Source organism: Sulfurimonas sp. HSL-1656 (genome assembly GCF_039645585.1).
GTDB classification, from domain to species: domain Bacteria; phylum Campylobacterota; class Campylobacteria; order Campylobacterales; family Sulfurimonadaceae; genus Thiomicrolovo; species Thiomicrolovo subterrani.
This window is the reverse complement of sequence record NZ_CP147915.1, coordinates 2,271,795-2,497,159: the sequence shown is the minus strand read 5'-3', so window position 1 is coordinate 2,497,159 and position 225,365 is coordinate 2,271,795. Positions and strand designations below refer to the sequence as shown.

Sequence of the window (225,365 nt, the reverse complement as noted above, 5' to 3'; positions counted from 1 at the left end):
CGACGATCCGAAACTTTATGCCTCGTTGAAGGCCACACACTTTGACCGTGTTTTTTCCGCCTCCGCTCTCCAGTGGTCGCCGGACCTGGCGCACACCTTCGCGCTGATCCGTTCACTGAATGCGCCGGTCTCCCTTGCGATCTTCACGGCAGGGACCTTCGGAACCCTGTTCAAAACGGCGGGGCTGCCGCCGCTGCTTCGGAGTGCCGATGAAGTGGAGCGGTTGGCAAAGCGTTTTTTCAACGCGTCGTGCGAAGTGGTCCGCTATTCGCTCGCTTTTGACAATACCCGCGACATGTTCCGTTATATCAAGCGCAGCGGGGTCAGCGGGAACCGGAATGTTCTTACCTATAAAGAGACGAAACAGCTGATGGAGAACTATCCGTCAGACCGGCTGGAGTTCGAGGTGCTCTTTATTCAGAACTGAGCAGGTGCCCTTTTTCCAGCGTATAGAGCTCGTAGCGGATCTGCTTGAAGGTTTCGGAGAGGGCAGGGTCGACGATCTTATACATCTCTTCCAGAACCCGTGACGACTCCTGGGCCCGTTTGTAGTTGGCGATGAGGATGCTCTCTATCGAGGAGCGGTTCAGTTCGCTCTGTACCGTCGGACGAAGGACGTCGTTCACGCTGTCCCGGGAAGAGAGCAGGTTTTGCAGATCGTTTATTCTGCTGCGGTGGCGAAGGGCTTTGAGACTGGAAGCGGTTGCTTTGTCGTTTTGGAGATAGCGGGCGATATCCTCAATCACGCGGATGCCCTCTTTGAGGCGGTTCAGGTTGGCGTCGATCACCCGAAAGAGATCGGGTGAAAGAGCGTCAGTCTTCGTTGCCACCGAAGATGCCCAGGAGCTGGAGCAGATTCACGAAAATATTGAAGAAGTCGAGGTAGAGGGCAACGGCGCCCTCGATCGGTGTTTCAAATACCCCGCGCATGATCGCCTGCGTGTCGTAAACGACAAAGATGCTGAACAGGAAAACCGCCGCGGCGGAGATAATGACGGCCATCAGCGGGCTGCCGAGGAAGATATTGACGATCGAGAAGCCGATGATCACCAGAAGGGCGATAAAGAGCGGCTTGCCGAAAGAGGTGAAGTCCTTTGTCGTGCGGATGGCGTAGAAGCTCATGGCGCCGAAGATGACGGAGGTCATAGCAAAGGCGTTACCGACAATCGTCGCTCCGCCGGACATACCGAGGATGACGGAGAGCAGCGGTGCGATCATCATACCGGTTGCAAACGTGAATGCGAAAAGCAGGATCAGGTTGAGCCCCTGCTTGTGCTTGGCAAAGTGCAGGCCGATCAGCAGACCGATGACCAGGAAAAAGAGCGGCCAGTGCATCGCCTGAAGGGTCCCGGCGATAGGAATCCCCACGTACGAACCGACAGCCGCAGCCATCAGTGAAGCGGCAAACAGTTTGTAGGTCTCTTTTACAAAGGAAACGATCTGTGTTTCACTGCGGTTGGCTGCGTAGTGATCCGCTGCCCTGCCGCGTGCATATTCTCTATCATAAAGTCCCATAGTCTATACCTCTATATATTGGAGTTTGATTTCTGAACTATACAAGGTCCATGTCAAACAGATAGTAAATAAATTCAGAGGGTTTGGCGTGAAAATAGCTGTTATTACTGGCGGCAGATCCATGTTATGTATATTTTCGTAACAAAAATGGGGTGAAAAAGGGCCAAAAAAAAGAAATTTGACATATTTTGCAATTCCTCGCAAAAACCTCTTGACATTGCTTTTGAAATCCCCTATAATTCCCGTCCACAAACGATGAGAGGCATCGAAAAGAGGCCTATCTAGCGGGACTTCGGGTTGAAGATCGCGAAAGTTTGAGATCATTGAAAACTAAGCAAGTGGGATGGACAGACAAGGTCTGGAAGTCTTACTTAGATAAGACACAATTTAACCGTCTATTACTATTTATAGTGATAGACACTATACAGCCAATGATTTTATATCTTGGGCTGGATCAGTAATCGCTTCATTTATGAAGCGTCTTTTCAATTATGGAGAGTTTGATCCTGGCTCAGAGTGAACGCTGGCGGCGTGCTTAACACATGCAAGTCGAACGGTAGCAGGATAGTGCTTGCACTATTGCTGACGAGTGGCGCACGGGTGAGTAATGTATAGGTTACGTGCCCCATAGTCTGGGATAGCCACTGGAAACGGTGATTAATACCGGATACTCCTGTTCGCAGGGAAAGTTTTTCGCTATGGGATCGGCCTATATTGTATCAGCTTGTTGGTGAGGTAAGAGCTCACCAAGGCGATGACACATAGCGGGTTTGAGAGGATGATCCGCCACACTGGTACTGAGACACGGACCAGACTCCTACGGGAGGCAGCAGTGAGGAATATTGCACAATGGGGGAAACCCTGATGCAGCAACGCCGCGTGGAGGATGACGCATTTCGGTGTGTAAACTCCTTTTATTAGGGAAGAAAATGACGGTACCTAATGAATAAGCTCCGGCTAACTCCGTGCCAGCAGCCGCGGTAATACGGAGGGAGCAAGCGTTACTCGGAATCACTGGGCGTAAAGGACGCGTAGGCGGGTTTTTAAGTCAGGTGTGAAATCCAATGGCTCAACCATTGAACTGCACTTGAAACTGGGAACCTAGAGTATGGAAGGGGCAGATGGAATTAGTGGTGTAGGGGTAAAATCCGTAGATATCACTAGGAATACCGAAAGCGAAGGCGATCTGCTGGGACATAACTGACGCTGAGGCGTGAAAGCGTGGGGAGCAAACAGGATTAGATACCCTGGTAGTCCACGCCCTAAACGATGAATGCTAGTCGTCGGGGTACTCGTTACTTCGGTGATGCACTTAACAGATTAAGCATTCCGCCTGGGGAGTACGGTCGCAAGATTAAAACTCAAAGGAATAGACGGGGACCCGCACAAGTGGTGGAGCATGTGGTTTAATTCGAAGATACACGAAGAACCTTACCTGGCCTTGACATTGATAGAATTCTGTAGAGATACGGAAGTGCCAGTTTACTGGAGCTTGAAAACAGGTGCTGCACGGCTGTCGTCAGCTCGTGTCGTGAGATGTTGGGTTAAGTCCCGCAACGAGCGCAACCCTCGTCCTTAGTTGCCAGCAGTTCGGCTGGGCACTCTAAGGAGACTGCCTTCGCAAGGAGGAGGAAGGTGAGGACGACGTCAAGTCATCATGGCCCTTACGGCCAGGGCTACACACGTGCTACAATGGGACGTACAGAGAGTTGCGATACCGCGAGGTGGAGCCAATCTCATAAAGCGTCTCTCAGTTCGGATTGTACTCTGCAACTCGAGTGCATGAAGCTGGAATCACTAGTAATCGTAGATCAGCTAAGCTACGGTGAATACGTTCCCGGGTCTTGTACTCACCGCCCGTCACACCATGGGAGTTGATTTCACCCGAAATCGGGAAGCTAAAGTAGCTACCGCTTACGGTGGAATCAGCGACTGGGGTGAAGTCGTAACAAGGTAACCGTAGGAGAACCTGCGGTTGGATCACCTCCTTTCTAGAGTAACCGGGCACCATTCGTTTGGTGGCCCGAAGAGAAAATCTCACATTTCAGATTGTGTCTGTCCGCTTGCTTGCTTAGTTTTCAGTGATCTATGTTCTATTGAATTAGAAATGCCGAGAAGGGGCCTATAGCTCAGCTGGTTAGAGTGCACCCCTGATAAGGGTGAGGTCGGAGGTTCAAGTCCTCCTAGGCCCACCAGGATCACTATGTGGGGAATTAGCTCAGCTGGGAGAGCGCCTGCTTTGCACGCAGGAGGTCAGCGGTTCGATCCCGCTATTCTCCACCACGAAGCCTAATACGAGTACTTGATGAAGTATTCATATTAGACTTCTTAGTGTATAAGAGTCTAAAACGTTCATTGAATTATCATTGTTAAAGTCAACAAATATTTATGAAGATTACTTCGTAAGTATTGCAACTACAATTAAATATTACAGTCTTATTCATATTGAGTAAGGCAGTAAGCGCTAATTAGAATAAAGATATTAAGAGCTATAGGTGGATGCCTAGGCTGGTAGAGGCGATGAAGGACGTACTAGGCTGCGATAAGCCTCGGGGAGCTGCCAAGAAGCTTTGATCCGGGGATTTCCGAATGGGGCAACCCGGCATGGCGCGAGTCATGTCACCCTGCGGGGAGCGAACCAAGGGAAGTGAAACATCTCAGTACCTTGAGGAAAAGAAATCAACCGAGATTCCCAGAGTAGCGGCGAGCGAAATGGGACTAGCCCTAAAGCGTGTAGTGTGTTAGCAGAATCCTTTGGAAAGAGGAGCCATAGAAGGTGATAGCCCTGTAAGCGAAAACTATCTACATGTTATTCGAGTAGGTCGGGACACGTGTTATCTTGACTGAACATGGGGGGACCACCCTCCAAGGCTAAATACTACTACCAGACCGATAGCGAACCAGTACCGTGAGGGAAAGGTGAAAAGAACCGTGGTGAACGGAGTGAAATAGAACCTGAAACCTATAGCTTACAATCATTCGGAGCCCCATTCTTTATGAGGGGTGACGGACTGCCTTTTGCATAATGAGCCTGCGAGTTGTGGTATCTGGCAAGGTTAAGCGAACGCGAAGCCGTAGCGAAAGCGAGTCTTAATAGGGCGATTAGTCAGATGCTGCAGACCCGAAACTGAGTGATCTATCCATGAGCAGGTTGAAGCCGGTGTAAGAGCCGGTGGAGGACCGAACCGATGGGCGTTGAAAAGCCCCCGGATGACTTGTGGATAGGGGTGAAAGGCCAATCAAACTCAGTGATAGCTGGTTCTCTCCGAAATATATTTAGGTATAGCCTCGAGCATTAGCATACAGGGGTAGAGCACTGACAGGGCTAGGGCTGCTCACCGCGGTACCAAACCCTATCAAACTCCGAATACTGTATGTGTAACCTCGGGAGTCAGGCGGTGGGTGATAAAATCAATCGTCGAGAGGGGAACAACCCAGACTAGCAGCTAAGGTCCCTAAGTTACATCTAAGTGGAAAAGGATGTGGAGTTGCTGAAACAACCAGGAGGTTGGCTTAGAAGCAGCCATCCTTTAAAGAAAGCGTAACAGCTCACTGGTCTAGCGATTCTGCGCCGAAAATATAACGGGGCTAAGATGTACACCGAAGCTCTAGACTTAGTTTTACTAAGTGGTAGGAGAGCGTTCCATTCAGCGTTGAAGGTATACCGGCAAGGAGTGCTGGAGCGGATGGAAGTGAGCATGCAGGCATGAGTAGCGATAAAAGCAGTGAGAATCTGCTTCGCCGTAAACCCAAGGTTTCCTACGCGATGCTCGTCATCGTAGGGTTAGTCGGGACCTAAGTCGAGTCCGAAAGGGGTAGACGATGGCAAATCGGTTAATATTCCGATACCGACTGTAGAGCGTGATGGAAGGACGCATAGGGCTAAACGAGGTCACTGATGGAATAGTGGCTCGAAGGATGTAGGTTGTAAGGTAGGCAAATCCGCCTTACATGAGACCGAGATCTGACAGGCTGTCGACGCTCTTCGGAGCAGAAACAGAATCGTTGATGCCGTCGTGCCGAGAAAAGTTTCTAAGCATATCTACAGTCGCCCGTACCGTAAACCGACACAGGTGGGTGAGATGAGTATTCTAAGGCGCGTGGAAGAACCCTGGTTAAGGAACTCTGCAAACTAGCACCGTAACTTCGGAATAAGGTGTGCCCGTTGTACGTGAAACCCCTGCGGGTGGAGCGGAAGCGGGTCGCAGCAAAGAGTCCCTCCCGACTGTTTACCAAAAACACAGCACTCTGCCAACACGTAAGTGGATGTATAGGGTGTGACGCCTGCCCGGTGCTCGAATGTTAAAAGGATCCGTTAGCTTTGCGAAGCGGTGAATTGAAGCACGAGTAAACGGCGGCCGTAACTATAACGGTCCTAAGGTAGCGAAATTCCTTGTCGGTTAAATACCGACCTGCATGAATGGCGTAACGAGATGGGAGCTGTCTCAACCAGGGATCCAGTGAAATTGTAGTGGAGGTGAAAATTCCTCCTACCCGCGGAAAGACGGAAAGACCCCGTGCACCTTTACTATAGCTTGACACTGCTATTGGGATATTCATGTGCAGGATAGGTGGGAGCCGTTGATTTAGTGACGCCAGTTGCTAATGAGGCACCCTTGAGATACCACCCTTGAATATTCTGATAGCTAACTGCGCAGAGTTATCCTCTGTCAGGACAATGTCTGGTGGGTAGTTTGACTGGGGCGGTCGCCTCCTAAAAAGTAACGGAGGCTTACAAAGGTTGGCTCAGATGGGTTGGAAATCCATCGTAGAGTATAATGGCATAAGCCAGCCTGACTGTGAGACATACACGTCGAGCAGAGTCGAAAGACGGTCATAGTGATCCGGTGGTTCTGTGTGGAAGGGCCATCGCTCAAAGGATAAAAGGTACGCCGGGGATAACAGGCTGATCTCCCCCAAGAGCTCACATCGACGGGGAGGTTTGGCACCTCGATGTCGGCTCATCGCATCCTGGGGCTGGAGCAGGTCCCAAGGGTATGGCTGTTCGCCATTTAAAGCGGTACGCGAGCTGGGTTCAGAACGTCGTGAGACAGTTCGGTCCCTATCTTCCGTGGGCGTAGGAGAGTTGAGGAGAGCTGACCCTAGTACGAGAGGACCGGGTTGGACGAACCACTGGTGCACCGGTTGTCCTGCCAAGGGCACCGCCGGGTAGCTACGTTCGGATGTGATAACCGCTGAAAGCATCTAAGCGGGAAGCCAACTCCAAGATGAACTCTCCCTGAAGGACGCATGAAGACTACATGCTTGATAGGCTGGGTGTGTACGCAGAGCAATCTGTTTAGCTGACCAGTACTAATAGTCCGTTCGTCTTTTTTCCCTAAAATTAGTGTCTTACTGCCTTACTCAGTATGAGCTGTAATAGCTGTAGTTGCAACCGTTGACTTTAACAATCATATTTTATGCTAACCCTTAGCATAAAACATACATAACCGACACGCAGTCGGATCCAAGAGCTTCTCGAAGCTTTTCGATCCGATTGTCCAGGTGGCTATAGAGAGAGGGAAACGCCCGGCCCCATTCCGAACCCGGAAGCTAAGCCTCTCATCGCTGATAATACTGACCCTTGCAGGGTTGGGAACGTAGGTCGCCGCCTGGTTCTCGGATTTATCCTTCTACTTACAATTTACAATCAATCATCAAATACCTTACTTCTAATCAATCACTTGGCATCAACTGCATTAGCCTATTTCTATCTCTGCTACTGTGCTCTGCAGCTATTTTGTTTGATCTTATTCTCTCAGCTCTCATGACGTCATGCGATATGATAAGTGTGCTTTCTAAACGCCTTGTATGCCATTTAAAATATCAAATGTGCTCTTTCTCTACTGATTGCTTTTCCGGGACTGTAATACGCTTTGGATGCCCGAATGGCATGTATATGAGATCATTACCCCCAGATATAATCTGTATCTTTTCTATGTTTGCCTTCTTTGCATTGGTAAGGCGCATGTGCTATTCAATACATGCATTTCCTTTGGTCTTGTATGGCTTTTGAATAAAAAAATATTCAAAATAGCAGCAATAAATAACATTAAATGAACTAAAAATTGTTTCGATACGTAACAATATGATAAAATTCTCAAAAAAATCTCTCTTTTGTATCAAAAACAGAAATGCCCGGAAATAGCTGTATTTAGGGGTAAAAAGGGCCATTTCAATAAGATTTATATATAAATATCTTTTATTTTCTTCCATTTCAGTAAACTGCTTAAAATAATGATAAGATCCTGTGATATTTCATTTTTTCTATTCAGATTCAATTTATTTTTGCCTATCTATAATGATCCGAGTTGAAAGCACAGGCTTTCTGTCGAATTACTGTGTTCGTAGGAGTATAAATGACACGTACAATTAAATTGGCTGTGGCTGCGGCGTTGGCATTTGGAGCGACATCCGCATTTGCAACAAACGGCGACCACCTGATCGGGCTGGGGGCAAAATCTCGTGCAATGGGTGGTGTGAGTATCGGTATGCCGTTCGGCGCCGAATCAGGCATTAACAACCCTGCGTTGTTGAGTTCAGTCAAAGGAACTGAAATTTCATTCGGCGGTACGCTTTTCGCCCCGAATGTTAAATACGATGCCAATGACGGTAACGGTAAACAGGACAGCGCTGCAGACCTTAACGTTATCCCGGAGGTTTCTGTCGGTAATAAAGTCGGGGATCATTTCTTCTGGGGTATTGGCATCTGGGGGACTGCCGGTATGGGTACGGATTACCGTAGAGAGAATACTCAAAGCACAATGAATATGGTCACTGCGCTTCAGCTCATGCAGCTTGGCGTTCCGCTTGCTTATGAAATGAACGGATTTAGCATCGGGTTTACACCGATCGTCCAATACGGGGCACTGGACATCAACTACAACGCGATGGGGACCAATGTCGGTGAAGGCCTTGCACAGGATCTGAAACTGACATGGAATGCCGGTCTCGCGTATAGTGTCGGCGCTCTGACAATCGGTGCCGTGTACCGTGCGGAAATTCCGATGAAGTACCGGGGCCAGATTTCCGGTGCAACAGGGCCGTTCGCAGGTTTGGGCATTCTGCCTGCCCCGTTCGGGGATGAACTGACGCAGCCGGCAGAGATGGGTGCCGGTTTCTCTTTCAAGCTGAACCGCTACAACACGGTTGCTTTTGACTACAAGCAGGTGAAATGGGGCGACGCGAAAGGCTATAAAGATTTCAACTGGAAAAACACGGATGTTTATGCCGTTGGATACCAGTTTGAGATAGACGGATATGCATTTCGTGCAGGTTATAACCAAGGTGCACAGCCGATCGAAGAGGCTGACGGTACGACACTCGAAGGTGCCGCAATCAACGTCTTCAACCTGCTTGGTTTCCCGGCAGTCGTAGAAAAGCATGTGACATTCGGTGGATCAATTCCATTGACCGATCAGTTGTCTGCTGACCTGGCTATCGCTTATGCTCTTCAGACGAAAGTTTCATTCGATACTTCCGCACTCGACGGAATGGGGATGACTGGTCCGAGCAACGAAGTGACACACTCGCAACTCGGTGTCACATTCCAGTTGGCATACCACTTCTAACAAAGCAAACCTCACGCTTACTTTTCCGCCCTCGGGCGGATCCTGATTCTTTTGGTACTGCGGCACGCAACGGGAGCAATGCACTATTGTGTGCCAAATTTCTCGTTCTATACGGATGGAAGTAATGACAACCACTCATATGCATATGAGGTTTGTGGATTGCAAAAGGAGAAATAATGAAAAAATTAATGATCTATTTCACATTGATGTTCCTGGCATTGAGCGGCGTTGCCGCTACAGAGCCGGCAGACGGAGGTGTCAATGCCTACTATTATGCCGCCTACCTGGATACGGCAGAAGCGGAAAGCAGACTCAAAAGTGCCGGTTTCGATATTGTCGGACACTATGCGGCGACGGCAAAGAGCGAAACGCTTATCATCACGAACAGCGCACTTCAGACGGCTGCCGGGAAACCGGGGCGCGGCTTTGGTGCAATCCTCCGTGTCCTTGTCGACGGCGAGCATCAGCGTATCGCCGTAACGAACCCGGTCTACTTCGGCAAAGCTTTTTTGCAACAGGATTATGACCCCGTCCTTGCCGAGCAGTTGACAACGTCCCTGACGAGTGCTTTGGGTACGATGAGTGCTTCGGAAGACAGTTTTGCCTTTGACAAACTGGAGGGCTACCACTTTATGATAGGCATGCCCTATTATGAAGATACCTATGACCTGGCCGAGGGGGATACGGCGGCACTGGTCTCCAAGCTCGACACGTATAACGGTGGGAAAAATATCGTGTTCAAGCTGTCCGTAGGGGAGGGGAAGACACTTGTAGGTTTTGCACTCAGCGACGATACAAAGGCATTTGTCGACACGATCGGTCAGCAGAACGCCGAGATTCTTCCCTATACGATCCTTGTCGAAGAGGGTAAAGCGAAAGCGCTGGCGGCAAAATACTACATCGCGATCAGCTATCCGATGCTGACGATGGGTGAGTTTATGCGTATCGTCAATACGCCCGGCGCCATCGAAAAAGAGCTTTCAACCCCTTTCAAATAAGCATGCTGCCATTTGGCTGTATGGTTCCATTATCCTTACAGCTTCATACAAGACTTTCCATTTTGACCGATACTGTTTACTGACTTTATGCCGTTTTACATAGCGCTGTAGCTGAGCGGCTGCGAGGGCTGAGAAGGAAGGTGGACCGGTACGGCATGGCCGTACCGAATACTATTCCGTGATACCGTTGACGGTGTCGATAAAAAGATTCTCCGCTTTGATCAGAGGGTCGAGTGAGGACTTGTCGGCGATGTCCGTGGATGCGATCCAGTTTTGTACGGACGGGAAGCCCATGTGGACAACGCTGTCGTTTTTTTGTTTGTAAAGGAAAAAGGTACAGGGTGCAAAGGCCCCGACTTCCGGATGAACTTTGTGGATGGGAAAGATGACGTCGAGTTTACAGACGGAATAGGTGTCGTAAAAGTCAAAACCGTCATTTCCGCGCTCCTGGAGCTCCTCGTTGACGTCGATAAAACCTGGAAAGAGAAAGCCTATCGGCTCCATCTCCGCTTCGAATTCCGCTTCAAAATCATCTTTGGCATCGAGGATGGTTCCGTCTTTCGACGTCTCAAACGTGGCCTGGAACGTGACGGAAAGCGGCATGGAGGCATCCGCAACCTTCTGGTAGGCCAGGGGCTTGAAATGGCCGCTGGGGAGTGCTGTGGTTAACGCTTCGCCCATTTTGTCCGCGAGGGCGATGAGATCGGGATTGTTCATCGGGATCCGTGTCATGCGCGAAAGACCGCGGAGGGAAAGAATGGAAACGTTCATATTGCCCTCGAGGTCTTGCCAGATGGACATGGAGAGGGGTGTCAGCAGCCCCATCAGCGGATTGACGGCAATCAGTTTGGCAGAGAGGTCCGGATCGTGGATGGTGGCCAGACGGTAGACCGGAAAGTGTGTTGCGCCGAACCGTGCCTGGAAGGGCTTGTTCATGTCATTGTTGCCGTCGATCAGGAAACCGGCTGTTTCAAAGGCTTTTTCGATGGTGGCACCGGTAATTTTTCCTGCAGGGTTTTTGACGGTAAAGATACGGATATCCTGCTGGATAGCGGTTTCCGAAGCGGCGGTGCTGGAGAGCAGCATCAGTGACAGAAAAGCCCAGAGAAGGGCGTTCGCGAAGGGATTCATCTCACTCCTTTGTGATAAGTTCGTGAGACTAGTGTAGCGGCTGTGGGCTTAATTCAGAGTATAGTGACTGTATCACCTTTTTTTATTTTACCGCCCTGAACGGTTTTCGCGAAAATCCCCCGGTCGTTTTTGAGAAGTTCCGGAAGCCTTTCGTCAACTTTGCCGAGGCTGCTGCAGAGGGTACAGTTCTGCGTAATGGCGACAACCGTATCGCCGATTTGCAGCTGCTGGCCCGGCTGGAGGTGATAGGGGTTGATATCGATGACGATATTCTCCCCCAGGGAGCCGTAGGGCATGGTGATACCTTCTGCAGCCGCCATGACATAGCTGGCCTCTTCGGAGGTGATCAGAATGGTACGGTTGTGGTTTTTACCGTAGTATTTATCGCCCAGGATACCCTGATCGTCGATTTCGATCTCTTCATATTCATGACGCCCTTCAACCCCTTTCAGGGCATGATACAGGCCAAGTACCTTACCTTTGCGCTTACTCACTTTCCTGCTCCCGTCTTCTTATAGCTGTCATAGCTCTTCGATTTGTATGCACCGCTGCTGACATAGCCGAGCATGTTGAAGAAATCCTTCTCCTCGACATAGCCGGGGGCAGCAAAGATGAGCGCTGCGTCCGCATTCAGGAAAAGCGATGAGGGGTAGAAATTGTACCCGACATGTTTGGCGAAGTCGTGTCCGCTGCCCTTGAAGCCATTATGGGTCACTATATCCTTGTCGTTGATGTTGATATCGACGAGCTGAAATGATGATTCAAGTAAAGCGGCGACTTTCTCGTCCCCGAGGGTGAATTCATACATTGCTTCACAGTAGCCGCAATCCTTTTTGTGAAGCCATACCAGGAGGGTCTTCTTCTGCTTGGCCGTGTCGAGTGCTATACGGTTGAGATCGATATCGCGTGCGGACAAGGAGAAAAAGAACGACATAAAAAGTAAGAGGGTGATGATGCGGTGTTTATACACGGTTGGTACCTTGGGGAGAAAACGGTGAGGCGCCGAAGCGCCCACCCGGGGATTACTTGATTTTGGCTTTGGAAGTCTTGGTGTTGCCCTTGAGGTCAACCCAAGTCATGACGAGTTCGTCACCCGCTTTGAAGTCGCCTTTGAATGCGAACTTGAAGATCGGGTTCTTGGAGAGGAACTGGCTGACAGACGCGTCCATAACGGTTGCAGCGCCGACTTTTGCGTCGATGTGCGTGATGAAGTTCGCGTTGTTGCGGTCGCCGGTTTTCTTCTCAGCGATATCGTATGTCCACATGTCGTGCTTCGCCATCGCTTTTACAGAAACAACATTACCTTTGAGTTTTGCTTTGATTCTCATGATATAACCTTTCTATTTCTTTGTTCTATAGGCGAAGGCGATCAGCCCTCACAACCACCGAGTGCAACGTCGAGTGTTTTGGAGCCGCTGTAGAGCTTGCCGTCTGTACCCTGTACGACTGCTGTGATCGTACCGGAAGCCTTCATCTTGATCTTGATGGAGAAGTCGATGATGCTGTACTCGTTGAGGTCGTAAACGATAACCGCTGCTTCCGGGTTGACGTTCTGGACGATGATCATGGATTTCGCAGCGATGTCGGATTTGACATCGACCGGTACTGCACCGCCGTTGCTTGCAACGTCCGGAGCAACGACAGTGACGCCTTCTGCGACCGTTGCAGCCGTGCCGTACATTGCTTTGAGGGCATCGTCAACAGTTTTAGCCGTCCATACAGTCGGCTTGGATTTGCGGAAATCTTCCGCACGGACGCTTGCCGGTACAGCAGCCAGGGCGCAAGCGCCAGCTGCGAGAGAGAGGAATGTTCTTCTTTGCATATGTTTATCCTTTGGTTGAGATTTACTTGCTCTGGCTGATCATGTAATCAACCACTGCCTTGAGTTTGTCGTCAGACAGGTCCGTACCGCCTTTCGGAGGCATACCTGCGTCGGTACCGTTGATGGCGCGTGCATAGACCTGATCCATACCCTTGCCGACAACCGCTTCCCACGCTTTCTTGTCGCCGACCACCGGAGCACCCATGCCCGCAGCACCGTGGCATACGGCACAGCTGGACTCATAAGTGTTTTTCGCTTCGAGGTCTACGCCTGCAGTGTTTTCAACTTCCGGCAGGTCACGTACCTGGGAAAGCGGCGGGAGGAACTCTTTCTGCTCGATAGAGATCGGAACGACTTTCGCCGTCTCTTTCTGGCAGTTGCTCATACAGCGCTCGTCCGCAGAAGCGATCTTCTGTGCACCGAAGTTTGCAGGATCCGCGAAATAAGTACGGACGTTCTCGAGGCCGTTTTCACCGTCGATGACCGGTTCGAAACCGTCTTTGTTCGGCATAACGATCTTCGCGAATTTCTCCTGGTCGAGAACGTATTCGTAATCAACTTCTTCGCCGTCGATCTCCATCTCGTTGAGGTTCAGGATATAGGCAACGAGTGCATAGACTTCATCGTCTGTCAGCGTACGGGTATCCGGGTGCGGCATACCTTCCATGATGTACCACCACAGGGTGCTCGCTTCAGACCAGTAGTTACCGAAGACACGGATCGGGCCTTCGGCATCCGGAGTCGTACGCTGGAATTTGAGGCTCTTCACGTTGTCGTATGCATTCCCTTTGGAAAGCGCCGGGTATCCGCCGCCGCCGGAACCGAAGTCGCCGTGACACATAACACATTTTGCTTCGTAGACGGCTTCACCTTCTTCGGCGGTACCTTCACCTTTCGGCGGCAGACGCCACGGCGTTACCGTCGTGTTCCATGCTTCGAGTTCGTTGGCTGTCGGTGTACGTCCGTATGTGTAACCGCCGTTTTCCGCATCGGTATTGACATAGTACGGTCCGCTTTTGCCGTTGACGGTTGCATAGTAGCGACCACCGTCAATAACACGCTTGCCGTTTGCATAGGTAAGGACATTGTCGCCGTTGGATGCCGTCGGTGCCGCAGCGTCGCCGCTTTCGACACAGCCCGTAGCGAGCATAGCGACCGCTGCCGCTGCGGAAGCACCAAGAATAAATTTACGATCGAACTTGAACATTGTTTACCTTCCCTTCTGCAGTGACTTCCCATGAGGCGATACCGTTTCTGTGGTAAACAGATTCGACACCCATCACTGCGGTTTCTTGATCGATTGTCGGCTGGATATAGCCTGCGTCATCGCGTGCGCGGCTCGCGAGGATCAGCGGCTTGCCTTCGTATTTGTACATAAAGCTGAAGCGAGTCCAGGACTTCGGAAGGACAAGACCTTTGAGTTTCGCTTCGACCCAGTTGTTTCCGCCGTCGAAGCTGACGTCGACACCTTCGATCGTACCCATACCGCTCCATGCGAGACCTTCGATCTCGACCATGTCGCCGGCTTTCAGGTCCGTCCACGGTTTTTCCGGGCACGGTGAGGTGATGATGGAGTTGACTTCGTTCGCATAGAAGTGCTGGATTGCTTTGCCGGACGGCTTGAGCGCCGTATATTTCGCTGTTTCTTCTTTCGCGTAGAACGGTTCAGCAGCAAACTCGAGGCGTCCGAGCCATTTGACACAGAGGTTCCCTTCCCAGCCCGGGAGGAGGAGGCGGACAGGATAACCCTGCTCCGGACGGAGGGCTTCACCGTTCTGACCCCAAACGATCATTGCATCGTCGAGTACTTTGTCAACCGGGACGGTACGGCCCATGTGAGAGCTGTCGATACCTTCTGCGAGCATCCATTTTGCACTCGGCTTGAGGCCGAGGTCTTTGAGAATGTCTTTGAGGTAGACGCCGGTCCACTCGGCGTTACTCATCATCCCTTTTGCGAACTGGATGGAGTTGAACTGCGGTCCACGCCATTCCGGGCCGCCGTTTGCCGGACACTCGACGAAGTGAACACGGCTGACGTTCGGGTAGCGCTTGAGTTGCTCAAGCGTCAGAACCAGCGGCTTTTCGACAAGGCCGTGGATCATCAGGCGCCATTCATTCGGGTTGATGGTCGGGATACCACCGTGGCAGCGGCTGAAGAAGAGGCCGTTCGGCGTCATGATACCGCTGAGGTCCTGGATCGGACACATCGCGATAGATGCCTGCCAGTTTCCTGAAGAGAGGAGCTGCGCGTTGCGGCGGGTGATGTTGTGCTCGTACGGTGAAGGCATACCGTAGCGGTTTTTTGTGACCGGATAGCCGATCTTGTGACCCCAGTCCGGTGTGTTCATAATGACAGGATCATCTTCGGCCATCGCACGTGTACCGGAGAGCATTCCGGCACCGGCGATCGCCGTGGCTGAGAGTGCGGCGGTTTTTTTGAAGAAGTTTCTTCTTTCGGCCGACACGTTTTCAGCATCGTGTTGAGAATGTTCGTTTCTCATTCTTCCTCCCTTTTTATTAATAACTTTACTAATTACTATTTCGATAGTCATAAGACCAAAACAGCACACCAACCATCGGAAACTTTACGTTATTCGACTGTTGATGTGCTGTCTTTACAGGCGCTGAACCCAATATCACGATCTTATCAAACGTAAGTATACAATACGAAACGTGTATTCAGAGTGAATGCTAAACCGCTACGCCGGATATCGTTACGAAATGAAACAAAAACGGCGGTAATTACATGACTTAAAAATATTATTATAACAAATGTATAAAATTTAAATAAGTATAGCTTAAAATATCTGCCGCTTTCATACTAGTAATAAAAAATCAAAATCCGTTAAGTTTTATACACGATTGTCAATAATTCCCAAAAGCACGCAGGCAGACGCAGCGCTGTCATAATAAAATGGAATAGTACACCCCTGGTGCTCGATATCCCGGACATCCGTCTCATTACTATAGATAGAGGGTTTGTATTTCTGCGCTTTGCTCGGCAGGTTGAGCAGAATGGTGTCGAGGTAGAGCTTGAACCGTTTCGCCTCTTCCGCATCGGTTTCGGCCATGCCCAACAGCAGCGTTTTGAGTTGTTCGGAGAAGCGTGGAGTTGCGACGACTTTCATGAGATCTGCTCCGCAAGCCATGTGTCAATATCGGCGATGGTTTCGTGGTAGATCGTAACATCTTCGGGGGATGTCCGGTACTCTTCCAGGGCGATCCGGACCCGGCAGCGGAAGCTGTCGTACCGTTCATCCAGGATCCAGGCCTTGTCGTTTGGGAGCGACTGTTTCAGTGTTTCGGCATAGGTGTCATCCACGAGCAACAGCAGTGTCTGCATTGCAACTCCTTTTGTGCGATTGTAGCACGGGGGAGTTGAATTACCCGCTTTCTCTTTCCGCTTCTGCGCTGATGGCCCGGAACCGGTTTGGAAAGGCTGCCGACGGTTTAGGCAGTGATACTGCAGCTCTCAAGTTTTCGTCATAATCTGGTACTACCTTGGCAGGGAAGGGGAAATCGCCCGGAAAGGAACTTAATTACAGTTAGCAGGGTAAAGCAGGACGAAAATGGTTGAGATAGCAGGAAGTGTTTGTAGGGGGCGGGGGTCCGCTCCCGTCACGGAAGATGGAAGCGGAAAGAACGCTTAAGCGTGTTGAGTCGCTCTGTTGATTACTCTAGTTCGAAAGCCGCTTCGGTTGCCCAATCCGTGAGGACTTTTTTATCATCTTCACTCAGTTTGGCATCTGCGTGCATGATCAGATAACTTGGAAGCGGCATTTTGCTCTTGATCGCTTTGGGGATCTTATCAAGATACTTTGCCTTCTTCTCATCATCATAACCTGCCCATGTGGAGAAGTTCATATGTTCGCGACCCTCTTTGACATGCATTTTGGTAAACCATGAAACGGGTGCAACCGAGCTATACCATGGGTAAGTGGTATGGTTCGAGTGACAGTCAAAACAGGAACGTTTGAGAATGGCAAGTACCTCTTCAGGTGCCTCCAGTTCATCTTCAGCCTTCGTCGGCACCTCGGCGGGAACATTCATCGGAATGAATTGAATCCCTACTACAACCAGCAATACAATGATCAATACCTTTTTCATGCGAATCATTATAAGTTTTTATTCTTCGCTTTTTCTAAATTTTTGAAAGTATTCGTTTGTTTCAATTGGAATGCATGCAAGATGGGTGAGTATGAATATATTTTCGTTGAATTTGATGGGAGAGTGCACGCGTAGACAAGGCCGTACGGCGTGCAGGGGAGGCAGGCACTATTTTTTTTCGATCTTTCCCTTGGCGTTCTGCAGGGCGCCTTCAAGGGCCGTTTTGGCCGAGCGCCAGGCGGAGATACCGACCCGCTTGGCCTCTGCGGCGGTTTTTGAGTTGAGGACCTGCGAACGGGAAATGGCCTGGCTGAGCTGGGTGCGCATCAGGTCGACCGTCTCTTTGGAGACCTCGACGAGTTCCTCGAGGTCGTAGCGGATCTCTTTGGCGAGCTTTTCGAGCAGGGCACGGCTTTCACTGCTGCACTGCAGCGCTTCGTCCTGCAGCACCTGGGTAAAGAGGATGTCGGTACGCAGAAGTTCTGTCTGCATCGACGCCGTCAGCTTCAGCTCTTCGGGCATGTAGAGGAGCTGCTTCTTGAGACGGCGGATGGCTTTGATGAGACCGCTGCGCACCCCCCGTAGGGTCCCGAGCAGGATCGCCTCCGCCTGGTTCGGGGTGGCTTCGCCGACTTCGACGGCACTGTGGAGAATACTGCCGATAACGAGGCGGATACGTCCGGTCTCCAGCGGCCCCTCTCCCAGCGTCTCGTAGGTGATCTCTTTGCAGATCTCCTCAATGGTCTCTTCGATGTCGTGGTTTTTCTCGAGGGTCGTGATGATGGCGGATTCGACGACCTCCTCGAGCATATCGAAGAGGTCGATGGACTGCAGCTTGATCTGGTGCAGTTTCGCCTGGGCTTCACCGGGAGCGTCGCCGAGAATCCCCTCGAGGGTATTGAAAATCTGGTGTTTCTCTTCCTGGATCCGTTCGCTCTTGCGTTCGATCTGACGCTCGATCCGCTCTTTCTGTACCAGCAGCGCTTCAAGTTCCTCCTGCAACGCTGCCGTTTGCCCCGCAAGGATCGTGTTGACGACGAGCCGGATCTCCGGAAGCGTCAGATCCGTTTCGTTCAGCCCGTATTCGCTTCCCAGGTAGCCGATGAGGTCGGCGATGCGGGCCTCGAGGCCCATCGGTTCTTGGTTCTTGTAATGGTTGCGGATGTCGCGCTGCAGTTGTTCCAGGTCCAGCATCAAAGGCTCCTATAAAACGATTTTGACGTGTTGGTGCGCTTTAAGCGCATCGAAGATGAACTGACGGTCATCTTCGTTGTGCACAAGCAGTTCGAGATTCAGGCTGATATATTTCCCGGTACGGCTTGTATTGGAGTGGGCGAGTTTGTGTTCGCGCTCCTGGATGACTTCCCGGATGGCGTTTTCCAGTTTTTCGCGCTCTTCGCCGACGACTTTGTAACACCAGTTACAGGGGTATTCCAGCTCAAGTTTCTGATCAAGATCGTTGATATTCACCACTTTTGCCTCCTCGTTTCGTTTCGAGTTGTACGTCAGAGATAATCATCCCTTTGTCGATGGCTTTGACCATGTCGTAGATGGTCAGCAGGCCGATGCTGACCCCGGTCAGCGCCTCCATCTCCACCCCGGTCTGTCCGGTCAGCTTGGCAGTGACGCTGAGTCTGAAGCCCGGGAGCTCCGGCAGCTCTTCCACGTCGCAGTTGATGCCGCTGAGGTTGAGGGGGTGGCACATCGGGATGAGGTCCGAGGTCTTCTTGGTTCCCATGATCGCGGCGATCACGGCTGTCTGAAGCACCGGTCCCTTTTTGGTCCGCTCCTCGACGATGGCGTTGTAGGCATCCGGGCTCATCGTGATTTTACCGCTGGCGACCGCCACGCGTTCCGTTGGGGTTTTGGCGGAAACATCGACCATCTTCGGCCGGTCTTTTTCATCCAGATGGGTCAGCTGCATATATTGTATCCCGTTTTTAACGCTATCTTATAGTAAAGCCGATTAGAGGGAACTTGATGGCGAAAAGTAGAGTATGGGCAGGTTGTTGTTTAATAATTAATCATCGTGCTGGATTAATTGTGGATAATTTGTTCTATGATTTGAGAGTGCAACAGGGACCAGACCTTTTGCCTACGAAGTTTTCAAAGCCAAACATGCATCTTTGGGCACTATAGCCGCCTACTATAGGTAAGCCCCATGATTGATGTATCATTAAAAAACGTTTCTCCTCTCCTGCCGCCCTACGGCGGCGCCTTTTCTTCCGGAATCTACGTTGTTTTGTTCACTCTTTCCAATGCCGCTTCGTATTCGTACGGATGGTTGAGATTGCTGAAAAGCTGCTCTTCCTCAAAATCGACATAGCAGACCCGGCGCTCCGAGAGCATCCTGCCCAGTTTATGATCACCGGTCGCGGCCATCGTTTCAAAGCGTGCCAGCAGGCTGCGGTGGTAGATGCCGCAGAGCGGATGCGTGCCCCCCTCGGTTCTGGCGATCACGGCATCAAGCTCCCCGCTGTCGCGGGAAAGCAATGCACGGATGACCGCAGCATTGATGAAGGGGGTGTCGACGCTGAGCGCAAAGATGCGCTCCGCCCCCAGACTCCGGAACGCGCTGATAAAGCCTGCGGTCGGTGCGGAATCTGTTATCGACGGATCGTCGGGGAGATAGGGGAGCCGTTCCGGATAGCCCTCGGTTGTTTTGACGGAGATGAAGGTGGCGTCGAAGAGGGGAGAGAGACGGGCGTATTGGTATTCGGCGAGGGTGGCGAAACCGTCGAAGGGGAGCAGGGCCTTGTTGCGTCCCATGCGCGAGCTTTTCCCGCCGGCAAAGATGACGCAGGGAAGGGGAAAAGTGCTTTCAGACATGGCGGCGCTCCTTTGGTGAACCGGGCCGTTCGTCAATCCCGGCCGCAGTCTGTGACGGCGAAGCGGTCAATGCTGATGTCGCGGCCGACGAGCATGACGCGGACATGGCTGTCGTGTACCAGCTGCTGCAGCAGTGACGGATCATCGGGGATGTGAAAGACGAACACCGGGAGATCTCCGAGCTGTTTTTGGGTATTCTCCCCGTAGATAGGCTTGTCGATGCCGCCGTAGTTCATCGCGATGCCCGTAATATTGAACGAAGCGAAGAGCAGTTTGTAGGCACTGACGACAATGGAAGCGAACGGATTGCCATCAGGCAGCGGGAAGGTACCGAGGAGCGTTTTGAAACCGGCATCGGTATAGAGGGAGAGGCGCAGGGGGTTGGAGCCTTCGATGTAGAGACGGTCGTGCACGCTGCCGTTGATGGCGATGGTCTCGAGCCGCCGGATCGCTTTTTGCGTCGCTTCGACGCTCAGGTGATCGAGGTTCTTGTAATCAAGCCAGAAGGCGTGCCCTTCGCCCAGTTCCCGGAAGAGGACCTCAAGGGTGAAGAGGCCCCCCTCTTTTTCCGTGTAGATGGGCTTGCCGTCCGGGCCTTTACGGGGGTGGCCGTGCCCGATGATGAAGCGGTCGGTGGCCGTGTCGTAACTGAAGTCGACTTCGACGCCATGCGCGCCCGCGTCAAAGGCACGGCGGAAGGCCGTCAGGGAGTTGCGCTCCTCTTTGGTGTCGTAGAGTCCGCGGGAGGACCAGACCTTGTGGCAGCTGTCGTAGACACCGTCGTACTGCTTTGTTTCAAGCTGGCGGTCGGCGAAATAGACCGCCGCGTTCCAGGCGATCGCGATGACGAGAACCGTGCCGAGCGTGATCGCCTTCCAGGACATGGCGTGACCTAGTCGATCGTTGCCGGGTCGGTGATGTAGCCGGTGATGGCCGACGCGGCGGCGACGGCGGAGTTGGCCAGGTAGACCTTGGAGGAGCGAGAACCCATGCGGCCGACGAAGTTGCGGTTCGTGGTGGAGATGGCGACTTCGTTGTCACCGAGGATCCCCATGTACCCGCCCAGGCAGGCGCCGCAGGTCGGGTTGGAGACGACGCCGCCGGCATCGACGATGATGTCGATGTAGCCAAGTTTCGTCGCTTCGCGCAGGATGCGCTGCGTCCCCGGGGTGACGATGAGGCGGACGTCCTCGTGCACCTTTTTACCCTCCAAAATCTTCGCGGCGATGCGCAGGTCGCTGAGGCGGCCGTTGGTACAGCTGCCGATGAAAGCCTGATCGACCTTGATATGGTCGCTGACGGCCTGGCTCAGGCTGTGGCCGTTGGACGGCAGGAACGGGTAGGCGATGACCGGTTCGAGTTTGTCCACGTCGATCTCGAGGACCTGGACGTACGTTGCATCCGGGTCGGAGTAGTGGATCTTCGCCGGGCGTGCCAGTGTTTTGTCGGCCAGGAAGGCTTCGGTGATCTCGTCGACGGCGACGATCCCGCTCTTGGCACCCGCTTCGATCGCCATGTTACACATACTGAAACGGTCATCCATGCTGAGGTGAGCGATGGTGTCGCCCGTGAACTCGAGGGTGCGGTAAAGCGCCCCGTCGACCCCGATCATGCGGATGACTTCGAGGATGATGTCCTTGCCGGTCGTGAAGGGACCCGGTTTTCCGGAGAGCACGACTTTGATGCTCTCGGGGACTTTGAACCAGTTGCCGCCGGTGACCATGGCAAAGGCGAGGTCGGTGGAACCCATCCCCGTGGAGAAGGCGCCCAGGGCGCCGTGGGTACAGGTGTGGCTGTCGGCGCCGATGATGACGTCACCCGGGACGACGAGGCCCTTTTCCGGCAGCAGCGCGTGTTCGATTCCCATATCCTTCTCGTCGAAGAAGTGCTTCATTTTGTGCTTCTTGGCGAAGTCGCGGCTGATGCGCGCCTGGTTGGCCGACGCGATATCCTTGGCGGGGATGAAGTGGTCCAGGACGATGGAGAAACCGTCCGGGTTCGCCAGTTCGGTCGCGCCCGCGTCCTCGAATGCCTTGATGGAGATCGGTGTCGTAATGTCGTTCCCGATGACCATATCGATCGGCACCCGAACGATCTCGCCCGCATAGACGGTTTTGCCGGCGTGCTCGGAGAAGATTTTTTCGGTGATAGTCTGACCCATAATTGTTTGCCTTGTCCGGCGGAGATAGAGTTTCCGCGCAAAAATAGTGCCGCGATTATACCATTTTTCGCTCTCCGGCCCCTGACGCCATTTTTTAGGCAGCGGTAACTTTTCGCCGTTGTTTGCTGTGGTATACTGGCTAAACTCTATAACGGGAGGCTCCAAATGGAAGCTTATCTGGATCCGGAAACGTACGGTCCCTATCTTGACCTGGCCCTCGGCTACACGCTGCAGCTCCTGGGTGCCCTGCTTATCTTCCTGATCGGGAAAAGGGTGGCGAAGGCGCTGGGCAACGTGACAAACAAGGCGATGTCGAAATACGGTGTCGACGAGACGCTGACGAAGTTTGTGTCGAGCAGCGTCTATTTTGTCCTGCTGGTCGTCGTCATCATGGCGGCGCTCGGACAGCTGGGGATCGAGACGACCTCGTTCATGGCGATCCTCGGTGCCGCCGGCCTCGCGGTCGGCCTGGCATTGAAAGACACCCTGGCCAATGTCGGCGCTGCCGTCATTATCCTGATCTTCCGCCCCTTCAAGGTCGGCGACTTTGTCGAGGCCGGCGGCGCAACGGGGACGGTGGAGAGCATCAGCCTCTTTACGACGACCATCAGCCCGGTCGACAACCGCACCATCATCGTTCCGAATGCCGCAATCACGGCAGGGAACATCGTCAACTTCTCCAATAAGCCGCACCGGCGCGTCGACCATGTCGTCGGCATCGGCTACAATGACGATCTCAAAAAAGCCAAAGAGGTGCTGTACGGCGTGATCCGTGATAATCCCCGCACGCTCGACGAGCCTGCACCCTTGGTCGCGGTGAGTGAACTCGGCGACAGCAGCGTCAACTTTACCGTCCGCGCCTGGGTCAAATCCGAGGAGTACTGGGATGCCTACTTTGGCATCATCGAGGAGGTTAAGCTCGCGCTGGACGCCAACGGCATCACCATCCCCTATCCGCAGATGGATGTCCATCTCGATTCCACCGAAAACGAGGAGCCCCAGGCATGAAACGTTTTCTGACCCCGATCCTGGCCGTTTCGGCCCTTTTCGCCGCTGAGACGGCGCCGAAACCGAACCCTCTTGTCACCCACACGGAGCTCAGTTACGTCCAGACCCAGGGGAATACCGATACGACCGCCTTCTCGCTTGATTTCAACGGGAAAAAGAGCTGGGGTGCACACAGTCTGAAGCTCCACGCGGATGCGCTTTACGGCACGGAGAACAGCCAGGAGAACAAGAACAAGCTTTTCGGCGAGCTCAACTACGACTGGCAGTTCGCAAGACATGTTGCCTTGAACTACGTGACCGGCTACAAGGATGACAAGTTCTCCGGTTTCGCCTATCAGTTCTACACCGGCCCCGGTGCGAAAGTGATCGTCCTGGATGAAAAGCCCTACGCCCTGGAGTTCCAGGGGAACGTGCTCTACAGCATCGACCAGGGGATGAACAAGTACTACGACGTCAACGGCACGGAGGTCCCTTACCCCTACCCCAACGGTACGGCCGGCCTGACCAAAGTCGACGGCACCTACAACGACTACTGGGGCTACATGCTCAAAGGGGCGTTCAGCTGGATCATCGTCGAGGGGTTCAAGTTCATCGAAGAGGCGAGCTACCGCAGCGGCTTCGACAATGACCAGAACTATTTCGTTTACTCGAAAACGGCGCTCGAGAGCAAGATCAACAGCACCTTCTCGATGGGGGTCAGCTACAAGGTCGATTACACGAACCTCCCTCCGGCAGGGAACGAACGTACGGATACGACCTTCATGACTTCATTGATTATCGACTACTAGTCCACTATAATGCCGTCTGATTTTTCAGACGGAGCCTCTTTTTGTTACGTACGCTATTTCTCCTGCTCATTTCCATTCAGCTCTTTGCCATCGTGGCGATCAAACCCCGCGAGGTCGGCGAGAAGCCGGGCCTTTCCGGCGAACTGACCGGCGCCTTCGAGACGAAGCGCGGCAATACGGAGAAGGACAACTACGCGGGGAGCCTCCAGCTGCAGTTTGACAGCAATACGACCTATGTGGTCTGGGGGGTGGCGCGCGGCGAATACGGCGAGGCAAGCGGTGTCAGGGATACGAACAACCTCTTCGCCCACCTGCGTTATATTCGCAACATTGCCGGCCCCGACATCGCGACGGAAGCCTTCGCTCAGATGGAAAAAGATGAGTTCAAGTCGATTGAGGAACGGGCTCTGGTCGGCGGCGGGGTGCGCTGGAAAGTGTTGAACAAGAAACGCGGACAGTGGGGCGGGCTGTTCGTCGGTGCGGGGGCCTATGCCGAATATATCGGCTATTCGACCGCCGTCGATCCGCTGGAACGCAACCTGCGCTTTAACAGTTACCTTGCCTACAGCCTGCCCCTGTCCGATAAAGGGCAGTTCACGGTCGTCGGCTATTACCAGCCCAAGGTTGACGACATCAACGACTACTACATCGTAAGTTCCGCCCGGATAGAGCTGCAGATCTACCGGCAGCTCTACCTCGGGTTCTCGGTGGAATACGCCCACGATTCGGACCCTGCCGTCGGCATCAAGCAGGACGATTTCTCACAGCGGACCCTGTTCACCTTCAAATTCTAGCCGCGCCGCAGCGCGAGGACGGCCAGCGCCGATGCGCCCGCCGCGGTGAGAAAGAGCGCCCCGGGCAGATATTCATAGATATAGCCCGAACCGACGGCCCCGATAAATCCCCCGAGCCCGTAGCTGATCCCGAAGAAGAACTGCTGTGCCAGCTTTTTCTGCGTAAAGAGGGTGTAGAGGTAGCTGATGGCCGCGGTGTGAAAGAGGGCGAAGCTGATGGCGTGCATGCTCTGTGCGGTGAACAACAGCGGCAGGCTTTCGGGGAACTGCCACACGATCAGCCAGCGCAGTACGGTCACACCCGCGGCGAACTCCAGCAGGGCGTGCAGGTTGCGGCGCAGCAGTGGCCCCTGGAAGTAGAAGAGGACGATCTCGGCGATGACGCCGAAACTCCAGAGGTAGATGGTCATGTCGAGACTGACGCCGTGGGCGGTCTCGTAGATGGTGAAGAAGTTGTAGAAGGGACCGAAGCTGATCTGCATCAGCAAAAAACCAAGCCAGAGCCCGGGGTGCGTCAGCAGCGTAAAGCCGCCGCTGCCGGCTGCCGCAGGCGCCTCGGCCTGTTTTTTGGCATCGTGCCCGGCGATGAGGTAGCCGAAAAGGGCCGTCAGGAGCGTGGTGCCCATTAAGAAAATGAGCGCTGTCTGCGGTGCGTCCAGAACCTTGACCAGTGCCAGGGCGACAAGGATGAAGCCGACCGAACCGAAGAGCCTCACCTTCCCGTAGCGCTCCTTGCCGATCAGTTCCAGAACGATCACTTCGATATAGGGAAGGATCAGGCTGAGCCCTATTCCCAACGTGATGTTGGCGGCCAGCAGTGCCCAGAAGTGGGGCAGGGCGGGGAAAAACGCGGCGGCGGCGCCGAGCATCAGCACCAGGGCGCCGTTGAATACGGTCCGGTCGAGCCGGAGACCGCGCATAAAAGCGAAGGGCACGGCGAAGCGTACCAGCGGCGCGCTGGCGAAGATGATGCCGATCTCGGAGGGGGCGTAGCCGACCATCTCGAGTACCTTGGGCATAAAAATGACGTAGACGCCGATGATGGCAAAGTAGAAAAAGTAGAAGGCGGAGACGAGCAGGGGCATTCAGGCGTTGATGACGGCGGTGCCGCTGATCAGGTCGTGCAGGGCCCTGCCGTCGCGGCGGAACAGGCCGGTGAAGAAACCGATCAGGGTGAAAGCTGAGAGAAAATAGCCGATGAAGCGCAGGAGCAGGCGCCCCCAGGAGGCCGTTCGGAAGGTGGCTGCGTCGACGACCCGGATGCGCATCATCTTTTTGCCCGGCGTCTGGCCGCTTTTATGCCAGAAAAGGACGAAGGTGACGGCATAGAGCAGCATCTGCGTCATCGATGCGTAGGGGTTGGGGGCATGTTTCTGCGCCTCGGCCGGGTTCATCAGCACGTCCATCCCCCCGGCGCTGTTCATCATCTGGTCATGCCCGAAGACGATCATGATGAGCAGGGTGATAGGAATGCCGATCATGAAGATGTCCGTGACAAAGGCCAGTGCCCGCGTACGGAAGTCGGCATAGGTTACTGTCGGGCCGCTTTTTGACTTCGGTTTCGGTTTGGTGTGTTTGATCTCTCGCCATCGCATGGCGCCATTATAGCGAAAGGGGCGGCGGCCAAAGGCCAAGTAAAACTATTTGTTATACTTAAACATAACATAAAAGATTTGTATTATAGTTGCATATTTACGGCCAGTTTACTTCTTCTGCCCTATAATTCCGCTGTCTCAACGACAACAGTAGCAGTCATTGAGTTTCATTTATACACTCCTTATATACCTATGAAGCGCATCCCGGTTTTCCCCCCCCCTCCTTTTACCGGGATGTTTTTAAGCCACACTTTACATTTCACATTGCATGGCCTGGGAAACCAGGACCTTTGCAACTTCATGCTTTCCGTCGACGATATGGCCGACATGCAGTGCTTCAAGTCCTTTTTTCTCTTCGAGCGTCACGATTTTCACGACGAGGTTGGCCTGCGGGTTGATGGCGAGGACCGTTTCGCAGATCAGGCTTTTCTTTTCGGGGTTGTCGAGCGTCACGATGACGGCGGAGGCGTTCTCCGTATGCAGCGCTTCCGCAATGGCCGGTTTGGAGAGGTCGCCGAGGTAGATGGCCTCATTGCACGCCAGCCCCTCCCTGACATGTTTGAGGGAGTTGTCGATGATCACATAGTCCATGCCCAGGGCCTTGAGTTCGGCCGCGACGAACTTCCCGACGGTACTGAAACCGCAGACGATGATGTGGTCACGGTGTTCCGCGATGGGGGCAAGGTTGTCGTGGAGTCCCTTCTGCTGGAACCGCTTGAGCACGAAGGGGTGGACTTTCGGCAGGTAAAAAGGGGTCAGGACGAGGGAGACGACGACCATCATGATCAGGTACTGCTCCAGGGCCGGGTCGAGCAGCCCGTCCGAGGCCGCGAGGGCGAAGATGGCGAAGGAGAACTCTCCGAGCTGGGAGAGCGACAGCGCCGTTTTCAGGGCGACGGGCGTCGGGCTGCTGAGGCGGATCAATGCGAAGATGATCAGGCTTTTGAGCAGCATGACGGCCGCGAGGATGCCGAGGATATTGACGAGGTGCTCGGCGAAAAAAGCGATATCGATCTTCATGCCGACAGTGACGAAGAAAACCCCCAGCAGGAGGTCTTTGAACGAGGCGATATCCGCCTCGACCTTGTGGTGATAGCGTGTTTCGGCGATGATGACCCCGGCCAGGAAGGCGCCCAGCGAGTAGGTAAACCCCATGGCATCGGCCAGCAGGGAAGCCCCGACGGCGATCACGAGAACGGAGCCGAGAAAGAGCTCCTCTATTCCGCTGTCGGCGGCGAAGTGCAGCAGCCAGGTCATCAGCGGCCGGCCGACGGTGAAGAGGATGAGGAGGATCAGGACGGCACTCTCCGCGGTGTGCAGCAGGGTGCTCTGCCAGTCTCCCCCCTCGCTGGCGAGGAAGCCGATGAGCAGCAGAATCGGGATAACGGCGATGTCCTGGAAGATCAGGATCCCCATGGCGCGCTGTCCGTAGGGGAGATGGATCTCCTTGGAGCTTTTGAGATAGCTGAGCACGACGGCGGTGGAGGAGAGCGCAAAGGCGCTCGCGATGATGATGGAGGAGGTGAGGCCGATGCCGAAAAGGCCGTAGGCGAAGGCGAAAACCGTCACCGCCGTGACCAGGACCTGCAGCAGGCCGTTGACGAAGACGATCTGTTTAAGCGCCCCCAGCCGCGGCAGGGAGAGTTCCAGCCCGATCGTGAACATCAAAAAGACGATCCCGAATTCCGCCATCTGTTCCAGGGCGTGCGAATCGCTGAAGTGGCGCAGGTCGAAAGCGTAGACGATGCTCGTGCCCGTCAGGATATAGCCGATCACCTGGGAGACGCCGATCTTCTTGAGCAGGATGTTGAGAACGACGGAGATGGCGAGGGCCGTAACGGCGTAGATCAGGGGCTGGTCCATTGACGTTTCTTTTTTCCGGTAAGTATAGCAGGTCTTTCTCATACAGCGATAAGCCGCGGCCCGATATAATTGCGAAAAAATAAAGCTTCAAACGGGGTCTGCGATGACGAAATATATCTTTGTAACGGGCGGGGTACTGAGTTCCCTCGGAAAAGGGATCACGGCCGCTTCCATCGGTGCGTTGCTGAAGCATGCCGGCAAAAAGGTCGGGATGCTCAAGATCGACCCCTATATCAACGTCGACCCGGGGACGATGAGCCCCCTGGAACACGGCGAGGTCTTCGTGACCAAAGACGGTGCCGAGACCGACCTCGATATCGGGAACTACGAACGTTTCCTCGATACGGCGTTCCTGAAAACGAGCAACTTCACGACCGGCCAGGTCTACAGCTCGGTCATCGAGCGCGAGCGTGCCGGGGGCTACCTGGGGCAGACCATCCAGGTCATCCCGCACATCGTCGGCGAGATCGTCGACCGTATCAAAATGGCGGGCGAAGGGCATGATATCCTCGTCGTCGAGCTCGGCGGGACCGTCGGTGACATCGAGGGGCAGCCGTTCATGGAGGCCGTGCGTCAGATGAAACACGACGAGGAGGTCGCCGGCACCTTCTTCATCCACGTCACCCTGATCCCCTACATCAAAGCGGCCGGCGAGCACAAAAGCAAACCGACGCAGCACTCGGTCCAGGAGCTTCGCCGTATCGGTATCACGCCGCAGATGATCATCGCGCGCAGCGAGCATGCCCTACCGAAGACTTTCAAGAAAAAGCTGGCGTTCTCCTGTGACGTCCCCCAGGACAGCGTCATCGAGGCCCTGGATGCACCGAGCATCTACGCGGTGCCCATCAGCTTCATGCACCAGAACATCCTGCCTCCGATCGCCAAGGCGCTGGAGCTGGGCGACCTGAACCCGGATATGGAGCAGTGGGACGCGCTCGTGAAGAAGATCGTCTCCCCGCAGGAGCGTATCAGCATCGGTTTCGTCGGCAAGTACCTGGAGCTCAAAGAGTCCTACAAGTCCCTGATCGAGGCGCTGATCCATTCGGGTGCCCACCTGGATACGAAAGTCGACTTCTGCTGGGTCGACAGCGAGGAGATCGAGGAGCGCGGCGCGGAGGCGCTGCTGCAGGATTGCGACGCGGTCCTCGTCGCCGGCGGTTTCGGTTCGCGCGGGGTCGAAGGGAAGATCCAGGCGATCCACTACGCCCGTACGAACAAGGTCCCCTACCTCGGCATCTGTCTGGGAATGCAGCTCACCCTTGTCGAGTACGCCCGCAACGTGCTGGGCTACGAGGGTGCCAACTCCGTCGAGTTCGACGAAGAGACGCCGTACCCGATGATCTACCTGATCGACAACTTCATCAACCAGAGCGGCGAGACCGAACTGCGTACGCACAAGTCCCCGATGGGCGGGACCCTGCGCCTGGGCGAATACCCCTGTGATACGAAAGAGGGCTCTTTGCTGCGCGAAGCCTACCGCGGCGAAAAGACGATCTTCGAACGCCACCGCCACCGCTACGAGGCCAACCCGACCTACCGCAAGGCGCTTGAAGATGCCGGCATGATCGTGACCGGTGAATCCAACGGCCTGATCGAAGCCGTCGAGATCCCGGCGCACCCGTGGTTCCTCGGTGTCCAGTTCCACCCGGAATTCACGTCGCGCCTGCAGACGCCGAACCCTTCCATCCTCGCCTTCGTCAAGGCGGCACTGGCCCATGCCAAAGGCGCCTGACGCCCCGCTGCTGGACAAGCGTTCGCTCGAGGCACTGCTGCGTTCGCGCTTCGGCTCGGGCTTTTCCAAACTCTCCGATATCCCGGACCCCGCCGGTCTGACCGACGCCGCGAAGGCCGCCAAACGGATCGCCGATGCCATCAGAGGCGGCGAACGCATCGCCCTGGTCGGGGATTACGACGTCGACGGGGTGACCGCAACGGCGATTACGACCCTCTTTTTCCGGCAGATTCCCTACCCGCTCGAGGTGACGATTCCCAACCGTTTTACGGACGGCTACGGCGTTTCGGAGCGCGTGCTTGAGCGCATCGATGCCGACGTCGTCTTTACCGTCGACAACGGCATCAACGCCTTCGCCGCGGCCGAGGTGTGCAAAGCGCGCGGCATCGACCTGATCATCACCGACCACCATACCCCTTCGGACACGCTGCCCGACGCCTACGCCGTCGTGGATCCCAAGCGCGAGGACGACCACTACGCCTTTCCGGAGATCTGCGGGGCACAGGTGGCATGGCTGCTGATGGCGCTGATCAAGAAGGAGCTGGGGCTCGCTATCGATATGGGGCAGTTCCTCGAGCTTCTCGCCCTGGCGGTCATCGCCGACGTCATGCCGCTCGTGGGGATCAACCGTGCGATCGTGCAGGCGGGGCTCTCCCAGATGGAACACTCTTCCCGCCCTTTCTCCGTCATTGTCCGCGAGGCGCTGGGGAAAACGAAACTGGGCGCGGAAGATATCGGTTTCCAGGTCGCGCCGCGCATCAACGCTGCCGGCCGCCTGGAAGACGCCTCTTTGGCCCTGGAGCTGCTGATCGCGCCGGATGAGCAGACGGCCTTCAGGCAGTACGAGCTCCTGACCCAGCTCAACGCGATGCGCAAGGCCATCGAAGCGGAAGCGACGGAAGAGGCGATCGCGCTGGTCCGGCCGGACGACCGGGTGATCGTCGTCGCGCACGAGGGGTGGCACGAAGGGGTGGTCGGTATCGTCGCCGCGCGGCTGGTCCAGCGGTTCGAGCGGCCGGCCATCGTGCTGAGTATCGAGGAGGGACGGGCCAAGGGGAGCGCGCGTTCGCTCGGCAACGTCAGTATCTACGATCTGATCGCCACCCAGGAGGCGCTGCTCGAAAAGTTCGGCGGCCACAAGATGGCGGCGGGGCTCTCCCTGCGTGCCGGGGACGTTGACGCCTTCCGCGAAGGGATCAACGCGGAAGCGGCTGCGCTCGATCCGGACGATTTTCTGCCGGTCGAAGAGATCGTCGGGCAGCTCGATACGGGCAGCGTGGATTTCGAACTGCTGGAGATCCTGGAGCGCTACGAGCCCTATGGCGAGGGAAACCCGCGGCCGCGCTTCCTGGCGCGGGACGCCGAAGTGGTCGGGATCCGCTACCTCGGCAGCGACGGTGACCACTCCAAGGTGAGCCTGCGGCTTTTCAGGCATGAACGCCAGACCTTCGACCTCATGGCCTTCCGGCGGAAACTGGAACGTCCCGAGAGCGGCCGCCTCACCTGTAGCTATACCCTGGCCCGCAACGAATGGGGCGGCCGGGTCTCCATCCAGATGATGCTCGAACGCCTCTACGGCTAGGCATCGGCCGTTTTACCGGCGCTTTATTTCTTACCCGTTTTTCAGAAGATTTTTACAGGAGTGCAGTGAGGGGCCCGCGCGGCGTCAGGCCGCTTTGAGCATAAGGGTTTTGAGTCCCTCTTCGGTGAGGATCTCGGCATCGTACTTGATAATAATGAGGCTTTCGGTCTCGTTGACGTAGAAGTCGGAGATCCCCTCCATCCCTTTGAGCGTCGGTACTTTTGCCTTGTCATAGGATTCGAAGTCGAGGAAGATCGTCGCGCGCAGCCCCGGATTGCGCATGCCGAGGATCCAGAGGAACCAGAGGACCGATGCACCCATGACGAAAAGGGCTACCCCCTCTTTGGAGTAGTGCTGGTAGAGCGCCCCGCCCAGGGCGCCGCCGATGAAGATACCGATGTAGGCGAAGGTATTGGCGACGCCCAAGGCCGCCCCCTTCTGGTGCACCTTGGCGAATTTGCTGACGAAGCTCTGGAGCAGCGGCTCGAACATGTTGAAGCCGATGAAGAAGAAGACGGCGCCGACCGCGAAGGCCCAGAAGGAGGTCGTGAAGCCCATCAGCGCGAACGCGGCGATAATGAAGCCGATGGAGATGAGGAAGATCTGCTTGCCTTTGGCGTATTTCTCGCCGAAGACGGCCGCCGGTCCCATCGCGAGGATCCCGAATACGACAGCGGGGAGATAGACCTTCCAGAACTCCATCGTGCTCATTTCAAACTGCTGTTTCATGATGATCGGAATCAGGAAGAAAGCGATGGCCATCGTCGAGCTGTGGAAGAGGAAGGTGACGTACATACGCACCAGCTCCTTGTCCTTGAAAACGTGCTTGATCTGCGCCTCGTCTTCGCTGTAGTGGTGGACGATCTGCGGCGGTTCCGGTACGGCGGTGAAAAGGATGACGAGGGCGGTAACGGAGAGGATCGCCGTCAGCCAGAAGAGGGTGGAGACGGACCAGACGCCGGCGACGAGCGGCCCGATGATCATGGAGGCGGCGAAGCTCATCGCGATGACCATCCCCATGACGGCCATGGCGTGGGCGCGTTCGTCTTCGCGGACCTGGTCGGCGATCATCGCGGTGACGACGGAGCCGATCGCACCCGCACCCTGCAGGAAGCGGCCGAAGAGCAGCCAGTAGACGTTGTCCGCCAGGGCGGCGATCACGGAACCGGCGGCAAAGATCAGCAGGCCGACGAGGATCGTCTTTTTGCGGCCGAGTTTATCGCTCATGGCCCCGAAGGGGACCTGCAAAAAAGCCTGCGTCAGCGCGTAGCCGCCCAGGGCGACCCCGGCGAGGAAGGGCGTACCGCCCGGCAGTTCCAGGGCATATTGCGACAGCACGGAGAGGACGATAAAGAGCCCGAAAAAGCGCAGGCCGATGATCATACTCAGCGGGAGGGTTTTCTTCATGATGGTTTTCATCAAGCATCCTTGGACGGAAAAAATCCCCGTATTATAAGAAGAAATACTTAGGGTGTATGTTTACTTTCGGTACAGAAGGTGGCTTTATTGTTCGTTTAAGCTGGCTCCCCGTCCCCGCGTATTTTACGCAGCCACTCTCCCATCTTCTGTTCATAACCGATGGGGTTGAAGTCGACGAAGTGCAGGGGTTCGGTAAGGTACTCCTGCGGCACCCAGCCGCCGAAGTCGTGGGGGTAAAGGTAGTGTTCGTTGAACTGGCGTATCGTCGGCGGCGGATCGAGCAAAACGCCGTTCCTGACCGCCTGCTGCGCGGCATTGATGGCATTGTAGGCGCTGTTGGACTTGGGCGAGGCGCAGAGGTAGATGACGGCCTGTGAAAGGATGATCCGCGCCTCGGGGTAGCCGATCTGCTTGACGGAGGTCATGGCGGAGGTGCAGAGGGTCAGTGCCTGGGGGTTGGCGTTGCCGACGTCTTCGCTGGCCAGGATGACGAGGCGGCGGGCGATGAACTCGGGCGGTTCGCCCCCCTCGATAAGCCGGGCGAGGTAGTAGACGGCTGCGTCCGGGTCGGAGCCGCGGATCGATTTGATCAGCGCCGAGGCGAGATCATAATGCTCCGTGGCTTCGGCGCTGCCCCGGCTCTGGGCGGCGGGGCGCAGGCTCTGCAGCAGGTCGCGGTCGATGCTGCTGCGGATCGCCAGGGCGAACTCCAGCAGTTTCAGCATCGCCCGGGCGTCTCCGCCGCTGGTGCGGATAAGGTAGTCGCGGGCATCCTCTTCAATGGTGCACCCCGACTGGGCGACGGCCTTCTCCAGGATCGTGGCCATCGCCGTTTCGTCCACGGGCTTCAGCTCAAAGAGCATCGAGCGCGAGCGCATCGCCGCCGTCAGCGAAAAATAGGGGTTTTCAGTGGATGCACCGATGACTAACACGCTGTTAGTCTCCATAACGGGCAGCAGAACCTCCTGCTGGTTCTTGGCCAGGCGGTGCACCTCGTCGATAAAGAGGAGGGGGCGGGTAAGTGCGTTTCTGTACTGGTCGAAGATCTTGCGCAGCTGCTCGATTTTCAGCGAGGTCGCGTTGAATTCGTAAAAGGGGAGGTCCATCACCTTCGCGATGATGCGGGCGATCGAGGTCTTGCCCGTGCCGGGGGGACCGTAAAAGAAGGTGTGGCCCAGGGCGTTTTTTTCGCAGAGGGTCCGCAGCGGCGCGTCCGGCGCGCTCAGATGCGGCTGCCCCAGCAGGGCGTCGAAGGAGTCGGGACGGAGCAGTGCGGTGAAGTCCATCCCTAGCCGGCGATGATCTTGATCATGACTTCGCGTGCCTCGCGCGGCCCGTCGAACTCGGCAAAGAGCACGCCTTGCCATTCGCCCAGCAGCGGGCGGCCGCCGACGACGGGGAGGGTCACGCTGACACCGGTGCGCGCCGACTTGATGTGGGCCGCGGCGTTGCCGCCGCCGTGGGCGTAACGGACGTTGTCCGGCGCGATCCGCGCGAGCGATCCCAGCAGGTCGCGCTGCAGCCGCGGGTCGACGTTCTCGGAGAGCAGGATCCCCGTCGTCGTATGCGGGGTAAAGACGACGCAGATCCCCTCTTTGACCCCCGAAGTGATCACGGCTTCCCTGACGTCTTCAGTAATGTCGGTGATCTCCGTTTTGCTTTTGGTCGTGAGCGTCAATGTTTTCATTTCTTCTTCTCCTCTTCTTTGATGAAGTCGCGCAGACTGGCGTATTCGCTGCGCGAAAGGAAGCGCGTTTTCCCCGTCGGCAGGTTGTTAAGTTCGACCCCGCCGTAGGAGAGGCGTTTCAGGTCGGCGACCTCGGCGCCGAAATGGGCGAAGAAACGGCGGATCTCGCGGTTCTTCCCCTCGCCGATAGCGATCTTGAGGATGGAGTAGTCGTGGCGGTTCTTCTGCACCTGGAAGGCGTAGAAGGGGGCGAAGGTCATTGCTTCGATATCACTTTTGCCATGGCCTCCGGCCGAGGCGTCCTCGAGGTGCATCCCCTCCCGCATCGCCTCTTCCATCGCCTCGGTCACGGGCCCTTTGATCTTCACCTTGTAGACCCGTTCCAGCGCGGAGTGCATCAGCACGGAAGCGACGCGGGGACTGTCGGTCAACAGCAGCAGCCCCTCGGTGGCGTAGTCGAGCCGTCCGACGGGAATGAAGTGCTTGTACGGCTTCTCAAGGGTGTCGTAGATGGTACGGCGCCCCTGGGGGTCTTTTTTGGTGACGAGTTCGCCGCGGGGTTTGTTGTAGACGATGACGGTCATCTTCTCGACGGTACTGACTTTTTTCCCGCTGATGTAGACCTCGTCGTTCTTTTCGTCGACCTGGGTAGCGGGGTTCGTGACGACCTCGCCGTTGATGCGGACATACCCGTCCTGGATGGCGCGGTCGGCCTCGCGGCGCGAATAGGTGGAGTGGTGCGAGATGAATTTGTTGAGACGCGTCATGCGATCCCCTTTTCAACGAGGTCGTGCAGGTGGAGCACGCCGTGGATATGGCCGGCCGTATCGGTGACGATAAGCAGCTGGATCTTTTTCTCTTCCATCAGTACCAGCGCATCGCTGGCGAGCATTTCGCTCTCTCTGACGGTCCGCGGTTCGGGGGTGGCATAGGTTTTCGCCGGGGCATTGATGTCAAAGCCGGGCTTCATCAGGGCGCGGCGGAGGTCCCCGTCGGTCAGCAGGCCGTGAAGCGTGCCGTCGCTGCCGGTCAGCAGCACGGCGCCCAGGCGACCCTCGCTCATGGTGACAATAGCCTCTTTGAGCGGGGTGTTCTCGTCGGTGACGGGCAGCTGCTCCTTGCGCATGACGTCCGCGACCTTGACGAAGAGCTTCCGGCCGAGGCTGCCGCCGGGGTGGAAGGAGGCGAAATCCTCTTTCCGGAAGTCCCTGGCTTTCATCAGGCAGACGGCCAGAGCGTCGCCGACGGCGAGGGTCAGGGTCGTTGAGCTCGTCGGGGCGACGCCCAGGGGGCAGGCTTCGCGTTCGACGCGGATGGGCACGAGCACGTCGCTGTAGCGCCCCAGCGTCGACTCGGCGCTGTGCGTCAGGCCGATCAGCGGAATGTCGAACCGTTTGATGTGCGGCAGGATGGAGCTGAGCTCCTCGCTCTCGCCGCTGTAGCTGATGGCGAGGACGGCGTCCTCCTTGCCGATCATGCCCAGGTCGCCGTGCAGCGCCTCGGTGGGGTGGAGGAAGAAGCTCGGGGTTCCCGTCGAGGCCATGGTGGCGGCGATTTTGGCGCCGATCAGGCCCGATTTTCCCACCCCCGTCACGATCAGTTTGCCGCGGGTTCCGAGGATAAGGTCGACGGCGAGGTTGATGCTTTCATCAAGGGCGTCCGAGGCCGTTTTCAGGGTGTCGGCCTCGATGGAAAGCACCTCGCGTGCTACGGGAATATAGTTTTGTTTCATAGAGAGATTATAACTGAAATGTCGTTAAGGCTGGGATGATGTGGCAGGCGCTAGTGGCGCGCCTTGCGGATGGTGGCCAGGACGACCTTGGCGAGGCCGAGGGCCTTGGAGCGGTGGGAGATACGCTTCTTGATCTCGCCGTCGAGTTCGCCGAGGGTCTGATCGTATCCCTGGGGGATGAACATCGGGTCGTAGCCGAAGCCGCCGTCGCCGCGGGGGGTGTCGATGACCTTCCCGTGCATCCAGCCGTGGACGGTGTATTCGCCTTCGCGGCAGACGATGCTGATGGCCGCGGTGTAGAAGGCGGGGGACTCCGTGAGTCCTTTGGCTTTGAGGGCGTCGACGAGCTTGTTGAGGTTGTCTTTGTCCGTCGCGCCTTTGCCGGCGTAGCGGGCGCTGTAGATGCCCGGGGCGTTGTCCAGTGCCTCGACGCTGATGCCGCTGTCGTCGGAGAGGACGATGGCGTCCGGGTCGTTCAGAGCGTCATAGACGGTGCGTGCCTTGATCATCGCGTTTGCGGCGAAGGTGTCGCCGTCCTCGACGATCTCGCCGAGGTCGACGAGGTCGCTGAAGGCGACGACCTCAAAGCTGTCGCAGAGCTGGGCGATCTCCCGGATCTTGCCCTTGTTGGAGGTGGCGAGTACGAGTTGCATCTTCTCTCCCATCGTTACAGCCGGTCGAGGCGGATGACCCGGACGACGGTCCCGGCTTCCAGCGGGCCGTCGCTCTCGTCGGTGATCATCAGGGCGGCGTTGCCGAGCATGTTGGTGAGCACCGCGGAGGAGGCGGTCTTCTTCTCTTCGAAGTCGACCAGGTAGCGCCCTTCGCTGAGTCTCAGGTTGCAGGTTGTGAATTCGCTCTTGTTCGAGCGCTTGTTGAAGGGCTCGGCCAGGGTCGCTTCGACGATGGCGTGGCCGGGGTCGCGCCCGAGCATTCTGCGGATCAGCGGCAGCGCATAGAGGACGAAGGTGACGGTGGAAGAGTAGGCGAAGCCGGGCAGGGCCAGGATGAACTGGCTGCCGCGCTGGGCGACCATGACATGCTGTCCCGGTTTCATCCGTACCCCTTTGAAGATGACGGTCGCCCCCAGCGCGGGGACGACGTCCTTGACGAAGTCGTAGTCGCCGACGCTGACCCCGCCGGTACTGACGACGATATCGCTGCACGCGAGCGCATTTTCGAAGGCGGCCGTGATGCTGTCGCGGTCATCCTCGGCGGTCCCGAGCTGGACGACTTCCGCACCCGCGCTTAGCGCCAGTGCGGCGAGGGTGTAGTTGTTTGAGCTGCGGATCTGCGAATCGGTGCGTTCGGGTTCGCCGAGGTCGAGGATCTCGCTGCCGGTCGAGAGGACGCCGACGCGGGGGCGGCGGGCGACGGGGATCATGACGCGGTTCAGTCCCGCCATCACCCCGATCTCGGCATAGCCGATAGTCGTGCCGGCGGGGATGAGGATCTCGTCTTTGAAGTAGCTCTCGCCGACGGGGCGGACGCTGAACCCTTCGCGGACGGGCGTGTCGATGCGGATGGCGCCGTTTTCGACCGTGACGTTCTCGATGGGGATAAGGGTGTCGGCACCCTCGGGCATCTTGGCGCCGGTGAAGGTCTTGACGGCAATGCCGCTGCGGACGGCTTCGCGGCCGTCGCTGCCCGCGGGGTTGTCGCTGTGGGCCAGGGCGATCGTACCTTGCGCCTGATCATTGGCCACGATGGCATAGCCGTCCATGGAGGCCGTCGGGTGGCGCGGGTAGTCCTCGTCGGCGACGATGTGCTCGGCGAGAATACGTCCCAGCGTGTCAGGCAGGGCGACCTTTTCGACACGGACGCGGCCGGTGTCGAGGGAGAGCAGGCGGTCGACGGATTCGGTATAGGAGAGGAAACTCACGCGTCACCTCCAGCCAGCAGCCCGCTGCCTTTGATGGCGGTGGAGCGGTCATCGGCATAGATGCGTTCGCCGTTTACGAGGTCATACTTCCAGATGGGGGCGCTGGCTTTGAAATCCTCGACAAACTCTTCGATCATCTCCAGCGCGACGCGGCGTTTCGGGGAGAAGACGGCGGCGATATAGGAGGATTCATGCAGTAGGACATCGCCGCGGCTGTGGGCCATCTTCAAGACGGCACCCCGTTCGGCGGCTTTCTCCTGCCAGGCGTCGAACCAGCTGTTTAGGATCGGTTCGTAGATGTCGAAGCTCAGCCCTTCGATGCCGTTCTCGTCGCGGACGGTCCCGACGAAGGGGATATAGGCGCCGTAGTTGCTCTGCGCCTCCTCTTCATACCAGCGTGTCAGCAGTGCGGGCACGTCGAGTGCCCCGTCATAGAGTTCCAGCACCCCTCAGCCTCCGCAGACCGGCGGAAGCAGGGAGATTTTGTCCCCGGATTTCAGCGGGGTCTCGAGGCCGGAGACGAGGGTGTCGTTGACGGCGACGGCGCTGTTCTCCAGCCAGGGGGCGAGTTCCGCGTCCTCGCGAAGGGCCTTGGCGACATCGGCCAGGGTGGCGGCTTCCATCTCGATGGCCGGTTTGCTGATCGGCCCCAGGAATTCGATACGAACCATATTGACAATCCTTATGAAAACAAGTCCGTGATTATAACAAAGCGGAGTTGAGGACGGGTTATTTCAGAGGAGGCGCCGTATAATTGTTAGCTTTATTTCAGGAGGGACTATGCGTTTTGGCCGGATCGAATACCTGAATCTGCTGCCGTTTCACGTCTTTATGAAACGCTACGTACGTTCGTCGCAGTCGCAGATGATGCTGCGCCACGGCTCGAACGTCCCTTCCGCCATCAACCGCGCCTACCGGATGCGCAAGATCGATGCCGCGTTCATCTCCAGCATCCGTGCCAAGGGGCAGAAACACCTGGACCTGGGGATTATTGCCGACGGTCCCGTGCAGAGCGTGCTGCTGCTGCCTTCCGAGACCTCTCAGACGGATAGGGCCTCGGAAACCTCCAACGCCCTGGTCCGGGTGCTGGGGCTTGAAGGGAGGGTCCTCATCGGCGATCCCGCGCTGCGGGCCTACCTGGAGGGCGTCGAAGCCCTGGACCTCGCCGAAGAGTGGCATAAACGCTACGGCCTCCCTTTTGTTTTCGGACTGCTGTCGTACCAGGCGAACGAAAAACAGATGCGGCGGCTGGCCGATGCTTTCGCCCGCCGTCGCCAGAAGATCCCGCAGTACCTGCTCAAACGCGCTTCCGCGCGTACCGGCGTCCGCCCGCAGGATATCCTTGCCTATCTGGAGGGGATCCACTACCGTTTGGATCACCGTGCCCGCCGCAGTCTTCACCTTTTCTGGCGTCTGACGGAAAAGGGGCGCTGAACACACCTTCCGTTTAAAAAGCGGGGGCCGCTTATGCTATACTCGATCTCATGAAATACTGGTTCGCAGCGATCGTTTTATCGGCCTTTTCTTCGCTTGCGTTGGGGCAGGAACCCATCGAGCCGCTTCCCCGGCATGTGGCGTATGATCCGGCCAAGGCGGCGCTGGGGAAGAAGCTCTTCAGCGAAACCCTGCTTTCCAGTGACAAAACGGTGGCCTGTGCCACCTGCCACAGTTTCAACTACGGCGGCGCGGACCCCCGCCCGGTCTCCATCGGGGTCGGCGGGAAAACGGGCAACGTCCAGTCGCCGACCGTGTACAATGCCCGCTACAACTTCAAGCAGTTCTGGAACGGGCGTGCGGAGTCGCTCACGGAGCAGGCCAGCGGGCCGATCCACAACCCCGTCGAAATGGGAATGGAGAGTGCCACGGTGACCCGGCGCCTCAACGCGGATCCCGCCTATGTCAACGCCTTTGCCGCCGTTTACGGCGAAGAAGGGATTGTCTATGAGCAGGTGATCGACGCCATCGTCGAGTTCGAAAAGGCGCTGGTGACGCCCGACAGCCCCTTCGACCGCTTCCTGCGGGGCGAAACCACCCTCTCTCCGCTGGAGCTTGAGGGGTACCAGCGGTTCAAGGCCTACGGCTGTATCACCTGCCACAACGGGGTCAATATCGGGGGGAACTCTTTCCAGAAGATGGGGCTCTTCGTCCCCTATGAACACGATGAAGCGGCCCCGGACCTGCATGCCATCACGAATAAACGCAGCCATGTGAATGTCTACAAGGTCCCGACGCTGCGTAACATCGCCCTGACGGCGCCCTATTTCCATGATGCATCTTCCAAGACCCTGACCGACGCGGTGCAGAAGATGAGCTACCACAACCTGGGGGTGGAACTGAGCGACAAGGACGTCAAGGCGATCGTGGCGTTCCTCAAAACGCTGACCGGCGAGCGTCCGGAAGTGCTGCGATGAGTGCGCTGCTCCGGCAGATCGGCTGGAAACCCTTCCTGGCGCTTGCGGCCGGGATAGGGTCGTTTTCACTCCTGCTCTATTTCTACCTGTCACAGCGCCATGTCGAGTACAACTTCCGGGAGGTGCGGGGGCATTTTCATACGATCGACCGCAACTACCACCGGCTCAACTACGAGATCCTGCGCAGCTCCCTCTTCGCCTATTCCAACCAGGACGAAATCACGGGGGATCTCGATACGCTGAAGCATGAGTTCGAGGCGCTGCGGAAAAACGCGTTTTTGCGGCGCGATGCCTACGGGCAGAGCTACCGCTCCCTGGTACGGCTGGGCGAAGCGCTGAACCGGTACGAAACGATGATCGGCGACTTTATGATGCTCAACGCCGGGATCAAGAACTCCTTTGTCTACATCACCTCGCTTTCGGCGCAGAAGGTGAAGCTTTTCGAAGACGATCCGGTGACCTATGCCCGTATCCTCTCCATCATCGCGGAAGTCTCCCAGGCCCGGATCCTTTTCGATGCCACCTTCCTCGGCGATCTCAATGAAGAGGTGGAACCGCTGGGGTATCTTTCGGGCATGTCCAAAGAACAGGCGACCCTGATCCGGAGTTTTATGCTGCACGTGCATTACATTGCCGCAAACTATCCGGGGTTCGTGCAGAACGTGAACCGTATCGAAACTTTCGACCTCGACCGGCGGATCGTGGAGCTGGAGACGCACTTCCTCGATGAGGCGAAGCTGGATTACGAGATGCTTGACCGTTTCGTCGTCATCCTGGCGGCACTTTTCCTGGCGGCCCTGACCCTGGTCATCGGCCTGCTGGTCCATGCCGGCAACGAGAACCGCCGTCTGCGGGAGCTCGAGGGGGAGCTGCGCCACGCGATCAGCCATGACCAGCTGACGGGACTGCTCAGCCGCAACCGCTTCGAACAGCTGCAGGCGCAGTTCGAATCTCCGTATTTGCTGCTGCTCAACCTGGACCGTTTCAAACATGTCAACGACTTTTACGGCAGTGCCGCCGGCAATGCGATTCTCAAAGAGATCGGCCTGCTGATCCGCCAGCCGGTCCTGGAGCCGTACCGCCCCCACTACTTCCGACTGGGCGGGGATGAGTTCGGCGTGGTGCTCCAGGGGATCGACGCCGAACGCGCGCGGCAGATGGGGGTGATGCTGAAAAAAAGCATCGAGGGGTACACCTTCTTCGTGGACGATATCGAGGTTTACCTGACCGTTTCCGTCGCGGTCAACGGCGTGGCGCCGCTGCTGGAGAATGCGGACCTGATCCTCAAGTATGACAAGGCGCGACACAGCGAAGGGGTGCTGGTCTTCTCGGAGGAGCTGCATCTCAAAGAGCAGGCGGCCAGGAACATCGCCACGGCACATGGGCTCAAAAGAGCCCTCGACCGCGACGCCATCGTACCGTGGTTCCAGCCTATCGTGCGGCTGAGAAGCGGCGAGGTCGCCAAGTATGAAGCCCTGGTGCGGATGGTGGGAAGCGACGGGGCCGTCAGCGGCCCGGCGGCCTTTTTGAAAACGGCGATGCAGACCCCCTATTACCGCCGGATCACCGCGGTCATGGTGCAGAAGGTCTTCGAGGTGATGGCGGGGTACGATACCCGTTTCTCCATCAACCTCGGGATGCGTGACCTGGCCGACGAAAAGATGGTCTCGATGCTGCTCTCCCTGCTGGAGACCTACAAAGAGCGTGCCGGCCGTCTTGATATCGAACTGCTCGAGAGCGAAGAGCTTGACGACCTGGAGTCGGTCAAAGATTTCATCAAGCGGGTCAAGGCGTACGGCTGCCGGGTCGCCATCGACGATTTCGGCGTCGGGTACTCCAACTTCGCCTACCTGCTGGAACTGGATATCGATATCCTGAAGATCGACGGTTCGCTGATCTCGAAGGTGGTCGGGGACGAGATGACCAAGCATACCGTCAAAACCATCGTCCGTTTCGCCAAGCAGCTCGGCTTCGAGATCGTCGCGGAATTCGTCGAGGATGAAGCAACGATTGCCGTGCTGGAGACGATGGGCGTCGAGTACGGACAGGGATACTACTACGGCCATCCCGCACCGTCGCCGGAGGGAGTGACATGCAATACAAGGAGTTAACATGAGCCCGGAAAGCCAGCTCGGCGCGGTCTGTTCGCAGCTGCTGCATCCCCAGGACCTGGAGATCGGGGATGAACTGCTGAGCGCGCTGCGGCAGACCCCCATCGTCACGCAGATCACCCAAGCCGAAGGCAAGGCCGCCGTGAGGCTCTATTCCCGGGAGCAGCTGCTGCTCTCCGACATTACCCCGATCCTGCACGACTTCGCCTTTGTGGTGGTGGATGAGGTGACCTATACGATCGAACCGGAGAAGAAGCCGGTCCATGTCTGCCGCTTCAATCTGCAGGTCGATGACACGGAGGCCTTCTCCAGGGCCAAAACGAATATCGAGTCGGTCATCACCGATTCGCTGCTGGGGCGGACCTTCAGCAGCTGCCGCATCTATTCGCTGGTCTATAAGCAGAACCTGAGCCTGCGCCAGGTGACGCTGCTGCGCTCCTTTATCGAATATATCAACCAGGCCGTGCCGTCGATCAATTTCGAGACGATCCTGCACACCGTCACCCGGCATGACGAACTCTCGGCCATGCTGCTGCACTATTTCGCCGCGCGTTTCAACCCGGAGGTCAAAACGCGGTCCCAGAAAAGTACGGAAATAGAGGGGATTATCACCGAGGCGATCAAAGCGGTTCCCGACATCATGGACGACAGGATCCTCAAACTGCTCTTCGCGATGCTCGGCGCCATGAGCCGGACAAACTACTACCTTGACCGCGGCGCAATCGCCTTCAAGCTCGATATGACGAAGTTCGCCGAACACCTCCGCGGAATTCAGCCGCGCATCGAGGCTTTCGTCTACCACCGGGATTTCCGGGGCGTGCACCTGCGCATGGGCCCCGTCAGCCGCGGGGGACTGCGCTGGAGCGAACGGTATGACGACTACCGCAGCGAGATACGCTCCTTGATGGTGACCCAGGAGGGCAAGAACGCGATCATCATCCCCGACGGCGCCAAAGGCGGCTTCGTCATCGACCGGCCGCGCAGCGAGATCACCAAAGAGCTCTTCAGCGAGATCTACAGCACCTTTATCGAGAACCTGCTGGACCTTGTCGACAACGTTGTGGATGGCGAGGCCGTGCACGACGACCGGATCGTGGCCTATGACGGGGAGGACAGTTACTTCGTCGTCGCGGCGGACAAGGGCACGGCGGCGATGAGCGATACGGCCAATGCCATCGCGCTCAGACGGGCTTTCTGGCTGGGGGATGCTTTTGCCAGCGGCGGAAGCAACGGGTACGACCACAAAGCGATCGGGATCACGGCCAAAGGGGCCATGCGCTCGACACAGCGCTTCTTCCTCGAGCGCGGCATCGACCTCTACAACGACCCCATCACCGTCGTCGGTATCGGGTCGATGAACGGCGACGTCTTCGGCAACGGGGTGCTCCTCTCACGGGCGTTCAAACTGCTCGGCGCGATCTCCCACCGGGAGATCTTCATCGATCCGAACCCCTCGCCGCAGGAAGCGTACGAGGAGCGCAAGCGTCTCTTTGGCTCTAAAGACGGCAGCTGGGGGGCGTATAACAGGGAGCTGATCTCCGCCGGAGGCGGGGTCTGGAACCGCAGCGACAAGGCGATCCCGCTCAGCGACGAGATACGGCGGATGCTCCAGACCCAGGTGCGCTACATGAGCGGGGAGGAGCTGGCCCGGGCCCTGCTGTGCATGAAGGTCGACCTGCTGTTCAACGGCGGGGTCGGTACCTATGTGAAACACTCCGATGAGAGCGACTTCGAACTGGGGGACAAGCAGAACGAATCGGTGCGGATCAATGCCGCACAGTTGCGCTGTTTCGCCGTCAGCGAAGGGGGGAACCTCGGCTTTACCCAGCGCGCCCGCATCGAGTATGCCCTCGGCGGCGGCAAAATCAACCTTGACGGCATCGACAATGCCGGCGGGGTCGACACCTCCGACCACGAGGTCAATATCAAAATCCTGCTGGAATCGCTGAGCCGGAAAGGGCTGCTCGATCAACAGAGCCGCACGGAGGTGCTCGGGCGCCACGGCGAGCAGGTGGAGAACAGTGTCCTGTGGAGCTGTTACCGCCAGGCGCTGGCGATCTCGCGCGACGAGCAGCTCAGCCGGGTCTACCTGGAGGATTTCCAGGAGGCGATCGACGTCATCGCCGAGGAGAACCCGGTCTTCAACCGCCGCGATTTCTTTATCCCGAAAAAAGAGAACATCATCGAGGTGCTCTCCGCCGAGGGGGGGATCGTGCGGCCGATCCTCGGCTCGCTGCTCTCGTATGCGAAGATCTTTATCAAACAGCTGATCATCGATACGGAATTGATCGACGAGCAGTTCGCCCAGCGCTACCTGTACAAATACTTCCCGAAGGCCTTCGTCAGTGCCTACGAGGAGGAGATACGCCACCACCCGCTGCGCCGCCAGATCATCGCGACGATGATCGCCGACATGGTCATCAACAACCAGGGGGTCTCATTCGTCAGCGACTTCCGGCGGCTGGGCAAGGCGCGTTTCCTGACGAAGGTCCGCGCCTACCTGATCTGTAACGCCCTCTTCGGGGCGAACGACATCCGCCACACGATCTTCCGTTCCGACTATATCATGCCGGTACGGCAGCAGTATGCGCTGCTGGACCAGATCGAACACGTGCTCAATTTCGCGACGCGCTGGATGGTCAAATATGTCGATGTCGAATCAATCGACGCGCTCCATTTCATCGAGCACAGGGAGGAGCTGTTCGACATGCTCTCGAAGATCAAACCGAAACAGCCGCGGATGCTCATAGAGGGGAACGACACCTTCAACCGCTTCTTCGACGTGCTGGATTACCTGCGCTTCGCGGTGGCGGTCATCGTTACCAAAGAGCAGAGCAAGCACTCCTTCAGCGACGTTGCGACGCTCTTCTACCTGGTCATCGAGCGGTTTGCGATTCTCAAGATCATCAATATTCTCAATGCCCTCGATCTCAAAGACGAACGGGATCTCAACCTGCGGCGGCAGCTGCTGCAGTTCGTCGAGTATATCGCCGTGCACTATACGAACCGCATCCTGGCCTTCCAGCGTATCAACGAACCGCCGGTGGAAGCGTTCGAGAACTTCCTGGCCAACGACCGGGAGGCGTTTGCCGATATTCTGGAGTCGATCGCGGCGCTGGAGACGAACCAGAAGCCGTCCCTGCGGGACGTGACGCTTCTGGTCAACCTGCTGATGACCTCGGTGATCTAGCGCCTATTCGGGCTGGCAGTCGACGCAGATACGCTCGGCGAGCGCTTTGCGGTAGGCATCGATATCGAAGGCACCGATCCGGGCGACGCCCGTGTGGATCGCCGCCGCGGCGACGGCACTGGAGACCTCGACGATGAGGCGCTTGTCGAAGGGTTTGGGGATGAGGTAGTCACGGCCGAAAGAGAGTTCGGTGCCGTAGAGTTCGTTCAGGTAGTCGGGGACTTCCGTCCGGGCCAGGCGTGCGAGGGCCTCGGCGGCGGCGATTTTCATCTCCGTATTGATCGCTTTGGCGCGTACGTCGACGGCCCCGCGGAAGATGAAGGGGAAGCCCAGGACGTTGTTGACCTGGTTGGGGAAGTCGCTGCGCCCGGTGGCGACGATGGCGTCGGGACGGGCATCGCGCACCAGTTCCGGCATGATCTCCGGGGTGGGATTGGCGAGGGTGAAGACGACCGGGTTTTCGGCCATGCGCTTGACGTCGTCCGTGCTGAAGGTGCCCGGGCGCGAGAGGCCGACGACGACATGGGCGCCTTCGAAGGCGTCACTCTGGCTGGCGGGCACCTTGATGGCGAACTCCGTTTTATAGGCATTGAGGTCGCTGCGGCCCGTATGGACGACGCCCTTGGAGTCGATCAGGATGATGTTCTCCACGCCCAGGTAGCGGTAGAGGCGGGCGCAGCTGATGGCCGCGGCCCCGGCCCCGACGATGACAATGCGCAGGGTCTTGATGTCGCGCCCCGTCAGGCGGCAGGCGTTCATGATGCCCGCGGCACTGATGACGGCGGTGCCGTGCTGGTCGTCGTGCATCACGGGGATGTCGAGGCGGGCGGCAAGCCGTTTCTCGATCTCGAAGCACTCCGGTGCCTTGATATCCTCGAGGTTGATACCCCCGAAGGTGGGGGCGATCGCCTCGACAACGCTGCAGAAACGTTCGATGTCCTTCGTATCGACTTCGATGTCGAACGCATCCAGGTCGCTGAACTTCTTGAAGAGGACGGCTTTCCCCTCCATGACGGGCTTGGAAGCCTGTGCGCCGATATCGCCGAGTCCCAGGACCGCGGTGCCGTTGGAGACAACCCCGATTAGGTTCGCTTTGGCGGTATAGCGGTAGGCGTCTTCGGGGTTCTGCTCGATGGCAAGGCAGGGCACGGCGACCCCGGGGGTATAGGCCAGGGAGAGGTCCCGCTGGCTTTTGAAGGATTTGGTGACGCTGATGCCGAGTTTGCCGGGGGTGGGTTCGGCGTGGTAGGCGAGGGCCTCGTCATTGGTAAGCGGGTTGGACATGGGAACTCCCTTTCAGTCGAGTTGTGCCGTCAGTCCGGAGATGCGTGCAAGCGTCTCCTCACGGCCGATTGCCGCCATGATGGTATCGACGCCCGGGCCGGAAAGTTTGCCCATCAGGGCCAGGCGCAGCGGCATGCCGATCTTGCCGAAACCGATTTCCATCTCGGAAACGACTGTTTCCATCAGGGCGTGGTAGTCGGTCGGGAGGTGAAGCTCGGGCGTGGCTTCGATTTTGGCGGCGAAGGCTTTCAGGACGGCTTTCGAGTCGGGTTTGACGGCTTTTTTGAAAGCCTTGTCGTCATACTCGGCCGGTGCGGTCAGGACCTCTTTGACCATTTCGGCGAGTTCGACGAGCGTCTTGGCACGCTCTTTGAGGGCGTCGAGCAGGATCTCTTTCTTGTCATGGGCATTCAGGTCGACACCGAAGGGGGTCAGTTCGCGGGCCAGTGCCTCGTTGGCGAGGTTCTTGATGTAATGGGCGTTGAGCCAGTCGAGCTTCTCGGTATTGTAGATGGACGCCGACTTGTTGATATTGTTCGGATCGAAAAGTCTTTTCATCTCGTCAACGGAGAAGATCTCCTGGTCGCCGTGGCTCCAGCCCAGGCGGACGAGGAAGTTCAGCAGCGCTTCGGGGCGGTACCCCTGGCGCTTGTACTCCATCACGTCCGTGGCGCCGTCGCGTTTGGAGAGTTTCTTGCCTTCGCTGTTGTGGATCATCGGTACGTGGTAGAAAGCGGGGGCTTTGAAGCCCAGCGCCTCGTAGACGACGAGCTGTTTCGGCGTATTGGAGAAGTGGTCGTCCCCGCGGATGACTTCGTTGATGCCCATCAGCGCATCGTCGACGGCGACGACGAAGTTGTAAGTAGGCGTGCCGTCGGCGCGGGCGATGATGAAGTCGTCGAGGATGTCGTCGACGTTGAAGGTGACTTCGCCCTTGATGCCGTCATAAACGGTGATGGTCCCCTCGGTCGGCGCCTTGATGCGGATGACGGGATTGACGCCTTCGGGCGGCGTGCCGGTAAAGTCGCGGTAGCGGCCGTCGTAGCGCGGACGCTCTTTGCGCGCCGTCTGCGCTTCGCGCAGGGCATCAAGCTCCTCTTTGCTCATATAGCATTTGTACGCCTTGCCCTCCTGGAGGAGCTGGTCGATATACATCTGGTAGACACCCGTGCGCTTGGACTGGTAGAGGATCTCGCCGTCATGTTCGAGGCCGATCCATTCGAAGGCATCGACGATCGCCTGGGCCGCATCCTCGTTGTTGCGGCTTTGGTCGGTGTCCTCGATACGCAGAACGAATTTCCCGCCGTTGCGGCGGGCCCAGAGCCAGGAGAAGAGGGCGGTGCGCAGCCCCCCGATGTGCAGGTATCCGGTCGGGCTGGGAGCGAAACGGGTGACAACCATGGTATACAAACCTTTTTTTTGGCGCCATTATAACTCATTGCGGTTTGGAGGTAGGAAAAGCGCGGCGCGGCGGCAGGCTTTGCCGGTTTTTCCAAAAGCGGAGCGGCAAAGACGTCCGCGTGCGGTGCCGGCCGGGGCGAAAAACGGACGCCGGAGCGTCCATTCAACAAAAACGGGTAAAATGGTACCTTTCAATCAGGAGATCTCTTTGCAAAAAACCGCACTGCTTTTCATACTTTTTACCGTGGCGTTGTACGCCGGGATGGTCGACGGCGTCGCCATCCTTGTCAAGGAGGAGCCGATCACCCTCTATGCCATCACGCAGAAGATGAAGGAGAACGGCATGACGCAGGCGCAGGCCGTTGACATGCTGATCCGCGAAAAACTGGAGGCCCAGGAGGTCGCCCAGCGCGAGCTCAGCGTCACCGAGACCGAGCTGCAGGAGCGCATCAAGCAGATCGCCGGGCAGAACAACATGACGACGGCCCAGCTCTTCGATGCGGTCTGGCAGACCGAGCACCTGAGCCGCAGCGATTTTGAAGCCAAGCTCAAAAAGTCGATGCTGACCCAGAAGCTGTACGGGGCGATCGCGATGGCCAATATGGAGGAGCCCGGCGATGCGGAGATGCAGGAGTATTACCGCCTGCACTCGGACAAATTCTCCCACCCGGAGCGCTTTGACGTGACCGTTTACCACGCCACCGGCCAGGGCGTTTTGAAACGGAAGATGGACAACCCGATGCTGATGCTCCCGGAGGTGACGATGCAAGAAGCGTCGCTGCCGTATGAAAAGATCGAACCGCAGCTCGCAGCACTGCTGATCAAAACGGAGATCGGTGCCTTCACGCCGATACTGACCGACCCGAAAGGGGGCTTTGCATCTTTCTATGTCCGCAACAAAAGCCTCCCGATGATGCAGCCGTTTGAGACGGTCAAGGCGCAGGTTCAGGAGGAGATGATGGACGATGCGCGCGAACAGACCCTCAAGGACTATTTCGACCGTGCCCGCCTGAATGCGGAGATCACTGTCGTCCGTCTGCCGGACCGGCAATAGGGAACCAAAGCGTAAAACAGCGTAGCGTTGTTTGCGGGTGAAAGCGGGTGGGGCCTGAGGCCTTACCCTTTGTAGTTTTCGAGGTACTTCGTATCGAAGTTGTTGGAGATGAAGTCGTCGTTCGCCATCATTTTGATGTGGAAGGGGATCGTCGTGCGGATACCGCTGATGGTGAATTCACTCAGCGCACGGTGCATGCGTTTGATCGCGTGGTCACGGTCGCGTCCGTAGACGATCAGTTTGCCGATCATGGAGTCGTAGGTCGGCGGAACGATGTAGCCTGCATGCGCGTGGGTGTCCATACGCACGCCGATACCGCCCGGTGCGATCCATTCGCTGATCTTGCCGGGGCACGGGAGGAACTTGATAGGGTCCTCGGCCGTGATACGGCACTCGATGGCGTGACCTTTGAGTACGATCTCCTCTTGTTTCGGGAGCGTCTTTCCTTCGGCCACCTGGATCATCAGCTCGATAAGGTCGAGGCCGCTTACCTCTTCGGAAACGGTGTGCTCGACCTGCAGACGGGTGTTCATCTCCATGAAGTAGAAGTCGAGGTTCGCGTCGAGCAGGAACTCGAATGTCCCGGCGCCTTCATACTTGATGAACTCCGTGGCACGGACGGCGGCGGCGTGGAGGCGTTCGCGGACTTCCGGGGTCAGGATGACCGCCGGGGACTCCTCGATAAGCTTCTGGTGGCGGCGCTGCATGGAGCAGTCGCGCTCGCCGACGTGGATGACGTTGCCGTGGCTGTCCGCCATGATCTGTACCTCGATATGGCGCGGGTTCAGGATGAACTTCTCCATATAGATGGTGCCGTCGCCGAACGCGGTGATCGCTTCGGATTCGGCGGCAAGGAAGGCGTTTTCGAGGTAGCTCTCATCCTCCACGACGCGCATCCCGCGTCCGCCGCCGCCCTGGGCAGCTTTGAGGATGACCGGGTAGCCGACTTCGCGGGCACGCTTTTTCGCGTCCTCGATATCGGTGATGGCACCGTCGCTTCCCGGGACGACCGGGACGCCTGCAGCGATCATGACGTCCTTGGCTTTGGACTTGTCCGACATCAGTACCATGACTTCCGGCGTCGGCCCGATGAACTTGATACCGTGGTGCGCACAGATCTCTACGAAGTGCTGGTTCTCGCTCAAAAAGCCGTAGCCCGGGAAGATGGCATCACAGCCGCTGACTTCCGCAGCGGAGATGATGGCGGGGATATTGAGGTAGCTGGCGCTGCTCGGCGCTTCGCCGATACAGATGGCGGCGTCGGCCAGCTCGAGGTAGGAAGCGCCTTTGTCCCCTTTGGAATAGACGGCAACGGCTTCCTTCCCCATCTCTTTAATGGTACGGATGGCACGCAGGGCGATCTCGCCGCGGTTCGCGACCAGGATACGCTTGATCTCTGCCATTATAGCTTCTCTACCACGAACAGCGGCATGTCGTACTCGACCGCTTGGCCGTCGGAGACGAGCACGTCAAGGATTTTACAGTCGAATTCCGCTTCGAGTTCGTTCATGATCTTCATGGCTTCGAGGATCGCGATGACCTGCCCTTTTTTGATCGTGTCGCCGACTTTGACGAACGGGGCGGAATCCGGTGACGGTGCCGCATAGTAGGTTCCGACCATCGGGGAGAGGATCTCGTCACCGCTGACAGAAGGGGCCGGTGCTGCTGCCGGGGCTGCTGCTGCCACCGGGACGGCTGCAGGTGCTGCGACCGGTGCAGGGGCGGCTACCGGTGCCGCGACGGCACCGATGACTTTTTCCAGTTCCATCTCGAACCCTTCTTTGGTGATCTTCAGTTTGGAAAGGCCGCTCTCGTCAAACTCCTGCATCAATGCCTTGATCTGTCTCATATCCATGTCAAAACGCTCCTGGGGACCCCGGAAATGTCTGAAAACCATCGGTTTCCTGCGTCGGGGCCGCCTAAATTTTAATGCGTTATAATAGCACAACTTAATTTAAGCCGCCCGGGAAACACCCCGTGGCAGGGAAGGATTTTTATGGGACTGAAGGCGGACAGCTGGATCAGGGAGCAGGCGCTTGAACACGCCATGATTACGCCTTTTTGCGAGGATCAGGTCGGCAAGGGCGTGGTCAGTTACGGGCTGAGCTCGTACGGGTACGATATCCGCGTCAGCGATGAGTTCAAGATCTTTACGAACCTCAACTCCACCGTGGTCGACCCGAAACATTTTGATGACGCGAACGTCGTAGATTACAAAGGCGACATCTGTATCGTCCCGCCGAACTCGTTTGCGCTGGCGCGGACCGTCGAGTACTTCAAGATCCCCCGTGACGTGCTGGCGATCTGTCTGGGGAAATCCACCTATGCACGCTGCGGGATCATCGTCAACGTGACCCCTTTCGAACCGGAATTCGAAGGGCACATCACGATCGAAATCTCCAACACCACACCGCTGCCGGCGAAGATCTATGCCAACGAGGGGATCGCCCAGGTGCTCTTCCTGAAAGGCGATGAAATGTGCGAAACAAGCTACGGCGACAAGGGCGGAAAATACCAGGGACAAGAGGGTATTACTTTACCGCGCATTTTACAGTAATACGCTATAGTGGCGTTATGGGACGTGGAAGCGGAGCCCAAAAAAGAAGAGGACAAAACATGCTGCACGAATACCGTGAAATCATCACCAAGATGAAGGAAGACGGAAGCGCCAATGCGCATTTTCTGAAAATTTTCGAGCGTCACAACGAGCTGGACGATCTGATCACGAAGGGTGAGGGCGGTCAGATCCCGATGGATGACGTCGAGATCGAAAAGCTGAAAAAAGAGAAGCTGCTACTCAAGGATGAGGCGTACGCCGAGATCATCAAGTACAAAAAAGAAAACAACCTCTAAATTGACTCCCGGCCGCCCGAAGGCGGCCTTTTCCCCTACGCTTTTACCAGATCGACCACTTTTTCCGGCGGACGTCCGATGACGGCTTTCCCGTTTGTGATGACGACGGGGCGCTCAATCAGTTTCGGATGCTCCGTCATGGCTTTAATCAGGGCAGATTCGTCAGTGACGTCTTTGAGACCGAGCTCCTTGTAAATGGCCTCTTTCGTGCGCATCAGGTCGCGCGCACCGATGCCGAGCATCGCCAGGAGATCGCGCAGCTGCGTCTCGGTCGGAACGTCGTCGAGGTAGCGGACGATCTCCGGGGTGATCCCCTCTTCCTCCAGCAGTTTCAGGGCTTCGCGGGATTTGCCGCAGCGGGGGTTGTGCCAGATGGTCACTGTCGAATGCATCGAGACTCCTTTTTTCCGAAATTGTAACGCTTTTCTGATTTGCCCCCCTTTGCATGAGGCGTGCCATGACATCGATCACAAAAATGCGTAAAATATCCCAATGGAACAACTCAGACTCTTTTTGATCATGCTCAAAGGCTCCTTCACTGACCTGGCCCCCATCATTGCCGTCATCGCCTTTTTCCAGATCTTCATCCTGCAGCAGATGCCCGACAACCTCCTCTCTGTCGCGACGGGACTTTTCATCGTCGCCGTAGGGCTCGCGCTCTTTATCCAGGGGCTGGAAGTCGGTATCTTCCCCGTCGGGGAGAACCTCGCGCAGGAGTTCGCGCGCAAAGGCTCCGCGTTCTGGCTGCTGCTCTTCGCCTTTCTCATCGGCTTCTCAACGACCATCGCGGAACCGGCCCTGATCGCCATCGCCGACAAGGCGGCCGTGATCAGCGAGGGGAAGATCGACTCTCTGGTGCTGCGGCTGACCGTTGCCTTTTCGGTCGGTTTCGCCATTGCCCTGGGGACGTTCCGCATCCTGACGGGCCATCCCATCCACTTTTACATCATTACCGGCTATGTCATCGTCGTCATGTTGACCTTCTTCGTCCCGCCGGAGATCGTCGGGCTCGCCTACGACAGCGGCGGGGTGACGACCTCGACGGTGACCGTTCCCCTGGTCGCGGCGCTCGGCGTGGGGCTCGCGAGCAGTATCCGCGGGCGGAACCCGGTCATCGACGGTTTCGGGCTGATCGCGTTTGCCTCGCTGACGCCGATGATCTTCGTACAGCTCTACGGGATCGTCGTCTACGCCTCCGGAAACGGCGAGGCGATCGCCGCCGTGGCGCAGAGCGTATCGGAGCATGTGGAACACAGCCGTACCATCGGTCAGCAGGCGCTGGCGCTGCTGCTCGAGCTCGTTGATGTCATCAAGGACGTGCTGCCGATCCTGGGCGTCATCTTCTTTTTCCAGTATGCCATTATCAAGAAACAGGTGCCCTACCTGCGCCGCATCGTTTTCGGTATCCTGCTGGTGATCCTGGGGCTGTATGCTTTTATCGTCGGACTTGAGATGGGGCTCTTTCCTATCGGGGAGACGATGGCGCTGCAGCTCACGGAGCAGGATAACCGGCTGCTCATCTACCTGTTCGCCTTTTTGATCGGCTTTTCGACGACGATGGCGGAGCCGGCGCTGCTGGCGATCGCGATCAAGGTCGAGGAGATCTCCGCCGGGAAGATCCGGCAGATGGTCCTGAGGATCGCCGTGGCCCTCGGGGTGGCGGTGGGCATCGCGCTGGGGGCGTACCGTATCGTGGCGGGGGACCCCATCCACTACTACATTATCGCGGGCTACATCGTCGTCATCATTTTGACCTATTTCGCCCCGCGCTACATCATCCCGATCGCCTACGACAGCGGCGGGGTGACGACGTCGACCGTCACCGTGCCGCTCGTCGCGGCGCTGGGGCTGGGGCTGGCGACCAACATCGAGGGGCGGAGCCCGCTCATTGACGGGTTCGGGCTGATCGCGTTTGCGTCACTCTTTCCGATGATCACCGTCATGGCCTACGGGGTGATCACGGAACTGAGTGCCAGGAGCACAAAAACTCAACACAAGGAGGAGTTTGAATGAGGTTTGCATTATTGGTAGCGATCGTGGAACAGTCGCTGGAAGAGGAGGCGATCGATATCGCCAAGGCCAACGGTGCCGGCGGGGTGACGAGCCTGACCGGTAAAGGAACGGGGCTGAACGAGAAGAAGACGTTTTTCGGCCTGACGTATGAGCGTCCGGAGAGCGTGCTGCTCTTCATCCTTGAGAAACGGACCTCGGTGAAGGTGATGAAGGCGCTCAAGAACGAACTGCACCTCGAAACCGAGAACAAGGGGATCGTCATGTCGCTGCCCATCGAACATCTCGCGGGGATCGCCAACAACCAGATCGAAGCATTTGCCAACAGACTCAAAGAGGAGAAAGAGGTATGAAACTGATTACAGTGCGGGATATTATGACGCCGGCGGACGAGATCGCGATGATTTCGCCCTATGCGACGGTGCGCGAGCTGATCAACATGATGGACACGCGCGACGTGCGTTCGGTCATCGTCGAGCGTACCAGCGACAACGACGCCTACGGGATCGTCACCTACTCCAATATCCTGGAGGCGATCTACAGCAACGACGGCGATATGGACCTGCTGAACGTCTACGACATCGCCAGCAAGCCGATGGTGCAGATCGTACCGGACCTTGACATCCGCTACGCGGCACAACTCATGATCAACCAGAAGATCAAGCATCTCTCCGTGACTTGGGAAGGGCGCCTGACGGGGGTGATCAGCATGACGGATATCGCCCGGGTCCTGATGGAGGAAGCGCGCGCCGATATGTAACCTGCCGCCGGTCACTCTATAACGATAATCAATAAGTATTGTTAAAGAGAACGGGTGTTATATTGTCCGGAAGCGATAGCATTGAAGGAGTGAACATGTTTGATACGTTGTGCAAAAGCGGCGTGGCGATTGCCGCGGCAACTGTACTGTTTTTGAGCGGCTGCGGCGGGGGCGGCGGCAGCGGAACGACCAGTCTGCCGACACTGAATGTACCGGAGGCGAATGCAACGGCGGCGAACGGTGCGGAAGCCGTTATCGCTATTTTTTCCGGCCAGATTGGCGGCTTGACCGGTTATCTCCCCTTGGCAGCAACTGTACCGCAACCGGCTGGGTTTGATGCGACGTATTTCATGCTCGACAAAGCGGGCCCGGTCTCGAAAGTGATGGGGTATCGTACCCAAACGCTCAATGCGACCTATTCGGACTCCTACGACTGTCCTTACGGTGGGACAATGTCGTATACGGAGAGTTCTACCGAAACGCAAATGGATGCAACGGTGACATTCAGTGAGTGCGCTTTTGATGTGAATTTTGTGATGGACGGGAAGATGCGTATGCGTGCGGCGGGGACCAACTACGGCGATACGTTGAGCTATATGGAAGTCTCTTTCCCTGCCGATTTCACCATTACGGATGATATGTATACGTTCTATATCAGTGCGGGCAGTAACATGCGGACGGACTACAGCGAGTATGACGACGTTTATGGCTACTTTGCCGGTACGATGACAAGCAGTGTGCAGTGGGGTGTCGATGGCGACATGGGACGTTACGACAACTTGACCGTAGTGTTCACGGAGGATTATTACAGCATCCCAATTGAGACCTACTGTTACAAGTCAGGCCGTATCTATGTCAATGACCTGACCGCGAGCCTTGATATCGATGAAGCGTATGATTCATACTGTGATTACAAATTCTATTACGAAGATTTTGATTTGCTTAGCGGCAGCATGCGCTTGATCGGTTCCGGCGGCGGATTGATCTACGTCAACGTCACTGATATCAATACCATTACGGTGTCGGATCAAAACGGTACGGACATCAACGTTACGCTTTGACGACCGCCTTGCGCCGTACAATCGCGTCTGTAATACTGGCAGCTGTATCGCTGTCGGGGGATGGACTTTTTGTCGGCATCAAAGGGCTCAATGCCACGCTCTCCTACAGGGTAAAAGATCCTGCGCAGAGGCTCGAAGCACGCCTCCGCTTTCCCGCAACGGCAGCGGTCTGGGAGCTGGGATATGCTCTTGATACACCGGCGGGCGTGCTCCGCTTTTCATTCGCTTCCGCCTTCACTTCTCAAATACGTAACGGGAACGATACCGACTGGAAAGACGGCAACAAAACGGTCTACTCGGAGTCGGACACGGCGCTGGAAAGCTATTATGCCTTCCATGTCGATTTCCGTCACCAGGTGACGCCAAATTTTGCATTGGGTACGGACTTTTTCTATGATCAGTGGCAGCTTGGTTGGTCGCAGACCCGGCAGACCGATTATACGGACGGTACAGAGACCTATTTCGTCGGCGATACCGTTGACTTCACACAGCAGTCGGGAGTGGCGGGTCTGTACGGTGAATACGAGGCAACCCTTTTTACGTTGCCGTGGACTTTCCGCGGCGCTATTCTGCTTTCCCGTCAGCACTCCAGAGACGAACATCTGCTAAGAGGGTTTTATACCCTCAGTGACGGATGGATGACGGGGATTTCACTCGGGGCCGGTGCCGTGCTGTTCCGGCATGCCGGTTCCGAAATCAGCGCCGGAATTTCCTACCGCCGCCTCGAAGGAGACACCGACATGCATTATTACTACGATTACGGTCCGCACTACAGAACATTACCGGCTAGCTTCACGACGGAGATCACGGAAACAGTACTGACCTATCGCTACACTTTCTGAACTACAGCAGGTGCTTTTTCATCCAGTGTGAGAGCACGAAGAGACTCCACACCTGCTGCTTGAATCGGCCCCGCTTCACGGCCGCGTCGATGTAGCGCTCCAGCATCTCTTTTTTGAACAGCCCCGTCTGTTCGTTGACCTCGGTGATGAGGTCGATCTTCCCCGAGGCGTGCAGGTACTCCATATAAGGCGAGGCAAACCCTTTCTTTTTGCGATTCAGTATCGCGTCGCCGAGGTAGGGCTGCATGATCTGCTTCAGCAGCGCTTTCGGACGGCCGTTGCCGATCTTGAGTGCCGCCGACGTACCGAAGACCGTCTCTGCCAGGCGGTGGTCGAGCATGGGGGTGCGGGACTCGATGCCGTGGGCCATGGAGACGCGGTCGAGCTTGGCAAGGTAGTATTCGGCCTGGAGATGGCGCAGGTCGAGGTAGCTGTACCACTGCGCGGGGTGTTTCCAGCGGCTGGCATCGAAACGGTCGCGTTCGGGCTGGATGAAGCGCAGCCCCTCCTCGTCGCGGACGTTCCGGCGCATCAGGGCATTTTTCTGCAGGTCCGTGAACTTTTCACCCGCCCCCCGGAAAAGAAGCGTATCGTCGAAGGCGCGCTTGTACCACTCCCATTCGCGGTTGACGGAGAAGTGGCCGTGAAAAAACTTCTTCAGCCACGCCTTGCGCTGCAGGGAGGCCAGCTGCTCGATATCGAGGTAGTCAAAGTACTGCCGGTAGCCCAGGAAGAGTTCGTCTCCCCCCTCGCCGCTGAGCACGACGCGGTAGCCCTCTTTCTTGATGGCGCCGAAGAGGAGGTAGAGCGGAATCGCCGCAGGGTCGTTCAGGGGCTCGTCGAGGGCGTCCATGACCGGGTCGATGGCATCGATGAAGTCAGTCTGGCCGATGGTGATCTTCGTATTCTGTATCCCCAGGATGCGTGCCGTTTCGGCGGCACTCTCGCTCTCGTCGTAGTTCCAGCGCTCTGCGTAGCCCAGGCTGAAGGTCTGCAGCGGACGGCCGAGCTTCTTGGCAAAGGCGTTCACGGCGGCACTGTCGATCCCGCCGCTGAGCAGGGCCGCGACGGGAACGTCGGCATCGAGGCGCATTGCGATGCTCTCTTCCATGCGTGCTTCGATACGCTGCGGGGCACTGCCGTCATCCACCGGTTCGGCATGGTCGAGCAAACAGTAATACGAACGCCGGCTAACGCTGCCGTTTGTCACTGTTATGAGTTCGCCCGGTGCGATTTTTTCAATGCCTTCAAAGAAGGTATGGGGCGCTGTGGGGGCCTGAAAGGAGAGAAAACCCATCATCGCATCGTCGTTCATCCTGACGCGAGAAAGGAAAGGGAGGAGCCCTTTGATCTCGGAGGCAAACACGAAACGCTCTTTCTGTTTGGCAAAAAAGAGCGGCTTTTTCCCCAGCCGGTCGCGGAGCAGATAGAGGGTCCCGTCGTCGTAGATTGCCAGGGCGAACATACCGCGGAACCGGTGGACACAGTCGATGCCCCAGCGCAGGTAGGCGGCCAGAACCGTTTCGGCTTCCGTGGCTGCCCGGAGCTGCAGCGTCTCCGCAATTTCACGGTAGTTGTAGATCTCCCCGTTGAAACTGAGCAGGACATTGCCTTCACGCAGCGGCTGGTGGGAGCGTTCGTGCATGTCGCGGATGCTGAGACGGTGCTGGGCGAAAAAGAGCCCCCGCTCCTCGACGATTCCGCAGTAGTCCGGCCCGCGGTGCGCCAGCGCGGCGAGACCCCTGCGGGCCGTTGCAGGATCGTAGTCGCCGAGGATGCCGAAGACGGCACACATCAGGCGGCCCGCCGGAAAAAGGGAAGGGTGACAGGGAAATACATGGCGCTATTTTACAGCAAACGGAAGCGTTTAGAGTTCTGTTGGTGATGGGGCGTTATAATATGTCACTTTCATGTAAGAAGCTTTTATGAATAAACAAGAGACAGTTGCGGTTATCGGGCTCGGCTATGTCGGTTTGCCCCTGGCGGCAGCGTTCGCCGAAAAGTATGACGTCATCGGCTACGACATCAATCACGAGCGCATTGCGGAGTTGCAAGAGGGGTATGACCGCACGCTGGAACTGACAAAAGCAGCGCTTGAAAACGTAAAGCGTACGCTCCGGTTCACGGAAAATACGGATGCGATCGCCGAAGCCACAGTTTTTATCGTTACCGTTCCGACACCGATTGACGCCAGCAACCGTCCCGACCTCACACCGCTCATCAACTCCAGCAAAACCGTGGGAAGCGTCCTGAAAAAAGGGGATATCGTCATCTATGAATCGACGGTGTACCCCGGCGTGACGGAGGATGTGTGCGTTCCCGTACTCGAAAAAAGCTCGGGCCTGGTCTTTAACCGTGATTTTTTTTCCGGCTACTCGCCCGAACGGATCAATCCCGGTGACAAGGAACATACTGTCAAAAAGATCAAGAAAGTGACTTCCGGATCCACACCCGAAATCGCACAAAAGATCGATGCTCTTTACGGCAGCGTGATCGAGGCGGGGACCCATCTGGCCTCGTCGATCAAGGTGGCCGAGGCGAGCAAGGTGATTGAGAATACCCAGCGTGACGTCAATATTGCATTGATCAACGAGCTTTCTCTGATATTCGATGCGATCGGTATCGATACCAACGAGGTGATCGAAGCGGCATCGACCAAGTGGAATTTCATCAAACTCAAACCCGGTCTCGTCGGGGGGCACTGCATCGGCGTAGACCCCTATTATCTGACATTCAAGGCGGAAGAGCTCGGCTACAAGCCGAACCTTATTCTCGGTGCCCGGCAGATTAACAACGGTATGGGAAAGTTTATCGCCGAACGGACGATCAAAGAGCTGATCCGGCATGATAAAAAAGTCAAAAATGCCGCTATTCTGGTTTTGGGTGTCACCTTCAAAGAGGATTGTCCGGATATGCGGAATACGAAAGTCGTCGATATCATCGAGGAGCTCAAAGAGTACGGCTGCCACGTCGACGTATACGATCCGTGGGTCGATCCGAACGAGAATAAAAAACAGTATCGGCACGGCATTATTTCAAACCCGTTTGAGACGGAAAAGCGGTACGATGCGATTGTCGTGGCCGTCGCGCACCGCCAGTTTACGGCGCTTGAACAGGTGGACTTTGAACGTATCAGCACGCCCGAACCCGTCCTGATCGACGTGAAGGGCATCGTGGAAAATCCGACGTGGAGACTGTAAACGTATGAAGAATTTTGCTCTGATCGGCGCGGCCGGGTATATCGCGCCGCGCCATATGAAAGCGATCAAAGAGACGGGCAACGACCTGATCGCGGCCCTCGACCGTTGTGACAGCGTCGGCATTATCGACAGCTATTTCCCGGAGGCCAGCTTCTTTACGGAGTATGAGCGCTTTGACCGTTTCGTCGACAAATGGCACCGCAGCCACAGCGACCGCATCGAATACGTCAGTATCTGTTCACCGAACTATCTGCATGACAGCCATATCCGTTTTGCACTCAAAAGCGGTGCGGACGCCATCTGCGAAAAGCCGCTCGTGCTCAATCCCCACAATATCGACCAGTTGAAGATCATCGAAGAGGAAACGGGCAAAAAGGTCTATAACATCCTCCAGCTGCGGCTGCACCCCTCCATCATCGCCCTGAAGGAGCGAGTGGCGCGGGAACTGTCGGAGAACCCGGCAAAGGTCTACGACATCGATTTGACCTACCTGACGTCGCGCGGCAAATGGTACTTTATCAGCTGGAAGGGCGATGAAAGCAAAAGCGGCGGGATCGCCAGCAATATCGGGGTGCATTTTTACGACATGCTCACCTGGATCTTCGGCGGCGTCGAAGAGAATACCGTCCATCTCAAAACGCCGTATGCCAACGCGGGGATGCTTCGTCTCAAACATGCCAACGTCCGCTGGTTCCTCTCTGTCGTCTACGATTATATTCCCGATGAAATCAAGGCCCAGGGGCAGCGTACCTACCGTTCGATCACGGTGGACGGTGAGGAGATCGAGTTCAGCGGCGGTTTTACGGACCTGCACACGCGCTCGTACGAAGAGATCCTTGCCGGCAACGGTTTCGGACTGGAGGAGGCGTACGGTTCCATAGAAACCGTCGCAACGATCCGCAACCTGTCGCCGGTCGGCCTGCACGGCGAGTATCATCCCTTTTGTAAAAAGGTGGAGGTCTGAAGATGGACGAACCCAGAAAATTGACGCCGGAGGAGTGGAAAAAACGGTTGCGTTCGAAGGGAAAAGCGGAACAGCCGGAAAGACCGGTATCCTTTTTCGTGCATGAATCCGCGTTCGTCGATGCTGAGGTTGCTATCGGGGACGAGACGAAGATCTGGCATTTTTGCCATATTCTGCCGCACACCCGTATCGGGCGCCAGTGTTCGTTCGGCCAGAACTGCGTCGTCGGCCCGAGGGTCGTCATCGGCAACGGCGTGAAGGTACAGAACAACGTCAGCATCTACGAAGGGGTTGAGCTAGAGGATGACGTTTTTCTGGGCCCTTCGATGGTATTCACCAACGTCATCAACCCCCGCGCCTTTATCGTCCGCAAGACGGAGTTCAAAAAAACGCTGTTGAAAAAAGGGTGCACGGTGGGGGCCAATGCGACCATTGTCTGCGGCGTCACCGTCGGTCGGTACGCCATGATCGGTGCCGGGGCCGTCGTGACGAAGGACGTGCCTGATTTCGCGTTGGTGACCGGGGTACCGGCCACGCAGATCGGCTGGGTAAGTCTGGCCGGGAACCGGCTGGTTTTTGACGAGAACGGCGAGGCGCTTGATCCCTATGACAGCTCACGCTATCGCCTCAGCGACGGCCGGTTGATGACACTGTAATGCGGCATTATCACGGGAAAGAAAACGTTTTTTCCAGAAACGTCCTGACGTTGATGACGGGAAGTTCGCTCGCACAGGCGATCCCGATCGCCATCAGCCCGCTTCTGACCCGGATCTATTCCCCGCAGGATTTCGGACTTTTTGCCGTTTTTATCGCCGTCGTTGCACTCTTCAGCGCGATGGCGGGCGGGCGTTACGAGATGGCGGTACTGCTGCCCGATTCGGACGAGGATGCTCTCAACCTCCTGGCGCTGGCCGCGCTGCTGGTGACGGGGGTGAGCATCGTACTGCTTCTGCTTATAGCACTTTTCGGTGCACAGGTGTCCGCACTGGCCCCGGAGTCAGGGCTGGACGTCTGGCTCTACTGGGTACCGCCGGCGGTTTTCCTGACGGCCTTCTTCAACCTGATGACGGCATACGGCAACCGCCGGGGCGATTACACGCTGATCGCGCAGGCCACCGTTTTGAAATCGATCATACTCGCGGCGGTGCAAATCGGTCTCGGCGTGATGAAGTCCGGCGCATTCGGGCTTATTGCCGGTCAGATCGTTTCCAATTTTGCCGCGACGGTTCGGATGATCATGCGCGGGGTGGATCTCAAAAGTGTGGACCGTGTTTCCTGGCCGTCGATGAAGCGTCTTGCGCTGAGCCATGCCAATTTTCCGAAGTACCAGGTACCGCATGTGTTCCTCAACACCTTTTCGTCCCAACTGCCGGTATACGTCTTCAGCACATTTTTTACCGCTTCGATTGTGGGGCTGTATGCCCTGGGTACCCGGGTCGTCTTCGGCCCGGCCATGATCATCTCCGCTTCCATGGCCAAGGTGTTCAATGCCGAGGCGGCGGCACTCCGTAACACACGAGGGGATGTCCACGCTCTGGCGCTCAACCTTGCAAGAAAGAGTGCGCTGGTTTTGGCCGGGCCGTTTGCGCTGTTCGTCCTGTTCGCCCCGGAGCTCTTTTCACTGGTTTTCGGGGAAGTGTGGCGGGAAGCGGGGGTCTATACGCAGCTCCTCTCCCCCTGGCTCTTCATGGTATTCATCGTGTCGATGATCGCCTACATTCCGAACCTTTACGGTCGGCAGAGGACCGCGCTCCGGATCGAGATCGTCTATTCGCTTCTGCGGCTTGCGTCTCTGGGGGCCGGTGCGCTGTACGGCGATGTCTATCTCGCACTGACACTTTTCAGTGCCAGCGGCGTCGTGATGCTCACTTTTAACCTGTTTTGGATGCTGCATCTGACGAAAGGAGCGCAGTAGTGGCGGGAATTTACGGGGTTATTTCCAGGGAGGCCCTGCCGGAAGTCCGGGAGGTTTACCGTCTCTTCTTTTCCGCGTCGGTCGAAGGGACGCGCAACGAGGAGATCGTTACAGGACGGATGCTGTTCGGCCGGAGCGTCCCCGACCGTTTCGACAGGGACCGTGTCCTGTATGAGGAAGGGGACGTTATAATCGCGTTTGAGGGACTCTGTTACAATCTTGGGGCTCCGTATGACCATATGGGGAAAATGCTTCTGGCACTCTACCGGGAAAAGGGGACAGGCTTTGTCGAGGAGATCGACGGCAATTTCAGCGGCTTTCTTCTGGACAGACGCACCAACACGCTGCTGCTTTTTACGGATCATCTCAATACCAAGCCGCTCTACTTTTTCCAAAATGATGCCTACTTTGTTTTTGCCTCGGAGCTGAAGGTCCTGAGTGCTTTGCTGCCCGGCCTCGGGATAAAAACGGCGCCGGACCGCAACGGGATTCTCTCGCTGGCCGCCTTCGGCTATGTGCTCGATAATACGACTCTGCTTGAAAATGTCAGGAAACTCCCCTACGGGACCCTGATGACGCTGGACGCGGAACGTTGGAAGATGACGCAGGCGCACTATTTCGACTTCTCCGCCATCGGGGAGAATGCCCCGGAGGATGAGGCGGAGATGATCGAACACATCGATGCACTGCTGACGGCCGGTGTCGCCGACCAGTGGCGCAAAGATGAAGCGTACGGGTACAGGCACTATCTCTTTCTCAGCGGCGGGCTGGACAGCCGCGTCAATGCCCTGCTGGCCCACGAGCTCGGGTTCACGGGGACAACGGCTCTGACGTTTGCGCAGCGTCAGAGCGATGACGCGGTCATCGCCGAACGGATCGCTGCGGATTACGGGTTCGACTACCGCTTCATGCCCCTGGACGGCGGCCATTATCTCGAAGGGGACCTGACGCGATTCGTTGCGGCCGGGGACGGGATGAACCTGCTGATCGGCTCCGCCGCCGGGTTCGATTTCCTCAGCCGGATGGACCACCGCACTTACGGGACGCTTCATACCGGACAGATAGGAGACCTGCTTTTCGGCTCCTACGTCAAGCCGCACTTCTCGCTTCAGCAGGCCGCCCTGACGAAGGAGCGGAGACTTCTGGAGGCGATCGAGTGGTTTGAACCGCTGCGGCAGCGCTATGAAAACCGGCCGGAGCTCTTCGGGTACGAACAGCGGGTCATGCACGGCACGTTCAACGGCGACCGGAGCCTGGCGCACTTTACCGATATCAGTTCCCCTTTCTACAACAGGGAGCTGATCCGCTACTGCTACGGAATGCCCAAAGCGGCAAAGCTGCATGAAGGCATCTACCTGAAGTGGATCAATGCCCGGCACCCGTCCATCGCGAAGTATGTCTGGGAACAGGCCGGGGTCCGGCCGACCTCCGTGCGGAAAACGGTGTGGGGAAGGCAGTGGAAGCGTTACCACAACGCACTGCGGCGCCGGCTCGGACTGCGCGTTAACGACATGAACCCGTTTGACCAGTGGTACCACGGCAACCCCCGTCTCCGAGATAATCTCGATAAGGTCTTCCGTGAGCGCATCGAGGAGGTTTCAGACCCGATGCTGCGCACGCTGCTGCTGGAGATGTATGCGCCTCCCCAGGAGCGGGGTCATTACGGGCGGTATAACAAATACCTCGCCGTGACCGTACTGCTGGCGCTCGCACTGCATTTTCCGGGAGGCAGGCGATGACCCTGCTGCTGATCGGAAACCACGGGAGTGTTTTCCCCGGCGAAGTAACCCGAGAACTGCGCGATAACGGCATCAGTGTCTCCCATGTGGACTTCGTATCGCTTGCCGTTGAGCGCGGGGACGGCACGGATGCGACCTATGCCAGCCTGCTTCGGAACAGCCGGCTCCCAATGAAGCTGCAGAGCCTCGCACGGATAGGTATTTTGGCGAAAATGCTTGAGGAATCGTCCGAGGATATCGTGCATTTCCATTATGCCCGGTGGTTCTACTTTTTGCTTGTACCGGTCATCAGACGGCTGGGGAAACCTGTCGCCGTGACGGTGTACGGCAGCGACTACTACCGCATCCCCCGCTGGAAACGCTGGCTGCAGCGCCGTTTTTTTCATGCCGTCGACGCCGTAACGTTCACCAATGAGGCGACGATGCAGTCGCTGCTGGCTGAGGACGGGACGCTGGAGGCGAAGTGCTCCGTCACCCGTTTCGGCCTCACACCGCTTGAGGCGATCGACCGGTACCGCGGCACGGACAGGGAACGCATGCGGCAGGCCCTCGGCGTACCGGGATTTCCCGTGACGGTCTGCTGCGGCTACAATGCCAATACCGGCCAGCAGCACCTGAAAATGATCGAAGCGCTTCAAAAGCTCCCGGAGCCGCTGCGCCGCACGACGCTCTTCCTGTTTCCGCTGACCTATGGGGGGAGCGAACCGTACAAGCAGAGCGTCATAAGCGCGTTGAAGGCGAGCGGGCTGCACTATACGGTCCTGGAGACCTTTTTACACGGTGAGCTGAATGCCTATGTCCGGCTCCTGCCCGATATCATGGTCAACATGCTTGTCAGCGATCAGCTGTCGGGGTCGATGCAGGAGCATCTGTATGCCGGCAATTGCGTCATTGCAGGCACATGGCTTCCCTATGGCGTTTTTGAGCAGAGAGGGGTCGTCATGGCGCGGGCGGATTCTTTTGACGCATTGCCCCGGATACTGGCGGAGCAGATCGGGAATCTGCATGGGTGTGAACAGTATCGTGACGGGAACAGGCGGGCCATCGCGGCGCTGTCGCGCTGGGATGAGGTGATCGGGGCGTGGAAAGCACTGTATGCGCATCTGCTGAGGGAAAAAAGATGAAACATATCGTGCATATGACGTCGGCCCATCCCAGGTACGATACGCGTATTTTTCTCAAGGAGTGCGGCGCACTGGCAGAAAAATTCAGGGTGTCGCTCGTCGTGGCAGACGGCAAAGGGGATGAGGTCAAAACGGGTGTGCGGATCGTAGATGCCGGGGCGTCCAAAGGCCGGACCGACCGTATCGTGAATGCCGCGAACAGGGTATACCGCAAGGCCCTGGCACTCGATGCCGATCTGTACCACTGCCACGATCCGGAGCTGCTTTGGGCCGCACTGAGGCTTAAGAGGCGGGGAAAGACCGTGGTATTCGACATACACGAAATGGTCACCGAACAGATCAAGTCGAAACACTATCTTCCGAAATGGCTGCGCGCGGGGGTAGCACTGGCGTACGGGATGCTGGAACGTATGCTGTTGCCGAAACTCGACGGGCTGGTCCTCGCCGAAGCCTCCTACCGTTCCCGCTACGCTCCGTTGAACGGTACCGTTGCCGTCGTGCAGAATATGCCGGATGCCGCTTTTCTGGCGCCGTTCGTCTCTTCGCAGCGGGACCGGAACGAACTCTTCTACGTCGGGGCGATCTCGGATGCGCGGGGGCTGGATGTGACGCTTCGCGCCCTGAAGCTGCTCAAGCAAAGAGGCGTGGCGTTCAAAATGCATTATATCGGCAACCTGCAGGGCAGCACGCGCGAAGGGCTTGATCTCGAGGGGATCGAAGAGGAGGTCGTTTTTTACGGCCGACTGACGCTGGATGAGGCGTACGGGCTGTCACGGCATGCGAAAGCAGGCCTGTCGGTCCTGCAGCCCATCGGTAATTACCTGCACTCCTATTCGACGAAAATATTTGAATACATGGCAATAGGCCTGCCGGTGATCACCTCCGACTTCGAACTGTACAAGGATGTCGTCGAGAAACACCGATGCGGGATCTGCATCGATCCCAGCTCCCCGGAAGCGCTGGCGGAGGCGATCGTTTTCCTGTTCGACCATCCGGATGCGGTGGCGCGGATGGGTGAAAATGGGAAAGCGGCCGTGCATTCGGTCTACAACTGGTCGCATGAAAAAGCGGCGCTTATGCGGCTTTACGGGGCGGTGATGACATGACGATCTGGCTGATCAACCATTATGCCGTGACGCCGGGCCATCCGGGCGGAACGCGCCACTATGATCTCGCCCGGGAGCTGACCGCACGGGGGCATGACGTCACGGTCATCGCCTCGAGCTTTCATTATGCGACACTGGCCGAGACGAAGCGGTACGGCGCAGGGGAGACGTTTCAGGTCGAAATGCTTGACGGTATCCGGTTTGTCTGGGTGAAGACCGCGCCCTACCGCGGCAACGGCATCGGCAGGGTGCGCAGCATGTTCGAATTTACCTGGAAACTGCGCCGTTTGCGTGAACTCGACCTGCCGATGCCCGAGGTTATCGTCGGGTCGTCGGTCCATCTTTTTGCCGTCTTCGGCGCCTATCGGCTGGCCCGGGCGTTGCACGTTCCGTTTGTCATGGAGGTCCGCGACATCTGGCCGAAGACGCTGGTGGACATGGGCGTGCCCTGGTGGCACCCCTTCGTCCTGCTGCTGAGCGTCCTGGAGCCATTTCTGTACCGGCGCGCGGTGCGGATCATCACGCTCCTTCCCCGGGCAGCAGAACATATCGCTGTTTTCGGCGTTCCCAAAGAAAAGGTGCATTGGGTCTCCAACGGTGTCGACCTCACGCCGTTCGTTTCCGTACAGCGGTCGCATCTGCTCGATCCCGGGAAGTTCAACGTCCTTTATGCCGGAACGATGGGGCAGGCGAATAACCTGGAACCCCTGATGGCCGCCGCGGCGCTGCTCGCCGCGACGACGGACATCCACATTACCCTGGTGGGGAGCGGACCGCTGAAGGGGACCTTTGCAGGGCAGGCCGAAGAGCTTGCGAACGTCACGGTGCTGGATGCGGTCCCTAAGACGGCGGTTGCGCCGCTGCTCGCCGAAGCGGATCTGCTCTATGTCGGCCTGAAAGACCTGCCGCTTTACCGTTACGGGATGAGCATGAACAAGGTGTTCGACTATATGGCGGCGGGGCGTCCCGTCGTTTTCGCCGCCGCCGTACCCGAGAACCCGGTCGAAAAGGCAGGTTCCGGTCTGATCGTCCGGCCGGACAATCCGGACGCGATTGCAAATGCAATCTTGACACTATATAATTACACACCGTCGGAGCGCTCCGCCATGGCAGCGAAAGGGGAGGCGTATGTACGTTCCCACTTTGGCATGGATGTCATCGCAGGTGCATTCGAGTCGGTTTTGAAAGAGGCAATAGATGAGTATAAAACAGATTGATTTTGGCAGTAACCGGCTCGGCTTTATCGTTATTTTGATGTCGACGGCGTACCTTTTTTCGCTTCTGATCCGTATGATCTGGGTCTACCAGATGGGCGGTGTCGCTGATTTCCATTGGAACGGCCAGCTGATGATCAATACCAACGACGGCTACTACTTCGGCGCGGCGGCGCAGAAGGCCCTGGAGGGGCTGCACCAGTTCAACCCCCGGCTGCCTGACTGGCTGGGCTCGGGCGTCGTCTTTTTCACGGTCCTGCTGACAAAATACACGCCGTTTTCCCTTGATACCGTCATGCTCTATCTACCCGCGGTCGTTTCAAGTATCGTCGTCGTACCGATCATTCTGATAGGGCGGCTCTACGGGTCGGCGCTTCTGGGCTTCTTCGCGGCATTGATCGGTTCGATCGCCTGGAGTTACTACAACCGTACCATGACGGGATATTACGACACGGATATGTTCTCGGCGATGATGCCGATGTTCATCCTCTATTTCCTGCTGGCGACCCTGGAGACGGAAAAGCGCATCTTTATGCTGCTGTCGGCGCTCTCGATTATGATCTACCCGTTCCTGTACGATTCGGGGCTTTCGCTGATCTACGCGATGGGGCTGCTCTATATGGGCTACATGGTCGTCTTCCACCGCAATGACACGTTCACGTGGCACTCCATCATCCTGATCGCCGTCGCACTGATGGGCATCCCTACAGTGGCGAAGTTCGTACTGATCATCGGACTCTACCTGCTCTTTTCGAAAACGGCGTTTACTCAGCAGAAACTGATGATCGCCGCGGGGATCACCGTCCTGCTCTTTTTATACACGGGCAACGTCTTCACCCTGATCTGGGCGAAGTTCTCCACCTACTTCTACCGCGGCGTCGACGAGAGCGGCGGTCTGCGGTTTTACGAAGTGGCCCAGACCGTGCGCGAGGCGGGGAAGATCCCGTTCGAAATGATGGCCAACCGCATCAGCGGTTCCGTCGCGGCCGTCCTGGCGGCACTGGCGGGGTATATCGTCCTGGTGGTGCGCCACCGCGGGTTTATCCTGGCGCTGCCGCTGATCGGGATCGGTATTTTTTCACTGTGGGGAGGGCTGCGTTTTACCGTTTATGCCGTTCCGGTAGCGGCGATCAGCGTCGTCTACCTCTTTTACATGCTGACATTTCAGTTGACCAACCACTGGGCGCGCTACGGGGTAGTGGCGGCACTGACGGGGTTGGTACTCTACCCTAATATTACGCATATTCTTGGGTATAAGGTCCCGACGGTCTTCAGCGTACCCGAAGTGCAGGCGCTGGATAAGCTCTCAAAAACGGGAAGCCCGAAAGATTATGTCCTGACCTGGTGGGACTACGGCTATCCCATCTGGTTCTACGGGGACAAAAACACGCTGATCGACGGCGGGAAACACAACCATGACAACTTTATCGTTTCGCAGATGGTGTGCAGCGAATCGCAGCTTGAAGCGGCCCGGCTGGGGCGCCTGGCCGTCGAGGCCTATGTCGCCGCCGACTATAAAAAACCGGCGGCGGATATCCTTTTCCGCAACAATCAGCCCGATCAGGTAGAGCCCAACGCCTTCCTGGAATCCCTCCGCTACGGCGATATCACGCTGCCTGAAAGCACACGCGATATTTTCGTCTACCTGCCGCTGCGCATGCTCGACATCTTCCCGACCGTCTGCACCTTCAGCAACCTTGATCTTAACTCCGGACAGCGTTATTCCCCTCCATTCTTATATGTAACGTCGCAGTTTCAGGAACAGCAGGGGATGCTGCTTCTCGGTAACGGGATCACCCTTGACCAGCGCCGCGGCATTATCAGGGCCGGAGGGCAGGAAGTCTCCCTCAAAGCTTTTTATACGGCCAGCCTTTCGGCCAACGGAGACGTAGAAGTCAAATCGCATCTGGTCAAGATGGACGGTACCCTTTCACTGATCTATATGGCATCGTACGGCCGGATGCTGCTGATCGACGATTCGGTACTGAATTCCAACTATATTCAGATGTTCGTGCTGGGGCGCTACGACCCGGCGCTCTTCGAGCCGGTCGAGATGTCGCCGTATGTCAAGATATTCAGGGTTAAAAACTGACCGATGTACCGCCGTCTTCTCAAGCCGTTGCTTGACCGGTCCGGAGCAGCGGCACTGCTGCTGCTGTTTTCGCCATTGATGGCCGTCGCTTTGGCGGCGGTGTATATTTCACTCGGACGCCCGCTCTTCTTTACCCAGCGCCGTCCCGGGCTCGGCGGAAGGCTTTTCACGATCTACAAGTTTCGGACGATGGATGAACGGTGTGACGCGGGGGGGAATCTTCTGCCTGATGACCAGCGGCTTCGCGGTGCGGGAAAGGTGATCCGGTCGCTGAGTCTGGATGAGCTGCCGCAGCTCTACAACGTCTTGCGCGGGGAGATGAGTTTCATCGGCCCCCGCCCGTTGCTTGAGGAGTATCTTCCGCTGTATAATGGGGAGCAGAAGCGCCGGCATGACGTCAAACCCGGGATAACGGGCTGGGCCCAGGTCAACGGGCGCAATGCGATCAGCTGGAAACAGAAGTTCGCCTACGACGTCTGGTACGTCGATCATCTGTCTTGGCGGCTGGACCTCAGGATCGCACTTCTGACGATCAAAAAAGTGTTTGTCCGCGAAGGCATCAATGCCGAGGGACATGTGACGGTGGAGAAGTTCAATGGAAACAATTAAACGCATCGGTATCTATGGGGTCGGGGGGCATGGCCGGGTCGTCGCACAGATCGCACGGGCCTGCGGCTATAGCGAGATCCTCTGGATCGACGATGCTGTAAAAGAGAATGCATACGATTTTGAGACATTCAAAACGGCATATGCGGACATCCCTGTCGCCCTCGGCGTCGGAAGCAATGCGGCCCGACAGCGCGTTTTTGAAAAGTTGGCGGCCATAGGGGTGGAACCCTTGACGCTCATCCACCCTTCTGCCGTCATCGCAGCGGATGCGGCTGTCGGGTGCGGCAGCGTGATTATGCCGCTGGCCGTTGTCAACACCGGTACAACGATCGGGGAAGGGGTCATCGTCAATTCCGGCGCCGTCGTCGAGCATGACTGCCATGTCGGAGATTTTGCACACCTGAGTCCGAAGGTTGCGCTGGCAGGTGCGGTGCGCGTCGGCCTGCGGACGCATGTGGGAATCGGAAGCAGCGTCGTGCAGGGCGTGAGCATCGGCGCTGATGCCGTGATTGCCGCGGGATCGGCCGTCATCGCTTCGCTCCCGGACGGTGTGATGGCCGCCGGCGTCCCCGCCGTGATTAAAAAGGAGCTGAGACAATGAACGGACGCCTTTTCCTCTCCCCGCCGCATATGACCGGCAACGAGCAGCGCTACATCGCCGAAGTGTTCGAGAGCAATTACATCGCGCCGCTCGGGCCGATGGTGACGCGTTTCGAGCAGGCGATTTGCGACTATACGCAGGCACCCTATGCACTGGGAACGTCCAGCGGTACCGCGGCGCTGCATCTGGCACTGCGGGTCAGCGGTATCGGTGAGGGCGACATTGTGCTCGCGTCGTCGTTCACCTTTATCGGTTCCGTAGCCGCCATCCTTTACCAGCATGCAACGCCCCTGTTCATCGATGCGGACATGGCGAGCTGGAACCTCTCGCCCGAACTGCTCGAGAGCGCGATTGCGCGTTCCCCGAAACCGCCGAAGGCCCTCATTGTCACTCACCTCTACGGCCAGTGCGCGGAGATGCGGCGGATTATGGAAATCTGCCGGCGGCACGGTATTGTGGTGATCGAGGATGCGGCCGAAAGCCTCGGGGCGACCCTGGACGGCATCCATACGGGGACCTGGGGCGACTTCGGCGTCTACTCCTTCAACGGGAACAAGATCCTCTCCACCTCCGGCGGGGGGATGCTCGTCGCCAAAAGCGAGGCGGCGATCAAAAAGGCAATGTTTTACGCGACGCAGGCCAAAGAGCCGACCCCGTGGTACGAGCACAAAGAGCTGGGGTACAACTACCGTATGAGCAACGTGCTCGCGGCCATCGGCGTGGCGCAGATGGAGGTGCTTTCCGAACGTGTCGCACAGCGGCGGCAGATCTTTGAATGGTACTGTGAAGCATTGGGGGAGATCAACGAGATCGCCTTTATGCCCGAACTCCCGGGAGCGCATGGGAACCGCTGGCTGACGACGATCACCTTCAGCCACACCGATCCCGAGCGGGTCCGTACGGCACTGGAAGCCCAGGATATCGAAAGCCGGCTTCTCTGGAAACCGATGCACATGCAGCCCCTGTTTTCCGGGGCGGTAGCGGTGACGGACGGTGTCAGTGAACAGTTGTTCTTGCAAGGGCTCTGCCTCCCAAGCGGCACCCAGATGGGCCGGGAGGACGTTGCCAGGGTTTGCGATATCATCCGGAAGGTCGTGGTGTGACCGGTCTGCTGCGGCCCACGTCCGGAAAACGGATCGCATTCTTTCTGCTGCTGGATATGCTGCTCTCCCTGGCCACCCTGTACGGTGCCTATGCCCTGCGTTTCAATTTTGACATCCCGCTGCGTTTCTTTTCATCCTTCGATACGGTCTACCTCTATCTTGTGAGCATCAAGATCGCCGCGTTTTTCCTTTTCAGGATCTATTTCATCGTCTGGCGTTTCGTCGGTTTTGCAGAGGCAAAGAATATCGTCAAAGCCCACCTGGCTGCCTATACGGTTTTTACGGCTGTCTACCTGCTGTTCCCGGGGGCCTTCGATCCGTTCCCCCGCAGTGTCATCGTCATCGACTTTTTTCTCTCCCTCTTTGCCATCGGGGCGCTGCGCATTTCAAAACGCTTGCTGACGGAGCAGGAGTATTCCTCCCGCCAGCAGCCCGTGCTGCTGCTTGGCGTCAACCCCAAAACGGCCGCGATCATCAAGAGTGCCCAGGAGGGGGATATCCCCTACTACCCCTCTGCCGTCGTCGTACTGTCCGAGGAGAACCGCAGTGCCGTGGGGACCTACATCAGCAATATCCGGGTGTACGGCGAGGAGACGCTGGAAACCCTGATCGACGAACGCGGGATCACTGCGGCAATCGTGGCGAGCAGTCTGCCCCAGGCTGAACTTCAGGCGCTGGTAACAAGGCTGAGCGATGCCGGGGTGACTGAGGTTAAACGGGTCCGGCTGCTGGGGGGACAGTACGACAAACTCGAAGATCTCTCCATCGAGGACCTTCTTGCGCGACATCCGAAGGACCTGGACAAAGCCGTTATCGCCTCTTTTGTCAAAGGTAAACGGGTGTTCATTACCGGGGCAGGGGGCAGTATCGGTAGCGAGATCGCCCGTCAGTGCCGCCGTTTCGAAGCGGCGGCACTTGCCCTGGTCGACCACAGCGAGTTCAATCTCTACAGTGTCGGCGAGGAGATCCCGGGGGCGGAGCTGGAGATGTTCAGTGTGACCGACCGGCATCTGCTGGATGAAAAGATGGCGGGTTTCAATCCGGATATCGTCATCCATGCCGCGGCCTACAAGCATGTTCCCCTCTGTGAAGCCAACAAAGCGACGGCTGTATGCAATAACGTGCTGGGGACGAAGAACGTTATCGATGCCAGTATCGCCGCCGGGGTGGAAAAGGTGGTCATTATTTCGACGGATAAGGCGGTACGCCCGACCAATGTCATGGGAGCGACGAAGCGGGTGACGGAGCTCTATGCGGGGAACGTGCAGAGCGGCGGCACGGAGATCGTGGCGGTACGCTTCGGTAATGTACTTGGCTCCAGCGGCAGTGTCATCCCGAAGTTCAAACGCCAGATCGAAGCGGGCGGACCTGTGACGGTGACCCACCCGGAGATGACGCGCTACTTCATGCTGATCCCCGAGGCGTGCCAGCTGGTGCTGCAGGCGGCCGCCATCGCCAAAGGGGGTGAGCTCTTTATCCTTGACATGGGTGAACCGGTGAAGATCATTGATCTGGCGCGCCAGATGATCCGGCTCTACGGCAAAGAGGATGAGGTCGGGATCGAACTGTGCGGCCTGCGGCCGGGCGAAAAGCTCTACGAGGAGCTCCTGATCGACGACAATGAGCGAAAAACGCAGTACAGCTCCATCTTTATCGCGGGCAAGACGGATTACCCTATCGGGAATCTGGAAGAGGACATCGCTGCGTTACTGGCGGAGGATGACAAGGTGTCGGCGTTGAAAAAGATCGTTCCGGAGTTTGATCACAAGCCCTAAAGGGCCGTGCAGAGTAGAGAGGGTGTGAGGTCGTTTGCTGTTGACGGACGGGACGTCAGTCCAGTTCCGTCTTCAGTACCGCACCGTTGGAGGCGTTGGAGACCAACAGACTGTAGCGCTTGAGCCACTTGGAGTTGATGGCTTTCTTGTGCGGTTTGAAATGGAGGCGGCGGCGTTCAAGCTCTTCGCCGTCGACGTTGAGCTGCAGCAGGTGCGTGTCAACGTCGAGTTCGATCTCGTCACCGTCTTCGATCAGACCGATGAGCCCGCCCTCGGCCGCTTCGGGGCTGACGTGGCCGATGGAAGCACCGCGTGTCGCACCGGAGAAGCGGCCGTCGGTAATGAGGGCGACGCTTTCGCCGAGGCCCATTCCCATGATGAGCGATGTCGGTGCCAGCATCTCCTGCATACCCGGTCCGCCTTTGGGGCCTTCGTAGCGGATGACGACGACGTTGCCCGGCTTGACCTTGTGGCCGATGATACCGGCGATCGCCTCCTGCTGCGAATTGAAGCAGACGGCGGTGCCTTTGAACTGGCGCATGCTCGGCGCGATCCCGGCCGTTTTGACGACCGCGCCCTCTTCGGCAAGGTTGCCGAAGAGGATGGAGAGGCCGCCGACCGGCGAGTAGGCGTTTTCGTTGGTGTGGATGACGTTGGTATCCTTGATCTCGGCATCGGCAATGCGCTCGCCGATCGTCTCGCCCGTGACCGTCGGGTTGTCCAGGTGCAGCAGTCCGCCGCGGCGGCTGACCTCTTTCATGACGGCGTTGACGCCGCCGGCACGGCCGATGTCCTCCATGTGGACCGTTCCGAGGGAGGGGGAGATCTTCGCGATATGCGAGACGTTCTTGGCGATCTGGTTGATCTTGGTGATGTCGAAATCAACCTCCGCCTCTTTGGCGATCGCGAGCATGTGAAGGACCGTATTGCTCGAACCGCCCATCGCCATGTCGACGACGAAGGCGTTGTGGATCGCTTTTTCGTTGAGAACGTTGCGCAGGTTGTACTTCGAATCATCGGCCTTGGCCATTTCGACGATGCGCTTCGCCGCCTGCTTGACCATCTCGATACGCTCCGGCGTCATCGCCAGTACCGTTCCGTTGCCCGGCAGGGCTATTCCCATCGCTTCGCAAAGCGTGTTCATGGAGTTCGCGGTGAACATCCCCGAGCAGGAGCCGCCGGACGGGCAGGCTTCACATTCGATCTCGTAGAGCTCCTCATCGCTCATATTGCCTTCGGCGTGCTGGCCGACGGCTTCGAATGCGGTCGCAAGGTCGATCGGCGTACCGTCTTTTTTGTGGCCTGCCGCCATCGGGCCGCCGGAGACGAAAACGGTCGGGACGTTGACGCGCAGGGCGCCCATGATCATTCCCGGGACGATCTTGTCGCAGTTGGGGATACAGATGAGCGCGTCAAGCTTATGCGCGTTCATGACGGTTTCGATACTGTCAGCGATCAGTTCGCGGCTGGGCAGGGAGTAGAGCATCCCGTCGTGGCCCATGGCGATCCCGTCGTCAACGCCGATCGTGTTGAATTCGAACGGGACGCCGCCCGCTTCGCGGATCGCTTCTTTGACGATACGTCCGTACTCCTGCAGGAAGAAGTGGCCCGGAATGATGTCGATGTGGCTGTTGGCGACTCCGATAAACGGTTTGTCGAAATCCTCGTCTTTGAGGCCGGTCGCTCTGAAAAGACTCCGGTGCGGGGTGCGGTCGAAGCCGCGTTTGACTGTATCGCTGCGCATAGGTCAGGTCCTTCTATATTTATATAAAATGCATATTTTCGAGATTATAACGAAGTTTTCGCAAAAACGGCGAAAAGCCCTTGACATTGGGAGTGAATTTCCCTATAATTTCGGTCCACAACAACAGATGCGGGAATAGCTCAGTGGTAGAGCACAACCTTGCCAAGGTTGGGGTCGCGAGTTCGAACCTCGTTTCCCGCTCCATTTTTATTCATTTAAACACCCCAACTGAAACTTCTTTTCTTTGCAAGAGGTTTGAGTTGGGGTTTTTTTTGGTGTCTTGAGCCCGGATGGCGAAATTGGTAGACGCAAGGGACTTAAAATCCCTCGATCATTGCGATCGTGCCGGTTCGATCCCGGCTCCGGGCACCACCGGTGGCGCCATAGCCAAGTGGTAAGGCATGGGTTTGCAAAACCTTGATCCCCGGTTCGAGTCCGGGTGGCGCCTCCACCAAAACTCCGACTTTTTTTATGGACAGATGGCAGAGCTGGTTGAATGCACCGGTCTTGAAAACCGGCGAGGGTCATACCTCCCAGGGTTCGAATCCCTGTCTGTCCGCCACCTTTTTCACTCTTTAACAATCCACACTGACGATAGACAATTTTTACAATGTACTGATTTCGCTGATTTTTTCCGAGAAAGCGTTACGCTCTCCCGCAGGGAGAACGTCTGGGGAAACTGAGCCCCTTGAGTCATTGCGCTACTAGTGGAGCTGGATATTGCCGCCGGTCAGCACGCCGCTGTTGGCATAGCCGCTGGTGACTGAGACGCTAAAGGTGTCCGTATCCCCCGGTTCGCCGTTATCGCACACTTCAGCCGTATAGGTGTAGCCGCTTTGATGGTCGACCTTCGCCATTCCCGAGAATGTTGCACAGGTGCCGCTGACATTGAAACTGCTGACGGAGTAACCCTGGATATGGACTCCAAGGTCATGGTCTACGACGTTGATGTGCCCTTTGTCCGGACGCGCATTGAAGCCGAAAGAGGCAAAAGAGGCGCTGTCGTTGCCATGGCCGATTGTACCGCCGCCGGTTACGAAGCCTGTTTCATCTCCGGGAGGTATCGGTGGTTCGGGCTCATCGCCGCCGTCATTCACTTCGACGCCGCACTGTGTCGCGGAGATGTAAATGTCTCCGCCGGCGATTTGAAGATCACTGCCGCCGAGGTTCAAAAGTGCAAGCAGATTCGTGTCGAGATGAACGTGCAGGGCGCTGTTAGTCATGGCGGTGACATTAACGCCGTTGCCCGACGGGAGCTGCTCATTGATTGTGATGGTGGCGAGCTGAATGCTTCCGCCGAGAAGACTGTCAAGAAGTCCGAGCACGGAATTGAGCAGAGACTGCAGCGTTCCGCTGAGACTGCTGACAAGACAGTCGGTACTCGAAAGCAGCGTACCGGTTTTATCAAACAGCTTAATCACAACTTTGTTACCGATGCCAAGCAGACCTTTGACAAGCGTGAGATCGATTAAGGCGACTTCCGTATTGGCCGCCGCACCGATATTGATGTTTGTTTCGCAGATGGAAAGTCCGACGATAACGCTGCCTGCATTGCTGCCAGCCGTCGTTGCATTTGAAAAGCTGCTGCATGAGGCGCTCAGCAGCTTGGCCTTGATCAACCCCCGGAGCAGACTGAGATCTTCAACAGTGCTGACGCTATGTGCACCCGCTTTATTTCCACCGATCCCGCCTGCCGTGGCATTGAAGAGCGTTTTGCTTTGAACGAGGCCGAGCAGATCAACCTTTAGCAGGGTTGCTTCGTCGAAGCCACCGGTAGGGCAGAGCTGCACTTCGGGAACGGGACCGACATCAATGAGGACGGCACCGCTCAGGAGGGAAGCGTCTACTCCCAGACTGTAGGCATCGCCGCTGACGATTCCTTTGGAGATATCGTAGGTTGGGGTGGTTGTGCCACCGCCGTCATTCCCGCCGCCACCGCCGGGACCTTTAACACCGCCTTTTCCTGCGTATAAAGAAGGGCCGCCAACTGTCATAAGCGCACAAAGACCGATAGCCGTTATCGAAGCGATTCGATTTTTTTTCATGGTGTTCTCCTCCCATGTCTGTAGATCGCCAAAAAGAGAGTTTCGTCTCCGCCGAGATATAACATCACATCATAATCCAGTGCCATTTTGATGCGTCTGATTTTCTAAAGGCATTTTTTATCCCTAAGAATTTTATTTGATTTAAATGTTTAAATGTTATAAAATATAATATAGTATTTTATTTATAGGGTGTTCTGAAAGAGGGAAGATGACCGCTCCGTGTATTTGCCGGCCATCATGTATAATCTGAATAGATAGTTTTTATAAAAAGGGGATCTGTGCAGCAGAATGTATTCCGCCGGGTGGCGACGGGCAGCAGTATGATGATATTCGGACTGGCACTGTTGTTCAGCGGCTGCGGGACGAGCACGAGTTCGGGGTCGACGCCGGATGACCCGGTCGTTCCGACTGATCCGACAGCAACGGTCGCAAACAGTATCGCCCTTGGCCCCATCAGCGGGGCAACGGTCACCGTATGGGATGTTGCGGGGCAGAGTCTCTACCAAACGGAAACAACAACATTCAATGCTGCAACAGAGTTGATGGATGACAATCTGACGTTGGTGCCGTACGCGGAGCAGACGGTCGGAAAGTTTACCGTTTCGTCACTTGGCGGCTTGGCCTCGACACGGCTGGTGCTGGTGAAAAGCGAGGGGGGCGAGGATATTGACCCCGACGACGATGGCCAGTATGTTAAAGCCGAGGTCAAACCGGTGCAGGGTAGCCTTTATGCGTATGTGACGGTAGCGGATCTGCTCAATAACAATGTGCGGGTGAACGTATTCACCACGATTGCCGCGGAGTGGATCCGTCAGGAGAAATTGACAAACGAAACGGAGATAAAATCGGTGCTTGCCAAGCTTTCCGAGCGTCTCTTCAAGGTTTCAGGGACGGCGCTTAGTGCATTCAACCCGGCCAAACTGAGCACGGGCGGTGTGATGGAAGATCTGGCCCTCCTGTCTGATTCGCAGTCCTATGCAGACACGGCGGCATCGGTGACCATACAGGAACTGTATACGGGAACAACCCATCTGCTGCAGGATACGGACAACGACGCCCTGTTTGATGATTTCGAACTGCTGGTCGGCACTTCCCCGGCATTAAAAAATAGTGATGGGGATGCGCTCGGTGATTATGGCGAGTTTTATGCGGGAAGTGACCCCCTCTCCAAAGACACGGCGGACTATGAAGACATCCTGACACCGTACCAGTGGCACCTCGATGCGAACGAGCAGAACGATATCAATGTCGAAGCGGTCTGGGCGTCCTACGCGGGGCGCCGCAACATCTATGTCGGCGTGGTCGATACAGGGGTGCAGGCCGTGCATCCCGATTTGGTTTCCAACCTTGACCTCGCAAAAAGCTACCGTTATTCGGATGGTTCGAATGACCCGTCACCTGATACCAACCAGTTGGCTTCGGATCCCTATCTTTCCGCCCACGGGACGGCCTGTGCAGGGCTCGTCGCCGCCTCGGGCTGGAATAACATCGGTGTCAAGGGGGTGGCGCCTTTTGTCAAACTGGCGGGATACAATGTCTTCTCGTTGGCGACGCTGACGGACGTTGCTTTCAGCGATGCGCTCTCCAAACCGGTGGACATCTCCTCGAACAGCTGGGGCGACCCTTCCGAAATCCTTTATGCTGATCTTACATTGATCGACAGTATGCAGACGGGAGCGGAGCAGGGGCGTGACGCTAAGGGGATCGTCTATGTCATGGCGGCGGGGAATGACCGCAGCTATAGCGGATATTCACCATTGAAAATTGGTAACGCGAACAATGCCGGTGTTGCGAACAACCCTTATGTCATTACCGTCACGGCGACGGATATGGACGGGACCTACTCCTCCTATGCCAACTTCGGAGCCAATATCCTGCTCGCGGCACCGGGAGGCGAGTTCGGCGAGCAGTATGATCCTGCCAACGGTGCGGCGATCGTGACGACGGATTACACGGGGTACGACTACGGATTTGAATCGACGGGCTTTGTCGATACCTATCGGAGCGGAGTGTACTTTGATGTCGCGGGCAACGGGAACGGCGATTATACGAACTATATGAACGGGACCTCCGCGGCCACGCCGATGGTCAGCGGCGTGGCCGCACTGATGCTGAGCGCGAACCCCGCTCTGACCTACCGTGACGTGCGCTACCTTCTGGCGACAACGGCAAAGATGAATGATATACACGACGGCAACTGGACGACCAACGCCGCGGGCTGGCATATCAATCATAACTACGGTTTCGGCCTGCTGGACGCGGAGGCCGCCGTCACCGCGGCGGAAAATTTCACCTCGCTGGGCGCCGAGGTCGTTTTGCCCAAACGAACGAATGACGTGACGGATACGACCGTCCCGGACAACAACACTGTCGGCCTGACGGCGACCATCAACGAACCGCAGACGCTGAGCGTGGAACACGTTGACGTCTGGGTGACCATTGATCATGCCCGTCCGGGTGACCTTGATATCTGGCTGAAGTCTCCCCAGGGCACGATGAGCCACCTGGCCTACGGCGGGCAGTACTATCTGGAGGGGAGTTATTCCAACTGGCGCTTCTCCACCGTCCGCTGCCTTGACGAAAACGCGGCGGGTGATTGGAACCTGACCGTCAAAGACCTGCGTTCCGGGACCGCCGGAACATTCAAAAGCTGGTCTCTGCAGATCCGGGGGCGTTAAAGGATGCGCACAATGATACGAACGATTGGATTGGTTGCGGGTTTACTCGCGGGAACGGTGTTTTCGGCGGAGCGTCCGATGATGACGAAGCAGGTGCTGGAGACGAAACAGAGTGCGATGGTCTTTTACCGCGCCGAGGATGAGATGGTCGATGCTTCGGCTGCCGGTGCCGCGGCAAAGCGGGTCGTGACGGCCGTCCCGGCCGAAGTAGCGGCGAAGACGGCTGCTTCCGGCTCCGAATACCGCCGGGTGTTCTACACTTCCGAGCACCGGAGTGAACGCAACCGTTTTATTGCAACGGGCAATTTCCTGGTCCGTCTGCAGCCGGGGACTGCACCCGAAGCCTTTGCCGCAGCGCAGGGCGTGACCCTGCTGAAGTGCGTTAACGAGCGGGCGGGAATCTACCTTTTCGCGCCCGCCGGTACCGGAGAGCTGATCGGGCAGACCAACCGCCTGAACACCCTCCCGGAGGTCGATTACGCCGAGCCGGAGTGGATCAAACCGGTCCTGCTGCGGTGAGTACGCTGTGCCCTGCTGGGCAGAGGCATTCTTACTGGTATAACCTGCTATAATGCGCCCCATGTTTAAAAACCTCCGCAAATACCTCTATATGATCTGGCTCGGGAAGAAATTCATCCCCATTTTCCGCCATGTCTACCTGGACACGCAGCTGGATGAACACGACCGCTACCATGCCCTCTCGAAGGAACGCCAGAACTATTCGCTCAGCGTATTGGAATACCTCAACGTTACTCCCTTGATGCACGGCGACCTGCCTGAATCAAACCGGGTGCTCTATATCGCCAACCACCGCAGTCTGCTCGATATCATCAGCATCGAATCGCTCTTTTCGACGCAGCAGAAGGCGGGGATGTGGATTGCCAAGCAGACACTGCTGGACAACAAGATCTACGGGAAGTTTTTTGAATACAGCGGATGTATCGCGGTCGACCTCAAAGCGGGCAAGGGGATGCTCGCCTTCTTCAAAAAGATCAAGCATATTTTCCAGGTCGCCCCGGACCTGAACCTCTTTATGTTCCCCGAGGGGGAGCGTTTCGGCGGCGAGGGAGTGGGGCCCTTCCAGCCGGGCGCGGAGAAGATCGCCAAGGCGAACAAGATGCAGATCGTCCCGATCTATATCGACGACCAGCTCGAAAAAGTGTACCAGGCTTCCCCGTTCAAGCAGCCCTATGAAGTACACATCCACATCGGAGAACCGCTCGCTTTGGAGAACATCGAGGAGCAGTACCGCGTCTTTATGAACGCTGCGAAAGAGGGCGCGGCTAAAACAGCGTAGGCTGCAGGGCTTTCAGGCGGAAGCTGCGACGGTGGACGTCACTGTAGCCGTGGACCTTGATCGCCTCGATATGCGCCGCCGAACCGTACCCTTTGTGTTTTTCAAAACCGTATTGCGGATAGGTTGAGGCCAGGGCGACCATCTCCCGGTCGCGGGTGACCTTGGCGAGGATGGAGGCCGCGCTCACTTCGGCGACGTCGGCATCGGCCTTCACCTGCGTCCGCAGCCCCCTGACCCCGAAGGTCGAATTGCCGTCAAAGAGGTAGTCGGCTTCCCCCAAAACTTCCATGATCTCTTTGAGCCCTTTTGAGAGGCAGGCGGAGATGCCGTCATCGTCGATCTGCTGCGCGGAAAAACGGACGATGTGGTAGGCGGCATTTGCCGTAATGCGCGCGTAGAGCGCTTCGCGCTTTTTTTCCGTCAGTTTTTTCGAATCGTTCAGGCCGTCAAGTGGCGCGTGCAAAATGACGCCCGCCATGACGAGCGGACCGGCGATGGGGCCCCGCCCCGCTTCGTCGATCCCGCAAAGAGGTAGTGCTGTTTCCATTCGGATATTTTAGGGTGTTCCGGCCCAAATATAGCTATAATCGGTAAAACGAGGGGAGGGAAAGCGCGATGCGGTTACTGATGCTCTGGCTATCGATGACACTCCTGCTGTTCGGATCCGAAGCGTCCGACATTGTCAAAAAGGTAGAGGACAACCTTCGGGGCAAAGACGTCTACATGAAGCTGGAGATGGTGATCACCTCGGCGCGCCACAAGCGTACGGTGCGGATCGAGAGCTGGGCCGAAGGGAAGACGAAGAGCTTTATGAAGATCCTCTACCCCCCCAAAGACCGCGGCATCACCTTTTTGAAGCTCGACAAGCAGTTGTGGCAGTACGTGCCGAAGATCGAACGCATCGTCAAGATCCCGCCGTCGATGATGCTGCAGAGCTGGATGGGGAGCGACTTTACCAACGACGACATGGTCAAAGAGAGTTCGATGGTCGACGACTATGATGCGGAGATCCTCGAAAAGACGGCGGAGACGGTGACCATCGCGTTTACCCCGAAACCCGATGCGGCCGTGGTGTGGGGACGGATCGTCTCAAAGATCGACCGGCGGACCTACACCCAGATCCACGACGTTTTTTACGACGATTTCGGCAGCAAGGTACGCGAAATGTTCTACAGCGACGTCAAGACCTTCGGCAGCCACCATCTCCCCACGGTGATGCGGATCAAGCCGCTGGAGAAGGGCAAGGAGAAGAACGAGACGCTGGTGCTTCTCTCCGACGTCGTCTACGACCGGGGCGTGAGCGGCAGCTACTTCACCAAGCAGGCGCTCAAACGCTATTCGCGCTAAGGGCTTGCGATGTTCGGACTGGCGCTGAAAAACATCCTGCATTACAAGGGGCGGACCGTCGTCACCTTCGCCCTGACCTTTTTCAGCTCCCTGCTCTTTATCGTCTACGTTGCCCTGATGGACGGCTCGCATGCACATATGCTCAAAAGCGCCCTCGACGTCTATGAAAACGCCCTGCATATCTATCAAAAAGGGTACCGTGAAGAGGGCGGGTACGACTACCTGCTGACCGACGTCTCCGCGGAGGAGGCGCTGCTGGCGCGCACGGCGGGGATCGCGGCCTACGCGCCGCGCCTGGAGAGTTTCGCGCTGCTCTCCACCCCCCGGGATTCCGTCGGGGCGATGGTCGTGGGCATCGACCCCGGGCGGGAGCGCCGGCTCTCCAAAATGGCCGAAGCACGCCGCGAGGGGCGCTACCTCGAGGATAACGATACCAATGCGCTTTACATCGGCAGCGAACTGGCGGTCAGGTTGAAGGTGGGCGTCGGTGATACGGTGGCGCTCATCGGCACGGCGACGGACGACTCATTTGCCGCGGACAACTTCCGGGTCGTCGGCATCTTCAAGACGGGCCTCTTCGAATTCGACGCCTCTTCCGCGTTTGTGAACAAGGCGTACTACGATACCCTGATGCTGAGCGGGGATATGGCGTCGTACATTGTCGTTTCCGTCGATGATCTTAGCGCGTTGCCGCAGACGGTCAAAGCGGTGCAGTCCGGGCTGGCCGAGGGGCTCGAGGCCGTGCCGTGGACGGTACTGATGCATGCGCAGGTGGAGGCCATGGAGGTGGACAGCGTCTTCGGTTACATCTCGATGGGGGTATTCTTTGTCGTCATCTTCTTTGTCATCATGATCTTCAGTTTTCTCAACATTGTCGGGCGGACGCGGGAGCTCGGGATGCTGCGCGCCATCGGTCTCTCTCCCCGGAACGTCTCCGCGTTGCTGTTGCTGGAGATGCTGCTGATTGCCCTCGCGGCCGTTGGGGCTTCCGTGGCAGTAGGGGCGCCGATCGCCTGGTACTATGAACTGCACCCCATCGTTATCGAGGGGATCGCGGAGGCGTATAGAGACTACGGGATCGTCGACGACCAGATCCCGATGCGTTTCGACGGATTCACCATCGGCTGGAACGCGGGGGTCGTCTTTGCCCTCAATATGCTGGCCGTCCTCTATCCCATTGCGGTCGTCAAGCGCAACACCCCCGTGGAGGCGATGCACCATGTCTAGGACGACCTTTACGCTGGCACTGAAGATGGCGTGGTTCAACCTGTGGCGCCGCGCCCGCCGCTCCGGACTCGTCATCCTCATGATCGCGGGCAGCATGACGGCGATGCTCGCCATCGAGGGGCTTTACGACGGGATGGTCAAAACGATGCGCGAGAGCACGATCCGCAGCGACAGCGGCGAGATCTCCGTCTACGCCCCGAAGTTCCGGCTCTACCAGAGCCTGGAGTACGCCATCGCCGACGACCGGCCGCTGCTGGAAGCGCTTGATGCGGACCCGGCGGTCGCCGCCTACTCCGTCCGGCTCTCGCAGACCGGCCTGGCTTCGACCGCGCGCAAGTCGGCGATGGGGCGGCTGGTCGGTATCGACCTGGAGGCCGAAGAGCGTTTCGGGCAGCTCTCGGGCTTTATCAAAGCGGGGAAGATCGACTGGGGACGGCGGCTAAACGGCTGCGCTATCGGCAAGAAACTGGCGGAGGACCTGGGCGTCGAGGTGGGGCACCGCCTGGTCTTCTCGTCGCAGAACGCCCAGGGGGACATCAGCGCCGTCTCGCTTTATGTGACGGCGATCGTGCAGACGTCGAACCTGCTCATCGACAACCAGACGATCTACGTCGCCCTGCCGCGGAGCCGCACCTTCTCAGGACTGGGTGCGAACGGCGCGACGCAGGTGGCGCTGCGGCTGGCGGTGCCTGCACAGACGGAAGCCGTTGCCGCGCGGCTGCAGGCCGTCTTCCCGGGGCTTGAGGTGGAGACGTGGCAGACGCTCTACCCGGTGCTCAAACAGATGCAGGAGATGATGGTCATCTTCAACTCCATCACCTTTGCCATTGTCATGCTCGTGGTCCTCATCGGCATCTTCGGCGTCATGCTCGTCTCGGTGCTGGAACGTACGCGCGAGTTCGGCATCCTCATTGCGCTGGGGACACCCCAGTCGCAGCTGCGCACGCAGGTCGCCGCGGAGGCGCTGGTGCTGGGTGTGGTCGGCTTCGTATTGGGGGCGTTCACAAGCTACGCCGCCCTGTGGTACCTGCAGACGCAGGGGCTCGACCTGCGCGAATACGCGGCGGGACTGGAGGCCTTCGGCTATAACGCCGTCGTCTATGCCGATATCAAGAGCCGCTACTTTACCAATACGTTCCTGGCCATTATCGCGGCGGCGATCGTGTCGGTGCTGATGCCGATGCGACGGCTCAAAAAGCTAAATCCTATCGAGGTGATACAGGTATGATCGAACTGCGCAGAGTCAATAAATACTTTTACAAGGATACGGAGCGCGAGGTGCACGCCCTGCGCGATATCGACCTTACCGTCGCGACGGGGGAGTACGGGGTCATCACGGGGCCTTCGGGCTGCGGCAAAACGACGCTGCTCAATGCCATCGGGGCGCTTGATGCCATCGACAGCGGCTCCATTACCATCGACGGTACCGAACTCTCCGGCCTGGACGAAGGGGCGCGATCGCGGCTGCGCCTGGAGCAGATCGGTTTCGTCTTCCAGGCCTACAACCTCGTACCCGTCCTCACGGTGCGCGAAAATATCGGCTTCATTATGAAACTGCGCGGTTTTGAGCCCGAAGCGATCGAACAGCGGGTGGCGGAAGTCGCGAAGCTGCTGGAGATAGAGGAGAAACTCGATGCCATGCCCGGCCACATCAGCGGCGGCCAGCAGCAGCGCGTCGCCGTGGCCCGGGCGGTGGCCGCCAAACCGAAGCTCATCCTCGCCGACGAGCCGACGGCGAACCTCGATTCGCGCAACTCCGAACACCTGATGGCGATGATGAAGCAGCTCAACGCGGTCGAAAAGATCACGATCCTCTTCTCTTCGCATGACGATTACGTCGTGGAGCAGGCGCGGCGGATCATTAAGCTCAACGACGGGCAAGTCGTGCCATGACCCTGTGGCGTTTCGCTGCCGGCGCATCGTTACTTCTGGCCCTGATGCCCCTGCAGGCGGGGGAGACGACCTTCACGATCGAAAATACGAATTTCCTGCTGCAGCAGCACTCCGGTCTCGACGACACGGCATACACCTATGACTATGACCGGCTCCGGCTCAGCGGCGGCTGGCGCAGCGGGGGGTATTTCCTGACGGGCATCGGCGACGTGGTCAACTATCTGGGAGAAGGGTATGTGCACAGTGATGAGTTCGCGCTGCTGGACGATGTCCGCGCGGACATCCCCTTTGAAGTGCGCACCGAGGCACAGCATTACGGGCCGGGGGCGGCCCATGCGCGGATCCACCGCCTCTACGGCGGCTACGAGGATCGTGTGCAGCGGATTACCGCCGGGATCCAGAAGATCAGCATGGGGGTGGGACGGATCTGGACGCCGACGGACCTTTACAACGCGAAAAACAGCTACGCCCTGGAGCCCGACGAAGTGTACGGCGTGCTGGCGGCGACCTACAGCTACGCGCCGAGTGATCTCAGCACGGTCACTGCGGTGGTCTCGCTGCGCCACGACCGCACGTTCAAATATGCCGCGCGTGCGAAGGGGTACCTCTCCTTTGCCGACGTCGGCATTGATTTTATCCGCAGCGAAGATACCCTGATGGTGGGGTACGAGCTCGAAGGAAATTTTTTCACTACCGGGGCGGAGTGGCGCAGCGAAGGGGGGTATTTCAAAAGCGACCTCCTGGACACGGAATTTTTCCAGGGGATCGCCGGGTTCGACTACGGCTTCGAGAACGGCATCACCTGGGTCGTCGAAGCGCTCTACAGTTCCGAAACCTTCACCTATACGCAGCTCCTTGACAACTATGCGGATGAACTGGTCGGCAATATGGTGCAGTCCCCCTTTTACGCCGGGACGACTTTCGTGTATGATTTCAACCTCGCCTTCAGCGGCTCCTTTCTTTATATAGAGAGTTTCGACGAGGCGAACAGCCGCTTTGTCGCCCCGTCGCTGACCTACACGCTGAATGACCACAACACCTTCACGGCCGGGATGCTGCTGGGTTTCGGCAGCGACAGCAGCGCATTCGGCCCCTACGGCGAGCGCTTCTACCTGGAGTGGCAGGCCAGTTATTAGAGAGAGACAAATGTTTTCAAAACGTATCCTTGCCGTAACGGTTGCGATATCAATCGGCATCGCGGGCGTAATATTCGCCGCCTACAATTCGCCATCTTTTTTAAACAAGGATTGGACGATGAAGTTTGATAAAACCATTACGATGTTATCCGCCTCGGCAGCAGCACTGCTGATGCTGAGCGGTTGTACCGAAGACGGCTCCAACGGCGTTGACGGGATCACCCCGAACGTCAACGAAGCGACGCTGATCTCCTTTTCGGAGCTGAGCGCCCCTGTGCTCGACGAGGAGAAGTCCAGCCTCCGCGCAACGGACAGCGTCACTTACCTCAAAACGGGTAAAACGGCGTCCATCGGCTTTATGAAGCTGATGGCGACGGCCGATGTGAACAACGGCGAGACCTTCGGTCTGCTCAAAGACCATACGGATACGGCGATCAGTTTCACCGACGGCAGCCCGTACATCTGTAACGGTACGAACAGCGGCGACGGTTCGGGTCTGGACCACTCCTCCATCCTGCGCGCCAACGGCCGTATCTTTATGGTCAACCAGTTCGAATGCGGCATCGGCGGCATGTACGGGATGGAGCTGCAGCAGAACAACGGTACGCTCTCCGTCAAACCGGACTCCATGCAGTATATCAGCCAGAAGGCAGATTTCGGCGGCTGGGTTCACTGTGCCGGTATGACGACGCCGTGGGAATCCCACCTCGGTTCCGAAGAGTACGAGCCCGATGCGAAAAAAATCGAGGATACACTCGATGCGTCCACGAAGCTGACAGGCAATTCACGCTTCAACGAGGTGACGAAGTTCTACTGGAAAGACGAGAACAACGCGAACACGACGGCGGACAACAACCCGTACTTCTACGGCTGGATCCCGGAAGTCAAAGTGGACGCATCTGTAGCGACACCGGTTTTCGACTATACAAAACACTTCAGCATGGGGCGTGCGGCGTGGGAACTCGCCTACGTTATGCCGGATGAACGTACGGCGTACCTCACCGATGACGGCACGAACGTCGGTTTCTACATGTACCTTGCCGATGCGGCGCAGGATCTGAGCGCAGGAACACTCTACGCGGCCAAGTGGATCCAGACGTCCGACGAAGGTGCGGGCAAAGCGGACCTGATGTGGATCAAGCTGGGCCACGCGACGGATGCGGAGATCCGTACGATCGTTGCCGGCGAGCCGGTCTTCAGCGATATCTTCGCATACGAAGCGCCTGTTTCCGATGCTTGTAACCCGGGATACACTTTCGTCAATACGGCCATGGGCAAAGAGTGTCTGCAGGTCAAGACCGGCATGGAAAAAGCGGCGGCATTCCTCGAAACACGCCGTTACGCTGCAATGAAGGGCGCAACGACCGAGTTCAGAAAAGAAGAGGGTGTTACCTTCGACCCTGATCACAACCTCCTGTTCGTCGCGATGAGCGAAGTCCGCAAGGGGATGACGGACGGCGAGGGCGATATCCAGCTCTCCGAGAACAAGTGCGGTGCGGTCTACGGCCTGAACATCAACGGCGAGACGCAGACAGCCTACGACACGGAGCAGGCGATGATCGACAGCAAGTATGTCGTTCACAACATGCATGCGGTTGTCGAAGGTGCCCCGGCAACCTACCCGGAAGGTTCTGCGTATGAGAGCTACACCTGTGCGGTCAGCGGTATCGCCAACCCGGACAACGTGACTTACCTTGCGGGTCAGAACATCCTGGCGATCGGCGAAGATACCGGGGCGCACCCGAACGACTTCGTCTGGGCCTACGATGTCGTCAGCGAGAAGCTGACCCGTATCATCTCTACGCCGTACGGTTCCGAGACGACGTCCCCGTACTGGGAGCGCGACGTCAAAGGGTACGACTACCTTACCGTCGTCACACAGCACCCCTTCGGTGAAGTCTCCAGCGGTGACGCGGAGTACGGCCTTGTCGGCCAGGCGACGGATGCACAGAAAGAGTCCTTTGTCGGTGTCGTCGGACCGTTCAAGTTCTGATCGCCTCCGGGCGTTCAGGGAGGGCATCCCGCCTTCTTTTCGTGCAGACCGTACCGCCTCCTCCGTACGGTCTGCAAGGATAGAATCATGAAGTACCCTTCTTGTCTACTGGCCGCAGTTTTACTCTTTGCTGGCTGCAGCAGCGACACTCCTACCGGTGACGACAATACGACGTCAACCCCGCTTCCCGAGGCGAATGTGAGTCTCTATGAAACGGACCAGGTCTTTACCGACGTGACGGCGATGACCGTCAGGAACAGTTACGGCGCCTATGTGACGTCGCAGTGTTATACGAAGACGGAAGAGACCGGCGGCAGCGTACATAACCCCTGTTTTACGTGTCATATCAACTCGGTCGAACCCAACTATATCGACGATGCGGCCCTGCAGGAGCGCTACGCTTTCAGCGAAGCGACCTACAAGAACCCGTGGAGCAACCTCTTTGTCGACCGCACGGGTGCCGTGGCCGCCGTCTCCGACGCGGCGATCCTCGACTACGTCCGCGGGGACAACTACTTCGATGCCAACGGCAGCATCATGCTCGGCGAGATCCTGAAGCATGTACCGGATGCCTGGGATTACAATCATGACGGGCAGTGGGGCGGCTTCGTCCCGGACTGCTACTTCGCGTTCGACGGGGAGGGGTTCGACCGCGACCCGGACGGTGACTATACGGGCTGGCGGGCTTTTGCCTACTACCCGTTCCTGGGCACTTTCTGGCCGACGAACGGCTCCACGGACGACGTGTTGATCCGGCTGCCGGAAGTGATGCGGCAGAACAAGGAGGGCGTCTTCGACATAGCGGTGTACAAGCTTAACCTCGCCATCGTGGAGGCGCTGATCAAACGCAGCGACATCGCGATCGACCCTGTGGACGAGAAGGTGTACGGCGTGGACCTGAACCAGAACGGTACGCTTGACAGCGCGTCAAAGGTCGTCTACCGCTGGGCGGCGCCCTCGTACGACTTCGAGGCGAAGCGATTCTACAACTACTCGATGTACTACGTCGGGCGCGCGCAAAACGCGCAGATCGACAACGCGCTGCACATGGCCCCGGGTCTCTACCCCGAGCAGACGGAGTTTCTGCATACGGTGCGCTATCTCGACGTGGATGCCAACGGCAGCGTCGGGATGGCCCCGCGGATGAAGGAGCTGCGCTACGGACGCAAGAGCGCCTGGAACACCTACCCGCAGCTCTCCAACGCGGCCCAGGCGGAGATCAAGGATAAAGACGCCTTCCCCAACCGCCTGCGAACGATCACCGGCAACGAGGAGACGGGGCTCAATACGGGTCTGGGCTGGGTCTACCAGGGCTTTATCGAGGACAAAGAGGGGTATCTGCGTCCCCAGACCTACGAGGAGACGCTTTTTTGCATCGGCTGCCACTCGGGCATCGGTGCCGTCGTCGACAGCACCTTTGTCTTCCCGCGCAAATTCGATGCGGGGGCGAAACAGATGGGATGGTACCACTGGACGCAGTCGGACAGCGGTTTTAACGGTATCAAAGAGCCGCTGCTGGCTGACGGCCGTTATGAGTATACCCTCTACCTGGAAGCGAACCACGCCGGGGATGAATTCCGCGGCAACGATGAGGTCATGATGCGCTTTTTCGATACGAACGGGAGCCTGAAACCGGCTGAAGTCGAAGCGCTGCACAGCGATGTCTCCCGCCTTATCATCCCTTCGGAAGCGCGGGCGCTGATGCTGAACAAGGCTTACAGGGTCATCGTGGATGACCAGAGCTATGTCTACGGCCGCGATGCCCACGTTTCGCCCGCCGTGAACGTGCACCAGCAGGTGTCAATCGACACCCCGACCGGTATCAGGGCCGTCACGATGGAACGCTACCCGCTGCAGTAAACCACTGAAGCGTAGGCGTTAACACCCCTCTTTGTGCAGATGTACCGCGAAGGCCTCGGCGTCTTTCGCCTCGCTGCAGAGGTACCCCTGGTAGGCGACGGCGGCGTCATTCTCGCGCAGCATCTCGCGCTGTGCTTCCTCCTCGACCCCCTCCGCGATGACCTGGTAGCCGAACTGGCGAGCGATGTCGATAATGGCGCGTACCAGTGCCGCGTCCTTGGGGTCCTGCAGGATGTCCCGGATAAAGCTCTGGTCGATCTTGAGGGCGGAAAAGGCGAACTGCTTGAGGTAGGAGAGCGAGGAGTAGCCGGTACCGAAGTCGTCGATGATGAATTTGATTCCTTCGGCATTGAGCGCCTCGATAAGCTTTTTCGTCTTGTCGAAGTTCTCGATCAGTGCCGTCTCCGTGATTTCGAGCCGCAGCTGCCGAGGAGCGATGCCGTGGCGCCTGACGCTTTCGACGATGACATCGACAAAGTCGCTTTCAATAAGCTGGCGGGGACTGATATTGACGGAGATGTACTCCAGGTTGAAGATCCCCTCCGCTTTCCAGGTGCTGATCTGCCGGCACGTTTCGTCTATGACCCATTCGCCGATGGCCTTGATCATCCCCGACTCCTCGGCAACCGGGATGAAGTGGGCCGGGGGGATCTCGTTGCCGATCTCGTCGTGCCAGCGCAGCAGGGCTTCGGCCGCGATGACGCGCTCGGTCGCGATCTGAACGATGGGCTGGTAACAGAGGGTGAAGCCTCCCGTATCGATCGCATGGCGGAGCCGCTGCTGCGTATGGAGGTAGTCGCGGGCTTTCTGGTCCATCTCGGGATCGTAGAAACGGGTGCGGTCGCGCCCCTCCTCCTTGGCCTGGTACATGGCCGTATCGGCGCGGCGCAGCACTTCGTCGATGTCGTCGGGGAAGCTCTCCAGGGTGGTGATCCCGATACTGCAGGAGGTGTAGAGCTGGTGGCCTTCGATGGGGTAGGGCTGCCGCAGGGCCTCATGGATCTTCTCCGCGACCTGGAAGGCGTGGCGCACGGTCCCGTCCTCATCGCTGGCGATGACCGGCAGCAGGATGACGAATTCATCGCCCCCGAGGCGGCTGAGGGTATCGCTTTCGCGCAGCAGCGTCTCCAGCCGCCGGGCCGTCTCGACGAGCAGCTGGTCTCCGACAAGGTGGCCGGCGCTGTCGTTGATGTGCTTGAAGCGGTCCAGGTCGAGAAAGAGCAGCGCCGAGTAGCGGGCGAGACGGCGGTCCTCTTTGAGCAGCTGGCGGATGCGCTCTTTGAGCAGCTCCCGGTTGGGCAGCCGTGTCAGCGGATCGTGCAGGGCGAGGAACTCCGCCTGCTTCATGGCGTTGTGCTCCTGGGTTTTGTCGGTGAACATCGCCATGCCGCCGATCATACCGCCGCGGTCATCGACGATGGGGATGAACTCCACTTTGATCCAGAGGTCCAGGCCCCGCAGCTTGGTATGGTACGGACCTTCGTAGACGCCGTAACGGGTATAGTTGTTGTCGTGGTAGGCGCTCTGCAGGGGGCGCTGATCGGGGAGCTCCCGCAGGTGCAGCCCCACAAGCTCGTCGCGTTTGGCATGGAGGAAAGTGCACAGTGCGTTGTTGGCATCGACGATGACCAGGTCGTTATCGTAGTAGAAGATCCCGATGGGGGCCTGTTCGAACATCATGTGCAGCCGTTTCTGGCTGCTGCCCAGCCGTGCTTTCGCGTGGTGGTACAGCTCGAGGTTGCGGTAGCTCTCGACCAGGCTGAGGTGAAACTCACGGGCGGTGCGGATGACGACGATAATGAAGGCGAGGACGAGGATGAAGGAGGCGAAATAGATCGGTGAATCCGCTTCCAGCAGACGGTAGGCCAGGGGGATGAGCAGTGCGAAGAGATAGATGAACGAGAGGCGCAGATCCGCGGCAAGGGTGCTGAGCGCACCCGCACTCATCCCCACGGTCAGAATGATGATGAACATCTGGTAGATGGGGGCGACCGAGGCGAAGAAGATCAGCGGGATGGCCCCCCAGGCGATTGCCGAAAAGAAGACCCCGATGAACAGACGCCTGTACCACTGATTGTAGTTCGGAGACTTCTGCCGGAAAAAGAGGCTCGTATCGACGACACGGATCAGCGTGATACCCGAGATGAAGGCGTACCAGAACAGCAGCTGCGTGTGGTCCGCGACCGGCCAGAGGATATAGACGAAAAGCGATGCATTGAACCAGATGACGACGGCGGCACCCGAGAAGTTGTCGTAGAGAAGCCGTATGAGCCGCAGCCGGATGTTGTCGGCTTCCCGGAAATGCTTGGAGAGGTGGAGCAGTGACGATCCCTTCATCCGTGCCTTTCATTTTTCGGGCTATTATACTCTATTTTGTGTTTTAATGATGAGATCATCCCTCATCCCCCAGCGCCCATTGTGAAAAGGGGATCATTTCCGCTTCGACGAAGGGGTGGTGCAGGGAAGATTCGCTGCTCATCGTGATGACTTCGACCTTCTTCACCCCGTGGGTGACGATGAAGGCTTCGGCCTGTTCGATCTTTTTGAAGAGGATCTCCTTGGTCCCGAAGGGCATGCAGAGAATGACGCGGCCGCTTTCGGGCAGGTAGAAGTCGATCTGCTCTTCGTAGAAGATATCGCCGTGGTGTTTGACGAGTTCGGTCAGCACCATATTCTCGAAAAGGCGCCCGAAGTGTTTCTGGAAGACCAGGGCGGTTTTGAGGGCGATGTCGCAGAGGTAGAGTTTTTTTGTTGCCCGGGGGTGGTTGAACTTGGCCACGGCGTGCAGGTACCCCTCCGCAATCAGTTTGTCGTAGTGCCGGTAAAGCATGTCTTTGGAGATCTTGCGTTCGCTCTTGAGCCGTTCGTAGAGCATGAAGGCGGAGACCTTCTGGGTGTAGAGGCGTGCGGCCAGCTGCATCAGGTCGAAGCCGATGTCGCCGAGGGCGGTTTTGAAGGTACGCTGCAGCAGAAGGTTGCGCTCCTCGGAAGGGGTCTTGTGCATCACCGGGAATCCCCCCAGCTGCAGGAAGTCGTTGAGGGCACTCTCATCGTACTTGCGCTCAAACGCCAGGAACTCCTCAAAATCCAGGGGGAAGAGACGGTAGTGGGCAAGGTCCCCGGTGTTAGTGAGCTCGCGGCCGATGAGGATCAGCTGCGATACGGCGGGGCGCAGCAGCTCCGGCCGGTAGTTGTCCAGCACAACGGTTTCAATATCATGGGTATTGCAGAACGAGCGGATCTGGGCGTTGAAGCGGTCGGTATCGAGTCGGATGTCGCTGCAGTCGATGTAGAGGTAAGAGGCCTTGCGCTGCTGCAGCAGATAGTGTTTGACGAGCATGGTTTTGCCGCTCAGGGCGACGCCGCTGAGGCAGAAGGAGTGCTCAGGCACCGAAAACTTGCGTTCGACGTAGCCGCCCGCGTGAAGGTCCTGGCGGTAATATTTTTCCAGCAGTTCGGTCATGGCACTCCCCTGTTTGATCTGTATGATTTTATCATTTCCTTTTTAGAAGGAAATAAATTTATACAAAATTGGCTTTTACCCCCCTAAAACCCTTGAATTCGGAAAGTGATCTCAGTATAATTCCGCTCCCTTTATAATAGTTGGAGAAGATCCAACGAGTTCTTTAATGAGGAAAAACTATGGAAAAGATTCGTTTGAAACTGAGAGCGTACGATCACCGTGTACTGGATCGTTCGGTTAGTTCTATTGTAGAAGCTGTAAAGCGTACGGGTGCGGAAATCCGCGGTCCGATTCCGCTTCCGACAAAAATCCGTAAATATACGGTTCTCAAATCCGTTCACGTCAACAAAGACAGCCGTGAGCAGTTCGAGATCCGTATGCACGCCCGTCTGATCGACATCGTCTCCGCTACGCCGGACACGGTCGACTCTCTGATGAAACTTGATCTGGCGCCGGAAGTGGATGTAGAAGTCCGCTCGATGGACAAGTAAGGAGTAACACAATGGAATATATTGTTGAAAAAATCGGTATGAGCCGTACTATCAGCGTTCCGAGTACTCCGGTAACGCTTCTGAAAGTCAAGGAAGCAAAGGTCTGCGAAGTCGAAAACGGCCGCGCGATCGTTGCATACAATGACGGCAAAAAGATGAACAAGTCTATCGAAGGTCAGCAGAAGAAATACGACCTTCCGAAAGAGTTCAACCGTTTCGTCACGCTGACTGTCAGCAACACGGAAGCCGGTGATCTCGAAACTGCACCCCTGGGTGAAGCGAAAGTGGTCAAAGCCTCTTTCAACACAAAAGGTCGCGGTTATACCGGTGTTATGAAACGCTGGAACTTTGCCGGTGGTCCGGGTGCACACGGTTCACGTTTCCACCGCCGTCCGGGTTCTATCGGTAACTGTGAATGGCCGGGCCGCGTCCAGCCGGGCCGCAAAATGGCCGGTCAGTACGGTAACACTCAGGTCACCGTCAAAAACGAAGTGATTTCTTACGACGCAGAGAACGGCATCCTCGTCGTCGCGGGTTCCATCCCGGGCGCAAACGGTGCTATGGGTCGTGTAAAGGTTGTTAAATGAGCGCTATCGTATTGAATGAAAATTTTGAAAAAGCATCCGAGCTTGCACTGCCGGAAAGCTTTTCGGGTATCAACCCGCACAACCTCTACCTGTATGTGAAAGCATATCAGGCGGGTCTGCGCGCTGATACTGCTTCCGCGAAGACCCGTTCCGAGGTTCGCGGCGGCGGCAAGAAACCGTGGGCACAGAAGGGCCGCGGTGGTGCACGTGCCGGTTCACGCCGTTCTCCTGTATGGGTTGGCGGTGCCGTCGTTCACGGTCCGAACACCGGCCGTAACTACGACCAGAAAGTCAACAAGAAGCAGAAGAAGCTCGCGCTGAACTTTGCCCTTGACGCTCTGGCGAATGAAGGCAAACTCTTCATCGTTGATTCGATCGAGATCGCATCAGGCAAAACGAAAGATGCCAAGGCAATGTTTGACAAGCTGGGCGTCCGCGATGCGCTGCTCGTCAAGTCCATCGTTGATGAGAACACGTTCCTGGCCTTCCGTAACATCCAGTCAACTTACCTGGTTGAAGAGAATGAACTGAATGCATTCCTGGCATCAGCATACCGCGCTGTCGTTATCGAAAAAGCGGTATGGGAAAATCTGACTAAAGAGAGCTAAGATGGCTGATATTACAGATATTAAATCAATCGTTTACACTGAGAAAACGCTTGGTCTGCAGGAAGAGGGTGTCGTCGTTGTTCAGACATCCCCGCGCATGACCAAAAGCGGTCTCAAAGAGGTGTTCCGTGAGTACTTCGGTGTCATCCCGACACGTATCAACTCACTGAACCAAAGCGGTAAAACAAAACGCTTCCGCGGTGTCATGGGCAAGCAGAACGACTTTAAAAAGTTCTACGTAAAGCTGCCTGAAGGCGCGGCAATCGAATCGATGGCGGTGTAATCATGGCAATTAAAACCTACAGACCAATTACCCCGAGTCGCCGTTTCTATACGAACATCGACTCCGGTGACATTACAGCAAAGGCATCTGTCCGCTCTCTGCTGGTCAAACTGCCGGTTAGCGCTGGTCGTAACAACAACGGGCGCATCACATCCCGCCACAAGCAGGGTGGTGCGAAGAAACTGTACCGTATCATCGATTTCAAACGTAACAAGTTCGGCGTTCCGGGCAAAGTCGCTGCGATCGAATACGATCCATACCGCAACTGCCGCATCGCGCTGATCAACTACGCGGACGGTGAAAAGCGTTACATCCTTCAGCCGAAAGGCCTGACTGTCGGTGACGCTGTTGCCGCAGCAGCAGAAGGGCTCGACATCAAGCCGGGCAACGCGATGAAGCTCAAAAGCATTCCGGTCGGTACTACCGTCCACAATGTCGAGCTCAAGCCGGGCAAAGGTGCCCAGATGGTCCGCTCTGCCGGTACATCTGCTCAGATCATGGGTCGTGACGGCAAGTACGTCTCCCTGCGTCTGCCTTCCGGTGAGATGCGCTACGTCCTCGGCGAGTGTATGGCGACGATCGGTACTGTCGGTAACGAAGAGTACAGCAACATCGTCTTCGCGAAAGCCGGCCGTACACGCCACATGGGTATCCGTCCGCAGACGCGCGGTTCCGCGATGAACCCGATTGACCACCCGCACGGTGGTGGTGAAGGTAAAACAAACTCCGGTCGTCACCCGGTTACTCCGTGGGGTAAACCGACCAAGGGTGCGAAAACGCGTCGTAAAAAAGCGAGCGATAAGCTTATTATCACTCGTCGTAAGAAAGGTTAATCGATGGCACGTTCAGTAAAAAAAGGTCCGTTCGTAGACGACCATTTGATGAAAAAAGTGCTCGCAGCCAAAGAAGCGAAGAGCAATAAGCCTATCAAGACATGGTCACGCCGCAGCGTGATCCTGCCGGATATGATCGGTCTGACTATGAACGTCCACAACGGACGCCAGTTTGTACCGGTCTACGTGACAGAGAACCACATCGGCTACAAGCTCGGTGAGTTCGCTCCGACACGTACTTTCAAGGGCCACAAGGGCTCTGTACAGAGAAAGGGCTAAAAGATGGCAAGAGCACTGTTGAAATTTATCCGCGTCTCTCCGACGAAGTCTCGCCTCATCGCACGCGAAATCCAGGGCATGAACGCTGAAGAAGCGATCGCTGCACTGGAGTTCACGCCGAACAAAGCGGCGAAGATCATCTCCAAAGTCGTCGCATCGGCTGTCGCGAACAGCGGCAACGATGCCAGCGACTGTGTGATCACTTCTTGCCGTGTTGACAACGGTCCGGTTCTCAAGCGCTTCCGTCCGCGTGCTCGCGGTATGGCTAGCGGGATCCGCAAACCGACGGCACACATCTTAGTAGAAGTAGAGGGTAAATAATTATGGGTCAGAAAGTCAATCCGATCGGATTCCGTCTGGGCATCAACCGTAACTGGGAGTCCCGCTGGTATCCGAATTTCAAAAACGCACCGGCCAACCTGGGCGAAGACCACAAAATCCGTACTTTCCTGAAAAAGGAACTCTACTATGCGGGTGTGAACAACATCATCATCGAGCGTACGGTCAAGCGTCTGCGCGTCACCATCGTCGCAGCACGCCCGGGTATCATCATCGGTAAAAAAGGTGCTGATATCGAGAAGCTCAAAACGAAGCTTCAGAACCTGATCGGCAAAGATATTGCCGTCAACATCAAAGAAGAGAAAAAGTCGATGATCGCGGCGCAGCTCGTTGCTGAGAACGTTGCGACACAGCTGGAGCGCCGTGTTGCGTTCCGCCGTGCGATGAAGAAAGTAATGCAGAATGCACAGCGTGCCGGTGCCAAGGGTATCCGTATCGCCGTCGCTGGCCGCCTCGGTGGTGCTGAAATGGCACGTACCGAGTGGTACCGCGAAGGCCGCGTGCCGCTGCATACGCTCCGTGCCAAGATCGATTACGGTTTTGCCGAAGCGCACACGACTTACGGCATCATCGGTATCAAGGTCTGGATCTTCAAAGGTGAAGTCCTTTCCAAAGGTATCCAGCCGGAGCCGAAAGAAGAAGAAGTAAAACGTGAGCGCCGCGGTCGTGCTCCGAGAAAGGCGGATTAATCATGTTGATGCCAAAAAGAATGAAATTCCGCAAGTACATGAAGGGTCGCAACCGCGGTAAAGCGCGTAGCGGCTACAAACTTGCGTTCGGCGATATCGCGATCAAGGCAATCGAAGCGGGCCGTATCAACTCCCGCCAGATCGAGTCTGCGCGTATCGCGGCAACCCGTCACATCAAGCGCCAGGGTAAGATCTGGATCCGTGTTTTCCCGGACAAGCCGCTCACAGCGAAACCGCTTGAAGTACGTATGGGTAAAGGTAAAGGTGCGATCGACCAGTGGGTTATGAACATTAAACCGGGTCGTATCATCTTCGAAATGGGTGGCGTTGAAGAGTCCCTGGCACGCGAAGCGCTGACGCTTGCGATGCACAAGCTGCCATTCAAAACGAAAATTGTAACGGCGGAGATGGACAATGAAGTATACTGATTTGGCAGAGAAGACCTCAGCAGAACTGAGCGCAATGCTCAAAGAGAAGAAGACTGAGCTCTTCACGCTGAGACTGAAGCAAAAAACGATGCAACTGCAGAACACGAGCGAACTGCGTAACGTACGCAAAGATATCGCCCGTATCAACACTGCGCTCAGCGCAGCGAAGTAAGGAGACCCGGATGTCTAAACGTGAAATTCAGGGTGTAGTCGTCAAGAAAGCCGGTGACAAGACAGCGACAGTCGTCGTTGAACGCCGTGTTATGCACCCGCGCTACCACAAAACGGTCAAGCGCTTCAAAAAATATCTCATCCACGATGAGAACAACACGCTTAACGTCGGCGACGAAGTGATCGCGATCGAGTGTCGCCCGATGTCCAAGACGAAGTCTTTTGAACTCAAAAGCGTTGTAGCGACAGGAGTAGAGTCATGATCCAGAGCTTTACTCGTCTGAACGTTGCCGACAACACTGGTGCGAAAGAGATCATGTGTATCAAGGTTCTGGGCGGTTCCAAGCGCCGTTACGCTTCTGTAGGTGACGTTATCGTTGCTTCCGTGAAGAAAGCGCTCCCGACCGGAAAAGTCAAAAAAGGTCAGGTCGTCAAGGCCGTCGTTGTCCGTACGAAAAAAGAAGTACAGCGCGAAAACGGTTCTCTGATCCGTTTCGATGACAACGCCGCCGTCATCCTCGACGCGAAAAAAGAGCCGATCGGTACCCGTATCTTCGGTCCTGTTAGCCGTGAAGTACGCTATGCAGGGTTCATGAAGATCGTATCCCTGGCTCCGGAGGTTGTGTAATGGCAAAGTTTAACTTCAAAAAAGGCGATATGGTCGAGATCATTGCCGGTGACGATAAAGGCACCAAGGCAGAAGTTCTGATGGTCATGCCGAAAGAGAACAAGGTCCTCGTCAAAGGCTGCAAGCTCGCGAAAAAAGCGGTTAAGCCGACAGAAGAGAACCCGAAGGGCGGATTTATGAGCAAAGAGATGCCTATTGATGCATCCAATGTCCGCAAAGTGGAGGCGTAAGTTATGGCACGTTTGAAAGATAAATATCTCGCAATGAAACCGGAACTGCAGAGCAAGCTTGAGATCAAGAACGCAATGCAGATCCCGGCGGTCGAGAAGATCATCATCTCTGTCGGTACCGGCTTCGCGATGAAAGATAACAAACTGATCCAGAACATCCAGGACACGATCAGCCTGATCGCCGGTCAGCACGCGACAGTCGTCGATGCTCGTAAATCCGTTGCAGGCTTCAAAGTCCGTGAAGGGATGCCGGTCGGTGTCAAAGTCACCCTGCGCGGTGAGAACATGTACACCTTCCTGGACAAACTGATCGCTGTCGCACTGCCGCGCGTGAAAGACTTCCGTGGTATCCCGCGCAACGGTTTCGACGGCCGCGGTAACTACAACTTCGGTCTGAACGAGCAGCTGATCTTCCCGGAAGTCAACTATGATTCCATCATGCAGATCCACGGGATGAACATCACGATTGTCACAACAACACAGAGTGACAAAGAGGCATTGACCCTGCTCGAAGCTATGGGTATGCCGTTCGCGAAAGGGAGAGAGTAATGGCTAAGAAGTCCATGATCGCAAAACAGCAGCGCAAACCGAAATTCGCGGTTCGTGCTTATACACGTTGCCAGATCTGCGGCCGCCCGCACTCTGTACTCCGTGACTTCGGTATTTGTCGTGTTTGCTTTAGAAAAATGGCAAATGAGGGATTGATCCCAGGCGTCAGAAAGTCAAGCTGGTAAGCTTGAAACTCCTGACTGTTAGCAAGGAAAAATAAAATGGTAAATGATCTTATTGCAGACTCTTTGACCCGTATCCGGAATGCAGCGATGCGTCGCCTCGACGTCACAACGCTTATGCACTCCAAATCAGTCGAAGCAGTCGTTGGTATTCTCGCAGAGAAGGGCTACATTGATAGCTTTAACGTTGTCGAAGACGGTAACAAGAAAAGCATCAACGTTGTGTTGAAGTATGATGAAGCGGGTAAAACCGTCATCAACGAGATGAAACGCGTTTCCAAACCGGGACGCCGTATCTACAAAGGCCGTGACGAAATCAAGCGTTTCAAAAACGGCTACGGTACGATCATCGTCAGTACTTCCAAAGGTGTCATCCCGAACGATAAAGCTTACGAGCTCGGCGTCGGCGGTGAAGTACTTTGTACAGTTTGGTAAGGAGATAACACATGTCACGTATTGGTAAAGCTCCGGTCGCATTCCCGGCCGATGTGAACGTAACGGCTGACGGTGAGGTTATCACTTTCAAAAAAGGCAACAACACACGTACCCTCGACACGAAAGGCAACGTTGACTTCAACATCGAAGGCAACACGCTGACGTTTGCATCCAAGTCCGATGCACGCGAACACCGCGCTTTCTGGGGAACATACCGTGCCCTCGCAGCGAACATTGTCAAGGGCCTCACTGAAGGTTTCGAACGCAAGCTCGAGATCAACGGTGTCGGTTACCGTGCCGCGGTCCAGGGCAAAGTCCTGAACCTGCAGCTTGGTTTCTCCCATGACATCAACTACGACATCCCAGCGGGCGTTGAAGTTGCTGTTGACAAGAACGTTATCACCCTCAAAGGTGCTGACAACCAGCAGATCGGCCAGATGGCTGCCGAGATCCGCGCTTTCCGTCCGCCGGAGCCTTATAAAGGCAAGGGTGTCAAATATGTTGAAGAGCATATTGTCCGCAAAGCCGGTAAGACATCTAAGAAATAAGGGGTGAGCAGATGAATGCAAAAGTATTGAAAGCAAAAGTTTCAAAACGTGTTCAGCGCAAGCGCCGCATCCGTGCAAACATCAACGGTACGGCAGCGAAGCCGCGCGTCAGCATCTTCCGCTCAAACCGCTACCTCAGCGTCCAGGCAATCGACGACGCGAGCGCGGTGACACTGGCAGCTTCCAACACGAAGCCGCTGGGTGCGAAAGCGAACAAAGAGGGTGCGGCAGCACTGGCAGCAGATTTCGCAGGCAAGCTCAAAGCAGCCGGCGTCAGCGAGATCTTCTTTGACCGTAACGGTTACGTCTACCACGGCGTCGTTGCGGCCTTTGCCGATGCACTTCGCGCGAACGAAATTAAGTTTTAAGGACTGATCGATGAAAACTGTCAACAGAGAAGAATTCGAAGAATCGATCGTACACATCGGTCGGGTCACTAAAGTTGTCAAAGGTGGTCGTCGCTTCCGTTTCACAGCACTTGTCGTAGTCGGCAACAAGAACGGCGTCGTCGGCTTCGGTTACGGTAAGGCCAAAGAGGTCCCGGACGCTATCCGCAAAGCGGTAGACGAAGCGTTCAAAAACTTGACGGATGTTAAGATTAAAGGGACTACAATTGCGCACGATATCGAGCACAAGTTCAACGCAAGCCGCATCCTGATGAAACCGGCCTCCGAAGGTACCGGTGTTATCGCCGGTGGTGCGATGCGTCCGGTTCTCGAACTCGCGGGTATCCAGGACATCCTGACGAAATCCATCGGTTCGAACAATCCGAATTCGGTTGTCCGCGCGACAATCGAAGCGCTTGCGCGTATGAAAGGATAAGCATATGGCACTTGAAAACTTGACACCTGCAGCGGGCTCCACAAGCAATACAAAGCGTCTGGGCCGCGGTCAGGGTAGCGGTAACGGTAAAACCGCAGGTAAAGGTAACAAAGGGCAGAAAGCCCGCTCAGGTTACAATGCAAAGCGTAACTTCGAGGGTGGTCAGCAGCCGCTGGCTCGCCGTCTGCCGAAGATCGGTTTCACGTCACGTGTTGTTAAACCGTACGTTATCAACGTTGACCGCATTACAGCGGTTGCGGCACTCGACGAGATCACCGTCGAAGCGATCCGCGGTGTTCACAAGCTGGGCAAATCCGTGACGAAGGTTAAACTGGTCGGCGCTTCTGCGAAAGACCTTGCCTCCAAGATCAAAGACGAAAACGTTACAACAACCGGCAAGTAATGAACCAGCAGCTCATTAACAAGATCCTCATTACGATCGGGTTTCTGTTCCTCTACCGGCTGCTGGCCTACGTGCCGGTGCCGGGCGTAGACACTGCCGTCATCGCCTCATTCTTCGATTCACACTCCTCCGACGCTCTCGGTCTGTTCAACATGTTCAGCGGTAACGCTGTCGAACGCCTCTCCATCATTTCACTCGGTATCATGCCTTACATTACCGCGTCGATCATCATGGAACTGCTCGCAGCGACGTTCCCGAACCTCGGACAGATGAAGAAAGAGCGTGACGGTATGGTCAAATATATGCAGATCATCCGCTACTCCACCATCGCCATTACCCTGGTACAGGCGGTCGGCGTCAGCATCGGTCTGCAGAGCATGACAGGAAAAGACGGCAGCAGTGCGATCCTGATGGACCACGGCACTTTTGTCATGGTCGCGGCGATCTCTATGCTCGCCGGTACGATGCTGTTGATGTGGATCGGTGAGCAGATCACGCAGAGCGGGGTCGGTAACGGTATCTCTCTGATCATCTTCGCCGGGATCGTCTCTGCGATCCCTTCCGCGATCGGTCAGACGGTCACGATGCTCAACACGGGTGCGATCAGCTTTATTACGGTCATTGCGATCCTGCTGCTGATCCTCGTCACCGTCGGCGTCATCATCTACGTGGAACTCGGCGAACGCCGTATCCCGGTGACCTACGCCAAAAAGACGATGATGGCGAACCAGAACAAGCGCGTGATGAACTACATCCCGATCAAGGTCAACCTTTCGGGCGTCATCCCGGTCATCTTCGCTTCGGCGATCCTGATGTTCCCGATGACGGTTCTCTCATCCAGCACCAACCCGTATGTCCAGGCGGTCGCGGACCTGCTCAATCCGAGCGGCTACTTCTTCAACTTCCTGACATTCCTCTTCGTCGTCTTCTTCGCGTACTTTTACGCGTCGATCGTCTTCAACGCCAAGGATATCTCCGATAACCTCAAGCGCCAGGGCGGCTTCATCCCGGGTGTACGCCCGGGTGAAGCGACGAAAGAGTTCCTGAACGAGACGGCGTCACGCCTGACGTTCACCGGGGCGATCTACCTTGGCCTGGTCGCGACACTGCCGTGGATCATCGTCAAGGGGATGGGGGTACCGTTCTACTTCGGCGGTACGGCCGTCCTTATCGTCGTTCAGGTTGCTCTTGATACGATGCGCAAGATCGAAGCGCAGATCTATATGAGCAAGTATGAAACCCTCAGCGCGGTTGGTCTGTAACTCCCATGGCCATCGCGCTGCGCAAACCTGAAGAAATCGAAAAACTCCGTGCCGCCAACGCCATTGTCGGCGGTACCCTTGACCTTCTCCGAAAAGAGACCCGTCCGGGACTGAGCCTGAAGGAACTTGATGCCATGGCCGAGGATTACATCCGCAGCCACGGAGCACGTCCCTCCTTCAAAGGGCTCTACGGTTTTCCCAACGCCGTCTGTACTTCCCTGAATGAAGTGATTATTCACGGTATTCCCAATGATTACAAGCTGCAGGAAGGCGATATCATCGGCTATGATATCGGTACGGAACTCAACGGCTATTACGGTGATTCGGCCATCACCGTCCCGGTGGGGAAGGTTACGGAACAGGATGAGGCGTTGATCGCCTGTGCCAAAGACTCACTCTATTACGCCATCGATATTATCCAAGAGGGCATGCGGTTCAAAGAGCTTTCCATGGCGATTGAGCAGTTTATTCTCGAGCGCGGCTTTGTGCCGCTGCGCGGATTCTGCGGACACGGCATCGGGAAGCGCCCGCATGAGGAGCCTGAGATCCCCAACTACCTGGAAGGATCCAACCCGAAAGCGGGACCGAAGATCAAAAACGGCATGGTTTTCTGCATTGAGCCGATGATCTGCCAAAAAGAGGCCAAAGCGGTGATCCTGGAAAACGGATGGGATGTTGTCAGCAGCGACAACCTCCGCGGATCGCATTACGAACACACGGTTGCTGTCATCGGCGGCAAAGCGGAAATCTTATCATTACCCCAAGGAGCATAAATGGCAAAAGATGATGTCATTGAGGTTGACGGTACAGTAGTTGAAGCGCTGCCGAATGCAACATTTCGTGTAGAGCTTGAGAACGGCCACGTGATCCTGTGCCACATTGCCGGCAAGATGCGGATGCACTATATCAAGATCCTCCCGGGCGACCGCGTCAAGATCGAACTGACGCCGTACAGCCTGGACAAGGGCCGTATCACTTACCGTTACAAATAGGGCCCTTTCCCCCTGCGGAAATCCCCCTGATTTTCAGGGCGGTTTGCGCATCTTTTTTTAAACTTTTTGGATATAATTTCCCTCCTCGTCGGGATGTAGCGCAGTATGGTTAGCGCACCAAGCTGGGGGCTTGGGGGTCGCTGGTTCGAGTCCAGTCATCCCGACCACTTTTCACCGATTCTCTTTTTCAAATTTTGGTTACTATTTCAGATTTCACTTTCGCCTTTTCAGGCACGGAGAACCCTTTGCGGCAAATCAGCAACTATGTCTACTGCGATGACTTCATCGCCGAGCTGCGCTACGAGACCCGCCTGATGGCAAACCCCTATTACGACTATCCCTATCTCATCATCGAGAACTTTCTCTCGGCCGAAGCCTGCGCCGAGATTGCGGCGTATACCCACGATAAAAGTGAGGGGGAGCGGGCCAAAGTCAAAAAAAACTTCCACGGTGTGGTGGTTCCCGAGCTTGAGGAGGATATCCGAAAGACGGCAATCCACGAACTGCCCGACATTCTGCTCGAAGGGTATAAGCTCAGTTTTGCCTATTACCAGAAACAGATCGAAGACTATTTCAGCGTGGCACTGACGACGGCAACGGAGGTGCAGGCGTTGGAGTACACGCGGGGCGGCTTCTATATCAAACATGCCGATGACTCGAACGAGCTTGTCAACAGTGAGGGGGAAACGGTCGGTTTTGCCCAGGTCGCGCCCGAGCGGAAGATCACGACGGTGCTTTTTGCAACGTCGCACCGGGATAACGGCGGCGACGGGCTGCAGTTCGGCGGCGGCGAACTGGTCTTTAACTACCTCTTTGATGCGGAGAGCAGGCCTGTCCGTTTCCGTCCGAAGGCGGGGGATATGGTCATTTTCCCGAGCAATCCCATCTACAGCCACGAGGTCCTTCCTGTGTCCGACGGCTACCGGCTGACCCTGGTGCAGTGGCACGACGCGATCATCAGCTAGGGTCGGAGGACACAGCGCCAAACGATCAGGTATCAAAATTTTGTGTATAATGATTATGTTGGCTCATATAAATTCACATTAGAATAATTTATAACGGTTAAAGGAGAGAGGATGATCAAATCGAACATCTCCCTTTTCGAAGGGGTACTGCACCGTGCCTTTGACCGTTTTTATGAGGACCTGATCAAGAACGCCTATGTCGAGGAGTTTTTGAAAGGGGTCGACCTCGCCCGCCTCAAACAGTCCCAGCTCAGCAGTTTTCTTGAGGCCGTATATGATGAGGATGAAGCTTTTTTTGCACGCTTCAAACAGCTGGGGCTCTTCCATTTCAAAATGGGCCTGCCCTATGTCGAGTACCGCGGTGCCTTCGATACGCTCTATGCGTTTTTGATCGAAGAACTCGAAGAGGTGAACGACATCACGGGCCTGCCGGATGCGATTGAGCTCTATATCCGCCGGGCCATCAATGCTAGTGCCGCCGGTTACCTGGAGCCGAACCTGGACAACGACCAGAAGACCCTCGAGCGGCAGATCAAACAGCAGATCGGTATCCCTGCGGTCAAAGAGCATTTGGAGTGGATCCTCGAGGTTATTAAGGATATCCGGCTTATGAACCCCGAAGCGCGGATCGAGTTTGATGAACACCGCTGCATGTGCGGCAGCTGGCTGCACAGCGAGGAGCTTATCAAGTTTATTCCGGACGCGATGGTGCGTAAAGATATGCTCGATACGCACCGGGAGATCCACCTGATAACCAAGAATATCTACCGATCCATCCGCCGCGAAGACTACCACAAGATCTTTATCGACTACGTCATGCTGGTCCGCCAGTCGATGTACCTCTACAACGAACTCAATATCAACGTGACGCAGCAGACGCTGATTGACGACGTCTCCAAGGATGCCCTGACGGGGCTGCTGAACCGCCGGGACCTGATGGAGATCCTCAGCAGCGAGATCCGGCTGCACGGCCTTATCGGCAGTCTCTTCTGCGTCGTCATGTTCGACCTCGACCACTTTAAAGCCGTCAATGACACCTGCGGCCACCAGGACGGGGACGCGGTCATCGTCGGGATGGCGCAAACGCTTTCAGCCCATCTGCGCAAGACGGATCACATTTTTCGGTACGGCGGCGAAGAGTTCCTGGCGATCCTGCCGGGGACAACGGCAAAAGAGGCGTTTGCGATCTGTGAAAAAATACGGAAGGCGTTTGAAGTCCATACATGGGAGGGGTGTGTCATTACGACGCCGGTCACGGTGAGTATTGGCATCGCCGAATACAGTGAACGGCTGCGTGACAACCCCCGCCATCTCGTGTTCGAGGCGGATATGAACCTCTACAGCGCCAAACAGCTGGGCCGTAACAGAACCGTCATGTAAGGGGCCGGCCGTTACGACCATACTCCCGGAATATGGGTCCCGCACTGCGGACAGTTCCCCTGCTCGGTAAGGTGGTTCTGTACAAACTGGCCGATGTGGCCGCTGCGCTCGATCACTTTGAAACCGCAGTGGGGGCAGAAGGTCGATTCGCGGTCCTCGTCGTCGTAGTTGCCGATGTAGACAAAGTTGAGGCCCGCTTCCTTGCCGATCTCGTAGGCACGGATCAGGGTGGCCGGCGGCGTCGGCGGGACGTCGAGCATTTTGTACATCGGGTAGAAGCCGCTGACGTGCCAGGGGATGTTGACATCGAGGTCGGCCACGAAACGGGCGATCTTTCTTATCTCCTCGTCGCTGTCGTTTTTGCCGGGAATCAGCAGGGTCGTCACTTCGATCCAGATCCCTTTGTCGTGGGCATATTTGACGGTGTCGAGCACGGGTTTGAGTTTGGCACCGCAGATATCTTCGTAGAAATCTTCCGTGTACCCCTTGATATCGATGTTCATCCCGTCGAGGTAGGGCAGCAGGGTGTCGATGGCCTTGTGGGTCTCGAAACCGCTGGTGACGTAGATGTTCTTGAGGCCCGCTTCGTGGGCAAGTTTGGCCGTGTCGTAGGTATATTCGAAAAAAACGACCGGTTCGTTATAGGTATAGGCGATCGAATCGCAGCCGTATTTTTGGGCCAGGGAGACGATCTGTTCGGGGTTGAGCGGCTGTCCCGTGATCTCGTGGTGATGCTCCTTGGGGTACTGGGAGATGTCCGCATTCTGGCAGAATTTGCACGAAAAATTGCATCCGACTGTTCCAAAAGAGAAGGCCCTGCTCGCCGGCAGGAAGTGGAACATCGGTTTTTTTTCGACGGGGTCGACATTGACCGCCGCAGCCAGCCCGTAGGTCAGCAGCTGAAGCTCTCCTCCTTCGACTTTCCGGATGCCGCAGACGCCGTACTCGCCTTCTGAAAGTTTGCAGTGTTGATGGCATGCTTCGCAGAGGATGCGGCCGTCATCGAGTTTTTTTGATAACCATGCAGGGGCTGACATATATTCTCCTTTCAACGGTGTCGGGTGAGAAAACGGGTCGCCTGAATAGGAACTTCTTATATTCCATTATACACTATTCGGGAGACTGCAGCAGGAAGAGGGCGTTAGAGCGGGCGGATCTTTTTTTTGACGCTTTTGGGCAGGTGGGCGAAGGGGAGGGTGCGTTCTTTGCCGCTTGCTTGCGCGCGCAGGATGACGTTCATACTGTTGGGGTCGAGGCGCAGCAGCTGCCAGAGCTCCTGTTCATGTTCGAATACGATATTCAAATCGGCATAGGATTCGGCCGCTCTTTTTTTCGCCATCGCGCTATTTACGGTAGATTCCGGTCTCTTTGACCTCGATATCGCCGCTCTCCTGCAGCTGGACAAGGGCTCTTTTGAAGGCTTTTTTGCTCAGGCCGAAGGTCTTGGTGATGAGATCCGGATCGCTTTTGGAGTTATACGGCAGCATGCCGCCCGCCGCGTCGAGGGGGCCGAGAACCTTCGCCTGGTCGCTGCCGGCGCGGGCCGTTTTGCCGACGGGCTGCAGGCTGACGTCAAAGTTGCCGTCGGCGCGGACCTGTTTCACATAGCCGGTCCGGCTGTCGCCGACTTCGACCGGTTCGAAGATCTCGTTATCGAAGGCGAGCCCCTCGAAGGCATCGTCGACGATCACCTTGAACCCCAGGGGCGTTTTGGCGATAAAGAGCAGCTTCACCTCTTTGTTCGGGTGGTAGCCCCGCGGCGAATGCGAGAGGTACTTGCTGATTCGCTCCACCCCGACGAGACGGTCGGACTCTTCATCCTTGACAACCCGCAGAAAACGCTTCTCTCCGACTTTGAAGGGGGTTTTCTGGCGGTTCTTCGGTACCAGCAGGTCCTTGGGGAGCCCCCAGTCGACGAAGGCGCCGAATTTGGCGACGTCGACAACGGGGAAAAAGCCGAATTCGTCGCGCATCGCCGTCGGCCGGTCGGTGGTCGCGACGGGGCGGTCTTCGGAGTCCGTATAGACAAAGACCTCGAGGAGGTCGTCTATTGCCATATCATCGGTGACGTACTGGTTGGGCAGCAGGACGTCGCTGCCGTCCTTGGCCATCAGGTAGGCGCCGGGGACGGCAAAGCGGTCGATCCGGAGCATGTTGATGCGGCCGAAGTCAAGGGTAGGGGTGAGGGTACTATTCATACCGACATTATAGCCCAAAGCCTCCGCCGTTGGGAGGAGTCATTGTATAATGGGGCATGATGAAGACGATGGGGCGGGTTTGGACCGCGGGGCTCCTGGCACTATTGACACTGACGGGGGCGGACGCGGACGAATACCGTCTGGGCGAAGGGATGCAGGTCGGTAAAACGCCGCTCTATCTCGGCGGGTATTTCTCGCTGAATTACTGGAACAACTTCAAGGGGACGAGCGAGGTTGTTGTGGATGACCTGGCCGTCATGCTCTACGGCTCCAAGGGAGCGTGGAGCGGCCTGGCGGAGGTGGAGTGGGGTGACCTCTACCGGAAGCGCTACGGGTACGGCGCCCAGACCGATATCGACGGCACTCCCCACGCGGAACGCGTCTACGCGCAGTACGAACCTTCCGAACGCCTGCAGGTGACGGTCGGAAAGTTCAATACCCCGGTAGGGTACTGGAACCGGATGCCGGTCAATGTCCTGCGCGACACGACCTCGAGTCCCCGCATCACAGAGGAAGTTTTCCCCCGCTTTACAACGGGGATCGATGCCAAGATCATGACCGGTATCGTCAGCGTCAATGTCCTGATACAGATGACCCCCGATCTGGATGCGGCATTCAACGGCGAAAACCTCTATAACAATTTTGATATCGAACGCCAAAGCGGGATCGGGGTGATCCTGGAGCAGGGCGTCTGGTCGTCCGGCGTGAATGCCGGGCGCTATGAGGAGCGGGTCGAAGAGGAGTCGTGGAGCTACCTTTATGCATCGGGCCAGTACCGTACGGCGCAGACCAGGATCATGGCCGAAGCCGGTTACCGGCAGAACGATGACAATACCCGCAGCAACGCAGGCGGATACATCCAGGGGTCACAGCAGCTCTTTCTGAAGCACTACGCGGTGTTGCGCCTGGAGTACACCACGGACTATATCGCCAACTCCGACGACGGCATCGCCGTTGTCGGCTACACGTACCGGCCGCTCTTCCCCGTGGCCCTGAAGGGAGAATACCAGTTCCATACCCGGGAGAACGAGGACATGATGATTGTATCGTTCTCGATGCTTTTCTAGGATGCGGGTCATGACGAAACAGCTGCTCCTGCTCCTCTTCGCAATGGTACTGGGCGCGCAGGAGTGGGTACTGGTTATCCGGGCGGATGCTCCTCTGAAGACATTGAATACGGGCCAGATACGCGATATCTACCTCGGCAAAATGCGCTATGTAGGGGACTTCAGGCTCTTCCCGCTGCAACTGGGGGCGGGCGAACCGCTGCGGCAGCAGTTTGAAAGGGAGACCCTGAAGCTCTCCCGTGCGGCACTGAGGGAGTGGTGGATCCGGCGCCACTACCTCGGCCAGCGGCCCCCGAAGGTCGTGGGCTCCGCCGAGGCGGTCCTCGCCTATGTGCAGCAGGTCGAAGGGGCTGTGGGTTACGTCCCCTATTATATGGCCTTGGATGCGAATGTGACCGTGCTGCATTATGATGCCGGGGGTGCACGATGATCGCCTGGGTCCGGCGGCATATGGCCGTCAAGCTGCTTCTGCTTATCTTCCTGGTCGGCGTGGTGCCGTATGCGGCGATTCTCGCCTATACGCTCGTCAGCGAAGAAAAGCTCTATACGGAGCGCTTTTACGACGAGCAGCAGGGACGGATGGCCCAGGTGGCTGCGGACGTCGAGCATCACATCGCGCAGCTCTACCGTGAGTTGCACTTTCTGGCCGGTTCGGTCGTAATGGACGATCTCCTCATCAATGACCTTGACCGGCGGGTGGCATCACTGCTGGAGCGTTACAAAGCCGTGTATGATCTTGATTTTTCCCTGCTGGCACTCGGCCTTGACGGCCGCGTGATCGCCTCCACGGAAGTGATGCAGACGGGGAAGCCCTATGCCCGCTACCGGGCTTTCGAGTCGGCGGTGGGGCATACCTCTCCTTACCAGGCGGACGAAAAGACCCTCCTGCTGGATGTGCCGGTGCGTGCCGCGATGGGATCGGACCGGATCATCGGTTACCTGGTGATGGAGTACCGCACAGCGAACCTGCAGCGTTTCAACCTGGAGGGGCCCTCGGCGTCAACCCTGCTGTTCAACCCCGAGACGCAGTACAGTATCGGGGGCGCACTGCCGCCGTTCACGGTGGAGGGGCAGACGGGGACGGTAGAGTCGAAGCGGTCGGTCTGGTTTTACCGGGCGCTGGCACCGCAGCTGTCGGGATGGTACGTGGGGTACCATATGGACCGTGCACTGCAGCGTTCACTGATCGATGACCTCAACCGGTTGCTGACGCTGTTGCTGCTCTTTGGCGTCGGAATGATTGCCGCGGCCGCCTTCTGGTTTTCCCGCCGTATTGTCGCACCGCTCGGGGCCCTTCAGCGCCAGGCGTCGGATATGGTGCGGACCGGCCAGTACAGCCTCCCCGTTGACAGCGGCCGTACGGACGAGATCGGGCAGCTGGCACAGGCGTTCAACGCGATGGCGGGGGACATCCGCCAGGCCTTCGAAGCCCTGGAGCGGGAAAATGTGTTCCGCCTGCAGCGTCTGACGCAGATGATCGCGCTTTTCCACCGCCTGATGGAGACGGAGGAGGAGAGCGCCTGTCTGAAAACCGCCCTGACCGAACTGAAGACGCTCGCCCCCGAGTACAATGTCCGCTTTGCCCGTGCCGGCGCGTCAAAAGCGATGCCGACGCTCTTTGTCTACGACTTTGAGCATGAAACGCTCAAATATTACGGCTCGCTCATCCTGCCCGAAGGGCTGGCGGAGGAGGAGCAGGCGTTTTTCCGTGCGGTTGCCTCGATGATTGCGGCGCGCATCGGGCAGATCCGTGCCTATAACCGGCTGCGCCGCGACTCGGCGGCCAAAACGGCGTTTATCTCCCACCTCTCCCACGACCTGCGCACCCCGCTGCACGCCATCTTGTCCCAGACCCAGTTCCTCGTCGGTTACGGGCAGCTCGAAGCGGGGGCGCTTGAACGCATCGGGGGGATCGAACATGCCGCGCAGCAACTGCTGGGAATGGTGAACGATCTGCTGGACCTGGCACGGCTGGATGCCGGTAAATATGAGCCGGAACTCGAAACCCTCCAGACGGCGGAGATCGCTGAAATGTTCGATGAGGTCGGGGCGCTGCTTGCCCCCCTGGCGGAGCAAAAGGGGGTGACACTCCTTCTGCCGGAGTCCGTGCCGGACACGACCGTGGTTGCCGACCGCCGTTTTCTGCGGCAGATCATCCTCAACCTGCTTTCCAACGCCGTGAAGTTCACCGACAGCGGCAGCATAACGTGCGGGTTCGATACCGCCGAGTCGGTACTCTGTCTCCGGGTAGAGGACACGGGGCGGGGGATGACGGCCGAGACGCTGAAACATGTCTTCGAACCCTTTGTGCAGTCTGAGAAAAGGGATCGGGCACGCGGCGGCAGCGGCCTGGGACTGGCCCTGAGCCGGCGGTATGCCCAGCATATCGGTGCGGAACTGACGCTCGCCAGCGACGGCGTGGGACGGGGGAGTACGGCGCGTCTCTGCTTGACGACGCTGTAGGGCACAATCCCCGGCTGGCGTTACGTTTTAATGGTGTAGCCGACGCCGCGGACGGTCTGGATCAGCTCCGGGCGGTCAAGTTTCCTGCGGATATTGCGGATATGCACGTCGATAAGGTTGCTGACCGAAATCCGGTCGAAATCCTTGCTGATGTGTTCGTTGAGCTGGAAGCGGGTCAGGACGATGCCCTGGTGCTGCATCAGCAGTGTCAGCAGGTCGAACTCGGCCAGGCTGAGTTTGACGGGGGTGCCGGCCACGCTGACATCCCTGGCGATAATATCGACGACGACGTCGTCGGCACTGAGTTTGGAGGTCTTCAGCGGCGCGTCTCTGCGCAGGAGCGCACGGACCCGGGCAAGGAGTTCGATGCTCGAGTGGGGTTTGCAGAGGTAGTCATCGGCGCCGGTATTGAGGGCGTGGACCCGGTCGTCAACGGTAATGTTGGCCGAAAGCACAAGGACGGGGATAGGGATTTTCTGCTCCCGCCAGTCGTGCAGCAGCGTAATGCCGTCGCCGTCGGGGAGGTTCCAGTCCAAAAGGATAAGGTCGAAGTTCTGCTCCTGCATGGCGTGTCTGGCCCCGGCGACGCTGCCGACGGCAACGGTTTTGTATGCCTCCTGGTGCAGGGTCTCTTCAAGCTGCCGGGCCACGACGGTTTCGTCTTCGACGATCAGGATATCCACTTCGCCTCCTTTTGAAATCTATCCATCATTATACTAGGGGTTGGCAACCCTTCATCAAATCTTCATACAGTTGTTCCATACTGGCAGTGGAGAAAAGTGTCCGGGGCTTTCCCCGGCTACCAAGAGGAGAAGAAGATGGAAACGCGACTTTGGCGAAAGCTGTTGATGGCCGGACTTGCAGTCCTGTGGCTGGGAGGATGCCAGATGGCGACGACATCGGGCGAGAGTGAGAGTGACGACACCGTCAGCAGCGGGGGGACGGTCTGGGAAGGCACGGCGGCCGATTACACGCTCCTGGCCTGGAACGATCTGGGGATGCACTGCATGGACGGGAATGACTATTCGGTCTTTTCGATCCTGCCTCCCTATAACAACCTCAACGCCCAGCTGATCAAACGGGCGGGGACTTCCGACAAGCATGTGACCGGCGGGGTGACGATGACGTATGTCGCCGCGACGTCGCTGGACGGGAAGTACAACACGACGAGCGTTTATACCGACAGTAACGACCTGAAGACGAACTTCTGGGACTACGTGGGGGCACTGTTCAATGCGACTCCCGCGCCGGATACGGGCCTGACGGGCAACCACACGCCGGAGCTGAGCGAACATACGCTGAGCTACAACGCGGCAGAGCAGTGGTGGGAAGCGACGGGGCTGCCGATCACACCCTACAACGATGACGGCAGCAAGAACTACTACCCGATGGTGAACGTCACGGCAAAAGACGGATCGGGGAACGTGCTGGCGACGACCAAGGTCGTACTGCCGGTCAGTGACGAGATGGACTGCCGCGCCTGCCACGGCAGTGCGAGCGGATACACGGACGCGATGCCGGCGGGAGGCTGGGAAAACGATGCCGATCCGGAGAAAGATTATAAATGGAACATCCTGCGGCTGCATGACCAGGAACACCCTTCGGCGGTCAGCGCGCATCAGGCGGAGCTGCAGGCAGCGGGCTACAACGGCTATGATGATGCCGGCCTTTATACGACCGCCAAAAGCGGCAACCCGGTGCTCTGTGCGACCTGCCACAGCACCAATGCCCTGGGCACAACAGGGGTGAGCGGGACGAAACCGCTGACGGAGGCACTGCACGCTCTGCATGCCGAGGTGACGGACCCGACGAACGGGGAGACCTTGAACAGTTCAACGAACCGTGACGCCTGCTACCGCTGCCACCCGGGGGCGGCAACGAAGTGTCTGCGCGGGGCGATGGGCAAGGTCGGTACCATCCAGTGCCAGAGCTGCCACGGTAACATGAGCGCCGTCGGGGCACAGGGCAGGGTCGGCTGGCTGGAAGAGCCTAACTGTCAGGCCTGTCACCAGGACGGGAAACGGTATGAGACGGCGGTGACGGATATGCAGACGGGGACGCTGCGCGACGCCGTGGACAGCCGTTTTGCCACGAACCCGAACACACCGGCATCGGGCGTCAGCCTTTACCGTTTCAGCGCAGGGCACGGGGATATGCAGTGCTCGGCCTGCCACGGTTCGACCCATGCCATCTATCCGAGTTCGCATGCGGAGGATAATCTCCAGAGCATCGCGGTGCAGGGACATGAGGGGACCGTCAATGAGTGTCTGGCTTGTCATGATACCGTTCCGCGGACCAGCAGCGGCGGCCCGCACGGTATGCACAGCGTGGGGCAGTACTGGGTAGGTGAACATGGTGATGTCGCCGAAAGCAGCCGGATCGGCTGTACGTCGTGCCACGGCAGTGACTACCGCGGCACCTTCCTCTCCAAGACCTTCTCGGCCCGCAGCTTCAGCACCGAGTGGGGGACGAAGACCTTCGCCGCAGGCCACGCGGTCAGCTGCTACGACTGTCACAACGGTCCCGGCGGGGATTGATCCCCTGTCTGCGTGCCGTCCGGGCACGCTTCTTTCCTGCAATTTTATACATTTCACTATTCCTGTTTTCACAACGCTCAAAAGTCTGTTCTCACCGTTATTGGAGCATTTAACCATTTCTTATGACATTTATAAGTACTCTTTAAAAAGAAGGAGACTGTTATGCAATATATTAACCATAATAAAAATGTCATTTTGGCGACGGCAGCGGTGATGACACTGCTGGCCGGATGCGGCGGAGGATCGTCGGGGGGCGGTGCGGGCGACAATACCGATGCATTTATGATAACCGTCAAAACGGATAATCCCGGTACGACGACGAGCACGGAGTTCCGGATCCCGACGACGGGAATTGGATACGACTACAGCGTCGATTGCGACAGCGACGGCGCCGTTGAAGATGTCAATGTTACGGGGGATTATATCTGTACCTACCCCGCGGAGGGGAATTACACCGTTTCCATCACCGGTGCGTTCCCGCGGGTCTATTTCAACGAGGCATACGACAGTGACAAACTGCTCAGCGTAAAGCAGTGGGGGACAGGCCGGTGGAGCTCGATGGCCAGCGCTTTTAAGGGCTGCTCCAATCTGCAGTTTGATGCAGTGGATCAGCCGGATCTTTCGCAGGTTCAGGATATGAGCCGCATGTTGATGCGGGCGACGGCCTTCAATTCTGATATCGGGGATTGGAACGTCAGCAGCGTGACGAGTATGAACGGTATGTTCTGGTATGCCGGCGCGTTCAATCAGGACATCAGTGCTTGGGACGTCAGCAGCGTGACGGATATGAGCAATATGTTCAATTATGCCGGTGCGTTCAACCAGCCCATCGGTGTCTGGGATGTCGGCAGCGTGACGACGATGGCAGGTATGTTTCTCAATGCTGACTCCTTTAACCAGCCCATCGGCTCCTGGGATGTCAGTAGTGTCACGAGCATGATAGGCATGTTCAGTCAGGCAGACTCCTTTAACCAGCCCATCGGCGGCTGGGACGTCAGCAGCGTGACGAGTATGGCCAGCATGTTCTATCTGGCGACTGCGTTTGACAAAGATATCGGCTTCTGGGACGTCAGCAGTGTAACGGATATGCAAAGCATGTTTTACGGTGCAAGCTCGTTCAACCGCTATCTCGGTTTTTGGAAGGTCGGCAGTGTGACAAACATGAGCCAGATGTTCAGAGCTGCCTCTGCCTTCAACGGCTATATTGAAAACTGGAACACGGGCAGTGTCACCAACATGAATTACATGTTTGCCAATGCAGGAAGCTTTACAAATCATGACCTGAGCGTATGGAACGTGGCAAGCGTCACGGATTATTTTATGTTCAGTGTCGGCTGGGGTTCCGGAAATACCGAACCGGTTTGGCCGTAAACGCCATAGATAGTGTCGTGGCGTAAGGAGCAGGCGAACATCGTGACGCGGGATAGGCTCTCTATCCTGCGAGGGGCAGATCTTGCATTGCTCCCGGCCCCTTTTTTGATTTCTTTTACAATACAAGTATGATAATTAGTTATTTTCAAACATAGAATTTCTCTAATCTGAACTCTTTGTTACATCTTCATCCAATCTTCATTTAGCTCTCTCATAATGCTTGCCATTTTGTATAAAAAGGAGTTATATGAAAGGCAAAAAAATAGTTGCCGGTGTCCTGTGCGCGGCGTTGGCCTGCGCGTCGGCATCGGGTGTAAATACGAAAAGCGACGCGAACAGCGGCAAAAAAGGCGGGGGCGGCGACACAACGGCGGCAGCGACCTATACGCTGCTGGCCTGGAACGATCTGGGGATGCACTGCATGGACGGCAAAGACTATTCGGTCTTTTCCATCCTGCCGCCCTACAATACGCTTAATGCCCACTTGATTATGAAAACCGACGGCGGCGAGAAACATGTAACCTCGGGGGTCACGGTTACCTATACGGCGGCGGCGTCGCTGGACGGGAAGTACAACACGACGAGTGTCTATACCGACAGCAATGAGCTGAAGACGAACTTCTGGGACTACGTGGGGGCGCTGTTCCTGGCGAACCCCATGCCCGATGTCGGCCTGACGGGGAACCATACCCCCGAGATGACCGAGCATGCGCTGCACTACAATGCGGCGGAAAACTGGTGGGAGGCGACGGGCCTTCCTGTGACCCCGTATAACGACGACGGGAGCAAGAACTACTACCCGATGATCGACGTGACGGCGAAGGATGCATCGGGGAACGTGCTGGCGACGACGAAGGTCGTGTTGCCGGTCAGCGACGAGATGGACTGCCGCGCCTGTCACGGCAGTGCCAGCGGATACGCCGAGGCGATGCCGGATTCGGGCTGGGAAAACGACGCCGACCCGGAGAAGGATTTCAAATGGAATATCCTCCGCCTGCACGACGAGGAGCATCCCTCAGCGGTGAGTGCCCACCAGGCGGAACTGCAGGCTGCAGGCTACACTGCGTATGACGATGCGGGGCTCTACACGACGGCCAAAAGCGGCAACCCCGTGCTCTGTGCGACCTGCCACAGCACCAACGCGCTGGGGACGGCGGGTGTGAGCGGGACGAAGCCGCTGACCGAGGCGCTGCACTCCCTGCATGCCGAGGTTGATGACCCGGTGAACGGCCAGCCGCTGAACAGCTCGACAAACCGTGATGCGTGTTACCGCTGCCACCCGGGGGCGACGACGAAGTGTCTGCGCGGGGCAATGGGTAAGATCAGCAGCATCCAGTGCCAGAGCTGTCACGGCAGCATGAACGCCGTCGGGCAGCATGGCAGAGTCGGCTGGCTTGAAGAGCCCAACTGCCAGGCATGTCACCAGAACGGCATGCGCTACGAAACGGCCGTTACGGATATGCAGACGGGGACACTGCGCGAAGCGCTCGATACCCGTTTTGCGACCAATGCCGATACGCCGATGGCCGGCGTGAGCCTCTACCGTTTCAGCACGGGGCACGGTGAGATGCAGTGTTCGGCCTGCCACGGTTCGACCCACGCCATCTATCCGAGTTCCCATGCGGAAGACAACCTGCAGAGCATCGCGGTGCAGGGGCACGAGGGTACTATTGCCGAATGTACGGCCTGTCACGAGACGGTCCCGACGACGATCAGCGGCGGTCCGCACGGCATGCATACCGTAGGGCAGGAGTGGATCAGCAAGCACCGTACGGCTGCCAAACGCGACGAAACGCAGTGTGCGGCCTGTCATGGCAGCGATTTCCGCGGCAGTTTCCTTTCTGAGACCTTTGCGGCACGCAGTTTCACAGTCAGCGGCAAGAGCGTCAGTTTTGATGCCGGGCATGCGGTCAGCTGCTACGACTGCCACGACGGTCCGTAAAAAAGAGGGCATCGCTGCCGTCCTCTCCTTCTTCCGGTGCCACTTCGGCCGGCGGGGGGAGGATAATGCTGCAATTTAATAATACATTCAGATATTTTTAAGTAATATACGCCTCCACTTTACCGTTTTAAACACAATGCGTTGAGTATTTACATCTGTTTTTTGACAAGGCAGCTGCAAGTATTGGCAGGGTTAGAGTCCCGCCTGAAACGCGTAAAGCGTATCGCTGGTTATCGTGGGCCGTTTCCGCACGGCGGAATGCGGCTGAACCCATTTTCCCCGAGTGGGGAGAGTGTTTCAATTAAACCAACCAAGGGCATACAATGAAAGTACGTTCTTCCGTCAAGAAGATGTGTGATGACTGTAAAGTCATCAAGCGCAAAGGGATCGTCAGAGTTATCTGTAAGAACCCTAAACATAAACAGAGACAAGGATAAACATGGCACGTATTGCTGGTGTAGACCTTCCTAAGAAAAAACGCGTTGAGTACGGCCTGACCTACATCTATGGTGTCGGCCTCCACACGTCACGCCTGATCCTCGATGCTACGGGTATCGATTACAACAAGCGTGTCTATGAGCTCTCCGAAGACGATGTCGCGAACATCACGAAAGAGATCCGCGAAAAATACATGGTTGAAGGTGACCTGCGCAAACAAGTCGCAATGGACATCAAAGGCCTGATGGACCTCGGTAACTACCGCGGTCTCCGCCACCGTAAGGGACTGCCTTGCCGCGGTCAGAAAACGAAGACAAACGCACGTACCCGTAAAGGGAAGCGTCGTACTGTCGGCGCAGCGTAAGGAGCGATTGAATGGCAAAACGTAAAGTAACTCGTAAAAAAGTTGTCAAGAAGAACATTGCACGCGGTATCGTGCATATTTCTGCGTCTTTCAACAACACGCTCGTTACCGTTACCGATGAAATGGGTAACATGATCGCATGGAGTTCTGCTGGTAGCCTTGGTTTCAAGGGTTCCAAGAAGTCTACTCCGTTTGCGGCACAGCAGGCGGTTGAAGCCGCTTTGGAAAAAGCAATGGTACACGGCATCAAAGAGGTCGGTATCAAGGTTCAGGGCCCGGGTTCAGGCCGTGAAACAGCAGTTAAATCTGTCGGTGCAATCGAAGGTGTCCGCGTGACGTTCATGAAAGACGTTACTCCGCTGCCGCACAACGGTTGCCGCGCACCGAAACGTCGTAGAGTGTAAGGGGGCTATAGATGGCAAGATACAGAGGTCCAGTAGAAAAGATCGAAAGAAGATTCGGCGTCAGCCTTAACCTGAAGGGTGAGCGTCGTCTGGCAGGCAAATCTGCACTCGACAAACGTCCTTATGCTCCGGGTCAGCACGGCCAGCGCCGTAAGAAAGTGTCTGAATACGGCACACAGCTGAACGAGAAGCAAAAAGCGAAGTTCATGTACGGCATCTCCGAAAAGCAGATGCGTGCGATCTTTGCTGAAGCAAAACGCCGCGAAGGCAACACCGGTACGAACCTTGTTCTCCTGCTCGAGCAGCGCCTGGACAACGTCGTATACCGTATGGGATTCGCGTCTACACGCCGTTTCGCACGCCAGTTCGTTACCCATGGTCATGTCCTGGTTGACGGCAAGCGTGTCGACATCCCTTCTTACCGCGTCAAACCGGGTCAGAAGATCGAAATCCGCGAGAAGAGCAAGAACAACGTTCAGGTTGTCCGCGCGATCGAACTGACTAACCAGACGGGCATGGCTCCGTGGGTTGACGTTGACGGCGAGAAGAAGTTCGGGATCTTTACCCGCCTTCCGGAGCGTGAAGAAGTTGTTATTCCAGTGGAAGAACGTTTCATCGTCGAGCTTTACTCGAAATAATCTTTAAACGAAAGGCGCTTTATGAAAAAGATCAAAACAGCTCCGCTTCTGCCCGAAGAGTTCGTCGTCGAGCAGATCAGCGATACCGAAGCGAATATCATTGCCTATCCGTTCGAGACAGGTTATGCGGTTTCACTGGCGCACCCGCTGCGCCGGTTCCTGCTGAGCAGCTCGGTAGGCTATGCGCCGATCGCGATCAAGATCGAGGGAGCCAAGCACGAGTTCGACTCCGTGCGCGGTATGCTCGAAGATATTTCTGACTTTATCATCAACCTCAAAAGCATCCGTTTCAAACTGAAAAACGATGCCAAAGAGGCGACGATCGATTACAGCTTCGTCGGACCGTGCGAGATCAAAGGAAGCGATCTGATCAATGACGACGTTGACGTCGTTACACCGGACGCTTTCCTCGCGACGCTGAACGAAGATGCGACGCTGAACTTCTCACTGAAGATCTTCCAGGGGATCGGTTACGTCCCGAGCGAAGATATCCGCGACGAAGTCGAAGAGGGCTACATCGCTCTCGACGCGTTCTTTACGCCGGTCCGCAAAGCGACCTATGCGATCCAGAATGTCCTCGTCGAAGACAACCCGAACTTTGAGAAGGTTGTCCTCAACATCGTCACCGATGGCCAGATCAGCCCGCTGGACGCTTTCCGCAATGCCCTGAACGTCATGCATGCGCAGATGGCGGTTTTCAGCAGCGAAATCAGCATCCAGTCCCCGGCAACGATCGAACGTGCGGAAGCTTCCGAAGAGATCGGCAAGCTGACGGCACCGATCGAAGAGCTCGGCCTCTCGGCACGCAGCTTCAACTGCCTTGACCGTGCCGACCTGAAATACATCGGTGAGATCGTCCTGATGAGCCAGAATGACCTTAAAAACGTTAAGAATCTTGGCAAAAAATCGTATGACGAGATCGTTGAAAAGCTCGAAGAAGCCGGCTTCCAGGTCGGTCAGGAGATGAGCGACGAGACGATCAGCGTACTGAAAAAGAAAATTGAATCTGAATAAGGAACTGTCATGAGACATCGTCACGGATACCGCAAGCTCGGACGCACAAGCGCGCACCGCGCCGCCCTGCTGAAAAACATGAGCATTGCGTTGATCGAAAACGGAAAAATCGAAACGACGCTGCCGAAAGCGAAAGAGCTCCGCTCTTACGTCGAGAAGCTGATCACGACGGCACGCAAAGGTGACTCCAACGCGCACCGCGCCGTCTTCGCTTCCCTGCAGAGCAAAGAAGCGGTCAAAAAACTGATGAACGAAGTTGCACCGGAATACAAAGAGCGCAACGGCGGTTACACCCGCATCATCAAAACCAGAACACGCCGCGGTGACGCAGCGCCGATGGCTTTCATCGAACTGGTATAATCTTCCCCTCATGGGAAGATCCCTTTCCCGAAATTAAAAACAATTTTCTCCCACCGGCACAGAGCCAGCGTTATTCTCCTATACAGTAGATCGGTAACAAAACGGTTTCAGAATTCAGCTACGATGTTTATCAAATCTTCATAGTGCATTGACATAATCCACTCATTTCCGAGTGAGGAGAAACGATGCGGTATGTGAAAGAGATCATTACGGCAGGACTCGTCTTTATACTGTCCGCCTGCGGCAGCACGTCGAACGACGGCAGAGCGGAGGAAGTGGCTGCCGCGGAGTTCGGCAACAGCGGTGCGTATACGCTCCTGGCGTGGAATGACCTGGGGATGCACTGCATGGACGGCAGTGACTTCTCCGTTTTTTCCATCCTGCCGCCCTATAACAACCTCAACGCCCAGCTTATCCAGAAGGCGGGTACGTCAGGTAAGCACGTGACATCGGGGGTGGCGATCACCTACAGTGCGGTAGCATCGCTGGACGGCAAATACAATACGACAAGCCTCTATAACGATCACAGCAGCCTCAAGACAAACTTCTGGGATTTTGTGGACATTCTGTTCCACGGCTCCCCCCTTCCCGATACGGGTCTGACGGGCAACCATACACCGGACCTGGACGAGCACAACCTCTCTTTCAATGCGACAGCAAACTGGTGGGAAGCGACGGGGCTGCCGCTGACGCCCTATAACGATGACGGCAGCAAGAACTATTACCCGATGGTCCGTGTCGCGGCCAAAGATACCTCGGGTGCGCTTCTGGCGACGACGATGGTCGTACTGCCGGTCAGCGACGAGATGGACTGCCGGGCCTGCCACGGGTCGTCGAGCGGATACGTCGCGGCACGGCCGGCGGAGGGATGGGAACTCGACACCGATGCTGAGAAGGATTTCAAATGGAACATCCTGAGGTTGCACGACGAGAAGTTCCCGACAGCGGTATCGGACCACCGGCCGGAGCTGAAGACGGCCGGCTACAACGGCTACGACGATGCAGGACTCTACCCGACGGCCAAGAATGCCAACCCGGTGCTCTGTGCGACCTGTCACGGCAGTAATGCGCTTCCGGGTACGGGTATTGCCGGCATCAAGCCGTTGACGGAGGCGATCCATTCGTTGCATTCGGAGGTGAAAGACCCGGACAACGGATTGACGCTGAACAGTGCGACCAACCGCGACGCCTGCTACCGCTGTCATCCGGGTGCGGCGACGAAGTGTCTGCGCGGTGCCATGGGCAAACAGGACAACATCCAGTGCCAGAGCTGCCACGGCACGATGAGTGCGGTCGGGGCCCATACGCGCAGCGGATGGCTGGAGGAGCCGAACTGCCAGGCATGCCACCAGGAGGGCATGCGTTTTGAAACGGCGGTGACGGATATGGGCACAGGTACGCTGCGCGAGGCGCTCGATACGCGTTTTGCGACGAACCCGGATACGCCGGCGGCGGGGGTGAGTCTCTACCGTTACAGCACGGGGCACGGCAGTATGCAGTGTTCGGCCTGCCACGGTTCGACGCACGCAATCTACCCGAGTTCGCATGATGAGGACAATATCCAGAGTATGACGGTGCAGGGGCATCGAGGGACGGTGGCCGAGTGTACGGCCTGCCACGACACCGTACCGTATACCCACGATGCAGGCCCGCACGGTATGCACACGGTATATCCATCGGAGGTTTACCCGCACAGTACGGTGGCAAACCATGATCGCGCATCGTGCAAAGCGTGTCACGGGGACGATTACCGCGGAAGTATCCTTTCCGGTACATCCTCAGAGCGCAGTTACACGACGGCGTGGGGAACAACAAATTTCAAAGCCGGCCACATGGTCAGCTGTTACGACTGCCACGACGGCCCTGAAGGGTACTGAAGCCGCTCCACGTTCCCGCCGTCGTTCCCCTTTCGGTATCGGGGCATTTGTGCCAGACGATTCGGACGTCTTAGCATTTGGAGGCCTTTTCGCTACAATGGAGCAGAAGGCTTCAAAGGAGTGCTCATGCAGTTCGGAAAGTTCTACGGGGAGTTCTCGCGGCTGGGCGAATACGGATCACACCTGTTTCTGTTGGCGGCACGACTGGCGGTGGCTACGGGGTTCACGGAAGCCGCCCACCTCAAATGGGAGGCGATCAATGCGACGGCAGAGTGGTTCGACGTGCTGGGCTATCCCTTTCCTCTCTTCACCGCCTATCTTGTCTCTTCGGTTGAAGTGATCGGGGTCGTGTTGCTGGCGCTGGGGTTTCTGACGCGTCTCATCACGGTACCGCTGATGATCATTATGGTGACGGCGATCCTGACGGTCCATCTTCCCAACGGATTCGAGTGCAGCAAAAGCGGATTTGAGATCCCGCTCTATTATTTCATCTTCCTCGGTATTTTCTTCAGCCACGGCCCGGGAAGGTACAGTCTGGACCACCTTTTCTTCAAGGGAAACTGAGATGGATCAGCTTCTCGACTTCATCCAGGGGGAACACGGATTTCCCATCCTGACGTTTCTGCTGGAGGGGACGGGGGCGGTCCTGCTGCTGCTGGCCGTCATCGTCCTGATCTATGACCGGTATATCCAGCGCGAGAACCAGCTGCTCATCAACTACCCGCTGATCGGACGGATGCGCTATGTCTTTTATGCCCTGCGCGACCCGATGCGTCAGTACTTCGGTGACGAGGAGTTTTTCGACTCCTTCGACAAGGTCAAATGGGTCTATAATGCGGCGGAGAATAAGGGGCTCGTCTCCTCCTTCTCCCCCGGTCAGCCGCTGCACGGAACACGCCTGACCCTCAAAAATGCCAATATTGTCCTGAACAGGGAGGAAGTCTCCGATCACCTGAGTGTCACGTTCGGCAGCAGTGTCCGTTTTCCTTTTACGGCCGCATCGGTCGTGGGGCGTTCGGCAATGAGCGACGGCGCTATTTCGCCCGAAGGGACCAAGGCGTTTGCGTGGGGGGCATATCTGGGCAATTTTCCCATTAATACGGGGGAGGGCGGTCTGACATCCAATTTTCTCATGACGCACCGTTTCGACCCCAAGAACTGCCGTTACATGCAGGCGGTACGGGGAACCCTGTTCGCCCGGGGGGTCTACCGGCTGATGCGGCTGCTCGCCAATCCGGCGATCGCCGAACGGGTCTACCGGCACATGGTGCTGGAGCCCAAAGAAGAGGAGACGTATCTGCTCGACCCTGTGTCGCTGAACGGCTACCGTATCGACTGGAATGCACCGTTTGAAGCGTTTCCGGAGACCGTGCCGGGGGACCTGCCCGATATCATTTTCCAGATGGGCAGCGGGCTTTACGGGGTGCGTAACGGCGAGGGGAAATTTGACGCCGAACGCTACCGGAAGGTGATGCGCTTTTGCCGGATGACCGAGGTAAAGCTTGCCCAGGGGGCAAAGCAGACGGGCGGAAAGCTGTTGGCGGAGAAGGTGACCGATGCCGTCGCCTATTACCGTGGCATTGAAGCGTTCAAGGATATCAACAGTCCCAACCGTTTCCCCTACGCCCGGACGCTGGAGGAGCTGTTTGATTTCGTCGGGGAGTTGAAGCGGCTCTCGGAGAAACCGGTCGGGATCAAGATCGTACTTGCCTCCGCCGATGCCTTTTCGCCGTATGCGGCACTGATCGAGACCCGCCTGGCGGAAGGGTCGGACGCTTTCCCCGATTTTATCACCATCGACGGTGCCGACGGCGGCAGCGGCGCGGCGCCGCTGGAAATGATGATGAGTGTCGGCATGACGCTGCAAAAAGCCCTCTATGTCGTCGACCGCGACCTCAAACGTATCGGGGCGCGGGAGAAGGTAAAGGTCATCGCCAGCGAGAAGGTGCTGACGCCGGACGATGCGACGCTCCTGCTGGCGCTCGGGGCGGACTATGTTGCGATCGCACGTGCTTTCATGATGTCGGCGGGCTGCATCCGCGCCCGGGAGTGCTCCGGGGCCAACGGGCGCCACTGCCCCGTCGGGCTCGCCACGCAGGACCGGAAAAAACGTGCCTCCTTCCTCATTGCACAGAAGGCGCGAAGGGTCGCGAACTACCACCGGCACCTGCAGGAGGGGATACGGGGGTTGATGGCAGTGATGGGGGTGCATTCGCTTGGGGAGCTGGATCATACGCGCCTGGATGTCCGGGACGGCAGCGGCGGGCGGATTCGCGACGTCGACGCCTATTTCGAGGCGGCGGTCGCGGGCTAGGCAGGAAAGGCTAAAGGGGGCTATGGCATCCTTCGGTAATCAAAAGCAGGGGCTGCCCGGCATCCAGAGCATGGAGCGCGGCGCTGCTTCAAAGGGAGAAAAGATGGCGGAGATCGGTTTCGGCACCTACCGTGTCAGCGATGAGAACCCCGAACATATCGAGGCGCTGCGCATGGCCGTGAGCGCAGGGGTCAGGCTCATCGATACCTCGACGAACTACATGGACGGCGGAGCGGAGCGTGCCATCGCCAAAGCGCTGCGTTTCATGGAGGACGACGCCCGGGAGAAGGTGCAGATCGTCAGCAAGTTCGGCTATATCCAGGGCAGTACGATGGCGCGTCTGGAAGCGGGGGAGCAGTTCGAAGAGGTTGTCGAATACGCGCCGCACGTTTTCCACTGCATCCACCCCGGTTTCATGTGGGACCAGCTGGAGCGTTCGCTGGAGCGGCTGCAGGCGGCGTCACTGGAGTGCTACCTGATCCACAACCCGGAGTACTTCCTGCTGGACGCTCTCAACAAGGGTCAGGAGCGCAGCGAGGTGCTCGATGCGATGAACGACCGCCTCTACCGTGCGTTTGTTGCCCTGGAAAAGGCGGCGGCTGCCGGGAAGATCGACGGCTACGGCGTCAGTTCGAACAGCTTCGCCAAAGCGGCGTCTGACCCGGAATTCCTCCCCTACGAGGATCTCGTCGCCCTGGCGATCCACGCCGCGGAAAGTGCGGGCAATGCCCACAACCACTTTACGACGGTGCAGCTGCCGCTCAATCTGCTGGAGACGGAGGGGCTCAAATGTGCGGCATGGGCGAAGGAGCACGGACTGAGGGTGCTTACCAACCGCCCTTTGAACGCCCAGCACGGCACGCAGATGTACCGGCTGGCGGACTATCCCCCCTCACCGTCGTACGATGCGCACCTCAATGAACTGCTGCAGCTGTGCGATCACGACGCGCTGGCATCGCTTGGGAACCTGATTCAGCAGCTCGACGAAGTGAAACACCGTTTCGGCTGGGTCGGCGAATACGAGTCGTTTCTCTACGGCCAGGTGATGCCGCATATCCGCCAGGTGCTCGAAAAACTCGGCGAGGCCGAGCGCGGTGCACTCGCACAGCAGCTGGTGCTCTTCCTGGAGGCCTACGGTGCCGCCGTGGCCCATGAGTGCAGCCTGAAAGTGCGCGATACTATAGGGCCGCAGCTCGAAGCGTGTGAGCGTCCGCTGCAGGAGTGCGCCCTGGCATTTTTGCTGCAGCGGCCGGAAATTGACGTCGTCCTGCTCGGCATGCGCAAACCGCGTTATGTTGCCACAATACTCGAAGCCTTTCCCGTTGACTGAGGGATCGGCGTCTGCTCGTTAAATTTATGACTTGTTAAGCGCATTTTTCCTATTTTATGATCATAAAATTGTCGACAGGTGTCGAAAAAAGGACAATCATATATGATTCCGTTTACAGATGAAGAACTGTACGATCCGGTGAAAAACGTCATCGAAAAGGTACGCCCCTCTCTGGCGCTTGACGGCGGTGATATCAAACTGCTGGGCGTCAAGAACGGTGTTGTCTACGTGCAGCTCGGCGGAGCCTGTGTCGGGTGCGGGAGCTCGGGCAATACCCTTAAATACGGGGTCGAGCGCCAGCTGCGCATGGATATCCACCCCGAGCTGAGTGTCGTCAACCTGCCCATGGGCATGGAAAACCAGATGGACGCCGTGTAGGCGCCCGTCGAGAGATAACAAAAAATACGTTATAATAGATTATCTCTAGAGAGAGAAATGCATACGATTTTTGAAAGAAGGAAGAGCATGAAACCAGTCAACAAATATAAAACGCTTGCCCTTGCTAACGAAAGTTTCAACCAGGAAAATTATGAAGAGGCATTGCGTCAATACGCGCAGGTGCTCCAGGATTACCCCGAATCCAAAGAGGCCTTTAACGGCGCGATTCTCGCCGAGATGGCAATGAGCGGCGAAGAGGCGGCCGAGGCGCTGTTCGACTACTACGAAGTTCTGCGCGAAGAGGATGCGGAACAGGCCGATACGGTCATCGCCGAGATCCTGCAGACAATGGACGGGACGGTCGACCAGTTGACGTCACTCTTTACCGAACCGATGCGCCAGCGCCTGGATTACGAAGACGGGATTCTCTACGACGATTTCCGCCAGCTTGTCAAAGAGCAGGGGGATTTCAAAACGATTTTCGAGAATATCATGTTCTCCACGCGGGTGCTGATCACCGAAAAAGAGGAGTTCATCGACTTCCTCAGCCAGCTGAATAGACACGGGTACCACAAGATGGCCATGAATTACATCGAGACGGCCCTCTCCATGTACCCCAACGACGACCAACTGCGCGCCCTGCTGCGCGACATTCTGAAGAGCCGCCCGGTTGAAGATAGCGCTTCCTGATCAACCGTTCCGTTTTGTAACGGAAAACTCCGCGGAGTGCGACGCTGAGACGGCGTTCGTTCTCACCGGACTGAACCGCCGCTACCTGGACGATGCCAAGGCGCGCGGCGTCCACTCCGTTATCTCCCCCGCCGACGTCGCTTCCCTCTTCGGTCTTGACCGTATCAAGGTGATCGGGATTACCGGTACCAACGGCAAGACGACGACGGCGAGCGCCATCTACTCCATCCTGCTCGATCTCGGCCATAAGGCAGCGATGCAGGGGACCCGCGGCTTTTTCATGAACGATGCCGTCGTGGAGGGGAAAAGCCTCACGACGCCGACGCTGCTGGAGACCTACCGCCATATCTACCAGGCGGTCGCCGCGGGGTGCGAATACTTCGTCATGGAGGTGAGCTCCCACGCCATCGTCCAGGCGCGGGCAGAGGGGATCGAATTTGCGCTGAAGATCCTCACCAACATCACCCAGGACCACCTCGATTACCATGAGACGCTCGAGGAGTACATCCGTGTCAAGAACAGCTTTTTTGCCGACGAAGGGAAGAAACTGATCAACAAGGACGAGGCAAAGGCGGATTTCAACATCAAAAACGCCTTTACCTACGGGGCAGAGAACCCGGCGACCTACAAGGTGGTGGCCTATTCGCTCAACGAAGGGATCAGCGCCGTCGTGCAGCACTTCGGGAAGGTTCACACCTTCCACAGCCCGATGCACGGTTTTTTCAACGTCTATAACCTGACCGCAGCCGTCGCAGCGGTGCAGCTCGTCACCGGCGATGACCTCGAAGCGGTCTGTGACGCCGTCAGCGGATTCGCGGGTGTGAGCGGGCGGATGGAAGTGGTCAGCGAATCTCCGCTCGTCATCGTCGATTTTGCCCACACCCCCGACGGGATGGCGCAGGTGCTCAACGCCCTCAAGGAGAAGGAGATGCTGGTCGTCTTCGGCGCAGGCGGCGACCGCGACCGCTCCAAACGCCCCCTGATGGGCCGGGTGGCGGAGAACCTTGCCAAGAAGGTCTTTATCACCAGCGACAACCCGCGCAGCGAAGACCCCGATGCGATCATCGCGGATATCCTCGGCGGGATGACCCACCCGGAGAAGGCCGTGGTCGAACCCAACCGCAGAGCGGCGATCGCCAAGGCGCTCGAAACGCGCAGCGGGGACGAAGTCGTCGTCGTCCTCGGAAAAGGGGACGAGCAGTACCAGATCATCTACGACAAGCAGTTTCCTTTCGACGACCGTGAGGTCATTCGTTCACTGTTAAGTGAGGTTTGACTATCATTACGGTTAAAAAAGGCGGTAGGGTGAAACGTTTTTTGGTTATTACGGCGCTGTGCCTCGGGGTACTGCATGCCGACGCGACGTTGCATGTCGGTCTCGGGGGCATTGCGGGGAGCGAGGATTTCCGTGTCGAGAACCCCGGAACGTCCGACCGTACAACGTCGGCAACGCTGCAGGGCGTACAGCTCAAGGCGGGCTACGGCGACATCCGCGGGTACGCGGTCGAAGTCGACCTGGGGTACGGCCGCTACGATAAGAATATCTTCTCGGAACGCGATACCGACTACATCTATTTCGACATCAGCCTCATTAAGGCCTTCGATTTTGATATGGGCTTCTACCCCTTTTTCAAACTCGGGTTCGGTGCCGGCGAGCTTGAGGTGCGCCGCACGCTGACGAAATCGGTCAGCTCAGGCAGCTTTTTCGCCGGTCTCGGCTCCTATCTGCCCTTGGGACTCGGGTTTGACCTGGAGGCCTCCGTCATCTACCGGGCCAAAAGCTGGGAAGATGCTGATATGATCAGCAACCAGACGGAGACGGCCTCGTCCATCTTCGAGCCGTACATCGGCATCAACTACCGTTTTTAGGAGAGGGCATGTACAGCAGAGGGATACTTATTGCCGCCGCATGGCTGCTCGTCGGCTGCGGCGAGAACAGCAACACGCCGCTGGCCGGCGATATCGCGTCGATCGCCGTCGAGGCGAACGCCACCACGTTCTACGCGACCCAAAACGTCCAGATGACCGCCGTCGCCTCCTATACGAACGGCGTGCCCGACAGCAACGTCACGGAGTTTATTGACTGGAGCGAATCAAACAGCTCGATCGCGACGGTTGATGTCAGCGGGCTTGTCGCGGGGGCCAGCGACGGCGGCGATGTCGAGATCACCGGCAGCTACAACCAGTTCTTCGACACGGCCGTCATCCACGTCCACGCCCTGACATCGGTCACGCTCTCCATCGAGAACAACGAGACGAATCTCTCGCAGGAACAGACGTTGCAACTCCAGGCGCTGGGAACCTTTGACGACAATACGACGCTGGACGTGACCGAGAGCATGACGTGGATACTGGGCAACGCCGGGGAGAGCAACGCGACCCTGGAGCAGAACGGTACCCTCTACACGGGGGATGCCAACGGCACTCTCGATATCAACGTGACGCGTTACGACGTCAATGCCTCGCTGACGGTCACCGTCATGCCGTAAGCAGCGCCTTCGGCGTTGTCTTAAGCCTTCCCACTAACTTTTTCGCTAAATTCGGCCGGCTTGACCGTTGGCTATAATACGCGAGTTTTTTCAAATTCTATTCAAAACGGAGAATACCATGGGTGTACCACAGCCGGCTTTCTATATTTTCAAATGTGAGCAATCTTCCCCTCCGGGAATGCCCAAACCGTCCTGCGTAAACCCGCAGACACAGGATCTTTTCCAGCATTTAGCACAGACTTTGATGCAAAAGGGTATAATTGCGACAGTACAACCGGTCCGTACGGCGTGTCTTAACCGCTGTAACGTCGGCCCGGTGATGTTGGTCGAACCGGGACATTTTATGTACGCCGGTCTGAACAAAGACAAAATCACGCGCATTATCGATGAACACATCATCGGCGGGACGCCGGTCGAAGAGTACATCATTCCGGGCGAACTGTGGGATGCACCGATCTCGCCGGAAGCAATGCAGCAGCAGATGGGAAGATAAAACATACATGACGATCGAAATGCTTTACAGCAAAATTCACCGTGCCACCGTCACGGATGCGAACCTCAACTACGTCGGTTCCATCACGATTGACGAGGAGCTGCTCGAAGCCTCCCGCATGCGGGTAGGCCAGAAAGTGGAGATCCTCAATATCAACAACGGCGAGCGCTTCTCAACCTACATCATCCTTGGTGAACGCGGCAAACGCGACATCTGCCTCAACGGGGCGGCGGCGCGCAAGGTGCACAAAGGGGACAAGGTAATCATCGTCGCTTATGCGACCTTTGACGAGAGTGAGTTGGATACCTACAAGCCGACCGTCGTCCTTGTCGACGACGACAACGGCATCACGGATGTACTGCACGAGATCTGATGTTTGACAAAATGAATCTGGGCGACATGGGCAAAATGCTCGAGCAGATGCAGGCGAAGGCCACCGAAATGGAAGCGGAACTCGCCGAACGCACCTTTACCGTCAAAACGGGCGGGGGCATGGTACGGCTCGAGATGAACGGCAGGGGCGAAGCCATCGATCTCGAGATCGACGACTCGCTGCTCGAGGACAAAGCCTCGCTCCAGATCCTGCTGATCGCGGCCATCAACGACGCGGTCAAGATGGTCGAAGACAACAAAAAACACTCCGCAATGGGGATGCTCGGCGGCATGAACCCCTTCGCCGGCAACTGATCCCGCATAACCTCCCTTTGTACAAATTCATGTTACCATTTCACCATTAAACCGCACGGAAGAAGCATGGAAGAGTTTGAACGCTTTTTACAGGACAATCTGCCCCGTGCGGAGAGTTTTCACCCCCACTACGATACGGCCCTCTCACTGATGCTGACCGCCGGCGGGAAACGTTTCCGACCGGCCCTGCTGCTGGGGGTGGTGCGCGCGTTCAACCCGCTGCTTGTCGATGCGGCCAACCACGCGGCGCTGGCCATCGAGATGCTGCACACCTATTCGCTGATCCATGACGACCTGCCGGCGATGGACGATGCGGATCTGCGCCGCGGTTTCCCGACGCTGCATACCCGCTATGACGAGGTGACGGCGATCCTCGTCGGCGATGCCCTCAACACCCATGCCTTCGAAGTCCTCTCCGAGGCACCGTTTTCGGACCGGACGCGGGTGCGGCTCATCAACCTGCTCGCCAAAAACGGCGGCAGCGACGGGATGGTACTGGGACAGGCGATCGACTGTACGTTCGAGCAGACGAAGCTCGCCCTCGACGAGGTGAAGTTCCTGCATACGAACAAGACGGCGAAGTTGATCGCGTGCGCGCTGCAGATGGGGGCGGTCATTGCCGGCCAGAAGACCCTGGAGCAGCCGCTGTACGACTTCGGGATCGACCTGGGGCTGCTCTTCCAGATCCAGGATGATATCCTCGACGTGACCCAGACGAGCGAAGAGGCGGGCAAGACGACGAACAACGACGAGGCGAAGAACAGCTTCGTCACCCTCCTGGGACTCGACGGTGCCGTGGCGGAGGCCGACAAACTGGCCGCGGAACTCGAAACGCAGCTTGAAAGTTTCGATGAGCGTTTGTACAAAGAACTCTCACCGATGCTTTTAAGCTATATCAATCGACACAAATGAATTCAACAAGGATGACAATGAGCGACAATACGATGCGCGCCAAAATGGCGAATACGATCCGCTTCCTTGCGGCCGACATGGTCCAGAAGGCGAACTCCGGCCACCCGGGTGCCCCGATGGGCCTGGCGGATATCGCCGTCGTGCTCTCCGAGCACCTCAACCACAACCCCAAGAACCCCAAGTGGCTCAACCGCGACCGCCTCGTCTTCTCCGGCGGCCATGCGACCGGCCTGATCTATTCGCTCTACTACCTCTGGGGTTACGGCCTCGAGATCGAGGACCTCAAGCAGTTCCGCCAGCTCGATTCCAAGACGCCGGGCCACCCGGAATACGGCCACACGGAGGGGATCGAGATCACGACCGGTCCGCTGGGCCAGGGTGTCGCCAATGCCGTCGGTTTTGCGATGGCCTCCAAGTACGTCGGTGCGCAGGTGAACTCCGAGACGGCCAAAGTGATCGACCATCACGTCTACTGCCTCTGCGGCGACGGCGACCTGGAAGAGGGGATCAGTTACGAGGCGTGTTCCATCGCCGGCCACAACCAACTGGACAACCTGATCCTCATCTATGACTCCAACCGCATCACGATCGAGGGTTCGACGGATCTGAGCCTCAGCGAAAACGTCGCGCAGCGCTTCGAATCGCAGGGGTGGGACGTTCTTGAAGTGGACGGACACGACTACGACGCGATCGACGCCGTCATCACCGAAGCGAAGACGCGCATGAAACCGGTACTCATCATCGCCGATACGACGATCGCTAAGGGCGCGTGCGAGATGGAAGGCTCCCACCACTCCCACGGTGCACCGCTGGGTGAGGAGATCATCTGTGAGGCGAAGACGAACTGCGGTTTCAACCCGAACGAGGCGTTCCAGGTCGACGAAGACGTCCTGGCCCGTTTCCGCTGCGCCGTTGAAGCGGGCGACCTGGCTGAGCGTGAATGGAAACACCGCCTTGCCACCCTCCCGCTGGTTGAGCAGAACGAAGCGCTGAGTGCCCTGACCACCCCGGATTTCTCCCGCATCCAGTGGCCGGTCTTCGACAAGGCCGATGCGACGCGCAACACGAACGGGAAGATCCTCAATGCCGTTGCCAAGGCGATCCCGGGCTTCCTCGGCGGTTCGGCGGACCTCGGCCCGTCCAACAAGACGGAGCTCAAGGACCTCGGTGAGTTCCCGCGCGGCAAGAACATCCACTTCGGTATCCGCGAACACGCGATGGGGGCGATCACGAACGCCATGGCGCTTTACGGTCCGCTGATGCCGTTCAGCGCAACTTTCTTCGTCTTCAGCGACTACATGAAGCCGGCGGCGCGTATCGCGGCGCTGAGCGGTATCCAGCACTTCTTCATCTGGACGCACGACAGCATCGGCGTCGGGGAAGACGGCCCGACGCACCAGCCGATCGAGCACCTGGGTCAGTTCCGCGCCCTGCCGAACTTCTACGTCTGGCGCCCGGCGGACGGCAACGAGAACATCGAAGCCTGGAAGTGGGCCCTGGCCAAGACCGACGCCCCGTCGGCGTTCGTCTGCTCACGCCAGAACCTTCCGCTGCTCGACGCCCCGGCCAAGGGAAGCGCGGCACAGGGCGGCTACCTGCTGAGCGAAGAAGCGGATGCGGCGATGACGCTGATGGCCTCGGGCTCGGAAGTCGGCCTGGCCGTCGAGGTCAAGGCGAAGCTTGCAGACAAAGGGATCAAGGCGAACGTTGTCAGCGTGCCGTGTTTCGACCTTTTCCTCGAGCAGGACGCCTCCTACATCGCCGAAATCGTCAAGCCGGGTACGAAGACCGTGGCCATCGAAGCGGCCCGCGGGATGGAGTGGTACCGTTTTGCTGAGACGGTCATCGGCATGGACACCTTCGGTGCCAGCGCACCGGCCGGCGAACTCTTCACGAAATTCGGCTTTACGGCCGACGCGATTACCGCACAGCTCTCCTGATCTCCGGCGCCTCCGGCGCCTTTACCCCCCTTTTCAACATTTCACCCTATAATAGTCCCCAATGTTACGCGGGAAGGGATGTATGATCCGTACAATTATCATCGTATTGCTTCTGTCACTGCATGCGGTTGCCGGCACGGTCATGCTGGACCCCTCGGATCGCGGCGCGATCAACATTGTCCCTCACAGTGCCTATCTGATGGAAGACAAAGCGCCTTTGACACCGGGAACGATCCCGGAATGGATGCCACGTTTCAGGGCGGCGGAAGCGACCATCTACAACTTCGGGTTCGTCGACAAACCCATCTGGATACGGTTTGAACTCTCCCGTCCCGCGGGCGACAGGACGGAGTGGATTCTGAGCATCGGGAACTCGCACATCGACGAATACAGCCTCTACCGTCTGGAGGGAGAAGGCTTGAGGCTGCTGAGCCGCGACGGCGATACCGTGAACGCCCCGCGTATCTATGCAAGCCGCATGTTCTGGGAGAAGCTGCCGCCCGCGGAGGGAACCGCCACCTACCTTCTCCAGGTCAAAACGCAGGGGGCGCTGCAGATCCCTTTGACGGTCGAACGGCTCTCCGAGGCGTATCGGGAAGAGTCTTTTTCAAACCTTCTTCTTGGCCTCTTCTACGGGGTTATGCTGCTGCTGCTTGTCTACAACATGGTGCTTTATATCTTCGTCCGGGAGATCCACTACTTCAACTATCTCGCCTTCCTGGCAAGTTATATGCTCTTCCAGCTCAATTTCGACGGACTGGGGCCCGAGTGGCTCTGGCCGGGGAACGTCTGGATGGCCAACAGCGGCCTGGCCTTTTTCATCTTCTTCTCGGCCATGTTCGGGTTTCGCTTCGCACGCTACTTCCTGATGCTCAAACGCCATGCCCCGCAGGCGGAACGCGTCATCGCCTTTGCGGAGTTCATCTCCTTTCTCGGGGTGCTTTCGGTACTGCTGCTTGATTACCATACGGCGATTACGGCGGCGGCCGTCTGGAGTGCGATCATCCCGTGGGTATTGATCTACGCCGGGATCAAGGTGCTGCCCAACTACCATGCGGCCCGTTATTACCTGGCAGGCTGGATCGTTTTCCTGCTGGCGACGATCCTCGTGGCGCTGAACCAGCTCGGGGTGGTACCGACGCATCCGGTGATGCTCTATACACAGCAGGCCGGTTCACTTATCCAGATGATTCTGCTCTCTTTCGCCCTCGCAGACCGGATCAACATGATGAAACATGAACATATGGCGAAACTGCGGGAGTTCAACGATGAGCTCCAGGTGAAGATCGCCCTCAAGGTCGACGAGCTTCGCGAGAAGGACCGCATCATGATCCTGCAGTCGCGCCAGGCGGCGATGGGGGAGATGATCGAGAATATCGCCCACCAGTGGCGGCAGCCCCTGAACCAGCTCTCCCTGATCCAGAGCAACATCTTCTTTGAGTACCAGCTGGGGAACCTCAGTGAGGCGAAGATGCAGACCTACCAGGAGCAGTCCGAGACATTGATGGAGTATATGACGCACACCATTGACGATTTCCGGACCTTTTTCATGCCGGACCGGGAGCGCGAGGAGTTCTGTATCTGCGGTGCTATCGAAAAGGTGCTGGAGCTCTTCCGGCCGACACTGAACCGGTACAATATCGGGATCGATCTCAAGTGCGAGGGACGGCCGGTGACACTGGGGCATGAGAACGAGTTTTCCCAGGTGATGCTCAACCTGCTGAACAACGCCAAGGATGCGATGCTCGACCACGGGACCAAAAAGCCGCAGGTCACGATCCGCGTGCAGACGGCCAGGGAGATGATCATGGTGGCCGTCTGCGATAACGGCGGCGGGGTCGCCGATGACATCATCGACCGGGTGTTCGACCCCTATTTCACGACGAAGTTCAAGTCGCAGGGTACGGGAATAGGCCTCTATATGGTCAAAACGATTATGGAGAAGAGCATGAACGGCAGCGTCAGCGTCCACAACCGCGGGGCGGGTGCCTGTTTCATGCTGGATCTGCCGCGAAAGGACAGTGATGCGACATGAGACCCTGCTACAGTTTTTAAAGCGCGAATCCGCGATCGGCGTTTTGCTGATCGTCTCGACGGTGATGGCCATCGCGATGGCCAACTCGCCGCTGCACAGCTTTTACAGCTATTTTCTCAACATTCCCGTCGTCATCAGTTTCGATGAATTTGTCATTGCCAAGCCGCTGCTGCTCTGGATCAACGACGGGTTGATGGCCGTTTTCTTCTTCATGGTGGGGCTGGAGATCAAGCGCGAAGTGCTGGAGGGCAGCCTCCAGGAGCGCTCCAAAGTCGCCCTCCCGGCTTTTGCCGCCCTAGGGGGGATGCTGGTACCCGCATTGATCTACTGGGGGCTCAATACCGGTGACGAGGCGGCGATGAAAGGGTGGGCGATCCCGATGGCGACGGATATCGCCTTCGCGCTGGGGATCCTCTCGCTGCTCGGCAACCGTGTCCCGACGGCGCTGAAAGTTTTTTTGCTGGCGCTGGCGATTATCGATGACCTCGGTGCCATCATCGTCATCGCGCTCTTTTACGGCCACGGGCTCTCCTTCGCCGCACTCGGCACGGCGATGACGATGGCGCTGATCCTGCTCTTTATGAACCTGCGGGGCGTCACGAACAATACGTTTTATATCCTGATCGGGCTGGTCATGTGGGCCGCTGTACTGAAATCGGGGGTCCATGCGACGATCGCCGGGGTCGTACTGGGACTGCTGATCCCCCTGCGGGGCAACCGGGAGAGTTTCCATAACCTTGAACACTCCCTGCATGCCCCGGTCAACTACATCATTCTGCCGCTCTTTGCTTTCGTCAACACGGGGGTCAGTTTCGGCAGCGTTTCGGCGAGCGACTTTGCGCACTCCGTGACGATGGGGATCGCGGCCGGGCTCTTTTTCGGTAAAAGCATCGGAATCTTTCTCTTCAGCCGTCTTGCCGTCATCCTGCGGCTGGGAAAACTGCCCGAAGGGGTGACGAACGCGCAGCTGTTCGGGGTTGCCATCCTCGGCGGGATCGGGTTTACGATGAGTCTCTTTATCGGCTCTCTGGCCTTTGAATGTAGTGAAGGGGTCTGTTTCTCGCTGGTGGACGAGCGGATCGGGATTTTGATGGGGTCGCTGTTGTCGGGTATCGTGGGGGCGCTCTACCTGTCGGCGGTGCTGAAGCGGACGAAGCCGGAGGCGACCCCGGACAGCTGAGGCATCACCCCTCTGTCGTGCTGACGAGGGAGACGGGGGTACCGCTGCGCCAGACGAAACGGGTCGGGATGAAGCGCACCTCGTCATTTTCCCCGAGCGTATGGCATGCCTCATCGAGCATGATGAAACCGTTCGAAAGGGCCAGCGGCGTGATCATGCCCGGGGCAAATTTCTCGCAGACGCTGAAGTGGGTGCCGTCGTAATAGCCCGGCAGCAGCGTCCGCCGGCCGGGACGGACGCTGCAGGCCTGTTTCATCTTTGCCCCGATACTGTTGTGATACGGGGCATTGGTTCCGCTCAGGCAGGCGATAAGGGCCTGCCCGAAGAGTTCGAAACAGAGGGCGGCGGCCATGGGGTTCCCGGGCAGGTTGAGCACGAGCGTGTCGCCGATGGTACCGACCGTCGTCGGTTTCCCCGGCTTGAGGTCGACCTTTTCAAACAGCGGGGCAAAGCTGAAGTGGGCGAAGGCCTCTTTCGTATAGTCCGCATCGCCGACACTGACCCCGCCGCTGGTGATGATGAGGTCGCTCTGCAGGGCGCTGTCGATATGTTCGAGCAGGGCGTCGAGGGTATCAGCGGCCGTCCCGACGAAGTGGACGTCGCAGTCAAGCTCTGTCGCGCGGGCCGCAAAGGTCGGGGAGTTGGTGTTGTAGAGCTGGTAGGGCGCCACCTGTTCGTGATGCATTTTCAGTTCGCTCCCCGAGGCGAAAATGGCAACCCTCGGGCGGTGGTAGACGCAGACATGGGTGATCCCCTGGGAAGCGAGGAGGGTGATGTGGTAGGCCGAAAGGGTCTCCCCCAGGGTCAGCAGCGTGTCGTCGGTCTGGATGTCTTCGCCGCAGAGCCGGATGTGCTGGCCTGCCCTGAGGGTGGCGGGCAGGGTGACATGCGCGCCGTCGACAGTGACCTCCTCGATGGGGACGATACACTCCGTGCCTTCGGGGATCCGCGCCCCGGTCATGATCCGGGCGGCCTGGCCCTGGACGATACGGATCTGTTCGCGGTCCCCCGCAAAGATCGTATGCTCGGCGGGAACGCGTTTGCCTGCGTCGGCGCAGATGACGGCGTACCCGTCCATCGCGGAGTTGTCGAAGGGGGGAAGGTTGTAGCGGGCGGTGACGTCCTGGGCCAGTACCCGGCCGATGGCATGTTCAATGGGGACGAATTCGCGGCGCAGTTTCGGACGGTGGGCGTGGATGCGGGCGAGGGCTTCTTCGACGGAAACGGGCATAGAGAGACTCTTTTTTGGTTCGATTATAGATAAAGTGGGGTAAAATCCGGATTATGGATACTATGTACAGCATGAGCCTGCAGCTGCATTTCGGTTTTGTTCTGGTGTGGCTCGGGATTATCGTCTTTAACGGTGCCATGCTCCAGTTCGCGGTCCAGGCCCCCGATTATGTGCGGCGTGCGCGGATCGCCATGCCTTTTTCGGTGATGGCGATCGCGGCAATGGCCTTTACCGGGACCGTGATGATGGCGGCAAAGCACCTCGAGTTTACCCTTGAGAACATTGCGATGATCCTTTTGACCGTCGTGCTGATCGTGCTGGAGTCGCGCCGCTACAAGACGGTACGCCGTCTGCGGACGAAACTGCCCGAAGCCCTTGGGCTCTACCGCCCCTACGCACTGAAACTGTTAGGCGCGGAGTTTGTCCTGACGATGCTGATGACGGTCTGGATGTCCCTGCTGTGAGATTTCTCTTTCACGACGAAGCAGGTGCGCCGGGGGTCACTCTCAAAGGGGAGGCCTACAAGTACATCGTGAAAGTAAGGCGCCACGGTGTCGGCGACAGCGTGGCCCTGCGTCACCCGGACAAGAGCGAAATGCTCTATACCTACCGCCTCGTGCAGAATGACGGACGGCGCGCGGAACTGACCCTGGTGTCGGAAGAGCCCCTCCGTATCGGGGCAGCCCGGCCGCTGCATATCGGATGGTGCATCATCGACCCAAAGTCCGTTGAAAAAGTGCTGCCGCAGCTCAACGAGATGGGGATCTCCGGGATCACTTTCATTGCCTGTGACCGCAGCCAGCGTCAGTTCAAACCCGACTTCGAGCGTTACAAGCGCATTCTCGAAGCCTCCATGCAGCAGTGCGGCCGCAGCGAATGGATGGAGCTGGAGACAGCGGATTCGCTCGAAGCGTTCATGGCGGCGAACCCGCAGACCGTGGTGCTTGATTTCACCGAAGAGACGCTGCGTGACACCACCGGAATAGCGACAGTGCTGATCGGCTGCGAAGGGGGCTTCAGCGAAGCGGAGCGCACCCTGCTGGCCGGTTGCCGTACGGTGCGTTTCGAGACGCCGCTGATCCTCCGTTCGGAGAGCGCCGCCGTCGCGGCAGCGGCCAAGATCCTGCTCTAAACCGGAGCAAACTTGATCGATGACCGAGATTCCGCTATAATTGCGGTCTTAAAATCCGCACCCGTACGGATTTAAAAAATATACCGATATACGTACACTGCGTGTATCAAAAGGCTTAACGATGAAAAAAGGTATTCACCCGGAATACATGGCTTGTACAGTTACTTGTGCCTGCGGCAACACTTTTGAGACAAAGAGCACGAAGGATGCGATGCGTATCGACATCTGCAACGAGTGCCACCCGTTCTTCACCGGTTCTGAGCGCCAGGTAGACACTGCCGGACGTATCGAGAAGTTCAAGCAGCGCTACAACATGAAATAAGCCGTTGCAGGCGCCAACGCCCTGCAACGACATTAACTCCGGGGTCACCTCAGCGGTGGACCCGGTCCCCCGAGGAGATTTCCTTCGGGCGCGCCTTGGGCGCTTTTCCCTCTTTTTGCTCACCTGATAAAGGTTCTGAATATGCTGACGCTTGTCCCCACCCCGATTGGAAATATTGCCGACATTTCGCTGCGTGCCATGGACGCACTGGTCAATGCGGACGTGCTGCTCTGTGAAGACACCCGCGTGACGAAGAAACTGCTGCACCTGCTCAAAGAGCGCTACGGCAAGGAAACCGCCAAAGAACAGTCGTTCATTTCCGTCCACTCCCACAGCGAGCACCGTTTTCTTGAGAAGACCGATCCGTCGTTTTTTGAACAGAACGTTGTCTATGCCAGCGACGCGGGGATGCCGGGGGTAAGCGACCCGGGGCAGATGCTCGTGCGCTACTGCATCGATCACGGCATCGACTACGATGTACTTCCGGGGGCGAATGCCGTCCTGACGGCCTTTGCCGCCAGCGGATTTGTCGAAACGCAGCTGCTCTTTTTCGGGTTCCTTCCCCATAAAGGCAGTGACCGTTCCGGGGCGCTCGGCGGCGCGCTTTACAGCGGCTATACGACCGTACTGTATGAATCCCCGCATCGCCTCGAGAAACTCCTGGGAGAAATTGCCGAAGCGGAACCTGCACGCCGCCTCTTTGCGGCTAAAGAACTGACGAAAATGCACCAGCGCTACCTGCACGGCACGGCCGCCGAAGTGCTCGAAGCGCTCGGAGGCAATTACAAAGGCGAGTGGGTCGTTGTCATCGAGGCGGGGGAGCTGCGTGATGCGACCTTCTCCGAAAAGGAGATCCTTGCCCTTGACCTTCCGAAGAAGGCCGCGGCGAAGCTGATCGCAAAACTGACGGGAGAAACACCGAAAAGCTGTTATCAACGGTTATTGGAAACCGACAAATAACACAGAGCCGATTGAAGCGCTTTCCTGCATACATTTCAATCGTTATCTAACAGAAAATTGGTTACAATCAGAGCATGTTGATATATGGAAAACAACCGGTCTATTATCTGATCTCCCGGCATCCCGAAAAGATCGAGACGCTGTACCTCGCCAAAGAGCTGGAGGCGAAAGAGTATAACCGGCTGATGCGCATGGGGTTTGAGGTCAAACGCATTCCTCAGGAGGCGGCGCAGAAGATGAGCCGCAGCGGCAACCATCAGGGTTTTCTGGCAGAAACGGCGGCACTCGAGCCGACATCGCTGCATTCGCTTGCCGAGAAAGATTTCGTTGTCGTACTGTGCGGCATTACGGATGTCGGTAATATCGGTGCCATTGTCCGCAGCGCCTATGCGCTGGGCGCGGACGGCATCATCGCGACCGGGATCAAATCCCTCGCACTTGAACCGGTCGTGCGCAGTTCGACGGGGGCGCTTTATGACCTCCCTTTCAATGTGACGACGAACCTTTACGACGTCCTCACCGAGCTTAAAAACCGGGGCCACCGGCTCTATGGGGCTGTCATGGAAGGGGAAGATGTCCGCACCCTTGCATTCGAGGGCAAACGGGCACTGCTGCTCGGCAACGAGGGGGAAGGGATCCCGGCCCGGGCCGTCCGCCGTCTTGATCAGGGGGTGCGTATCGCGATGGCGCATGGGTTCGACTCACTCAATGTCAGCGCTGCGGGCGCAATTTTAATGGAGAGGATGCGCACGGTATGAGCACGGTATCGGTGATTGAAACGCTCAAGCAGATCGGTGTCCCCGATCTCAGTATGCGGACCCATATTTCGCCAGACAATATGCATAGACTGCTGGAGGGGGATTTTGATGCCTTCTCGGCCATCCAGTTCAACGGGTTCGTCACGATCATCGAACGGGAGTTTGACGTCGATCTGACCGAATGGCGACAGCAGTTCGCCGCCTCCGGCCCGGCACCGCAGGAGCCTCTGGCCGCATCCGACGAGGACCCTTTTGCCAACGCGGCAAAATCCAGGCGCCGTCAGCGGCTGACGGTGGCGGTGCTCGTTGCAGCACTGCTGGTCGTGATCGTCGTGACCTACCTCGTTCTCGGCGCCGGCGGGAAAACGGAAAAATTCGAAGTGAACAATACGGCGATTGACCAGGCCCGTGCCACCATGGCGGCGATGAACACGACGGAGGCCCCGAGTACCCGCGACGAGGCCGATGCCATCCAGGAGGCGCACCAGGCCGAAGCCGGTGTGCTGCTTGCGGCGGATCCGAACGCGACCGTGACGGAAGCCAACGGGACGGATGACGCTGCGGCTGTCGCCGTTCCGGTTGAAAGCAGTGCGTTCGAGGATGTGATCCTGCGGCCGGCGTCCACCTCCATCTGGGTCGGCGTTATCGATGCCAAGACGCATAAACGCAGCGTCTATACGACGGAAGAACCGGTCCGCCTCGACGGAACGAAAGCGTGGCTGATCGTGACGGGGCACGGCTACTTCTCCCTTGACTGCGGCGGGGAAGAGCAGAAGTTCGAACAGAGCGAGCGGGTCCTGCTGACGTACGAAGGCGGGGTATGCCGCACGCTTGACGAGACGGAATTCAGAGCGCGCAACAAGGGACGGGTGTGGTAAAAAAGATCGTTATACTGCTCGCTGTCGCGCTGTCGGCGTGGGGGCAGTCGCCGCTGTTTGACAAGGTGCGTGCACTGATCGGGGAGCAGGCTTACAGCCGCAACGAGGCCTTTGTCAAGATCATCTTCGCCGACCGGAGCCGCTATGTCAAAGGGGAACGGATCGACGTGGTCAGCGTGGTGGAGACCCTCAAGGAAAACGGCCTGCTGTCGCTCTTCTACAAGCGTCCGAAAACACTGGAGCTCACCTTTGAGACCAACGGGAGCCCTCAGTTTTTCATGATGCTGATGAACGAGACCCTGCGGGGGATGGGATACACCCACTATCTGACGGATTCGGCGATGCTGACGAACGCCGGGTACAGCTGGCGGATCAAGATGCAGTCCGAGTATGCGACGGACCCGACCGCCCTGCAGCAGGCGCTTTCGCGCCGGGGCTGCGGTATCCTCGATATCGAGCGCAGCAGCGATACGCAGTGGCGCTATTTTGTCGACATGAGCGGTGCACATCTGGAGCTCGCCCCGCTGGAAGTGGGAAAGAAGATCCGGATGAAAAGGCTCGTCTATCCGCGCTGGCTGGATGTTTCCAAAGCGGGAAGTCTGACCCTTTGGAGCCTGTCAGGAAATAACTGGTATCCTTACATCGCATTTTACGACGACGATTTGCGCCTGCTCAAGCTCTACAAAAGGGACAAGCGAACCCGGCAGATCACCATCAATCTTCCCAGCGGCTGCGCCTATGTGAAGATTGCGGACCTCTACAGCCGCAAAAACATGAATGCGGGCCTGAGTGTGAAAGCGCAATAGTCGCATCTAGGATAAAAAACAATGTTTGACGAAATCCAGTTTGACCGCATTCGCCGTCTCCCTAAATATGTTTTTGCAGAAGTGAACGACCTGAAAATGGCGGAGCGCCGTGCCGGTGCAGATGTTATCGATTTCAGTATGGGTAACCCCGACGGCGACACTCCGGCGCATATCCGCGACAAGATGATCGAGTCGGTGATGAAAACGAAGACCCAGGGCTATTCGCAGTCCAAGGGGATCTACAAGCTCCGCCTGGCCATCTGCGACTGGTACAAGCGCCGTTACGATGTCGACCTCGATCCTGACACCGAAGCCGTCGCCACGATGGGCTCCAAAGAGGGGTACGCCCACCTCGCCTATGCGATCACCAACCCCGGCGACGTTGCCGTCGTCCCGGACCCGACCTATCCGATCCACTCCTACGCGTTCATCCTCGCCGGGGGCAGTGTCCAGAAGATGCCGCTGATCTTTGATGAAGATTACAACGTCGACGAAGACGCGTTCTTCGAGCACCTGGAGACGGCCTTCAAGGACGCTTTCCCGAAGCCGAAATACGTGGTTGTCAACTTCCCGCACAACCCCTCGACGGCAACGGTGACACCGGCGTTCTACGAACGTATCGTCGCGATGGCGAAGCGGGAGCGTTTCTACGTCATCTCCGACATCGCTTACGGTGACATCACTTTCGACGGCTATCAGACGCCCTCCATCATGAGCGTCGAAGGGGCCAAGGACGTCGCCGTCGAATCGTTCACGCTCTCAAAGAGCTACAACATGGCCGGATGGCGCGTCGGTTTCTTTGTCGGGAACAAGAAGCTCATCGGCGCACTGCAGAAGATCAAAAGCTGGCTGGATTACGGGATGTTCACCCCGATCCAGGTCGCCGCGACCGTGGCGCTCAACGGCGATCAGAGCTGCGTGGACGAGATCGTCCGCAAGTACGATGTGCGCCAGGACGTCCTGATCGACGCCTTTACCCGCGCCGGCTGGCCGATCCGCCGCAACCGCGCCTCCATGTTCGTCTGGGCGAAGATCCCCGACTGCGCGGCGCACCTGGGCTCGCTCGAATTTGCCAAGCGTCTCCTGGTCGAGGCACAGGTCGCGGTCGCCCCGGGCATCGGCTTCGGCGAATACGGCGAAGGGTATGTCCGTATCGCCCTGATCGAGAACGACAAGCGTATCCGCCAGGCGGCGAAGAACATCAAGCAGTTCCTGAAGCAGTTCGAGGAAAACGCCGATGCTTAAAGTCGGTGTCATCGGTGTCGGAACCGTCGGTACGGCCGTGGTGCAGATCCTTGAAGACAACAAGGAGATGATCACGGCGCGGGCCGGGACGGAAGTCGTCGTCAAGACCGGTGTCGTCCGGACGCTGAACAAAGAGCGGGGGATCGACATCGCCCTCACCAGCGACCCGTACGAGGTCGTAAACGACCCGGAGATCGACATCGTCGTCGAACTGATGGGTGGGGTCGAAGGCCCCTTCGACATCGTCAAGAAGGCGCTGGAGAACGGCAAGGCGGTCGTTACGGCGAACAAAGCGCTGCTGGCGTACCACCGCTATGAGCTCCAGGAGCTCGCCGGGGACCTGGCATTCGAGTACGAAGCGAGCGTCGCCGGGGGAATCCCCATCATCAACGCGCTGCGCGACGGCCTCTCCGCCAACCACATCGAGAGCATCAAGGGGATCATGAACGGTACCTGTAACTACATGCTCACGAAGATGACGGATGAGGGCGTCGCCTTCGACGCGATCCTGAAGGAGTCCCAGGAACTCGGCTATGCCGAGGCGGACCCGACCTTCGATATCGGGGGCTTCGACGCGGCGCACAAGCTGCTGATCCTTGCCTCCATCGCGTACGGGATCGACGTCAAACCCGAAGATATCCTGATCGAGGGGATCGAGTCCGTCACCCAGGATGACATCGCGTTTGCGAAGGAGTTCGGTTACGCGGTCAAACTGCTGGGCATCGCCAAGCGCGACGGCGACGCGGTCGAACTGCGGGTGCATGCGGCCCTGATCAGCAAGGAACAGATGATCGCGAAGATCGACGGCGTCATGAACGGCGTCAGCGTCATCGGCGACCGTGTCGGCGAGACCCTCTACTACGGACCGGGAGCAGGCGGTGATGCGACGGCGAGCGCGGTAGTCGCGAATATCATCGACATTGCACGGGCCGGCGGAAAACGTTCGCCGATGCTCGGCTACAACACGCCGCTGGAACACGGGCTGAAACTGCGTTCGAGCGATGAGATCGTCACCAAGTACTACCTGCGCATCCGTGTCGAGGACCGCCCGGGGGTATTGGCGAAGATTACCCAGCTTTTCGGCGAATACGAGATCTCGATCGAGACGATGCTGCAGCGTCCCGCTTCGGGCGGGTTCGCAAACCTGCTCTTCTCGACACACAACGCGGTAGAGGGGAATATGAAAGAGGTGCTGTCTCAGATCGAAGCCCTCTCCTTCGTCGCATCCAAACCGGTGATGATCCGGATCGTCTGATCCAGAGCCGGTATCCGCCCACCGCTTCAACCCGAAGCGGTTTTCTCCACCTTTTTTGAGCTTTACGACTCTTTGAGCAGCATCAGCCCGCGTACAAACAGGAAAATTACGAAGGCAACTGCACCGACGGGCGGCAGCACGAAGGTCAGCAGGGTGAGCAGGCCGACATAGAGCTTTTTGCCGCCTGTCATCAGGTGACTGCCGTAGCCGACGCCGGCCGTGACGGCAAGCCAGCCGAGGAAGAGGATGAGGGTAGTGCTCTGTTCCAGCAGGGGCAGGAGCCGTTCAAAAAGCTGGATCAGCAGGTAGATAACGGGAAGGCTCAGCCAGGCGATGGCGAAGAGCGGGATAAGCGTGCGCGTAAACGAACGGGTACGCGCCCAGAGCGCCGCGACGAAGAGCAGCGCGCCGGCGGTGTGTGCTGCCAAGAGCATCCAGACGGTATTGATATGGGACGCCCGGTCGGCCTCGGTCAGGGAGTGATGCAGCTTCAGGCTCTTGTAGTGGGCGAATTCGGCACCGAAGGCGTAGAGGACACCGCTGAGAGCGACCAGGGCGACCAGGGCGATGCCCTGGAAGAGCGTTGCTTGAGAGCTTGACTGCCGTGCGACAAAAAGCATGGCATACCCTATTCCCAGCAGCGAAATGGCGAGAAGCGGCAGTGCGCCGTAGCGTATGAGGGGAAGATGTACGACGGCGAGACTGGCAATGCCGACGGCGTAAGCGAAGGCCCCCATCTCCAGAAGTTTGTGACGTTCCTGCAGACTGTTATTCATCTAATGTATCTCTCTTTTTTGATTTATTATACTATGTTGAAACAATATGCCATATGAGGTCAGGCTACAGCGGATTAAGCGCCTAACCGATAGACTTTTTTAAAAATTTCAGGCACGCGCCGTTTGTCAGAATCGGCGTCTGCTTTCCAGGAATGAACATGGGCAATTCGGTCAAGGTGATCGACAGCGTCTGTACCTACTGCGGCGTCGGCTGCGATATCGAGGGACATGTCGAGAACAACCAGATCGTCAAGATCGGCGCATCGGCGGACGGCTACGTCTCGCAGGGCAAGCTCTGCATCAAGGGCAAATACGGGTATGACTTCGTCAGTGATGCCAACCGTCTCCGTACGCCGCGTATCCGTAAAAGTTTCCTGGCGAAGAACCCGGCCATCGCCGAGGCGTTCGGCGGGAAACTGCATGATTTTGATGAGACCTGGTTCGAGTGCGACGTCGACACGGCGGTGGGTGCCGCGGCGATGAAGCTGCGCGAGATCCAGTCAAAGCACGGCGAGAAGAGCTTCTGCGCGATCGGCGGGGCGCGCACCAGCTGCGAGAGTGCCTACCTCTTCCAGAAATTCACCCGCCACACGATGAACTCCCCGCATGTCGACAACTGTGCCCGCGTCTGCCACAGTCCCAGCCTCAAGGGGATGCGCACGACGATCGGCGAGGGGGCGGCGACGAACCCTTACAACGACATCTACGAGACGGAGTTCATGGTCGTCATCGGCTCGAATACGACCGAGGCGCACCCCATCGTCGCCAACCGCATCGTCGAAGCGGCGCAGAAACACCACAACCTCACCGTCATCGACGTGCGTGACATCAAGCTGATGAAGTTCGCCAAGCACAAGGCGATCATCCCGCACGAAGCGAACCTGCTCATTCTCAACATGATGGCCCGCGTCATCATCGAAGAGGAGCTGTACAATAAAGATTTTATCGCCGTGCGCACGAAGTGGTTCGAGGAGTACAGAGAGAAGATTCTGAACGACCCCTATACGGACCCGGAGTATTTCAAACAGGTCAGCGGTTTCGAGCACCTCGCCAAGCTGATCCCGAACATCGCCCGCGAGTACGCGGTGAAGAAGTCGATGATCTTCTGGGGGCTGGGGATCACCGAACACCTCGACGGCTCCTACGCGGTCATGGCGATCACCCACCTCGCCCTGCTGACGGGGAACATCGGCCAGACCGGTGCAGGTCTCATGCCGCTGCGCGGCCAGAACAACGTCCAGGGCGCCTGCGACATGGGGTGTCTGCCTTACTACGACCCAGATTACCAGAAGCCCAAGGAAGAGGGGCTGATGACGCCGCAGCTTGTTGACGCGATGCTTGAGGGCAAGATCAAGGCGGTGCTTAACATGGGCGAGGATATTACCCACATCCATCCCAACCTCAACAAGATCGACAAAGCATTCGAGCAGCTCGAGCTCCTGATGGTGCAGGAGATCATGATGAACGATGTCGCCAACCGCGCCGACATCGTCGTCGGGGTCAAATCTGCCTATGAAAAGACCGGGGTTTACGTCAACGCGATGCGCCGTCTGCACCTCTCGCAGCCGCTGGTACAGTCCGATCTCCCCGACGACTGGGAAGTGATCCAGATGCTGGATAACAAGATGGGCGGCAGCTACGACTACAAAGACAGTTCCGAGGTGTGGGACGAGGTGCGCGAAGTCGCCCACCGCCGTTTCAGCGGCGCCTCCTACATGCGGCTTGAGCGCCACCGCAAACGCGGTCTCCAGTGGCCGGTCTATACGGAAGACACCCCGGTGCTTCACCTGCTCGACTTCCGTACCCCCGATGGTCTGGGGCAGTTCCACTACCACCAGTACCAGCCCCGCGGGATGGTCCCCGAGCTGATCGCCAAAAAGCGGGTGGAAGACGGCTTCTATCTGACGACGGGCCGGACCCTGGCGCACTACAACAACGCTGCCCAGACGAAAGCCTCCGAGCGCCTGAACAAGCGGTATGACGAAGATATTCTGCTGGTGAGCGAAACGGACGCGGCGGCTTTCCCGACGGAGATGGCGGTCCTGCATACCGAATACGGCTCCTCGGCCCCGCTGCGGGTCAAGATCACCGACAAGGTACAGCCGGGCACACTCTTTGCAACGTTCCACCATGCGGGCTCCCGCATCAATGCGCTGTTCGGGGACAAACGCGACGAGCTGATCCTGACGGCGGCGTTCAAATCGATCAAGGTCCGGGCCGAAGCGGTATGAGCCGGGCTGCAGGGGACGTCGCCGAACAGCAGGCTGTCGATTTCCTGCGGGAACGCGGCTTCACGATCATCGACAGGAACGTCAGCAGCCGCTTCGGCGAGATCGACATCCTGGCGATGAAAGAGGGGGTGCTGCATATCGTCGAAGTCAAAAGCGCACCGACGTTCGAACAGGCTGCGAACAACGTTACACCGGCGAAAATCCGCAAGATTCTGATGACGGCGGAAAGCTATATGAAGAAGCATCACCTGGAACTTGACTACGTGCTTGATGCGGTGATTGTTTGCGGCGGGGAGTGTGAATTACTTGAAAATATCACCTTGTAGATATCTTTCAGAATGCACTTATTTTAAATAGGATAATATTTCTCCGATTTAAAAACATATCGGAGACAAAGCTTCATAATAAAAATTATCATGCGAAGTTTACTTTATAAATTTTGCAGGTATAATGAAGACACGATATTCATGAAAGGAATTCAAAATGGGAAAATATGTTGAACTGACGGCTGCGACTTTTGAGGAAACTGTAAAAGAGGGTGTTACACTGGTAGACTTCTGGGCACCGTGGTGTGGACCTTGTCGTATGATCGCTCCGGTCATCGAAGAGCTTGCTGAAGATTTCGAAGGCAAAGCAACTATCGCGAAAGTGAACACGGACGAAGAGCAGGACATCGCTGTTAAATTCGGTATCCGCTCTATCCCGACTGTCATGATCTTCAAGAACGGCGAAGTCGTTGATCAGATGATCGGTGCTGCTTCCAAGCAGGCGTTCGAAGAAAAAATCAACGCACACCTCTAATACTCTGCAGGCGCTCGCCTGCACCCCAACTTTAAACTTCTCACTGCTTCTGTGTCAAAGTCCATCTTTAGTATGTTAGCGATATTATTTCTCCATTAATTACCGTAAGGGAATAAAGGGTTTTCCATGCTCGATTGTGCCATTATCGGAGGCGGACCTGCCGGGTTGACAGCCGGACTCTACACCACGCGCGGCGGCCTGAAAAATGTCGTCATGTACGAACAGGGCATGCCCGGCGGCCAGATCACGGGCAGCAGCGAAATCGAAAACTACCCCGGTGTGACCGGCGAAATCTCCGGCATGGACCTGATGATGCCGTGGCCGGAGCAGTGCATGCGTTTCGGGCTCAAACACGAGATGGTCGCAGTCACCAACGTTTCACGCACGGAAGAGGGGATTTTCCGCATCACCCGCGAAGACGGTAAGGTCGACGAAGCGCTCAGCGTCATCGTCTGTACCGGTTCGACGCCCAAGCGCGCGGGCTTCAACGGCGAGAACGAGCTCTTCGGCCGCGGGGTGAGCAGCTGTGCCACCTGTGACGGTTTCTTCTACAAGGGCAAGGAAGTCGCCGTGATCGGCGGCGGGGATACGGCGCTCGAAGAGGCGCTCTACCTCTCCAAGATCTGTTCCAAGGTTTACCTGGTGCACCGCCGTGACCGGTTCCGTGCCGCCCCGAGCACGATCGAGCGGATCATGAACACGGAAAATATCGAACTGCTGCTTGACGCCGTGCCTGAAGAGGTCCACGGAGACGCAATGGGCGTGACCGGGCTTCGCGTTAGCTTCCGCGACGGCGTCAGCCGTGACCTGGAGATTCCCGGGGTCTTTGTTTTCGTCGGCCACAATGTCAACAATGCCGTACTGAAACAAGAAGACGGCAGCTGGCTCTGTGATGTCAACGAATGGGGACAGGTCATTGTAGACCTGAGTATGCGTACCAGCACCCCGGGGCTTTTTGCCGCGGGCGACCTGCGCATCGAAGCGCCGAAACAGGTGGTCTGCGCCGCAGGCGACGGTGCCACGGCGGCACTGCAGGTGATCACGTACGTTGATGAAAAACAAAACGGATAGAGGATGAGAATGGTAAATGTCGGAATATACGGGGCGACCGGCCGTGTGGGCAAACTGCTGATTGAGGATCTGGTGCCGGAGGAGACGCTGAAGCTCTCCGCGGTCTATGTCCGCAACAGTCTCGAGATTTCCCTGCCGGAGGGGACACTGGTGACCAATGACGTGGAGGCCTTTGTCGCAGCGTCTGACATCATTATCGACTTCTCACTCCCCGAAGCGGCGCAGCCGCTGCTTGAAACGCTGCTCCAGACCCCGAAACCGCTGGTCAGCGGGACGACGGGCCTCAATGTGCACCAGCTCAACCTGCTCAAAGAGCTCAGCGGCGTGGCGCCCGTCCTCTATGCGACGAACATGTCTCTGGGCGTGGCGCTGCTGAACAAGCTTGTCAACCTCGCCTCCAAGACCCTCGAAGGGTTCGACATCGAGATCGTCGAGATGCACCACCGCCACAAGAAAGATGCCCCGAGCGGCACGGCGCTGACCCTGGCCGAATCGGCGGCGGCGGGCCGTGAACTCGACCTCGACAAGGTCCGCGTCAGCGGCCGCAACGGCAATATCGGCGAACGCACTGCCGACGAGATCGCCGTGATGGCGCTGCGCGGCGGCGACATTGTCGGCCGCCACACCGTCGGTTTCTACAACGACGGGGAGTTTATCGAACTGAACCACACTGCCACCAGCCGCAACACCTTCTCCAAGGGTGCCATCCGTGCGGCCAAGTGGCTGCATACCCAACCCAGCGGCCTCTATTCCATCGCCGACTGCCTCGGGCTGTAAGAAAAGGAGTCATATGCGTCAATCTCTGAATGAAAAATGTGCCGTCGTCGGTATCTTCAACCACGTCGAAGCGTCCAAGCTCGCCTATTTCTCCCTGCATTCGCTGCAGCACCGCGGCCAGGAGGCGGCGGGGATCAGCTCCGGCGACGGGGAGCGCCTGCATACCATCAAGGACCGCGGCCTTGTCACGCAGGTCTTTGATGAACAGAAGCTGGCCACCCTCAAAGGGCACATGGCCATCGGGCATACCCGCTATTCGACGGCCGGGGATGACTCCATCCTTGATGCCCAGCCGGTGCATGCCAATTACGACCTGGGGCAGATCTCCATCGTGCACAACGGGAACCTGACCAACGCACAGGAGGTCCGCAACAAGCTCATCAAGGAAGGCGCGATCTTCCAGAGCTCCATGGATACGGAGAACCTGATCCACCTGATCGCCAGAAGCAACCAGGGCAAGCTCAAAGACCGCATCATCGATGCCGTCAAGCAGATCGAAGGTGCTTTCTCCCTCGTTTTCCTCAGCCGCACCAAGATGTTCGCGGTACGCGACCGTTTCGGTTTCAGACCGCTGGCGCTGGGGCGTATCGGTGACGGTTATGTCGTCGCCTCCGAGACCTGCGCCTTTGACCTGATCGGCGCGACCTACATCCGGGACGTCGAGCCGGGTGAAATGCTCATCTTCGAAAAGGGGAAAGCACCGCAGTCGCTCAAGATCTTCGATGCCACCCCGAAACACTGTATTTTCGAATACGTCTACTTCGCGCGTCCCGACTCCGAAGTTTTCGGCAAAAACGTCTACCAGAAGCGCAAGAACATGGGTGTGCAGCTGGCCAAAGAGCAGCCGATCGAGGCGGATATGGTCGTGCCCGTCCCCGACGGGGGCGTTCCGGCGGCCATCGGCTATTCGCAGGAGAGCGGGATCCCCTACGAGATGGGGATCATGCGCAACCACTACATCGGCCGTACCTTCATCGAGCCGACGCAGGAGATGCGCGATCTCAAGGTCAAGATGAAGCTCTCCCCGATCCGCGAACTGATCGAGGGCAAACGCCTCATCGTCATCGACGACTCCATCGTACGCGGGACGACGAGCCGCCGCATCGTGCGTATGCTCAAAGAGGCGGGCGCGGCCGAGGTGCATATGCGCATCTCCAGCCCGCCGACGACGGACCCCTGTTTCTACGGCGTTGACACGCCGAACAAAGAGAAGCTCATCGCGGCAAACATGAGCATCGAGGAAATCTGCCACTACATCGAGGCGGATTCCCTTGGCTTCCTCAGCACCGAGGCGCTGATGCGTTCGGTACGCGCCGAGGGCAGCGAATACTGTACCGCCTGCTTTACCGGCGAGTACATCGTCTAGGGACGCGTTTGCAGCCGAAGCAGATCTATACTTTCGGGACCTATCTCCAGGAGAAATTCGGCGAGAAGGTCTTCAAAGTCTCCATCTCCATCTCCGGCTTTACCTGCCCCAATATCGACGGTACCGTCGCCCGGGGGGGATGCACCTTCTGTGAGAACGACTCTTTCAGCCCGAGCCTCGACAAGGTGCAGCCCCTCAAGGGTTTCCACCTGAACCTGCAGAGCAAAGAGAACCCCTACCTCCCCAAACAGCTCGAGCAGCTTGAAAAGCAGTTCGATGTCCTCTCAAAACGCCTCCGTCGCGAATACGGGGCGACGAAGTTCCTCGTCTATTTCCAGTCCTTTACGAACACCTATGCTCCCTTCAAGACCCTCAAGGCCCTCTATGACAAAGCGCTCTCGTTTGATGACGTCGTGGGGCTCAGCATCGGGACACGTTCGGACAGTATCACCGACGAGACGCTCGACTACCTTGCACAGTTGGCCAAAACGAAAGAGATCTGGGTCGAGTACGGCATCCAGTCCGTCTACGACGAGACCCTCGAGCGGATCAACCGCGGTCATGACAGCGCCAATGTCGAATACTGGATCAAGAAGAGCAAGGCGGCGGGGCTGCATGTCTGCGGGCACCTTATTTTCGGGCTGCCGGGCGAAACGCAGGAAATGATGCTGGAGACGGCGGCAAAGGCATATGAATGGGGGATTGACTCCGTGAAGTACCATCCCCTCTACGTGGTGACGCGCACGGCTCTGGCCAACGAGTACGCCCGGGGGGAGTTTACGCCGATTACGGAGGAGGAGTACCTCGATACCCTGCTTAAAGCGATCGAGATGAAGCCCGAGCGTGTCTCCGTGCAGCGTATTACCGCCGGGATCGACAACGACACCCTCATTGCGCCGGCGTGGTGCCGGGACCGCAATACGCAGGTGCGGCATATCAATGCGGCGCTGAAGACAATCGGGATGAAATACTAGGGGTTATTGTTCCCCTTCTTCTTTGTTTGCCCAAAGAAGAAGCCGAACCGGGAAGAAGAAAGGGCAACAAGCTGCCGCGTTCGGGACATTCCATTCCCCGGTGATCCGACTGACACGCTAATTATCATTTCGGACTTGACAGAAGAGACGGATCGTCACATGCTTCACTTAGCACTCGCCCCGGAGGAAGTCCCCTCGGGGGATAGCACTTAACTATGAAGGGCGTGAAGCTTTTTCCGCGATGCCGCTCATGCCGAAGCGGCGGGCCAGTTCCTGCTTGATGCGGTCGGGGGAGATGTTCTTGTAACCCAGGGCGACGAGGACGTGGTAGGTGAGGTCCGCGGCCTCGTAGACGATCTCCTCCTCGTCGTTATCCTTGACGGCGAAACTGAACTCCCCGGCCTCTTCGACGACCTTTTTCAGGATCGTGTTTTCGCCTTTGCTCAGCAGCTTGGCCGTCCAGGACGTTTCCGGGTCGGCGTTCTTGCGCTCGAGGATCGTGTGGTAGAGCGTGTCGATAACGCCGTAGGCCGCGGTCGTGTCGACCTCGACTGCCATTGTCTCGCTGCCGCTGTCCAGCTCGGTGAAAAAACAGGATTTGCGGCCGGTGTGGCAGGCGACGCCCTCCTGTTCCACTTTGAGCAGCAGGGTGTCGTCGTCGCAGTCGATGAGGAACTGCTTGATGTGCTGCAGGTGGCCGCTGCTCTCGCCCTTTTTCCACAGCCGCTGCTTGGAACGGGAGTAGTAATGCGCGAGCTTCGTCTCGAGGGAGAGCTTCAGGGCTTCACGGTTCATGTAGGCCATCATCAGGACTTCGTTCGTATGGACGTCCTGCACGATAACGGGAAGGAGTTCCTGTTTTTGCCAGTCGACCCGGTTGAGAATTTCTTGCATGTTGTTTCCAGGAAAAAGGATTGAATCAAAACGGAGGTTGGTCCGGCTTGATTCAACCCTCCGGAGGGAGGGAGGCGCTTAGCGGATCGCGCTCTGTTTCTGCGGATCTTTCATATCGACCCAGATGTTCGGCGTGGAGCCGCCAGGGGTCAGGAAGATCTTCGCGTCTTTGTTCTCGCGCAGGGCATCGTTGAACTTCCCTTGGACCTTGATCTGCTCCATCTGCAGGAGTTGGCCGGTGAGCGACGCGCTGATCACCTTGTTGGCCTGGGCGGTCGCGTCGGCTTCGATCTTGATCGCATTCGCTTTACCTTCCGCCTCGATGCGGACGGCGTCGGCTTTACCCTGGGCTTCTGCGGCGCGTTTGAGGGCTTCCTGCTTCGCGCGCTGGACCTCCTGCTCGGCCTTCTGGACCTGCTGCTTGGCGATCTGGACGCTTTCGATCTGGTCCTTGACCTTCTGCGGCAGGACGATCTCACGCAGCTGCACCGACTGGAAGATGGCAGGGGAGTTCTCCTGCCCCTCGATACTCTGGCGGATGCCCTGTTCGATCTGGTTCGCAATGGTGTTGCGGTTCGTCGGCAGGGACTCCGCTTCGTACTGGCCGACGACGTTACGCACGATGTCGCGTACGACGGGGTTGATGATCTTCTCTTCCCAGGTGAAGCCCCAGTTGGAGATTGTCTGGGCCGCGTACTGGGCGTTGAGGCGGTACTGGACCGTCAGTTCGATCGAGACAGGCAGACCGCGTTTATCGAGGACGGTGATCGCCGGACGGACTTCAAGGCCTTCGCCTTCGGCCCCGGCGCGCTCGATGCGGCTGGCGTAGTTGATGATACGAACTTTCGTGTCGACGAGGTAGACCTTCTGGATTACCGGGATGATGAAGTGCAGGCCCGGGAGGAGGGCATTGGGCTCATACTTCCCGTTGGTCGCGAGGATACCGCGTTCGCCTTCGGTAATGATGACGAATGGTTTGGCAATCAGCAGGAAAACGACGATAACAACGCCGAGGAGGAGCAGTGCCGATTTGCCTTTGCCCATGTTGAACTCCATCTTGGGGGGCTTGGGAGGGGTGAACCCGCCGCCGCTGCCGCCGGAGCTGCTTTTTTTCTTGTTGAAGTAGTCGTTCATGTCTGTTGCCATGCTTGCGTTCCTTTAGACGTAGGTCAGGTAGTGCGTGTAATTCGGGTTGCGTCCGAAGACGACGTCGAAGTAGGCACTCTGCAGTTTTTCCGTGATCGGGCCGCGGGCGCCGTTGCCGAGGATGCGGGCATCGATCTCGCGGACCGGGGTGATCTCCGCGGCGGTACCGGTCAGGAAGGCTTCATCGGCGATGTAGGCCTCTTCGCGGGTGACGCGGCGGCGGATTACCTCGAAGCCCATATCCTGGGCCAGTTCGATAATCGTCTTCTGGGTGATCGATTCGAGAGAGTTGTCATTCGGCGGCGAGATAAGCTTGCCGTCGCGGACCATGAAAAAGCCCGCGCCGCTCGCTTCGGCGACGTAGCCCTGGTCGTCAAGCAGCAGGGCTTCGTCGTAACCGCACTCGACCGCTTCGAACTTGGCCATCTGGGAGTTCAGGTAGTTTGCGACCGCCTTGGCTTTGCCCATGTTGGAGGTGTTGGCCGGGCGGGTGAACGAGGAGATCTTGAGGCGGATCCCTTTGCGCATGCCCTCTTCGCCGAGGTAGGCGCCCCACTCCCACGCAGCGACGGCCGTCTCGACCGGGGCGTCCTTGTGGTAGAGGCCCATGACGCCGTAGCCCAGGAAGGAAAAGGGGCGAAGGTAGACGTTGTCGCCCGTGAATTCGTTCTTGCGGATCAGCTCGATCTGTGCATTGTTGAGCTCTTCAGCACTGTAGGGGATGTTCAGCAGGACCATTTTGCCCGACTGGATCAGACGCTCGGTATGGTCGTTGAGGCGGAAGATGGCGTACCCCTTGTCGGTTTTATACGCCTTGGTCCCCTCGATGACGCCGTTGCCGTAGTGCAGCGTGTGTGACAGTACGTGGACTTTTGATTCGTGCCATGGAAGGAATTCGCCGTTCATCCAAATGTACTTGGCTTCGTTCATTGGTTCTCCAAATTATCGGTAATTCTACGAAAGTCGGATATTTTATCCAAGAGGTGTTTAAGGCAGTGTTAATGGGGCTTTCGCGAAGGTTTGGGCATAATGGTTTAAGGTGGCTCCGGAGGGAGCCGTTCGTGCGAGGAGGCCGTGATGGGAGTGCTAGGCGAGAGTGTGGTTCGTGTCGATGCCGCAGCGAAAGCGGACGGGACGCTGCGCTATACGGATGATCTGCCTTTTGACGGATTGTACGGGGCGGTTGTCCGCTCAGAGATCGCCTACGGAAAGATCAGTGCGATCACTTTTGACCCCTCTTTCGACTTTTCCGATATCGTCATCGTCGACCACAGAGACATCGAGGGTCGCAACGCCAACGTTGTCCTCACAGACGACCAGCCCTTCCTGGCGGAGGCGAGGGTCCGGCATATCGGGGAGCCGATCCTGCTGCTGGCACACCGTTCAAAACGGCGGCTCCGCGAGGCGGCGGCCCACATCATGATCGACTACGACGCGCAGGCGCCGGTACTGAGCATGGAAGAGTCCCTGGCACTCAAACAGCGGCTCTACGGCGATGACAATGTTTTCAAAGCCATTCATACGGTAAAAGGAAACCCTCCGGATGAGACAGGGCTGTACACCCTGGAAAAGACCTACACGACCCCGCATCAGGAACAGGCCTACCTGGAGCCGCAGAGCATGGTGGCGCGCTTTGATGGCGGGAGGGTAAAGATCATCGGCTCCATGCAGTGCCCCTTCTTCGTCGAGGCGGCGCTGGAAGGGCTGGCCGGCGAGAAGATCGAGGTGGAACAGGCCCCGACGGGGGGCGGCTTCGGCGGCAAGGAGGATTACCCCTCCCTGATCGCGGGCTACGCCTACCTGCTCTGCAAGAAGGCGGGGCAGGATGTCAAAATCGTCTATGACCGTGAAGAGGATATTGCCTACACGACCAAGCGGCACCCCTCAAAACTGCGCTACAGAAGCCGCTTTGATTCCACGGGTAAACTTCATGCGCTTGAGGTGGATATCACGATCGACGGCGGCGCCTATGTAACGCTCTCGCCCGTTGTCCTCGCGCGCTGCGTTCTGCATGCGGCGGGCTTCTACGACTGCGGCTGCATCAGGGTCGACGCCCGCGCCGTGGCGACGAATACCCCGCCCAACGGAGCATTCCGCGGTTTCGGTGCCCCGCAGGTGCTTTTCGGGATCGAGCGCCATATGGACGACATCGCCCGCACGCTCGGCCTCTCGCCGGCAGTTGTGCGCGAACGCAACCTTCCCGGTGCGGGATCGGTCGGCGTTTCGGGGGTGCCGATCGCCGAACACGCCCGGCTGCGTGATCTGTTCGAGAGCGCACGCAATGAGAGTCGTTTTGATGCCCTCTATGACTCCCCGGCGCCGCACCGAGGGGTCGGGATGGCGCTCTTCATGCACGGGGCGGGCTACACGGGCGTCGGGGAGAGCATGCTGGCTTCCGGCGTCTCGATCGTCCTGGAGGCGGACGGCAGCGTCGAGATCCGCGTCGGGAGCGTGGAGATGGGACAGGGAACGCTGACGGCGCTGCCGCAGATCGTCGCCGATGCACTGGACCTCCCCGTTGATATGGTCTCCTGCCGTACCCCGAATACCGCCGAAGTCGCCGACAGCGGCCCGACGGTCGCCTCACGGACGGTGATGATCGTCGGGCGCCTGCTCGCACAGGCGGCGGGCAAGCTGAAAACGGCGCTTGGGGACTACGACACTCCAGACGGGTACCGGGAGGCGGTGGCGCGCTACCGGCAAAGCGGCGCTCCGCAGCAGTTCGGGGCCTCCTATGAACAGCCCGCCGACATTCTCTGGGATGAAGACCTCTTTTACGGCAACGGCTACGAGGCGTACGGACTGGGATGCTACATCGCCGAGGTGGAAGTCGACCCCGTCGACTACCGCGTCCGGGTCGTACGTTTCGACGCCTACAACGATGTCGGAATGGTCGTCAATCCCATGATGGCGGAGGGGCAGGTCGAAGGGGGGGTGGCCCAGGGGATCGGGTATGCCCTTTTCGAGCGCCTGGTGTATGAAGCGGGGCGCGTACGAAGTCCCCGTTTCAGTGATTATACGCTGCCGATGGCACCCGACCTGCCGGAAATTTCCGTGCGTTTCCTTGGTGTGGAAGCTCCTTCGCTGGGGCTGGGGGAGCTGCCGATGGACGGTCCGGCGGCCGCCGTCGCCAACGCGCTTGGGCATGCCCTCGGAAACGCTTTTGACGCTTTGCCGATCACCCCGGAAACGGTGGAGGAAGCATGCAGATAACGTGTACGATCAACGGCCGCACCCACCGCTTTGACTGTGCCCCGGAGAGCCGGGTGCTCGACCTGGTGCGCGAGGCGGGAATGACGTCGGTCAAGGCGGGCTGCGGCGAAGGGGAGTGCGGCGCCTGCAGCCTTTTTGTGAACGGCAGACTCGTAAACGCCTGCCTGCTGCTCGCCCCGCAGATACAGGACGCGGAGGTTGTGACGCTCGAGGGGCTGCAAGAAGAGACGGCAGCGATCCGCGAAAGCTTCGCCGAACACGGAGCGGTGCAGTGCGGCTTCTGCACGCCGGGCTTCGTCCTGCGCGCCTACGACTACCTCAGTCACGGCGGAGAACGCAGTGAAGAGGCGATCAAGGCGGCCCTTGACGGTAACCTCTGCCGCTGTACAGGCTACCGGAAGATCGTCGAGGCCATCGTAAAGGTAAAGTCATGAACTATCGGCGTGCGGCAAACCTGGATGAGGCAACGGCGCTGTTGGCACAGTATCCGGAAGCCCAGCTGCTCTGCGGCAGTACCGACGCGGCGCTGCAGCTTCGGCATGCGCCCCAAACAACTGTTCTCATCGACATACACACCCTGGAGGAGTTGCGGGGCATTAGCGTGGAGGGCGACTACATGCGGATCGGCGCGCTTGTGACGCTCAACGAACTGCTCCGCAGCGATGTGGTCCGGGCATCCCTGCCGCTGCTGGCGGCCTGTACCGAAACCTTCGGCTCGCACCAGATCCGCAACCTCGCCACCGTCGGCGGCAACATCGCCAACGCCTCGCCTGCGGCCGACCTGACGGCTGCGCTGGTGGCGCTGGAGGCTACGGTGACGCTGACGTCGCAGGACGGGGAGCGGAGCGTGCCGCTTGAAACGCTCTTCTGCGGCTACAGATGCACGAAACTCGACCATGAGCTTATTACCGCCGTCACCGTCCCGCTGCAGACGGGGAGCTGGTATTACCGCAAGGCGGGAACGCGGGAGCGGCTCAACATCGCAAAGGTGAGCATCGCCCTGACGCATGGCCACGGCGGTTTCCGTATCAGCGGGGCCTCGCTGGGGCCGAATCCCGTCCGTTTCAGAACCCTCGAGGCCCTGTTGGATGGGGGTGTGTACGACGATGCGGCGATCAAAGCGGCCCTTGAGAGCGATACGGACCCTTCAGGCGGTTTCCGTTCGACGCAAGCGTACCGCCTCCGGGTGGCGTTCAACATGATCAAAGAAGCGCTGTCGCAGCCGGAGGAGAGATGACGGTCGTTCTGCTCGCCGCCGGGAGGTCCTCCCGCACCTCTGATCTGAAATCACTGTACAGGGTGGAGGGGGAGTACCTGATCAACCGGCAGATCCGGCAGTTGCGCAGCTACGGCTATGACGTCGCCGTCGTCCTGGGACATGCCTTTGATCAGATCAGTGCCATCCTTCCCGATGGGGTGAAGGTGATCCGCAACGAAGTGTACGAGGAGGGGATGTTCTCCTCCGTCAAGAGGGCGTTCGAGACGCTTGATGCCCCGGAGCTCTACTTTTGCCAGGTGGACCGCCCCGTGCCGGACAAACGTGTCTTCGAGGCACTCTCCCGGAGTAATAGCGCCGTGGCGACGGCTTTTTTCGAGGGGCACCGCGCCCCGCCGCAGCGCATCAGTGCCGTGATGAGAAGCGATCTGCTCGCCTCGGACGCGGGACGCCTCGATGCATGGATCGAGGCTACGGGTATCGCAGAGGCCGTTGACGTCGACGATCCGAAGGTGGTGCTCAACGCCAATACGGACGAGGAGCTCAGACGTATTTTCGGTTGAGTTTAGAGGACGAAGAAGACGAGCAGGGCGACGGCGGCGAGGACGCCCATCGCGATATCGATCTGTCTGAAACGCCCCTGTATGAGGCGGATAAAGACGTAGGCGAGTGACCCCAGCAGCAGCCCGTCGGTGATGGAGTAGGTGAGCGGCATCCCGAGGACGATGAGGAAGGTGCTGTATTTGACCGCCGCGTCCGAATAGTCGATGTGCTGCAGTTCCCCGAACATCATGACGCCGATAACGATAAGAACGGGGTAGATGGCGTTGGAGGGGATTGCCTGGAAAAAGGGGAGCCAGAAGAGCGGCAATATGAAAAGCAGCCCGGTGACGACGGCGGTCAGTCCCGTCCGTCCACCTGCCTCGACGCCCGCGGCGCTCTCGATGAACGCGGTCGTGCTGGTGACCCCGGCGAGGCCGCTGAGCATCGTCGCCGCCGCATCGGCCTCGATGGTGCGCTGCAGGGGTACCGAGTCTTTGCCGTGAAAGAGGTTCGCGCGCATCCCCACCCCGGTCAGGGTGCCGAGGGTGTCGAAGAGGTCGGTGATAAGGAAGATGAGGATGAGCGGTGCCATCGAGAGGCTCAGGGCCGAAGCGATGTCGAGTTCGAAGGCGATCGGCGCCATGGAGGCGGGTAGGGAGAAAAAGGCCCCGGGCATCGGCTCCACCCCAGTCGCCCAGGCGAGCAGGGCGGTCAGCGTGATGGAGAGGATAAAGGCCCCGCGGGCTTTCTTGATGACCAGGAAGATTGTCAGAGCGAGGCCGAAAAGGCCGATGAGGAGGTGGGGGTCTTTGAGGTTCCCCAGGGTGACCAGCGTCGCCGGGCTGTCCGTGATGAGGTGGAGCTGTTCCATCCCAATAAAGGCGATGAAGGCGCCGATTCCTGCGCTGACGGCGCGTTTGACGTCGATGGGGATCGTTGCGATCATCCAGCGCCGCAGCGGGGTGATGCTGATGAGGATATAGAGGATGCCGGAGAGGAAGACGATCCCCAGCGCCGTCTGCCACACCAGCCCCATCCCCTTGACGAGTCCGAAGCTGAAGTAGGCGTTAAGCCCCATGCCGACGCTCATGGCTATAGGGGTGTTGGCCCAGAGGCCGTTGAGGACGGAAGCGATGATGGTCATGACTGCCGTTGCGGTAATGACTGCATCGAAGGGGAGACCCGCTGCACTGAGGATCGCGGCGTTGACGGGAACGATATAGAGCATGGCGAGGAAGGTCGTAAAGCCGGCGGTCATCTCGGTGCGGATGTCCGTGCCGTGGTCGCGGAGTTGAAAAAGGTTCATGGTTCTAATTTGCACCCTTTGATGAAGTGGAAGCTCCGCGCGTCGAAGAGCCCTTTGTCGCTGAGCTTGAGCTCGGGGATGACGAGCAGCGCCATAAACGAAAGCGTCATAAACGGTGCATGCAATTTCGAACCCAGCGCGCTTTTGACGAAGCGATCCAGGGCTTCGTACTGTTCAGCGACTTTGAAGCCGTCCTCCCCGCTCATAATCCCGGCGATACGCAGCGGGAGGAGATGCTGCTCGGAAGCGTTCAAGGCGCAGATGCCGCCTTCGGCACAGATCACGAGATTCACGGCTTTGGCGATAGCTTCGTCGCTGCAGCCGACGGCGATGATGTTGTGTGAATCATGGGCGACACTGGAGGCGATGGCCCCCGCTTTGAGCCCGAAACCGTTCACATAGGCGACGGCGGGCGGGGTGTCTTCGTAACGGTTGACGACGGCAATTTTGAGAATGTCGTGGTCGGGGTCACCGATGCGGCGGGCGGGAACGTTTTTCAGCGAGACGATCATCTCGTGGGTGACCAGTTCGCCGTCGACGGCCTGGATCACCTCCGCAGTGTCACAGGAGGGGAGGGCGAAATCCCCCGGCCGCTTCGGCGCCGTATGGAAGTTGTTGAGCTCCGGCAGCGGCACGGAGGGGATCAGGCTCCTGCCTTTTTCGGCAACTGTTCGGCCGCCGATCACGGTGCGCAGAACGGTGAAACCCTCCAGGTTGTCGACTTCGATGAGGTCGGCGCTCTCCCCCGGCCGCAGCGTCCCGACGCCGAGGCCGTAGTGTTCAATGGGGTTGAGGCAGGCGATACGGAGCGCGTCGAAAAGGTCATACCCCTTTGCAACGGCACGCCGTACGAGGGCGTTGATGTGTTCGCGGCGGAGGTCGTCGGGGTGGCGGTCGTCGCTGCAGAACATCAGCATTTCGGGGTATTCGCCTATCAGCGGGGCAAGGGCTTCGAAGTTTTTCGCGGCGGAGCCTTCACGGATGAGGATCTTCATCCCCGACTGCACCTTCTCCAGCCCCTCTTCGTAGGTGAAGGCCTCATGGTCGGTCGTGATGCCGGTGGCGATGTAGCGTTTCAGGTCGTCGCCGCGCAGGCCGGGGGAGTGGCCGTCGACGGGTTTGCCCAGCGCTTTCGCGGCCGCGATTTTGGCAAGTATCTCCGCGTCGCCGGCGATGACCCCGGGGAAGTTCATCACCTCGCTGAGGTAGCCGATCTGCGGGTTCATCAGCAGTGTTTTCACCTCCTCGATGCCGAGGGCCGCGCCGCTCGTCTCAAAGGGGGTCGCCGGGACGCAGGGGGAGGCCCCGAAGGCGAAATGGAAGGGGACCTTCTGGGCATTCTCCAGCATGAACTCCACGCCTTTGATCCCGAGGACGTTGGCGATCTCGTGGGGGTCGGAGACGGTCGCCACGGTGCCGTGGAGCGTGGCGAGGCGGGCGAATTCGCTCGGCGGGAGCATGGAGCTTTCAATGTGGATATGTGCGTCGATGAAACCGGGGAGGAGGTAGGTGGAGCAGGGGGTGTCGATCCGCGTGATGGAATCGATAACGCCGCTTTCAATGACGACTTTGGCGGGGTAGATCTCGCGGCGGCGGATATCGACGTAGTTTGATTCGATTATCATGATTTTGCACCCCTTTTTAGTCGGGTACATTTTTGCATAGATGGGATAAAGGGGGGATTACTTGGGGCGTTATCGTTTTCTTATTGGTGTTTTGTTCCCCTTCTTTTTTACGACTCGGCATTTAGTGCCTCGCATGTATTGTGCTTTAGCACTTATGCTTATCCAAAAAAGAAGCCGAACCGGGAAGAAAAAAGGATAAAAGGCTGTCGCTTTCGGGACATGCCATGCATCACAGATTCGCTCGACCGCTAATTATCGTTTCTAGCTTGACAAAAGAAACGGATTGTCACACCCTTCACTTAGCACTTAGCACTTAGCACTTAGCACTTAGCACTTAGCACTTAGCACTTAGCACTTAGCACTTAGCACTTAGCACTTAGCACTTAAGCGGAGGGGGTGTTGATCATCCATCCTGAGAAGACGTTGATGTAGTCCCAGAAGGACTGGACGTAGGCTTCGTCTATGCCCTCTTCGACGAGCTGGGGCAGCAGCTGGGCGTAAAACTCCAGCCAGCGGCGGCGGGCAGCTTCGTCGATGCGGAAGGGGGCATGGCGGCCGACCATTCTCGGTTCGCCGCGGTGCTGGTTGAAGTAGTCCGGGCCGCCGCAGATCTGGATAAAGAAGTCGGCGGCATTGTTCTTGGCCTGCTGGAAATCGTCTTCGTCGTTGACGGGGAACAAAAAGGCGATATCGCTGTCGCGGATCAGTTCGTAGTGGTCGTCGACGAGCTTGCGGAAGCGTTCTTCGCCGACCTGCGGGTAGAAGCCGGGGTGGGGTTTGGTCACCGGGGGACGGACGCCGAGCTGGCCGGGCATGATTTCAAGGTTAAGCATCGTTTTCCTCACGGCGGCATTCGGGAGATGCCGCATTTTTTGTTTCGATTGTAAAAGGTTTTTTCTAAAATCAGCGTAAAGGCCGGGAAGAATCCATGGCTTAACGGGGCGCTTTGTATAATGGAAACACTCTTTACATCTGGGAGCGGACGATGGAAGCAAAGGTATTTTTCGGTTCAAACGAAGCGGTGACGGGAAGCTGGACGGAGCGCTGCAGCCCCTTTGACGGCCGGGTCGTTTCAAAGGCACCGCACTGCGGCGCGGAAGAGACACGGCGGGCACTGGAGATCGCCAAAGCGGCCGCAAAAGCAGCTAAAGTGTCGACGCTGTCGCAGCGCTGCGACTGGCTGCATGACGTGGCGGCAAAGCTGCGGGAACAGAAAGAGGATATTGCCAAGACGATCACGGACGAGGTCGGCAAACCGATCGCGTTCGCCCGGGTCGAGGTGGAGCGCTGCATCGAAACGGTCACCCTCGCCGCCGAGACCATGCGCACCATGCACGGCGAAACCATCAACACCGATGCGATGCCCAGCGGGCGTAAGACGACGGCCTTCTACATCCGCGAACCCGTCGGCGTTATCGCGGCGATTACCCCCTTCAACTTCCCGCTGAACCTGGTGGCGCACAAGCTCGCCCCGGCCCTCGTTGCCGGCAATACGGTCGTGCTCAAGCCGACACCGGAAGCGCCGCTGACGGCCTACAAGTTCGCCAAACTATTCATCGAGAGCCCCCATGCGGTCAAAGACGCGCTGAGCGTCGTCTACGGCGATGCCGAAGTCGGCAGCACCCTGGTCGGCAGCGATATCCCGCGCAAGATCAGCTTTACCGGTTCCGTTCCGGTCGGCAACATCATCACCAAGAGTGCCGGGATCAAAAAGGTGAGCCTGGAGCTGGGCGGCAACGCGGCAACCTTCATCGACAAGAGTGCCGACCTTGATCTTGCCGCGCAGCGCTGTGCGCTCGGGGCCTTTGTCAACTCCGGGCAGGTCTGCATCTCGCTGCAGCGCATCTATGTCCACAGTGACGTCTACGACGTGTTTGCGCAGAAAATGGCCGAAGCGACGCAGAAGCTCGTTGTCGGATCGCCCTACGAAGACGATACCTTCATGGGACCGCTCATCAACGAGGAGTCGGCGGAGCGGGCGCTCTCCTGGGTGCAGAGCGCCATCGACGAAGGGGCCCGTCCGATGACGGAGGTGAAGTGCGAGGGGACGATGTTCTACCCGACCGTCATGGCGGATGTCACCGACGATATGGCGATCGTCTGCGAAGAGGTTTTTGCGCCGATCGTCTCCCTGGTGAAGGTTGACGGTTTCGATGACGCCGCTCCCCGGATGAACGATTCGCCCTACGGGCTCCAGTTCTCCCTCTTTACCAACGACCTGGCACTGACGCAGCGCGCGATCAGCGAACTCGAGGCGGGCGGGATCGTCATCAACGACATGCCGACCCTGCGTTTCGACATCCAGCCCTACGGCGGGGTCAAACTCAGCGGCGTCGGCCGCGAGGGACCGCGGTTCGCCATCGAGGAGATGACGGAACTCAAATCGGTCGTCATCGCGTAGTGCCATGCAAAAAGAGAAGGTGATCGTCTCCGCCTGTCTGCTGGGAGAAGCTTGTAGATATGATGATATCTCGGAAAGAATCGTGAGCAACCTCACGATTTTTCAGAGTAAGATAGTTTAATGGGATGGAATATGAGGAAGGAAAAGGTGATTGTCTCTGCCTGTCTGCTGGGCGAAAAATGCCGATATGATGGAGCTACTAAAAAAGATGACGGCGTTCTCGCCTTTCTGGCAGACAAAGAGGTCATTCCCTTCTGTCCGGAAGCCCCGGTCCTGGGGACACCCCGCGGGCGGATCAGCGTCGTCGCGACCGAGGATCACGGCCTGCGCGTGAAAAAGGATGCGGACGGTACCGACGTGACTAAGGCGCTGGTCGAACAGACCGAGGCGCTGATCAAGGCGCACCCGGATGCAACGGCGGTCATCCTCAAATCGAAATCCCCCAGCTGCGGGATCGGCACGACGCCTGTTCTGGACGAGGCGGGCAACGAGATCGCCAAAGGCAACGGCGTTGCGGCAGACCTGCTGCTGCATGCCTTTCCCGATATCAGTATCGTCGACGAGAATAGTTTATAGGTCCCGTTGTTCTTTTCCTTTCTTTTACAAAGAAACAAAACCGATTGGAAAAAAGCTTCGACACGTCGAAGCGCATTCAATCAAATCAGGAATTGGCTTTGAGCGCTCTTTGTAAGCCATCCCGGAGGCATAAAGCCGGGAGGGATGAGCGATTCGCGAAAGGCCGCTTTTTGCGCTACTTTTTCTAAAAAAGTGGCAAAGAGTCTTTCCTTTTCCTTTCTTTTTACAAAGAAACGAAACCAAAGAAAATCGTCGTTGCGCGAATCGCACGCTGCTCCCGGCTTTGTGCCTCCGCAGCGGCTTTCACGGCACGCTTAACGGCAGGGTGCCTATCGATTTTATGCGCTTCGGGAACCGAAGCTCTTTCGATTGGTTTTGCGGGGAAGGAATGGTTGCTGCACTTGGCACCTATGCTATGATTCATCAAAAAATAAAGGACAAAATAATGCTTGAAGTCGGAACCGTTGCACCGGATTTTTGCCTGGAGAACCAGGACGAGGTGGAGATCTGTTCGCGCGATCTCAAAGGAAAGTGGATCGTGCTCTACTTCTATCCCAAGGACAATACGCCCGGCTGTACGACCGAAGCGTGCGACTTTACCGAACAGCTGCCCGAATTCAAGGGGCTGAATGCCGCCATCTTCGGCGTCAGCGCCGATTCGCCCAAGGTCCACCGCGGCTTTATCGAGAAGCAGTCGCTGAAGATCACCCTGCTCAGCGACCCGGAGCATACCATGATGGAAGATTACGGCGTCTGGGCTTTGAAGAAGAACTACGGCAAAGAGTATATGGGGATCGTCCGTACGACCTATATCATCGATCCGCAAGGAAAGGTTGCCGCGGCATGGGGGAATGTCAAAGTCCGTCAGAAACGTTCAAAGAACGGTGAGAAGTACGAGATCGTGCATGTCGAAGAGGTGAAGAAGAAGCTGGCGGAGCTGCAGAACAGCTAAAGGATTTTTTCCGTTGGCGACGTAAAACGTTACAAGGCACCGCCCGGAGGGCAGGCGCTTAGTAGCGGTAGCGCAGGTAGAAGCGGATGTCCTGGGCCTTGTCGACGGTGACGCTGGCCAGTCCCGGATTGGTCGTCGCGAGATCTTCGATCTTGAGCGGCTCACCCGTTGCGGTACCGAAGAAGCCGTTTGAACCGGTGTACTCGTAGTCGATGTACGTATAGCGGATCTGGAAGCTGAAGACATCTTCGATGAGGTAGTCCGTATAGTAGGCCTCATAAGCATTACCGCGTGCGGCGACTTTGGAACCGATGTTCGTATCCTCCGCGTAGGTAATGGAACGCCAGTACTTGTCACCGTGGTTGTATTCGAAGCCGATGCGTCCCATATCGGTGAACAGCGTCGGGACCTGGAGCCCGACCCAGTAGGACGAACCGGTTTTGCTGTCGGTGGAGCCCAGCATCCCCTGGCCGTTCTCTTTGGGATCGGTGATGCTCATCGCGCCGCTGGCGAAGAAGACCGTATCGTCGAGGAAGTCGCTCCAACCGTTGCCAATACCGTTGATCATGAAGTTCGCCGTGACGGCGTGCATGCTCCCGACGTCCTCCATCCCGTTAAAGACGTACCCGCCCGGAGTCGGGGTAACGGAAGCGTCGATGAGGTGTGTGGCATAGTAGTACTGCGTGCCGAGGCTGTACTGACCGTCATCGTAGGGGACGAAGATCACGCCGCCCAGGTCGATGTCGGGGAGGTCGGCGTCATTCTTGGCATAAGGTGCCGCCGTGCCCAGGGTATTGTTGTTCTCCATGCTGACCGTAAAGAACTTCGCGTTGGCATTCGTGCCGCCGCGGCCGGCGCAGAACTTGATGTACATCCCGTCGATACCGGTGAGCTCCTCAAAGCTGAACTTGGAACTCATGCCGTCAAATTCGACGTTGATGTTGTGCCCCATCGGTGACGCAGGGCGGTCATCGTCGCGCAGGTTGATGAGGTGGCCGTTCGTAGAGGGGCGGCGGCCGATGCTGAAGGTCCAGGGGATGTCCGCACCGAGGAAGGTGTCGTTGCGGTAGAAGAAATACGCGGAACGGACACGGACAACGTCGTCATAGGCATTTTCGTTCGTGATCCAGTCAAAGGTCTCGAAACCGGGGTAACCGCCATTGAACCCGCTGCGGTAGCCGTAGGCCTTGTTGTAGGCGAGCTGGCCGGTGAAGCTCATATTTTCCGTTGCCAGCCACTCCATGTTGAGCCAGAGGCGGTTGGTCAGGAAAGCGTCGTTGCTCTGTGTGTCGTCGCCGTCAAAGGCCATCGTGTCCGGATTGTAGGCCTTGCCGGCCATTTCGTAGTTCAGGTTGTCGACGGCCGTGCGGAAATCGACGCCGAACTTGAGGTGGCTCCCCGACGTATTTTTGTTGATCGTGCTGACCTGTTCCTCGAGGTCGGTCAGACGCTCATCGGTCTCATCGCCTTCCTCTTCGCTGCCTTCTTCATCGTCTACCGCCGCTTCCGCTGTGTCGGCTTTGGCATCTTTCATGGCGGAAAGCTCCGCCTGCAGCGCCTCGATCTGGGCCTCCATCGCCTCCATGCGGTCGGTCGTTTCATCGGCCTGGAGGCCGACGCTCAGAATCGCCGCAGCGGCAACGGAAAGGATCAACGGTGTTTTCATTATTATCTCCTTGAACATGTGTATCGTTTTTCCGGACATCTAATCCTTAACATAAGAAAAACGAATTAATCACAATAGTATTACACAGCCTACCAGAATAAATATAAAGCGCAATTGAAATTAACAGCGGTGAAACGGGAGGAGATATCAATATGTATGCTTAACTATTACTTAAGTCTTTATAAGATAAAATTCCGCGATTTTCTCCATGCGTTCTGTTGGAATGCCGGGGAACAAGATCTCAGGTGCCAAACCCAAAAACCGGTGCAGCCTCGTCTGAAAAAATAGAAGAGGACTGCCGGGGGCATTGAAGCGAACCGGTATTTTTTACATTTAATCGTGCCCCCGGGGCACGATGCTGAAAGGACCATAATTATGGTAACTATGAAAGACCTTCTCGAATGCGGTGTCCACTTCGGTCACCAGACACGCCGCTGGAACCCGAAAATGAAAAAATACATCTTCGGTGTCCGCAAGAACATTTACATCATCGACCTGCAGAAGACGCTGCGCTATTTCCGCAACACGTACCAGATCGTCGTTGATGCTGCTGCCGAAGGCAAAACCGTCATGTTCGTCGGTACGAAGAAGCAGGCACGCGTTGCCATCAAAGAAGCGGCTGAGAGCTGCGGTATGCCTTACGTCGACAACCGCTGGCTCGGCGGTATGCTGACGAACTTCCCGACGATCCAGAAGTCTCTGCGCAAGCTTGAAGTCATCGAGCAGATGCAAGAGAGCGGCCAGATCAACCTTCTGACCAAAAAAGAAGCGCTGATGATGGCACGTACGAAAGAGAAGCTCGAGTCCTACCTCGGCGGTATCCGCGATATGAAAAAACTGCCGGACATGATGTTCGTCGTTGACGCCGTCAAAGAGCACATCGCCGTTAAAGAAGCACGCAACCTCGGTATCCCGGTTGTTGCACCGCTCGATACAAACTGTGATCCGGACCTGATCGACTTCCCGATCCCGGGTAACGATGACGCGATCCGCTCTATCCAGCTTTTCTGTAAAGAGATGGCGGCAGCAGTTAACGAAGGTAAAGCGATGATCGCCGACAACGCGGAAGCGGAAGGCGAAGAAGCTGAAGCGGCGGAAACTGTAGAAGCCGCAGCAGAAGAAACAACGACAGAGGAAGCATAATCATGGCAGAAATCTCAGCAGCAATGGTAAAAGAGCTGCGTCAGGCAACTGACGCACCGATGATGGACTGTAAAAAGGCGCTCACCGAGTCAAACGGCGACATGGACAAAGCCAAAGAGTGGCTGCGTGAACGCGGGATTGCTCAGGCAGCGAAAAAAGCGGACCGTGTTGCTGCCGAGGGCTCTATCGGCCTGAAAATTTCTGCAGATTTCAAACGCGCGACTCTGGTTGAAGTCAACTCCGAGACGGACTTCGTTGCGAAAAACGACGGCTTCCAGAATCTCGTTTCCAAAACCGTTGAGCAGGCATTCACGACGGAAGCCGATACAGCGGAAGCACTGCGCGAAACGGAACTCGAAGGCAAGGCGTTCAGCGTCTACTTCGACGAAGCGGTCGCAAAGATCGGTGAGAAGATCGAACTGCGCCGCATCGCGGCACTGAGCGGCAGCGAGAACGTCGCGGTCAACGGTTACATCCACTCCAACACGCGCATCGGTGTTATCGTTGCGATCGAGTGTGACTCTGCGAAAACAGCGGAAGCGATGGTACCGGTTGCCAAGCAGGTCGCGATGCACGCGTCTGCAATGAAACCGTCTACGCTGAGCTTCAAAGACTTCGACGCTGATTTCGTTGCTGCCGAAACAAAAGGCCGCATCGAAGCGATCAAAAAAGAGAACGAAGAGCTCTCCCGCCTGAAAAAGCCGCTTAAAAACGTTCCGGAGTACATCTCCATGTCCCAACTGACTGAGGATGTCCTGGCCGTGGCCGAAGCGAAGATGAAAGAAGAACTCCTCGCCGAAGGCAAACCGGAGAAAATCATCCCGAACATCCTGCCGGGTAAACTTGCACGCTACATCGAGGACAACACTACCCTCGATAAAGAGCAGTGTCTCCTGGATCAGAACTATGTTCTCGACGACAAGAAAACGGTTGCCCAGGCAGTCGCTGACGCGGCAAAAGCTGCCGGCGGCAGTGCTGAAGTCGTTGCCTTCATCCGCCTTGAAGTCGGCGAAGGCATCGAGAAGAAACAAGACGACTTCGCTGCCGAAGTCGCTGCACAGATGGCGTAAGCCGGCTGTTGCCTTCTTCCGGGTGACACCGTCACCCGCTTTTCTCCCAAAACCCTTCAAACTAACCCAGAACTAACCCAAAACGCACTACTATTGCATTCATGAAACTGCTTGAAGCCAGCGGCATTGCCCACCATTTCGATTACCCGCTTTTTTCCGACGTCGACCTCTCGATCGACAGTCACGAGTCCGTCGCCATCATCGGCGTCAGCGGCAGCGGTAAATCGACCCTGCTGCATATCCTCTCGACGCTGCTCTCCCCCGACAGCGGCAGTGTCACCCTGATGGGCGAACCGATGCAGGGGCTTTCCAACCGCGGCCTGGTGGAGCTTCGCCGGCATCAGCTGGGGATCATCTTCCAGTCACACTATCTCTTCAAAGGGTTTACGGGTGCGGAAAACCTAGAGGTCGCTTCCATCCTTTCCAACGAACCGGTCGAATCGGAGCTGCTGCGTGCGCTTAAGATCGAGCATGTTGTGGGCCAGAAAGTGACGGAGCTCTCCGGCGGGCAGCAGCAGCGCCTCTCCGTCGCGCGGGTGCTGACAAAGAAACCGCGTCTCATCTATGCCGACGAACCGACGGGGAACCTGGACCTGGAGACGGCCTGCGAGGTCATGGACCTGTTCGACCGCTATATACATGAACACGATGCCGGTCTGCTGCTCGTGACGCATGAACTGCAGCTGGCGGACCGCTGCCAGCGGGTCTACAAGCTCGAAGATCAGAAGCTGGTCCAGGTCAAATAGGCGCTAAGGGGCGAAATACGGTTTGCACTCTTGGCGCAGCAGTCTGAGTGTTTCATCGAACACGGTGCCGTCATCGCAGAGCATCAGGCCCGGGATGTTTCGAAGCAACTCCGTATCGAGGGTGTGGCTCAGCATACAGCCTCGCTTGGACGAACGGACGAGACTGAAGGTCATGTTGCTGTCCGGTGGAAGGATACAGGCCTGCAGGGAACGATACATCGCCCACTGCGATGCCGTTGCCGGCGAGGACGTGATGAGCGTCACCGCTTTCTCTTGTTCAAGAGCACGGCGGAGCGTCCGGCGCAAATAGGGGTCGTCCAGTCGCGCAGTCACGATGGTGAGCGGGGTGTCAACACTGCGGATCATGACCCCGAGAACATGCCGGGCATCCTGCCAGCGGTGCGGCAGCAAAAATGCCTCGCTGCCCAAGAGGGGCATGAGGAAAAGGCCGGCAAAGAGGAGGTGTTTCATTCGGATCACGATGCTTTTTTGTTACAATGCTAACACACTTTTACGGGTATTCTCATACCGCAATCAAGGGACGTTATGACCATCGCGCTGCTCAACACCACACCGATCGTCGCTAAACTGGTCGAGCGTCTGGCCCAAAAACGCGGGGATAGTTTTTTGAATACGGAGCGCTCCGGCGGGCAACGGGCGGATGTCGTGATCGTCGACGACAGCGTCGCGATGCGCTATGACGCGGCAGCTGCAAAAAAAGAGGGGCACTACGCCATCTTTATCGGATCGCGCTTCGAAACGATGCCCCAGGGGTATGATGCCGTGCTCGGCAAACCGTTCCTGCCCGAAGAGCTCGGCCATGCCCTGGATGATGCGGAACTGGCGGTAAGCGCCCTGGTCGAACGCAGCGACGTTTTCGATGCCGACGAAGCGGCCGAAGCGTGGGAGGCGGAGTCGTCGGCTCCGGTTTTCAACAGTGCGGAGATCGACGAGCTCAAAGAGCTTCTGGACGCCGTGGAAGGCGACGAGGAGATGGCGGCCGGCTACGAAGAGCAGATCGAGGCGGCGATGGAGCACCTGGACCGGAGGGAGTGGGAACGGCCCGTCGACGAGGTACTCTATGACGCCGATGCGCCGGAACCCGCCGAAGGCGGAACGGATTTCAGCGACATCGACCTGCATGCCCGCGGCGTCGAAGCGCTGCAGGACCTGATGGCGATCCTCAGCGACGAATCCGTTGCCCAGGCCCTCAAGGCGATGGGCGTACGCATCGATATTTCATTCGGGGAGAAGGCATGAACAAAAACGGCGGAGCGATCCTGGTGCTTTCGGGCCCAAGCGGGGCGGGGAAGAGCTCATTGATCAAGAAGGTGGCCGAGGCGATCGGGCCCTACTACTTTTCCATCTCGACGACGACACGCCCGATGCGCGAGGGGGAAATTGACGGTGTGCACTACCACTTCGTCGACGAAGAGAGCTTCAAACGCGATATCGACGAGGAGAATTTCCTGGAATACGCCGTCGTGCACGGCAACTACTACGGTACCTCGCTCAAACCCGTGAAAAAGGCCCTCTCCGAGGGGAAGCTCGTCATTTTCGACATCGACGTCCAGGGACACGACGCGGTCCAGAACCGCATGGGCGACATCACGACCTCGGCCTTTATTACGACCCCGAGCCTGAGCGAACTCGAGCAGCGTCTCCGGTCACGGGCCACCGATGCGCCGGAGGTGATCGAACGCCGGATCGATATGGCCAAGCGCGAAGTCCAGCGCATGTGCGAATACGACTACATCATCATCAATGACGACCTCGACGAAGCGGCGGAAGTGCTCATTTCCGTCGCCAGGGCCGCCCGCCTGAAAGTGCCGACGCTCACGATCAATGAATTCGTACAGGCCTGGGAAGCGCAGTAGCGCCGCCCTCCATGCCGTAAAACGGCTTTACTAACCAATATCCCCGCATTTTTTCGCTATTATTACATTTCCAAAAAAACCACCTAAGGAATTACTATGGGTATGCCAAGCGGAACTGAACTGCTGTTGATTTTCGGGATCATCGTCCTGCTCTTCGGTGCGAAAAAAATTCCGGATCTTGCCAAGGGTATCGGCAAGGGAATCAAGAACTTCAAGAATGAGATGAAAGACGAACCGGAAGAGGTTGCAAGCGGCGAGGCCCCCAAGAAAGTCGAGGGCGGTGATGCAACGGCGGCTTCCGAAGCACCCAAAGAATCCGAAAAACAGGCGTAATCGATTTGAAACAGCGTGTATCGGCGCTTCTCAAAGCGCAATTTGAGCGCGAGGTCGTGCTCGAAAAGCCCAAAGACCGCTCTTTCGGGCACTACGCCACCCCCATTGCCTTCTCCCTGGCCAAGGAACTGCGCAAATCGCCGATGGTGATTGCCGATGAACTGGCCTCCTCCTTCGGCGAGCATGCAATGTTCACCGCGGTCGAAGCAACCAAGGGGTACATCAACTTCCGTCTCTCCGAAGCCTTTATGGACGAGTACGCCGGCTGGGCGCTTGCCAACCCGGACGCCTTCGGCCATGCCGACCGCGAAGGCAAGATCCTGCTGGAGTTCGTCAGCGCAAACCCGACGGGTCCGCTGCACATCGGCCATGCCCGCGGCGCGGTTTACGGCGATACGCTCCTGCGCCTCGGACGCCGCCTGGGCTACGACATCACGGCCGAGTACTATGTCAACGACGCCGGCAACCAGATCGACCTCCTGGGAGTGAGCCTGCAGCTTGAAGGGCAGCACAGCGTCCTCAACATGGAAGTCGAGTGGCCGGAGAAGTACTACCGCGGCGAATACATGACGATCCTTGCCGAAGAGGCGCTCACGGCATTCGGCAGCGATGTTCTCACCAACGCCGACCGCCAGAAAGAACTCGCGCTCTGGGCGAAGGACAAGGTGATGGATCTCATCGTCTCCGACCTGGGAGATGCGAACATCCACTTCGATACCTTTGTCAGCGAAGCGTCGCTTTACGACGACTGGGACCGGGTCATGAAGAAACTCGGCGAGGGTGTCTACGAGGGCGAAGAGAAGCTCTGGCTCCGTTCGACGGAACACGGGGACGAGAAAGACCGCGTCGTCGTGCGCGAAGACGGCCGCCCGACCTACCTGGCCGGTGACATCGTCTACCATAACCGCAAGTTCGAACAGGGGTTTGACCACTACATCAACATCTGGGGCGCGGACCACCACGGTTACATCGCCCGCGTCAAGGCGGCGGCGCGTTTCCTTGGGTACGACCCGGAGAAGCTGGAGATCCTGCTGTCGCAGATGGTCAGCCTGCTCAAAGACGGCGAACCGTACAAGATGAGCAAGCGTGCCGGCAACGTCATTTTGATGAGCGACATCGTCGAGGAGATCGGCGCGGATGCCCTGCGCTTCATCTTCGCGAGCAAGAAGAGCGATACGGCCCTTGAGTTCGACGTGGAGACGCTCAAGAAGCAGGACAACTCGAACCCGGTCTACTACATCAACTACGCCCATGCGCGGATCCAGACGATCCTCTCCAAGAGCGAGCTGAGTGAAGAGCAGATTATGGCAGCGGAGCTCACAGGGCTCAATGCCGACGCCGACGCGCTGCTTTTCGAAGCGCTGCTGCTGCCCGAGGTGATCGAGGACGCCTTCGCATCGCGCCAGGTGCAGAAACTGCCGGAGTACCTCAAGTCACTCGCGGCCCGTCTGCACAAGTTCTACTACGACTACCGCGTACTGGGGACCGAGGAGGAGGCGAAACTGCTCAAGCTTTTCCTGATGGTTGCCCTTTCCATCCGAACCGGTCTCTCCCTGATGGGGATCACGGCCAAAGACCGGATGGTCGCCGACGAGAAGTAAGCCAAGCGCTTGCTTCGCTACCCACTAATTCCTTTCTTCTACAAAAAAAGCTTCGAGGTGTCGAAGCGCATTCAATCAAATCAGGAATTGGCCTTGAGCGCTCTTTGTAAGCCATCCCGGAGGCATAAAGCCGGGAGGGATGAGCGATTCGTGAAAGGCCGCTTTTTGCGCTACTTTTTCTAAAAAAGTGGCATGAACATTCTTCGCTATCTTTTCTTTTTACAAAGAAAAGAAACAAAAGAAAATCGTCGTTGCGCGAATCGCACGCTGCTCCCGGCTTTATGCCTCCGCAGCGGCTTTCAAGGCACGCTTAACGACCTTCTGTCTATTGATGGATGCGCTTCGACATGTCGAAGCTCTTATCAAACATAACAAGGATTACGCTGACATCGGCGGCTCGACTCCCTCAGGCAGAAGCCGGGGGGTTCTGATCCGCACCCTCTTGTTTCTTCCCAGCTCCCCCGACTCTATCGTGACGTCCCCTTTGGCCACCTTGCACATTTTCGCCAGCAGTGCTATGATGTGTTTATTGGCCTTGCCGTCGACGGGCGGGGCGGTAATGCGCAGTTTTCGCTCCTCTCCCATGATCTCCGCCAGTTCGTTCGAACTCGCCTTCGGCTGAATACGCAAAGAGAGAATAAGGTCGTCGTTATCGAAGGTGTACCACATGATATTCGCATTATAGCCAATGCGAATGTCTAAAAGTGGGGAGTTAGTCGTTGGCAGTGAGTAGTGGGTAGTTAGTAGTGAAGGCTAACACGTCATCCAGCAACTACTTACTACTCACTACCTACTACGCACTAAAGTAAAGGCTTCGCATGAAACTTTTTTTCCTGATCTTTCCCATGCTACTTGTTGCCGCAACACGGCAGGAGTGTACCCGGATGCTTGAAGCTTTTACACCGGTCGAAAAGGCATATGATGCCGTCATAGAAGCCGAGATACCCTCCCCGACGAGCGAAAAGGTGATACGGCAGTTCAGGAGCGAGGGAGGGAAGATCTACAAAGCGTGCAAAGACCGGATGAGCACGACGAAGTGGTATATGCTGGGCAAGAAGATCGCACCGGAAAAGGCCGATATCGCTGCGTTTCACATGGAAAGTGCTGCAGAGCTGACGCGCTACGCCATTACCCACCCGCCGGTCGTGACCGAGGTGCGCTGCGGCACGATACAGCAGGGTGTCCACCCTTTGCCGAGGTGAATATCATGAAAAAAACCATCCTTGTCCTGATGTTCCTCCCGGTGATGGTGGGGGCGGTGTCGTGCGAAAAGCTCGAAAGCGATTTTGCTTCTTTGGACAAACAGTACCGCGCCGCGAAACGCATCCAATCCCCGACGTCGCGCTACGACTACTACTACCGTTACATCGCCAAGGGGAGCGAGCTGATGGCCTGGTGCCGCAACGATCCGCGCAATTACACGTACACGGAGATCGTACGCAAGTTACGCGCCGCGGACCGGGAACGCATCGGGTTGCGCCAGAGCGTCATCGAAGAGCAGTGGCGCGTCAACAACGTCCAGCCCATTGTCAACGTCATCTACAAAGAGTGCGTCTACCAGTATTGAAAGCTCCGTTCGATACAATGTCTTTCTTCATTTCTATCCAATACGTCCTCATCGCTTAACAGGATAAAGCAGGGCCCTCCTAAGGCCTAGCTCGAGGTTCGAGTCCTCGTGGGGACACCACACACATGAATCATACTATTTCATAAAGCCTCATATTGTCTCAATAACGCCCTATTTTTGCCTTTTCCTTTGTTTCATAGTGTCTTACGTTGTATCATTGTGCATCGCAGTATCTCAAGCTATTTGCAGTACATCATGCAGTACGCTCGTCATCTGATACCATTTTGATGCAGTACGTTAAGGACTCGAACCGTGGCCAAACCAGTTACACCCCTGACTGATAGGAAGATCAGGAACACAAAACCGACCGAAGCCCAGCAGCGCCTCAGCGACGGCGACGGGCTTTACATCATCATAAAGCCGACAGGCTCGAAGCTTTGGCGCTTCGACTATACGCTGGGCGGGAAGCGCAATACCGTCTCACTCGGGAAGTACCCGGATGTTTCTCTGGCCAGGGCCAGGGAGCTCCGGACGCAGTACCGTGAGATGGTCGCCGCCGGCACGTCGCCTGTCGAAAAGAAGGTGGAGGTACAGAAGCATACCGTCGACGACGCCGCGGCTGACTTCTTTGCTCGTCTCGAGCGCGAGGTGGGGGAAAAGTATTACCATAAGCTGAAGCAGCGCTATGACAGATACATTGGCAGCACGATCGGGAGAATGGATCTCGATGAAGTCGAGCCGTCAGATATCGTCAGGATGATCCAGGGGGTAGGTGAGTTTTGGGAGACGGCAAAGCGGATACACGGTATCTCCGCCAGGATCTTCACCCTGGCCGTCACGACAGGCAAGGCACGACGGAACCCGGTCAACGACATCGATGTCTCTGTTCTCGTCGGGAAGATGCAGACGTCCCACTACGCCCACGTCACAGATCCGCGCGAGCTTGGCGCCATCCTCAACGTGATCGACGAGTACCGCGGTGATGCATCGACGGCGAAGGCACTTCGTATCCTACCGCACGTTTTCGTCCGCCCGGCAAATATCCGTTTTATGGAGTGGGACGAGCTGGACCTGAAAGCTGGTACCTGGAAGATCCCGAAGGAAAAAATGAAGATGAAGCGGCCGCACATCGTCCCGCTGTCCCGCCAGGTCGTCGCCATGCTCAAGGAGCTGGGGGAGCCACAGGGGCGCTATGTGTTTAATAGCCCATTCTCGAAGAACAGCCCGCTTTCGGAAAACACGCTCAATTACGCCATGAAGCGCATGGGCTTCAAAGACGTTCAGACGGCGCACGGCTTCCGGCATACAGCGGCGACGCTCCTGGCGGAGCACATGTATGAGATTGGCATAAATTCGGATGTGATAGAGGCGCAGATGGCCCATGAGAAAGGAGGGGTGAGGGGGATCTATAACCACGCGCAGCACTTGAAAGAGCGCACGGTCATGATGCAATGGTGGTCGGACTTCCTCGATGCTTTAAAGCTTCAATAGCTGCATCAATGTCCTCTTCATCCCAGCAGGGCGTCCCGCCCTGGTAGAATGGCTCTGGGTATAGCCCCTCTTTGATACGGCGGTAGAATGTCGCCCGGGAGCACTTCACCTTTTTAAGGCAGTCAGATACTCTCAAAACAGTCATCTTTCACCTCCATAATTCAAAACATGCAGGACGTCCGAAACGTCCACCGCGAAGAACCGACCGACGCCGAGGTCAGTCTGCTCGTACGCCCCGGTGATCCGTGTGCCGCCCCACTTGCTGATGATCTGCGGGCGGACGGTTTTGTAGCCGACGCTGAGGACAACGTAGTCGAACTCTCTATATTCAATTCCGAGAAGTTCAAACCCCTCAATAGGGAGCGATGTGGTAGTACAATCACGCCGTAGTGATGCGATGATCACTTCTTTCTTATATGTAGAAGACTCATTCTTCCGCATCATACGAGTGAACCAACAATCTTTGATAACTCTGAAGTCCTCCAGTTTCCGCCCCGCCGCGATCTCATCAAACCAGTGCTGAGTGACGACGAGATGCAGGACGCGGGCGCCTTTGGGAATGTAGTCTTTGTAGGATTGTGGTTTCATTCAGCACCGTCCGCTATCTTATGCACAATTTCAAGCAGTCTTTTCATTTCTGGGTTTCTGAACAAATGAATCCCGTAAGTGTCGGGGCTGTTAAAGTGGTGCTTATTCTGTTCGATGTGTGCGAATGCGGCCTTCTCTGTGAGGAAGAAATTTCCCTCGTATCCACCTGACGATGAATCAGCGACCATGCCCTCCTGATAGCAGGCTATGGTGAAGTCATAACTTCTAATGTCGCATATTCTTTCAAGGTCTACAAAGTTTGAAACACCGAACTCGTCAATTTCTTTCAGAAGGTCATGGTATTCATACTCTTCGAGCTGATTGATAAAATCGCTCCATTCATCAGCCTTGTAGGATTCCTCACCCCAAATAAGCCCCATGTTGCTACTGTCACCATAGTCGGGATCAAAGCCCCAAACTGTTCTTTTTGTGCGGATGACAAGGCCATACGGTTGCGCCGTGCATCGTGTATCCTGAGTCCTCATTTCGTTGGACAGCTCCTTGATGAAGTCAATGTCCTCTTTTGTGAGTCCTTTGGCGATTTCTGGTGTTGTGGTGTAGGGTTTCATTTATTTCTCCTGCCATACTTCTCTGAATGCTCGCCACAACAAATGAGATACCCACCGCTTGCAGGTGTACCGCATGACGCAACTTTGTTGCATCCATCAACTTCGCACATTTTCTGAAGACTATCAATCTCTCTGCATTCTGGGCATCCCATTACTTTTTCGTCATCAATAAACGGATGCTTCGCTTCAAGGATATCTACAGGCTCGCAGATATGACCGCATTCTTCGCATTTGTATTTGTTCTGCCGTTCCATCACCCTCTCCTCTTTTCAATAAACCGCCACCCAAAGGAGGAACCTACTAACACGACCGGGTAAAGGATCAGTACCATCACCACATACATATCAGGCTCAAAAATAAACTTTTCCATCATTGATCCCTAGAATGGAATTTCGTCTTCATCGATATCGAAGCCTGGCTGCTGATGGCCGCTGCCAGCACCTGGATCTCTCGGTGGGGTCATGGGGCAATCATAAGCGTTTTGAGGCTGAGGTGGCGGGGTATAGCCCTGCTGCGGCGCATTATATTCCTGGGAGCTAGGGGCGTTGTAGCCGCCGTTGCCCTGCTGCGCGTCGCCGCGGGAATCCAGCATCTTCATCTCTTCAACGTTGATCGAGTGTTTCGAGCGTTTCTGCCCGCCCTGGTCTGTCCATTGTTCAAGCATCAACCTCCCCTCGATGAGCACCTTTGATCCATTGCGGAGATACTGGTTTGCTATCTCAGCCGAGCGGCCAAAAAACACGATATCGATAAACATCGTCTCGTCGACCTGCTCACCGCTCTGCTTTTTGAATTTTCGGTTAGTAGCGATGCCAGTTTTGCCGATCGCCGTGCCCCCCTGCGTATAGCGCAGTTCGATATCACGGGTGAGGTTCCCCGCCAAAATTACCTTATTGAACATAGACAGACTCCTTCTGTTTCAGTTTGATCTGCGCCGACAATACGCGCAGGGATCGTTTTTTCTCAACGCCAAGCAGCCGCCCGAAGATATCGGTCAGCATATTGCTGTCGCGCTCTACTTCGTAGGTGTCCTGCCGCGTTGTCACGCCTTCCATGGACTGCATGGCCGCTGTGAACGTTCGCTCGGTGAACCACAGCTGCTGATACGGAGATCCGTCGAGCATGGACCACAGCGCGCGGCATGTGGCAATCAGGCTGATCGTGTAGTTCATATCGTCGAGTTCGTGCTTTGCGCCAGCCCAGACAATGTCGGCCTCTTTCGCGATACGGTCATAGTCGGATGGGTTGGCATTGTAGAGCGCCTGCAGTCCCTTGCGGACATGCTTGCGGAGCCTGTCGATCTTCCGTGTCGTCTCGCCATGCTTGACGTAGGAGATCAGCGTTCCGATCAGCATGAGCACTTTGATGGATTGTTCTTTTGAGGTCATAATCAATATCTCTTGTGCTTCCGGTGCCACATGACGACCTGGTACGCTTCACGCAGCGTAATGTCGTGACGGGCCCAAAGGTAGAAAATGTCTGCGATTACTCTCATGCCGGCTCCCTCAATTGATAGACGGGAACGGGACATGAATCCCACACCGCTCACCGAGTGCCCGGTTGAGCACGTCGTACACTTCGTCGATTTCCTGCTTGGTCATCTTCGTCGTGCTGTCCTTGCCGGTGATCATCTTCATGACCGGGCGCCACATAAGCTCCTTCACATGATCAGGGGTCCACGGTACGTCAGCCTTGATAACGGTCTTGATATCCTGGCCGCTCTCTTTGAGGGCATCGGAGATCAGCGAGAACAGCTTATGAAGCGCACGGTTCTGCTGCAGTGTCCGCAGATCCATGTCGCGCACCTCAGCTACATAGACAGCGCTGTTCATCTTCTCGAGTGCTTCGCGGTCTGCCTCACCATATGGGTAGAGGCACTGCCCCTGTTTTACGAGTGAGATTTTCATGCTGCCTCGATGCTTTCAACCACTTCGGCTTTTGCGACACGGCGCTGGTTCACCTTGATCTTCGCAGGGGTTGCTTCGGTCGTCTTTGTCTTCGTCACCTTCCGCATTTCAGCCTTGCCAAGTGCGATGAGCAGTTCCTGCGCTTCCGCTTCGTCAACCAGGAGCGTGAACACTTCCTCCGTTACCTCTGTTTCGGTGGCTTCTTTGGCCGCAGTAACAGTGATAGACGAGCAGATTTCTCCTTCGAGCTTTTCAAGCCCATTTTCCAGCATGAACGCTGCGCCTCCTAGCTTGATCTTCTCAGCTTGTGCCTTCATGAATTTCTCACGGTCGCTGATCTGGCTCTTGATATCTTTCAGGTAGGCAAGCTCTCCATCGACGTTGCGAAGAGCAAGAGCTATGTAGTCCGCCAGGCTGCTTTCTACCGGGAGCCCTTTTTCATTGATCGTGGCGATCTTCCATGTCAGCGTTTCTGCAACGTCGTCTGTCTTTTCAAGACTTGTTCGTTTCATCAGTTCCATGCTCATCCTCCGCTTTTTGTTTTCTGAGCAGCAGCGCGATTGCTTCACCCGCCTCATCTCCGTAAAGGTCAACGATCTCATCGACACCATAGTTGTCACAGATGCTTTTCACATCCGTATCTGTTTTCTCAGCAAGCTCTTCGATCTTCTTGACGATGGAAGGTGTGACGTGCTTCTTTGGCTGGAACCGCTCAGGGAGCACTGGGGGCTTCCAGTAGAAATATTCATCTTCCTTTGTCTTTGCCTTTTTATACTCGTCTTTCTCGTTGCGCTGTAATTTCTTGAAATCGTCAACAGTGATAACCGGTGCGTATTCAGCGTCGACGTCGTACAGATACCGCCCGATGCCCCATTGAACTGCTGCACGTTTCATTGATCCTGACAGCCCACCCTTGGTGGATTCGATTGCAGTGTCTTCGGCACCGTCCCATTTCGTGACCCACTTACCATCTACGTTCACGGAGATCCCACAAATCGTACCAGCCATGTTTGGGGAAGGCTTATACTCGTTCTGCCATCCGAAGATGCCGAACACGCTATCAAGCCTCGTCTGAATCGCCCTGTTTGTCACATAGGCAATAACACGACACCAGATGCGATCACCTGCTTTTCCTGATGCCTGTACACGCCATTCGAGATCGTTTGCACTAAATGGCTGTTTCAATTCTCTTTGTATTCGTTTAGCGTTCATCATCACAGCAACCTTTCGTTCAGTCTTGCCAGATACCCATCGAATGGGGTATCATCACGCTTGAAGAAGTTGATAATGCTTTCCACGGCCTGTTTCATCTTCTTCACCTTTCACTCTCATCCAGCGACCAGTCTTCTTCATACCGGCGCATTGAATATCCAACCCATACGAACAGACCGACAATCGCTATTGCGGCGGCCATGATGAAGAACCTAAGTTCGTAGTCATTCTGTGTCATCTTTTACCTCACCTGAAAGCTCGATTGCTTTAAAAATAAACTCTTTCCACTTTCTCCACCATTCAAGTGCGCCATCATCCATAGTTGAAATTTCATTGTCTGTGAAAGATTTCCATTTCTCAATACTGTGCATCTGGAACCCGATGGCCATTTCAGTAGAGCTAAAAACAATCGTGTACTTATCAAGTTGCATACTTTTAAGTTCTTCCATGTTCCCAATAGCCCACTTCCAAACTGCATAGCGCAGGTCGGCATAGCTCAGGTTGGCATAGCTCAGGTCGGCAGAGCTCAGGTCGGCATAGCGCAGGTTGGCAGAGCGCAGGTTGGCAGAGCTCAGGTTGGCATAGCTCAGGTCGGCAGAGCTCAGGTCGGCATAGCGCAGGTTGGCAGAGCGCAGGTTGGCAGAGCTCAGGTTGGCATAGCTCAGGTCGGCAGAGCTCAGGTCGGCATAGCGCAGGTTGGCATAGCTCAGGTTGGCAGAGCTCAGGTTGGCATAGCTCAGGTCGGCAGAGCTCAGGTCGGCATAGCTCAGGTTGGCATAGCGCAGGTTGGCATAGTAAAAAGAAACTTTTGCTTTCAATGCACCTTTTATCAAGTCGACCCATGAGTCGCATTCCATTTCGAAGATAACTTCTTTCGTATCCCAGCGTTCAATTTTCATTTTCTTTCCTTGTGCAACTTCAACGCATATCGGTAGTGCCGCCGTGAGTTGCGGACAGCAGCACCGATATAGATTCCAGCGGAGCAAAGCCCAGCTCCGCAAGTGAACGGTTCCATTGTTTTTTTACGCCACCTAGAAATGGATGCTCGTATAGGGCGGTAAAATTTAGCACGTAGGCAACTTGCGAGGGTAAGCCCTCACTACACGCATCCCCAACCAGCCACGGCAAAGGGCGTTGGCATGCCCATTCGGTATGCGTGTAGTGAAAGCTCTCGGTGAAGTGGTAGCAGGACTTGAACCTGCGCCGACTTTTCAATGGAGCGCGCTCTTCCCATTTACTTCATCCCAATGCTATGGCCATGGCTCTACCAACTGAGCTACACCACTTCATAAAAAGCTCTCTGAAAGACACGCGCCGTCCGCTCCACCACTCGGACCGATGAACTTTTTATCCCGGTGATCCACGTGTGCCTTTTTGAAAGCTCTGTTGACATTGATAAGTCATTGAACTCGACGAAACGATGCTTTTTCAATCGGATCGTCTGCAAGTGGTTTCTCTGCTTGCATTTCAAATCTTACTGTAACAGTAATTAAAGATTTCTTAAATAGTTACTGTAACAGTAAATAAATCATGTGATAATATGGGAAGCTTTTCGGGACGGAGTACTTATTTGAAGATGGTAGTGTAAATTATGTAGATCATCGCCAGGATGATCCATAGTATGATTGAGTATTTTAGGTTATGAACCAGATATCTTTTCATTATCTTTTGAAAGCAGTGTTTTAATGGACCATATTGTGAGTCTTACTCCAACGGAGATGGAATAAAAAACCATCATGACCAATGGCACTTCATCAATGTGTCTCGTAAAACCTGCAATTCCGGCGGAAAAACCACTATCAATCACAGCTATAAGTATGATAGCAATAAGGGAGGCCATAATGAATAGCCACTCTATTGCGACCCTCCTAGCAGTAAAAAACTTTTTCAAGTCATCTTCCTATCATCTTGAGAATTGCGGATCTATTGGAAAAACATAGTTTGTTGACAGCAACGACCTTAGCCATGAACAGCTCATCAAATATGTCGCCCTCGGTGTCCAGCCTAATCGTCTTTGTTTTGAAGGTGTCACTGCTATTGATCGGCACAAACTGCACCATGTTGGCTTCCTGGTCGAAAACGAATACCTTGATCGCACTTTCGTTCCCGATACGATAGTGCACAATATCACCAGACTCTGGCACAACCGTTGGATCGCAAATCACTTCGTCCCCGTTGTCGATAAATGTGGACATGCTGTCGCCACTGGCAATGACACAATACAGCTTATCGGAGTAGTATTCTCCATTGTAATAGCAGACCCGGCTCCGATCCTGCAAATGGTTTACATCGCCTCCGCCGCAGTCTGCCGTTCCAACAACAGGGATAAGGCTTACTTCGCTCATGTGCTCTGATGAGAGTAGGAACCCTGGCGGTTTATTAAAGAATTTCTCTATATTTGCGATGTACTCTTTCGGGATCGAGTAATCAACATACTGCTCACCGACCCATCTGGTAATGTACACAGGCGGTACATCCAGGAATTTGGCCAGTTTTGTTTTCCCGCCACGGCCATAGTCATCCAGGAGTGCAGCTACCTTCTTTTCCGGGGTCATGTTCATCCTTATTAAGTTACTAAAATAGTAACACGTATAAAATTACTGCTACAGAAATTATTTCAGTTTCATTTAATTACTGTTACAGTAACATTCAATTTATGAGCAAGAAATCCATTGATAAACCGATCACTGAAATTGCCAACGATACGGGACTGAATGTTCCTGAAATCAGTATGGCGCTCAGCGCGTCCCGTCTTCTCGGCCGTGACAAGCTTAAAAAGATCTACGATGCCAACTACCCTATCGAATATTTTCTGTTCGGAAGGGACTTTAAAAATAACCCAACCGAAGCCGCGGCCCCGGTCGGTTCCTCTGCTTCCAATGAAGCTAAGAGCATTGTCGCAGAACCGTCTGTAAAACATCAAGACGGCACGTGTATAGACAGTGTGTAAACAAGGTATTACATGAAGAAAACGGAAGCGTTGAATGTAAGAATCGATCCACTGCTCGAAGAAAAGGTTAACCGTATATCGGAAGCCGAAGGCGTGAGCAAGAGTGAACTTGTCGACACTGCACTTGAGCTTCTGTTCTTCCTGCGAGAAAAGAAGGGCTTCATCGGCGTGCTGCTGATGCTCCTTAAATCAAAGCAAGGAGGCAACATGCATGAAGCTGCTTAGTTTCTTTATCCCAAAAGAAACGTACAAGGTGCTCGCGGAACACGCGGGGAACGAAGGAAAAGAGGTGGAAGAGTTCATTGGTGAGTGCGCGGTAGATTTCGCGTCTGTCCTGCAGTCGTCAGAAGACAACCCTCATTCCAAACTCATTGATCTTCTCAAAAGCGTCGAAAGCGACAAACCCGGTTAGCGCCGGGGAAGACAACAGATAACGGCGGGTTCATTCTCTCCTCCTTGCCTGTCGTTATGTGTTGTCTCATCTGATAACACGCCCGTCATCAACCGACCAAAGCGATACGGGCATGGCAACCGAATAAGGATGCACTGCAATTATACCAGTGCCTTTTAACAAGCAGAACGGTGGGCAGGGGTTACAGGGGGTGTGCCCTGCCTTCCCTCCGTTGTGCTTCACACCCACAAAGGCTATCCATGGAATACAGTGAGTTTCTGCATAGCAAAATCAAACTCTCAGAGAATCAAGGTTTTGACTGCACAATAGCGGAAGTCAACCCTATCACAAAGCCACATCAGCAAAATATTGTCGCATGGGCCGTCCGAGGTGGGCGCCGCGGCATATTCGCATCATTTGGGCTCGGGAAGACGATCATGCAACTCGAGGTCGTCCGGATCGTGCTCAAGAAGATCGGCGGCGGCCGGGGGCTCATCGTCGCCCCGCTGGGGGTACGGCAAGAGTTTTTCAATGATGCGAAGGTCCTGGCGACGGGCGAGCACCCTTTCATCACCGATCGACAGCGCGAAGAGTTGAAAGCATGGCTGCAGATCGATGGAAACACGGCACCGAAAATCAAGTTTATCAGAAGCGTCGACGAGGCCAACGGCGATGGTATCTACATCACCAACTACGAGACGGTCCGAGACGGAAAACTTGACCCGCGTGATTTTGATGCAGCCAGTCTTGATGAGGCGTCTGTCCTCCGCGGCTTCGGCGGGACCAAGACCTTCCGGGAATTCATGGCGATCTTTGCTGGCGACCGGAAGACTATGAGTGCCCGGGTGAGAGGAAAGGAAGTGCAGTACCGTTTTGTCGCCACGGCCACGCCGTCACCGAACGACTACATCGAGCTGCTCGCCTATGCTGCTTTCCTCGGCATCATGGATGTATCGCAGGCCAAAACGCGCTTCTTCAAGCGCAACAGCGAGAAGGCCGATGAACTGACGCTGCTGCCGCACAAAGAAAAAGAGTTCTGGATGTGGGTTTCGTCATGGGGCCTCTTCATCGAGAAGCCATCCGACCTCGGCCTTTCCGACGAGGGATACGAGCTCCCCGCGATGACGGTCAACTGGTCAGAAGTGCCGAACGACTATTCCGAATTTGAAGCGGAGAAGGATGGGCAGGGCCTGCTCTTCAAAAATGCTGCCGCCGGACTGTCGCAGGCCGCCCGGGAGAAACGGGACAGCATCGGGCGCCGCATCGACCGTATGATGGAAATTTTCGACAGCTACGAGGAGGAAGACCAGGTTATCGTCTGGTGTACGCTCAACGATGAGCAGAAGGCTGTCGAAGAGGCGCTCCGCGCTGCAGGCATCACGTTCTCATCCCTTGCAGGAAATCAGACAATCGAAAAGCGCGACGAGCTCCTGCAGCAATGGCTCAGCGGAGAGACGCGCGTTTTTCTCACAAAGCCGATGATGTACGGCTCCGGGGCAAACCTCCAGCAGTGCAATAAAGAAATCTTCCTCGGCATCGACTACAAATTTAACGACTGGATTCAGGGCGTCCACCGGGTCTACCGTTTCCTCCAGGCGCGGTCGGTCCGCATTGACAGCATTTACACCGAGGCCGAGTCCGAGATCCGGAAGGTACTCGAAGAGAAATGGGAAAAACACAGAACGACAGGACTGAATATGACGAAGATTATCAAAGAGTTCGGCCTTTCATCGGCCGCAATGGCGAACGCGCTCAAACGATCCATGGGTGTCGAGCGCATTGAGGTGTCTGGAAATCACTATACCGCGGTGAACAACGACTGTGTGCAGGAGACGAAGGGGATGGACGAAAACAGCCTGGACCTTATCGTCACGTCGGTACCGTTCTCGACGCAATACGAATACAGCCCCAACTATGCCGACTTCGGGCATACGGATACCAATGAGCACTTTTTCGAGCAGATGGACTACCTGACCCCGGAACTGCTGCGCACATTGAAGCCAGGGCGCATCGCTGCGATCCATGTCAAGGACCGCATCGTCCCTGGGGGGCTCACGGGCCTCGGGTTTCAGACGGTCTACCCGTTCCACGTCAAATGCATCGAGCACTACACTAGCCATGGCTTCGCTTACATGGGGATGATCACCGTCGTCACCGACGTGGTCCGCGAGAATAACCAGACCTATCGCCTCGGGTGGTCAGAGGTGTGCAAGGACGGCACGAAGATCAGCGCGGGGCTCCCGGAGTACATCCTGCTCTTCCGCAAGCCTCAGACCAATAGCGAGCGCTCCTATGCCGACGAACCGGTCACGCACTCAAAGGAGGATTATACACGGGCCCGCTGGCAGACCGACGCGCATGGATATTGGCGATCGAGCGGCGACCGTCACCTCCTGCCGGAAGAGCTTGAGGCGATGGAACCTGCGCAGGTATTCCGCGCGTTCCGCGACTACCACCTCGAAGAGATATACGACTACGACCACCATGTCAAGATCGGGGAGCACCTGGACGCGAAAGGAAAGCTCCCGGTCACGTTCATGCTCCTGCAGCCTCCGAGCTGGATGGATGACGTATGGACCGACGTGGCCAGGATGCGCACGCTGAATATGGTCCAGAGTGTCAAGGGAAAGGAGCAGCACCTTTGCCCGCTGCAGTTCGATATCGTCGACCGGCTGATCGAGCGGTTTTCGAACGAGGGAGAGACGGTTTACGATCCATTCGGCGGGATTATGACGGTGCCGTACCGTGCAATCAAGAAAGGGCGTAAAGGGTATGCGTGCGAGCTGAACCCCGCATACTTCACCGATGGGGTGCACTACCTGCAGGCTGCAGAGAAAGAGGCAAATATGCCGACGCTGTTTGACTTTATGGAAGAGAAGTGCGGTGCATAGACATGGCCGCCTACTACAACGAATTCGACCCCGAAAAAGCCGAATGGCTTCAAAACCTCATGAACGCCGGGGCCATCGCCCCGGGAGCAATAGATACAAGGAGCATTACCGATGTCAAAGCATCTGACCTTATGGGATATAGCCAGCACCACTTCTTCGCCGGCATCGGAGTGTGGAGCTCCGCACTGCGACGTGCCGGATGGCCCGACGACAGATACGCCTGCACCTTCTCATGCCCCTGCCCTCCATTCTCCACGGCGGGCTCCGGGCAGACATGCCCGAACTGTGGCGGCGGATCTCATCTCTGCCATCCTAAACGAACCGGATATTTCATCTGCCTCGATTGCGGCCATTGTCACTTCGCCGACGAGCGGCACCTCTACCCGGAAGTATCGCGCATCGTCGGAGAGCTTGAGCCTGCAGTCTGCTTTGGAGAACAGGTTGCAAGCATCGACGGCCGGACGTGGCTCGCCGCTGTACGCGCTGACATGGAAAACATGGGGTATGCCCTTGGGGGGGCCGATCTGTGCTCTGCGGGCGTCGGCGCTCCGAACATCAGACAGCGGCTCTACTTTGTCGCTGAGCGGGTGGGCTACGCCGATAGCCAGGGACTACGCGGGAGCGCTTACCACTCCGGAGAAAGTGGCTGCCAGGTTCGCACACCCTCGCGGGAAACCGCTGAGAGAGGAAGCGACACTGGCCGGCTGGCCGACGGCGACAGCCGGAGACGCGGACCGACGCGGCGACGTCTCGATCGACGCGAAGAATGTGACGCTGAACCATGCGGCGGCAAGGACGGGCTGGGCGACACCGACGCGTCGTCGAAGAAGAGGTCGGAAGCGTTCGGTACGGGCCGGACACCCACAGCCGGACGAAGTTCTGACAATGGACTGCCCCGCCCGCCTGAAATCGGATGGGACGCTGCTGACTGGCTCTACTGCACAGATGGAAAGTGGCGGCCAGTTGAACCCGGCACATTCCCGCTGGCTTCAGGGCCTTCCGGAGATCTGGGACGCGTGTATACCAGGTGGCGCCGCATTGGGATTAAAGGCTACGGCGACGCCATCAACTACGACGTCGCGGCCACGTTCATCGAAGCATCAATGCCGATGCTTCAGCGAGAAGGATGATGCATGAAAAACCACGGAACAATCAACTACAACGCGCAGAGAGCAGCATTGCCAATGAGAGGTATACCATGCGAGTCTTAACCATTCAAGAAAAACAGGTTTTCCACGCCGCCTACCAAAACATCATGCGCGTCGCATCAGTACCGGCAGAAAGCATCATCGAGATCAAGGACGGCGGCGGTCCACTCCCTGGCGTCTACTTTGACCTGCTGCACCACTTCGGGGACATGAAGGGTCTGGTGGCGACGTTCTGCCCCATGAACGAGTTCGCGGCAAAGCAGGCGCTGATTAACTACTGCTTCGAGTGCAGGATCCAGCCTCGTGAATTCCAGTTTAAAGGTCTGCTGTCGATCGAGAAGCGGTTTATTCCGCATGTAGAGCATACATATGCGGCACATGTAGAGGAGATAGCATCATGAGAAAGGGTTTTAGTTTTTTAAACAGCTACAAGCGCATCTACGAAAAGCTGCAGACTGCAGAGCAGAAGACGGAATTTATCGAAGCGATCATGTCGATCCAGTTTCTCGAGAAGAAGCCGGACGAAATCACATTTGATGATCCGATGCTTGACCTTGCATTCGAAGGGGTTAAGCATAGCCTTCAAAGCAGTATTGAAGGGTACTTGAACAAGGCTAAAGAAGGTGATTACAAGGGGTGTTACGAAGAAAATGTAACCCCTTGCCAAGCCCCTTATGAAGCCCCTTGCCAACAAGAGGAAGAGAAAGAAGAAGAGAAAGAGAAAGGGGAAGTACAAGAGGAAGAGAAAGCCAATGCGCCTGCGCGCACATGTGAGAGCGAAGACCTTCCTGAATGGCTCGACAAGAATGCATGGTCAGAGTGGCTTCAGTATCGCAAAGAGCTCAGAAAGAAAATGACGCCATCGACTGTCAAACAGCAGCTGTCACTTCTTGAGAATTTCAAGGACCGGCAGGGGGAAATAATCAACACGAGCATCCGCAACGGGTGGCAAGGGCTGTTTGAGCCGAAGACGCCACCGGGTAAGTCTTCGACAGGGTTTGACGATCTTGACCAGATGGTCGCAGCGAACAAGATCAGTTTCAACGCTGCACACACCATGGCGGCAGGCAGAAGACTTGCTGGGGGTGTGCAATGATCGATTTCAAGAAGTTCGTCGAGCGCTACACCGTTCTTGCCGAAGAGTTCGGTGAAACAATGAGCGATGCCCGCATGAAACTGCATTACGAAATCCTCAGCAGATCGATGAGTGATGACGAGTTTGACGGTGCTGTCATGAGCGTTCTTGCAAACCGGAAGTTCCACAAGATGCCGCACCCTGCCGAGCTGCTCGAGTACGTTCGCCCTGACATCGACGCCATCGCATCACTCGCGCTTCAAGACCTCGAGCGTGCTTTCAAAACGAAAGGGCGTGTCGCATCCGTTGCATTCGAGGATGTCGTCATCAACAGCGTCGTCAATGCCATGGGAGGGTGGGTGTATCTGTGCAACCTTGAGGCAAGAGAGTGGGAGTTCAAGCGTCGTGAGTTCCCGCAGCTTTACAAGACACACTCGAGACGTGATACGCATATCGATCACCTTCCTGGTACTGCAGAGGCAGACCCTAACTCTGACCCATCACGCTATCTGCCGACCGTTGAGGTCGTAGAGGCGGGTTATAAGATCCCAAAAGTGAGATCAGTACCAGCGCTGAACAAGCCAAAGCGTGATGTCGCTGGAATGATTGCCCCTTTGGCAGAGGCGGTAAGAGCATGAACGCACCATACACCAAAGCCTACCAGACAAAGCATGCTCGCATCAAGCCAAAGCCAGCCCGCGACCGTGACTACCTCAACTGGTTCGCTCAGCAGCCGCACCGGTGCCTTGTCTGCGGAACACCTGACGGCATCGAAGGACACCATGTGAAACGTGATTCAAGTGACCAGAAAGACGACCACAAGATGATCCCTCTCTGCCAAGAGCACCACACCGGCCCGATGCTGTCTCCGCACGGCACGCCGCGCCGCTGGCGGGAAGAGTACAGCATGGAGTTCCAGGAGCAGATCGCCGCGGAGATCTATGCAGAGTATTGCGGGGAGGTGATGTAATGAAAGTGAAGTGCAGAGACTGTGAGTTCTTTGAGCTTTTGGGTGAAAACAGGGAAGCATGGGGTGTGTGTAGATTTCTGGAACAACCGATTTACTGTCTTCCGAAATGGGCAAAACTGCGCGTAGTTAACAGTGGAGCAATAAACCCAGATTCTAAGTCAATTTGTAACGTTTTTAAGAGTAGAAAATGAGCAAATATCGCGCTATCAAAGATACCCGCATCATCAACGGCGAAACCGTCACCTTCGACAGCCGCGCCGAGGCACGCCGCTTCGACGAGCTGCACACGCTTGCAAAGGCCGGGAAGATCAAAGACCTCACCCTTCAGCCAAGATACCTCTTGGTAGACACTTTGCGCGTTGTAGGCCACCGAACGATGCCGAAACGCCACTATGTTGCCGACTTCCGCTACGTCGACGGGAATGGCCGCACCATCGTCGAGGATGTGAAGGGCATGGTCACGCCGGTCTACTCGCTGAAAAAGCAACTCTTCCTCAGCATCTACGGTACTGAAATCATCTTCAAGGAAATCAAATGACTAAAACCAACTACACTATCCATCACCAAGGCAATATTGTCGTAATCATGCAACATGGCAAGGTTGAAACAAAGTGCATCAATGAAGAGTCGGCCCTGCAATCGGTGTGGAAGCTGGAAGGATCAGACCGGAAGAAATACTTCGTCGCGCGCGGAGAGGCAGTCTACGAATGTGAACGCGCAGAGATGAACGGCATCACTGCCATCATCAAAGAGCACGATGGGAAGGTGGAAGTCGAGATAGACGGACGTGGTGGGAGCGCGATGTTCATGAGCATGGAGGAAGCACGGTCGTACATCGATACCGTATTCGAGGAGGCCAATGATGCAACAGACGCTTGACGAAGACACGGCGCAGAACAACGAGGATATGTTTTCCGCATGGGCCTCCGGCAAAGGCATCAGTGATGAGCAGATAAGCGTAATGACACACGGTGAGCTCTACCGTCTGCGCTGCGAATATAACGGCTTTGTCGTCAAAGGCGGCGGTAAGTTCAGCCAGTTCATCCACGCCAGCTCGAAGCTTCCCGAACGGATGAGCCGTAAAGAGGCTGCGCGGTACTACAACGCGAAGCTTGAACCGTACTGGGAAGAGTGCCTGGATGAGCGTGTGCCTAAGCGGTTCCGCGGAAAGGCGGTTACGTATCTTATCAGCAGGAGGGCGGCGTGACCGAATATGACAAAGCAATGCTGGAACTGCTGAAGACCTACCGCGGCATCAGTCGTGGAGAGAAAGACCGCATCAAGCTGGTTATTGAAAAAAAGGGGAAGTGATGGGACGTCGTAGCTTACCGTTCGAAGAAAGAAAGATCAACGTGCCGTCATGGTGCCTCAAAGGAAAGTACATCCTGGCAATGGAGCGGATAGCTGCACAGCGAAACACTACCCCCTCCGACCTGCTCAATGAAATCATGGCAAAGTTCGTATCCCAAAACGATCCTGCAAAAACTACCACGAAAATAACCTAACCCTACGAAAAAGTTTCTGATACAGAAATAATGGTGCTTGAATAATTCAAAGGAGCACCATTATGGCAGCAGAAAAGACGGAGCAACGCAAAGCGCTCGAAGAAGAAGCAGACACGTTGGGAGTTGAGTTCTCCCCGAACATCGGAGACGCAAAGCTTGAGGAGCGTATTAATGCAAAGAAAGCAGAGCTTGAGTCCACTGCCGACGGGCAAGATGAACCTACCGACACTGCAGCCGGTGGTGATGCAGATGCTATCGGCAGCGACAAATCCGATAACGTTGCAACTTCAGGAGAGGGTGTTCCCGGAACTGGTACGAACGGGGGTGGCAGTGACGAAAGTAACGGAGGAGGGCATACAAGTGTACCCGAAGTCAATGTGGATGAAGCCGTTGCCGATGAACATGGACAAGGACCCTCACGCAAGTTCACTGATGTAGAGCCGACCCACGAAACCGCAAACATCACCGAAGCCGACCTCGACAAGATCATGGAAGAGTTCGAGCAACGCCGCGGCGCAGAGAAGAACCCAATCAGTTACGATGCATACATGGGCGCCCGCAGCGCAATCAACCGCGTGAAGCAGCTGATTGCTGAAGGGAGTGAGTGATGGAAGATATTGGAACATTTGGATGGGCTATTGCTCGCATGAAAGACGGTGCGAAGGTGGCCCGCCGAGGTTGGAATGGCAATGGTATGTTTGTCTTTTTAGTCCCAGGCAGCCATTTCAAAGTAAACCGCGCACCGTTGCTCGGGATTTATGAAGAGGGGCACCCAATCGACTATCAGCCGCACATCGACATGAAAACTGCAGAAGATACTGTTGTCCCATGGCTTGCAAGCCAGACAGATATGCTTGCTGAAGACTGGGAAGAAGTCGAGGCTTAACCCATGGCAAAACTCACGGAAAAGCAAAAACGGTTCTGCGAAGAATACATGATCGACATGAACGCAACGCAGGCGGCTATCCGTGCAGGGTACAAAGAGAAGACAGCCGGGTCACAGGCGCATGATATCCTGAAAAAACCTGAAATACAGGCGTACCTTTCAGAGTTGATCGAAAAGCAGCAGGAGCGCACGCAGATAACAGCAGACATGGTATTAGATGAGCTTGGCAAGATCGCATTTTCAAAGCTGACGGATTTTTACGATGGAGAAGGTCGTCTTATTCATCCTGAGAATCTACCAGAGAATGCTTCTGCAGCAGTTGCAACGTTCAAGACAAGAAGGGAGAGCGTAGGGAAAAACGCTGATGGAAATGACGAGTTCGACACCATCGACGAGTACCGTAGACACGACAAGGTGAAGGCGCTTGAACTGATTGGACGGCACTTTAAAATGTTTACCGACAAAGTTGAGCACAGCATGGACGAGGAGCTGGCACAATGGCTGAAGAAGTAATGTACTCGTGGCAGTCGCAGTACCTCGACGGTATGCCCTTTGAAGCGTTCGCTCTCCTCGACCTGGAGGCCCAGGCTAAACTCGCAAAAAAGACATTCTCAAACTTCATCAAATACGCGCTGAAGGTCGGACCAAGAGATAGACAGCAGGCGGAGTTCATTTTCGAGTTAGACGATGCTCTTGCGACGAAGGTACTGCCAGACGTATCGGTTAGGTCCGGACACGGTACCGGGAAGACGACGATCCTATCGTGGCTGATCCTGTATGTTGGACTCGTCTACGATGATGTAAAGATACCGGCGACGGCCCCGGCCGCCCCGCAGCTGATCAACATGCTTCTGCCGGAAGTGAAGAAGTGGCATAAGAAGATGCACCCGCGCTTTGCCCGCCTGGTAGAGCCGCTGACGGAGGACGTGAAGTTCAGGAACGGCAATAAGTGTTTCGCAAGGACCGCGCGCAAGGAGAACACGGAAGCATTGGCCGGGGTGCACGCAACGTTCGTCCTCTACATCATCGACGAGGCGTCCGGGGTAGATCAGCGGATCTTTGAGGTCATCGAGGGGGCACTTACCGGCGACTACCTGCGCGTTATGACGTCTAACCCGACGAGGACGGCCGGCACATTCTTCGATTCGCACAACAAGAACAAATCCCTCTACCGCACCGTGCACATGGACAGTGAGAAGTCCGCCAACGTCAAACCGTCATGGATCGAAATGATGGCAAAGAAATACGGCAGGGAGTCATCGGTCTACAAAGTGCGTGTCCGCGGTCAATTCCCGGACAGAACGACAGATGCCCTTTTCGACATGGTCGCCGTAGACGAGTCCATGGCAATGGATGTCAATGCGGACATCGATCGCAGCGGTGTGCATGTGTGGGCCCTCGACGTTGCGAGGTTCGGAGACGATACTTCTCAACTGACAAAGCGACGCGGGTACGAAGTCTATGAGATGACGCCGAAAAAGCATAAGAGCACTATGGAGTTGGCGTTATTCGTCGCGAACCAATACACCCAGGCGGAGCATAAGCCTGATGCGGTAGTTGTGGACACTATTGGAGTAGGCGCCGGCGTTTTTGACAGGTTGATAGAACTTGGCGTGCCAGCTATTGAAGGAAATGCATCGATGGCTGCCGACGATGATGCCTACCTCAACAAGCGCGCTGAAATGTATTTCGGGCTTGCAAACTTCATCCGAAAAGGCGGGAGCATACCGAAAGATGATGAGCTGTACGAAGAGCTCTCCGTCATCACATATAGCTACACGGACGGAAATGGGAAAAGCAGGATAAAGATTCTGAAAAAAGAGGAGATAAAAGAGATCCTCGGCCGATCCCCGGACAAAGCCGACAGCCTTGCACTGCAGTTCTTTACCACCATCGTCCCCCAGCAGAACGAAACGGACGAGTGGGGGGAAACGCAGGACCACGGAGTAGGGGGATGGGCATGAACGGTCTTACCAACTTCGACTTCATCGTAGAGGCAATGCCGTTTGAGGACGAAACGGAAAAGATCGTGTGGGCTGCGATGTTCTGCCGGAACCTGGCCGGGTGCACCATCACGATCCCGGCGAAGATGCAGGAACGTGAGATCGCGAAGCTCATGTTCAAAAAGGGCGTAGATTTTGACGTGGTGGAGACGGCAGTATCGCTCAAACACCGCACGCTGCGGAATATCCAAAAAGAGGTATTGCAAGATGATGAATAAACAGCATCTACTCGACATGATCGACGCCGCAGAGAACGGGTATGAATACTACGAGCCGCTGTTCCAGGAGCTTTCGGACTACTACCTGTCCCAAATGAATCCGGAGCTCTACGAAGAGCTGAGGAAAAAGAACAAGTCCCGCCTGTTCTTCCCGCGGATCAACTCGAAGGTTAAGCGGATCGTGTCGAGCTTCCAGGAAGCCTATTTCAGCACTGATACGTTTGCAAAGCTCCATGCCGATGATGACGAGAATGCCGAAAAGGTACAGATGCTTCAGAAGGCGCTCGACCACTACACGCAGAAACGTATGACACCGCTTTTTGTCACTTTCGCGCCGACCTTCTACGCTGCACCCATCTTTGGGACCGTTATCGCTCGGGTCTATTGGGGAAAAGGGAAACCGGTCATTGAAAACGTGCACATCAGGGACATCAAGTTCGACCCTTCGGCGCGCACAGTAGAAGATATCAGGTTCTATGTTCACGACATCTACCTCACCGTCGACGACATCAAATCGTACCAACAAAAAGGGGTATACCGCAGAGACATCGATGCGGAGGAGATGGTCAAGGATGACCGCGAGTTCATCACGAACAGCCACAGCCGGATAAAACTGCAGGAGGTCTACACGATCAACGCAAAAGGGGAGTGGACGGTATCGACCTTCTACGACAAGTCCTATGCGCTGCGGAAGGGGGTAGTGCTCAAAGACGGTAACCCGTTCATTGTCGGCTTCCTGGTCCCGCAGATCGAGCAGCCCATTGACGAGAACATCGTGCGGGTGTATGGCGACCCGGCAATCGCACCTATCGTTGCGCTCCAGAACGAATTGAACATCCGTCGCAACCAACAGATCGATGCGGTAAAGAAGCAGCTTGACCCGCAGTTTCTCCTTCCGAGCAATGCGAAGGTCAACCCGCTTGACATTGAGAAGGGGGCCCGCTTCATCCGAACGACGGCGACGGGGAATGCACCAATCATCCCTGTCCCGGCGCCGAACATAAGCTCTTCTTCTTATGACGTTGAGAATATCGACCGCGACATGAGTGAGAACTTCGGTGTATCGGCGCAGCAGAACGGCATCGGGACTGACACGAAGCAGACGGCTACGGAAAGCTCCATCCTCTCCAACGAGGGGAACGCACGGATGCAGGCGTATATGCGGTCCTTCAACGAAACATTCTTCAAGCTCATCTTCAAACGCACGGCGCGTCTGGTCTGGAAGTACGGCGATCCTCGCTTCTTCCCCGGTGTAAGCCGCACGGAGCAGTTTGAATTTGTAGCCCGGATCAATACCGGCCTCGGCGCAACAAACAAAGAAGTGCAACTGGCAGGTATAGAACGCAGCGCGGGCATGGTATCAAGACTTTTCGAAATGGCGATGGCGACGCAGAACGTCGAAGAAGCAGGCAGAGCCTACAACGCCATGAAGAAGCTGACCAGAGACGCACTGCCGATCATGGGCATAGAGGACACTGACGAATATCTAGGAGAAGAAGACAATGAGCCAGAACTCGGACAAAATCACGGCGCTGGCGGCGCTGACGCAATCGGATGGGTGGGCCATCCTGGTGGGGGAACTTCAGGGGAAGCGGGAAACCCTCTACAGATTGGTTACAGGCCCTAACAAGGTGAACGAACGTATGAGTGCTGCGGACCAGCTTGCGGTTATTGACGAGATCATCACGATGCCGTACGCCATTATCAAGGACCAGCAGGAAAAAGACGCCAACGGGCGCGGATTCGATATTGAGGAGTAAATAAGATGAGCACACCTATCGATATGAACGACTTCGGCGGCGAAGGGAATGTCGGGGCGTTGAACACGCTGATTGAAGCCGTCACGGACGGGGAGGGTGAGCCGGTCCCAGCACAGCCCTCTCAGGAACCTGAACCTCAGCAGGCTGCTCAGCCACCAGCTGAAGCGGCGCCAGCTCCTAAACCGGCTCCGGAGCCTACACCTGCAGCACCTGTCCCCGGGGCAGACACTGCGGCGATCCTGGCCGCCATCCAGCAGATGAATGAAAGGCAGGCAGGATTCGAGCAGCAGATGCAGCAGCAGGCAGAACAGAACAAGCCGGAGCCGACAGAAGAAGAGCAGGCTATGGCAGAACTGAGAAAGCGCCTAGGAATCGATGATCTGCAGGCTGAAAACGAGCGCCTGAAGCAGCAACTGCAGCAGAACGAGCAGACCATGACGGCGCAGCAGATGCAGGCTTACCAGAAGCAGGTCGAGAGCGACATCAACGCGCTTAAAGCGGAGGTGCCGGATTTCAACCCTGACCTGGTGGCGAAAGAGCTTGCAACGATGGCAAAAGAGCCCTACATGCTCCCGAACGGAATGCCTGCCCGCGATGCGAACGGAAATATCATTTCAAAAGCGGCAGCGATGGACAACCCTGCAGGGTGGCGCCAGATCTGGACGGAGAAGTTTGCCAAACCGGCAGCACCGACGCCTGACCCAATCGTACAGGCAACGGGGGCAGACACGGCTGCAACTTCGAAGAGCCCCATGGATCGTCTGAAAGAAGCGGACAGCACACTCGAGCAGGGGCGTGCAATCCTCGACATGATAGGAGGGGGTTGAAGCCCTCCCTATCCTATCGCCGAGTACAAATGTCCATATATTTTGCACCGGGCGATGCGATAGATTCGTGTAAAAACAACCTTCAGGGGGTAACATCATGTCAGGATGGGACTGGTTTACAAACGCCGACAACATGAAAGCGCTTGGGACATTTGGGGCAGGGTTAGGCTCTATTGCGGGCGGAATTATGAATTACAAGCTCGGGAACGACGCGCTCAACTTTCAGAAAAATGCGTATAACACGCAGTACAAGGATTTCCTGAACCAGCGCAAGAAGAACGAAGATGCCGTCTCCAATGCGTTCGGCGGTCTCGGCACATACGCCGTACCGACGGTATAGGGGGGATAGCATGGTAATGTTCCGCCCAACCGTACCACGTCTCGATACCAGCTACGGAAGCGCTATCGGGGACGGCTTCTACCGCGCAGGGAAGCTTGCACAAGATTATGGCAATAGTGTAACACATGATCAGAATGTCAAGCAAGAGCTCAACATGCGGCAGTCCGTGCAGGACCAGGCCGTAGCCGATAAGAACGCTGAACTCGGCGGGTTCGCACGAGCCGGGGTACCCGCCTATCCATCCCTCGCAAAAGAAACAGGTTACGACCCATCAAACCCAAACGTCTTTACGCAAAACCGTTTCGGCAATGCCGTCAAAGCGCAGGTGGAACTCGACCGCGCACGCCCGGACCTCAAACTGTTCGAGGGGGAGATGAACTACGGAACCTTCAACCCTAAGACAGGGGAGACCGGGAAAACAAACGTGCCGGTGTACCGCAAACCCATCACCCCGTCATTCAGCAAGGTCGACACAGCAGACGGCGTATTTATGGTCAATAATGCAGACCCGATGCAGCGCGTACGTCTTGGCGACTATGCCAACAAGGGACAGTACCGTTCCGTCAACACCGGCGACGGTGTGTTTATGGTCAATACCTCCAACCCGGCAGATCGCATTAGACTCGGTGAATATGCACCGCGTCCGGTCGATCCGTGGATGCAGATGTATCGAGAGGCACAGTCTGCCAATATGAACAGCCAGGTCGAAGAGCGCGACCGCAAAGCGCGTGAAGCTTATGTAGAAAACGCACCGTACGATGTCAACGACTTCAACAACGCCGAGAACGACTACGCTTACAACTTCTACAAGAAGAAAGGGTACTACCCTGGCATCGTCGATAAGCCCGGATTTTTCACAGGTGACACATTCGACGGCTTCAATGCTCCGCAGAAAGCACCGACAAAACCGGAGAAGCCGAAAGGCCCATACGCGCAGTACGCAGACGGAACGACCGGATCATTCAATGGCAAGCGCGGCACCATCGTGAACGGGTACTTTATCGAAAATGGACAATAACACTTTCATCCCCGACGGCAACTCAGACGACTACAAAGAGATCCATGCGATGATGGACAAGGTGCGCGTCAAGGCACCGAAAGATGCGTTCATCCCTGATGATAAAACGTTTCCGTCTGCGGAGTCGCAGGCAATGCAATACCCCGTCGTGTCGCCAGAGTTTGCGCTGACAGGACTTGTACGGGCCGGAACAGGAGTTTTGAACAAAGCAGCGCAACACTTTGCGCCGAAACTTGCGACAACAGTGCCAAAGACAGCCCAGAACGCCGGGAAACAGATCACAGGCGGTCTCAGCTTCACGAAGGGTTCCATTGTCGGCGACGTCGGAGCACAGGCTGCGATTGAAGGCGCAGACGAGGCGATGGGTGCAAACTTCCAGCAGGAGCATCCAACCGCAGCAGGGGCCGTAAGGCTTGGTGCCGGTCTGCTCGTGGGTATAGGTGCCGGGTATGCAGCCGAAAAGCGTTACATCGACTCGCTGCGTACAGGCGCGACAAAGACGGCTGCTAAGAATGCAGACACCTTTGTACCAGACCAGCAGTCCATCGATGTGGCCGAAGCGCTGACGTCGAAGAAACACGTCTCAGAGATGAGCACCGACGAGCTGATGCAGGCGGCAGGGCTGAAGCCGAAGAGCGCCTACCCCAAAGTGCAGGACCAGTACAGGGTAGAGACGCCGATCCCGCCAAAGCCGTATGAACCGAATTTCAGAATGGTGCCGAACAACCCTCCTATGCCGTACGTTGATAAGGCAGCAAAGCTGGCTGAAGACGCAAGGGTACAGAGCTTGGCCGTTGCAGAAACTGACGCCAACGCAAGACGGGCAAAAAGCGCAGAACGTTTGATGAACGAAGTCATACACGGAAGCAGCGAGGACGTACTGAAGCAGACCAATGCACAGGCATTCAAGCCGAAGCCTGACGCTGACGCTGCATACAAGACCATGACGCCTGAACAGATGCAGGAGTATGATGCAATGCTCAAGCAGGAGCAGAGCATACAACTCCTACCAGAAGACATCAAAGCAGGACTGATGCATCAGAATGGAGACACGTTCGTCGTAAAGACCAAAGACGGTTATGAGGTACAGAGATTCAACGGAAACACGCACAACGTAGCAGATAGCAAGTATCCACTCACAGAGGACGGGCTGTCAATCGCAAAGGCGCGTGCAGATTATGTTGAGAATCGTGCTCTTCAGAAAGAAGCTGAAAATCTGTTTCCAGAAAAAAGTTTCAAGACACCGGGAGCAGATAAAAATGGGATCATGATGATGCACAGCGGAGGTGCGTTCCTGAGCGACACAGCAGAGAAGGGCATGGACAACATCATCCGATCACTTGTGAAGGTTCCTGCAAAAGCAGCCTACAAGACCGCGGACTACCTTGCAGGCGGACGGATAAATCAGGCGTGGGAAACCGTCAAAGACTCCGATGTAACGAACATCATCACTGGGCATAAAATCTATGGCCGCGGTGACTACATGTCGCTGCGTGACGATCTGTTCCGCAGCATCAACGGCAACCAGGTAAACTACGAAAAACTGCACCGACAGCTTTTGCTCATGGATGAAGGCACAAGCAGAGACCTCTACCGCTACATGAGCGGCAATAGAGACACAGCCCTGCACCCGTCCATTAAGACGTTCGCAGATGAGTACATCGACAAGATCAACCAGAAGGGGCAGCAGCTGGTTGACCTCGGCATTCTTGATCCTTCGCAGTTCGAGAAGTTTAAAGGCCGGTACCTCCACCGTTCCTACATGAAAACGATGGCCGAAGGCCGGGCGGCTGCGTTCACCAATAAGAAAACGATCAAGGGCGTCTACTCAAGGGGCAATACGTGGACAGGGCCGAAAGCAGAATACGATGACCTGCTGCAGCGCGGGGAGATCGGTGACTTCTTCGATGGGAAGATAGAGGCGCACCGTATGGAGAATGGGCAGTACCGTTTCTCGCAGGACTGGACGCCGGAGCAGCGTGCAAGATGGGGAGAGGTCGAGGATATCGCCTACTCACTGCCCGAAACACTTTCACGCATGGATGACATGATCGCCAACGGCCAGTTCCTAAAAAAGGTGCTGACCGATACCGGCTATGTGCATGACGCGGTAGACGATACGATGAAAGGCGCCTACATGCAGCTTCAAGGCAAACGGTACGGGGCCCTTAACCAGAAGTGGGTTCCGCGCGACGTGGCAAAAGACATCGACTTCTATTCCAACGCATTCTTCGGGCACAACCCAGATGAGGCGGCGCACAAGTTCCGAGAAGGGATGCGGACATACATCTCGCTCTGGAAGAGTTCGCATACACTCTACAACCCAAAGGCCCACGTAAATAACCTCATGTCAAACGTCACGCTGCAGTACATGGAAGGGGTCAACCCTATAACGGCGATGAACAATGCTAGGAGAGGTCTGCAGGCGTCGATCAAGGTCAGTAAACTCAAAGAGCTGGATGCAAAGAGACTCATCGGCCTCAGCGACGAAGAGAAGCGTGCCATTGACGCCTTGATGGCAGACGACGATGTGAAGCTATACATGCAGGCGGAAGCCGCAGGGCTGTTCGGACGATCGCAGCTCAACGACATCCTGAACCGGTACGTCAACAACACGAAGGAGTCCGGCGGGGTTATCAGAAGCATCCACCGCAACGTTGGCAACGTTTACGAGGGAGAGGACAACGTAATGCGCTTCAGCCTACTGAAGGCACTTGTGGACCGCGGGGAGCCGTTCGGTGAAGCGATCACGCACGTCAACCGCACCATCCCGGACTACTCGAAGCCGATGAGCGAGGCGGCGCAGTGGTTGCGCGGATCCGGGATCACCCCGTTCATGTCATGGACGTACTATTCCATCCCTATCCTGATGCGGCAGATGAAAGAGCATCCCACCAGGGCGCTGGGCATCATCGCTGCAATGTCTGCCATCTACGAAGGGGCTGGTATCGATGCCCCACTGCCGTTCACAACCAGCGAGGACATGCCAAAGGAGGGATTCGCATACAAGCGCATCCCGATCTACACCGACGGCAAAGAGGTAACGACGCTGAAAGTGGACAAGTGGCTCCCGCATGGAGAACTTGCAAACCCGGTTGAGTTCCTGCGCGGGTTCCTGAACTTCGGCACATGGCAGCCGGCCGTGGACGTCATCAAGAACAATAACGCCTATTTCAACAGGCCGATCACGAGAAAAGATGGGTCGAAAGCGGTATACGATCTTGGAAAATATACGGTGCAGAATGTTCTGCCGATGCCGGACGTTTTGGACCAGGCTTTCAATCTGGTAGAGAGCCGCGTCTTAGATCAGCAGCAGCGTAGAAAGGATTCGGTCGTCACCCCGAGAACAACGACAGAGGAGCTACTGAACATTATGGGGACAAACGTGCTCACATACGACAAGGCGAAGCAGCGCCAGAAAACACAGCGGGAGAAGATCAAGTCTCCCTAGTGTGCCACATGTAGTACATCCCGGCGGAGGCGTAAATCGCCAACACAAGGAAGTGCCACCAATGGTCCCCGCCTACCGCTCCATAGGGCGCGTAATCAAAATCATGCATTTGAACATTATACCAGAACGGCTACTCTCTGCATTTCTTTTCGATAAGCCATGCCGGGTTTTCCTTCCTGCACTGCTCTATTGCTTTTTTACGCGCAATCTCTGCCTGCTTCATCCGCTCTATTTCCGCATCGACCTCTTGCCATGAAGCATAAGCATATTCAGGCTCCGTCATAGTATAGTTCAGCGGGGCGCCGAAACGGTCGCTGTCATTGCAATCGAGGAAAACGGTGCCTCCGTCGTTGTAGGAGATCCTGATGTCGTTTGGGTATGCGATGACGACTGCGGAACCACCTTCTCCCTCCATGAAGAAGAGACCGTGTTTCGTATAGATGCTACCCTCGAAGAAATCGCCGTTGTATTCAAAGTCGTCGTCGCCCTTCTTCACCTGAACGACGCTCCCGTTCCCGTCGGTGCATGAAATGGACTTCGTGTAAAGCGGCGTGGCGAACACCTCCCCGGCAGTATCGACGTAGCTGTTTCCGGCGCACCCTGCCAGCAGCATGGCCGCAACTCCCATCAAAGCAATATCAAGAATCTTCACGTTTATTCCTTTGTGCGGTAACCCTCCGCTGAACTATGTCCAAACATTATACAGACACGGTAAAAACCTCCATATATTTTGCAGTGCCATAAGCGCGAAAATCCTCTCGAAAGGCTTGAAAAAGCCGGAATTCTTAAAAGAAGAGGAACGAGAAGATGGCTATTACATCCACAGGGTATCAGGCCCCGGCTACATCCCGCGAAGGTATCAAGCCCTCGGTACATGACGCCGTAATCCAGATCGGCGCTACCGAAACCCCGATCACGTCAAAGGTCGGTAAGTCCAAAGCGAAGGGTATCGAGCACTCCTGGATCATCGATCCGATTGCAGACCCGACACGCAGCCCGCAGCTTGAGATCGCAGACTTCACAGGCGATGCGGAATCAACGAAGCAGAAGCGCACCAATGCCGTCGAGATCGTGACCACAGAGGTCATGGTGTCCCGCGACATGATGGCCGTTGCCACATACGGCGGTAACGAGATGGCCTATGAGGTCGCAAAGAAAGCGAAAGAGCACGCGCTGAAGCTCGAGTACATGAAGTACGGCCTCGGGCGCGATGCAGACCCGCGCGTCTCTGTCTTTATGGCTCCGCAGATCCGTACCGAAGTGCTGGCCGGTGAAATGGCCGGTCTGTTCTACTACCTGGCAAAGGGTGATGCAACCTTCGGCGCCACAACTGCCGGACGCCGCGGCAACGTCTTTGCGTTCGACACAGGAGGCGCAGGCGGAGACTATACGTGGGCGTCTGACGGTATGGCTGCAACGCTGACAGAGGACCGCATGAACACTGTCCTGCAGTCCATCTACGACGCGGGAGAAACCGTCAAGGACATCTACGTCGGTGCGAACCTGAAAAAGGCGTTCAACGGATTTGTCACGCGCCAGCTCGGCAACGAGAACAAAGCGGTCCGCAACGTCGTCTCTCTCGAAACGGACTTCGGAACGATCAACATCCGCCTGTCCCGCTTCCTGAGCGACAAGTACGGCCTCGGTGACGCATTCATCGCCGGCAACTTCGATTACCTCAAGGACGCCCCGCTGGTTGAAACAAACCTCGAAGACGTCCCGACATCGAAGACGGCAAAGGCGAAGCGCTACTACACCTCCACCACAATGGAAGTTCGCAATGCCGATGCGTTCGCAATCGGCGTAGGTCTGACGGCGTAACGGTCGGCTTACATGGGCCTCTTCGGAGGCTCTTACTAAGGAGACATGACGATGACACTTGAAGCGCTTCAGACCATGATAGATGCGAGCCTTCGCGCCAGGGGCGGACTCAAAGTCCCTGCACTAGACGTGCTGGCCGTACTCGTGCATCAAAGCGTTTTGAGTCTTGCGGAGCAGGCGGTCGTGCTTCGGCTGAAGGTGACGGACTACGCGAACAATAACATCCTACGCACCATAGAGCCTGGTGTTTATCTAAGGGTGCCGGTACAGGCTCTGAATGCTACCGACGAGATCGATCTTGACGATTCACTGATACACGCGCTCGCCTTTGACGTTGCGGCCTCTTTGGCAAGGGATGTCGCTTCCTATAAGATTTACAAAGAAATTTCAAATCAGCATCTTGCCAACCACCACTTCAAGATCTACGAAACCGAAGAGGAGCTGACGTTATGAGTACCGCCGATACGATCAACACCGCCGAGACGCTGTACACGCCGAAGACGGCCTATATCGTCCAGCAGGACAGCGGAGGGGAGAGCTACTACTTCAGCCAGGAGTACGTGGACCTCATTCATACGGCCTTTGATACGGATTGTATTGCGGGCATGACGCCGGTGCAGCGCGACTTCTTTTCGCAGTTTACCCTTGCCCAGGACGGGCTGCTGACGTCAGAGAACGCAGATGCTTTGGCGGCGCTTGACGCGCTGCTCGTCGGGCTCGTCAACGGCGACCCCATCCCGACCGCGCTGGTGTGCGCGTAATTTAACAAGGAGAGTATTGTGGCACTAGGAGATTTTATCGCTATCTTGAAGAACATCCGGGATGTTATCAAGCCGGACATTGACGAAAAACATCAGCAGGTTTCCAATGATGCTGGCGCTGCTGCAGGAAGCGCACAGGCGGCTGCTACATCCGAGCAGGCCGTGGCAACGATGAAAACGTCGGTCGAAACGAGCGAGCAGGCCGTGGCAACGATGAAAACGTCGGTCGAAACGAGCGAGCAGAATGCTGCTGTATCGGCAACCGCTTCTGAAACGTCTAGACAGCAATCAGGAGCAGCACGTGACGCCGCACTGGCCGGGGCGACGCTCTACGCCGATGAGGCGACGGGACGGGCGGCCGTGCTGGATGGGGAGTATTTCAGGGTAGCCGGTGGGAGTGATGTGTTTGCCTATTTGTATCAACGCGTCGACACGTCAAATTCAACATTGATCGCAACACTCCCGTCAAAATCGTTCGTAAACAATAAAATCTTGATGGCTCAAAAGTACAGGGCAGGTCTTCTTCTAGGTAATAACCTATTCAATAAAGATACGATCATCCCAAACGGTTACGTTGATGACAACCTGGATGGGGCGTTCGTAGCATCAACTGGCAAGGGGGTATCCGACTATATCCCTGTGGCAGCAGGGACATACTACGACTTCAGCACGAATATAAGCTTTGCCTCGTTCTATGACGAAGATCTCAACTGGGTGGCAGGCGGGTTCAGAAACGTCAGTACGGCAGGGATTACCGCTCCCGCTGGTGCCGCATTCTTTAAGATCACTGTCAACGACAGTGACTTGAACACGTTTATGCTCTCGGTGGATGCAACACCTCTGAACTATGAGTCCTATGCTCTGAATGTTGACCCATCTTTGCTTGGAGACATGAACTCAGAGATCACCGCACTTCAGGCGAAACACTTTCAGAACGATTTCCATGACCCTGATCTTCAGCTCACCTACCCGTACGATGGTACTTTCGACAACGTCGACTACATGGTAGCAGACTTTATCACGAGATCTCAGATTAATCACAGAGAAGAGGTTGGGAATAACTACGCAGCGTTCATCATGGGTATCGCTTCTACAGCCGTAAACCTGAACCTTGGATTCAGCAAGCACTTTCTGCTTGAAAAGCTGGGCTATTCCGTTGGAGATAGGGTAAAGGTCGGTTTCTATTTCAGATACCCTGACGCCGGACCTGCCAGCACACGAAGGATTTATACCGGGCCCACCCTGGCCGCGTATGACACGATCACGACAGTCGATGACAGTGAATGGCACTGGCACGAAACCTATCTGAGCGACACTATCTTGAATAGTGACAACTGGCAGGGAATCTACCTCGGCATTCGTGATACGATCGGTGCGACGGAGGAGTTCCATATCAGAGGACTTACGATCACCAACCTCGATACGGACACATGGGTAGGCGAACGGAAGTCAACTGCTATCGATGATGCAAACAAGAAAGCCCTGCTCAACCTGAACAGTTTTGTGAAATTTATCCCGCCAGAGCTTGGGCTGGCAGGTTCCATGAGTCAACTTGAAAATACCTATGATCAGCTTTCGCAACCGCTTCTTAAATCGGTGGTACCTGTAACATACCCCATTGTCGGAGATTGCTTCGTCTTTGAGGGTACACAGACAGCCCTTACGCGGATCAACTTCTATATGGGGCTTACTGATGCTTCTACAGGTAAATTTTCCGATGTATACCTTGCTACCAATAACTACATCGGCAAATATTTTGTACAGATTGTGCTTGTCAAAGTGACTGCAGATGCAACGACATTCAATACAGCACATACTGCATCCGGTGTGACACGCTTTGAATACAATCTGCCGGTAGGGGAGTGGGTTAAGCTGACGACGATGCCTACCGTTATTTCAAGCAGGGCAGACCTTGAGGCCCTGAAAGAGACGATACAGATTAACTGCACCCCTGCAACCGGAGTTGTCAAGGTAGAAGTCTGTGGACTGACGAGTGTGCTGAGCGAAACGGGGCACTGCAATGATGTAGTGTTCGCCACGCGGGCGAACGACAGTCTGTTTGAAGAGAAGGTCTATGCCAGCCTGGGCGATTCGATCAGCGCAGGTGGCAACTACCAGAGATACCCCGCCGCGATTCACGCCATGACCAGCGCAGTCAGAGGCATTGGCGGCACCACCGTCATCAACAACGGTGGTGCGGCATGGGTGGACGCTGACGGTAATTACCTCGGCAGACCGCCGGAAGCACCACCGTCAGGGACGGAGGGGGTTGATTACTTCACGATCACATCGGGGATGTGTACGCAGGACCGGATTGACACGCTGCCGGTAGATGCCGACCTCATTACGATCATGGGAGGGGCTAACGATTGGGGGCAGGATGCCGCAATTGGAGCGATCGGGGACGCACCGAACGATACGACGGTCAGCCCGACATTTTACGGCGCATATAAGAGTATGATCGACAAGATCCACATACGTTGCCCCAATGCTCGGATCATCATCTGTAACATTACCAGCATCAACAGCGGTGATAACCTCGGGGTCAATGCCAACGGCAACACCGTCGAAGAGTTCAGGGATGCTATCAGAACGGTTGCAAAGGTATACGGTCTCCCGGTACTGGAAGTGAACGAGCTTGGGATCAACCAGCATAATCATACATCATACTCAGACGACGGTACGCACCCGAATGAGCTTTACTGTGCGCTGATCGGGATGATGTTGAGTAACAAGCTGTACGAGCTTTCATACGATGAAGTGAAAGGGGTGTAGCTGTGAGCAATGAAACAAAGATCACCGGGTCAAAAGCCATACTGGGCGTTATGGCGGCGCTTTACTCTTTTTCCGTGTGGGCCGTGACAGATAAGTTTAGCCACATCGACAGCTCTATCTCCGGCAACTCGGAGAAGTACGAGACGATCGTCTGGATGATCGGGGGGCTGGTGACGGATGTCGCCGTTTTGAAAACGAAAATCGAACGCCTGGAGAAATCAGAAGCGAAAGAGCACGGGGGGGCGCAGTGATGTGGCCGACACTCAAAGCAATCTTTACCGGCGGCGTCGTCAACTCCATCGAGAAGATCGCCCTCGAAGCGATCGACACGGACAAGGAAAAGGCAGAAGCGAAGTCTTTGTTCGCGAAGGTACTCGACCCCAACGGGAAGATGCGCCGGGATCTCTCCCGTTTCGCCTCCAAAATGTACGGTTTCTATCTCATCAGCACGACCATGCTCATCGTCATGGTCGCTTTCAAGATCGGTGACGCGGAAGGGGCAAAGGTTGCGGCAACGATGATGACGGATCTCTTCACGCCCATCACCGCGTCGTGGGCAACCATTGTCAGCGCCTCGTTCAGCGTCAACCTCACCAACAGCGTAAAGGGGGTGTGATGAACCTGCAGGCGATGAACGCAAACGTGCGCTACCCGTACAGCGCCGCGTCGCTGGCGAACCTCGAAGGGGTCAGGCCCGAACTGGTCCTGCTGGCGTTCAAGCTCGCGGAGATCGTCGACTGCAAGATCGTCTCCGGGGTGCGGACCACTGCGGAGCAGGCGGCGAAGTTCGCGGAGGGGCTCACGACCAAAGACGGGTACGAGCAGAAGAGCGCGCACCAGGTCAGAGACGACGGCTACGGCTGGGCGCTCGACATCCTCCCGCTGCCGAAGGGGGTCAATATGTACCTGGATGACGGCAGCGAAGACAACATCCGCTGGGGGCAGTTCGACGGGCTTGTGCATGGTCTGGCGCACGGCATGGGCATCGAAGTGATGACGGGGTTCAAGTGGCGCTCGACTATGATGGAGAGCCTGGAGCGGCCGGAACGCGAGAATACCCTGCCGGACGGAAACCACATCCAGTTTGTGAGAAAGGTATGATATGGCCATTGACGTAAATGCCAGTTTCAAGGAGTTCTATAAGCTGGTCCAGGATGAAGCTTTTACCGGGGCATTTGCCACGGCGGTCACGAAGCTCACGGAGCAGTATGATCAATGGAGCATCACCGAGGGGGAAAAAGCGAAGCTGCTGGCGGAGATGACGGCGCAGATCACGGTGGGGATCGTCAACAGTTCCCAGGCGACGGCGCTGGAGCTGGTGACGAAGAGTGCAACCATCGACCATGAGGTGACCTACGCGCAGAACAAGGCGGCGGCAGAGGGTGCGCGGAAAGATCTCATCGTGCGCCAGATGGCCGGGTTTGACGATAAGCTGCGGATCGAGAAGGCAAAGAGTCTTGGCGAGGCGCTGGGGCTGACGTCGAATGCTACCGGGTCTCTGGACGCAAACCTGACAGCGTCTTACTCCGACGCGATAGGCGCCATTGTGCCTGCGGTACCGTAGGGTAGAATATGGGCGCGGCACTTAGGATCGTCAACGGCGACGTCGCCGGGGCGTTCAAGCAGCGCATTATCTCCGCGACGATGGCGCTGCGAAAGTGGAAGCGGGAGTTCAAGAGCCAGTACATCCTGCTCACCGGGACGCGGACCTTCGACGGGGAGAGCTATTTCGGCGGTCGCGTCAACACGGGGGAGCTCGACGATCCTGACATCGAGTACCTGGCGGAGCTCTTCGGCGTCAATGAAGACGGGAAGCAGGAGATCCGCGACGCGAACAACGGTGACGTGCGCATTTACATGAACCTGGAAGCGCGCAGAATCTACACCGTCGATGCGCTCAAAGCGCACTTCCAGCACGAGATCGCGCCGAACGTCCCCGTCGGCCAGGTACTCACCCTACACAAGACGCTCACTGGCGATTACATCACCACTACTTCCACAGATCTGCCTGCCTTACCGACCCCCCGCAGCTTCAAGGTAGGGAAAACGGACATCAATTGGACGGTGACGGTCAGCAGCGCCACGGGCGATACTACGGTAGACACGACGCTGATGTACAGCTACATGCTCTCCGACTTCATCGATAATCACGCCGATGCCGTAACGCTGACGACGGAGTTCTACGATATGGACTTTTACAGCCTGGGGGGCGTGGTCTATTACCGGCACTACTGGCGTACCGTCGCCACGATAGCGCTGGGGGCCACTGACACCTCCTGGCTCGGCAATGCCGGTTATCTTGATAACGAGCTCTACCCCGATATATATATCAGCGACGACGAGGCGGATTACGGTACCGACACCGGCGCGACGGGTGAGTTCGCCACGCTCTTCACCTACGTTTCCGGGCTGCTATGGAACCTGGTCAACGATTGGGGTGAGGGAAGCGGCATCAGTTTCAACCAGGATATGAACACGATCGAAGGGACTTATTTCTACTCGGAGAGCCTCTATATCAATGAAGCATATTGGGATACACTATCACTCCTGGAAGCGACCGTACTCGTTGCACAGCTGGTACAGATCAAAGGAGAGGCGCGTGATGACGGCGGTTTCTGGGGGACGTTCGTCGGGGGGTTCCTGAAAGACATCATCGGCATCGTTGCCACGGTGACATCGTTCATCGACGCCCTGCCCGTGCTCAACCCGATGGTCCTCACGATAGAGTGGTCACTGGAGCTGGCCGGACAGGGCAAGCTTTCCGATGACCTGGACACCGTTTACCGGAAGTTCCGTACGGCCGTGCTGACGTATGTTGCAACCTCGGGGGGAAGCGCGGCAATGGAAGGGACGACGGAGAGCGGCGAGTTCGTCGAAGAGTGGTTCCTGTCCGAGTTCGAGGACTCCCTGGCAGAGCTTGGGTCCATGAGTCTTTCAGAGCTGGCGGTGGAGTTCTCCGACGTCGCGCTCGATGCGGCGCTGGAGATTGCGATGCCGAAGACATCAACAGTGACAGAACCGGCAGAGGATGCGCTGGAAAAAGCAGGAGACGTTATCAGCTTTGTCTATGAAGAGTACGACTCAGATTTTGTCGATTCTGTGTACCTGCTCATGGAAAATCCGTTGCAGAGGCCAGTGTAGAAAATCATTGTTATAATGCTGCAATGAGTGTCAATATATAAGCTTTTATACACCTGCACCGATGCAGTACATTTCGCAGTACATTTTCATATTTTCCAAATAATCCCCGCAAAATAGGTTGCCTTTCGGTCCTCGTGGGGACACCATCTTTTATACACATCCATCGAATTAGAATCGTCTCAGCATAAAAAATAGTCAGAACTACACTTGAATATATTCCATTTTTTTAGTAATTTGTAACACATTTTAATAGAGGGTTTACCCCCCGCGGGGTATTATTGCAAGACAAAAATAAGGGGTAGTAATGCAGATCTTGGTTACCGGCGGTGCCGGCTACATCGGTTCGCACGTCGTCAAGCAGCTGCTTGAAGCGACGGACCACGATGTCTGTATTCTTGATAACCTCTCTACGGGCCACCTCGAGACAGTGGAGACGCTTGAAAGCATTGCCCGCGAGGCAAACCGGGGTGCGCTGCGTTTTTACAAGATGGACCTGGCCGACTTCAAAGCCGTGGCAAAACTCTTTATGACCGAAAGGTTCGATGCCGTTTTGCACTTTGCGGCGAGCAGTCTCGTTGCCGAATCGGTCGCAAACCCCCTCAAATACTACATGAATAACACCGTCAACACGACGCACCTTGTCAGCCGGTGTGTCGAAGCGGGTATCGGAAAGTTTATCTTCTCCTCTACTGCGGCCGTCTACGGCGAGCCTCGGGAGGTACCGGTCAAAGAGATGACGCCGACCGATCCCATCAATCCCTATGGGATGAGCAAGCTGATGAGCGAGCGGGTTATCCGCGACACGTCAGCGGTGAAAGAAGATTTCGACTATGTCATTTTGCGTTACTTCAACGTCTCCGGCGCGGACGTGACTGCCAGCAATGGAACACCGCGCATCGGGGAGTGGCACGAACCGGAAACCCACCTTATTCCGCTGGTTGTCAAAACTGCCCTAGGCAAACGAGACAGTATTACGGTCTATGGCGAAGATTACGATACCGAAGACGGGACCTGTATTCGCGATTATCTCCATGTCGAGGATCTTGCCGCGGCACACCTTCGAGCTCTTGAGTACCTCGGCGCACCTGTAGAACAGAGCGATGGGCCCAACATCTTTAACGTCGGTTATGGGCACGGGTTCAGCGTGAAGCAGGTGATCGAGACCATGAAGCAGGTGAGCGGTGCCGATTTTACCGTTGACAAGGGTCAAAGAAGAGCCGGAGATCCTGCGCTGCTTATCGCGGACAACAGCCGCATCAAGTCAGGGCTCAAATGGCAGGCACGATATGATGACCTGGCACTTATATGCCAAACGGCGTTGGAATGGGAAAGGAGTCTGAATGACTAACATTATTCTCTGCGGCGGGAGCGGAACACGATTGTGGCCGCTCAGTCGGACGCTGATGCCTAAACAGTTTGTCAAACTTTTCGAGGGGGAGTCGCTTTTCCAGAAGACGGTACGGCGCAATCAGACCGTCTGCAAGGACCAGTTTATAGTCTCCAACGCCGAGCAGTACTTTCTCGCCATCGATCAGATCGACGAACTCTCCCTTGCCAACCCGACGGACAAATACCTGCTCGAACCCGTCGGGCGCAATACCGCTCCGGCCATCGCCCTGGCATGCCTGGCGCTTCCTGCCGATACGATCGTCCTTGTGACCCCTTCGGACCACCTGGTACGGGACGAAGCGGCCTACCGGGAGGTGCTGGCCAAGGCAGAGGCCCTGGCCGAGGAGGACAACCTGGTAACCTTCGGCATCGCGCCGCAGTACCCGGAAACGGGTTTCGGCTATATCGAGGCGGAGCCTCAAGAGAGCGTTGAGCCGGTAGCGCTAAGCGTTAAGCAGTTTAGAGAAAAACCTGATTTGCAGACGGCAGAAGGCTATTTACAAGAGAACTTATCGCTTAGTGCTCAACACTTAGCGCCTAAGTATTACTGGAACAGCGGCATGTTCTGTTTCAAGGCCGGGGTTTTCCTCGGGGAACTCAAAACGCATAGTGAATTGATTTACGATGCCTGTGTCGCAGCATTTTCGGCGGCGAAAAAAGATGACCTGATCCGCATTGCCCATGACGGGATGGCGGCGATCCCCGAAGATTCTATCGACTACGCCGTCATGGAAAAGAGCAGCAAGGTCAAAGTCGTCCCTGCCGACCTGGGATGGAGCGACTTGGGGAGCTTCGATGCGCTCTACGACGAACTTCCCCATGACGGTAATGGTAATGCCCTGTTGCAGACCGACGGCGGCGGGGAACCGGTCGGTATCAATGCGAAAGGCAACCTGATCGTCTCCGAGAAACTCGTTGCCGCGATCGACGTGGATGACCTCCTGATCGTCGATACGGCCGACGCGCTGCTGGTGAGCAGAAAGGGAAGCAGTCAGAAGGTCAAGGAGGTCGTCAATCTCCTGAAATCGAGGGGCTCGGAGCTGCCGAATATCCACGTGACGGCGCACCGTCCCTGGGGGACCTACACGATCCTGGACGAATCGGACGGCTACAAGGTGAAACGCATCGTCGTCAAACCGGGCAAACGCCTAAGCCTGCAGAAACACTACCACCGCAGTGAACACTGGATCGTCGTCAGCGGCACGGCGACGGTCACCCGGGGCGAGGAGGTCTTCCTGGTTCGTGCCAACGAATCCACCTATATTCCGATGGGAGAGCTGCACCGTCTCGAGAACGTTGGGAAAATCCCCCTGGTGATGATCGAAGCGCAGGTAGGCGAATACGTCGGTGAAGACGATATCGTCAGGATCGAAGACGACTTCAAACGGGTGTAGGGCACGACGATGGAGAAAACAGTGACGGGGTATATTGACTGGGAGACGTTCAAAACGGTCATAGCCAATACGCCGCTCGTCTCCGTCGATCTTATCGTCAGGGAAAACGGCAGGGTACTGTTGGGGAGACGGGTGAACAGACCTGCAGAGGGCTATTGGTTCACCCTGGGCGGAAGGGTGCTGAAAAATGAACGGATCAATAGTGCCATTAGGAGGATTGCGGAGACGGAACTGGGTACCGAACTCGTATCGGAACCACGCTTTGTCGGTGTCTTCGAACATCTATATGAAGATGCTATTTTTGATCATGTCTCCACCCATTATCTCAACCTCGGCTACGAGGTGGAAATCGCACCGTTCCGGGAGCTGCCGAAGGAGCAGCACAGCGACTACCGCTGGTTCAGCCTGGAAGAGCTGATGCAACGGGACGACGTGCATGATTATGTCAAAGACTATTTTACGAAAACCAAGGGCACCGTCCCACAAAACCAGGAGGAATAAGAAGCATTATGGAAAAGAAAAAAGTTGCATTGATCACGGGCATTACGGGGCAGGACGGCTCCTATCTGGCGGAGTTCCTGCTCAAGAAGGGGTACGAGGTGCACGGCATCAAGCGGCGCAGTTCACTCTTTAACACGGACCGCATCGACCATCTCTACCAGGACCCGCATATCGAGAACCGTAACTTTATTCTCCACTACGGGGAGATGACGGACTCCATGAACATCACAAGGATCATCCAGGAGGTACAGCCGGACGAGATCTACAATCTCGCCGCGATGAGTCACGTCGCCGTCAGTTTCGAGGAGCCCGAGTACGTTTCCAACGCCGACGGTACGGGGACGCTGCGCATCCTCGAGGCGGTACGTCTGCTGGGCCTGGCAGAAAAGACGCGTATCTACCAGGCCAGTACCTCCGAACTCTACGGAAAGGTACAGGAGATCCCCCAGAGCGAGACGACACCTTTTTACCCGCGCAGCCCCTACGCGGTCGCGAAGATGTATGCCTACTGGATCACGGTCAACTACCGCGAGGCGTATAACATGTTCGCCTGTAACGGCATTCTTTTCAACCACGAGTCGCCGGTGCGGGGCGAGACCTTCGTCACCCGCAAGATCACCCGTGCGGCCTCCAAGATCGCGCTGGGGCTCCAGGATAAGCTCTACCTCGGTAACCTCGACGCCAAGCGTGACTGGGGTCATGCCAAGGACTATGTCAAGATGATGTGGATGATCCTGCAGGCCGACGAACCCGAAGACTGGGTCATCGCGACGGGCCAGACGACCGCCGTACGCGATTTCGTCCGTATGGCCTTCAAGTATGTCGGCATCGAATTGGAATTCAAGGGCGAGGGGGTCGATGAGGTCGGCTATATCAAGTCGATCGATGCAGTACGCTTCGAAGCGCACGGTCTTAACACTCAGCACTTAACGCTTAACGCTCCCGTTGTCGCCGTCGATCCACGCTATTTCCGTCCGACGGAAGTTGACCTGCTTATCGGCGACCCTTCCAAGGCGGAGCAAAAGCTCGGCTGGCAGCGCGAATACCGCCTCGAGGAGCTTGTCAACGACATGATGGCCTCGGACCTCAAGCTGATGACGAAGGACCAGTACCTTAAAGACGGCGGCTATACCGTCATGAACTACTTCGAGTAAACTGATGGAGAAAAATGCGAAGATCTACATTGCCGGCCACCGGGGACTGGTGGGCAGTGCCATCGTCAAGAACCTCGAAGCAAAAGGCTATACGAATCTTCTGACCCGTACCCATGCCGAACTCGATCTGACCGACCAACAGGCGGTGGCGGCTTTTTTTGCGCACGAAAAACCCGAATACGTCTTTCTTGCCGCGGCCAAAGTCGGCGGCATCGTTGCCAACAACACTTACCGCGCCGATTTCATCTACGAGAACCTTCAGATCCAGAACAATGTCATTCACCAAAGCTACCTGCAGGGCGTCAAAAAACTGATGTTCCTCGGCAGTACCTGCATCTACCCGCGCGACTGTCCCCAGCCGATGAAAGAGGAGTATCTCCTGACCAGTCCGCTGGAGTACACCAACGAACCCTACGCCATCGCCAAGATCGCCGGGATCAAGATGTGCGAGAGCTATAACTTGCAGTACGGCACAAACTACATCTCCGTCATGCCGACGAACCTCTACGGCCCCAACGACAACTTCGACCTGGAGAAGAGCCACGTTCTGCCGGCGCTTATCCGAAAGATTCATTGTGCGAAACTCCTTAACGAAGGCAGAGATGATGCCCTTATGAAGGATCTCGGCGTTGCAACGATGGAAGAAGCGAAAACGTATCTTGCAAAGTTCGGTGTCGATGAAAATCGCGTAGAGATCTGGGGGACGGGCAAGCCGATGCGCGAATTCCTCTGGTCCGAGGACATGGCCGACGCCTGCGTCTTTCTGATGGAGAACCGTGACTTCAAAGACACTTATTCGGTTTCGGAGGGGGACAATGTCAGTTGTACCCCCAACGCGGTCAAAAATCAAGAGATCCGGAACACCCACATCAATATCGGTACGGGCACGGATGTCTCCATCCGGGAGCTGGCCGAGACCATCCGGGAGATCGTCGGCTTCGGCGGCGAGTTTTACTTCAACGCGGAAAAGCCCGACGGCACGATGAAGAAACTCACGGACGTCTCAAAGCTGCATGGATTGGGATGGCGGCACCGTGTCGAACTGCGTGACGGGATCGAGACGATGTACAACTGGTATAGAGATCATCAGAATGCTTGAATCGATCGAGTTGGAAGTCATCGTGGCCATTGCCAAAAAAGCGGGTGATGCCATTATGGCTATTTACGAGCAGGGATTTACTGTCGAGTACAAAGATGACAACTCCCCGCTGACTACAGCCGACACGACTGCCAACGAGATCATCTGCCAGGCGCTCAAAGAGTTCTACCCGAAGATCCCGCTGCTCTCGGAAGAGAACAAGGCCGTGCCTTACGAGGAACGAAAGCATTGGGAATTTTACTGGTGCATCGACCCCATCGACGGTACCAAGGAGTTCATCAAGAAAAACGGCGAGTTCACCGTCAACATCGCGCTGATCCACAAAGACACGCCTGTTCTCGGCGTCGTGTACGCCCCGGCCCTGGGCGACATGTACAAGGCAAAAAAGGGGGAGGGAGCTTTCAAGAACGGCCTCAGACTTCCTCTGAAAGAGAATAAAACACCGGAACTCTCTTTGCACGTTGTTGCAAGCAAGTCACACCTTTCCGAAGAGACGCAAGCCTTCATTGACACACTGGCCAAAACGACCAGGGAGATCCACCAGGTTTCTAAGGGGAGCTCGCTCAAACTGTGCATGGTCGCAGAGGGCGAAGCCGACGTCTACCCCCGCCTCGCCCCGACGATGGAGTGGGATACGGCGGCGGCGGACGCCGTTGTCCGCGAAAGCGGGAAGATGATATATCAATATGCCCCGGATATATCGGATAACGTACCGATGGTTTACAACAAGCCTGATCTTTTGAACCCCTGGTTTGTCGCAAAAGACGTTAGATGATAAGGGAAGTTAAATATGTATCACAAAGTGCAAGAAAGTAAAAAGTTGAATATCTTCGACAATATACATAATATCGTAGACATTATTTGTAAGAGTGAGTTTACTCAGATTCGTGACATTGCACTCATTTGTAAGACGGAATTAGTCAGCGGAAGGAAGTGGATAGTTTCATGAAAATTTCTTTACTTGTTAACACCTGCGATGCTTTTGAAGATTGCTGGGATCCTTTTTTCGCGTTATTTAAAAAATATTGGCCCGATTTCGACGGGGTGATTTATCTAAATACCGAGACGAAGTCCTATGCCTACCCTGGCCTGGACATTGTTCCTCTAAGAGTGGCCGGCATTAAAAACCTCGGACCGTTTGGATTGACCTGGAGCGAATGCCTGATCGATGCACTGGGGCTGATCGATGATGACGTAATCCTATACATGCAAGAAGATTATTTTCTGCGGGACTACGTTAAAAGCGACCTGGTCATGAAATACCTGCGTTTGATCAAAGAGGACGGGGGGATCGGCTGTATTCACTTGACAGACCAAGGTACGCCTCCGGACGTGACGCGGGAGAAGAAACACGAACTCTATCCTGGGGACATTGCGCACCGGGACCTTTTGAGCTGTCAGGCGGCCTTTTGGAAGAAAGAAGTGCTTGTGAAATGCCTGAAACCTTCCGAAAGTGGATGGCAGTTTGAGGAGTACGGCTCCAAAAGGGCGAGGTATCTTGATCTTGGAATCTATACTCCGGACAGGTCCTACATCAGGAAAGACGTGTTTGAACTCCTGCCGTACGTCTTTACGGGCATCGTTCAGGGAAGATGGAAAAGAGAGGTTACGACGCTGTTCGAAGCGAACGGGATCCGCATGGATTTTTCCAAGAGGGGATTCATCGACGAGGCCAAACCGCTGACTGTCTTTGAGCGGATTGTGAGAAAGATCAAAAGGTTCCCGACGAGAGTGGTTAACTACAAAGATGTGTTCACCCTGCGTCTATTCAAGCGATAACTACGATCAGATTGACATGCCATTGTCAGCAGTATCAAGAACGATTTAAAGAGAAAGAATGCAAGCCGCAAACAGAGTTTTGAAAAATACGATGTTCCTCTATGCAAAAATGGGCATCACCGTATTTATTTCGCTCTATGTCACTCGCCTAATCCTTAACGCATTGGGGGCGCACGACTTTGGTCTTTTCACGCTGATCGGCGGTTTTGTGACGCTTTTGACTTTCCTCAACGTGGCCATGACCTCAAGCAGCCAGCGCTATATGTCTTATGCCGAGGGCAAAGGTGATTTCAACGAGCAGGTCAGTATCTTTAACATCAGCGTCGTTTTGCATGTCGGTGTGGGCATTGTTCTGATCGGCATCCTTGAGGCCATTGCCCCGTTTCTCTTCGGTCATGTATTCCAAATAGAACCGGAGCGGCTGGCAGCGGCGAAGGATATCTACCATTTCGCCGTACTCAGCGCTTTGTTCATGATCGTCTCCGTACCGTACGATGCGGTGATTAATGCGCATGAAAACATGCTTTTCGTGGCGATACTCGGAGTTTTCGAATCACTACTGAAGCTGGGAAGCGCTCTGCTAGTCGTAGCGTATGCGGGCGATAAACTTGTCTTTTTCGGATTTGCCGTGTTGATTATCAGCGTAACGGTTTTTGCCGTCAAAGGCGTTTATTGTCACCGGCAGTATCGCGAGGTGAGGCTGAACCCCGTGAAGTACCATGACGCGAAGCTGTTGAAAAAAATGTTCAGTTTCGCGGGCTATTCCACGCTTGGCTCTACGTCAAGCATGGTCTCCAATTACGGACAGGGGATTGTCCTGAACATGTTTTACGGCACGATTGTCAACGCGGCCCAGGGCATCGGCGGGCAGGTCAGCGGGCAGCTCAGCGCGTTTGCGGCGACGATGATGAAAGCGCTGAATCCGCTGATCGCGAAGAGCGAAGGGGCCGGCAACCGTAAGCTGATGCTTCAGGCCACTTATGCGGGGACAAAGTTCTCCTTTTTCCTCCTGATATTTTTTTACATCCCTTTTTTCGTAGAGATGCCGGTCATCCTCGATGTCTGGTTGAAAGATGTACCGGAGTACACCCTGGTGTTCACGACGCTGATGCTGTCGCGGAACCTCGTTGAGCAGCTTTTCCTGACGCTCAACTCGGCGATTGCGGCGACCGGGAACATCAAGCATTTCCAGATATTCCACTCGCTTCTGACGCTGGTCCCCCTGGTTGTCAGCTATTTGCTCTTTATGATGGGGTTTAAACCTTTCACGCTGTACGTGGTCTATCTTCTCTATGCCGTCGCCCACGGGGGACTGGTGCTCTACTTTGCCAAAAAAGAGGCCGGGTTGTCGATCCGGAGCTACTTCATCGACGTGATCTTTCCGACTGTTATATCCCTTGTCGTGATCTTCGCTGCTACTGCGCTGGCATATATCCTGGTGCCGCAGGAGCCGTGGCGTTTTGGTGCGGTTGTTTTGACCAGTTCCGCCGCTTTTGCGGTGACGGTTTGGACCCTTGGGATGTCAAGGCAGGAAAGGGAGTATGCCCTCAGGGTCATTCGCCGCAGGAGGAACAGGAGTGCCGATGTATAGTCTTAAAACATTTTGGAGAAAGGTGCGAAATAAAATCTCGCAAAAGTTGATACGGATGACGCGAAACTCCGCGATCTATCCCCTGCTTTACCGAAGCTGGTGGCACAGTCGTCTGCATTCATCCGCAGGGACAAATGGTACGGCCTATTTCGCCGCGCGGCCAAATCCCGGCGCGGGCATAGGGCACCAGATGGCCAACTGGATCGCGGGGCTCTGGTTTGCCAAACAGTTCGGCCTTGGCTTTGCGCACCTTCCGTTCTCTTCCGACAAGTGGGAGGATTTTTTCGGATTCGGGAGGGGGGAAGTGTCCGTAGAGGAGCTGGCTTCCCGAGGCTACCGCATCGTCAGGCTGCCACTTTTCAATGAAAACAACGCTGAAGAGGTTGCCCGGGTCAGGGACATCATCCGTTCCTACGGCGATAAAAACGTTGTCTTTCTGGCTGAGCAGGATCAGTTCTATGCGGATCAGTTCGGCGTGATGGAGGAGCTGAAACAGAAGTTTTACGCAGCACCGGCGCGCCGGGGGGAACATCTCCTGTACGACGAAGCGTATTTCAACATTGCCATTCACGTGCGTCGCGGCGATATCGTTGCGGGACAGGCGAATAAGAACCCAAATCTGCTGATGCGCTGGCAGAGCAACGACTATTTTGCGAAAGTCCTAACGAACGTCATTGAAAACCTTTTAACAGAGAAGCCTGTTCGTATTTACTTGTTTTCCCAGGGAAAGCCGGAAGATTTTGCAGATTTTAACCAGTT

239 protein-coding genes, 9 tRNA genes and 3 rRNA genes (2 of these 251 cut by a window edge) are annotated in these 225,365 nt (G+C 56.6%); 182 read left to right on the top strand and 69 right to left on the bottom strand.

Going from position 1 to position 225,365, the window contains the following annotated elements; translation table 11 throughout:
* Window positions 1–427, top strand: the 3' portion of a protein-coding gene (locus tag WCX49_RS12905) for a methyltransferase domain-containing protein (RefSeq protein WP_345985475.1). The gene continues 257 nt to the left of window position 1, outside the view; 427 of the gene's 684 nt are visible here — the last part of the coding sequence; its start codon lies off the left edge, out of view; it ends in the stop codon at window positions 425–427.
* Here the strand turns inward: WCX49_RS12905 and WCX49_RS12900 are convergent.
* Together WCX49_RS12900 and WCX49_RS12895 are read right to left on the bottom strand one after the other, a co-directional pair.
* Window positions 414–830, bottom strand: coding sequence for a thiamine-phosphate pyrophosphorylase (locus WCX49_RS12900; protein WP_345985474.1), 417 nt, complete (start codon window positions 828–830; stop codon window positions 414–416). The two genes, WCX49_RS12905 and WCX49_RS12900, sit on opposite strands and share 14 nt — an antisense overlap.
* On the bottom strand, window positions 814–1,515 hold the full coding sequence (locus tag WCX49_RS12895; RefSeq protein ID WP_345985473.1) for a Bax inhibitor-1/YccA family protein: 702 nt from the start codon (window positions 1,513–1,515) through the stop codon (window positions 814–816). Before WCX49_RS12895 ends, WCX49_RS12900 begins: the two co-directional genes overlap by 17 nt.
* Window positions 1,516–2,003: 488 nt before the next feature.
* Here WCX49_RS12895 and WCX49_RS12890 point away from each other — a divergent pair.
* From WCX49_RS12890 to WCX49_RS12860, 7 genes are all read left to right on the top strand, one after another.
* A 16S ribosomal RNA gene (locus WCX49_RS12890) occupies window positions 2,004–3,506 on the top strand.
* Window positions 3,507–3,633: 127 nt separating this feature from the next.
* Window positions 3,634–3,710, top strand: a tRNA-Ile gene (locus tag WCX49_RS12885).
* 12 nt (window positions 3,711–3,722) lie between these two features.
* A tRNA-Ala gene (locus WCX49_RS12880) sits at window positions 3,723–3,798 on the top strand.
* A gap of 189 nt (window positions 3,799–3,987) precedes the next feature.
* Window positions 3,988–6,853 (top strand): 23S ribosomal RNA (locus tag WCX49_RS12875).
* 163 nt (window positions 6,854–7,016) lie between these two features.
* Window positions 7,017–7,132, top strand: a 5S ribosomal RNA gene (gene rrf / locus WCX49_RS12870).
* The 16S, 23S and 5S rRNA genes sit together here with 2 tRNA genes alongside, the layout of an rRNA operon.
* 742 nt (window positions 7,133–7,874) lie before the next feature.
* Window positions 7,875–9,086 (top strand): outer membrane protein transport protein, encoded by a 1,212-nt coding sequence (locus WCX49_RS12865; RefSeq protein WP_345985472.1) that lies wholly within the window; start codon window positions 7,875–7,877, stop codon window positions 9,084–9,086.
* Between the two features lie 176 nt (window positions 9,087–9,262).
* Window positions 9,263–10,084, top strand: coding sequence for a hypothetical protein (locus tag WCX49_RS12860; protein ID WP_345985471.1), 822 nt, complete (start codon window positions 9,263–9,265; stop codon window positions 10,082–10,084).
* A 171-nt stretch (window positions 10,085–10,255) separates the two neighbouring features.
* On the opposite strand, the gene WCX49_RS12855 is transcribed toward WCX49_RS12860, so the two are convergent.
* The 16 genes from WCX49_RS12855 to WCX49_RS12780 all read right to left on the bottom strand — a co-directional run bounded on the left by WCX49_RS12855 (window position 10,256) and on the right by WCX49_RS12780 (window position 22,134).
* Complete coding sequence (locus tag WCX49_RS12855; RefSeq protein ID WP_345985470.1) at window positions 10,256–11,215, bottom strand: DUF302 domain-containing protein; 960 nt, start codon at window positions 11,213–11,215, stop codon at window positions 10,256–10,258.
* A gap of 53 nt (window positions 11,216–11,268) precedes the next feature.
* Entirely contained in the window at window positions 11,269–11,709 is a 441-nt protein-coding gene (locus WCX49_RS12850) for an MOSC domain-containing protein (protein WP_345985469.1), read from the bottom strand.
* Window positions 11,706–12,185: a thioredoxin fold domain-containing protein gene (locus tag WCX49_RS12845; protein ID WP_345985468.1), complete on the bottom strand. Its 480-nt coding sequence runs from the start codon at window positions 12,183–12,185 to the stop codon at window positions 11,706–11,708. The genes WCX49_RS12850 and WCX49_RS12845 overlap by 4 nt, the downstream gene beginning before the upstream one ends.
* Window positions 12,186–12,237: 52 nt before the next feature.
* The gene (soxZ, locus tag WCX49_RS12840) at window positions 12,238–12,543 is read right to left on the bottom strand and encodes a thiosulfate oxidation carrier complex protein SoxZ (RefSeq protein WP_231019449.1); all 306 of its coding nucleotides are present in this window, start codon (window positions 12,541–12,543) and stop codon (window positions 12,238–12,240) included.
* Between the two features lie 41 nt (window positions 12,544–12,584).
* Entirely contained in the window at window positions 12,585–13,037 is a 453-nt protein-coding gene (locus WCX49_RS12835; protein WP_345985467.1) for a thiosulfate oxidation carrier protein SoxY, read from the bottom strand.
* Window positions 13,038–13,059: 22 nt separating this feature from the next.
* Window positions 13,060–14,244 (bottom strand): c-type cytochrome, encoded by a 1,185-nt coding sequence (locus tag WCX49_RS12830; protein WP_345985466.1) that lies wholly within the window; start codon window positions 14,242–14,244, stop codon window positions 13,060–13,062.
* On the bottom strand, window positions 14,225–15,538 hold the full coding sequence (soxC, locus tag WCX49_RS12825) for a sulfite dehydrogenase (RefSeq protein ID WP_345985465.1): 1,314 nt from the start codon (window positions 15,536–15,538) through the stop codon (window positions 14,225–14,227). The genes WCX49_RS12830 and soxC overlap by 20 nt, the downstream gene beginning before the upstream one ends.
* A 351-nt stretch (window positions 15,539–15,889) precedes the next feature.
* On the bottom strand, window positions 15,890–16,165 hold the full coding sequence (locus WCX49_RS12820; protein WP_345985464.1) for a hypothetical protein: 276 nt from the start codon (window positions 16,163–16,165) through the stop codon (window positions 15,890–15,892).
* Window positions 16,162–16,380, bottom strand: a complete 219-nt coding sequence (locus WCX49_RS12815; protein ID WP_345985463.1) for a hypothetical protein — start codon at window positions 16,378–16,380, stop codon at window positions 16,162–16,164. Before WCX49_RS12815 ends, WCX49_RS12820 begins: the two co-directional genes overlap by 4 nt.
* Before the next feature lie 329 nt (window positions 16,381–16,709).
* On the bottom strand, window positions 16,710–17,144 hold the full coding sequence (locus WCX49_RS12810; protein WP_345985462.1) for a heme-binding domain-containing protein: 435 nt from the start codon (window positions 17,142–17,144) through the stop codon (window positions 16,710–16,712).
* 168 nt (window positions 17,145–17,312) lie between these two features.
* Window positions 17,313–18,338 carry a hypothetical protein gene (locus WCX49_RS12805; RefSeq protein ID WP_345985461.1) on the bottom strand — a complete coding sequence of 342 codons (1,026 nt, stop codon included), beginning with the start codon at window positions 18,336–18,338 and terminating at the stop codon, window positions 17,313–17,315.
* Window positions 18,339–18,347: 9 nt separating this feature from the next.
* Window positions 18,348–18,614, bottom strand: a complete 267-nt coding sequence (locus WCX49_RS12800) for a DUF493 domain-containing protein (RefSeq protein WP_345985460.1) — start codon at window positions 18,612–18,614, stop codon at window positions 18,348–18,350.
* Window positions 18,595–19,068, bottom strand: coding sequence for a cyclic pyranopterin monophosphate synthase MoaC (moaC, locus tag WCX49_RS12795; RefSeq protein ID WP_345985459.1), 474 nt, complete (start codon window positions 19,066–19,068; stop codon window positions 18,595–18,597). The genes WCX49_RS12800 and moaC overlap by 20 nt, the downstream gene beginning before the upstream one ends.
* A 308-nt stretch (window positions 19,069–19,376) precedes the next feature.
* Window positions 19,377–19,973, bottom strand: a complete 597-nt coding sequence (mobA, locus tag WCX49_RS12790; RefSeq protein ID WP_345985458.1) for a molybdenum cofactor guanylyltransferase MobA — start codon at window positions 19,971–19,973, stop codon at window positions 19,377–19,379.
* Window positions 19,974–20,005: 32 nt separating this feature from the next.
* The gene (locus tag WCX49_RS12785; protein ID WP_345985457.1) at window positions 20,006–20,857 is read right to left on the bottom strand and encodes a hypothetical protein; all 852 of its coding nucleotides are present in this window, start codon (window positions 20,855–20,857) and stop codon (window positions 20,006–20,008) included.
* An 8-nt stretch (window positions 20,858–20,865) separates the two neighbouring features.
* Window positions 20,866–22,134, bottom strand: coding sequence for a 3-isopropylmalate dehydratase large subunit (locus WCX49_RS12780; protein ID WP_345985456.1), 1,269 nt, complete (start codon window positions 22,132–22,134; stop codon window positions 20,866–20,868).
* A gap of 165 nt (window positions 22,135–22,299) precedes the next feature.
* On the opposite strand from WCX49_RS12780, the gene WCX49_RS12775 reads away from it, so the two are divergent.
* From WCX49_RS12775 to WCX49_RS12765, 3 genes are read left to right on the top strand one after another with little or no spacing between them, the layout of a single operon-like run.
* The gene (locus WCX49_RS12775; RefSeq protein WP_345985455.1) at window positions 22,300–23,142 is read left to right on the top strand and encodes a mechanosensitive ion channel domain-containing protein; all 843 of its coding nucleotides are present in this window, start codon (window positions 22,300–22,302) and stop codon (window positions 23,140–23,142) included.
* Window positions 23,139–23,930 carry a DUF481 domain-containing protein gene (locus tag WCX49_RS12770; protein WP_345985454.1) on the top strand — a complete coding sequence of 264 codons (792 nt, stop codon included), beginning with the start codon at window positions 23,139–23,141 and terminating at the stop codon, window positions 23,928–23,930. The genes WCX49_RS12775 and WCX49_RS12770 overlap by 4 nt, the downstream gene beginning before the upstream one ends.
* Before the next feature lie 41 nt (window positions 23,931–23,971).
* Window positions 23,972–24,724 (top strand): DUF481 domain-containing protein, encoded by a 753-nt coding sequence (locus tag WCX49_RS12765; protein ID WP_345985453.1) that lies wholly within the window; start codon window positions 23,972–23,974, stop codon window positions 24,722–24,724.
* Here the strand turns inward: WCX49_RS12765 and WCX49_RS12760 are convergent.
* From WCX49_RS12760 to WCX49_RS12750, 3 genes are all read right to left on the bottom strand, one after another.
* Window positions 24,721–25,809 (bottom strand): MFS transporter, encoded by a 1,089-nt coding sequence (locus tag WCX49_RS12760; protein ID WP_345985452.1) that lies wholly within the window; start codon window positions 25,807–25,809, stop codon window positions 24,721–24,723. The two genes, WCX49_RS12765 and WCX49_RS12760, sit on opposite strands and share 4 nt — an antisense overlap.
* The gene (locus WCX49_RS12755; protein WP_345985451.1) at window positions 25,810–26,319 is read right to left on the bottom strand and encodes an RDD family protein; all 510 of its coding nucleotides are present in this window, start codon (window positions 26,317–26,319) and stop codon (window positions 25,810–25,812) included. It abuts the gene before it with no gap.
* Window positions 26,320–26,571: 252 nt separating this feature from the next.
* The gene (locus WCX49_RS12750) at window positions 26,572–28,182 is read right to left on the bottom strand and encodes a cation:proton antiporter (RefSeq protein ID WP_345985450.1); all 1,611 of its coding nucleotides are present in this window, start codon (window positions 28,180–28,182) and stop codon (window positions 26,572–26,574) included.
* Window positions 28,183–28,285: 103 nt separating this feature from the next.
* Here WCX49_RS12750 and WCX49_RS12745 point away from each other — a divergent pair, with 103 nt between their 5' ends.
* Entirely contained in the window at window positions 28,286–29,914 is a 1,629-nt protein-coding gene (locus tag WCX49_RS12745; RefSeq protein WP_345985449.1) for a CTP synthase, read from the top strand.
* Complete coding sequence (gene recJ, locus WCX49_RS12740; RefSeq protein WP_345985448.1) at window positions 29,898–31,496, top strand: single-stranded-DNA-specific exonuclease RecJ; 1,599 nt, start codon at window positions 29,898–29,900, stop codon at window positions 31,494–31,496. The genes WCX49_RS12745 and recJ overlap by 17 nt, the downstream gene beginning before the upstream one ends.
* Window positions 31,497–31,580: 84 nt before the next feature.
* Here recJ and WCX49_RS12735 read toward each other — a convergent pair whose 3' ends face one another.
* The 9 genes from WCX49_RS12735 to WCX49_RS12695 all read right to left on the bottom strand — a co-directional run bounded on the left by WCX49_RS12735 (window position 31,581) and on the right by WCX49_RS12695 (window position 38,887).
* Entirely contained in the window at window positions 31,581–32,915 is a 1,335-nt protein-coding gene (locus tag WCX49_RS12735; RefSeq protein WP_345985447.1) for an MFS transporter, read from the bottom strand.
* Between the two features lie 95 nt (window positions 32,916–33,010).
* Window positions 33,011–34,201 carry a replication-associated recombination protein A gene (locus WCX49_RS12730; RefSeq protein WP_345985446.1) on the bottom strand — a complete coding sequence of 397 codons (1,191 nt, stop codon included), beginning with the start codon at window positions 34,199–34,201 and terminating at the stop codon, window positions 33,011–33,013.
* 2 nt (window positions 34,202–34,203) lie between these two features.
* Entirely contained in the window at window positions 34,204–34,602 is a 399-nt protein-coding gene (locus WCX49_RS12725; RefSeq protein ID WP_345985445.1) for a secondary thiamine-phosphate synthase enzyme YjbQ, read from the bottom strand.
* Window positions 34,599–35,369: a pseudouridine synthase gene (locus WCX49_RS12720; protein ID WP_345985444.1), complete on the bottom strand. Its 771-nt coding sequence runs from the start codon at window positions 35,367–35,369 to the stop codon at window positions 34,599–34,601. Before WCX49_RS12720 ends, WCX49_RS12725 begins: the two co-directional genes overlap by 4 nt.
* On the bottom strand, window positions 35,366–36,334 hold the full coding sequence (locus tag WCX49_RS12715) for a KpsF/GutQ family sugar-phosphate isomerase (protein ID WP_345985443.1): 969 nt from the start codon (window positions 36,332–36,334) through the stop codon (window positions 35,366–35,368). Before WCX49_RS12715 ends, WCX49_RS12720 begins: the two co-directional genes overlap by 4 nt.
* A gap of 50 nt (window positions 36,335–36,384) precedes the next feature.
* Window positions 36,385–36,987: an RdgB/HAM1 family non-canonical purine NTP pyrophosphatase gene (rdgB, locus tag WCX49_RS12710; protein WP_345985442.1), complete on the bottom strand. Its 603-nt coding sequence runs from the start codon at window positions 36,985–36,987 to the stop codon at window positions 36,385–36,387.
* 14 nt (window positions 36,988–37,001) lie between these two features.
* Window positions 37,002–38,216 carry a gephyrin-like molybdotransferase Glp gene (gene glp / locus WCX49_RS12705; protein ID WP_345985441.1) on the bottom strand — a complete coding sequence of 405 codons (1,215 nt, stop codon included), beginning with the start codon at window positions 38,214–38,216 and terminating at the stop codon, window positions 37,002–37,004.
* Complete coding sequence (locus tag WCX49_RS12700; protein ID WP_345985440.1) at window positions 38,213–38,662, bottom strand: molybdenum cofactor biosynthesis protein MoaE; 450 nt, start codon at window positions 38,660–38,662, stop codon at window positions 38,213–38,215. The genes glp (WCX49_RS12705) and WCX49_RS12700 overlap by 4 nt, the downstream gene beginning before the upstream one ends.
* 3 nt (window positions 38,663–38,665) lie before the next feature.
* Entirely contained in the window at window positions 38,666–38,887 is a 222-nt protein-coding gene (locus tag WCX49_RS12695) for a MoaD/ThiS family protein (protein WP_345985439.1), read from the bottom strand.
* Between the two features lie 109 nt (window positions 38,888–38,996).
* On the opposite strand from WCX49_RS12695, the gene WCX49_RS12690 reads away from it, so the two are divergent.
* The 4 genes from WCX49_RS12690 to WCX49_RS12675 are packed head-to-tail and all read left to right on the top strand — an operon-like array spanning window position 38,997 to window position 45,928.
* Window positions 38,997–39,650 (top strand): MqnA/MqnD/SBP family protein, encoded by a 654-nt coding sequence (locus WCX49_RS12690; protein WP_345985438.1) that lies wholly within the window; start codon window positions 38,997–38,999, stop codon window positions 39,648–39,650.
* Between the two features lie 50 nt (window positions 39,651–39,700).
* Window positions 39,701–40,627, top strand: coding sequence for a cytochrome c peroxidase (locus tag WCX49_RS12685; protein ID WP_345985437.1), 927 nt, complete (start codon window positions 39,701–39,703; stop codon window positions 40,625–40,627).
* Window positions 40,624–42,738: an EAL domain-containing protein gene (locus WCX49_RS12680; protein ID WP_345985436.1), complete on the top strand. Its 2,115-nt coding sequence runs from the start codon at window positions 40,624–40,626 to the stop codon at window positions 42,736–42,738. Before WCX49_RS12685 ends, WCX49_RS12680 begins: the two co-directional genes overlap by 4 nt.
* A 1-nt stretch (window position 42,739) precedes the next feature.
* Window positions 42,740–45,928 carry an NAD-glutamate dehydrogenase domain-containing protein gene (locus WCX49_RS12675; RefSeq protein ID WP_345985435.1) on the top strand — a complete coding sequence of 1,063 codons (3,189 nt, stop codon included), beginning with the start codon at window positions 42,740–42,742 and terminating at the stop codon, window positions 45,926–45,928.
* A 3-nt stretch (window positions 45,929–45,931) separates the two neighbouring features.
* Here WCX49_RS12675 and WCX49_RS12670 read toward each other — a convergent pair whose 3' ends face one another.
* A complete protein-coding gene (locus WCX49_RS12670; RefSeq protein WP_345985434.1) occupies window positions 45,932–47,212 on the bottom strand; it encodes a malic enzyme-like NAD(P)-binding protein in 1,281 nt (426 codons plus the stop codon).
* A gap of 12 nt (window positions 47,213–47,224) precedes the next feature.
* Window positions 47,225–48,613: a glutamate--tRNA ligase gene (gene gltX, locus WCX49_RS12665; protein ID WP_345986815.1), complete on the bottom strand. Its 1,389-nt coding sequence runs from the start codon at window positions 48,611–48,613 to the stop codon at window positions 47,225–47,227.
* 208 nt (window positions 48,614–48,821) lie between these two features.
* On the opposite strand from gltX, the gene WCX49_RS12660 reads away from it, so the two are divergent.
* Window positions 48,822–49,667: a SurA N-terminal domain-containing protein gene (locus tag WCX49_RS12660; RefSeq protein ID WP_345985433.1), complete on the top strand. Its 846-nt coding sequence runs from the start codon at window positions 48,822–48,824 to the stop codon at window positions 49,665–49,667.
* Between the two features lie 62 nt (window positions 49,668–49,729).
* Here the strand turns inward: WCX49_RS12660 and WCX49_RS12655 are convergent, their stop codons facing one another.
* A complete protein-coding gene (locus WCX49_RS12655; RefSeq protein ID WP_345985432.1) occupies window positions 49,730–51,070 on the bottom strand; it encodes an acetyl-CoA carboxylase biotin carboxylase subunit in 1,341 nt (446 codons plus the stop codon).
* Window positions 51,070–51,522, bottom strand: a complete 453-nt coding sequence (accB, locus tag WCX49_RS12650; RefSeq protein WP_345985431.1) for an acetyl-CoA carboxylase biotin carboxyl carrier protein — start codon at window positions 51,520–51,522, stop codon at window positions 51,070–51,072. The genes WCX49_RS12655 and accB overlap by 1 nt, the downstream gene beginning before the upstream one ends.
* Before the next feature lie 141 nt (window positions 51,523–51,663).
* Between accB and dcd the strand changes: the two genes are divergently transcribed.
* Together dcd and WCX49_RS12640 are read left to right on the top strand one after the other, a co-directional pair.
* A complete protein-coding gene (dcd, locus tag WCX49_RS12645) occupies window positions 51,664–52,224 on the top strand; it encodes a dCTP deaminase (protein ID WP_345985430.1) in 561 nt (186 codons plus the stop codon).
* A 59-nt stretch (window positions 52,225–52,283) separates the two neighbouring features.
* The gene (locus WCX49_RS12640; protein ID WP_345985429.1) at window positions 52,284–52,520 is read left to right on the top strand and encodes a DUF465 domain-containing protein; all 237 of its coding nucleotides are present in this window, start codon (window positions 52,284–52,286) and stop codon (window positions 52,518–52,520) included.
* A 35-nt stretch (window positions 52,521–52,555) separates the two neighbouring features.
* Here the strand turns inward: WCX49_RS12640 and arsC are convergent, their stop codons facing one another.
* Entirely contained in the window at window positions 52,556–52,912 is a 357-nt protein-coding gene (arsC, locus tag WCX49_RS12635) for an arsenate reductase (glutaredoxin) (RefSeq protein ID WP_345985428.1), read from the bottom strand.
* A 100-nt stretch (window positions 52,913–53,012) separates the two neighbouring features.
* Between arsC and WCX49_RS12630 the strand changes: the two genes are divergently transcribed.
* From WCX49_RS12630 to WCX49_RS12610, 5 genes are all read left to right on the top strand, one after another.
* The gene (locus tag WCX49_RS12630; protein WP_345985427.1) at window positions 53,013–54,533 is read left to right on the top strand and encodes a DUF1538 domain-containing protein; all 1,521 of its coding nucleotides are present in this window, start codon (window positions 53,013–53,015) and stop codon (window positions 54,531–54,533) included.
* Window positions 54,530–54,883, top strand: coding sequence for a transcriptional regulator (locus tag WCX49_RS12625; protein ID WP_345985426.1), 354 nt, complete (start codon window positions 54,530–54,532; stop codon window positions 54,881–54,883). Before WCX49_RS12630 ends, WCX49_RS12625 begins: the two co-directional genes overlap by 4 nt.
* Window positions 54,880–55,290: a CBS domain-containing protein gene (locus WCX49_RS12620; RefSeq protein ID WP_345985425.1), complete on the top strand. Its 411-nt coding sequence runs from the start codon at window positions 54,880–54,882 to the stop codon at window positions 55,288–55,290. The genes WCX49_RS12625 and WCX49_RS12620 overlap by 4 nt, the downstream gene beginning before the upstream one ends.
* Window positions 55,291–55,385: 95 nt before the next feature.
* A complete protein-coding gene (locus WCX49_RS12615) occupies window positions 55,386–56,351 on the top strand; it encodes a hypothetical protein (RefSeq protein WP_345985424.1) in 966 nt (321 codons plus the stop codon).
* A gap of 8 nt (window positions 56,352–56,359) precedes the next feature.
* A complete protein-coding gene (locus WCX49_RS12610) occupies window positions 56,360–57,193 on the top strand; it encodes a hypothetical protein (RefSeq protein WP_345985423.1) in 834 nt (277 codons plus the stop codon).
* Window position 57,194: 1 nt separating this feature from the next.
* Here WCX49_RS12610 and asnB read toward each other — a convergent pair whose 3' ends face one another.
* Complete coding sequence (gene asnB / locus WCX49_RS12605) at window positions 57,195–58,988, bottom strand: asparagine synthase (glutamine-hydrolyzing) (protein WP_345985422.1); 1,794 nt, start codon at window positions 58,986–58,988, stop codon at window positions 57,195–57,197.
* 130 nt (window positions 58,989–59,118) lie between these two features.
* Between asnB and WCX49_RS12600 the strand changes: the two genes are divergently transcribed.
* Genes WCX49_RS12600 through WCX49_RS12540 form a run of 13 tightly spaced genes read left to right on the top strand, consistent with a single transcriptional unit; the run spans window position 59,119 to window position 74,635 of the window.
* Complete coding sequence (locus tag WCX49_RS12600; protein ID WP_345985421.1) at window positions 59,119–60,393, top strand: nucleotide sugar dehydrogenase; 1,275 nt, start codon at window positions 59,119–59,121, stop codon at window positions 60,391–60,393.
* A gap of 4 nt (window positions 60,394–60,397) precedes the next feature.
* The gene (locus WCX49_RS12595) at window positions 60,398–61,357 is read left to right on the top strand and encodes a Gfo/Idh/MocA family oxidoreductase (RefSeq protein ID WP_345985420.1); all 960 of its coding nucleotides are present in this window, start codon (window positions 60,398–60,400) and stop codon (window positions 61,355–61,357) included.
* Window positions 61,358–61,359: 2 nt separating this feature from the next.
* The gene (locus tag WCX49_RS12590; protein WP_345985419.1) at window positions 61,360–62,013 is read left to right on the top strand and encodes an acyltransferase; all 654 of its coding nucleotides are present in this window, start codon (window positions 61,360–61,362) and stop codon (window positions 62,011–62,013) included.
* Window positions 62,013–63,272 (top strand): oligosaccharide flippase family protein, encoded by a 1,260-nt coding sequence (locus tag WCX49_RS12585; protein ID WP_345985418.1) that lies wholly within the window; start codon window positions 62,013–62,015, stop codon window positions 63,270–63,272. Before WCX49_RS12590 ends, WCX49_RS12585 begins: the two co-directional genes overlap by 1 nt.
* On the top strand, window positions 63,272–65,011 hold the full coding sequence (locus WCX49_RS12580) for an asparagine synthase-related protein (RefSeq protein ID WP_345985417.1): 1,740 nt from the start codon (window positions 63,272–63,274) through the stop codon (window positions 65,009–65,011). The genes WCX49_RS12585 and WCX49_RS12580 overlap by 1 nt, the downstream gene beginning before the upstream one ends.
* On the top strand, window positions 65,008–66,135 hold the full coding sequence (locus tag WCX49_RS12575; protein ID WP_345985416.1) for a glycosyltransferase: 1,128 nt from the start codon (window positions 65,008–65,010) through the stop codon (window positions 66,133–66,135). Before WCX49_RS12580 ends, WCX49_RS12575 begins: the two co-directional genes overlap by 4 nt.
* The gene (locus tag WCX49_RS12570; protein WP_345985415.1) at window positions 66,132–67,241 is read left to right on the top strand and encodes a glycosyltransferase; all 1,110 of its coding nucleotides are present in this window, start codon (window positions 66,132–66,134) and stop codon (window positions 67,239–67,241) included. Before WCX49_RS12575 ends, WCX49_RS12570 begins: the two co-directional genes overlap by 4 nt.
* On the top strand, window positions 67,238–68,458 hold the full coding sequence (locus tag WCX49_RS12565; protein ID WP_345985414.1) for a glycosyltransferase family 4 protein: 1,221 nt from the start codon (window positions 67,238–67,240) through the stop codon (window positions 68,456–68,458). Before WCX49_RS12570 ends, WCX49_RS12565 begins: the two co-directional genes overlap by 4 nt.
* Entirely contained in the window at window positions 68,439–70,547 is a 2,109-nt protein-coding gene (locus tag WCX49_RS12560; protein ID WP_345985413.1) for an STT3 domain-containing protein, read from the top strand. The genes WCX49_RS12565 and WCX49_RS12560 overlap by 20 nt, the downstream gene beginning before the upstream one ends.
* A gap of 3 nt (window positions 70,548–70,550) precedes the next feature.
* On the top strand, window positions 70,551–71,156 hold the full coding sequence (locus WCX49_RS12555) for a sugar transferase (RefSeq protein ID WP_345985412.1): 606 nt from the start codon (window positions 70,551–70,553) through the stop codon (window positions 71,154–71,156).
* The gene (locus tag WCX49_RS12550; RefSeq protein WP_345985411.1) at window positions 71,143–71,757 is read left to right on the top strand and encodes an acetyltransferase; all 615 of its coding nucleotides are present in this window, start codon (window positions 71,143–71,145) and stop codon (window positions 71,755–71,757) included. The genes WCX49_RS12555 and WCX49_RS12550 overlap by 14 nt, the downstream gene beginning before the upstream one ends.
* Complete coding sequence (locus tag WCX49_RS12545; RefSeq protein WP_345985410.1) at window positions 71,754–72,860, top strand: aminotransferase class V-fold PLP-dependent enzyme; 1,107 nt, start codon at window positions 71,754–71,756, stop codon at window positions 72,858–72,860. Before WCX49_RS12550 ends, WCX49_RS12545 begins: the two co-directional genes overlap by 4 nt.
* Window positions 72,857–74,635, top strand: a complete 1,779-nt coding sequence (locus WCX49_RS12540; protein WP_345985409.1) for a nucleoside-diphosphate sugar epimerase/dehydratase — start codon at window positions 72,857–72,859, stop codon at window positions 74,633–74,635. The genes WCX49_RS12545 and WCX49_RS12540 overlap by 4 nt, the downstream gene beginning before the upstream one ends.
* 55 nt (window positions 74,636–74,690) lie before the next feature.
* Here the strand turns inward: WCX49_RS12540 and ilvD are convergent, their stop codons facing one another.
* Window positions 74,691–76,379, bottom strand: a complete 1,689-nt coding sequence (ilvD, locus tag WCX49_RS12535; protein WP_345985408.1) for a dihydroxy-acid dehydratase — start codon at window positions 76,377–76,379, stop codon at window positions 74,691–74,693.
* 129 nt (window positions 76,380–76,508) lie between these two features.
* Here ilvD and WCX49_RS12530 point away from each other — a divergent pair.
* The 4 genes from WCX49_RS12530 (at window position 76,509) to WCX49_RS12515 (ending at window position 76,941) form a co-directional block, all read left to right on the top strand.
* Window positions 76,509–76,583 (top strand) — tRNA-Gly (locus WCX49_RS12530).
* A gap of 80 nt (window positions 76,584–76,663) precedes the next feature.
* A tRNA-Leu gene (locus tag WCX49_RS12525) sits at window positions 76,664–76,751 on the top strand.
* 5 nt (window positions 76,752–76,756) lie between these two features.
* Window positions 76,757–76,830 (top strand) — tRNA-Cys (locus WCX49_RS12520).
* A gap of 22 nt (window positions 76,831–76,852) precedes the next feature.
* A tRNA-Ser gene (locus tag WCX49_RS12515) sits at window positions 76,853–76,941 on the top strand.
* Window positions 76,942–77,083: 142 nt separating this feature from the next.
* Here the strand turns inward: WCX49_RS12515 and WCX49_RS12510 are convergent.
* Window positions 77,084–78,424: a choice-of-anchor P family protein gene (locus tag WCX49_RS12510; RefSeq protein ID WP_345985407.1), complete on the bottom strand. Its 1,341-nt coding sequence runs from the start codon at window positions 78,422–78,424 to the stop codon at window positions 77,084–77,086.
* 278 nt (window positions 78,425–78,702) lie between these two features.
* Here WCX49_RS12510 and WCX49_RS12505 point away from each other — a divergent pair, with 278 nt between their 5' ends.
* The 3 genes from WCX49_RS12505 (at window position 78,703) to WCX49_RS12495 (ending at window position 82,399) form a co-directional block, all read left to right on the top strand.
* Window positions 78,703–81,102 (top strand): S8 family peptidase, encoded by a 2,400-nt coding sequence (locus WCX49_RS12505; protein WP_345985406.1) that lies wholly within the window; start codon window positions 78,703–78,705, stop codon window positions 81,100–81,102.
* 12 nt (window positions 81,103–81,114) lie between these two features.
* Window positions 81,115–81,621 (top strand): hypothetical protein, encoded by a 507-nt coding sequence (locus WCX49_RS12500; protein WP_345985405.1) that lies wholly within the window; start codon window positions 81,115–81,117, stop codon window positions 81,619–81,621.
* 61 nt (window positions 81,622–81,682) lie between these two features.
* On the top strand, window positions 81,683–82,399 hold the full coding sequence (locus WCX49_RS12495) for a lysophospholipid acyltransferase family protein (RefSeq protein ID WP_345985404.1): 717 nt from the start codon (window positions 81,683–81,685) through the stop codon (window positions 82,397–82,399).
* Here WCX49_RS12495 and WCX49_RS12490 read toward each other — a convergent pair.
* The gene (locus WCX49_RS12490) at window positions 82,386–82,946 is read right to left on the bottom strand and encodes a ribonuclease HII (RefSeq protein WP_345985403.1); all 561 of its coding nucleotides are present in this window, start codon (window positions 82,944–82,946) and stop codon (window positions 82,386–82,388) included. The two genes, WCX49_RS12495 and WCX49_RS12490, sit on opposite strands and share 14 nt — an antisense overlap.
* Before the next feature lie 68 nt (window positions 82,947–83,014).
* Between WCX49_RS12490 and WCX49_RS12485 the strand changes: the two genes are divergently transcribed.
* The 7 genes from WCX49_RS12485 to WCX49_RS12455 all read left to right on the top strand — a co-directional run bounded on the left by WCX49_RS12485 (window position 83,015) and on the right by WCX49_RS12455 (window position 91,855).
* Window positions 83,015–83,746 (top strand): outer membrane lipoprotein-sorting protein, encoded by a 732-nt coding sequence (locus tag WCX49_RS12485; RefSeq protein ID WP_345985402.1) that lies wholly within the window; start codon window positions 83,015–83,017, stop codon window positions 83,744–83,746.
* Window positions 83,747–83,755: 9 nt separating this feature from the next.
* Window positions 83,756–84,973, top strand: a complete 1,218-nt coding sequence (locus tag WCX49_RS12480; RefSeq protein ID WP_345985401.1) for an ABC transporter permease — start codon at window positions 83,756–83,758, stop codon at window positions 84,971–84,973.
* Window positions 84,966–86,201 carry an FtsX-like permease family protein gene (locus WCX49_RS12475; RefSeq protein WP_345985400.1) on the top strand — a complete coding sequence of 412 codons (1,236 nt, stop codon included), beginning with the start codon at window positions 84,966–84,968 and terminating at the stop codon, window positions 86,199–86,201. The genes WCX49_RS12480 and WCX49_RS12475 overlap by 8 nt, the downstream gene beginning before the upstream one ends.
* The gene (locus WCX49_RS12470) at window positions 86,198–86,866 is read left to right on the top strand and encodes an ABC transporter ATP-binding protein (RefSeq protein WP_345985399.1); all 669 of its coding nucleotides are present in this window, start codon (window positions 86,198–86,200) and stop codon (window positions 86,864–86,866) included. The genes WCX49_RS12475 and WCX49_RS12470 overlap by 4 nt, the downstream gene beginning before the upstream one ends.
* Window positions 86,863–88,002 (top strand): hypothetical protein, encoded by a 1,140-nt coding sequence (locus WCX49_RS12465; protein WP_345985398.1) that lies wholly within the window; start codon window positions 86,863–86,865, stop codon window positions 88,000–88,002. The genes WCX49_RS12470 and WCX49_RS12465 overlap by 4 nt, the downstream gene beginning before the upstream one ends.
* A 118-nt stretch (window positions 88,003–88,120) precedes the next feature.
* Entirely contained in the window at window positions 88,121–89,995 is a 1,875-nt protein-coding gene (locus tag WCX49_RS12460) for an alkaline phosphatase PhoX (RefSeq protein ID WP_345985397.1), read from the top strand.
* A gap of 87 nt (window positions 89,996–90,082) precedes the next feature.
* A complete protein-coding gene (locus WCX49_RS12455; RefSeq protein ID WP_345985396.1) occupies window positions 90,083–91,855 on the top strand; it encodes a hypothetical protein in 1,773 nt (590 codons plus the stop codon).
* Between the two features lie 18 nt (window positions 91,856–91,873).
* On the opposite strand, the gene WCX49_RS12450 is transcribed toward WCX49_RS12455, so the two are convergent.
* Window positions 91,874–94,192 (bottom strand): EAL domain-containing protein, encoded by a 2,319-nt coding sequence (locus WCX49_RS12450; protein WP_345985395.1) that lies wholly within the window; start codon window positions 94,190–94,192, stop codon window positions 91,874–91,876.
* A 55-nt stretch (window positions 94,193–94,247) separates the two neighbouring features.
* Window positions 94,248–95,318: an ATP-binding protein gene (locus WCX49_RS12445; protein WP_345985394.1), complete on the bottom strand. Its 1,071-nt coding sequence runs from the start codon at window positions 95,316–95,318 to the stop codon at window positions 94,248–94,250.
* A 179-nt stretch (window positions 95,319–95,497) separates the two neighbouring features.
* On the opposite strand from WCX49_RS12445, the gene rpsJ reads away from it, so the two are divergent.
* The 26 genes from rpsJ (at window position 95,498) to WCX49_RS12315 (ending at window position 108,422) form a co-directional block, all read left to right on the top strand.
* A complete protein-coding gene (gene rpsJ, locus WCX49_RS12440) occupies window positions 95,498–95,809 on the top strand; it encodes a 30S ribosomal protein S10 (protein ID WP_231019358.1) in 312 nt (103 codons plus the stop codon).
* An 11-nt stretch (window positions 95,810–95,820) separates the two neighbouring features.
* Entirely contained in the window at window positions 95,821–96,396 is a 576-nt protein-coding gene (gene rplC, locus WCX49_RS12435; protein WP_345985393.1) for a 50S ribosomal protein L3, read from the top strand.
* Window positions 96,393–97,004, top strand: coding sequence for a 50S ribosomal protein L4 (rplD, locus tag WCX49_RS12430; protein WP_345985392.1), 612 nt, complete (start codon window positions 96,393–96,395; stop codon window positions 97,002–97,004). The genes rplC and rplD overlap by 4 nt, the downstream gene beginning before the upstream one ends.
* A 1-nt stretch (window position 97,005) precedes the next feature.
* A complete protein-coding gene (locus WCX49_RS12425) occupies window positions 97,006–97,287 on the top strand; it encodes a 50S ribosomal protein L23 (RefSeq protein WP_345985391.1) in 282 nt (93 codons plus the stop codon).
* Between the two features lie 2 nt (window positions 97,288–97,289).
* Window positions 97,290–98,120, top strand: coding sequence for a 50S ribosomal protein L2 (gene rplB / locus WCX49_RS12420; protein WP_345985390.1), 831 nt, complete (start codon window positions 97,290–97,292; stop codon window positions 98,118–98,120).
* Between the two features lie 3 nt (window positions 98,121–98,123).
* Window positions 98,124–98,399, top strand: coding sequence for a 30S ribosomal protein S19 (gene rpsS / locus WCX49_RS12415; RefSeq protein ID WP_345985389.1), 276 nt, complete (start codon window positions 98,124–98,126; stop codon window positions 98,397–98,399).
* 3 nt (window positions 98,400–98,402) lie between these two features.
* Entirely contained in the window at window positions 98,403–98,720 is a 318-nt protein-coding gene (rplV, locus tag WCX49_RS12410) for a 50S ribosomal protein L22 (protein ID WP_231019351.1), read from the top strand.
* A gap of 2 nt (window positions 98,721–98,722) precedes the next feature.
* The gene (gene rpsC / locus WCX49_RS12405; protein WP_345985388.1) at window positions 98,723–99,427 is read left to right on the top strand and encodes a 30S ribosomal protein S3; all 705 of its coding nucleotides are present in this window, start codon (window positions 98,723–98,725) and stop codon (window positions 99,425–99,427) included.
* Window positions 99,428–99,429: 2 nt separating this feature from the next.
* On the top strand, window positions 99,430–99,855 hold the full coding sequence (gene rplP / locus WCX49_RS12400) for a 50S ribosomal protein L16 (protein ID WP_345985387.1): 426 nt from the start codon (window positions 99,430–99,432) through the stop codon (window positions 99,853–99,855).
* The gene (gene rpmC / locus WCX49_RS12395) at window positions 99,842–100,027 is read left to right on the top strand and encodes a 50S ribosomal protein L29 (protein ID WP_231019347.1); all 186 of its coding nucleotides are present in this window, start codon (window positions 99,842–99,844) and stop codon (window positions 100,025–100,027) included. The genes rplP and rpmC overlap by 14 nt, the downstream gene beginning before the upstream one ends.
* A gap of 10 nt (window positions 100,028–100,037) precedes the next feature.
* Window positions 100,038–100,289, top strand: a complete 252-nt coding sequence (gene rpsQ, locus WCX49_RS12390) for a 30S ribosomal protein S17 (protein ID WP_345985386.1) — start codon at window positions 100,038–100,040, stop codon at window positions 100,287–100,289.
* Window positions 100,286–100,654 (top strand): 50S ribosomal protein L14, encoded by a 369-nt coding sequence (gene rplN, locus WCX49_RS12385; protein WP_231019345.1) that lies wholly within the window; start codon window positions 100,286–100,288, stop codon window positions 100,652–100,654. The genes rpsQ and rplN overlap by 4 nt, the downstream gene beginning before the upstream one ends.
* Window positions 100,654–100,884: a 50S ribosomal protein L24 gene (gene rplX, locus WCX49_RS12380; RefSeq protein WP_231019344.1), complete on the top strand. Its 231-nt coding sequence runs from the start codon at window positions 100,654–100,656 to the stop codon at window positions 100,882–100,884. Before rplN ends, rplX begins: the two co-directional genes overlap by 1 nt.
* A 3-nt stretch (window positions 100,885–100,887) precedes the next feature.
* Window positions 100,888–101,433: a 50S ribosomal protein L5 gene (gene rplE, locus WCX49_RS12375; protein ID WP_345985385.1), complete on the top strand. Its 546-nt coding sequence runs from the start codon at window positions 100,888–100,890 to the stop codon at window positions 101,431–101,433.
* Complete coding sequence (locus WCX49_RS12370; RefSeq protein WP_231019342.1) at window positions 101,433–101,618, top strand: type Z 30S ribosomal protein S14; 186 nt, start codon at window positions 101,433–101,435, stop codon at window positions 101,616–101,618. The genes rplE and WCX49_RS12370 overlap by 1 nt, the downstream gene beginning before the upstream one ends.
* Before the next feature lie 36 nt (window positions 101,619–101,654).
* A complete protein-coding gene (rpsH, locus tag WCX49_RS12365) occupies window positions 101,655–102,050 on the top strand; it encodes a 30S ribosomal protein S8 (RefSeq protein ID WP_345985384.1) in 396 nt (131 codons plus the stop codon).
* Window positions 102,051–102,061: 11 nt separating this feature from the next.
* Window positions 102,062–102,598 (top strand): 50S ribosomal protein L6, encoded by a 537-nt coding sequence (gene rplF / locus WCX49_RS12360; protein ID WP_345985383.1) that lies wholly within the window; start codon window positions 102,062–102,064, stop codon window positions 102,596–102,598.
* Window positions 102,599–102,609: 11 nt separating this feature from the next.
* Window positions 102,610–102,966, top strand: coding sequence for a 50S ribosomal protein L18 (gene rplR / locus WCX49_RS12355; RefSeq protein ID WP_231019339.1), 357 nt, complete (start codon window positions 102,610–102,612; stop codon window positions 102,964–102,966).
* Between the two features lie 10 nt (window positions 102,967–102,976).
* A complete protein-coding gene (rpsE, locus tag WCX49_RS12350) occupies window positions 102,977–103,420 on the top strand; it encodes a 30S ribosomal protein S5 (RefSeq protein ID WP_345985382.1) in 444 nt (147 codons plus the stop codon).
* Between the two features lie 4 nt (window positions 103,421–103,424).
* Complete coding sequence (gene rplO / locus WCX49_RS12345; protein WP_345985381.1) at window positions 103,425–103,823, top strand: 50S ribosomal protein L15; 399 nt, start codon at window positions 103,425–103,427, stop codon at window positions 103,821–103,823.
* Window positions 103,823–105,085: a preprotein translocase subunit SecY gene (gene secY, locus WCX49_RS12340; protein WP_345985380.1), complete on the top strand. Its 1,263-nt coding sequence runs from the start codon at window positions 103,823–103,825 to the stop codon at window positions 105,083–105,085. Before rplO ends, secY begins: the two co-directional genes overlap by 1 nt.
* Before the next feature lie 5 nt (window positions 105,086–105,090).
* Window positions 105,091–105,858, top strand: coding sequence for a type I methionyl aminopeptidase (map, locus tag WCX49_RS12335; RefSeq protein ID WP_345985379.1), 768 nt, complete (start codon window positions 105,091–105,093; stop codon window positions 105,856–105,858).
* Complete coding sequence (gene infA / locus WCX49_RS12330) at window positions 105,859–106,077, top strand: translation initiation factor IF-1 (protein WP_231019334.1); 219 nt, start codon at window positions 105,859–105,861, stop codon at window positions 106,075–106,077. It begins immediately after the preceding gene.
* Between the two features lie 89 nt (window positions 106,078–106,166).
* Window positions 106,167–106,244: transfer RNA gene (locus WCX49_RS12325), tRNA-Pro, on the top strand.
* A 78-nt stretch (window positions 106,245–106,322) separates the two neighbouring features.
* Window positions 106,323–107,042, top strand: coding sequence for a 2OG-Fe(II) oxygenase (locus WCX49_RS12320; protein ID WP_345985378.1), 720 nt, complete (start codon window positions 106,323–106,325; stop codon window positions 107,040–107,042).
* Window positions 107,043–107,153: 111 nt separating this feature from the next.
* A complete protein-coding gene (locus WCX49_RS12315; protein WP_345985377.1) occupies window positions 107,154–108,422 on the top strand; it encodes a diguanylate cyclase in 1,269 nt (422 codons plus the stop codon).
* An 11-nt stretch (window positions 108,423–108,433) separates the two neighbouring features.
* On the opposite strand, the gene amrS is transcribed toward WCX49_RS12315, so the two are convergent.
* The 3 genes from amrS to WCX49_RS12300 all read right to left on the bottom strand — a co-directional run bounded on the left by amrS (window position 108,434) and on the right by WCX49_RS12300 (window position 110,620).
* Window positions 108,434–109,459 carry an AmmeMemoRadiSam system radical SAM enzyme gene (gene amrS / locus WCX49_RS12310; protein WP_345985376.1) on the bottom strand — a complete coding sequence of 342 codons (1,026 nt, stop codon included), beginning with the start codon at window positions 109,457–109,459 and terminating at the stop codon, window positions 108,434–108,436.
* Window positions 109,460–109,563: 104 nt separating this feature from the next.
* Window positions 109,564–109,761 (bottom strand): hypothetical protein, encoded by a 198-nt coding sequence (locus tag WCX49_RS12305; RefSeq protein WP_345985375.1) that lies wholly within the window; start codon window positions 109,759–109,761, stop codon window positions 109,564–109,566.
* Window positions 109,762–109,765: 4 nt separating this feature from the next.
* On the bottom strand, window positions 109,766–110,620 hold the full coding sequence (locus tag WCX49_RS12300; protein WP_345985374.1) for a S1-like domain-containing RNA-binding protein: 855 nt from the start codon (window positions 110,618–110,620) through the stop codon (window positions 109,766–109,768).
* A gap of 56 nt (window positions 110,621–110,676) precedes the next feature.
* On the opposite strand from WCX49_RS12300, the gene WCX49_RS12295 reads away from it, so the two are divergent.
* From WCX49_RS12295 to WCX49_RS12285, 3 genes are read left to right on the top strand one after another with little or no spacing between them, the layout of a single operon-like run.
* On the top strand, window positions 110,677–111,687 hold the full coding sequence (locus tag WCX49_RS12295; protein WP_345985373.1) for a hypothetical protein: 1,011 nt from the start codon (window positions 110,677–110,679) through the stop codon (window positions 111,685–111,687).
* A 10-nt stretch (window positions 111,688–111,697) separates the two neighbouring features.
* A complete protein-coding gene (locus tag WCX49_RS12290) occupies window positions 111,698–112,117 on the top strand; it encodes a hypothetical protein (RefSeq protein ID WP_345985372.1) in 420 nt (139 codons plus the stop codon).
* Window positions 112,114–114,150, top strand: coding sequence for an ATP-binding protein (locus WCX49_RS12285; protein ID WP_345985371.1), 2,037 nt, complete (start codon window positions 112,114–112,116; stop codon window positions 114,148–114,150). Before WCX49_RS12290 ends, WCX49_RS12285 begins: the two co-directional genes overlap by 4 nt.
* Window positions 114,151–114,170: 20 nt before the next feature.
* Here WCX49_RS12285 and WCX49_RS12280 read toward each other — a convergent pair whose 3' ends face one another.
* Window positions 114,171–114,833, bottom strand: coding sequence for a response regulator transcription factor (locus WCX49_RS12280; protein ID WP_345985370.1), 663 nt, complete (start codon window positions 114,831–114,833; stop codon window positions 114,171–114,173).
* A 135-nt stretch (window positions 114,834–114,968) separates the two neighbouring features.
* Here WCX49_RS12280 and WCX49_RS12275 point away from each other — a divergent pair, with 135 nt between their 5' ends.
* From WCX49_RS12275 to nhaA, 25 genes are all read left to right on the top strand, one after another.
* Complete coding sequence (locus tag WCX49_RS12275; RefSeq protein WP_345985369.1) at window positions 114,969–116,687, top strand: hypothetical protein; 1,719 nt, start codon at window positions 114,969–114,971, stop codon at window positions 116,685–116,687.
* A 162-nt stretch (window positions 116,688–116,849) separates the two neighbouring features.
* On the top strand, window positions 116,850–118,058 hold the full coding sequence (locus WCX49_RS12270; protein ID WP_345985368.1) for a BspA family leucine-rich repeat surface protein: 1,209 nt from the start codon (window positions 116,850–116,852) through the stop codon (window positions 118,056–118,058).
* A gap of 247 nt (window positions 118,059–118,305) precedes the next feature.
* Complete coding sequence (locus WCX49_RS12265) at window positions 118,306–120,000, top strand: hypothetical protein (RefSeq protein WP_345985367.1); 1,695 nt, start codon at window positions 118,306–118,308, stop codon at window positions 119,998–120,000.
* Between the two features lie 323 nt (window positions 120,001–120,323).
* On the top strand, window positions 120,324–120,437 hold the full coding sequence (gene rpmJ, locus WCX49_RS12260) for a 50S ribosomal protein L36 (protein ID WP_231019314.1): 114 nt from the start codon (window positions 120,324–120,326) through the stop codon (window positions 120,435–120,437).
* 2 nt (window positions 120,438–120,439) lie between these two features.
* Window positions 120,440–120,802 (top strand): 30S ribosomal protein S13, encoded by a 363-nt coding sequence (rpsM, locus tag WCX49_RS12255; RefSeq protein WP_345985366.1) that lies wholly within the window; start codon window positions 120,440–120,442, stop codon window positions 120,800–120,802.
* Between the two features lie 11 nt (window positions 120,803–120,813).
* Window positions 120,814–121,206: a 30S ribosomal protein S11 gene (gene rpsK / locus WCX49_RS12250; RefSeq protein WP_345985365.1), complete on the top strand. Its 393-nt coding sequence runs from the start codon at window positions 120,814–120,816 to the stop codon at window positions 121,204–121,206.
* A gap of 11 nt (window positions 121,207–121,217) precedes the next feature.
* A complete protein-coding gene (gene rpsD / locus WCX49_RS12245; RefSeq protein ID WP_345985364.1) occupies window positions 121,218–121,844 on the top strand; it encodes a 30S ribosomal protein S4 in 627 nt (208 codons plus the stop codon).
* A gap of 21 nt (window positions 121,845–121,865) precedes the next feature.
* Window positions 121,866–122,858 (top strand): DNA-directed RNA polymerase subunit alpha, encoded by a 993-nt coding sequence (locus WCX49_RS12240; RefSeq protein ID WP_345985363.1) that lies wholly within the window; start codon window positions 121,866–121,868, stop codon window positions 122,856–122,858.
* 9 nt (window positions 122,859–122,867) lie between these two features.
* Window positions 122,868–123,218 carry a 50S ribosomal protein L17 gene (rplQ, locus tag WCX49_RS12235; RefSeq protein WP_345985362.1) on the top strand — a complete coding sequence of 117 codons (351 nt, stop codon included), beginning with the start codon at window positions 122,868–122,870 and terminating at the stop codon, window positions 123,216–123,218.
* Window positions 123,219–123,403: 185 nt separating this feature from the next.
* Window positions 123,404–125,095, top strand: a complete 1,692-nt coding sequence (locus tag WCX49_RS12230; RefSeq protein ID WP_345985361.1) for a hypothetical protein — start codon at window positions 123,404–123,406, stop codon at window positions 125,093–125,095.
* Between the two features lie 126 nt (window positions 125,096–125,221).
* The gene (locus tag WCX49_RS12225) at window positions 125,222–125,659 is read left to right on the top strand and encodes a DoxX family protein (RefSeq protein WP_345985360.1); all 438 of its coding nucleotides are present in this window, start codon (window positions 125,222–125,224) and stop codon (window positions 125,657–125,659) included.
* A gap of 1 nt (window position 125,660) precedes the next feature.
* Window positions 125,661–127,409, top strand: coding sequence for an FMN-binding glutamate synthase family protein (locus WCX49_RS12220; RefSeq protein WP_345985359.1), 1,749 nt, complete (start codon window positions 125,661–125,663; stop codon window positions 127,407–127,409).
* A 22-nt stretch (window positions 127,410–127,431) separates the two neighbouring features.
* Window positions 127,432–128,739 carry an aldo/keto reductase gene (locus WCX49_RS12215; RefSeq protein ID WP_345985358.1) on the top strand — a complete coding sequence of 436 codons (1,308 nt, stop codon included), beginning with the start codon at window positions 127,432–127,434 and terminating at the stop codon, window positions 128,737–128,739.
* A 102-nt stretch (window positions 128,740–128,841) separates the two neighbouring features.
* On the top strand, window positions 128,842–129,117 hold the full coding sequence (locus tag WCX49_RS12210; RefSeq protein WP_345985357.1) for a NifU family protein: 276 nt from the start codon (window positions 128,842–128,844) through the stop codon (window positions 129,115–129,117).
* 87 nt (window positions 129,118–129,204) lie between these two features.
* Window positions 129,205–129,807 (top strand): hypothetical protein, encoded by a 603-nt coding sequence (locus WCX49_RS12205; protein ID WP_345985356.1) that lies wholly within the window; start codon window positions 129,205–129,207, stop codon window positions 129,805–129,807.
* Complete coding sequence (locus tag WCX49_RS12200) at window positions 129,788–131,083, top strand: UDP-N-acetylmuramoyl-L-alanyl-D-glutamate--2,6-diaminopimelate ligase (protein ID WP_345985355.1); 1,296 nt, start codon at window positions 129,788–129,790, stop codon at window positions 131,081–131,083. The genes WCX49_RS12205 and WCX49_RS12200 overlap by 20 nt, the downstream gene beginning before the upstream one ends.
* A 29-nt stretch (window positions 131,084–131,112) precedes the next feature.
* Window positions 131,113–131,676: an outer membrane beta-barrel protein gene (locus WCX49_RS12195; protein WP_345985354.1), complete on the top strand. Its 564-nt coding sequence runs from the start codon at window positions 131,113–131,115 to the stop codon at window positions 131,674–131,676.
* Window positions 131,677–131,684: 8 nt separating this feature from the next.
* On the top strand, window positions 131,685–132,296 hold the full coding sequence (locus WCX49_RS12190; protein ID WP_345985353.1) for an Ig-like domain-containing protein: 612 nt from the start codon (window positions 131,685–131,687) through the stop codon (window positions 132,294–132,296).
* Between the two features lie 118 nt (window positions 132,297–132,414).
* Window positions 132,415–132,789 carry a (2Fe-2S) ferredoxin domain-containing protein gene (locus WCX49_RS12185; RefSeq protein ID WP_345985352.1) on the top strand — a complete coding sequence of 125 codons (375 nt, stop codon included), beginning with the start codon at window positions 132,415–132,417 and terminating at the stop codon, window positions 132,787–132,789.
* 7 nt (window positions 132,790–132,796) lie between these two features.
* Entirely contained in the window at window positions 132,797–133,162 is a 366-nt protein-coding gene (gene panD, locus WCX49_RS12180; RefSeq protein ID WP_345985351.1) for an aspartate 1-decarboxylase, read from the top strand.
* Complete coding sequence (locus tag WCX49_RS12175; protein WP_345985350.1) at window positions 133,162–133,476, top strand: YbaB/EbfC family nucleoid-associated protein; 315 nt, start codon at window positions 133,162–133,164, stop codon at window positions 133,474–133,476. Before panD ends, WCX49_RS12175 begins: the two co-directional genes overlap by 1 nt.
* A gap of 66 nt (window positions 133,477–133,542) precedes the next feature.
* Complete coding sequence (locus WCX49_RS12170) at window positions 133,543–134,388, top strand: polyprenyl synthetase family protein (RefSeq protein WP_345985349.1); 846 nt, start codon at window positions 133,543–133,545, stop codon at window positions 134,386–134,388.
* A gap of 17 nt (window positions 134,389–134,405) precedes the next feature.
* The gene (gene tkt / locus WCX49_RS12165; protein WP_345985348.1) at window positions 134,406–136,328 is read left to right on the top strand and encodes a transketolase; all 1,923 of its coding nucleotides are present in this window, start codon (window positions 134,406–134,408) and stop codon (window positions 136,326–136,328) included.
* Between the two features lie 82 nt (window positions 136,329–136,410).
* Complete coding sequence (locus WCX49_RS12160; protein ID WP_345985347.1) at window positions 136,411–138,363, top strand: sensor histidine kinase; 1,953 nt, start codon at window positions 136,411–136,413, stop codon at window positions 138,361–138,363.
* Window positions 138,353–139,543: a Na+/H+ antiporter NhaA gene (nhaA, locus tag WCX49_RS12155; protein WP_345985346.1), complete on the top strand. Its 1,191-nt coding sequence runs from the start codon at window positions 138,353–138,355 to the stop codon at window positions 139,541–139,543. Before WCX49_RS12160 ends, nhaA begins: the two co-directional genes overlap by 11 nt.
* A 4-nt stretch (window positions 139,544–139,547) precedes the next feature.
* Here nhaA and glp (WCX49_RS12150) read toward each other — a convergent pair whose 3' ends face one another.
* A complete protein-coding gene (gene glp, locus WCX49_RS12150; protein ID WP_345985345.1) occupies window positions 139,548–140,774 on the bottom strand; it encodes a gephyrin-like molybdotransferase Glp in 1,227 nt (408 codons plus the stop codon).
* 53 nt (window positions 140,775–140,827) lie between these two features.
* Here glp (WCX49_RS12150) and WCX49_RS12145 point away from each other — a divergent pair, with 53 nt between their 5' ends.
* The 9 genes from WCX49_RS12145 (at window position 140,828) to WCX49_RS12105 (ending at window position 148,130) form a co-directional block, all read left to right on the top strand.
* The gene (locus WCX49_RS12145; protein ID WP_345985344.1) at window positions 140,828–141,238 is read left to right on the top strand and encodes a hypothetical protein; all 411 of its coding nucleotides are present in this window, start codon (window positions 140,828–140,830) and stop codon (window positions 141,236–141,238) included.
* Window positions 141,235–141,906 (top strand): 16S rRNA (uracil(1498)-N(3))-methyltransferase, encoded by a 672-nt coding sequence (locus WCX49_RS12140; protein ID WP_345985343.1) that lies wholly within the window; start codon window positions 141,235–141,237, stop codon window positions 141,904–141,906. The genes WCX49_RS12145 and WCX49_RS12140 overlap by 4 nt, the downstream gene beginning before the upstream one ends.
* A 121-nt stretch (window positions 141,907–142,027) precedes the next feature.
* Entirely contained in the window at window positions 142,028–142,228 is a 201-nt protein-coding gene (gene rpmE / locus WCX49_RS12135; RefSeq protein ID WP_231019284.1) for a 50S ribosomal protein L31, read from the top strand.
* Window positions 142,229–142,369: 141 nt separating this feature from the next.
* Window positions 142,370–143,188: a 16S rRNA (cytidine(1402)-2'-O)-methyltransferase gene (gene rsmI / locus WCX49_RS12130; protein ID WP_345985342.1), complete on the top strand. Its 819-nt coding sequence runs from the start codon at window positions 142,370–142,372 to the stop codon at window positions 143,186–143,188.
* Between the two features lie 74 nt (window positions 143,189–143,262).
* Window positions 143,263–143,946: an RNA methyltransferase gene (locus WCX49_RS12125; RefSeq protein ID WP_345985341.1), complete on the top strand. Its 684-nt coding sequence runs from the start codon at window positions 143,263–143,265 to the stop codon at window positions 143,944–143,946.
* A complete protein-coding gene (locus tag WCX49_RS12120; RefSeq protein ID WP_345985340.1) occupies window positions 143,943–144,824 on the top strand; it encodes a hypothetical protein in 882 nt (293 codons plus the stop codon). The genes WCX49_RS12125 and WCX49_RS12120 overlap by 4 nt, the downstream gene beginning before the upstream one ends.
* Window positions 144,818–145,630, top strand: a complete 813-nt coding sequence (locus WCX49_RS12115) for a hypothetical protein (protein ID WP_345985339.1) — start codon at window positions 144,818–144,820, stop codon at window positions 145,628–145,630. Before WCX49_RS12120 ends, WCX49_RS12115 begins: the two co-directional genes overlap by 7 nt.
* 21 nt (window positions 145,631–145,651) lie before the next feature.
* Window positions 145,652–146,875: an LL-diaminopimelate aminotransferase gene (locus WCX49_RS12110; protein WP_345985338.1), complete on the top strand. Its 1,224-nt coding sequence runs from the start codon at window positions 145,652–145,654 to the stop codon at window positions 146,873–146,875.
* Window positions 146,868–148,130, top strand: a complete 1,263-nt coding sequence (locus WCX49_RS12105; RefSeq protein WP_345985337.1) for a homoserine dehydrogenase — start codon at window positions 146,868–146,870, stop codon at window positions 148,128–148,130. Before WCX49_RS12110 ends, WCX49_RS12105 begins: the two co-directional genes overlap by 8 nt.
* A gap of 62 nt (window positions 148,131–148,192) precedes the next feature.
* Here the strand turns inward: WCX49_RS12105 and WCX49_RS12100 are convergent, their stop codons facing one another.
* Window positions 148,193–148,906, bottom strand: coding sequence for a hypothetical protein (locus WCX49_RS12100; protein ID WP_345985336.1), 714 nt, complete (start codon window positions 148,904–148,906; stop codon window positions 148,193–148,195).
* Between the two features lie 158 nt (window positions 148,907–149,064).
* Here WCX49_RS12100 and WCX49_RS12095 point away from each other — a divergent pair, with 158 nt between their 5' ends.
* The 7 genes from WCX49_RS12095 to WCX49_RS12065 all read left to right on the top strand — a co-directional run bounded on the left by WCX49_RS12095 (window position 149,065) and on the right by WCX49_RS12065 (window position 156,126).
* Window positions 149,065–151,137 (top strand): molybdopterin-dependent oxidoreductase, encoded by a 2,073-nt coding sequence (locus WCX49_RS12095; protein ID WP_345985335.1) that lies wholly within the window; start codon window positions 149,065–149,067, stop codon window positions 151,135–151,137.
* A complete protein-coding gene (locus WCX49_RS12090) occupies window positions 151,134–151,463 on the top strand; it encodes a YraN family protein (protein ID WP_345985334.1) in 330 nt (109 codons plus the stop codon). Before WCX49_RS12095 ends, WCX49_RS12090 begins: the two co-directional genes overlap by 4 nt.
* 157 nt (window positions 151,464–151,620) lie before the next feature.
* Complete coding sequence (gene trxA, locus WCX49_RS12085; protein WP_345985333.1) at window positions 151,621–151,938, top strand: thioredoxin; 318 nt, start codon at window positions 151,621–151,623, stop codon at window positions 151,936–151,938.
* 126 nt (window positions 151,939–152,064) lie between these two features.
* Complete coding sequence (locus tag WCX49_RS12080; RefSeq protein WP_345985332.1) at window positions 152,065–153,009, top strand: FAD-dependent oxidoreductase; 945 nt, start codon at window positions 152,065–152,067, stop codon at window positions 153,007–153,009.
* Between the two features lie 9 nt (window positions 153,010–153,018).
* Window positions 153,019–153,786, top strand: a complete 768-nt coding sequence (gene dapB / locus WCX49_RS12075) for a 4-hydroxy-tetrahydrodipicolinate reductase (protein ID WP_345986814.1) — start codon at window positions 153,019–153,021, stop codon at window positions 153,784–153,786.
* Between the two features lie 13 nt (window positions 153,787–153,799).
* Window positions 153,800–155,152, top strand: a complete 1,353-nt coding sequence (gene purF, locus WCX49_RS12070; protein WP_345985331.1) for an amidophosphoribosyltransferase — start codon at window positions 153,800–153,802, stop codon at window positions 155,150–155,152.
* 8 nt (window positions 155,153–155,160) lie between these two features.
* Window positions 155,161–156,126, top strand: coding sequence for a TIGR01212 family radical SAM protein (locus WCX49_RS12065; RefSeq protein ID WP_345985330.1), 966 nt, complete (start codon window positions 155,161–155,163; stop codon window positions 156,124–156,126).
* 213 nt (window positions 156,127–156,339) lie between these two features.
* Here WCX49_RS12065 and hisIE read toward each other — a convergent pair whose 3' ends face one another.
* The 3 genes from hisIE to WCX49_RS12050 all read right to left on the bottom strand — a co-directional run bounded on the left by hisIE (window position 156,340) and on the right by WCX49_RS12050 (window position 159,096).
* Window positions 156,340–157,020 carry a bifunctional phosphoribosyl-AMP cyclohydrolase/phosphoribosyl-ATP diphosphatase HisIE gene (gene hisIE / locus WCX49_RS12060; RefSeq protein ID WP_345985329.1) on the bottom strand — a complete coding sequence of 227 codons (681 nt, stop codon included), beginning with the start codon at window positions 157,018–157,020 and terminating at the stop codon, window positions 156,340–156,342.
* A 78-nt stretch (window positions 157,021–157,098) separates the two neighbouring features.
* Complete coding sequence (locus WCX49_RS12055; protein ID WP_345985328.1) at window positions 157,099–158,166, bottom strand: prohibitin family protein; 1,068 nt, start codon at window positions 158,164–158,166, stop codon at window positions 157,099–157,101.
* Between the two features lie 12 nt (window positions 158,167–158,178).
* On the bottom strand, window positions 158,179–159,096 hold the full coding sequence (locus tag WCX49_RS12050; protein ID WP_345985327.1) for a branched-chain amino acid transaminase: 918 nt from the start codon (window positions 159,094–159,096) through the stop codon (window positions 158,179–158,181).
* Between the two features lie 147 nt (window positions 159,097–159,243).
* Here WCX49_RS12050 and WCX49_RS12045 point away from each other — a divergent pair, with 147 nt between their 5' ends.
* From WCX49_RS12045 to WCX49_RS12030, 4 genes are read left to right on the top strand one after another with little or no spacing between them, the layout of a single operon-like run.
* Window positions 159,244–161,379 (top strand): xanthine dehydrogenase family protein molybdopterin-binding subunit, encoded by a 2,136-nt coding sequence (locus WCX49_RS12045; RefSeq protein ID WP_345986813.1) that lies wholly within the window; start codon window positions 159,244–159,246, stop codon window positions 161,377–161,379.
* Window positions 161,370–161,813, top strand: a complete 444-nt coding sequence (locus WCX49_RS12040) for a (2Fe-2S)-binding protein (RefSeq protein ID WP_345985326.1) — start codon at window positions 161,370–161,372, stop codon at window positions 161,811–161,813. The genes WCX49_RS12045 and WCX49_RS12040 overlap by 10 nt, the downstream gene beginning before the upstream one ends.
* Window positions 161,810–162,616 carry an FAD binding domain-containing protein gene (locus WCX49_RS12035; RefSeq protein ID WP_345985325.1) on the top strand — a complete coding sequence of 269 codons (807 nt, stop codon included), beginning with the start codon at window positions 161,810–161,812 and terminating at the stop codon, window positions 162,614–162,616. The genes WCX49_RS12040 and WCX49_RS12035 overlap by 4 nt, the downstream gene beginning before the upstream one ends.
* Window positions 162,613–163,158, top strand: a complete 546-nt coding sequence (locus WCX49_RS12030; RefSeq protein WP_345985324.1) for an NTP transferase domain-containing protein — start codon at window positions 162,613–162,615, stop codon at window positions 163,156–163,158. Before WCX49_RS12035 ends, WCX49_RS12030 begins: the two co-directional genes overlap by 4 nt.
* Before the next feature lie 2 nt (window positions 163,159–163,160).
* Here the strand turns inward: WCX49_RS12030 and WCX49_RS12025 are convergent, their stop codons facing one another.
* From WCX49_RS12025 to WCX49_RS12015, 3 genes are all read right to left on the bottom strand, one after another.
* A complete protein-coding gene (locus WCX49_RS12025) occupies window positions 163,161–164,444 on the bottom strand; it encodes an NCS2 family permease (RefSeq protein WP_345985323.1) in 1,284 nt (427 codons plus the stop codon).
* On the bottom strand, window positions 164,441–166,069 hold the full coding sequence (ade, locus tag WCX49_RS12020) for an adenine deaminase (RefSeq protein WP_345985322.1): 1,629 nt from the start codon (window positions 166,067–166,069) through the stop codon (window positions 164,441–164,443). The genes WCX49_RS12025 and ade overlap by 4 nt, the downstream gene beginning before the upstream one ends.
* A gap of 383 nt (window positions 166,070–166,452) precedes the next feature.
* On the bottom strand, window positions 166,453–166,902 hold the full coding sequence (locus WCX49_RS12015) for a globin (protein WP_345985321.1): 450 nt from the start codon (window positions 166,900–166,902) through the stop codon (window positions 166,453–166,455).
* 152 nt (window positions 166,903–167,054) lie between these two features.
* On the opposite strand from WCX49_RS12015, the gene WCX49_RS12010 reads away from it, so the two are divergent.
* From WCX49_RS12010 to WCX49_RS12000, 3 genes are all read left to right on the top strand, one after another.
* Entirely contained in the window at window positions 167,055–168,470 is a 1,416-nt protein-coding gene (locus WCX49_RS12010) for an aldehyde dehydrogenase family protein (protein ID WP_345985320.1), read from the top strand.
* Window positions 168,471–168,617: 147 nt separating this feature from the next.
* Window positions 168,618–169,046 carry a DUF523 domain-containing protein gene (locus WCX49_RS12005; RefSeq protein ID WP_345985319.1) on the top strand — a complete coding sequence of 143 codons (429 nt, stop codon included), beginning with the start codon at window positions 168,618–168,620 and terminating at the stop codon, window positions 169,044–169,046.
* A gap of 445 nt (window positions 169,047–169,491) precedes the next feature.
* On the top strand, window positions 169,492–169,998 hold the full coding sequence (locus tag WCX49_RS12000; protein ID WP_345985318.1) for a peroxiredoxin: 507 nt from the start codon (window positions 169,492–169,494) through the stop codon (window positions 169,996–169,998).
* A gap of 58 nt (window positions 169,999–170,056) precedes the next feature.
* Here WCX49_RS12000 and WCX49_RS11995 read toward each other — a convergent pair whose 3' ends face one another.
* Window positions 170,057–171,664, bottom strand: a complete 1,608-nt coding sequence (locus tag WCX49_RS11995) for a DUF3373 family protein (RefSeq protein WP_345985317.1) — start codon at window positions 171,662–171,664, stop codon at window positions 170,057–170,059.
* 375 nt (window positions 171,665–172,039) lie between these two features.
* On the opposite strand from WCX49_RS11995, the gene rpsB reads away from it, so the two are divergent.
* The 3 genes from rpsB to WCX49_RS11980 all read left to right on the top strand — a co-directional run bounded on the left by rpsB (window position 172,040) and on the right by WCX49_RS11980 (window position 174,623).
* Window positions 172,040–172,807, top strand: coding sequence for a 30S ribosomal protein S2 (rpsB, locus tag WCX49_RS11990; protein ID WP_345985316.1), 768 nt, complete (start codon window positions 172,040–172,042; stop codon window positions 172,805–172,807).
* Between the two features lie 2 nt (window positions 172,808–172,809).
* Window positions 172,810–173,877 carry a translation elongation factor Ts gene (gene tsf, locus WCX49_RS11985; RefSeq protein WP_345985315.1) on the top strand — a complete coding sequence of 356 codons (1,068 nt, stop codon included), beginning with the start codon at window positions 172,810–172,812 and terminating at the stop codon, window positions 173,875–173,877.
* A 101-nt stretch (window positions 173,878–173,978) separates the two neighbouring features.
* A complete protein-coding gene (locus WCX49_RS11980; RefSeq protein WP_345985314.1) occupies window positions 173,979–174,623 on the top strand; it encodes an ABC transporter ATP-binding protein in 645 nt (214 codons plus the stop codon).
* Between the two features lie 3 nt (window positions 174,624–174,626).
* On the opposite strand, the gene WCX49_RS11975 is transcribed toward WCX49_RS11980, so the two are convergent.
* The gene (locus WCX49_RS11975; RefSeq protein ID WP_345985313.1) at window positions 174,627–175,103 is read right to left on the bottom strand and encodes a hypothetical protein; all 477 of its coding nucleotides are present in this window, start codon (window positions 175,101–175,103) and stop codon (window positions 174,627–174,629) included.
* Window positions 175,104–175,169: 66 nt separating this feature from the next.
* Between WCX49_RS11975 and WCX49_RS11970 the strand changes: the two genes are divergently transcribed.
* The 4 genes from WCX49_RS11970 to argS all read left to right on the top strand — a co-directional run bounded on the left by WCX49_RS11970 (window position 175,170) and on the right by argS (window position 178,434).
* On the top strand, window positions 175,170–175,883 hold the full coding sequence (locus WCX49_RS11970; RefSeq protein ID WP_345985312.1) for a hypothetical protein: 714 nt from the start codon (window positions 175,170–175,172) through the stop codon (window positions 175,881–175,883).
* On the top strand, window positions 175,880–176,500 hold the full coding sequence (gmk, locus tag WCX49_RS11965; protein WP_345985311.1) for a guanylate kinase: 621 nt from the start codon (window positions 175,880–175,882) through the stop codon (window positions 176,498–176,500). Before WCX49_RS11970 ends, gmk begins: the two co-directional genes overlap by 4 nt.
* A 96-nt stretch (window positions 176,501–176,596) precedes the next feature.
* Entirely contained in the window at window positions 176,597–176,833 is a 237-nt protein-coding gene (locus WCX49_RS11960) for a twin-arginine translocase TatA/TatE family subunit (protein ID WP_345985310.1), read from the top strand.
* Window positions 176,834–176,838: 5 nt separating this feature from the next.
* Window positions 176,839–178,434, top strand: a complete 1,596-nt coding sequence (gene argS, locus WCX49_RS11955; protein WP_345985309.1) for an arginine--tRNA ligase — start codon at window positions 176,839–176,841, stop codon at window positions 178,432–178,434.
* A gap of 378 nt (window positions 178,435–178,812) precedes the next feature.
* Here argS and WCX49_RS11950 read toward each other — a convergent pair whose 3' ends face one another.
* On the bottom strand, window positions 178,813–179,103 hold the full coding sequence (locus tag WCX49_RS11950; RefSeq protein WP_345985308.1) for a DUF167 family protein: 291 nt from the start codon (window positions 179,101–179,103) through the stop codon (window positions 178,813–178,815).
* A 149-nt stretch (window positions 179,104–179,252) separates the two neighbouring features.
* On the opposite strand from WCX49_RS11950, the gene WCX49_RS11945 reads away from it, so the two are divergent.
* The 4 genes from WCX49_RS11945 (at window position 179,253) to WCX49_RS11930 (ending at window position 181,492) form a co-directional block, all read left to right on the top strand.
* Window positions 179,253–179,636, top strand: a complete 384-nt coding sequence (locus WCX49_RS11945) for a hypothetical protein (protein ID WP_345985307.1) — start codon at window positions 179,253–179,255, stop codon at window positions 179,634–179,636.
* Between the two features lie 5 nt (window positions 179,637–179,641).
* Window positions 179,642–180,001, top strand: coding sequence for a hypothetical protein (locus WCX49_RS11940; RefSeq protein ID WP_345985306.1), 360 nt, complete (start codon window positions 179,642–179,644; stop codon window positions 179,999–180,001).
* Between the two features lie 44 nt (window positions 180,002–180,045).
* A tRNA-Arg gene (locus WCX49_RS11935) sits at window positions 180,046–180,121 on the top strand.
* 192 nt (window positions 180,122–180,313) lie between these two features.
* A complete protein-coding gene (locus WCX49_RS11930; protein WP_345985305.1) occupies window positions 180,314–181,492 on the top strand; it encodes an integrase arm-type DNA-binding domain-containing protein in 1,179 nt (392 codons plus the stop codon).
* Window positions 181,493–181,633: 141 nt separating this feature from the next.
* Here the strand turns inward: WCX49_RS11930 and WCX49_RS11925 are convergent, their stop codons facing one another.
* From WCX49_RS11925 to WCX49_RS11870, 12 genes are all read right to left on the bottom strand, one after another.
* On the bottom strand, window positions 181,634–182,080 hold the full coding sequence (locus tag WCX49_RS11925) for a hypothetical protein (protein WP_345985304.1): 447 nt from the start codon (window positions 182,078–182,080) through the stop codon (window positions 181,634–181,636).
* Window positions 182,077–182,649 carry a hypothetical protein gene (locus WCX49_RS11920; RefSeq protein WP_345985303.1) on the bottom strand — a complete coding sequence of 191 codons (573 nt, stop codon included), beginning with the start codon at window positions 182,647–182,649 and terminating at the stop codon, window positions 182,077–182,079. Before WCX49_RS11920 ends, WCX49_RS11925 begins: the two co-directional genes overlap by 4 nt.
* Window positions 182,646–182,903, bottom strand: coding sequence for a hypothetical protein (locus WCX49_RS11915; RefSeq protein WP_345985302.1), 258 nt, complete (start codon window positions 182,901–182,903; stop codon window positions 182,646–182,648). Before WCX49_RS11915 ends, WCX49_RS11920 begins: the two co-directional genes overlap by 4 nt.
* Before the next feature lie 125 nt (window positions 182,904–183,028).
* Complete coding sequence (locus WCX49_RS11910; protein WP_345985301.1) at window positions 183,029–183,550, bottom strand: single-stranded DNA-binding protein; 522 nt, start codon at window positions 183,548–183,550, stop codon at window positions 183,029–183,031.
* Window positions 183,540–184,037: a hypothetical protein gene (locus tag WCX49_RS11905; RefSeq protein ID WP_345985300.1), complete on the bottom strand. Its 498-nt coding sequence runs from the start codon at window positions 184,035–184,037 to the stop codon at window positions 183,540–183,542. The genes WCX49_RS11910 and WCX49_RS11905 overlap by 11 nt, the downstream gene beginning before the upstream one ends.
* A 117-nt stretch (window positions 184,038–184,154) precedes the next feature.
* Complete coding sequence (locus WCX49_RS11900) at window positions 184,155–184,556, bottom strand: hypothetical protein (RefSeq protein WP_345985299.1); 402 nt, start codon at window positions 184,554–184,556, stop codon at window positions 184,155–184,157.
* Window positions 184,553–185,077 (bottom strand): hypothetical protein, encoded by a 525-nt coding sequence (locus tag WCX49_RS11895; protein ID WP_345985298.1) that lies wholly within the window; start codon window positions 185,075–185,077, stop codon window positions 184,553–184,555. Before WCX49_RS11895 ends, WCX49_RS11900 begins: the two co-directional genes overlap by 4 nt.
* Window positions 185,049–185,771 (bottom strand): Rad52/Rad22 family DNA repair protein, encoded by a 723-nt coding sequence (locus WCX49_RS11890; protein WP_345985297.1) that lies wholly within the window; start codon window positions 185,769–185,771, stop codon window positions 185,049–185,051. The genes WCX49_RS11895 and WCX49_RS11890 overlap by 29 nt, the downstream gene beginning before the upstream one ends.
* Window positions 185,772–185,992: 221 nt before the next feature.
* Complete coding sequence (locus tag WCX49_RS11885) at window positions 185,993–186,667, bottom strand: pentapeptide repeat-containing protein (RefSeq protein ID WP_345985296.1); 675 nt, start codon at window positions 186,665–186,667, stop codon at window positions 185,993–185,995.
* A 278-nt stretch (window positions 186,668–186,945) separates the two neighbouring features.
* Window positions 186,946–187,054, bottom strand: a tRNA-OTHER gene (locus WCX49_RS11880).
* A 353-nt stretch (window positions 187,055–187,407) separates the two neighbouring features.
* Window positions 187,408–187,659, bottom strand: coding sequence for a hypothetical protein (locus WCX49_RS11875; protein ID WP_345985295.1), 252 nt, complete (start codon window positions 187,657–187,659; stop codon window positions 187,408–187,410).
* A 1-nt stretch (window position 187,660) separates the two neighbouring features.
* The gene (locus WCX49_RS11870) at window positions 187,661–188,323 is read right to left on the bottom strand and encodes a S24 family peptidase (RefSeq protein WP_345985294.1); all 663 of its coding nucleotides are present in this window, start codon (window positions 188,321–188,323) and stop codon (window positions 187,661–187,663) included.
* A 101-nt stretch (window positions 188,324–188,424) separates the two neighbouring features.
* On the opposite strand from WCX49_RS11870, the gene WCX49_RS11865 reads away from it, so the two are divergent.
* The 24 genes from WCX49_RS11865 to WCX49_RS11750 all read left to right on the top strand — a co-directional run bounded on the left by WCX49_RS11865 (window position 188,425) and on the right by WCX49_RS11750 (window position 207,201).
* Complete coding sequence (locus WCX49_RS11865; protein WP_345985293.1) at window positions 188,425–188,718, top strand: hypothetical protein; 294 nt, start codon at window positions 188,425–188,427, stop codon at window positions 188,716–188,718.
* Window positions 188,719–188,730: 12 nt separating this feature from the next.
* Window positions 188,731–188,943 (top strand): hypothetical protein, encoded by a 213-nt coding sequence (locus tag WCX49_RS11860; protein WP_345985292.1) that lies wholly within the window; start codon window positions 188,731–188,733, stop codon window positions 188,941–188,943.
* Window positions 188,930–189,130: a hypothetical protein gene (locus WCX49_RS11855; RefSeq protein WP_345985291.1), complete on the top strand. Its 201-nt coding sequence runs from the start codon at window positions 188,930–188,932 to the stop codon at window positions 189,128–189,130. The genes WCX49_RS11860 and WCX49_RS11855 overlap by 14 nt, the downstream gene beginning before the upstream one ends.
* 416 nt (window positions 189,131–189,546) lie before the next feature.
* The gene (locus tag WCX49_RS11850) at window positions 189,547–192,000 is read left to right on the top strand and encodes a DNA methyltransferase (RefSeq protein ID WP_345985290.1); all 2,454 of its coding nucleotides are present in this window, start codon (window positions 189,547–189,549) and stop codon (window positions 191,998–192,000) included.
* Window positions 192,001–192,002: 2 nt separating this feature from the next.
* Entirely contained in the window at window positions 192,003–193,130 is a 1,128-nt protein-coding gene (locus tag WCX49_RS11845) for a DNA cytosine methyltransferase (protein WP_345985289.1), read from the top strand.
* Entirely contained in the window at window positions 193,127–193,549 is a 423-nt protein-coding gene (locus WCX49_RS11840; RefSeq protein ID WP_345985288.1) for a hypothetical protein, read from the top strand. Before WCX49_RS11845 ends, WCX49_RS11840 begins: the two co-directional genes overlap by 4 nt.
* On the top strand, window positions 193,546–194,244 hold the full coding sequence (locus WCX49_RS11835; RefSeq protein ID WP_345985287.1) for a hypothetical protein: 699 nt from the start codon (window positions 193,546–193,548) through the stop codon (window positions 194,242–194,244). Before WCX49_RS11840 ends, WCX49_RS11835 begins: the two co-directional genes overlap by 4 nt.
* Window positions 194,241–194,861, top strand: coding sequence for a DUF6475 domain-containing protein (locus WCX49_RS11830; RefSeq protein ID WP_345985286.1), 621 nt, complete (start codon window positions 194,241–194,243; stop codon window positions 194,859–194,861). Before WCX49_RS11835 ends, WCX49_RS11830 begins: the two co-directional genes overlap by 4 nt.
* Window positions 194,858–195,193 (top strand): HNH endonuclease, encoded by a 336-nt coding sequence (locus WCX49_RS11825; RefSeq protein WP_345985285.1) that lies wholly within the window; start codon window positions 194,858–194,860, stop codon window positions 195,191–195,193. Before WCX49_RS11830 ends, WCX49_RS11825 begins: the two co-directional genes overlap by 4 nt.
* Window positions 195,194–195,380: 187 nt before the next feature.
* The gene (locus WCX49_RS11820) at window positions 195,381–195,731 is read left to right on the top strand and encodes a DUF1064 domain-containing protein (RefSeq protein WP_345985284.1); all 351 of its coding nucleotides are present in this window, start codon (window positions 195,381–195,383) and stop codon (window positions 195,729–195,731) included.
* Window positions 195,728–196,072: a hypothetical protein gene (locus tag WCX49_RS11815; RefSeq protein ID WP_345985283.1), complete on the top strand. Its 345-nt coding sequence runs from the start codon at window positions 195,728–195,730 to the stop codon at window positions 196,070–196,072. Before WCX49_RS11820 ends, WCX49_RS11815 begins: the two co-directional genes overlap by 4 nt.
* Complete coding sequence (locus WCX49_RS11810; RefSeq protein ID WP_345985282.1) at window positions 196,053–196,400, top strand: hypothetical protein; 348 nt, start codon at window positions 196,053–196,055, stop codon at window positions 196,398–196,400. The genes WCX49_RS11815 and WCX49_RS11810 overlap by 20 nt, the downstream gene beginning before the upstream one ends.
* A 103-nt stretch (window positions 196,401–196,503) precedes the next feature.
* The gene (locus WCX49_RS11805) at window positions 196,504–196,698 is read left to right on the top strand and encodes a hypothetical protein (RefSeq protein ID WP_345985281.1); all 195 of its coding nucleotides are present in this window, start codon (window positions 196,504–196,506) and stop codon (window positions 196,696–196,698) included.
* A 62-nt stretch (window positions 196,699–196,760) separates the two neighbouring features.
* Window positions 196,761–197,306, top strand: coding sequence for a hypothetical protein (locus WCX49_RS11800; RefSeq protein WP_345985280.1), 546 nt, complete (start codon window positions 196,761–196,763; stop codon window positions 197,304–197,306).
* The gene (locus WCX49_RS11795; RefSeq protein WP_345985279.1) at window positions 197,306–197,584 is read left to right on the top strand and encodes a DUF2829 domain-containing protein; all 279 of its coding nucleotides are present in this window, start codon (window positions 197,306–197,308) and stop codon (window positions 197,582–197,584) included. Before WCX49_RS11800 ends, WCX49_RS11795 begins: the two co-directional genes overlap by 1 nt.
* A 3-nt stretch (window positions 197,585–197,587) precedes the next feature.
* Complete coding sequence (locus tag WCX49_RS11790; protein WP_345985278.1) at window positions 197,588–198,097, top strand: terminase small subunit; 510 nt, start codon at window positions 197,588–197,590, stop codon at window positions 198,095–198,097.
* Complete coding sequence (locus WCX49_RS11785; protein WP_345985277.1) at window positions 198,082–199,548, top strand: hypothetical protein; 1,467 nt, start codon at window positions 198,082–198,084, stop codon at window positions 199,546–199,548. The genes WCX49_RS11790 and WCX49_RS11785 overlap by 16 nt, the downstream gene beginning before the upstream one ends.
* A complete protein-coding gene (locus WCX49_RS11780) occupies window positions 199,545–199,805 on the top strand; it encodes a hypothetical protein (protein ID WP_345985276.1) in 261 nt (86 codons plus the stop codon). Before WCX49_RS11785 ends, WCX49_RS11780 begins: the two co-directional genes overlap by 4 nt.
* Window positions 199,798–201,432: a hypothetical protein gene (locus WCX49_RS11775; RefSeq protein ID WP_345985275.1), complete on the top strand. Its 1,635-nt coding sequence runs from the start codon at window positions 199,798–199,800 to the stop codon at window positions 201,430–201,432. Before WCX49_RS11780 ends, WCX49_RS11775 begins: the two co-directional genes overlap by 8 nt.
* A gap of 4 nt (window positions 201,433–201,436) precedes the next feature.
* Window positions 201,437–201,565 carry a hypothetical protein gene (locus WCX49_RS11770; protein ID WP_345985274.1) on the top strand — a complete coding sequence of 43 codons (129 nt, stop codon included), beginning with the start codon at window positions 201,437–201,439 and terminating at the stop codon, window positions 201,563–201,565.
* Window positions 201,566–201,570: 5 nt separating this feature from the next.
* A complete protein-coding gene (locus tag WCX49_RS11765; protein ID WP_345985273.1) occupies window positions 201,571–202,392 on the top strand; it encodes a hypothetical protein in 822 nt (273 codons plus the stop codon).
* A 187-nt stretch (window positions 202,393–202,579) separates the two neighbouring features.
* Window positions 202,580–202,732 carry a hypothetical protein gene (locus tag WCX49_RS11760; RefSeq protein ID WP_345985272.1) on the top strand — a complete coding sequence of 51 codons (153 nt, stop codon included), beginning with the start codon at window positions 202,580–202,582 and terminating at the stop codon, window positions 202,730–202,732.
* 10 nt (window positions 202,733–202,742) lie between these two features.
* The gene (locus tag WCX49_RS11755) at window positions 202,743–203,750 is read left to right on the top strand and encodes a hypothetical protein (protein WP_345985271.1); all 1,008 of its coding nucleotides are present in this window, start codon (window positions 202,743–202,745) and stop codon (window positions 203,748–203,750) included.
* A 49-nt stretch (window positions 203,751–203,799) separates the two neighbouring features.
* Window positions 203,800–207,201: a hypothetical protein gene (locus tag WCX49_RS11750; protein WP_345985270.1), complete on the top strand. Its 3,402-nt coding sequence runs from the start codon at window positions 203,800–203,802 to the stop codon at window positions 207,199–207,201.
* 130 nt (window positions 207,202–207,331) lie between these two features.
* On the opposite strand, the gene WCX49_RS11745 is transcribed toward WCX49_RS11750, so the two are convergent.
* Window positions 207,332–207,853, bottom strand: coding sequence for a hypothetical protein (locus WCX49_RS11745; protein ID WP_345985269.1), 522 nt, complete (start codon window positions 207,851–207,853; stop codon window positions 207,332–207,334).
* A gap of 155 nt (window positions 207,854–208,008) precedes the next feature.
* Between WCX49_RS11745 and WCX49_RS11740 the strand changes: the two genes are divergently transcribed.
* From WCX49_RS11740 to WCX49_RS11655, 18 genes are all read left to right on the top strand, one after another.
* The gene (locus WCX49_RS11740; protein WP_345985268.1) at window positions 208,009–209,022 is read left to right on the top strand and encodes a DUF5309 family protein; all 1,014 of its coding nucleotides are present in this window, start codon (window positions 208,009–208,011) and stop codon (window positions 209,020–209,022) included.
* A gap of 45 nt (window positions 209,023–209,067) precedes the next feature.
* The gene (locus WCX49_RS11735) at window positions 209,068–209,475 is read left to right on the top strand and encodes a hypothetical protein (RefSeq protein WP_345985267.1); all 408 of its coding nucleotides are present in this window, start codon (window positions 209,068–209,070) and stop codon (window positions 209,473–209,475) included.
* Window positions 209,472–209,783: a hypothetical protein gene (locus WCX49_RS11730; RefSeq protein WP_345985266.1), complete on the top strand. Its 312-nt coding sequence runs from the start codon at window positions 209,472–209,474 to the stop codon at window positions 209,781–209,783. The genes WCX49_RS11735 and WCX49_RS11730 overlap by 4 nt, the downstream gene beginning before the upstream one ends.
* 18 nt (window positions 209,784–209,801) lie before the next feature.
* Window positions 209,802–212,558, top strand: coding sequence for an SGNH/GDSL hydrolase family protein (locus WCX49_RS11725; RefSeq protein WP_345985265.1), 2,757 nt, complete (start codon window positions 209,802–209,804; stop codon window positions 212,556–212,558).
* 2 nt (window positions 212,559–212,560) lie between these two features.
* Window positions 212,561–212,809 (top strand): hypothetical protein, encoded by a 249-nt coding sequence (locus WCX49_RS11720; RefSeq protein WP_345985264.1) that lies wholly within the window; start codon window positions 212,561–212,563, stop codon window positions 212,807–212,809.
* Complete coding sequence (locus tag WCX49_RS11715; protein WP_345985263.1) at window positions 212,809–213,174, top strand: hypothetical protein; 366 nt, start codon at window positions 212,809–212,811, stop codon at window positions 213,172–213,174. The genes WCX49_RS11720 and WCX49_RS11715 overlap by 1 nt, the downstream gene beginning before the upstream one ends.
* A complete protein-coding gene (locus WCX49_RS11710) occupies window positions 213,174–213,659 on the top strand; it encodes a hypothetical protein (protein WP_345985262.1) in 486 nt (161 codons plus the stop codon). The genes WCX49_RS11715 and WCX49_RS11710 overlap by 1 nt, the downstream gene beginning before the upstream one ends.
* A gap of 1 nt (window position 213,660) precedes the next feature.
* The gene (locus WCX49_RS11705; protein WP_345985261.1) at window positions 213,661–214,122 is read left to right on the top strand and encodes a hypothetical protein; all 462 of its coding nucleotides are present in this window, start codon (window positions 213,661–213,663) and stop codon (window positions 214,120–214,122) included.
* A gap of 8 nt (window positions 214,123–214,130) precedes the next feature.
* Complete coding sequence (locus WCX49_RS11700; RefSeq protein WP_345985260.1) at window positions 214,131–215,699, top strand: hypothetical protein; 1,569 nt, start codon at window positions 214,131–214,133, stop codon at window positions 215,697–215,699.
* Window positions 215,700–216,003: 304 nt separating this feature from the next.
* Window positions 216,004–217,047 carry a UDP-glucose 4-epimerase GalE gene (galE, locus tag WCX49_RS11695; RefSeq protein WP_345985259.1) on the top strand — a complete coding sequence of 348 codons (1,044 nt, stop codon included), beginning with the start codon at window positions 216,004–216,006 and terminating at the stop codon, window positions 217,045–217,047.
* Window positions 217,040–218,482, top strand: a complete 1,443-nt coding sequence (locus WCX49_RS11690) for a mannose-1-phosphate guanylyltransferase/mannose-6-phosphate isomerase (RefSeq protein WP_345985258.1) — start codon at window positions 217,040–217,042, stop codon at window positions 218,480–218,482. The genes galE and WCX49_RS11690 overlap by 8 nt, the downstream gene beginning before the upstream one ends.
* 21 nt (window positions 218,483–218,503) lie before the next feature.
* A complete protein-coding gene (locus WCX49_RS11685; RefSeq protein WP_345985257.1) occupies window positions 218,504–218,983 on the top strand; it encodes a GDP-mannose mannosyl hydrolase in 480 nt (159 codons plus the stop codon).
* Window positions 218,984–218,991: 8 nt separating this feature from the next.
* On the top strand, window positions 218,992–220,137 hold the full coding sequence (gmd, locus tag WCX49_RS11680; protein WP_345985256.1) for a GDP-mannose 4,6-dehydratase: 1,146 nt from the start codon (window positions 218,992–218,994) through the stop codon (window positions 220,135–220,137).
* 4 nt (window positions 220,138–220,141) lie between these two features.
* Window positions 220,142–221,236: a GDP-L-fucose synthase gene (locus tag WCX49_RS11675; RefSeq protein ID WP_345985255.1), complete on the top strand. Its 1,095-nt coding sequence runs from the start codon at window positions 220,142–220,144 to the stop codon at window positions 221,234–221,236.
* Complete coding sequence (cysQ, locus tag WCX49_RS11670; protein WP_345985254.1) at window positions 221,229–222,011, top strand: 3'(2'),5'-bisphosphate nucleotidase CysQ; 783 nt, start codon at window positions 221,229–221,231, stop codon at window positions 222,009–222,011. Before WCX49_RS11675 ends, cysQ begins: the two co-directional genes overlap by 8 nt.
* 158 nt (window positions 222,012–222,169) lie before the next feature.
* Window positions 222,170–223,015 carry a hypothetical protein gene (locus WCX49_RS11665; RefSeq protein WP_345985253.1) on the top strand — a complete coding sequence of 282 codons (846 nt, stop codon included), beginning with the start codon at window positions 222,170–222,172 and terminating at the stop codon, window positions 223,013–223,015.
* A 58-nt stretch (window positions 223,016–223,073) separates the two neighbouring features.
* Window positions 223,074–224,606: an MATE family efflux transporter gene (locus tag WCX49_RS11660; RefSeq protein ID WP_345985252.1), complete on the top strand. Its 1,533-nt coding sequence runs from the start codon at window positions 223,074–223,076 to the stop codon at window positions 224,604–224,606.
* Window positions 224,599–225,365, top strand: the 5' portion of a protein-coding gene (locus WCX49_RS11655) for a hypothetical protein (RefSeq protein WP_345985251.1). 250 nt of this gene lie beyond the right edge of the window; only the first 767 of its 1,017 coding nucleotides appear in the window; the start codon lies at window positions 224,599–224,601; the stop codon falls past the right edge of the window. Before WCX49_RS11660 ends, WCX49_RS11655 begins: the two co-directional genes overlap by 8 nt.

Excerpts from the sequence above, each read along its gene's own strand:
- galE (WP_345985259.1), top strand. The coding sequence starts at position 216,004 with ATGCAGATCTTGGTTACCGGCGGTGCCGGCTACATCGGTTCGCACGTC.
- WCX49_RS11660 (WP_345985252.1), top strand. The coding sequence starts at position 223,074 with ATGCAAGCCGCAAACAGAGTTTTGAAAAATACGATGTTCCTCTATGCA.
- WCX49_RS12780 (WP_345985456.1), bottom strand. The coding sequence starts at position 22,134 with ATGGGTCAGACTATCACCGAAAAAATCTTCTCCGAGCACGCCGGCAAA.
- rplO (WP_345985381.1), top strand. The coding sequence starts at position 103,425 with ATGGCACTTGAAAACTTGACACCTGCAGCGGGCTCCACAAGCAATACA.
- WCX49_RS12465 (WP_345985398.1), top strand. The coding sequence starts at position 86,863 with ATGACCCTGTGGCGTTTCGCTGCCGGCGCATCGTTACTTCTGGCCCTG.
- moaC (WP_345985459.1), bottom strand. The coding sequence starts at position 19,068 with ATGCAGCTGACCCATCTGGATGAAAAAGACCGGCCGAAGATGGTCGAT.
- WCX49_RS11800 (WP_345985280.1), top strand. The coding sequence starts at position 196,761 with ATGGCAGCAGAAAAGACGGAGCAACGCAAAGCGCTCGAAGAAGAAGCA.
- WCX49_RS12275 (WP_345985369.1), top strand. The coding sequence starts at position 114,969 with ATGGAAACGCGACTTTGGCGAAAGCTGTTGATGGCCGGACTTGCAGTC.
- WCX49_RS12445 (WP_345985394.1), bottom strand. The coding sequence starts at position 95,318 with ATGACCGAACTGCTGGAAAAATATTACCGCCAGGACCTTCACGCGGGC.
- WCX49_RS12175 (WP_345985350.1), top strand. The coding sequence starts at position 133,162 with ATGTTTGACAAAATGAATCTGGGCGACATGGGCAAAATGCTCGAGCAG.
- WCX49_RS12080 (WP_345985332.1), top strand. The coding sequence starts at position 152,065 with ATGCTCGATTGTGCCATTATCGGAGGCGGACCTGCCGGGTTGACAGCC.
- rpsB (WP_345985316.1), top strand. The coding sequence starts at position 172,040 with ATGGTAACTATGAAAGACCTTCTCGAATGCGGTGTCCACTTCGGTCAC.
- soxC (WP_345985465.1), bottom strand. The coding sequence starts at position 15,538 with ATGAGAAACGAACATTCTCAACACGATGCTGAAAACGTGTCGGCCGAA.
- WCX49_RS12000 (WP_345985318.1), top strand. The coding sequence starts at position 169,492 with ATGCTTGAAGTCGGAACCGTTGCACCGGATTTTTGCCTGGAGAACCAG.
- WCX49_RS12855 (WP_345985470.1), bottom strand. The coding sequence starts at position 11,215 with ATGAATCCCTTCGCGAACGCCCTTCTCTGGGCTTTTCTGTCACTGATG.
- rpsM (WP_345985366.1), top strand. The coding sequence starts at position 120,440 with ATGGCACGTATTGCTGGTGTAGACCTTCCTAAGAAAAAACGCGTTGAG.
- WCX49_RS12455 (WP_345985396.1), top strand. The coding sequence starts at position 90,083 with ATGAAGTACCCTTCTTGTCTACTGGCCGCAGTTTTACTCTTTGCTGGC.
- WCX49_RS11995 (WP_345985317.1), bottom strand. The coding sequence starts at position 171,664 with ATGAAAACACCGTTGATCCTTTCCGTTGCCGCTGCGGCGATTCTGAGC.
- WCX49_RS12010 (WP_345985320.1), top strand. The coding sequence starts at position 167,055 with ATGGAAGCAAAGGTATTTTTCGGTTCAAACGAAGCGGTGACGGGAAGC.
- WCX49_RS11705 (WP_345985261.1), top strand. The coding sequence starts at position 213,661 with ATGGCCATTGACGTAAATGCCAGTTTCAAGGAGTTCTATAAGCTGGTC.
- recJ (WP_345985448.1), top strand. The coding sequence starts at position 29,898 with ATGCCAAAGGCGCCTGACGCCCCGCTGCTGGACAAGCGTTCGCTCGAG.
- WCX49_RS12095 (WP_345985335.1), top strand. The coding sequence starts at position 149,065 with ATGGGCAATTCGGTCAAGGTGATCGACAGCGTCTGTACCTACTGCGGC.
- WCX49_RS12240 (WP_345985363.1), top strand. The coding sequence starts at position 121,866 with ATGAAAAAGATCAAAACAGCTCCGCTTCTGCCCGAAGAGTTCGTCGTC.
- dapB (WP_345986814.1), top strand. The coding sequence starts at position 153,019 with ATGGTAAATGTCGGAATATACGGGGCGACCGGCCGTGTGGGCAAACTG.
- WCX49_RS11780 (WP_345985276.1), top strand. The coding sequence starts at position 199,545 with ATGAACGGTCTTACCAACTTCGACTTCATCGTAGAGGCAATGCCGTTT.
- WCX49_RS11750 (WP_345985270.1), top strand. The coding sequence starts at position 203,800 with ATGATGGACAAGGTGCGCGTCAAGGCACCGAAAGATGCGTTCATCCCT.
- WCX49_RS11795 (WP_345985279.1), top strand. The coding sequence starts at position 197,306 with ATGGAAGATATTGGAACATTTGGATGGGCTATTGCTCGCATGAAAGAC.
- WCX49_RS11675 (WP_345985255.1), top strand. The coding sequence starts at position 220,142 with ATGGAGAAAAATGCGAAGATCTACATTGCCGGCCACCGGGGACTGGTG.
- purF (WP_345985331.1), top strand. The coding sequence starts at position 153,800 with ATGCGTCAATCTCTGAATGAAAAATGTGCCGTCGTCGGTATCTTCAAC.
- WCX49_RS11905 (WP_345985300.1), bottom strand. The coding sequence starts at position 184,037 with ATGACCTCAAAAGAACAATCCATCAAAGTGCTCATGCTGATCGGAACG.
- WCX49_RS11890 (WP_345985297.1), bottom strand. The coding sequence starts at position 185,771 with ATGATGAACGCTAAACGAATACAAAGAGAATTGAAACAGCCATTTAGT.
- WCX49_RS11835 (WP_345985287.1), top strand. The coding sequence starts at position 193,546 with ATGAGAAAGGGTTTTAGTTTTTTAAACAGCTACAAGCGCATCTACGAA.
- WCX49_RS12785 (WP_345985457.1), bottom strand. The coding sequence starts at position 20,857 with ATGTCCTGGAAGGCGATCACGCTCGGCACGGTTCTCGTCATCGCGATC.
- WCX49_RS11730 (WP_345985266.1), top strand. The coding sequence starts at position 209,472 with ATGAGTACCGCCGATACGATCAACACCGCCGAGACGCTGTACACGCCG.
- WCX49_RS12680 (WP_345985436.1), top strand. The coding sequence starts at position 40,624 with ATGAGTGCGCTGCTCCGGCAGATCGGCTGGAAACCCTTCCTGGCGCTT.
- tsf (WP_345985315.1), top strand. The coding sequence starts at position 172,810 with ATGGCAGAAATCTCAGCAGCAATGGTAAAAGAGCTGCGTCAGGCAACT.
- WCX49_RS12730 (WP_345985446.1), bottom strand. The coding sequence starts at position 34,201 with ATGGACTTCACCGCACTGCTCCGTCCCGACTCCTTCGACGCCCTGCTG.
- WCX49_RS12315 (WP_345985377.1), top strand. The coding sequence starts at position 107,154 with ATGATCAAATCGAACATCTCCCTTTTCGAAGGGGTACTGCACCGTGCC.
- WCX49_RS12655 (WP_345985432.1), bottom strand. The coding sequence starts at position 51,070 with ATGGCAGAGATCAAGCGTATCCTGGTCGCGAACCGCGGCGAGATCGCC.
- WCX49_RS12675 (WP_345985435.1), top strand. The coding sequence starts at position 42,740 with ATGAGCCCGGAAAGCCAGCTCGGCGCGGTCTGTTCGCAGCTGCTGCAT.
- WCX49_RS11740 (WP_345985268.1), top strand. The coding sequence starts at position 208,009 with ATGGCTATTACATCCACAGGGTATCAGGCCCCGGCTACATCCCGCGAA.
- WCX49_RS12670 (WP_345985434.1), bottom strand. The coding sequence starts at position 47,212 with ATGTCCAACCCGCTTACCAATGACGAGGCCCTCGCCTACCACGCCGAA.
- WCX49_RS11950 (WP_345985308.1), bottom strand. The coding sequence starts at position 179,103 with ATGTGGTACACCTTCGATAACGACGACCTTATTCTCTCTTTGCGTATT.
- rplN (WP_231019345.1), top strand. The coding sequence starts at position 100,286 with ATGATCCAGAGCTTTACTCGTCTGAACGTTGCCGACAACACTGGTGCG.
- WCX49_RS12595 (WP_345985420.1), top strand. The coding sequence starts at position 60,398 with ATGAAGAATTTTGCTCTGATCGGCGCGGCCGGGTATATCGCGCCGCGC.
- WCX49_RS12205 (WP_345985356.1), top strand. The coding sequence starts at position 129,205 with ATGAAACCAGTCAACAAATATAAAACGCTTGCCCTTGCTAACGAAAGT.
- WCX49_RS12735 (WP_345985447.1), bottom strand. The coding sequence starts at position 32,915 with ATGAAAACCATCATGAAGAAAACCCTCCCGCTGAGTATGATCATCGGC.
- ade (WP_345985322.1), bottom strand. The coding sequence starts at position 166,069 with ATGATAATCGAATCAAACTACGTCGATATCCGCCGCCGCGAGATCTAC.
- WCX49_RS11840 (WP_345985288.1), top strand. The coding sequence starts at position 193,127 with ATGATGCATGAAAAACCACGGAACAATCAACTACAACGCGCAGAGAGC.
- WCX49_RS11805 (WP_345985281.1), top strand. The coding sequence starts at position 196,504 with ATGGGACGTCGTAGCTTACCGTTCGAAGAAAGAAAGATCAACGTGCCG.
- WCX49_RS11825 (WP_345985285.1), top strand. The coding sequence starts at position 194,858 with ATGAACGCACCATACACCAAAGCCTACCAGACAAAGCATGCTCGCATC.
- WCX49_RS11700 (WP_345985260.1), top strand. The coding sequence starts at position 214,131 with ATGGGCGCGGCACTTAGGATCGTCAACGGCGACGTCGCCGGGGCGTTC.
- WCX49_RS12720 (WP_345985444.1), bottom strand. The coding sequence starts at position 35,369 with ATGACGCGTCTCAACAAATTCATCTCGCACCACTCCACCTATTCGCGC.
- WCX49_RS11820 (WP_345985284.1), top strand. The coding sequence starts at position 195,381 with ATGAGCAAATATCGCGCTATCAAAGATACCCGCATCATCAACGGCGAA.
- WCX49_RS11710 (WP_345985262.1), top strand. The coding sequence starts at position 213,174 with ATGAACCTGCAGGCGATGAACGCAAACGTGCGCTACCCGTACAGCGCC.
- WCX49_RS11760 (WP_345985272.1), top strand. The coding sequence starts at position 202,580 with ATGAATTACAAGCTCGGGAACGACGCGCTCAACTTTCAGAAAAATGCG.
- WCX49_RS12105 (WP_345985337.1), top strand. The coding sequence starts at position 146,868 with ATGCTTAAAGTCGGTGTCATCGGTGTCGGAACCGTCGGTACGGCCGTG.
- WCX49_RS12090 (WP_345985334.1), top strand. The coding sequence starts at position 151,134 with ATGAGCCGGGCTGCAGGGGACGTCGCCGAACAGCAGGCTGTCGATTTC.
- WCX49_RS12370 (WP_231019342.1), top strand. The coding sequence starts at position 101,433 with ATGGCTAAGAAGTCCATGATCGCAAAACAGCAGCGCAAACCGAAATTC.
- WCX49_RS12100 (WP_345985336.1), bottom strand. The coding sequence starts at position 148,906 with ATGAATAACAGTCTGCAGGAACGTCACAAACTTCTGGAGATGGGGGCC.
- WCX49_RS12290 (WP_345985372.1), top strand. The coding sequence starts at position 111,698 with ATGACGAAACAGCTGCTCCTGCTCCTCTTCGCAATGGTACTGGGCGCG.
- WCX49_RS12620 (WP_345985425.1), top strand. The coding sequence starts at position 54,880 with ATGAAACTGATTACAGTGCGGGATATTATGACGCCGGCGGACGAGATC.
- WCX49_RS12755 (WP_345985451.1), bottom strand. The coding sequence starts at position 26,319 with ATGCGATGGCGAGAGATCAAACACACCAAACCGAAACCGAAGTCAAAA.
- WCX49_RS12815 (WP_345985463.1), bottom strand. The coding sequence starts at position 16,380 with ATGCAGACACTGCTGTTGCTCGTGGATGACACCTATGCCGAAACACTG.
- rsmI (WP_345985342.1), top strand. The coding sequence starts at position 142,370 with ATGCTGACGCTTGTCCCCACCCCGATTGGAAATATTGCCGACATTTCG.
- WCX49_RS11845 (WP_345985289.1), top strand. The coding sequence starts at position 192,003 with ATGGCCGCCTACTACAACGAATTCGACCCCGAAAAAGCCGAATGGCTT.
- rpmC (WP_231019347.1), top strand. The coding sequence starts at position 99,842 with ATGAAGTATACTGATTTGGCAGAGAAGACCTCAGCAGAACTGAGCGCA.
- WCX49_RS11815 (WP_345985283.1), top strand. The coding sequence starts at position 195,728 with ATGACTAAAACCAACTACACTATCCATCACCAAGGCAATATTGTCGTA.
- WCX49_RS12745 (WP_345985449.1), top strand. The coding sequence starts at position 28,286 with ATGACGAAATATATCTTTGTAACGGGCGGGGTACTGAGTTCCCTCGGA.
- WCX49_RS12500 (WP_345985405.1), top strand. The coding sequence starts at position 81,115 with ATGATACGAACGATTGGATTGGTTGCGGGTTTACTCGCGGGAACGGTG.
- cysQ (WP_345985254.1), top strand. The coding sequence starts at position 221,229 with ATGCTTGAATCGATCGAGTTGGAAGTCATCGTGGCCATTGCCAAAAAA.
- WCX49_RS11735 (WP_345985267.1), top strand. The coding sequence starts at position 209,068 with ATGACGATGACACTTGAAGCGCTTCAGACCATGATAGATGCGAGCCTT.
- WCX49_RS12480 (WP_345985401.1), top strand. The coding sequence starts at position 83,756 with ATGTTCGGACTGGCGCTGAAAAACATCCTGCATTACAAGGGGCGGACC.
- rplV (WP_231019351.1), top strand. The coding sequence starts at position 98,403 with ATGGCAAGAGCACTGTTGAAATTTATCCGCGTCTCTCCGACGAAGTCT.
- WCX49_RS11940 (WP_345985306.1), top strand. The coding sequence starts at position 179,642 with ATGAAAAAAACCATCCTTGTCCTGATGTTCCTCCCGGTGATGGTGGGG.
- WCX49_RS12225 (WP_345985360.1), top strand. The coding sequence starts at position 125,222 with ATGCAGTTCGGAAAGTTCTACGGGGAGTTCTCGCGGCTGGGCGAATAC.
- soxZ (WP_231019449.1), bottom strand. The coding sequence starts at position 12,543 with ATGAGAATCAAAGCAAAACTCAAAGGTAATGTTGTTTCTGTAAAAGCG.
- rpsJ (WP_231019358.1), top strand. The coding sequence starts at position 95,498 with ATGGAAAAGATTCGTTTGAAACTGAGAGCGTACGATCACCGTGTACTG.
- WCX49_RS12285 (WP_345985371.1), top strand. The coding sequence starts at position 112,114 with ATGATCGCCTGGGTCCGGCGGCATATGGCCGTCAAGCTGCTTCTGCTT.
- WCX49_RS12475 (WP_345985400.1), top strand. The coding sequence starts at position 84,966 with ATGTCTAGGACGACCTTTACGCTGGCACTGAAGATGGCGTGGTTCAAC.
- WCX49_RS12110 (WP_345985338.1), top strand. The coding sequence starts at position 145,652 with ATGTTTGACGAAATCCAGTTTGACCGCATTCGCCGTCTCCCTAAATAT.
- WCX49_RS12470 (WP_345985399.1), top strand. The coding sequence starts at position 86,198 with ATGATCGAACTGCGCAGAGTCAATAAATACTTTTACAAGGATACGGAG.
- WCX49_RS12695 (WP_345985439.1), bottom strand. The coding sequence starts at position 38,887 with ATGGTTCGTATCGAATTCCTGGGGCCGATCAGCAAACCGGCCATCGAG.
- rpsC (WP_345985388.1), top strand. The coding sequence starts at position 98,723 with ATGGGTCAGAAAGTCAATCCGATCGGATTCCGTCTGGGCATCAACCGT.
- mobA (WP_345985458.1), bottom strand. The coding sequence starts at position 19,973 with ATGTCTGAAAGCACTTTTCCCCTTCCCTGCGTCATCTTTGCCGGCGGG.
- WCX49_RS12585 (WP_345985418.1), top strand. The coding sequence starts at position 62,013 with ATGCGGCATTATCACGGGAAAGAAAACGTTTTTTCCAGAAACGTCCTG.
- WCX49_RS12190 (WP_345985353.1), top strand. The coding sequence starts at position 131,685 with ATGTACAGCAGAGGGATACTTATTGCCGCCGCATGGCTGCTCGTCGGC.
- WCX49_RS11970 (WP_345985312.1), top strand. The coding sequence starts at position 175,170 with ATGACCATCGCGCTGCTCAACACCACACCGATCGTCGCTAAACTGGTC.
- rdgB (WP_345985442.1), bottom strand. The coding sequence starts at position 36,987 with ATGCAACTCGTACTCGCCACCTCCAACAAGGGCAAGATCCGGGAGATC.
- WCX49_RS11910 (WP_345985301.1), bottom strand. The coding sequence starts at position 183,550 with ATGTTCAATAAGGTAATTTTGGCGGGGAACCTCACCCGTGATATCGAA.
- WCX49_RS11690 (WP_345985258.1), top strand. The coding sequence starts at position 217,040 with ATGACTAACATTATTCTCTGCGGCGGGAGCGGAACACGATTGTGGCCG.
- hisIE (WP_345985329.1), bottom strand. The coding sequence starts at position 157,020 with ATGCAAGAAATTCTCAACCGGGTCGACTGGCAAAAACAGGAACTCCTT.
- WCX49_RS12270 (WP_345985368.1), top strand. The coding sequence starts at position 116,850 with ATGCAATATATTAACCATAATAAAAATGTCATTTTGGCGACGGCAGCG.
- panD (WP_345985351.1), top strand. The coding sequence starts at position 132,797 with ATGACGATCGAAATGCTTTACAGCAAAATTCACCGTGCCACCGTCACG.
- WCX49_RS11920 (WP_345985303.1), bottom strand. The coding sequence starts at position 182,649 with ATGAAACCCTACACCACAACACCAGAAATCGCCAAAGGACTCACAAAA.
- WCX49_RS12630 (WP_345985427.1), top strand. The coding sequence starts at position 53,013 with ATGGAACAACTCAGACTCTTTTTGATCATGCTCAAAGGCTCCTTCACT.
- WCX49_RS12820 (WP_345985464.1), bottom strand. The coding sequence starts at position 16,165 with ATGAAAGTCGTCGCAACTCCACGCTTCTCCGAACAACTCAAAACGCTG.
- WCX49_RS12495 (WP_345985404.1), top strand. The coding sequence starts at position 81,683 with ATGTTTAAAAACCTCCGCAAATACCTCTATATGATCTGGCTCGGGAAG.
- WCX49_RS11830 (WP_345985286.1), top strand. The coding sequence starts at position 194,241 with ATGATCGATTTCAAGAAGTTCGTCGAGCGCTACACCGTTCTTGCCGAA.
- WCX49_RS12220 (WP_345985359.1), top strand. The coding sequence starts at position 125,661 with ATGGATCAGCTTCTCGACTTCATCCAGGGGGAACACGGATTTCCCATC.
- WCX49_RS12805 (WP_345985461.1), bottom strand. The coding sequence starts at position 18,338 with ATGCTGGACCTGGAACAACTGCAGCGCGACATCCGCAACCATTACAAG.
- WCX49_RS12145 (WP_345985344.1), top strand. The coding sequence starts at position 140,828 with ATGGATACTATGTACAGCATGAGCCTGCAGCTGCATTTCGGTTTTGTT.
- gmd (WP_345985256.1), top strand. The coding sequence starts at position 218,992 with ATGGAAAAGAAAAAAGTTGCATTGATCACGGGCATTACGGGGCAGGAC.
- WCX49_RS12510 (WP_345985407.1), bottom strand. The coding sequence starts at position 78,424 with ATGAAAAAAAATCGAATCGCTTCGATAACGGCTATCGGTCTTTGTGCG.
- WCX49_RS12295 (WP_345985373.1), top strand. The coding sequence starts at position 110,677 with ATGATGAAGACGATGGGGCGGGTTTGGACCGCGGGGCTCCTGGCACTA.
- WCX49_RS12835 (WP_345985467.1), bottom strand. The coding sequence starts at position 13,037 with ATGCAAAGAAGAACATTCCTCTCTCTCGCAGCTGGCGCTTGCGCCCTG.
- WCX49_RS12860 (WP_345985471.1), top strand. The coding sequence starts at position 9,263 with ATGAAAAAATTAATGATCTATTTCACATTGATGTTCCTGGCATTGAGC.
- WCX49_RS12725 (WP_345985445.1), bottom strand. The coding sequence starts at position 34,602 with ATGAAAACATTGACGCTCACGACCAAAAGCAAAACGGAGATCACCGAC.
- WCX49_RS11870 (WP_345985294.1), bottom strand. The coding sequence starts at position 188,323 with ATGACCCCGGAAAAGAAGGTAGCTGCACTCCTGGATGACTATGGCCGT.
- WCX49_RS12615 (WP_345985424.1), top strand. The coding sequence starts at position 55,386 with ATGTTTGATACGTTGTGCAAAAGCGGCGTGGCGATTGCCGCGGCAACT.
- WCX49_RS11925 (WP_345985304.1), bottom strand. The coding sequence starts at position 182,080 with ATGAAACCACAATCCTACAAAGACTACATTCCCAAAGGCGCCCGCGTC.
- WCX49_RS12215 (WP_345985358.1), top strand. The coding sequence starts at position 127,432 with ATGGCATCCTTCGGTAATCAAAAGCAGGGGCTGCCCGGCATCCAGAGC.
- WCX49_RS12185 (WP_345985352.1), top strand. The coding sequence starts at position 132,415 with ATGGGTGTACCACAGCCGGCTTTCTATATTTTCAAATGTGAGCAATCT.
- rpsK (WP_345985365.1), top strand. The coding sequence starts at position 120,814 with ATGGCAAAACGTAAAGTAACTCGTAAAAAAGTTGTCAAGAAGAACATT.
- rpmE (WP_231019284.1), top strand. The coding sequence starts at position 142,028 with ATGAAAAAAGGTATTCACCCGGAATACATGGCTTGTACAGTTACTTGT.
- secY (WP_345985380.1), top strand. The coding sequence starts at position 103,823 with ATGAACCAGCAGCTCATTAACAAGATCCTCATTACGATCGGGTTTCTG.
- dcd (WP_345985430.1), top strand. The coding sequence starts at position 51,664 with ATGGGACTGAAGGCGGACAGCTGGATCAGGGAGCAGGCGCTTGAACAC.
- rplX (WP_231019344.1), top strand. The coding sequence starts at position 100,654 with ATGGCAAAGTTTAACTTCAAAAAAGGCGATATGGTCGAGATCATTGCC.
- rplR (WP_231019339.1), top strand. The coding sequence starts at position 102,610 with ATGAATGCAAAAGTATTGAAAGCAAAAGTTTCAAAACGTGTTCAGCGC.
- WCX49_RS11860 (WP_345985292.1), top strand. The coding sequence starts at position 188,731 with ATGAAGAAAACGGAAGCGTTGAATGTAAGAATCGATCCACTGCTCGAA.
- nhaA (WP_345985346.1), top strand. The coding sequence starts at position 138,353 with ATGCGACATGAGACCCTGCTACAGTTTTTAAAGCGCGAATCCGCGATC.
- WCX49_RS12560 (WP_345985413.1), top strand. The coding sequence starts at position 68,439 with ATGAGTATAAAACAGATTGATTTTGGCAGTAACCGGCTCGGCTTTATC.
- WCX49_RS12775 (WP_345985455.1), top strand. The coding sequence starts at position 22,300 with ATGGAAGCTTATCTGGATCCGGAAACGTACGGTCCCTATCTTGACCTG.
- WCX49_RS11900 (WP_345985299.1), bottom strand. The coding sequence starts at position 184,556 with ATGAAAATCTCACTCGTAAAACAGGGGCAGTGCCTCTACCCATATGGT.
- WCX49_RS12575 (WP_345985416.1), top strand. The coding sequence starts at position 65,008 with ATGACCCTGCTGCTGATCGGAAACCACGGGAGTGTTTTCCCCGGCGAA.
- WCX49_RS12865 (WP_345985472.1), top strand. The coding sequence starts at position 7,875 with ATGACACGTACAATTAAATTGGCTGTGGCTGCGGCGTTGGCATTTGGA.
- WCX49_RS11865 (WP_345985293.1), top strand. The coding sequence starts at position 188,425 with ATGAGCAAGAAATCCATTGATAAACCGATCACTGAAATTGCCAACGAT.
- WCX49_RS12045 (WP_345986813.1), top strand. The coding sequence starts at position 159,244 with ATGGGAGTGCTAGGCGAGAGTGTGGTTCGTGTCGATGCCGCAGCGAAA.
- WCX49_RS12760 (WP_345985452.1), bottom strand. The coding sequence starts at position 25,809 with ATGCCCCTGCTCGTCTCCGCCTTCTACTTTTTCTACTTTGCCATCATC.
- WCX49_RS12305 (WP_345985375.1), bottom strand. The coding sequence starts at position 109,761 with ATGGCGAAAAAAAGAGCGGCCGAATCCTATGCCGATTTGAATATCGTA.
- WCX49_RS12590 (WP_345985419.1), top strand. The coding sequence starts at position 61,360 with ATGGACGAACCCAGAAAATTGACGCCGGAGGAGTGGAAAAAACGGTTG.
- WCX49_RS12040 (WP_345985326.1), top strand. The coding sequence starts at position 161,370 with ATGCAGATAACGTGTACGATCAACGGCCGCACCCACCGCTTTGACTGT.
- WCX49_RS11855 (WP_345985291.1), top strand. The coding sequence starts at position 188,930 with ATGAAGCTGCTTAGTTTCTTTATCCCAAAAGAAACGTACAAGGTGCTC.
- gltX (WP_345986815.1), bottom strand. The coding sequence starts at position 48,613 with ATGGTTGTCACCCGTTTCGCTCCCAGCCCGACCGGATACCTGCACATC.
- rpsH (WP_345985384.1), top strand. The coding sequence starts at position 101,655 with ATGGTAAATGATCTTATTGCAGACTCTTTGACCCGTATCCGGAATGCA.
- WCX49_RS12570 (WP_345985415.1), top strand. The coding sequence starts at position 66,132 with ATGAAACATATCGTGCATATGACGTCGGCCCATCCCAGGTACGATACG.
- trxA (WP_345985333.1), top strand. The coding sequence starts at position 151,621 with ATGGGAAAATATGTTGAACTGACGGCTGCGACTTTTGAGGAAACTGTA.
- WCX49_RS11850 (WP_345985290.1), top strand. The coding sequence starts at position 189,547 with ATGCAACTCGAGGTCGTCCGGATCGTGCTCAAGAAGATCGGCGGCGGC.
- WCX49_RS12895 (WP_345985473.1), bottom strand. The coding sequence starts at position 1,515 with ATGGGACTTTATGATAGAGAATATGCACGCGGCAGGGCAGCGGATCAC.
- tkt (WP_345985348.1), top strand. The coding sequence starts at position 134,406 with ATGAGCGACAATACGATGCGCGCCAAAATGGCGAATACGATCCGCTTC.
- WCX49_RS11895 (WP_345985298.1), bottom strand. The coding sequence starts at position 185,077 with ATGGAACTGATGAAACGAACAAGTCTTGAAAAGACAGACGACGTTGCA.
- WCX49_RS12015 (WP_345985321.1), bottom strand. The coding sequence starts at position 166,902 with ATGCTTAACCTTGAAATCATGCCCGGCCAGCTCGGCGTCCGTCCCCCG.
- WCX49_RS12230 (WP_345985361.1), top strand. The coding sequence starts at position 123,404 with ATGCGGTATGTGAAAGAGATCATTACGGCAGGACTCGTCTTTATACTG.
- WCX49_RS11785 (WP_345985277.1), top strand. The coding sequence starts at position 198,082 with ATGGCTGAAGAAGTAATGTACTCGTGGCAGTCGCAGTACCTCGACGGT.
- WCX49_RS12300 (WP_345985374.1), bottom strand. The coding sequence starts at position 110,620 with ATGAATAGTACCCTCACCCCTACCCTTGACTTCGGCCGCATCAACATG.
- WCX49_RS12035 (WP_345985325.1), top strand. The coding sequence starts at position 161,810 with ATGAACTATCGGCGTGCGGCAAACCTGGATGAGGCAACGGCGCTGTTG.
- accB (WP_345985431.1), bottom strand. The coding sequence starts at position 51,522 with ATGGATATGAGACAGATCAAGGCATTGATGCAGGAGTTTGACGAGAGC.
- WCX49_RS12160 (WP_345985347.1), top strand. The coding sequence starts at position 136,411 with ATGATCCGTACAATTATCATCGTATTGCTTCTGTCACTGCATGCGGTT.
- WCX49_RS12210 (WP_345985357.1), top strand. The coding sequence starts at position 128,842 with ATGATTCCGTTTACAGATGAAGAACTGTACGATCCGGTGAAAAACGTC.
- WCX49_RS12425 (WP_345985391.1), top strand. The coding sequence starts at position 97,006 with ATGGCTGATATTACAGATATTAAATCAATCGTTTACACTGAGAAAACG.
- WCX49_RS12810 (WP_345985462.1), bottom strand. The coding sequence starts at position 17,144 with ATGAAAAAGGTATTGATCATTGTATTGCTGGTTGTAGTAGGGATTCAA.
- rpmJ (WP_231019314.1), top strand. The coding sequence starts at position 120,324 with ATGAAAGTACGTTCTTCCGTCAAGAAGATGTGTGATGACTGTAAAGTC.
- WCX49_RS12120 (WP_345985340.1), top strand. The coding sequence starts at position 143,943 with ATGAGCACGGTATCGGTGATTGAAACGCTCAAGCAGATCGGTGTCCCC.
- WCX49_RS12485 (WP_345985402.1), top strand. The coding sequence starts at position 83,015 with ATGCGGTTACTGATGCTCTGGCTATCGATGACACTCCTGCTGTTCGGA.
- asnB (WP_345985422.1), bottom strand. The coding sequence starts at position 58,988 with ATGTGTGCCGTCTTCGGCATCCTCGGCGACTACGATCCTGCAACGGCC.
- WCX49_RS12770 (WP_345985454.1), top strand. The coding sequence starts at position 23,139 with ATGAAACGTTTTCTGACCCCGATCCTGGCCGTTTCGGCCCTTTTCGCC.
- rplP (WP_345985387.1), top strand. The coding sequence starts at position 99,430 with ATGTTGATGCCAAAAAGAATGAAATTCCGCAAGTACATGAAGGGTCGC.
- infA (WP_231019334.1), top strand. The coding sequence starts at position 105,859 with ATGGCAAAAGATGATGTCATTGAGGTTGACGGTACAGTAGTTGAAGCG.
- WCX49_RS11960 (WP_345985310.1), top strand. The coding sequence starts at position 176,597 with ATGGGTATGCCAAGCGGAACTGAACTGCTGTTGATTTTCGGGATCATC.
- WCX49_RS11765 (WP_345985273.1), top strand. The coding sequence starts at position 201,571 with ATGAGCACACCTATCGATATGAACGACTTCGGCGGCGAAGGGAATGTC.
- rplD (WP_345985392.1), top strand. The coding sequence starts at position 96,393 with ATGAGCGCTATCGTATTGAATGAAAATTTTGAAAAAGCATCCGAGCTT.
- map (WP_345985379.1), top strand. The coding sequence starts at position 105,091 with ATGGCCATCGCGCTGCGCAAACCTGAAGAAATCGAAAAACTCCGTGCC.
- rpsQ (WP_345985386.1), top strand. The coding sequence starts at position 100,038 with ATGTCTAAACGTGAAATTCAGGGTGTAGTCGTCAAGAAAGCCGGTGAC.
- amrS (WP_345985376.1), bottom strand. The coding sequence starts at position 109,459 with ATGTCAGCCCCTGCATGGTTATCAAAAAAACTCGATGACGGCCGCATC.
- rplB (WP_345985390.1), top strand. The coding sequence starts at position 97,290 with ATGGCAATTAAAACCTACAGACCAATTACCCCGAGTCGCCGTTTCTAT.
- WCX49_RS11980 (WP_345985314.1), top strand. The coding sequence starts at position 173,979 with ATGAAACTGCTTGAAGCCAGCGGCATTGCCCACCATTTCGATTACCCG.
- rplQ (WP_345985362.1), top strand. The coding sequence starts at position 122,868 with ATGAGACATCGTCACGGATACCGCAAGCTCGGACGCACAAGCGCGCAC.
- WCX49_RS12640 (WP_345985429.1), top strand. The coding sequence starts at position 52,284 with ATGCTGCACGAATACCGTGAAATCATCACCAAGATGAAGGAAGACGGA.
- WCX49_RS12625 (WP_345985426.1), top strand. The coding sequence starts at position 54,530 with ATGAGGTTTGCATTATTGGTAGCGATCGTGGAACAGTCGCTGGAAGAG.
- WCX49_RS11885 (WP_345985296.1), bottom strand. The coding sequence starts at position 186,667 with ATGAAAATTGAACGCTGGGATACGAAAGAAGTTATCTTCGAAATGGAA.
- rpsE (WP_345985382.1), top strand. The coding sequence starts at position 102,977 with ATGAAAACTGTCAACAGAGAAGAATTCGAAGAATCGATCGTACACATC.
- rplE (WP_345985385.1), top strand. The coding sequence starts at position 100,888 with ATGGCACGTTTGAAAGATAAATATCTCGCAATGAAACCGGAACTGCAG.
- WCX49_RS12265 (WP_345985367.1), top strand. The coding sequence starts at position 118,306 with ATGAAAGGCAAAAAAATAGTTGCCGGTGTCCTGTGCGCGGCGTTGGCC.
- rpsD (WP_345985364.1), top strand. The coding sequence starts at position 121,218 with ATGGCAAGATACAGAGGTCCAGTAGAAAAGATCGAAAGAAGATTCGGC.
- WCX49_RS12565 (WP_345985414.1), top strand. The coding sequence starts at position 67,238 with ATGACGATCTGGCTGATCAACCATTATGCCGTGACGCCGGGCCATCCG.
- WCX49_RS12025 (WP_345985323.1), bottom strand. The coding sequence starts at position 164,444 with ATGAACCTTTTTCAACTCCGCGACCACGGCACGGACATCCGCACCGAG.
- WCX49_RS12460 (WP_345985397.1), top strand. The coding sequence starts at position 88,121 with ATGAAGTTTGATAAAACCATTACGATGTTATCCGCCTCGGCAGCAGCA.
- WCX49_RS11790 (WP_345985278.1), top strand. The coding sequence starts at position 197,588 with ATGGCAAAACTCACGGAAAAGCAAAAACGGTTCTGCGAAGAATACATG.
- WCX49_RS11715 (WP_345985263.1), top strand. The coding sequence starts at position 212,809 with ATGTGGCCGACACTCAAAGCAATCTTTACCGGCGGCGTCGTCAACTCC.
- WCX49_RS11915 (WP_345985302.1), bottom strand. The coding sequence starts at position 182,903 with ATGGAACGGCAGAACAAATACAAATGCGAAGAATGCGGTCATATCTGC.
- WCX49_RS12030 (WP_345985324.1), top strand. The coding sequence starts at position 162,613 with ATGACGGTCGTTCTGCTCGCCGCCGGGAGGTCCTCCCGCACCTCTGAT.
- gmk (WP_345985311.1), top strand. The coding sequence starts at position 175,880 with ATGAACAAAAACGGCGGAGCGATCCTGGTGCTTTCGGGCCCAAGCGGG.
- arsC (WP_345985428.1), bottom strand. The coding sequence starts at position 52,912 with ATGCATTCGACAGTGACCATCTGGCACAACCCCCGCTGCGGCAAATCC.
- WCX49_RS12550 (WP_345985411.1), top strand. The coding sequence starts at position 71,143 with ATGGAAACAATTAAACGCATCGGTATCTATGGGGTCGGGGGGCATGGC.
- rplF (WP_345985383.1), top strand. The coding sequence starts at position 102,062 with ATGTCACGTATTGGTAAAGCTCCGGTCGCATTCCCGGCCGATGTGAAC.
- WCX49_RS12490 (WP_345985403.1), bottom strand. The coding sequence starts at position 82,946 with ATGGAAACAGCACTACCTCTTTGCGGGATCGACGAAGCGGGGCGGGGC.
- WCX49_RS12450 (WP_345985395.1), bottom strand. The coding sequence starts at position 94,192 with ATGAAGGGATCGTCACTGCTCCACCTCTCCAAGCATTTCCGGGAAGCC.
- WCX49_RS11775 (WP_345985275.1), top strand. The coding sequence starts at position 199,798 with ATGAATAAACAGCATCTACTCGACATGATCGACGCCGCAGAGAACGGG.
- WCX49_RS12555 (WP_345985412.1), top strand. The coding sequence starts at position 70,551 with ATGTACCGCCGTCTTCTCAAGCCGTTGCTTGACCGGTCCGGAGCAGCG.
- WCX49_RS12715 (WP_345985443.1), bottom strand. The coding sequence starts at position 36,334 with ATGAAACAAAACTATATTCCCGTAGCACGCGAGGTGCTTTCCATCGAG.
- WCX49_RS12750 (WP_345985450.1), bottom strand. The coding sequence starts at position 28,182 with ATGGACCAGCCCCTGATCTACGCCGTTACGGCCCTCGCCATCTCCGTC.
- WCX49_RS12170 (WP_345985349.1), top strand. The coding sequence starts at position 133,543 with ATGGAAGAGTTTGAACGCTTTTTACAGGACAATCTGCCCCGTGCGGAG.
- WCX49_RS12545 (WP_345985410.1), top strand. The coding sequence starts at position 71,754 with ATGAACGGACGCCTTTTCCTCTCCCCGCCGCATATGACCGGCAACGAG.
- WCX49_RS11755 (WP_345985271.1), top strand. The coding sequence starts at position 202,743 with ATGGTAATGTTCCGCCCAACCGTACCACGTCTCGATACCAGCTACGGA.
- WCX49_RS11810 (WP_345985282.1), top strand. The coding sequence starts at position 196,053 with ATGATGCAACAGACGCTTGACGAAGACACGGCGCAGAACAACGAGGAT.
- WCX49_RS12600 (WP_345985421.1), top strand. The coding sequence starts at position 59,119 with ATGAATAAACAAGAGACAGTTGCGGTTATCGGGCTCGGCTATGTCGGT.
- rpsS (WP_345985389.1), top strand. The coding sequence starts at position 98,124 with ATGGCACGTTCAGTAAAAAAAGGTCCGTTCGTAGACGACCATTTGATG.
- WCX49_RS12050 (WP_345985327.1), bottom strand. The coding sequence starts at position 159,096 with ATGAACGAAGCCAAGTACATTTGGATGAACGGCGAATTCCTTCCATGG.
- WCX49_RS12125 (WP_345985341.1), top strand. The coding sequence starts at position 143,263 with ATGTTGATATATGGAAAACAACCGGTCTATTATCTGATCTCCCGGCAT.
- glp (WP_345985345.1), bottom strand. The coding sequence starts at position 140,774 with ATGCCCGTTTCCGTCGAAGAAGCCCTCGCCCGCATCCACGCCCACCGT.
- WCX49_RS11945 (WP_345985307.1), top strand. The coding sequence starts at position 179,253 with ATGAAACTTTTTTTCCTGATCTTTCCCATGCTACTTGTTGCCGCAACA.
- WCX49_RS12830 (WP_345985466.1), bottom strand. The coding sequence starts at position 14,244 with ATGTTCAAGTTCGATCGTAAATTTATTCTTGGTGCTTCCGCAGCGGCA.
- WCX49_RS12055 (WP_345985328.1), bottom strand. The coding sequence starts at position 158,166 with ATGGCAACAGACATGAACGACTACTTCAACAAGAAAAAAAGCAGCTCC.
- ilvD (WP_345985408.1), bottom strand. The coding sequence starts at position 76,379 with ATGCGCAGCGATACAGTCAAACGCGGCTTCGACCGCACCCCGCACCGG.
- WCX49_RS12685 (WP_345985437.1), top strand. The coding sequence starts at position 39,701 with ATGAAATACTGGTTCGCAGCGATCGTTTTATCGGCCTTTTCTTCGCTT.
- WCX49_RS12690 (WP_345985438.1), top strand. The coding sequence starts at position 38,997 with ATGCGTTTTGGCCGGATCGAATACCTGAATCTGCTGCCGTTTCACGTC.
- rplC (WP_345985393.1), top strand. The coding sequence starts at position 95,821 with ATGGAATATATTGTTGAAAAAATCGGTATGAGCCGTACTATCAGCGTT.